This is a genomic window from Microbacterium pygmaeum (genome assembly GCF_900100885.1).
In the GTDB taxonomy this organism is placed as follows: Bacteria; Actinomycetota; Actinomycetes; order Actinomycetales; family Microbacteriaceae; genus Microbacterium; species Microbacterium pygmaeum.
This window is the reverse complement of sequence record NZ_LT629692.1, coordinates 913,477-1,144,162: the sequence shown is the minus strand read 5'-3', so window position 1 is coordinate 1,144,162 and position 230,686 is coordinate 913,477. Positions and strand designations below refer to the sequence as shown.

General features: G+C 69.3%; 201 protein-coding genes, 3 tRNA genes and 7 pseudogenes (2 of these 211 running past the window's edge). 81 read left to right on the top strand and 130 right to left on the bottom strand.

From position 1 onward, the window contains the following. Positions 1–160: the end of an NAD(P)-dependent alcohol dehydrogenase gene (locus BLT19_RS05250; protein ID WP_091487333.1), read on the top strand. It extends 893 nt beyond the left edge of the window; 160 of the gene's 1,053 nt are visible here — the last part of the coding sequence; the start codon falls outside the window, past its left edge; it ends in the stop codon at positions 158–160. Between the two features lie 47 nt (positions 161–207). Further along, complete coding sequence (locus tag BLT19_RS05245; RefSeq protein ID WP_091487331.1) at positions 208–411, top strand: hypothetical protein; 204 nt, start codon at positions 208–210, stop codon at positions 409–411. Between the two features lie 143 nt (positions 412–554). On the opposite strand, the gene BLT19_RS05240 is transcribed toward BLT19_RS05245, so the two are convergent. Continuing rightward, a complete protein-coding gene (locus tag BLT19_RS05240; RefSeq protein ID WP_157681763.1) occupies positions 555–1,217 on the bottom strand; it encodes a TetR/AcrR family transcriptional regulator in 663 nt (220 codons plus the stop codon). A gap of 245 nt (positions 1,218–1,462) precedes the next feature. Between BLT19_RS05240 and BLT19_RS05235 the strand changes: the two genes are divergently transcribed. Together BLT19_RS05235 and BLT19_RS05230 are read left to right on the top strand one after the other, a co-directional pair. After that, positions 1,463–2,305 (top strand): alpha/beta fold hydrolase, encoded by an 843-nt coding sequence (locus BLT19_RS05235; protein ID WP_157681762.1) that lies wholly within the window; start codon positions 1,463–1,465, stop codon positions 2,303–2,305. Positions 2,306–2,336: 31 nt separating this feature from the next. Continuing rightward, positions 2,337–3,521 carry a serine hydrolase domain-containing protein gene (locus BLT19_RS05230; protein ID WP_091487322.1) on the top strand — a complete coding sequence of 395 codons (1,185 nt, stop codon included), beginning with the start codon at positions 2,337–2,339 and terminating at the stop codon, positions 3,519–3,521. A gap of 64 nt (positions 3,522–3,585) precedes the next feature. Here the strand turns inward: BLT19_RS05230 and BLT19_RS05225 are convergent, their stop codons facing one another. The 3 genes from BLT19_RS05225 to BLT19_RS05215 all read right to left on the bottom strand — a co-directional run bounded on the left by BLT19_RS05225 (position 3,586) and on the right by BLT19_RS05215 (position 5,488). Next, a complete protein-coding gene (locus tag BLT19_RS05225) occupies positions 3,586–4,023 on the bottom strand; it encodes a VOC family protein (RefSeq protein ID WP_091487320.1) in 438 nt (145 codons plus the stop codon). Position 4,024: 1 nt separating this feature from the next. Next, positions 4,025–4,630, bottom strand: coding sequence for a dihydrofolate reductase family protein (locus tag BLT19_RS05220; protein WP_091487318.1), 606 nt, complete (start codon positions 4,628–4,630; stop codon positions 4,025–4,027). Positions 4,631–4,714: 84 nt separating this feature from the next. Continuing rightward, a complete protein-coding gene (locus BLT19_RS05215; protein ID WP_091487316.1) occupies positions 4,715–5,488 on the bottom strand; it encodes an SDR family oxidoreductase in 774 nt (257 codons plus the stop codon). A gap of 75 nt (positions 5,489–5,563) precedes the next feature. Here BLT19_RS05215 and BLT19_RS05210 point away from each other — a divergent pair, with 75 nt between their 5' ends. The 3 genes from BLT19_RS05210 to BLT19_RS05200 all read left to right on the top strand — a co-directional run bounded on the left by BLT19_RS05210 (position 5,564) and on the right by BLT19_RS05200 (position 8,250). Then, entirely contained in the window at positions 5,564–6,430 is an 867-nt protein-coding gene (locus tag BLT19_RS05210) for a sigma-70 family RNA polymerase sigma factor (protein WP_091487314.1), read from the top strand. Positions 6,431–6,439: 9 nt separating this feature from the next. Then, entirely contained in the window at positions 6,440–7,585 is a 1,146-nt protein-coding gene (locus tag BLT19_RS05205; RefSeq protein ID WP_231917804.1) for a PQQ-dependent sugar dehydrogenase, read from the top strand. A gap of 122 nt (positions 7,586–7,707) precedes the next feature. Continuing rightward, entirely contained in the window at positions 7,708–8,250 is a 543-nt protein-coding gene (locus tag BLT19_RS05200; RefSeq protein WP_091487311.1) for a hypothetical protein, read from the top strand. 27 nt (positions 8,251–8,277) lie between these two features. Here the strand turns inward: BLT19_RS05200 and BLT19_RS05195 are convergent, their stop codons facing one another. The 4 genes from BLT19_RS05195 to BLT19_RS05180 all read right to left on the bottom strand — a co-directional run bounded on the left by BLT19_RS05195 (position 8,278) and on the right by BLT19_RS05180 (position 12,839). Continuing rightward, positions 8,278–10,386, bottom strand: a complete 2,109-nt coding sequence (locus BLT19_RS05195; protein ID WP_091487308.1) for a RecQ family ATP-dependent DNA helicase — start codon at positions 10,384–10,386, stop codon at positions 8,278–8,280. A gap of 43 nt (positions 10,387–10,429) precedes the next feature. Continuing rightward, entirely contained in the window at positions 10,430–11,809 is a 1,380-nt protein-coding gene (locus BLT19_RS05190; RefSeq protein ID WP_091487306.1) for a permease prefix domain 1-containing protein, read from the bottom strand. Further along, positions 11,806–12,204, bottom strand: coding sequence for a PadR family transcriptional regulator (locus BLT19_RS05185; RefSeq protein ID WP_091487303.1), 399 nt, complete (start codon positions 12,202–12,204; stop codon positions 11,806–11,808). The genes BLT19_RS05190 and BLT19_RS05185 overlap by 4 nt, the downstream gene beginning before the upstream one ends. Positions 12,205–12,284: 80 nt before the next feature. Continuing rightward, positions 12,285–12,839: a DnaJ family domain-containing protein gene (locus BLT19_RS05180; RefSeq protein ID WP_231917803.1), complete on the bottom strand. Its 555-nt coding sequence runs from the start codon at positions 12,837–12,839 to the stop codon at positions 12,285–12,287. 154 nt (positions 12,840–12,993) lie between these two features. Here BLT19_RS05180 and BLT19_RS05175 point away from each other — a divergent pair, with 154 nt between their 5' ends. Both BLT19_RS05175 and BLT19_RS05170 read left to right on the top strand, forming a co-directional pair. After that, positions 12,994–13,320 (top strand): ArsR/SmtB family transcription factor, encoded by a 327-nt coding sequence (locus BLT19_RS05175; protein ID WP_091487298.1) that lies wholly within the window; start codon positions 12,994–12,996, stop codon positions 13,318–13,320. Further along, positions 13,317–13,724 (top strand): SRPBCC family protein, encoded by a 408-nt coding sequence (locus tag BLT19_RS05170; protein ID WP_157681761.1) that lies wholly within the window; start codon positions 13,317–13,319, stop codon positions 13,722–13,724. Before BLT19_RS05175 ends, BLT19_RS05170 begins: the two co-directional genes overlap by 4 nt. A 60-nt stretch (positions 13,725–13,784) precedes the next feature. Here BLT19_RS05170 and BLT19_RS05165 read toward each other — a convergent pair whose 3' ends face one another. Further along, positions 13,785–14,558, bottom strand: coding sequence for a hypothetical protein (locus BLT19_RS05165; RefSeq protein WP_091487295.1), 774 nt, complete (start codon positions 14,556–14,558; stop codon positions 13,785–13,787). 149 nt (positions 14,559–14,707) lie between these two features. Here BLT19_RS05165 and BLT19_RS05160 point away from each other — a divergent pair, with 149 nt between their 5' ends. The 3 genes from BLT19_RS05160 to BLT19_RS05150 all read left to right on the top strand — a co-directional run bounded on the left by BLT19_RS05160 (position 14,708) and on the right by BLT19_RS05150 (position 17,896). After that, the gene (locus BLT19_RS05160) at positions 14,708–16,717 is read left to right on the top strand and encodes a DUF262 domain-containing protein (RefSeq protein ID WP_091487292.1); all 2,010 of its coding nucleotides are present in this window, start codon (positions 14,708–14,710) and stop codon (positions 16,715–16,717) included. A 33-nt stretch (positions 16,718–16,750) separates the two neighbouring features. Then, on the top strand, positions 16,751–17,035 hold the full coding sequence (locus BLT19_RS05155; protein WP_091487290.1) for a DUF6412 domain-containing protein: 285 nt from the start codon (positions 16,751–16,753) through the stop codon (positions 17,033–17,035). Positions 17,036–17,140: 105 nt separating this feature from the next. After that, complete coding sequence (locus tag BLT19_RS05150; RefSeq protein ID WP_091487287.1) at positions 17,141–17,896, top strand: YidC/Oxa1 family membrane protein insertase; 756 nt, start codon at positions 17,141–17,143, stop codon at positions 17,894–17,896. 144 nt (positions 17,897–18,040) lie between these two features. Here the strand turns inward: BLT19_RS05150 and BLT19_RS05145 are convergent, their stop codons facing one another. Continuing rightward, a complete protein-coding gene (locus tag BLT19_RS05145; protein ID WP_091487284.1) occupies positions 18,041–20,593 on the bottom strand; it encodes an MMPL family transporter in 2,553 nt (850 codons plus the stop codon). Positions 20,594–20,659: 66 nt separating this feature from the next. On the opposite strand from BLT19_RS05145, the gene BLT19_RS05140 reads away from it, so the two are divergent. Then, a complete protein-coding gene (locus tag BLT19_RS05140) occupies positions 20,660–21,235 on the top strand; it encodes a TetR/AcrR family transcriptional regulator (RefSeq protein ID WP_091487282.1) in 576 nt (191 codons plus the stop codon). A 115-nt stretch (positions 21,236–21,350) separates the two neighbouring features. Here the strand turns inward: BLT19_RS05140 and BLT19_RS05135 are convergent, their stop codons facing one another. Next, the gene (locus BLT19_RS05135) at positions 21,351–21,941 is read right to left on the bottom strand and encodes a TetR/AcrR family transcriptional regulator (RefSeq protein WP_091487279.1); all 591 of its coding nucleotides are present in this window, start codon (positions 21,939–21,941) and stop codon (positions 21,351–21,353) included. Between the two features lie 96 nt (positions 21,942–22,037). Between BLT19_RS05135 and BLT19_RS05130 the strand changes: the two genes are divergently transcribed. Further along, positions 22,038–22,838 carry a sugar phosphate isomerase/epimerase family protein gene (locus BLT19_RS05130; protein WP_091487277.1) on the top strand — a complete coding sequence of 267 codons (801 nt, stop codon included), beginning with the start codon at positions 22,038–22,040 and terminating at the stop codon, positions 22,836–22,838. After that, positions 22,838–23,998 (top strand): Gfo/Idh/MocA family protein, encoded by a 1,161-nt coding sequence (locus BLT19_RS05125; protein WP_091487274.1) that lies wholly within the window; start codon positions 22,838–22,840, stop codon positions 23,996–23,998. The genes BLT19_RS05130 and BLT19_RS05125 overlap by 1 nt, the downstream gene beginning before the upstream one ends. A 73-nt stretch (positions 23,999–24,071) precedes the next feature. Here BLT19_RS05125 and BLT19_RS05120 read toward each other — a convergent pair whose 3' ends face one another. Together BLT19_RS05120 and BLT19_RS05115 are read right to left on the bottom strand one after the other, a co-directional pair. Then, entirely contained in the window at positions 24,072–25,466 is a 1,395-nt protein-coding gene (locus tag BLT19_RS05120; RefSeq protein ID WP_091487273.1) for a glycoside hydrolase family 30 protein, read from the bottom strand. Positions 25,467–25,569: 103 nt separating this feature from the next. Beyond that, positions 25,570–25,992 carry a VOC family protein gene (locus BLT19_RS05115; RefSeq protein ID WP_091487271.1) on the bottom strand — a complete coding sequence of 141 codons (423 nt, stop codon included), beginning with the start codon at positions 25,990–25,992 and terminating at the stop codon, positions 25,570–25,572. 133 nt (positions 25,993–26,125) lie between these two features. Here BLT19_RS05115 and BLT19_RS05110 point away from each other — a divergent pair, with 133 nt between their 5' ends. Then, positions 26,126–27,073 carry a helix-turn-helix transcriptional regulator gene (locus tag BLT19_RS05110; protein WP_091487268.1) on the top strand — a complete coding sequence of 316 codons (948 nt, stop codon included), beginning with the start codon at positions 26,126–26,128 and terminating at the stop codon, positions 27,071–27,073. Positions 27,074–27,241: 168 nt separating this feature from the next. Here the strand turns inward: BLT19_RS05110 and BLT19_RS05105 are convergent, their stop codons facing one another. After that, positions 27,242–28,234, bottom strand: coding sequence for a DUF222 domain-containing protein (locus BLT19_RS05105; protein ID WP_157681760.1), 993 nt, complete (start codon positions 28,232–28,234; stop codon positions 27,242–27,244). A 161-nt stretch (positions 28,235–28,395) separates the two neighbouring features. Between BLT19_RS05105 and BLT19_RS05100 the strand changes: the two genes are divergently transcribed. After that, on the top strand, positions 28,396–28,878 hold the full coding sequence (locus tag BLT19_RS05100; protein WP_231917802.1) for a GNAT family N-acetyltransferase: 483 nt from the start codon (positions 28,396–28,398) through the stop codon (positions 28,876–28,878). Positions 28,879–28,882: 4 nt separating this feature from the next. Here BLT19_RS05100 and BLT19_RS05095 read toward each other — a convergent pair whose 3' ends face one another. From BLT19_RS05095 to BLT19_RS05060, 7 genes are all read right to left on the bottom strand, one after another. After that, positions 28,883–29,377 (bottom strand): MarR family winged helix-turn-helix transcriptional regulator, encoded by a 495-nt coding sequence (locus BLT19_RS05095; protein ID WP_091487260.1) that lies wholly within the window; start codon positions 29,375–29,377, stop codon positions 28,883–28,885. 38 nt (positions 29,378–29,415) lie between these two features. Beyond that, a complete protein-coding gene (locus tag BLT19_RS05090; protein WP_091487257.1) occupies positions 29,416–30,126 on the bottom strand; it encodes a glycosyltransferase in 711 nt (236 codons plus the stop codon). Next, positions 30,123–31,535, bottom strand: coding sequence for a bifunctional PIG-L family deacetylase/class I SAM-dependent methyltransferase (locus BLT19_RS05085; protein ID WP_231917801.1), 1,413 nt, complete (start codon positions 31,533–31,535; stop codon positions 30,123–30,125). Before BLT19_RS05085 ends, BLT19_RS05090 begins: the two co-directional genes overlap by 4 nt. Continuing rightward, positions 31,532–32,650, bottom strand: coding sequence for an acyl-CoA dehydrogenase family protein (locus tag BLT19_RS05080; RefSeq protein WP_231917800.1), 1,119 nt, complete (start codon positions 32,648–32,650; stop codon positions 31,532–31,534). The genes BLT19_RS05085 and BLT19_RS05080 overlap by 4 nt, the downstream gene beginning before the upstream one ends. Further along, positions 32,616–33,200 (bottom strand): Dps family protein, encoded by a 585-nt coding sequence (locus BLT19_RS05075; RefSeq protein ID WP_091487255.1) that lies wholly within the window; start codon positions 33,198–33,200, stop codon positions 32,616–32,618. The genes BLT19_RS05080 and BLT19_RS05075 overlap by 35 nt, the downstream gene beginning before the upstream one ends. A gap of 43 nt (positions 33,201–33,243) precedes the next feature. Further along, positions 33,244–34,218: an LLM class F420-dependent oxidoreductase gene (locus BLT19_RS05070; protein ID WP_091487252.1), complete on the bottom strand. Its 975-nt coding sequence runs from the start codon at positions 34,216–34,218 to the stop codon at positions 33,244–33,246. A gap of 417 nt (positions 34,219–34,635) precedes the next feature. Continuing rightward, positions 34,636–34,851, bottom strand: coding sequence for a three-helix bundle dimerization domain-containing protein (locus tag BLT19_RS05060; RefSeq protein ID WP_157681759.1), 216 nt, complete (start codon positions 34,849–34,851; stop codon positions 34,636–34,638). A gap of 163 nt (positions 34,852–35,014) precedes the next feature. Here BLT19_RS05060 and BLT19_RS05055 point away from each other — a divergent pair. The 4 genes and pseudogenes from BLT19_RS05055 to BLT19_RS05045 form a co-directional block, all read left to right on the top strand. After that, positions 35,015–35,203, top strand: a pseudogene (locus BLT19_RS05055) (spermidine/putrescine ABC transporter ATP-binding protein); the annotation flags it as partial. Beyond that, positions 35,202–36,038, top strand: coding sequence for a hypothetical protein (locus tag BLT19_RS18230; RefSeq protein WP_407939840.1), 837 nt, complete (start codon positions 35,202–35,204; stop codon positions 36,036–36,038). The pseudogene BLT19_RS05055 and the gene BLT19_RS18230, both read left to right, overlap by 2 nt. 17 nt (positions 36,039–36,055) lie before the next feature. Continuing rightward, the gene (locus BLT19_RS05050; protein WP_091487244.1) at positions 36,056–40,042 is read left to right on the top strand and encodes a Pls/PosA family non-ribosomal peptide synthetase; all 3,987 of its coding nucleotides are present in this window, start codon (positions 36,056–36,058) and stop codon (positions 40,040–40,042) included. After that, positions 40,039–41,367 (top strand): M1 family metallopeptidase, encoded by a 1,329-nt coding sequence (locus BLT19_RS05045; protein WP_091487242.1) that lies wholly within the window; start codon positions 40,039–40,041, stop codon positions 41,365–41,367. The genes BLT19_RS05050 and BLT19_RS05045 overlap by 4 nt, the downstream gene beginning before the upstream one ends. Here BLT19_RS05045 and BLT19_RS05040 read toward each other — a convergent pair. Next, positions 41,288–41,911 (bottom strand): 4'-phosphopantetheinyl transferase family protein, encoded by a 624-nt coding sequence (locus BLT19_RS05040; RefSeq protein WP_091487240.1) that lies wholly within the window; start codon positions 41,909–41,911, stop codon positions 41,288–41,290. The two genes, BLT19_RS05045 and BLT19_RS05040, sit on opposite strands and share 80 nt — an antisense overlap. A gap of 85 nt (positions 41,912–41,996) precedes the next feature. On the opposite strand from BLT19_RS05040, the gene BLT19_RS05035 reads away from it, so the two are divergent. Then, positions 41,997–42,203: a three-helix bundle dimerization domain-containing protein gene (locus tag BLT19_RS05035; protein ID WP_091487237.1), complete on the top strand. Its 207-nt coding sequence runs from the start codon at positions 41,997–41,999 to the stop codon at positions 42,201–42,203. A 17-nt stretch (positions 42,204–42,220) separates the two neighbouring features. Here the strand turns inward: BLT19_RS05035 and BLT19_RS05030 are convergent, their stop codons facing one another. Further along, positions 42,221–42,448 carry a hypothetical protein gene (locus BLT19_RS05030; RefSeq protein ID WP_091487235.1) on the bottom strand — a complete coding sequence of 76 codons (228 nt, stop codon included), beginning with the start codon at positions 42,446–42,448 and terminating at the stop codon, positions 42,221–42,223. A gap of 52 nt (positions 42,449–42,500) precedes the next feature. Continuing rightward, positions 42,501–43,244, bottom strand: a complete 744-nt coding sequence (gene budA / locus BLT19_RS05025; RefSeq protein ID WP_091487233.1) for an acetolactate decarboxylase — start codon at positions 43,242–43,244, stop codon at positions 42,501–42,503. An 80-nt stretch (positions 43,245–43,324) separates the two neighbouring features. Between budA and BLT19_RS05020 the strand changes: the two genes are divergently transcribed. Both BLT19_RS05020 and BLT19_RS05015 read left to right on the top strand, forming a co-directional pair. Continuing rightward, complete coding sequence (locus BLT19_RS05020; protein ID WP_157681758.1) at positions 43,325–43,861, top strand: NAD(P)H-dependent oxidoreductase; 537 nt, start codon at positions 43,325–43,327, stop codon at positions 43,859–43,861. A gap of 54 nt (positions 43,862–43,915) precedes the next feature. After that, positions 43,916–45,241 carry a flavin monoamine oxidase family protein gene (locus tag BLT19_RS05015; protein WP_091487229.1) on the top strand — a complete coding sequence of 442 codons (1,326 nt, stop codon included), beginning with the start codon at positions 43,916–43,918 and terminating at the stop codon, positions 45,239–45,241. 15 nt (positions 45,242–45,256) lie between these two features. Here BLT19_RS05015 and BLT19_RS05010 read toward each other — a convergent pair whose 3' ends face one another. Then, a complete protein-coding gene (locus tag BLT19_RS05010; protein WP_091487226.1) occupies positions 45,257–45,541 on the bottom strand; it encodes a GlsB/YeaQ/YmgE family stress response membrane protein in 285 nt (94 codons plus the stop codon). A 134-nt stretch (positions 45,542–45,675) separates the two neighbouring features. On the opposite strand from BLT19_RS05010, the gene BLT19_RS05005 reads away from it, so the two are divergent. Beyond that, on the top strand, positions 45,676–46,344 hold the full coding sequence (locus tag BLT19_RS05005; protein WP_157681757.1) for a response regulator transcription factor: 669 nt from the start codon (positions 45,676–45,678) through the stop codon (positions 46,342–46,344). A gap of 23 nt (positions 46,345–46,367) precedes the next feature. On the opposite strand, the gene BLT19_RS05000 is transcribed toward BLT19_RS05005, so the two are convergent. Then, positions 46,368–46,877, bottom strand: a complete 510-nt coding sequence (locus BLT19_RS05000; protein WP_091487223.1) for a DUF6790 family protein — start codon at positions 46,875–46,877, stop codon at positions 46,368–46,370. 54 nt (positions 46,878–46,931) lie between these two features. On the opposite strand from BLT19_RS05000, the gene dinB reads away from it, so the two are divergent. Both dinB and BLT19_RS04990 read left to right on the top strand, forming a co-directional pair. Beyond that, on the top strand, positions 46,932–48,128 hold the full coding sequence (gene dinB, locus BLT19_RS04995; RefSeq protein WP_091493336.1) for a DNA polymerase IV: 1,197 nt from the start codon (positions 46,932–46,934) through the stop codon (positions 48,126–48,128). Between the two features lie 81 nt (positions 48,129–48,209). Further along, entirely contained in the window at positions 48,210–49,547 is a 1,338-nt protein-coding gene (locus BLT19_RS04990) for an APC family permease (RefSeq protein WP_091487221.1), read from the top strand. Between the two features lie 17 nt (positions 49,548–49,564). Here the strand turns inward: BLT19_RS04990 and BLT19_RS04985 are convergent, their stop codons facing one another. Then, positions 49,565–50,572 carry an LLM class flavin-dependent oxidoreductase gene (locus BLT19_RS04985; protein WP_157681756.1) on the bottom strand — a complete coding sequence of 336 codons (1,008 nt, stop codon included), beginning with the start codon at positions 50,570–50,572 and terminating at the stop codon, positions 49,565–49,567. 92 nt (positions 50,573–50,664) lie between these two features. On the opposite strand from BLT19_RS04985, the gene BLT19_RS04980 reads away from it, so the two are divergent. Further along, complete coding sequence (locus BLT19_RS04980) at positions 50,665–52,362, top strand: alpha-keto acid decarboxylase family protein (protein ID WP_091487219.1); 1,698 nt, start codon at positions 50,665–50,667, stop codon at positions 52,360–52,362. 138 nt (positions 52,363–52,500) lie between these two features. On the opposite strand, the gene BLT19_RS17540 is transcribed toward BLT19_RS04980, so the two are convergent. From BLT19_RS17540 to BLT19_RS04890, 20 genes and pseudogenes are all read right to left on the bottom strand, one after another. Continuing rightward, positions 52,501–52,884, bottom strand: coding sequence for a DUF4870 domain-containing protein (locus BLT19_RS17540; RefSeq protein ID WP_157681755.1), 384 nt, complete (start codon positions 52,882–52,884; stop codon positions 52,501–52,503). Continuing rightward, positions 52,881–53,531, bottom strand: a complete 651-nt coding sequence (locus BLT19_RS17535) for a hypothetical protein (RefSeq protein WP_157681754.1) — start codon at positions 53,529–53,531, stop codon at positions 52,881–52,883. The genes BLT19_RS17540 and BLT19_RS17535 overlap by 4 nt, the downstream gene beginning before the upstream one ends. 157 nt (positions 53,532–53,688) lie before the next feature. Next, the gene (locus tag BLT19_RS04970) at positions 53,689–56,457 is read right to left on the bottom strand and encodes a BTAD domain-containing putative transcriptional regulator (protein WP_091487215.1); all 2,769 of its coding nucleotides are present in this window, start codon (positions 56,455–56,457) and stop codon (positions 53,689–53,691) included. Next, positions 56,454–59,219, bottom strand: a complete 2,766-nt coding sequence (locus BLT19_RS04965) for a BTAD domain-containing putative transcriptional regulator (RefSeq protein WP_172825593.1) — start codon at positions 59,217–59,219, stop codon at positions 56,454–56,456. Before BLT19_RS04965 ends, BLT19_RS04970 begins: the two co-directional genes overlap by 4 nt. Positions 59,220–59,320: 101 nt before the next feature. Continuing rightward, positions 59,321–59,659, bottom strand: coding sequence for a hypothetical protein (locus BLT19_RS04960; RefSeq protein WP_091487211.1), 339 nt, complete (start codon positions 59,657–59,659; stop codon positions 59,321–59,323). Positions 59,660–59,795: 136 nt separating this feature from the next. Beyond that, a complete protein-coding gene (locus tag BLT19_RS04955; RefSeq protein WP_172825592.1) occupies positions 59,796–61,382 on the bottom strand; it encodes a S1C family serine protease in 1,587 nt (528 codons plus the stop codon). 177 nt (positions 61,383–61,559) lie between these two features. Next, entirely contained in the window at positions 61,560–62,264 is a 705-nt protein-coding gene (locus BLT19_RS04950) for a Type 1 glutamine amidotransferase-like domain-containing protein (RefSeq protein ID WP_231917799.1), read from the bottom strand. Beyond that, positions 62,261–62,953: a hemerythrin domain-containing protein gene (locus BLT19_RS04945; protein WP_091487207.1), complete on the bottom strand. Its 693-nt coding sequence runs from the start codon at positions 62,951–62,953 to the stop codon at positions 62,261–62,263. Before BLT19_RS04945 ends, BLT19_RS04950 begins: the two co-directional genes overlap by 4 nt. Before the next feature lie 332 nt (positions 62,954–63,285). Beyond that, positions 63,286–63,433 (bottom strand) — tRNA-Ser (locus BLT19_RS17530). Positions 63,434–63,869: 436 nt separating this feature from the next. Next, complete coding sequence (istB, locus tag BLT19_RS04940) at positions 63,870–64,667, bottom strand: IS21-like element helper ATPase IstB (protein ID WP_091487205.1); 798 nt, start codon at positions 64,665–64,667, stop codon at positions 63,870–63,872. Continuing rightward, on the bottom strand, positions 64,667–65,881 hold the full coding sequence (gene istA, locus BLT19_RS04935; RefSeq protein ID WP_091487203.1) for an IS21 family transposase: 1,215 nt from the start codon (positions 65,879–65,881) through the stop codon (positions 64,667–64,669). The genes istB and istA overlap by 1 nt, the downstream gene beginning before the upstream one ends. Positions 65,882–66,014: 133 nt before the next feature. Next, positions 66,015–66,248 (bottom strand): annotated as a pseudogene (locus tag BLT19_RS04930) (ATP-binding protein); the annotation flags it as partial. Then, on the bottom strand, positions 66,203–66,406 hold the full coding sequence (locus BLT19_RS18225; RefSeq protein WP_407939828.1) for a LuxR C-terminal-related transcriptional regulator: 204 nt from the start codon (positions 66,404–66,406) through the stop codon (positions 66,203–66,205). The gene BLT19_RS18225 and the pseudogene BLT19_RS04930, both read right to left, overlap by 46 nt. Before the next feature lie 408 nt (positions 66,407–66,814). Next, positions 66,815–68,135 (bottom strand): annotated as a pseudogene (locus BLT19_RS04920) (IS256 family transposase). Between the two features lie 258 nt (positions 68,136–68,393). Further along, complete coding sequence (locus tag BLT19_RS04915; RefSeq protein WP_091487200.1) at positions 68,394–69,113, bottom strand: class II aldolase/adducin family protein; 720 nt, start codon at positions 69,111–69,113, stop codon at positions 68,394–68,396. Further along, entirely contained in the window at positions 69,110–69,910 is an 801-nt protein-coding gene (locus BLT19_RS04910) for an iron-containing alcohol dehydrogenase (RefSeq protein ID WP_091487198.1), read from the bottom strand. Before BLT19_RS04910 ends, BLT19_RS04915 begins: the two co-directional genes overlap by 4 nt. Next, positions 69,895–70,221, bottom strand: coding sequence for an iron-containing alcohol dehydrogenase (locus tag BLT19_RS18090; RefSeq protein ID WP_091487196.1), 327 nt, complete (start codon positions 70,219–70,221; stop codon positions 69,895–69,897). The genes BLT19_RS04910 and BLT19_RS18090 overlap by 16 nt, the downstream gene beginning before the upstream one ends. Further along, complete coding sequence (locus BLT19_RS04900) at positions 70,218–72,398, bottom strand: hydantoinase B/oxoprolinase family protein (RefSeq protein ID WP_091487194.1); 2,181 nt, start codon at positions 72,396–72,398, stop codon at positions 70,218–70,220. Before BLT19_RS04900 ends, BLT19_RS18090 begins: the two co-directional genes overlap by 4 nt. 14 nt (positions 72,399–72,412) lie before the next feature. Continuing rightward, on the bottom strand, positions 72,413–74,548 hold the full coding sequence (locus tag BLT19_RS04895) for a hydantoinase/oxoprolinase family protein (RefSeq protein WP_091487193.1): 2,136 nt from the start codon (positions 74,546–74,548) through the stop codon (positions 72,413–72,415). A gap of 33 nt (positions 74,549–74,581) precedes the next feature. Further along, positions 74,582–76,057 (bottom strand): aldehyde dehydrogenase family protein, encoded by a 1,476-nt coding sequence (locus BLT19_RS04890; RefSeq protein ID WP_231917798.1) that lies wholly within the window; start codon positions 76,055–76,057, stop codon positions 74,582–74,584. Here BLT19_RS04890 and BLT19_RS17525 point away from each other — a divergent pair. Next, a complete protein-coding gene (locus BLT19_RS17525) occupies positions 76,013–76,930 on the top strand; it encodes an IclR family transcriptional regulator (protein ID WP_157681753.1) in 918 nt (305 codons plus the stop codon). The two genes, BLT19_RS04890 and BLT19_RS17525, sit on opposite strands and share 45 nt — an antisense overlap. 17 nt (positions 76,931–76,947) lie before the next feature. Here BLT19_RS17525 and BLT19_RS04875 read toward each other — a convergent pair whose 3' ends face one another. The 5 genes from BLT19_RS04875 to BLT19_RS04855 all read right to left on the bottom strand — a co-directional run bounded on the left by BLT19_RS04875 (position 76,948) and on the right by BLT19_RS04855 (position 82,814). Then, complete coding sequence (locus BLT19_RS04875) at positions 76,948–78,567, bottom strand: sugar ABC transporter ATP-binding protein (RefSeq protein ID WP_157681752.1); 1,620 nt, start codon at positions 78,565–78,567, stop codon at positions 76,948–76,950. Next, positions 78,510–79,685, bottom strand: coding sequence for a sugar ABC transporter substrate-binding protein (locus BLT19_RS04870; RefSeq protein ID WP_091487184.1), 1,176 nt, complete (start codon positions 79,683–79,685; stop codon positions 78,510–78,512). Before BLT19_RS04870 ends, BLT19_RS04875 begins: the two co-directional genes overlap by 58 nt. Before the next feature lie 65 nt (positions 79,686–79,750). Continuing rightward, entirely contained in the window at positions 79,751–80,767 is a 1,017-nt protein-coding gene (locus tag BLT19_RS04865; RefSeq protein ID WP_091487182.1) for an ABC transporter permease, read from the bottom strand. A gap of 208 nt (positions 80,768–80,975) precedes the next feature. Continuing rightward, a complete protein-coding gene (locus BLT19_RS04860; RefSeq protein WP_197673025.1) occupies positions 80,976–82,013 on the bottom strand; it encodes an ABC transporter substrate-binding protein in 1,038 nt (345 codons plus the stop codon). A 48-nt stretch (positions 82,014–82,061) separates the two neighbouring features. Further along, positions 82,062–82,814, bottom strand: coding sequence for an SDR family NAD(P)-dependent oxidoreductase (locus BLT19_RS04855; protein ID WP_091487179.1), 753 nt, complete (start codon positions 82,812–82,814; stop codon positions 82,062–82,064). A 266-nt stretch (positions 82,815–83,080) separates the two neighbouring features. On the opposite strand from BLT19_RS04855, the gene BLT19_RS04850 reads away from it, so the two are divergent. Beyond that, complete coding sequence (locus tag BLT19_RS04850; RefSeq protein ID WP_091487177.1) at positions 83,081–84,979, top strand: FAD-dependent monooxygenase; 1,899 nt, start codon at positions 83,081–83,083, stop codon at positions 84,977–84,979. 582 nt (positions 84,980–85,561) lie between these two features. Here the strand turns inward: BLT19_RS04850 and BLT19_RS18085 are convergent. The 4 pseudogenes from BLT19_RS18085 to BLT19_RS04835 all read right to left on the bottom strand — a co-directional run. Further along, a pseudogene (locus tag BLT19_RS18085) lies at positions 85,562–85,717 on the bottom strand (IS256 family transposase); the annotation flags it as partial. Between the two features lie 25 nt (positions 85,718–85,742). Next, positions 85,743–87,028: pseudogene (locus BLT19_RS04845) on the bottom strand (IS3 family transposase). A 39-nt stretch (positions 87,029–87,067) separates the two neighbouring features. Beyond that, a pseudogene (locus tag BLT19_RS04840) lies at positions 87,068–88,234 on the bottom strand (IS256 family transposase); the annotation flags it as partial. Positions 88,235–88,314: 80 nt separating this feature from the next. Continuing rightward, positions 88,315–88,767, bottom strand: a pseudogene (locus tag BLT19_RS04835) (IS30 family transposase); the annotation flags it as partial. A gap of 186 nt (positions 88,768–88,953) precedes the next feature. On the opposite strand from BLT19_RS04835, the gene BLT19_RS17935 reads away from it, so the two are divergent. Continuing rightward, a complete protein-coding gene (locus BLT19_RS17935; protein ID WP_091487169.1) occupies positions 88,954–89,553 on the top strand; it encodes an IS110 family transposase in 600 nt (199 codons plus the stop codon). 16 nt (positions 89,554–89,569) lie between these two features. Here BLT19_RS17935 and BLT19_RS04825 read toward each other — a convergent pair. The 6 genes from BLT19_RS04825 to serS all read right to left on the bottom strand — a co-directional run bounded on the left by BLT19_RS04825 (position 89,570) and on the right by serS (position 94,733). Continuing rightward, positions 89,570–89,661 (bottom strand) — tRNA-Ser (locus BLT19_RS04825). Between the two features lie 74 nt (positions 89,662–89,735). Next, positions 89,736–91,022, bottom strand: a complete 1,287-nt coding sequence (locus BLT19_RS04820; RefSeq protein WP_231917797.1) for an LCP family protein — start codon at positions 91,020–91,022, stop codon at positions 89,736–89,738. 4 nt (positions 91,023–91,026) lie between these two features. Continuing rightward, positions 91,027–92,289 carry an LCP family protein gene (locus BLT19_RS04815; protein WP_231917796.1) on the bottom strand — a complete coding sequence of 421 codons (1,263 nt, stop codon included), beginning with the start codon at positions 92,287–92,289 and terminating at the stop codon, positions 91,027–91,029. A gap of 38 nt (positions 92,290–92,327) precedes the next feature. Beyond that, positions 92,328–92,412 (bottom strand) — tRNA-Ser (locus tag BLT19_RS04810). Positions 92,413–92,526: 114 nt separating this feature from the next. Continuing rightward, on the bottom strand, positions 92,527–93,450 hold the full coding sequence (locus tag BLT19_RS04805; RefSeq protein ID WP_091487165.1) for an HAD family hydrolase: 924 nt from the start codon (positions 93,448–93,450) through the stop codon (positions 92,527–92,529). Beyond that, the gene (gene serS / locus BLT19_RS04800) at positions 93,447–94,733 is read right to left on the bottom strand and encodes a serine--tRNA ligase (RefSeq protein ID WP_091487162.1); all 1,287 of its coding nucleotides are present in this window, start codon (positions 94,731–94,733) and stop codon (positions 93,447–93,449) included. The genes BLT19_RS04805 and serS overlap by 4 nt, the downstream gene beginning before the upstream one ends. A gap of 52 nt (positions 94,734–94,785) precedes the next feature. Here serS and BLT19_RS04795 point away from each other — a divergent pair, with 52 nt between their 5' ends. From BLT19_RS04795 to BLT19_RS04775, 5 genes are all read left to right on the top strand, one after another. Continuing rightward, positions 94,786–95,847, top strand: a complete 1,062-nt coding sequence (locus tag BLT19_RS04795; RefSeq protein WP_091487160.1) for a diacylglycerol/lipid kinase family protein — start codon at positions 94,786–94,788, stop codon at positions 95,845–95,847. Between the two features lie 183 nt (positions 95,848–96,030). Continuing rightward, the gene (locus tag BLT19_RS04790; protein ID WP_091487157.1) at positions 96,031–97,038 is read left to right on the top strand and encodes a DUF559 domain-containing protein; all 1,008 of its coding nucleotides are present in this window, start codon (positions 96,031–96,033) and stop codon (positions 97,036–97,038) included. Positions 97,039–97,126: 88 nt separating this feature from the next. Beyond that, positions 97,127–98,494: a cryptochrome/photolyase family protein gene (locus tag BLT19_RS04785; protein WP_091487154.1), complete on the top strand. Its 1,368-nt coding sequence runs from the start codon at positions 97,127–97,129 to the stop codon at positions 98,492–98,494. Positions 98,495–98,612: 118 nt separating this feature from the next. After that, positions 98,613–99,020 (top strand): TM2 domain-containing protein, encoded by a 408-nt coding sequence (locus BLT19_RS04780; RefSeq protein WP_091487152.1) that lies wholly within the window; start codon positions 98,613–98,615, stop codon positions 99,018–99,020. A gap of 45 nt (positions 99,021–99,065) precedes the next feature. After that, the gene (locus tag BLT19_RS04775) at positions 99,066–100,127 is read left to right on the top strand and encodes an LLM class flavin-dependent oxidoreductase (protein ID WP_091487149.1); all 1,062 of its coding nucleotides are present in this window, start codon (positions 99,066–99,068) and stop codon (positions 100,125–100,127) included. A 153-nt stretch (positions 100,128–100,280) separates the two neighbouring features. Here the strand turns inward: BLT19_RS04775 and BLT19_RS04770 are convergent, their stop codons facing one another. Together BLT19_RS04770 and pheA are read right to left on the bottom strand one after the other, a co-directional pair. Then, a complete protein-coding gene (locus BLT19_RS04770) occupies positions 100,281–100,730 on the bottom strand; it encodes a pyridoxamine 5'-phosphate oxidase family protein (protein WP_091487146.1) in 450 nt (149 codons plus the stop codon). A 1-nt stretch (position 100,731) separates the two neighbouring features. Further along, positions 100,732–101,691 (bottom strand): prephenate dehydratase, encoded by a 960-nt coding sequence (gene pheA / locus BLT19_RS04765; RefSeq protein WP_091487143.1) that lies wholly within the window; start codon positions 101,689–101,691, stop codon positions 100,732–100,734. Positions 101,692–101,765: 74 nt separating this feature from the next. Between pheA and pgm the strand changes: the two genes are divergently transcribed. Beyond that, the gene (gene pgm / locus BLT19_RS04760; RefSeq protein WP_091487140.1) at positions 101,766–103,406 is read left to right on the top strand and encodes a phosphoglucomutase (alpha-D-glucose-1,6-bisphosphate-dependent); all 1,641 of its coding nucleotides are present in this window, start codon (positions 101,766–101,768) and stop codon (positions 103,404–103,406) included. 29 nt (positions 103,407–103,435) lie between these two features. Here the strand turns inward: pgm and BLT19_RS04755 are convergent, their stop codons facing one another. After that, positions 103,436–104,743: a cellulase-like family protein gene (locus BLT19_RS04755; protein WP_091487138.1), complete on the bottom strand. Its 1,308-nt coding sequence runs from the start codon at positions 104,741–104,743 to the stop codon at positions 103,436–103,438. After that, positions 104,740–107,997: a DUF5107 domain-containing protein gene (locus BLT19_RS04750; RefSeq protein ID WP_091487135.1), complete on the bottom strand. Its 3,258-nt coding sequence runs from the start codon at positions 107,995–107,997 to the stop codon at positions 104,740–104,742. The genes BLT19_RS04755 and BLT19_RS04750 overlap by 4 nt, the downstream gene beginning before the upstream one ends. Positions 107,998–108,093: 96 nt before the next feature. On the opposite strand from BLT19_RS04750, the gene BLT19_RS04745 reads away from it, so the two are divergent. Next, positions 108,094–108,957 (top strand): AraC family transcriptional regulator, encoded by an 864-nt coding sequence (locus BLT19_RS04745; protein ID WP_091487133.1) that lies wholly within the window; start codon positions 108,094–108,096, stop codon positions 108,955–108,957. Positions 108,958–108,962: 5 nt separating this feature from the next. Here the strand turns inward: BLT19_RS04745 and BLT19_RS04740 are convergent, their stop codons facing one another. From BLT19_RS04740 to BLT19_RS04630, 23 genes are all read right to left on the bottom strand, one after another. Further along, positions 108,963–109,823 carry a carbohydrate ABC transporter permease gene (locus BLT19_RS04740; RefSeq protein WP_091487130.1) on the bottom strand — a complete coding sequence of 287 codons (861 nt, stop codon included), beginning with the start codon at positions 109,821–109,823 and terminating at the stop codon, positions 108,963–108,965. Next, the gene (locus BLT19_RS04735; protein WP_231917795.1) at positions 109,817–110,731 is read right to left on the bottom strand and encodes a carbohydrate ABC transporter permease; all 915 of its coding nucleotides are present in this window, start codon (positions 110,729–110,731) and stop codon (positions 109,817–109,819) included. Before BLT19_RS04735 ends, BLT19_RS04740 begins: the two co-directional genes overlap by 7 nt. Positions 110,732–110,806: 75 nt before the next feature. Beyond that, the gene (locus BLT19_RS04730; protein WP_091487128.1) at positions 110,807–112,138 is read right to left on the bottom strand and encodes an ABC transporter substrate-binding protein; all 1,332 of its coding nucleotides are present in this window, start codon (positions 112,136–112,138) and stop codon (positions 110,807–110,809) included. A 151-nt stretch (positions 112,139–112,289) separates the two neighbouring features. Then, positions 112,290–114,317, bottom strand: a complete 2,028-nt coding sequence (locus BLT19_RS04725) for a beta-galactosidase (RefSeq protein WP_172825591.1) — start codon at positions 114,315–114,317, stop codon at positions 112,290–112,292. Positions 114,318–114,342: 25 nt separating this feature from the next. Beyond that, complete coding sequence (locus BLT19_RS04720) at positions 114,343–115,365, bottom strand: LacI family DNA-binding transcriptional regulator (protein ID WP_091487123.1); 1,023 nt, start codon at positions 115,363–115,365, stop codon at positions 114,343–114,345. Positions 115,366–115,375: 10 nt separating this feature from the next. Continuing rightward, complete coding sequence (locus BLT19_RS04715; RefSeq protein WP_091487120.1) at positions 115,376–116,245, bottom strand: sugar phosphate isomerase/epimerase family protein; 870 nt, start codon at positions 116,243–116,245, stop codon at positions 115,376–115,378. After that, positions 116,242–117,432, bottom strand: coding sequence for a dihydrodipicolinate synthase family protein (locus tag BLT19_RS04710; RefSeq protein ID WP_091487118.1), 1,191 nt, complete (start codon positions 117,430–117,432; stop codon positions 116,242–116,244). The genes BLT19_RS04715 and BLT19_RS04710 overlap by 4 nt, the downstream gene beginning before the upstream one ends. Positions 117,433–117,435: 3 nt before the next feature. Then, on the bottom strand, positions 117,436–118,641 hold the full coding sequence (locus BLT19_RS04705) for a Gfo/Idh/MocA family protein (protein ID WP_231917794.1): 1,206 nt from the start codon (positions 118,639–118,641) through the stop codon (positions 117,436–117,438). A 64-nt stretch (positions 118,642–118,705) separates the two neighbouring features. Continuing rightward, the gene (gene arfA / locus BLT19_RS04700) at positions 118,706–120,226 is read right to left on the bottom strand and encodes an arabinosylfuranosidase ArfA (protein ID WP_091487115.1); all 1,521 of its coding nucleotides are present in this window, start codon (positions 120,224–120,226) and stop codon (positions 118,706–118,708) included. Next, entirely contained in the window at positions 120,223–122,265 is a 2,043-nt protein-coding gene (locus BLT19_RS04695) for a beta-galactosidase (RefSeq protein WP_091487113.1), read from the bottom strand. Before BLT19_RS04695 ends, arfA begins: the two co-directional genes overlap by 4 nt. 41 nt (positions 122,266–122,306) lie before the next feature. Further along, a complete protein-coding gene (locus BLT19_RS04690; RefSeq protein ID WP_231917793.1) occupies positions 122,307–122,969 on the bottom strand; it encodes a hypothetical protein in 663 nt (220 codons plus the stop codon). A 1-nt stretch (position 122,970) separates the two neighbouring features. Next, on the bottom strand, positions 122,971–123,900 hold the full coding sequence (locus BLT19_RS04685) for a carbohydrate ABC transporter permease (protein ID WP_091487110.1): 930 nt from the start codon (positions 123,898–123,900) through the stop codon (positions 122,971–122,973). After that, positions 123,897–124,892 carry a carbohydrate ABC transporter permease gene (locus tag BLT19_RS04680; protein ID WP_091487107.1) on the bottom strand — a complete coding sequence of 332 codons (996 nt, stop codon included), beginning with the start codon at positions 124,890–124,892 and terminating at the stop codon, positions 123,897–123,899. Before BLT19_RS04680 ends, BLT19_RS04685 begins: the two co-directional genes overlap by 4 nt. 80 nt (positions 124,893–124,972) lie before the next feature. After that, positions 124,973–126,277 (bottom strand): ABC transporter substrate-binding protein, encoded by a 1,305-nt coding sequence (locus BLT19_RS04675; RefSeq protein WP_091487105.1) that lies wholly within the window; start codon positions 126,275–126,277, stop codon positions 124,973–124,975. 76 nt (positions 126,278–126,353) lie between these two features. Continuing rightward, positions 126,354–128,021: a hypothetical protein gene (locus BLT19_RS04670; protein ID WP_197673023.1), complete on the bottom strand. Its 1,668-nt coding sequence runs from the start codon at positions 128,019–128,021 to the stop codon at positions 126,354–126,356. A gap of 62 nt (positions 128,022–128,083) precedes the next feature. Continuing rightward, positions 128,084–129,397 (bottom strand): ABC transporter substrate-binding protein, encoded by a 1,314-nt coding sequence (locus BLT19_RS04665; RefSeq protein ID WP_091493304.1) that lies wholly within the window; start codon positions 129,395–129,397, stop codon positions 128,084–128,086. 78 nt (positions 129,398–129,475) lie between these two features. Then, positions 129,476–130,441: a family 43 glycosylhydrolase gene (locus BLT19_RS04660; RefSeq protein WP_091487102.1), complete on the bottom strand. Its 966-nt coding sequence runs from the start codon at positions 130,439–130,441 to the stop codon at positions 129,476–129,478. 10 nt (positions 130,442–130,451) lie between these two features. Beyond that, the gene (locus tag BLT19_RS04655) at positions 130,452–131,564 is read right to left on the bottom strand and encodes a Gfo/Idh/MocA family protein (RefSeq protein WP_091487100.1); all 1,113 of its coding nucleotides are present in this window, start codon (positions 131,562–131,564) and stop codon (positions 130,452–130,454) included. Next, on the bottom strand, positions 131,564–132,295 hold the full coding sequence (locus BLT19_RS04650) for a cupin domain-containing protein (RefSeq protein WP_091487097.1): 732 nt from the start codon (positions 132,293–132,295) through the stop codon (positions 131,564–131,566). Before BLT19_RS04650 ends, BLT19_RS04655 begins: the two co-directional genes overlap by 1 nt. Then, positions 132,292–133,197, bottom strand: a complete 906-nt coding sequence (locus tag BLT19_RS04645) for a DUF6807 domain-containing protein (protein WP_091487094.1) — start codon at positions 133,195–133,197, stop codon at positions 132,292–132,294. Before BLT19_RS04645 ends, BLT19_RS04650 begins: the two co-directional genes overlap by 4 nt. Positions 133,198–133,246: 49 nt before the next feature. Then, a complete protein-coding gene (locus tag BLT19_RS04640) occupies positions 133,247–134,998 on the bottom strand; it encodes an ABC transporter ATP-binding protein (RefSeq protein WP_231917792.1) in 1,752 nt (583 codons plus the stop codon). Between the two features lie 11 nt (positions 134,999–135,009). Then, positions 135,010–135,948 carry a dihydrodipicolinate synthase family protein gene (locus tag BLT19_RS04635; RefSeq protein WP_091487089.1) on the bottom strand — a complete coding sequence of 313 codons (939 nt, stop codon included), beginning with the start codon at positions 135,946–135,948 and terminating at the stop codon, positions 135,010–135,012. Between the two features lie 68 nt (positions 135,949–136,016). Continuing rightward, complete coding sequence (locus tag BLT19_RS04630) at positions 136,017–137,027, bottom strand: LacI family DNA-binding transcriptional regulator (RefSeq protein WP_091487086.1); 1,011 nt, start codon at positions 137,025–137,027, stop codon at positions 136,017–136,019. 125 nt (positions 137,028–137,152) lie between these two features. Between BLT19_RS04630 and BLT19_RS04625 the strand changes: the two genes are divergently transcribed. From BLT19_RS04625 to BLT19_RS04615, 3 genes are read left to right on the top strand one after another with little or no spacing between them, the layout of a single operon-like run. Further along, entirely contained in the window at positions 137,153–138,481 is a 1,329-nt protein-coding gene (locus tag BLT19_RS04625; RefSeq protein WP_091487083.1) for a Gfo/Idh/MocA family protein, read from the top strand. After that, on the top strand, positions 138,478–139,137 hold the full coding sequence (locus BLT19_RS04620; RefSeq protein WP_091487080.1) for an alpha/beta hydrolase: 660 nt from the start codon (positions 138,478–138,480) through the stop codon (positions 139,135–139,137). The genes BLT19_RS04625 and BLT19_RS04620 overlap by 4 nt, the downstream gene beginning before the upstream one ends. Next, positions 139,134–140,114, top strand: coding sequence for a serine hydrolase domain-containing protein (locus BLT19_RS04615; RefSeq protein WP_091487077.1), 981 nt, complete (start codon positions 139,134–139,136; stop codon positions 140,112–140,114). Before BLT19_RS04620 ends, BLT19_RS04615 begins: the two co-directional genes overlap by 4 nt. Positions 140,115–140,120: 6 nt before the next feature. Here BLT19_RS04615 and BLT19_RS04610 read toward each other — a convergent pair whose 3' ends face one another. Both BLT19_RS04610 and BLT19_RS04605 read right to left on the bottom strand, forming a co-directional pair. Further along, positions 140,121–141,233: a glycerate kinase gene (locus BLT19_RS04610; protein WP_091487075.1), complete on the bottom strand. Its 1,113-nt coding sequence runs from the start codon at positions 141,231–141,233 to the stop codon at positions 140,121–140,123. A 9-nt stretch (positions 141,234–141,242) separates the two neighbouring features. After that, entirely contained in the window at positions 141,243–142,214 is a 972-nt protein-coding gene (locus BLT19_RS04605; protein ID WP_091493300.1) for a LacI family DNA-binding transcriptional regulator, read from the bottom strand. Between the two features lie 94 nt (positions 142,215–142,308). Here BLT19_RS04605 and galT point away from each other — a divergent pair, with 94 nt between their 5' ends. From galT to BLT19_RS04590, 3 genes are all read left to right on the top strand, one after another. After that, complete coding sequence (gene galT / locus BLT19_RS04600; protein WP_231917791.1) at positions 142,309–143,484, top strand: galactose-1-phosphate uridylyltransferase; 1,176 nt, start codon at positions 142,309–142,311, stop codon at positions 143,482–143,484. A 68-nt stretch (positions 143,485–143,552) separates the two neighbouring features. Further along, positions 143,553–144,740 (top strand): galactokinase, encoded by a 1,188-nt coding sequence (gene galK / locus BLT19_RS04595; RefSeq protein WP_231917790.1) that lies wholly within the window; start codon positions 143,553–143,555, stop codon positions 144,738–144,740. A gap of 110 nt (positions 144,741–144,850) precedes the next feature. Further along, complete coding sequence (locus BLT19_RS04590; protein WP_091487070.1) at positions 144,851–145,711, top strand: alpha/beta fold hydrolase; 861 nt, start codon at positions 144,851–144,853, stop codon at positions 145,709–145,711. 6 nt (positions 145,712–145,717) lie between these two features. Here the strand turns inward: BLT19_RS04590 and BLT19_RS04585 are convergent, their stop codons facing one another. Further along, a complete protein-coding gene (locus tag BLT19_RS04585) occupies positions 145,718–146,560 on the bottom strand; it encodes a TspO/MBR family protein (protein WP_091487068.1) in 843 nt (280 codons plus the stop codon). 92 nt (positions 146,561–146,652) lie between these two features. Here BLT19_RS04585 and BLT19_RS04580 point away from each other — a divergent pair, with 92 nt between their 5' ends. From BLT19_RS04580 to BLT19_RS04570, 3 genes are read left to right on the top strand one after another with little or no spacing between them, the layout of a single operon-like run. Next, positions 146,653–147,009 (top strand): DUF2834 domain-containing protein, encoded by a 357-nt coding sequence (locus tag BLT19_RS04580; protein ID WP_091487065.1) that lies wholly within the window; start codon positions 146,653–146,655, stop codon positions 147,007–147,009. A gap of 49 nt (positions 147,010–147,058) precedes the next feature. Continuing rightward, positions 147,059–147,691, top strand: a complete 633-nt coding sequence (locus BLT19_RS04575; RefSeq protein WP_091487063.1) for a TetR/AcrR family transcriptional regulator — start codon at positions 147,059–147,061, stop codon at positions 147,689–147,691. Continuing rightward, on the top strand, positions 147,675–149,150 hold the full coding sequence (locus tag BLT19_RS04570) for a carboxylesterase/lipase family protein (protein ID WP_091487061.1): 1,476 nt from the start codon (positions 147,675–147,677) through the stop codon (positions 149,148–149,150). The genes BLT19_RS04575 and BLT19_RS04570 overlap by 17 nt, the downstream gene beginning before the upstream one ends. A 37-nt stretch (positions 149,151–149,187) precedes the next feature. Here the strand turns inward: BLT19_RS04570 and BLT19_RS04565 are convergent, their stop codons facing one another. From BLT19_RS04565 to BLT19_RS04555, 3 genes are all read right to left on the bottom strand, one after another. Beyond that, on the bottom strand, positions 149,188–150,075 hold the full coding sequence (locus tag BLT19_RS04565) for a type IV toxin-antitoxin system AbiEi family antitoxin domain-containing protein (RefSeq protein ID WP_231917789.1): 888 nt from the start codon (positions 150,073–150,075) through the stop codon (positions 149,188–149,190). Between the two features lie 185 nt (positions 150,076–150,260). Next, entirely contained in the window at positions 150,261–151,247 is a 987-nt protein-coding gene (locus tag BLT19_RS04560) for an LLM class F420-dependent oxidoreductase (RefSeq protein WP_091487058.1), read from the bottom strand. 46 nt (positions 151,248–151,293) lie between these two features. Continuing rightward, positions 151,294–152,493, bottom strand: coding sequence for an FAD-dependent oxidoreductase (locus tag BLT19_RS04555; RefSeq protein WP_157681749.1), 1,200 nt, complete (start codon positions 152,491–152,493; stop codon positions 151,294–151,296). Positions 152,494–152,557: 64 nt separating this feature from the next. Here BLT19_RS04555 and BLT19_RS04550 point away from each other — a divergent pair, with 64 nt between their 5' ends. Next, positions 152,558–153,034: a MarR family winged helix-turn-helix transcriptional regulator gene (locus BLT19_RS04550; protein WP_091487054.1), complete on the top strand. Its 477-nt coding sequence runs from the start codon at positions 152,558–152,560 to the stop codon at positions 153,032–153,034. Between the two features lie 10 nt (positions 153,035–153,044). Here BLT19_RS04550 and BLT19_RS04545 read toward each other — a convergent pair whose 3' ends face one another. Genes BLT19_RS04545 through BLT19_RS04535 form a run of 3 tightly spaced genes read right to left on the bottom strand, consistent with a single transcriptional unit; the run spans position 153,045 to position 155,831 of the window. Continuing rightward, entirely contained in the window at positions 153,045–153,917 is an 873-nt protein-coding gene (locus tag BLT19_RS04545) for a DNA-methyltransferase (RefSeq protein ID WP_407939813.1), read from the bottom strand. Continuing rightward, positions 153,914–154,963, bottom strand: a complete 1,050-nt coding sequence (locus BLT19_RS04540; RefSeq protein WP_091487052.1) for a lipoate--protein ligase family protein — start codon at positions 154,961–154,963, stop codon at positions 153,914–153,916. Before BLT19_RS04540 ends, BLT19_RS04545 begins: the two co-directional genes overlap by 4 nt. A 16-nt stretch (positions 154,964–154,979) precedes the next feature. After that, positions 154,980–155,831: an alpha/beta fold hydrolase gene (locus BLT19_RS04535; protein WP_091487049.1), complete on the bottom strand. Its 852-nt coding sequence runs from the start codon at positions 155,829–155,831 to the stop codon at positions 154,980–154,982. Between the two features lie 87 nt (positions 155,832–155,918). On the opposite strand from BLT19_RS04535, the gene BLT19_RS04530 reads away from it, so the two are divergent. Then, positions 155,919–156,359: a MarR family winged helix-turn-helix transcriptional regulator gene (locus BLT19_RS04530; RefSeq protein ID WP_091493284.1), complete on the top strand. Its 441-nt coding sequence runs from the start codon at positions 155,919–155,921 to the stop codon at positions 156,357–156,359. Further along, complete coding sequence (locus BLT19_RS04525) at positions 156,356–157,711, top strand: MFS transporter (RefSeq protein WP_091487046.1); 1,356 nt, start codon at positions 156,356–156,358, stop codon at positions 157,709–157,711. Before BLT19_RS04530 ends, BLT19_RS04525 begins: the two co-directional genes overlap by 4 nt. A 5-nt stretch (positions 157,712–157,716) precedes the next feature. Here BLT19_RS04525 and BLT19_RS04520 read toward each other — a convergent pair whose 3' ends face one another. Both BLT19_RS04520 and BLT19_RS04515 read right to left on the bottom strand, forming a co-directional pair. After that, on the bottom strand, positions 157,717–158,964 hold the full coding sequence (locus tag BLT19_RS04520) for an FAD-binding protein (RefSeq protein WP_091487044.1): 1,248 nt from the start codon (positions 158,962–158,964) through the stop codon (positions 157,717–157,719). 35 nt (positions 158,965–158,999) lie between these two features. Further along, positions 159,000–159,746 carry a FadR/GntR family transcriptional regulator gene (locus BLT19_RS04515; RefSeq protein ID WP_091493281.1) on the bottom strand — a complete coding sequence of 249 codons (747 nt, stop codon included), beginning with the start codon at positions 159,744–159,746 and terminating at the stop codon, positions 159,000–159,002. A gap of 143 nt (positions 159,747–159,889) precedes the next feature. On the opposite strand from BLT19_RS04515, the gene BLT19_RS04510 reads away from it, so the two are divergent. The 8 genes from BLT19_RS04510 to BLT19_RS04475 are packed head-to-tail and all read left to right on the top strand — an operon-like array spanning position 159,890 to position 168,421. Beyond that, positions 159,890–161,251, top strand: coding sequence for an MFS transporter (locus tag BLT19_RS04510; protein ID WP_091487042.1), 1,362 nt, complete (start codon positions 159,890–159,892; stop codon positions 161,249–161,251). Continuing rightward, positions 161,248–162,978 (top strand): dihydroxyacetone kinase family protein, encoded by a 1,731-nt coding sequence (locus BLT19_RS04505; protein WP_091487039.1) that lies wholly within the window; start codon positions 161,248–161,250, stop codon positions 162,976–162,978. The genes BLT19_RS04510 and BLT19_RS04505 overlap by 4 nt, the downstream gene beginning before the upstream one ends. 1 nt (position 162,979) lies before the next feature. Next, a complete protein-coding gene (locus BLT19_RS04500) occupies positions 162,980–163,462 on the top strand; it encodes a ribose-5-phosphate isomerase (protein ID WP_091487036.1) in 483 nt (160 codons plus the stop codon). Positions 163,463–163,466: 4 nt separating this feature from the next. Beyond that, positions 163,467–164,252, top strand: a complete 786-nt coding sequence (locus BLT19_RS04495; protein WP_091487033.1) for a triose-phosphate isomerase family protein — start codon at positions 163,467–163,469, stop codon at positions 164,250–164,252. Further along, the gene (locus BLT19_RS04490) at positions 164,249–165,043 is read left to right on the top strand and encodes a sugar phosphate isomerase/epimerase family protein (protein ID WP_091487031.1); all 795 of its coding nucleotides are present in this window, start codon (positions 164,249–164,251) and stop codon (positions 165,041–165,043) included. The genes BLT19_RS04495 and BLT19_RS04490 overlap by 4 nt, the downstream gene beginning before the upstream one ends. Next, a complete protein-coding gene (locus tag BLT19_RS04485) occupies positions 165,040–165,897 on the top strand; it encodes a phosphogluconate dehydrogenase C-terminal domain-containing protein (protein WP_091487029.1) in 858 nt (285 codons plus the stop codon). The genes BLT19_RS04490 and BLT19_RS04485 overlap by 4 nt, the downstream gene beginning before the upstream one ends. A 26-nt stretch (positions 165,898–165,923) precedes the next feature. Next, positions 165,924–166,679: an SDR family NAD(P)-dependent oxidoreductase gene (locus tag BLT19_RS04480; protein WP_091487026.1), complete on the top strand. Its 756-nt coding sequence runs from the start codon at positions 165,924–165,926 to the stop codon at positions 166,677–166,679. Positions 166,680–166,681: 2 nt separating this feature from the next. Continuing rightward, the gene (locus BLT19_RS04475; protein ID WP_091487023.1) at positions 166,682–168,421 is read left to right on the top strand and encodes a hypothetical protein; all 1,740 of its coding nucleotides are present in this window, start codon (positions 166,682–166,684) and stop codon (positions 168,419–168,421) included. Here the strand turns inward: BLT19_RS04475 and BLT19_RS04470 are convergent. Next, positions 168,408–169,253, bottom strand: coding sequence for an NAD-dependent epimerase/dehydratase family protein (locus BLT19_RS04470; protein ID WP_091487020.1), 846 nt, complete (start codon positions 169,251–169,253; stop codon positions 168,408–168,410). The genes BLT19_RS04475 and BLT19_RS04470 overlap by 14 nt on opposite strands. Positions 169,254–169,363: 110 nt before the next feature. Between BLT19_RS04470 and BLT19_RS04465 the strand changes: the two genes are divergently transcribed. Next, complete coding sequence (locus tag BLT19_RS04465) at positions 169,364–170,338, top strand: sugar-binding transcriptional regulator (RefSeq protein WP_091487017.1); 975 nt, start codon at positions 169,364–169,366, stop codon at positions 170,336–170,338. A gap of 159 nt (positions 170,339–170,497) precedes the next feature. Here the strand turns inward: BLT19_RS04465 and BLT19_RS04460 are convergent, their stop codons facing one another. The 4 genes from BLT19_RS04460 to BLT19_RS04445 all read right to left on the bottom strand — a co-directional run bounded on the left by BLT19_RS04460 (position 170,498) and on the right by BLT19_RS04445 (position 174,360). Beyond that, on the bottom strand, positions 170,498–171,154 hold the full coding sequence (locus tag BLT19_RS04460; RefSeq protein WP_091487014.1) for an aspartate/glutamate racemase family protein: 657 nt from the start codon (positions 171,152–171,154) through the stop codon (positions 170,498–170,500). A gap of 2 nt (positions 171,155–171,156) precedes the next feature. Continuing rightward, positions 171,157–172,074 carry a carbohydrate ABC transporter permease gene (locus BLT19_RS04455; protein ID WP_091487011.1) on the bottom strand — a complete coding sequence of 306 codons (918 nt, stop codon included), beginning with the start codon at positions 172,072–172,074 and terminating at the stop codon, positions 171,157–171,159. Beyond that, positions 172,074–172,958 (bottom strand): carbohydrate ABC transporter permease, encoded by an 885-nt coding sequence (locus BLT19_RS04450; RefSeq protein WP_091487009.1) that lies wholly within the window; start codon positions 172,956–172,958, stop codon positions 172,074–172,076. The genes BLT19_RS04455 and BLT19_RS04450 overlap by 1 nt, the downstream gene beginning before the upstream one ends. A 61-nt stretch (positions 172,959–173,019) precedes the next feature. Beyond that, on the bottom strand, positions 173,020–174,360 hold the full coding sequence (locus tag BLT19_RS04445) for an ABC transporter substrate-binding protein (protein ID WP_091487006.1): 1,341 nt from the start codon (positions 174,358–174,360) through the stop codon (positions 173,020–173,022). Positions 174,361–174,515: 155 nt separating this feature from the next. Here BLT19_RS04445 and BLT19_RS04440 point away from each other — a divergent pair, with 155 nt between their 5' ends. From BLT19_RS04440 to BLT19_RS04425, 4 genes are all read left to right on the top strand, one after another. Next, positions 174,516–176,507 (top strand): glycoside hydrolase family 127 protein, encoded by a 1,992-nt coding sequence (locus BLT19_RS04440; protein ID WP_091487004.1) that lies wholly within the window; start codon positions 174,516–174,518, stop codon positions 176,505–176,507. Positions 176,508–176,517: 10 nt separating this feature from the next. Then, positions 176,518–177,816: a RuBisCO large subunit C-terminal-like domain-containing protein gene (locus BLT19_RS04435; RefSeq protein ID WP_091487001.1), complete on the top strand. Its 1,299-nt coding sequence runs from the start codon at positions 176,518–176,520 to the stop codon at positions 177,814–177,816. Then, positions 177,809–179,095, top strand: a complete 1,287-nt coding sequence (locus tag BLT19_RS04430) for a four-carbon acid sugar kinase family protein (RefSeq protein WP_091486999.1) — start codon at positions 177,809–177,811, stop codon at positions 179,093–179,095. Before BLT19_RS04435 ends, BLT19_RS04430 begins: the two co-directional genes overlap by 8 nt. A gap of 104 nt (positions 179,096–179,199) precedes the next feature. After that, entirely contained in the window at positions 179,200–180,171 is a 972-nt protein-coding gene (locus tag BLT19_RS04425) for an IS481 family transposase (RefSeq protein WP_091486997.1), read from the top strand. 92 nt (positions 180,172–180,263) lie between these two features. Here the strand turns inward: BLT19_RS04425 and BLT19_RS04420 are convergent, their stop codons facing one another. Continuing rightward, entirely contained in the window at positions 180,264–183,344 is a 3,081-nt protein-coding gene (locus tag BLT19_RS04420; protein ID WP_231917788.1) for a glycoside hydrolase family 2 TIM barrel-domain containing protein, read from the bottom strand. Continuing rightward, positions 183,341–184,273 (bottom strand): aldo/keto reductase, encoded by a 933-nt coding sequence (locus BLT19_RS04415; RefSeq protein WP_091486995.1) that lies wholly within the window; start codon positions 184,271–184,273, stop codon positions 183,341–183,343. The genes BLT19_RS04420 and BLT19_RS04415 overlap by 4 nt, the downstream gene beginning before the upstream one ends. Positions 184,274–184,348: 75 nt before the next feature. On the opposite strand from BLT19_RS04415, the gene BLT19_RS04410 reads away from it, so the two are divergent. Continuing rightward, positions 184,349–185,257, top strand: a complete 909-nt coding sequence (locus BLT19_RS04410; RefSeq protein WP_091486992.1) for a nucleoside hydrolase — start codon at positions 184,349–184,351, stop codon at positions 185,255–185,257. 3 nt (positions 185,258–185,260) lie between these two features. Here BLT19_RS04410 and BLT19_RS04405 read toward each other — a convergent pair whose 3' ends face one another. After that, on the bottom strand, positions 185,261–186,271 hold the full coding sequence (locus BLT19_RS04405; protein ID WP_091486990.1) for a LacI family DNA-binding transcriptional regulator: 1,011 nt from the start codon (positions 186,269–186,271) through the stop codon (positions 185,261–185,263). 106 nt (positions 186,272–186,377) lie between these two features. On the opposite strand from BLT19_RS04405, the gene BLT19_RS04400 reads away from it, so the two are divergent. Genes BLT19_RS04400 through BLT19_RS04385 form a run of 4 tightly spaced genes read left to right on the top strand, consistent with a single transcriptional unit; the run spans position 186,378 to position 190,814 of the window. Then, on the top strand, positions 186,378–187,322 hold the full coding sequence (locus BLT19_RS04400; RefSeq protein ID WP_091486988.1) for an NAD-dependent epimerase/dehydratase family protein: 945 nt from the start codon (positions 186,378–186,380) through the stop codon (positions 187,320–187,322). Beyond that, on the top strand, positions 187,319–188,248 hold the full coding sequence (locus BLT19_RS04395) for a 5-dehydro-4-deoxyglucarate dehydratase (protein WP_091486986.1): 930 nt from the start codon (positions 187,319–187,321) through the stop codon (positions 188,246–188,248). The genes BLT19_RS04400 and BLT19_RS04395 overlap by 4 nt, the downstream gene beginning before the upstream one ends. After that, a complete protein-coding gene (locus BLT19_RS04390) occupies positions 188,245–189,339 on the top strand; it encodes a mandelate racemase/muconate lactonizing enzyme family protein (RefSeq protein ID WP_091486983.1) in 1,095 nt (364 codons plus the stop codon). The genes BLT19_RS04395 and BLT19_RS04390 overlap by 4 nt, the downstream gene beginning before the upstream one ends. A gap of 32 nt (positions 189,340–189,371) precedes the next feature. Further along, on the top strand, positions 189,372–190,814 hold the full coding sequence (locus tag BLT19_RS04385; RefSeq protein ID WP_407939827.1) for an aldehyde dehydrogenase (NADP(+)): 1,443 nt from the start codon (positions 189,372–189,374) through the stop codon (positions 190,812–190,814). Between the two features lie 10 nt (positions 190,815–190,824). Here BLT19_RS04385 and BLT19_RS04380 read toward each other — a convergent pair whose 3' ends face one another. The 6 genes from BLT19_RS04380 to BLT19_RS04355 all read right to left on the bottom strand — a co-directional run bounded on the left by BLT19_RS04380 (position 190,825) and on the right by BLT19_RS04355 (position 200,822). Continuing rightward, positions 190,825–191,847 (bottom strand): LacI family DNA-binding transcriptional regulator, encoded by a 1,023-nt coding sequence (locus BLT19_RS04380; RefSeq protein WP_172825590.1) that lies wholly within the window; start codon positions 191,845–191,847, stop codon positions 190,825–190,827. Between the two features lie 39 nt (positions 191,848–191,886). Continuing rightward, complete coding sequence (locus tag BLT19_RS04375; protein ID WP_091486978.1) at positions 191,887–194,694, bottom strand: family 78 glycoside hydrolase catalytic domain; 2,808 nt, start codon at positions 194,692–194,694, stop codon at positions 191,887–191,889. 81 nt (positions 194,695–194,775) lie between these two features. Then, positions 194,776–197,457, bottom strand: coding sequence for an alpha-L-rhamnosidase (locus BLT19_RS04370; RefSeq protein WP_091486975.1), 2,682 nt, complete (start codon positions 197,455–197,457; stop codon positions 194,776–194,778). A gap of 109 nt (positions 197,458–197,566) precedes the next feature. Further along, positions 197,567–198,484, bottom strand: coding sequence for a carbohydrate ABC transporter permease (locus BLT19_RS04365; protein ID WP_231917787.1), 918 nt, complete (start codon positions 198,482–198,484; stop codon positions 197,567–197,569). Continuing rightward, positions 198,481–199,413, bottom strand: a complete 933-nt coding sequence (locus BLT19_RS04360; protein WP_091486973.1) for a carbohydrate ABC transporter permease — start codon at positions 199,411–199,413, stop codon at positions 198,481–198,483. The genes BLT19_RS04365 and BLT19_RS04360 overlap by 4 nt, the downstream gene beginning before the upstream one ends. Positions 199,414–199,499: 86 nt before the next feature. Continuing rightward, entirely contained in the window at positions 199,500–200,822 is a 1,323-nt protein-coding gene (locus tag BLT19_RS04355) for an ABC transporter substrate-binding protein (protein WP_091486971.1), read from the bottom strand. Positions 200,823–201,064: 242 nt separating this feature from the next. On the opposite strand from BLT19_RS04355, the gene BLT19_RS04350 reads away from it, so the two are divergent. Further along, on the top strand, positions 201,065–202,108 hold the full coding sequence (locus tag BLT19_RS04350) for a LacI family DNA-binding transcriptional regulator (protein WP_197673021.1): 1,044 nt from the start codon (positions 201,065–201,067) through the stop codon (positions 202,106–202,108). 24 nt (positions 202,109–202,132) lie between these two features. Here BLT19_RS04350 and BLT19_RS04345 read toward each other — a convergent pair whose 3' ends face one another. After that, positions 202,133–202,915: a nucleotidyltransferase domain-containing protein gene (locus tag BLT19_RS04345; RefSeq protein WP_091486967.1), complete on the bottom strand. Its 783-nt coding sequence runs from the start codon at positions 202,913–202,915 to the stop codon at positions 202,133–202,135. A 117-nt stretch (positions 202,916–203,032) separates the two neighbouring features. Here BLT19_RS04345 and BLT19_RS04340 point away from each other — a divergent pair, with 117 nt between their 5' ends. The 5 genes from BLT19_RS04340 (at position 203,033) to BLT19_RS17755 (ending at position 208,321) form a co-directional block, all read left to right on the top strand. After that, entirely contained in the window at positions 203,033–203,407 is a 375-nt protein-coding gene (locus tag BLT19_RS04340; RefSeq protein ID WP_091486964.1) for an L-rhamnose mutarotase, read from the top strand. Beyond that, positions 203,404–204,570 carry an L-rhamnose isomerase gene (rhaI, locus tag BLT19_RS04335; RefSeq protein ID WP_091486962.1) on the top strand — a complete coding sequence of 389 codons (1,167 nt, stop codon included), beginning with the start codon at positions 203,404–203,406 and terminating at the stop codon, positions 204,568–204,570. Before BLT19_RS04340 ends, rhaI begins: the two co-directional genes overlap by 4 nt. Before the next feature lie 2 nt (positions 204,571–204,572). Next, on the top strand, positions 204,573–206,609 hold the full coding sequence (locus BLT19_RS04330) for a bifunctional aldolase/short-chain dehydrogenase (protein ID WP_091493269.1): 2,037 nt from the start codon (positions 204,573–204,575) through the stop codon (positions 206,607–206,609). Positions 206,610–206,727: 118 nt separating this feature from the next. Continuing rightward, on the top strand, positions 206,728–208,152 hold the full coding sequence (locus BLT19_RS04325; RefSeq protein WP_091486959.1) for a rhamnulokinase: 1,425 nt from the start codon (positions 206,728–206,730) through the stop codon (positions 208,150–208,152). 22 nt (positions 208,153–208,174) lie between these two features. After that, positions 208,175–208,321 carry a hypothetical protein gene (locus BLT19_RS17755; protein WP_172825589.1) on the top strand — a complete coding sequence of 49 codons (147 nt, stop codon included), beginning with the start codon at positions 208,175–208,177 and terminating at the stop codon, positions 208,319–208,321. A 7-nt stretch (positions 208,322–208,328) separates the two neighbouring features. Here BLT19_RS17755 and BLT19_RS04320 read toward each other — a convergent pair whose 3' ends face one another. From BLT19_RS04320 to BLT19_RS04310, 3 genes are read right to left on the bottom strand one after another with little or no spacing between them, the layout of a single operon-like run. Beyond that, positions 208,329–209,174: a transglutaminase family protein gene (locus BLT19_RS04320; protein ID WP_091486957.1), complete on the bottom strand. Its 846-nt coding sequence runs from the start codon at positions 209,172–209,174 to the stop codon at positions 208,329–208,331. A 13-nt stretch (positions 209,175–209,187) separates the two neighbouring features. Then, positions 209,188–210,120: an alpha-E domain-containing protein gene (locus BLT19_RS04315; RefSeq protein ID WP_091486954.1), complete on the bottom strand. Its 933-nt coding sequence runs from the start codon at positions 210,118–210,120 to the stop codon at positions 209,188–209,190. Continuing rightward, the gene (locus BLT19_RS04310; RefSeq protein WP_091486952.1) at positions 210,114–211,838 is read right to left on the bottom strand and encodes a circularly permuted type 2 ATP-grasp protein; all 1,725 of its coding nucleotides are present in this window, start codon (positions 211,836–211,838) and stop codon (positions 210,114–210,116) included. Before BLT19_RS04310 ends, BLT19_RS04315 begins: the two co-directional genes overlap by 7 nt. Before the next feature lie 86 nt (positions 211,839–211,924). Here BLT19_RS04310 and BLT19_RS04305 point away from each other — a divergent pair, with 86 nt between their 5' ends. Next, positions 211,925–213,529 carry a molybdopterin-dependent oxidoreductase gene (locus BLT19_RS04305; RefSeq protein WP_091486950.1) on the top strand — a complete coding sequence of 535 codons (1,605 nt, stop codon included), beginning with the start codon at positions 211,925–211,927 and terminating at the stop codon, positions 213,527–213,529. Between the two features lie 31 nt (positions 213,530–213,560). On the opposite strand, the gene rocD is transcribed toward BLT19_RS04305, so the two are convergent. The 5 genes from rocD to BLT19_RS04280 all read right to left on the bottom strand — a co-directional run bounded on the left by rocD (position 213,561) and on the right by BLT19_RS04280 (position 217,476). Further along, positions 213,561–214,784 (bottom strand): ornithine--oxo-acid transaminase, encoded by a 1,224-nt coding sequence (gene rocD / locus BLT19_RS04300; protein WP_091486948.1) that lies wholly within the window; start codon positions 214,782–214,784, stop codon positions 213,561–213,563. After that, the gene (gene ddaH / locus BLT19_RS04295; protein WP_091486945.1) at positions 214,781–215,638 is read right to left on the bottom strand and encodes a dimethylargininase; all 858 of its coding nucleotides are present in this window, start codon (positions 215,636–215,638) and stop codon (positions 214,781–214,783) included. Before ddaH ends, rocD begins: the two co-directional genes overlap by 4 nt. Before the next feature lie 112 nt (positions 215,639–215,750). Next, entirely contained in the window at positions 215,751–216,770 is a 1,020-nt protein-coding gene (locus tag BLT19_RS04290) for an NAD(P)-dependent alcohol dehydrogenase (RefSeq protein ID WP_091486943.1), read from the bottom strand. After that, entirely contained in the window at positions 216,767–216,991 is a 225-nt protein-coding gene (locus BLT19_RS04285; protein ID WP_091486940.1) for a helix-turn-helix transcriptional regulator, read from the bottom strand. Before BLT19_RS04285 ends, BLT19_RS04290 begins: the two co-directional genes overlap by 4 nt. After that, positions 216,991–217,476 carry a hypothetical protein gene (locus tag BLT19_RS04280; RefSeq protein ID WP_231917786.1) on the bottom strand — a complete coding sequence of 162 codons (486 nt, stop codon included), beginning with the start codon at positions 217,474–217,476 and terminating at the stop codon, positions 216,991–216,993. The genes BLT19_RS04285 and BLT19_RS04280 overlap by 1 nt, the downstream gene beginning before the upstream one ends. A 94-nt stretch (positions 217,477–217,570) precedes the next feature. On the opposite strand from BLT19_RS04280, the gene BLT19_RS04275 reads away from it, so the two are divergent. Beyond that, positions 217,571–218,287, top strand: coding sequence for a hypothetical protein (locus BLT19_RS04275; protein WP_091486936.1), 717 nt, complete (start codon positions 217,571–217,573; stop codon positions 218,285–218,287). Positions 218,288–218,469: 182 nt separating this feature from the next. On the opposite strand, the gene BLT19_RS04270 is transcribed toward BLT19_RS04275, so the two are convergent. Beyond that, positions 218,470–222,321, bottom strand: coding sequence for a proline dehydrogenase family protein (locus tag BLT19_RS04270; RefSeq protein WP_231917785.1), 3,852 nt, complete (start codon positions 222,319–222,321; stop codon positions 218,470–218,472). Between the two features lie 50 nt (positions 222,322–222,371). After that, positions 222,372–222,878, bottom strand: coding sequence for a hypothetical protein (locus BLT19_RS04265; RefSeq protein ID WP_091486933.1), 507 nt, complete (start codon positions 222,876–222,878; stop codon positions 222,372–222,374). Positions 222,879–223,037: 159 nt separating this feature from the next. On the opposite strand from BLT19_RS04265, the gene BLT19_RS04260 reads away from it, so the two are divergent. From BLT19_RS04260 to BLT19_RS04250, 3 genes are read left to right on the top strand one after another with little or no spacing between them, the layout of a single operon-like run. Further along, a complete protein-coding gene (locus tag BLT19_RS04260; RefSeq protein ID WP_091486931.1) occupies positions 223,038–223,682 on the top strand; it encodes a hypothetical protein in 645 nt (214 codons plus the stop codon). Next, on the top strand, positions 223,679–224,248 hold the full coding sequence (locus BLT19_RS04255) for a hypothetical protein (RefSeq protein ID WP_091486928.1): 570 nt from the start codon (positions 223,679–223,681) through the stop codon (positions 224,246–224,248). Before BLT19_RS04260 ends, BLT19_RS04255 begins: the two co-directional genes overlap by 4 nt. After that, positions 224,245–224,787, top strand: a complete 543-nt coding sequence (locus BLT19_RS04250) for a hypothetical protein (RefSeq protein ID WP_091486925.1) — start codon at positions 224,245–224,247, stop codon at positions 224,785–224,787. Before BLT19_RS04255 ends, BLT19_RS04250 begins: the two co-directional genes overlap by 4 nt. Here BLT19_RS04250 and BLT19_RS04245 read toward each other — a convergent pair. From BLT19_RS04245 to BLT19_RS04235, 3 genes are read right to left on the bottom strand one after another with little or no spacing between them, the layout of a single operon-like run. After that, positions 224,774–226,060 carry a hypothetical protein gene (locus BLT19_RS04245; RefSeq protein WP_197673018.1) on the bottom strand — a complete coding sequence of 429 codons (1,287 nt, stop codon included), beginning with the start codon at positions 226,058–226,060 and terminating at the stop codon, positions 224,774–224,776. The genes BLT19_RS04250 and BLT19_RS04245 overlap by 14 nt on opposite strands. Before the next feature lie 39 nt (positions 226,061–226,099). Then, entirely contained in the window at positions 226,100–226,660 is a 561-nt protein-coding gene (locus tag BLT19_RS04240) for an acyl-CoA thioesterase (protein ID WP_091486922.1), read from the bottom strand. A gap of 51 nt (positions 226,661–226,711) precedes the next feature. Then, positions 226,712–227,884 carry a GAF domain-containing sensor histidine kinase gene (locus BLT19_RS04235; protein WP_091486920.1) on the bottom strand — a complete coding sequence of 391 codons (1,173 nt, stop codon included), beginning with the start codon at positions 227,882–227,884 and terminating at the stop codon, positions 226,712–226,714. A gap of 111 nt (positions 227,885–227,995) precedes the next feature. On the opposite strand from BLT19_RS04235, the gene BLT19_RS04230 reads away from it, so the two are divergent. Together BLT19_RS04230 and cofE are read left to right on the top strand one after the other, a co-directional pair. Then, positions 227,996–228,502, top strand: coding sequence for a GNAT family N-acetyltransferase (locus BLT19_RS04230; RefSeq protein WP_091486918.1), 507 nt, complete (start codon positions 227,996–227,998; stop codon positions 228,500–228,502). Positions 228,503–228,509: 7 nt separating this feature from the next. After that, positions 228,510–229,301 (top strand): coenzyme F420-0:L-glutamate ligase, encoded by a 792-nt coding sequence (gene cofE, locus BLT19_RS04225; protein WP_091486915.1) that lies wholly within the window; start codon positions 228,510–228,512, stop codon positions 229,299–229,301. 5 nt (positions 229,302–229,306) lie between these two features. Here cofE and BLT19_RS04220 read toward each other — a convergent pair whose 3' ends face one another. Beyond that, positions 229,307–230,110 (bottom strand): MBL fold metallo-hydrolase, encoded by an 804-nt coding sequence (locus BLT19_RS04220; protein WP_231917784.1) that lies wholly within the window; start codon positions 230,108–230,110, stop codon positions 229,307–229,309. A gap of 4 nt (positions 230,111–230,114) precedes the next feature. Then, on the bottom strand, positions 230,115–230,686 hold the final stretch of the coding sequence (locus tag BLT19_RS18175) for a cytochrome b/b6 domain-containing protein (RefSeq protein ID WP_331710703.1). 616 nt of this gene lie beyond the right edge of the window; only the last 572 of its 1,188 coding nucleotides appear in the window; its start codon lies beyond the right edge, outside the window; its stop codon occupies positions 230,115–230,117.

The window sequence follows — 230,686 nt, the reverse complement described above, 5'->3', positions numbered from 1 at the left end:
CGAGACGCAGGAGATGCTCGACTTCTGCGCCGAGCAGGGCATCGCCTCCATCATCGAGACGATCTCCGCCGACGAGGTGACCGCGGCATACGACCGCGTGGTCGCGGGCGACGTGCGCTACCGGTTCGTCATCGACACGGCGACGATCCCCACGTCCTAGCCCTGTCCGGATCGGCTCGGCCGGACTAGGGTCGGGCTGTGAAGCGAATGTGGCCGTACCTCATCGCCGGACTGGTCCTCGTCGCGCTCGGGCTGGTGTGGACCCTGCAGGGGCTGAACATCCTCGGCGGATCCGTGATGAGCGGCTCGTCGCTCTGGGCGATCATCGGCCCGATCGTCTTGGTCGTGGGAGTGGTACTGATCGGCATCGCCGTCGGGATCGCGCTCCGAGCGCGCCGAGGACAGGACTGACCGGAATCCGGCCAGCGAGGCAGGAGCCAGACGGCGACGCCCCCGCACGGACGCACCCATTTCGACGTCTTCGTGCCCGCCGATCAGGCTCGCGCGAGGGTTGTGGCGGCACTCGCCGCGGGCGCGACGTCGTGGACGGACACCTACGGGTGATCTCCCGCACCCCGAGCGTCACGAGGGTTCAGACCGGACCCGAACTGTCGCAGGGCCGCGAAGGCGATCTCGTGCAGCGGTCCGGCATGCGAGCCGGCACCGGACCGCTCGTCGCGATACGACAGCAGCACCACCATCCAGGTCGCGAAGATCGCCGCCGCCTTGGTTCGAGGCACGACTGAACCGTGTCCGGCTCGTTCAGTCCCGGCGAAGTGCTCGGTCAGCACATCCTGAGCGCGCACCCAGCTCTGCAGGACATGTCCAGGGATATCGAGATTGCTGCTCGCGAACAGCTCGATGATCGGGTGGGGGCCACCCATCTCATCGAATGTCCGGTTGTCGACCTTGCCCTCTGCATCCAGGACCGCGTATGCGCGGGCGACCGCCGCATCGACGTCCTCGCCCGGGGGCCCCGCGCAGATCGCGGCCACGAAGTCATCGATCCAGTCGTCGAAGTAGGCCAGCAGAATGGCGGCTTTCGATTCGAAATGCAGGTAGACGGTCCGTGCCGCCACACCGGCCGCCGCGCTGATGTCGCGGATGGATGTCTCGTCGTAGCCGCGCGTCTCGAAGAGGTCTGATCCTGCCCGCACGATGCGTTCGCGCGTGGCGGCGCGACGCATCGCTTGGGTCGCCGGGCGCACGATCTCCACGGAATCAGCCTAGCCATCCGAAACTGCACTCGTTGCACTACATACTGCAACGAGTGCAGTATGTGTCTATGATTCCGATGGATGCGGCGGCGCGAAGGAGGGGGCCGCGGCTGGGGGCGCGCCGTCGCATCCGTTCCACAACGGTCGTCGTCGCTCTACTGGTCGCGGCCGCGCAGTGGACTGGCTGCACCGCCGCGCCTGATGATGCCGCTTCACCTGATGACGGTGCCGCGTCGGATGCAGCGGTGCCGCCGTCCCAGGAGGCGTCAAAGGGCGACATCCATGAGGTGGATCTCGGCGACGGTCGGACCCTCTTCATGACGTGCGCCGGCTCCGGCGAACGGACGGTCGTCCTCGAGTCGGGGTATCACGAGTCGTCGGACATCTGGATGCTCACCGAAGACGGCGCAGACCGCTCCGTGTTCGAGCGTCTGGCCGATCGCTACCGGGTCTGCGCCTACGACCGTCCCGGGACGCTCCTGCTGACGGCGGATGCTCCCGCCGTCACGGATCGGAGCACACCGGTGTCGATGCCGCGCGCAGGAACTGCCGTGATCGACGACCTGCACACCGCCCTGGCGAGGAGCGGAGAGGAAGGACCGTACCTCCTCGTCGCCCACTCCATGGGCGGACTCCTCGCTCGCCTGTACGCGCAGACCTACCCGCAGCACCTCGACGGCGTCGTCTTCGTCGACGCCTTCCCGGTCGAGATGCCGGCCCTGCTCGGAAAGAAGTGGAAGGCGTACGCCACGGTTCTGAACGCCACGGGGGGCGGATCCAGCCAGGGCTACGAATCCATCGACGTCGAAGGCACGATCGCGTCCATCGAGGCCTCCGATCCGTTCCCCGACATCCCGATCGGCGTCATCTCCAAAGATCTGCCGTTCGCGGGGCTCCCCGCCGATCCGGTCGGTTTCACCGCTGAGGACCTGGAGAACGCGTGGGCGGCAGCGCAACCGCACCTCGTCGCCCTGCGCCCGGACACCCCGCACCTGATCGCGACCGGGAGCGATCACTACATCCACGTCCGGCAGCCGGATCTCGTCGAAGCCATGGTCGACATCGTCGCCGGGCGCAGCGTCCGATGACGTCCTGTTCGCCCCGCAGAGAGGAACCCCCGTGTCTGGATCCCGTCGCATCGCTGCGCTGGCAGCCTCAGCCCTGCTGGCGCTTCTTGTCGGATGCTCCGCCCCGGCGCCCGATCCGTCGCAGGCAGCGCCGCCTGCAACCGATGCGCCACCGACCCTCGACGATGCGACGAGGGCGCGGTTGGAGGAGGGCTTCGTGGCGGCGGTCGACGCATCGGGGATGCCGGGGGCCGCCATCCTGGTGCGCATCGGAGACGAGATGTGGGAATCGAGCACCGGCGTGGGCGATGTACGAACGCAGGAGCCGTTCGATCCGGGCGCGGTGGTGCGGATCGGGAGCGTGACGAAGACGTTCGTCGGCACGGTCGTTCTGGAACTGATCGACGACGGCGCGCTGTCGCTCGATGACACGCTGGAGGAGTTCATCCCCGGCGTCACGAACGGCGCCACCATCACGGTCCGAAATCTGCTGAACATGACCTCGGGTGTGTGGGAGTTCACCGGCGACGCCGATCTCATGGGCCGCTGGAGCGCCGACCCTCTCCTGTCGTGGACGGTGGACGACACGATCCAACTCCTGAAGGACAAGCCCGCCCAGTTCGAACCGGGCGCGAAGGTGATCTACACCGACTCGAACTACATCCTGCTCGGCCGAATCGTCGAACTGGTCACGGGCTCGACGTTGCCAGAGCAGGTAGCCGAACGCGTGCTCGAGCCCTTGGGACTGATGAGCACCGCGATGCCGTCAAACGCGGAGACCGGCCTCCCCGACCCGCATCAGCAGGGCTACCGTCCCGCCGGAGACGGACCGACCGGTCCCGACATCGACCTTTCGCCGATCAGCGATATCAACCCCCAGGTGGCCGGGGCGGCCGGCTCGATGACCTCGACCCTCGGCGACCTCGCGACCTGGTCGGTCGCGCTCGCGGATGGCGATCTGCTGAGCCCCGAGCTGCAGTCCGCACGAGTCGACACCGAGTTCCTCGACGGCTCCAACCTGGAGTACGGACTGGCCCTGCAGCGGTTCGGCGACTTCATCGGCCATGGCGGCGCGATCTTCGGCTACAACACCACCATGATGCGGTTCCCCGAGGCGGACGCGACCATCGTCGTCGTCGGCAACGGCTCGTCTAACGGCTCCAGCGGCACCCTCGACGTCTTCGCGGTCGTCCTCCAAGACCTGTTCCCCGAGCAGTTCGAGGGGCTGACTTCCTAGCGCTTGCCTGCGGTCGCCTCATCCCGTCACCCGCGGCGACGCTGCTGCACAGCTTTGCGTGACCTCAGTTCTTCCGCAGGTCCTGCGCGAACATCACGAGAATCCCGCTCGGGCCGCGGACGTACGTGAGCTTGTAGACGTCCTGGTAGTTCGCGACACCGCGCAGCGGCAGGCAGCCGTGTGAGGCCGCGATCGCCAGCGCGGCGTCGATGTCGTCGACCGAGAAGGCCACGCGGTGCATTCCGATCTCGTTCGGACGCGTCGGCTCGGTCTCGATGGCCTCGGGGTGGATGTACTCGAAGAGCTCGAGCGTGCCGTGGCCGTCGGGTGTCTGCAGCATCGCGATACGGGCATGGTTGCCGTCCAGCCCGACGGCCGTATCGGTCCATTCCCCGCTGACCTCGTCGCGGCCGATGATGCGCAGCCCGAGATCGGTGAAGAAGGCGATCGTGGCCTCGAGGTCGCGCACCGCGATGCCGACGTTCTCCAGCGCGATGGCCATGTCAGCCCAGTCGCCGGTAGCGGATGTGGGTCGCCAGCGGGGAGTGCAGCACCTCGACCGGCTCGAACCCGAAGGATCCCGACCCATCGAAGATCCGCTCACCCGACCCCAGCAGCACCGGCGCGATGTCGAGCGTCAGCTCGTCGATCACACCGGCGGCGAGCGCCTGGCGCACCGTGGCGGCACCGCCGGCGATGTCGACGCCCGCATCGCCTGCGGCCTCACGTGCTCGGGCGTACGCGGCATCGAAGCCGTCGGTGACGAAATGGAAACTCGTCCCACCTTCCATCTCGATCGGTTCGTGGGCGTGATGGGTGAGGACGAACACCGGCGCGTGATACGGCGGCTCTGCGCCCCACCACCCCTGCCACTCCTGGTCCCATTCCCCGCGGATGGGGCCGAACATGTTGCGACCCATGACGTAGGCGCCACGGGGTCGCATCAGCCACCCGTTCGCGATGTCATCGGCCTCGGTGGCGCGCGGGTCGCCGATGTGCCAGGTGTGCACGGCGATCCCCCCTCTGCCGAGCGGATTCTCGAGGCTCTGATCGGGCCCCGCGACGAAGCCGTCGACCGAGACCGACATATGGCAGGTGGTGTCCGGCATCGGCGGGGTCCTCCTCGGATGAGTGCGATTCGAGCTCAGGTGCCGCAATCTACCCGAGGCTTCCGACCACCGCGATGCCCTCCCTCACACCGCAACCGCCGCGCGGTGCTCGAGGAACTCCCCCCACGTCTGCCAACCGCGGTCGGCGTCCGGCCCCGCGAGGTTCTTGCCGGAGCGGTAGGCGCGACCGACGGCGCCGGGCAGTCGCACAGGGAGCCGTGCGCGTCCGCGCAGCCGGTAGGCATCCGCGTAGGCCGCGGCGAGCCGGACGATGTCGAGCACCTCCGGACCGGCGAGGTCGGCAGCGCGACCGACCGGTTCCCCAGCCGCCAGCTGCACGAGCCGCGCGGCGACCTCGTCCACGCTGACCGGCTCGAATCGCAGACCGCCCGGGGCGATCAGCAGCGGCATCCGGCGCAGCGTCGTGATCACCGGGACGACGAAGTCGTGCAGCTGGGCGACGCGCAGCACCGTCCAGGGCACGCCGGACCCGGCCACGGTCGCCTCAGCCGCCGCCTTCGCGCGGAAGTAGCCGATCGGCATGCGGTCGGCTCCGATCACCGAGATGAGCAGCAGGTGCCGCACCGATGCCCGCCGGGCGGCGGCCACGACGTTCTGCGCGGCGACGTCGTCGCCTCGTGCTCCGCCGGCGAGGTGCAGCACGACGGAGGCGCCGTCGAATGCCGCATCCAGGCCGATGTCCTGCACCGTGTCGCCCGTGCAGTGGCGAACGCCGGCGGAGTCCTCGCCCCCACGGCGGCTGAGCACGCGAACCGCCGACCCGGTCTCACGCAGCAACGGCACGACCCGACGGCCGATGGTGCCGGTGCCTCCGGTCACCAGAATGGGTTCATGCATGTCGGTCTCCTTCCTGTCACACACGCGGTCGCGCGCTCGTCATGTTCATGACGGATGAGCGCGAGGAGATGTGACATGACGGATGCTGACGAGCTCGCCGCGAGGTTCGATGCGCAGCGGCCGCGACTGAGAGCGATCGCGACCCGGCTGCTCAGATCGGATGCCGAGGCCGATGACGCCGTGCAGGAGACGTGGCTGCGCCTCGCGCGGGTCGCGTCGAGCGAGATCGTCAACCTGGACGCGTGGCTGACGACGGTCGTCTCGCGGATCAGCCTCGACGTGCTGCGTGCGCCGCGGACGACGCGTGAGCGGGCGTGGGACGTCTCGCCGTGGCGGGACGAACCCGTCGCCGCGGAGGCCGACCCGGCAGACGTCGCGGCACAGCACGAACGGGTCTCGGTCGCGCTGCTCGTCGTGCTCGAGCAGCTCAGCCCCGCGGAGCGGGTCGCCTTCGTCCTGCACGACGTGTTCGGCCAGCCGTTCGAGGAGATCGCCGTCGTGCTGGAGAGATCTCCGGATGCCGCCCGCCAACTCGCATCCCGCGCGCGGCGGCGGGTCCGCGGCGCTTCCGAGCCGGAGGCACTCGGACGGACGCGTTCGCGCGCCGTGATCGACGCGTGGCTGGCGGCCGCGACGCGCGGCGATTTCGCGGCACTGCTCGGACTGCTCGATGAGGGCGCCGTCCTGCACGCCGATTTCGGGTCGAGCACGCAGGTGATCGAGGGCCCCGACGAGATCGCCGCGCAGGCGGTCATGTCGGCTCGGCTCGCCGCGCACTCCGTGGGCGTCCTCATCGACGGGCAGCCGGGTGTCGCAGCGGTGCTGAGCGGTCGGGTGGTCTCGATCATGGCGTTCGAGATCGCCGCCGGCCGGATCCTGCGACTCGACGTGCTGGCCGATCCGGCCCGCCTGACGGGCCTGGACGTCCTGCCCACCGCGTAGCGTTGAGGCGTGGAGGAACACGGACTCGCACGATCCCGCGCATCGACCTTCGTGGTGTGCGCGACGCTCGCGCTCGCGCTCGTCGGCTGCGGGGCATCCGTTCCGTCGCCGACGCCCACCTCGAACCGCACGACGTCTCCCGCTGTCACGTCGTCGCCGGAGACGACCGCCCCGGCGGATGCAGCAGCGGTCTTTCCCGTGGGCGAGCCGCGCGAGATCGCGACCGGCCTGTCCGCACCCTGGTCGATCGTGTTCGTGGGCGACTCCGCGCTGGTGAGCGAACGCGACTCCGCGCGCATCCTCGAGCTGCCCGCCGGCGGCGGCGTCCGCGAGGTGGGCGTCGTCGAGGCCGTGCAGGCGCGCGGCGAGGGCGGGCTGCTCGGACTCGCCGTCGACCAGGACCGTCGGTTGTACGCGTACTCGACAGGCGGGCAGGGGAACCGCATCCAGCGCTTCGCCCTCACCGGGACCGGCGGATCGTTCACGCTCGGCGCCGCCGAGACGATCCTCGACGGCCTCCCGTCGGCCGGAAACCACAACGGCGGGCGCATCGCGTTCGGGCCGGACGGCATGCTGTACGCCGGCGTCGGCGATGCGGGGTCGCCGCAGAACGCGCAGGACCCCGGTTCGCTGGGCGGCAAGATCCTGCGGATGACGCCGGACGGCGGCATCCCCTCCGACAATCCCGATCCTGCCTCGCTGGTCTACAGCAGCGGCCACCGCAACGTGCAGGGACTCGGCTGGGCACAGGACGGCACCATGTACGCGAGCGAATTCGGCCAGGACACCTGGGACGAGCTCAACGTCATCGTCGCGGGCGGGAACTACGGCTGGCCGGATGCCGAGGGCACCGCCGGCGCCGCCGGCTTGATCGACCCCGTGCTGCAGTGGCGTCCCGACGAGGCGAGCCCGAGCGGCATCGCCGTGGTCGCCGGCAGCGTGGTGATCGCGAACCTTCGCGGCGAGCGCCTTACCGTCGTGCCGATCAGCGATCCGTCGACCGCCGCCGCCTCGTACGCAGGAGAGTACGGGCGGATCCGCGATGCCGTCCTCGCGCCGGACGGCACACTGTGGTTCGTCACGAACAACACGGACGGCCGAGGGGATGCGCGCGAGGGCGACGACCGGATTCTGAGCGTCGGGCTCGCCGGCTGATTCGCCGGGCGCTTTCCGGCCGTAGTGTCTCCTTTTCCGCCTCGATCGACAAGCCCCCGTCGCGTGGCGGACCCGAACGTAGCCTTCGAGTTCCTCCTCCACTCGAACGAAACGGCCCCCTCATGTCCAAGCGCAACACACTCGTCCGCTCCCTGCACGATCTCGGCCTCGCGACCTGGTTCGGCGGGTCGCTGATGGGCGCGGTGGGCCTCAACGGCGCGACGGCTCAGGCCGATTCACCGCAGGAGCGACTCACGCTGTCCTCGATCGGGTGGGCACGATGGGCGCCGGTCCAGATCGCCGCCATCGCCCTCCACGGTGTCGGCGGGATCGGCCTGATCCTCGGGAACAAGGAGCGCATCGCCGCCGACCCCGGTACGCGGATCAACACCATCGTGAAGTTCGCGCTCACGGCGGTCGCCGGCGGGGCGACGCTCTACTCGGCGTTCCTCGGCGCGAAGATCGCCAAGAACGCCGATCAGCCGACGGAAGGCGTCACCGAGCCCGCTCCCGGCACCTCGAGCGAACTGGCCTCCGCTCAGAAGCAGCAGCGCATCGTGCAGTGGGTTCTTCCGGCGGTCACCGGCGTCCTGATCGTCCTCGGCGCGCAGCATGGCGAGCAGCAGCGTCCGCTGGCCGGCCTCCTGCAGCGCTTCGGTCGCTGAGCCGTTCTCCGGCGCCCCTGATCCGGCTCAGGCGCGCAGCGCCAGGACGAGCGGCAGGACTGCCGTCGCGCCGGCCCGGCGCAGTTCTCGGGCGGCGACGGTGAGGCTCCAGCGACTGTCGGCGAGGTCGTCCACGAGCAGGACGGGTCCGGGTGGGATGTCGAGCTCTGACGCATCGAACCGGTCCCACAAGCCCGCCAGTCGGTACACGCTGTTCCCGCCCGGATCCCCGGTCGGCCCGCCGTTGCGGGTCGGCAGGGTCCCGAGGTATTCGAGCCGGCCCACCTCGGCGAGCGTGCGCGCGAGCGACTGGATCAGCAGCGGCCGATGACGCGAGGGCATGGCGAGCACCGACACCGGTCGCTGCTCCCAGCCCCAGTCCGCCAGCACCCGGATCGCCGCGTTCCGCAGCGCCGGATCGATCTCGGCGTCGGGTGCGCCCGCGCCGTCGAACAGTGTGCGCAGCGCGCCGCCCCAGCCCAGGTCGGTCAGCCGCGCGAGGGCGCGCCCGGTTTCCGCGCGCTCGCCGACCGCGATGCGGCCGGTCAGCGGGATGCCGAGGCTCGATCCGCCGGTCGGCCACTGCGCGCGCGGCTCGATCGGCACGCCGACGCGGTCCAGCGACGAGTCAGCGGATGCCACCGCGTCCTCGGCGACGCCCGTCGAATACCACGCACCCGCGCAGTTGTCGCATCGCCCGCAGGGCGCCGCGGTGTCGTCGTCGAGTGTGCGCTGCAGGTACTCCATGCGGCATCCGCTCGTCTTCTCGTACTCGAGCATGTGCTGCTGCTCGGCCACGCGCGCCGCCGCGATGCGCTCGTAGCGCTCGGCGTCGTAGGTCCACGGCACGCCGGTCGACACCCACCCGCCCCGGACGCGGCGCACCGCCCCGTCGACGTCGAGGACCTTCAGCAGCAGCTCGAGCGGGGTGCGTCGGATGTCGACGAGCGCCTCCAGCGCGGGGGTCGACAGCGGCTCAATCCCGAGCTCGGCGATGACGCGCTCCGCGCGTTCCTGCGTCGGCATGGACGCCGTGGCGAAGTAGCGCCAGATGTCGGGATCTTCGGGACCGGGCAGCAGCAGCACGTCGGCGTTGTCGGTGGCGCGACCGGCGCGACCGACCTGCTGGTAGTACGCGACCGGCGACGAAGGCGCGCCGAGGTGGATGACGAACCCGAGATCGGGTTTGTCGAAACCCATACCGAGGGCGCTCGTGGCCACGAGCGCCTTCACGCGGTTGTCCTTGAGGAGCGCCTCGGACTCCTGGCGCTCATCGGTGTCGGTCTGGCCGGTGTATGCGCGCACGTCGTGACCGGCTTCTCGGAGCAGGCGCGCGACATCCTGCGCGCCGCTGACGGTGAGGCTGTAGATGATGCCGGATCCCGGCATCTCGCCGAGGTGGGTGAGCAGCCAGGCGAGCCGTGCGCGGGCATCCGGCAGGCGGAGGACGCCGAGACGCAGGGATGCCCGAGCCAGCGGACCCCGGATCGTCACGACGTCCACGTCGTCGGGGCCGGTCTCGCCGCCCGCGAGCTGCTCCTCGACGTCGGTCACGACACGGCTGTTCGCGGTCGCGGTGGTCGCCAGGATGGGGATGCCGGGCGGCAGGCGCCGGATCAGGTCGCCGAGACGCCGGTAGTCGGGCCGGAAGTCGTGACCCCAGTCGCTGATGCAATGGGCCTCGTCCACCACCAGCATCCCCATCCGCTCCACGAGGGCGGGCAGCTGCTCGTCCCGGAACGCCGGATTGTTCAGCCGCTCCGGCGAGAGCAGCAGCACGTCGACGTCGTCGCCGCGCAGCCGGTCGAGCAGCTCCGGCCATTCGTGTGCGTTCGTGGAGTTGATCGCGACGGCGCGAACCCCCGCGCGCTCGGCGGCCGTGATCTGGTCCCGCATCAGTGCGAGCAGAGGCGAGACGAGCACGGTCGGGCCGGCGCCGCGACGGCGCAGCAGCAGCGTGGCGACGAAATAGACGGCCGACTTCCCCCAGCCGGTCCGTTGCACGACGAGCGCGCGGCTGTGGTCATCGACGAGTGCTTCGATGGCCTCGAACTGCCCCTCGTGGAAGTCGGCATCCTCGCGCCCCACCAGGACCCGAAGGATGCCGCGTGCCGCCTCGCGCGTCTCGTCGCTCATCCCGTCGAGTCTGTCAGCATCCGCCGACAGCGCCGGTGGGGCCTCAGACGAATCCGAAGAGCGGCGGGAACGCCACCACGACGATCACCGCCCAGACCAGGTACACCGGCAGGTAGCCGGTCTGCCAGCGCTCCAGGTGAGCCGGCGAAACCTTCCGGCGTACGATCCGCAGGAGCAGCCACGCCGACCAGGCGAGGTTCACCAGCAGGAGCAGGTTCAGGCCGAGCGAGGCGACCTTGTTCGCGCTGAAGCCGAAGGCTCCGATCCGTGCCAGCATCGCGATCAGCACGATCGCGTCGACGATCAGCGCGCTGGTCACCATCAGCAGCTGGAGCCGCTCGAACCAGCCGGCCGAACGGCTCGGGTCCCGCGCGGAGAGCGAGTACAGCAGCAGTGCCAGCACCACCACGAGGACGACGTCGAAGATGATCAGCAGATCGCGGCTGCCGAGGAACGAGACATCGTCGCCCGCATCCACGAGATTCCACTGCACGATCGCGGCGACGATGAGGGCGAGGAGCATCGCGGTGAACAACGGTGTGAACAGCCGCGTGAGCACGGGGGCGATGTTCTCGATCACGCTCTGCTTGGCATCCACGAGCGCGGCGGCAACCACGACCGCGCCGGCTGCTCCGCAGGGGACGAGCCATTCGAGCACGGCGATCGAGGCATCCACTCCCACCGCCGCGAACACCGCGATGGTCAACCCGACCAGCACCGCGCCGCCGAGCGCGATCAGGACGAAGTACACGAACCATTCGCCGGTGAAGCGGATGAAGTCCATGCGCGCGGTCTCGAACCGCCAGGACGACCCGGCGGAGACGAGTCCGACGCCGAGCCACAGCACGACGAGTGCATGGCCCGCCGCGAGGATCATCGTCATGCCGTCCGCCGCGAACGGGTAGAGGTTCACAACGAGAGCGGTCCCAGCGAACACCGCGGCGACGACGACGACGATCCGCATCGCGGGCCTGCGGCTCCACACGACGTACGCCGCGAGGAACGGCAGCACGAGGAGCCCGATGTTGAGGGCGTAGAAGCCCGGATCGTTCCCCGGCGTCACGCCGAACAGCGCCGGGAGCTTCACGGCGATCGCCGCGCCGAGCGCGATACCCGCGACCGCCAGCATCCTCGTGCGACGCTGGCTCACCGATGCCGACTCGTCGGCCGTCAGCTGCTTCCACAGGCGATCGGAATGCTCGCGGGCGTACTCGCGCGAGACCCGGTCGATACTGCCGATGCGCTTGATCGCGACCAGGAAGGCCTCATCGTCGGAGAGACCGGCGTGGCGCAGATCCTCGACCTGATCACGCAGGTGCCCCTCGAGTTCGTCGACGTCGGGCCCGGAGACGGCGGGACGACGCCGCAGGTAGCCGGACCACTCCGCGATCTGCGCCTCGAGCTGGGGTTCCGGGTCGGTCATGCTCGCGCTCCCGACGGCAGGGCGCCGGATCCTCCGACGAGGTCGGCCGAGTCCCGGGCGACCTCGGCGGCCCGCTTCCACACCTTCTCCAGCGCGTCGCTCATGACGCTCCACTGTCGGCGCTGCTCGGCGAGCGCCGCGCGGCCGTCGTCCGTCAGTCGGTAGTGCTTGCGCCGACGGCCCGAGTCGGAGGCCCCCCACTCCGTGCGGACGTAGTCCAGCCGCTCCAGGCGGTGCAGGAGCGGGTAGAGCATCCCGTCGCTCCAGGCGAGATCGCCGCCGGAGAGCTGGGACACGCGCTGGAGGATGGCGTAGCCGTACGAGTCGCCCTCGGCGAGGATGCCGAGCACGAGCGGGGTCGCGGCGGCCGCGACCAGATCCTTGCCGATGTGCACGGCGCCTCCTCGGCGTTCGGATACCTAGAACATCTAGGTACATAGAACCACAAGGTATGCGGTTTGCCAATCGCAGACGGTCAGGTCGAGCGGCGCACCCCGCCGCGGAAGAACCAGCGCCGCCGCGGAACCGGCGGCGGGGTCGCATCGGATGCCGCGGAGGGGCGAACCGCGGCATCCTTCCGCTCCCGCCACTCCTCCAGCCGTTCGTCGACGTCGACGGTCGGCGTGATCACCGGCGGCCCGCCGAGCAGCTGGCGACGCGCCTCGATCACGCGTCGGTTGAAGTCCTCGAGATGTTCGCGCACCTCGCTCTGGCTGCGCAGGCCGTCGAGCGTGGCGTCCAGCGCGGCGTATTCCGTGCGCAGCAGCAATGCCGGCGGTCCCAGCCCGGTGAGGTTCTCGCGCTCGATCTTGCGGCGGATCCACCAGTCCGGGTCGTGCGTGGCACTGAGCCCCGGAATGGGTTTGCCGGCGCCGGGCAGATCGTCGAACTCGCCGCGCCGGATCGCCTGCTGGATGGCGCTCTCCACGATGGCGGCCCGTTCGGCCGCGGTGAAGATGCGCGTGTCCTCGGGCGCCGCCTCGGGTTCCTCGCCGCGCTCGCGCGCCTCCCTGTCGAGGCGATATCGCATCGCGGCTTCCCGGCTGTCCGCACCGCCGTCCATGAGTCTCGCCGCACCTCCTCGCGCGCCTGCGCGCGCCCTGCTTCGAGGCTAATCGACCGCCGCAGGCGCGGATCGGTGAGCACTCTCGCGCCGCGGCATCCTTCGTGCAATACTTTACCCTGTGGTAAACCGATCCGATCGACTCACTCGGCTGTACGGCGCGATCGCAGACCCGACCCGCCGTGCGATGCTCGACGCACTGCGGGCCGGACCGCGCACGGTCACCGAGCTCGGCTCGCCGTTCGGGATCACGATGGCCGCCGTCGGCAAGCACATCACGACCCTGGAGGCGGCCGGGCTGATCCGCACCGCGAAGCGCGGGCGGGTGCGCACATGCACCGCCGTTCCCGCCGGCCTCGACGAGGCCGAGGAGTGGATCCGCCGCCAGCGCGACTTCTGGAACGCCCGGCTCGATGCGCTCACCGCACACCTGGAAGGGGAATCATGACCTCACTGACCGTGACCCGCACCCTCGCGGCCTCGCCCGCCCGCGTCTGGCGCTCGTGGACGGATGCCGCGGAGCTGTCCACCTGGCTCTGGCCGCCGTCCTTCGACACGACGTGCGAGATCGACCTGCAGGCCGGCGGACGCTTCCGCATCTCGTCGCAGAACGCCGGCATGGCCGTCGGCGGCGAGTACCTCGAGATCGACGAGCCGTCGAGGTTGGTCTTCACCTGGCGATGGGATGGCGAGGAGGAGGACACCCTCGTGACCGTGACGTTCGAGGCATCCGGATCCGGCACCGTGCTGGGGGTGCGACACGAACGCTTCACGAGCGCGGAGAGCTGCGCCAGCCACGAGCAGGGGTGGAACGACTGCCTCGACCGACTGCCCGCGCACCTCGCGTCCTGATCCCTCGGACGACGAACGCCCCGGTGCGTGGACCGGGGCGTTCGATTCTCGGCGCGGGGCTTACGCCTCGCTCATCGCGGTGACCTCGACCTGACCCTTGGCGGCGTAGTACGCCGCGCGCGCGGCATCCTTCCGGGCCTGCTCGATGTAGCCGGCGTCCAGGATGTCCTGGTCGACCTCGACGCTCTCGACGTGGTTCACGCCGTGGTACTTCTCGATGTACGCATCCAGCTCGGGGCCCGAGGTCCACGACGTGATGAGGTTGTAGCGCGGCTCGGTGCCGATGTGGGTGGTCGCGTGCCAGAGGCGCTGGGTGTCGATGATGAGCTGCGCGCCGGCCGGCAGCGCGATGCGGACCTCGCCCTGAGGGTCGGTGCGGTTCTCACGCAGGACGAAGAAGCTGTCCTTGTCGTCGGTGAGGTTGAAGAAGCCGCGGACGACCCATCCGGTGCCGTCCGGGTTCAGACGGTTGTTGTCGTCCTGGTGCAGGTTGTAGAGGGTCTCGCCGTACGGAGTGGGCTGCAGCTCGATGACGCGGCAGCGACCGACGTTCGCGCCGGGCTCCTGCGCGCGACGGGCGAGGTTGGGGGCCTTGGCGACCTGCGACTCGATCCAGACGCCGTCCTTGTCGGTGCGCGGCGGCTTGTGGTTCCAGAATCCGTTGCACTCGATGTCGCCGAAGGCGCTCGCGAGCGGGGCGAACCGGGTGTCGCCGGAGGACTTCCAGTCGTTGTACTCGATGTCCAGCCACTCTTTCGGATCGAGCGCCTGGTTGTAGCTGTCGAGGACGACATAGCCGGTCTCTTCGAGAGCGGCGGACTTGATGTAACCCATGACGAATCATGCCTTTCGTAGGGGGCCAGCACGTTTTAACAGGCCCGACTTAGGCAAGCCTACCCCCGGGTTTCCCGCCCTCCCGGGTGTCGGAATCGACGTCGACTAGGATCGAGCGCGGTGCGGACGGACGGGGACGAAGCGGACTGATGAGCACGGCGACGAACATCGAAGCGACCGCAGTGGGGACGGTGTCGTGGCTCTCCGCACCCGAGACGACGATCGTCGTGCCGGTGTACCAGCGCCAGTACCGGTGGGACATCGGGGCGTGCGAGCAGCTGCTGACGGACATCCGTGCGGTGAGCGATTCGGACGGCCGCCACATGCACTTCATCGGCTCGATCCTCTCCAGCGCGAGCCCCTCCGCCGATTCCGACGAGCTCGTGCTGATCGACGGCCAGCAGCGGATCACGACGTTGATGCTCCTCGTCGCGGCGCTGCACCACACGGTTCGAGGCGATGATCCCGAGCTCGCGGCCGAACTCGAGCGGGTGCTCGTGCGCGCCGACGATCCGGATCGCACCAAGCTGCGCCCGCACAGGGCATGGGCGTCGGTCTTCGAGAGCGTCGTGCTGGATCGGAGAGCGGATGCCGGTGCGGTGCGCGAATCGCGCTTCGACGACAACTACGCGTTCTTCCGCAGCCAGATCGGTCGCGATGAAGCGCCGCGCATCTGGGCCGGGCTGCAGAAGCTCGAGCACGTCTCGATCACCCTCGGTGCGGGCGCCAACGCCCAGCAGATCTTCGAGAGCCTGAACTCCACCGGCGAGCCGCTGCGCGACCACGAGCTCATCCACAACTACGTCCTGATGGGGCTCACGCACGCTGAGCAGAGCGAGATCGAAGACGCGTTCTGGCTCCCGATCGAACAGAACACCGGGGAGTCGATCGGCAGCTTCTGGCGCCACTACCTCGTGATGCGCACCGGCCGCGAGGTCGCCGTGGCCGGCGAGCGCGGGGTGTACGCCGCGTTCCGCAGCGAGTTCCCCCGCCTCGACCTCGAGGCGCTGCGCGCGCAGGCAGCCGAATGGAAGGAGTACTCGGAGATCTACCGGGTCCTCCTGCAGCCCGCTCACGCTCAGGCGGCCGAGATCGCCCGGCAGCTGGCGTATGTGAACACGTTCGGCCGCGAGACGTATCCGCTCGTGATGAGGGCATATCGCGACGTCGCGACCGGCGTCGCCGGCGAGGCGTCTTTGATCGAGACGCTGGAGTACCTGCAGTCGCTGCTCCTGCGCCGGACCGTCGTGGGGGTTCCGACCGACCGGCTCATCGCGCGACTCTGCCGGGCGCGCGCCGAAGGACCCGCCAGCCTGGAGAAGGCGATCAGTCGCATCATGCCGTCGGATGAGCGGGTCCGCATCGCGCTGAAGTACGGCGAGCTGCCGCATCCGTCCTACGTCCTCGGCCGCATCGCGGGGCTGGACAGTCTCGCCGACGTGGGGGTCGAGCACGTCTTCCCCCTCGCTCCCGGCGACGGATGGAGCGGCGACGGCGACCGCGAGTGGGCGGACTACACCGACGACGAGCAGAACAGCCATCGCGCGCTCGCCAAGACCCTTGGCAACCTCGCGCTGCTCGAGGACGGCCTGGCGCTGCGGGCTCTGGACCGCTCGTTCCCGCAGAAGCGGGAGGTGTACGCCAGGAGCGACATTGCACCGACCGCCGCGCTGGCCGGGATCGGATCGTGGGGCACGGCGGCGATCGGTGCGCGCACCCTGGAACTCACCGAGCGATTCCTGCAGGTCTGGCAGCACCCGCCGCGGGTCCTCATCGACGACGACGGCCTCACGCCGATCCTCGATGCGCAGCGGCGTCGCGGGTGGCCGCCAGGCTGGCAGCGCGAGTTCGAATACGTCGAGTATCGAGGCGAGCACTGGGAGGTCTATGACGTCCGCTCCCTCTTCAACCGGATCTTCAAGCGGCTGTGGGCCGAGTCCCGCGAGCGCGTCATCGCTTACAACAACCGCCGGGGCGGCCCGATCTACACCGCGCAGGCGTGGAACGGTCAGTGGGACGCCCTCGATGACACGCACTTCCTCTACATGGGCTGGGATTCGAAGTACATGCTGACCGCCGTGCAGGGCCTGCTCGAGGAGGCCGGCATCGCCGCCGAGGTGTTCGTGAAGTACTCCTACATCGGAAACGCGATGGCTTAGGCTGAGCGCGCGAGGACGAACGGGAGGCTGACGGTGATCACTGCGATCGACGCCCTCCTGCGTGTGCTGCTCACGACGCTCGGCGCTGCTCCGGTCATCCACGGCGGCGGCAGCATGACTGCCGTGGCCGTCGCGCTGTTCGCGACCGCGCTGGTCGCGCTGCTGCTCTGCGCCGGCCGTGCCCCGTCGTCGACGCAGCTGTCGCTGGTGCGGCCGCGTCGCGCGATCGACGTGTCGGCGCTGCTCGCGCAGAGTGATCCGGATGCCGCGGGCCACGCGCGCCCGCGAGCTCCGGTTGTCGCGGCTTCGGCCGCGTAACCCGTCCGAGCGTCTCCTCTCCCCTGCGGGAGAGTTCATCGTCGCCCGCCCGGGAAGTCGTGGCCGCATCGCGCCCACCCCTTCCTGCTTCTGAACGGACGACCCATGAATGTGCTCGATCTCCCACCCCTCGCCGCGATCCTCGATACCGCCTACGGCATGCTTCTGGAGCTGATCGCCCTTCTCGAACCCCTCGCCGGCACCGCGGCCGCCACGGTTGCGGTCGTCCTCGTCACTCTGCTGGTGCGCGTCGCGCTGATCCCCGTCGGCATCTCGCAGGCCAAATCCGAGCAGACCCGTGCCCGGCTCGCACCGAGACTGCGCGATCTGCAGCGCCGGTTCGGGAAGGACCGGGAGCGTCTGCAGCACGAGACGATGAAGCTGTACGCCGACGAGAAGGCTTCGCCGTTCGCGGGATGCCTGCCGCTGCTCATCCAGGCTCCGATCGTCGGAGTGATCTACGCGCTGTTCCTGCACCCGGCGGTCGCCGGCCACGCGAACGCGCTGCTGAGCGAGACGCTCCTCGGTGTGCCGCTGGGGACGAGTCTCGCGTCGGCGATCGCCTCCGGCGCCCTCGGGATCTCCGGCGCGGCGGTGTTCGGCATCCTGCTCATGGCGCTCGTGGTCGTGGCCGAGATCACGCGGCGATGTTTCCGTCCGCCGGCGGTGGCGCCCGACTCCAGCGCCGGCCCCTCGCCGCTGTCGTCCCCGCAGGCGATGAACATGATGGGCTTCGCACAGTTCGCGACCGCGGTCGTGGCGATCTTCGTGCCGCTGGCGGCCGGCCTGTATCTGATGGTCACCGTGACCTGGACGCTCGGGCAGCGCCTGGTCTTGCGCCGCCGGTACCCACTCCCCTGACCTGGCCGGGCCCGACCTGACCTGACCTGACCTGACCTGACCTGGCCCGGCCTGGCCTGGTAGCCCCTTGACTTGACCCAATCGGCCCCTTCCGCGGCTCGGGAAGGGGCCGATTGGGTCAAGTAGGAAGAGCTGACGAGCCGCTCAGGGATGCAGCGCGTGCCGACGCTCCAGCGCAGCGCCCTCCACGTCGACGTTGGGGAGGATCCGGTCCAGCCACTTCGGAACCCACCAGGCGCTTCTGCCGAGGACGTGCATGATCGCGGGCATCAGCAGCATCCGGACGACGAACGCATCCACGAGGATCCCGAATGCGAGCCCGAATCCGAGGGAGCGGATGATCGTCGACTCGGAGAAGATGAACCCGCCGAAGACCGCGATCATGATGAGGCCGGCGGCCAGCACCACCGAGCGACCCGCGCGGAAGCCCTGGGCCACGGCGAGCCTCGCCTCCGACCCGTGCACGTACGCCTCGCGCATCCCGGAGGCGAGGAACAGCTGGTAGTCCATCGCCAACCCGAACAGGATGCCGATGAGGATGATCGGCAGGAAGTTCAGGATCGGCCCGGTGGCGTGGATGCCGAGGAGATCGGCGAACCAGCCCCACTGGAAGACCGCGACCAGCGCTCCGTACGTCGCGAACAGCGACAGGATGAAGCCGCCGGTGGCGATCACCGGCACCAGCAGGGAGCGGAACACCACGATCATGATCAGCAGCGACAGCCCCACCACCACCGTCAGGTAGATCGGCAGGATCGAGGTCAGCCCTTCGGAGATGTCGATGTTGATCGCCGCCTGACCTGCCACGCCCAGCGGCCCGTCCACTCCGGCAGGCTCGAGCTCGCGAAGCGAGCGCACCAGCGTCTCGGTGGACACGCTGTTCGGTCCGTCGGCGGGCACGACCTGGAACGCGGCCAGTTCCCCGTCATCGGACACCGCGATCGGCGCGACCGCCACGACGTCGTCGAGATCGCTGATGGATCGCGCGATCTCGAGCTGCTGCGCGACGACGTCCTCGTCGGAGAGCCCGGACGGCAGGTCGGCTGTCACGAGGATCGTACTGTTCGCGCCCGCGCCGAATGCGTCCTCGGTGATCGTGAAGGCGCGGTACGAGGCGGATTCGACCGGTTCCGACCCGCCGTCGGGGAGTCCGACGCGCATCGACAATGCCGGGATGGCGACGACCAGGAGCGCCGCGATGGCGACGACGATCGTCAGCACCGAGCGCAGCGTCGACATCGGGCGAATGGGCTTGGTACGCAGCACGGAGCGCTCGCGACGGCTCGCGCGCGTCGGCTCAGCGGGTGCGCTCGCCGGCGCGGCATCCGCCCGCACGATCCGAGCCCGCGCACGGCGACCGAGCACGCGCTCCCCGACCATGCTGAGGAGGGCAGGCGTCAGGCTGATGGCGATCAGCACGGCGACGGCGACGCAGACGGCGCCGGCGGTTCCCATCAAGCCGAGGAATGGGATGCCGGTGACATTCAGTGCCAGGAGGGCGACGATCACCGTGGTGCCGGCGAAGACGACAGCGTTGCCGGCGGTGCCGTTGGCCAGGCCGATGGATTCGTCGACGTCGAGTCCCTGCAGAAGCTGCTTGCGGTGCCGGTTGATGATGAACAGCGAGTAGTCGATGCCGACCGCCAAGCCCAGCATCACACCGAGCACCGGGGTGACCGAGGCCATCTGCACCACGCCGGAGAAGGCGAGCACGCCCAGGACGCCGATCGCCACGCCGACGATCGCGGTCAGCAGCGGCAGCGCAGCGGCGATGATGCTGCCGAGCATGACCAGCAGCACGACGCCGGCGATGACGACGCCGATCGCCTCTCCGACACCGAGGATCTGCGGCACGCCTTGGGCGATCTCGGTGGAGAAGGCCACCTCGATGCCGTCGATCGGCTCGGCGGTGAAGTGCTCGACGACCGCCTTCTTCGACGCGGGTGAGAGCTCGAGTCTCGGCTCGGTGAAGCCGATGTTGACGAGCGCGGTCGAACCGTCTTCGGAGACGAGCCGGATCCCCTTCGCCAGATCGAGCAGCTCGGCGCCCTGTTCGAGCGTCGCGCTCTGAGTCTCGAGCTCCCCGGTCGACGAGTCGATCTGCGCCTGCTGGGCGTCGAGCTGCGCCTGTCCGGCCTCCAGCTGCGCCTGCTGCGCGTCCAGAGCGGCCAGCTGCTCCTCGGGCGCGCCGGCGGCCTCCGCCTGAGTGCGGGCCGCGTCGAGCTGAGCCTGCCCGGCCGTCACGTCGGCCTGTGCGGCATCGAGCTGAGCCTGTCCGGCCTCCAGCTGCGAGCGCCCGTCGTCGATCTGGGCGCGACCGTCCTCGATCTGCTGGGCGCGATCGGCACGCTCCCGCTCCGTCGCGAAGGGGTCGTTCACGGTCGCGACGTCGGGAAGGTCTCCGGCATCCGCCACCATCGCGCTGATGGCGGCCTGCTGGTCGGCGCTCAGGGCGGAACCGTCTTCGGTGCTGAAGACGACCGTTCCGGCTGCGCCGCTGAAGTCGGGCAGCTTCTCGGCCAGTTCGTCGGTCACCTGCGACGAGGCGGTACCGGGGATGTCGAAGCTCGTGGCGAGCCCCTTGAACCCGATCGCGAATCCCACCCCCGCGACCAGGAGGACCACGATCCAGGTCGCGATCACGGTCCAGACGCGTCGAGCCGCGAATTTGCCCAATCGATACAACAGCTCGGCCATCGTGTCCCCCTCAATGCAACGCGTCCATATTACGCAACGGTGCGTCTCGCTGATTACGATGGCTCCATGACGACCGGTCGCCGAGGAGCACGGCGCAGCGAGACCGCGCGCGTCGCGATCCTCGCGGCGACCGTGCGCCTGTTCGCGACCCGCGGCTACGACCACCTCAGCATCGAGGGCATCGCCGCCGAAGCCGGCGTGGCGAAGCAGACGATCTACCGCTGGTGGCCGTCGAAAGGGCCACTGATCGCGGAGTGCATGCTGGAGGGGATGCTGCTGCCCGGCCGTTTCGTGCCGCGCGACACCGGCGACGTGCGGGCGGACCTGGCCGCGTGGCTCGACGCGATCTTCGGCTTCCTCATCGATCCGACCGGGGAGAGCATCTTCCGCTCCCTCATCTCCGCGGCGGCTGAGAACGTCGAGGTCGGTGTGCGGCTGCGCGACAGTCTCGGCGCCGCGTCATCGCTGGTGGAACGGCTGGGGCGCGGCGTGGAGGCCGGGCAGATTCCGCCCGACGCTCCCCTGCAGGAGGTCAGCGAGGCTTTGGTCGGGGCCGTCATCGTCCGCGCACTCAGCCGCACGCCGCTCGCGCCGGGCGACCCGGAGCGTCTCGTCGATGCGGTGATCGGCGTCCACCGCTGAGGTCCCGTCTCGCTGGACCTCGTCACTTGACCCGATTGGCCCCCAAAACGTCGCGGGAAGGGGCCGATTGGGTCAAGTGAGGGGGTGAGCGCGGGGGCGCTCCGACAAGCGCAAGCTAGGGCTCCAGGATCCGCTCGAGCAGCTCCAGACTGCGGGCGATGTCGACCTCGGGCTCGAGGAGCCACTGGATCTGCAGGCCGTCGGATGCCGCGATCACCAGTGCCGCCATCGCCTCGGGATCCACGCCGCGACGGAAGGTGCCGGCATGCTGCCCGTCGCGGATCAGCTGCGCGAGCCGCTCGCGGATCCGCGCGAATCGCGTGCCGAAATACTCCCGGGACGCCTGCCGATCCGCGTCGAGGGACCCGGCCAGCATGCTCGTGTAGAGCGAGACGAACCCTGGGATGCCGACGTTGCGCTCGGCGGCCCGCACCATCGTGCCGACGACCTCCTGCTTGTCGCGCGAGCTGCCGTGGCGCACCTCGCTTTCGCGGAGGACCTCGAGCAGGAGCTCTTCCCGGGAGCCGAAGTAGTGCAGCAGGGCGGCGTGGGAGACACCGATCTTCTCGGCGATCGCCCTGAGCGACGTCCCCTCCGCGCCTTTGTCGGCGAAGACTTCGATCGCCCGGTCGAGGATCTCCTGCCGGCGGGCCACCCCCTTCGCGTACGAGCGCGGTCTGCTCGGCGCGGCGGCTTCGTCGGTCATGCTCGGAGGCTAGCAAAGAAAAACCTCCGCGTGGTGGTTTTTCCTGCTAACGTTTCTGCGACAGCAAGGACGCGACTCGCAGAAGGCAGGACACGCATGACCACCCCGGCAATCTCCATCCAGCTCTGGACCGTGAGAGACCAGCTCGAAGCCGATCTCGACGGCACGCTCGAGAAGCTCGCCGCCATCGGCTTCACCAACGTCGAGGCCTTCGGCTTCGTCTCCCGCGCCGACGAGCTCGCGGCCGCGTTCGCCCGCCACGGCATCTCCTCGCCGACCGGCCACGCGTCGCTCGCATCGGGCACGGAGAACCCCTTCGACTCCTCCATCAAGGTCCCCACCGCAGACGAGGTCTTCGCCGCGGCCAAGACGCTCGGCATGACCACGGTCATCGACCCGTTCGTCGCCCCGGACCGCTGGCAGAGCATCGAGGAGATCCAGAAGACCGCCGATGCCCTGAACGCCGCCGCGGCCACCGCCGCCGAGCACGGCATCACGGTCGGATACCACAACCACAACCAGGAGTTCCTGGCCGAGATCGACGACCGCTTCGCCCTCGAGGTGTTCGCAGACCTGCTCGATGAGCGCGTCGTGCTCGAGCTCGACGTCTACTGGGCATCCGCGGGCGGCGCCGACATCGTCGAGCTCCTCCAGCGTCTGGGTGACCGCGTCGTCGCCCTGCACATCAAGGACGGCACGCTCGAGCCGATCCCCTCGATCGGACAGGTTCCGACCGACCAGGTCCCCGCAGGCGAGGGCGTCGTCGCGCTGTCCGAGGCACTGGACGCCGCCGCGAACCTCCAGTACGCGATCATCGAGTTCGACGCCTACTCCGGAGATGTCTGGCAGGGCGTCACGACCGGCTACGAGTTCCTCACCGCGCGGGGTCTCAGCTGATGGCGGAGTACGCACCCGTCGGATCGGGCCCGGTCGGCGTCGGCCTCATCGGGGCCGGGAACATCAGCGACACCTACCTGGAGAATCTGAACAGCTTCCCGGACATCGAGGTGCTGATCGTCGGCGACCTGCTGACCGACCGCGCCGAGGAGCAGGCCGACAAGCACGGCATCCCGGCATCCGGCTCGGCCGCGGATGTGCTCGCGCACCCCGGTGTCGAGATCGTGATCAACATCACCACTCCCGCCTCGCACGTCGAGATCTCCTCCGCGGCGATCGCCGCGGGCAAGCATGTCTGGAGCGAGAAGCCGATCGGCATCACGCGGGAGAGCGCGAAGGCACTGCTCGAACAGGCGGATGCTGCGGGCCTGCGGGTCGGCATCGCCCCCGACACCGTGCTCGGCCCGGGCGTGCAGACCGCAAAACGCGCGATCGAGCGCGGCGACATCGGCGTTCCGCTGTTCGCGCAGACCGGTATGCAGTACCAGGGACCCGAGGTGTTCCACCCGAACCCCGGATTCCTGTTCGCAGAAGGTGCCGGACCGCTCTTCGACATGGGCCCGTACTACTTCACGACCCTCGTGAGCATCCTCGGTCCGGTCGCGGCCGTCGCGGCGCTGGGCCTGAAGGCCAGCGAAGAGCGTGAGATCCTCGTGGGTGATCTGGCCGGGACGATGTTCCCGGTCGAGGTCCCCTCGACGATCAACGTGCTCGCGGCATTCGAGGGCGGCGCGCAGTCGCAGTCGCTGCTGAGCTTCGACTCGCCGCTGCTGCGTCAGGGCGTCGTGGAGATCTCGGGCACCGAGGGCACCATCGTGCTCCCCGACCCGAACACGTTCAGCGGGCGCACGGCGATCATCCACCCGTTCGGCAACCGCGGCGCCGACCCGGGAACCGGCGGTGACCGCGAACAGGAATGGGTCGAGGTCGTCGAAGAGGGCGTCGTCACCGGACGCGGACTCGGAGCGCTCGACATGGCGCGCGCGATCCGCACCGGGCGCGCGCACCGCGCGACCGGCGAGCTCGGGTATCACGTGCTGGACACCATGATGTCGGCGTCCGAGTCGGCCGCATCCGGGCAGTTCGTCACGGTCGAGAGCACGGTCGATCCGATCGCCGCCATGCCGGTGGACTTCGACCCGTTCGAGCGGACGCTGTAGCGGCATCCGCTCGCTCGGTCCGATGATGAGGCGCCCCGGGAGATCCCGGGGCGCCTCACCGTTCGCGTGGCCCCTACTCGCCGGCAGGGATCACGAACGTGCTGAATGAATCGGCGGGCAGCGTCGGCGTGAGCACCTGGTCGCCGATCAGCACGCGCACCGGCATGTCCTCACTGAGATCGTTCTGCATGACCAGCACGATGCTGTCGTCCTCGTTGAGGAACGCCAGCTGATTCGCGAAGCCGGAATACGAGAGGCACTCGAGCGCCCGCGCACCCGGCGTGACGAAGGCGCTGACGTGCTTGAACACCTGGTACTCGTACGACCAGCGATAGGTCGCGTCGTCGGGGTCGACCACGACGAGCGAGTTCTGCGTCCAGCCCCACCGGCTGCGGCCACCTTCCAGGAGCGAGATGTTCCAGTACATGTAGGCGTTCGCGCCGTTGGTGAGGAACTGCTTCATCAGGGACCACGCGTGGCGGGCGTGGCGCCAGTCGTTGAGCCCGTCACCGCACTCCTGCTCGGTCTGATAGATCCGCAGCTCCGGGTGCAGGCGGTGCAGGGCCGCGACCGCGCGCTTGCCCTCCCACTGCACGCCGAGCCCCGAGACGTGATCGGCGACGGAGGCGTCTGACAGGACGTCACCGAGCAGCCGATCATCGGGCCGCTCCAGCGTGCCGAGGAAGATGTCAACGTCGCGCGCCTGCATCTGCGGCCCGAGGTGACGCAGCAGCTGCGCGAAGCCGTCGGGCGTCCACGTGCAGCTGGGGAACACCTGTGCCGAGTTGAACTCGTTCTGCGGCATGACCATGCCGATCGGGATGCCGAGCGCACGGTATTCGTCGATGAACCGCCCGAAGTATCGGGCGTACGCCTCGAGGTGCGGCTCGTCGAGGCGGAACATGTCGGTCCCCTCCTGCCCGACCTGGTCCGTGCGGAGTCCGTTCTCGACATTGTTCATGAACGGGTTCGGCAGCGCGCCGGCGTAGTGACCATTGCGCTTCATCCAGCTCGGCGGACTCCAGGGCGACGCCCACAGCGCGAGATCGGGCTGCTGCGCCTGGGCGGCGCGGATGAACGGCACCAACGTCTCGAGATCGTTGTCGATGCTGAAGTGATCCAACGCGAAGTCGTCGTCGACTTCGTCGTACGAGTACCAGTCGCGCGAGAAATCGTTCGCGCCCAACGGCATCCGGCAGAGGGAGAGGCCGGCACCCACGCCGGGGGCGAACAGCTCGCGGAAGATCTCATCGCGCTGGTTCTGATCCAGCACGCCGAGGGAGGTCCATCCGAGCTCGTTGAAGCTGGCGCCGAACCCCTCGATGACCTGCTGCGGAGCGTCGGTGCGCACGAACACATCGGGCATGTCGGTGATCGGTCCGAACTCCGGTGCCTCGGCGTCCTGCCACGCGGATCGCTGCGTGGTGATGATCCAGCGGATTCCGGATGCTGCGGCGTCGTTGCTCATCGCACCAGCTTAGGTCCAAATGCGAGCGATCGCTAGGTTTTCATCATGCCGGCGGAACGGACCACCGGTGACCGATGGTCCGCGCCGCTGACACTCGATGCGCTCACGCGCTGTAGGGAACCTCGATGTCCAGGACCCAGACGATCCCGAAGCGGTCGCGCAGCATCCCATACATCGGCGACCACGCCGACGCACCCAGATCCTGCAGGATCTCCGCGCCGTCGCTCAGACCGTTCCAGAACGACGTGATCTCAGCCTCGTCGGTACAGCGGACCGAGACGAACACCGAGTTCACGCCCTGGTCGTACGGAAGGTGCGCCGGCACGTCATACGCCATGACGCGGATGCCGGATTCCGACGCGACCTGACCCCACATGATCTCGTTCGCCGACGCGGCGGCAGGGTCTGCACCGGCATCCTGATAGGTCACGACGGCGATGTGTCCGCCGAGCGCCTGCTGATAGAACTCGAGCGCGGCGCGGGCGTCGCCGCGGAAGTTGAGGTGGGGGGTGACGTTGACGGTCATGATCTCTCCTTGTTCTCGGCGGGCCGTTCGCCCTGCCGGTGAGATCAGCATTCCGCCAGTAGCGGCCTGTTTCTGTCCGCTACTTGGGGAAGACTGTTCGCATGGCCGGACCCACCTCACGGATGCTCGCCTGATGTCGCTGCTGCAGGCGCGACGGGACTGGCCGGGCGCCCTCTTGGCCGATCGTCTGGAGATCAGCGCCCGTACGGTCCGCCGCGACGTCGATCGGCTCCGCGAACTCGGGTACCGCATCCGCGCGTTCAAGGGTCCCGACGGCGGCTACCGTCTGGACGCGGGTTCTGAACTGCCGCCCCTGCTGTTCGACGACGGTCAGGCGGTGGCGTTGGCCGTCGCCCTGCAGTCCGCGAGCGTCGGCGGCGGTTTCGAGGAGGACGCCCTTCGTGCGCTGACGACGGTGCGACAGGTGATGCCGGAGCGGCTGCGGCATCGGATCGATGTGCTCCGCATCACAGCGGTGGAGGCCGAGCGCGGCGGAGCGGAGTCGCCGGTCGATGCGCGTGTGCTCCTCACGCTCGCCGCCGCTGTCCGCGACCAGGAGGTCCTCCGCTTCGACTACGGATCGCCGACAGCTTCAGGTGCCGCCGATGACGCACCGGGTCCGGCACGGCGGGCCGAGCCGCACGGTCTGGTCTCGCACGCTGGACGCTGGTACCTCGTCGCGTGGGATCTCGATCGAGACGACTGGTCGACGTTCCGGGTGGATCGGGTGCGCCCACGATCGCACACCGGCGGCACGTTCACGCGGCGGAAGATTCCCGGTGGAGACCTGGCGGCGTTCGTCTCGGCACGCTTCAAGGGATCGAGGGGTGGCGAGGGCTGGCCGTGCGAGGGCAGTGTCGTGCTGCGGGTCGCCGCGAGCGAGGTGATCCCGTACGTGAGAGAGGGCGATGTCGAGCCGATCGGCGCTGATCGATGCCGCGTGCGGCTGGGGTCGTGGTCGTGGACGTCGCTGGCGGCGTCGTTCGGACGATTCGACGCGGCAGTCGACGACGCCCAGCCGGCGGCGCTGCGGCACGCGTTCGCCGCGCTCGCGCGGAGATTCGAGGCAGCCTCGGCGTAGCGCGCAGCGACGCATCGGCCGCCTCATCCGCATGGGCCTCCGCTTCAGCGCAGCACTATGCGCGGTGCGTGAGGCGTTCGCTGAGGCGGGTGGGCGAGGCGGTGACGGGCCGCCAGATCTGTCTCCGATCCCACCAGGCGGGACCGCGGACTTCGGGGACGCCGTGGTTCATGCGCACCGCCCAGCCGCATCGAAGACGACCTTCTGCACGGCCCCAGCGCACGCGACATGCCGGGCCACGCTCAGGGAGACCGGCTCGTCGCATCCACCGATATGCGCGGAGCCGCGGCCGCTGGCGAGATCTTCTTCCCGCACGGAGACCACCAGTGTCGGCGCCGCCCCACCCAGCGTCGGCAGCGACCGGGCAGCGGCCGCCAGGATCATCGCCAACGCGTCATGCTGCTTCTGCGCTCGCGTGCGCCGGTCCGCCTCCCCCGGCAACGGCTCGTCCGTCTCGACATCGGTCGTCGTGAACACCGGCACGCCCACGGCGGGGACCGCTTCGACCTTCGGGTTCAGCACGCTGTCGAACCCGAGCCGCAACTGCACGGCGACTTCGGGGAGTACGTGTCCGCGCACGGCGTGCAGCCCATCCACGCACGGCCCGACCGTGATGCCTCGTTTGCGCAGCGCGCGCGTCTCGCGGGGCTCGGCCCCGTCCTGGTCCAGGAACATCGCCCATACGCACGCCATCTGCCGCAACTCATCCGCGCACGGCGGCGGGGCGGCATCCGCACCCTCGCCGCGCGAGCACGCGGCCAGCTCCTCATCCGCAGCCAGGACACCGACCATCCCGCCGGGACACCCCGCGAGCGCGACGGCCACCGCCACGACACCATCGACCCCGACCGCCCCGGCCCCGAGAGCGTCCCGCATCCGCGGCAGCTCGGCCGGCAGCACCTCTCCGCTGGACGGCGCGACCGGGCGGCGTGTCACCCGCGCAGCGCGGATCAGGTCCGACGCGGACACCTTCGAGCCGCGGGTGGTGCGCTGCACCAGCTCGTTGACCGACCGGCATCCGAACGCGGTGGTCAGCTTCTCGGCGACCCCGACGTCGGAGCGGTCCATCACGTGCGCGGTCGCATCCACCAGCACCGCCTCCGCAGACCGCAGCAGGCGACCGGCAGCCGCCAACGTCGCGACCACCTCGCGGTCGGTCAATTCCCGGCACGTGTCCGAGTCGAACGCCTGCACAGTTGGAACGCACGACGTTCAAACCCCACTCCGCGACCTTGCTGGGGAGGAGTCGAGGACGCGCGCGCAAATTCACCCACCCGCGCAACCCCCGATGTCCGGCGGGTCGGATGCGCCACGATGGAGGCGTGCCGGACAGTCACGCCAGCGAGCGCATCCAACCCTCCGAGGACATCACCCTCGCCGCCATCCAGCCCTCCGACGCCGGCGAGTTGCTCACGGTGCAGCGCGCCGCGTTCGCGTCGGAGTCGATCATCTACGACGATCCGGCGATGCCGCCGATGGTGCAGACGCTCGACGAGCTCGAGGCGGAGCTGCAGACCGCGAAGGGCTGGGTCGCGCGCGCGAACGGGAGGCTCGTCGGCGCGATCCGGGTGCGGGAGGACGACGGACTGCTCCTGATCGGCAGGATCGCGATCGCCCCCGACATGCAGGGCTCGGGCATCGGCCGCGCGCTGCTGGAGGCCGCAGAGGAGGCGACCGACGCGAGCGTGGCCGAACTGTTCACCGGCAGTCTCAGCGAGGCGAACATCCGGCTCTACGAGAGCTGCGGCTACCGCGAGTCCCAGCGCATCGACGGCGACGTCTACATGCGCAAGCAGCTCAGCTGATCCCTCAGCGCCCGTCCATCAGCGGACGCAGCAGGCGGGCGAGGGTGGCGACCTCATCCGCGCTCAGCACCCCCAGCGCCAATCGCTCGCGATCGACGAGTTCGAGCATCGCGGCATCCGCCCGCTCAGCACCTGCGGCGGTCAGCCGGATGATCACGCTCCGCCCGTCGCGCGGGTTCGGCTCGCGATCGATCAGTCCACGCTCCGAGAGGTTCCCCAGTCGATTCGTCATGGCGGCGCTGCCGATCATGGTCTGATCGATCAGCTGCGCGGGACTCAGCTCGTGCGGCGGATCGGTGCGCCGCAAGGCGGCGAGGACGTCGAACTCCCAGGCCGCCAGCCCCGCCGTCGCGAAGGCGCCGGCGCGCAGCTTGGACAGCCGGATCGATACCCGGCGCAGCCTCGACATCACATCGAGCGGCGTCAGATCGGCCGTCGGCAGACGCCGTGACCACGCGTCGATCAGCAGATCGACTTCGTCATCCGGCACATCGGGCATAGGTCGAACGTAGTCGGCTGCGTCAGGACCGGGGCTGTTCAGGCGCTGCCGAACAGCTGAGCCTGCTCGCGGACGAAGCCGGCATACCCGCCGGGCGTGCGCCCGTCCACCCGGCCGGACGTCTGCACTTCTGCGACTCCGCTGGCGTGGACCGTCGCTCCGAGCATGCGGCACCGCTCGACGAGCAGCGCGTCCTCATGTTCGGCGATCGGGTCGAATTCCCCTGCCGCGCGGTACACACTGGCGCGGATGCCGAGATTCGCACCGTGCGTGTTGCCCGTCGGCTGACCTGCCGGGTGCGTGGCCAACCACTGCCGGCGGTGTCCCGGGCTGAGGTCGGCGAAGTCGGGCCGGACCGTTCCCAGGAACGCGTCGGCGCCGTGTTCGGCGGCGGCCACCTGCGCGATGATCCACTGCGGCGGGACTTCGGAGTCGGCATCAGTGTTCGCGATCCAGATCTGCGGTTCGGCGACATCCGCAAGCTCCCGCAGACCGTCCTCGATGCCGGCCGCTCTGGCCACCCCGACGGCCCGTGCGCGCACGGTCAGCACCGGGAACGGGAAGCGCGCCGCGACCAGCGCCGACTCGTCGGTGCAGTCATCGAGGACGATGCGGACGACACAGCGGATGCCGCGACCCGCCGTCCGCGCGATCGCGACCTGCAGCGCCGTGAGGCAGGCACCCAGCAGTGCGTCCTCGTCGTGCACCGGCACCACGACGAGCACCGCCGCGATCGCCGACGCGCTCACGCCAGTCCCTCGCGCTCGGCGACCGAGCGCGCCGGGCGCGCGCTGAAGACCTCGAGCACGAAATCCTTCTCCTCGTGGCGCACGGTCGCCTCCCACGCGGGGTGAGCGCGCAACGCCTCATGCACCTCGTCGCCGGTCAGCGGATACTCGCGGACCGGATGCCGCCAATGGCATGCGACGAGCGACCCGCCGCCGGCGAGGGCGGCGGAGATCAACCCGATCATCTCCGCCAGGTCGATGCTCGAGAGGTAGTAGGCGACCTCCGACAGCACGATCGTGTCGTACATCCCGCCGGGCCAGTCCTTCGGAACCTGCGCCTGCACGAGCGACACCCGCGGATCATCGCCGACCCGACGCCGCGCGGCCTCCAGCGCGGTCGCGGCGGGGTCGATGCTCACCACGGTGTCGGCGCGCTCCAGGAGCCGCTCGGTGATCATGCCGGTCGCACAGCCGATCTCGAGCACCGCGCCGATCCGGGCCGTCGGCAGACAGGCCATCAGCACGTCGCGCTTGCGCTGCTCGTACCAGCGCGTCTCGAAGCCCCACGGATCGTCGTTGCGACCGTAGAACTCCTCGAACCAGTCGCCGGGCATCGACTCCGCAGCTCCGCGCGGACCGTCGACCGCATCGTCGCGGACGGGTCTCTCGTCGATGAACACCTCGATGTCCCGCTCGAAATGCGCGCGCATCGCGGGCCCCACGATCGCCTCATCGCCTGCGGCCTCCGACAGCGGAGCCAGCTGCGACTCGTGCAGATCGATCGCCCTCGTCTTCGCGGCGCGCTCGGCATCGGTGAGCCGAAGCCCGCGCATCCGGTCCCACGGCAGATCCTCCGGCGATCCCCAGTGCCACGCCCAGATCGGATACCCGCGGTGCGCGAGTCCTCGGTCCGCGCACACTCGCCCGACGACCTCGGCGGCGATGCGATGGTCGCGATGGCCATCGCCCGACCACGGCGCCACGACCAGCGCAGCACCGCGCCGGGCATCGCCGCCGATGCGGCGGGAATCGAGGATGCCGGCGATCGCCGTCTCGAGCTGATCGACGTTCTCGCGCAGCATGCCGTCCGCCAGGCTCAGGAAGTAGACGGCGGCATCAGGCGCCATCACGCGGATCGCCTCGGTCACCTCGAGGCGGCGACGCGCCGCCAGCCGGCTTCGGGAGTGGGTGGGCGAATCGGGATGCGACCCCTCGCCGTCGGTCGCGATGATCACCGCGACACGTCCGCCGCCCGCGTGCACCCGCTGGACGAGCCCCGAGGCGCCGAGCGTCTCGTCATCGGGGTGCGCGGCGACGACCACGAGGTCGGCGATGGCGCCGTCGAAGTCTGGGAGGCCCAGCATCCGCTCCTCCGAGCGCCACACCTCCTCCGCCGTCCCCGCATCGAGGTGGCTGAACGCGGCGCTCACGAGGCGGCCGCCCGTGCGCGTCCGATGCGGGCGACGTCGCGCAGGCCGTGGTGCTGGCGCAGATACAGGTGCAGGTCCGAAACCCGCCGGGCATGCTCGCGGTCCATCACCAGCGGCGCGGGCCCGAGTGCGGCATCCGCCTCGGCGAGCGTGAGGGTCGCGGCATCCGCGACGACCGTGCGCACCCGCTCCGCGAGCAGTCGCTCGTCGAGCCCCGCGTGCGGCGCATCGATCAGATCGGCGGCTTCGGCCAGCGCTGCGCGGGCGGCCCACAGCGCGGCATCGACACGGCCGAGATGGACCAATGCGATCTGGTCGGCCCGCTCGGACGCCGCGGGAGCCACCAGCGCGTGCGAGACTCCGGCGGCGGCGCCCCACCAGCACGCCGCGACCGACATGCCTCCGCGCGCGAACCCGGGGCGGGTCAGGTACCACCCGATGCCGCCGACGGGCACCGCGGGGACGCGGGTGAAGTCCACGGGACTGCTCACGACGTGCGACAGCCCCCGGGCATGCCACTCGTCGCGATGCGGCTTCACGCCCGCGGCGCGCAGGTCGACGGCGAACAGCCGGCGGTGCTCGTCGTCGACGAATGCGGTGACGAGCGCGTGCGACAAGTCGGCGGCCAGCGAGCACCACGGTTTGGTGCCGTCCAGCATCCAGCGACCGTTCTCGTGCGCGGCCGACAGACGGACCCCGGACGCCTCGGCCGCGAAGACGCCCCACGTCGAATCGACACCGGCATCGACCTGCGCCACGTTCCAAGGGTCGCGGTGGTGGACGAGGTCGGTACCGGCCTCCCGGAGGATCGTCAGCGCGTCCAGATGGGGTTCGAGCATCCGCGCCGCCGAGACGTTCAGCGCGGCGACCGCCGCCAGCAGCTCCCATAACCGTCGCGTGTCGCCTGAGCCGACCGCCGGCGCGACGCGGCCGACGTCGACGCACCAGTCCAGCGTCGCCCCGACGTGCGTCCCGAGCAGCGGGATGCGACGGGCGCTGTCGAGAACGCCGAGGACAGCGGCGTCCTGCCCCGCTCCCGGCGTCAGGACGACGCCGGGATCCGGCGCGACGGTGTTCACCTCAGCCGCGCGCGGCAGGGGTGCGGTTCTCGGCACTGACCATCCAGGCGAACTGCTCGAGCTTCTCGATGACGGCGTGCAGGATGTCGGCGCTGGTCGGGTCCTCTTCGTCGACCTCGTCGTGGACATCGCGCATCGTGCCGACGACCGACTCCAGGCGGGCGGTGATGAGGTCGACCGTCTCGGCGGTGTCGATCTCACCCTGCGGGTACTCGGCAAGGGTGGTGGTCTCGGCCACCGTATCGCTGCGCCCGTCGGGCACGGCGTGAAGGGCGCGCATTCGCTCGGCCACGGTGTCGCTGAACTCGCGCGCCGCCTCGATGATCTCGTCGAGGATGCGGTGGGTGTCGCGGAAGTTGCGGCCGACGACGTTCCAGTGCGCTTGCTTTCCCTGCATCGCCAGCTCGAGCAGGTCGACCAGGACGGCCTGCATATGCGCGTCGAGCTTCGGCGAGGCGACGAAGCCCTTCTCGGCGTTCTGCCTGCGAGTCGGCTTCACGCCGACTCCGCCCTTGGCGGTGCGCGCTGACGTGGACGTCTTCGCCGCTGCCTTCTTCGGCGGTGCGGACTTCTGGGTGGTGGCCATCATCTTCTCCTTCTCCAGTTCGGGGTCTTCGTGTGGGACGGGGTCAGGCGCCGAGCGCGCGCAGCTTCTCCAGGAGCGGTCCGGCCGCCTCGGCGAGGAAGCGATCCTGTCCCTCGTCGCCGACCTGCACGATCGCGACGTCGGTGAAGCCCGCGTCGAGGTACTCCTTCACCCCGTCGACGATCTTGTCCAGATCGGGGCCGCACGGGATGGAGTCGGCGACGTCCTCCGGTCGCACGAACTGGCTGGCTCCGGCGAAGCCGGCGGGCGTGGGCAGATCGGCGTTGACGGCCCAACCGCCGCCGAACCAGCGGAACTGGTCGTGCGCCCGCTCGATCGCCGTCTTCTCGTCGGGATCCCAGCAGACCGGCATCTGGCCGATCTTGCGCGAGGGACCATCATGCTCGGCATCCCACTTCCGGATCATGTCGCCGCCGGGAGCCACCGCGATGAGGTGATCCCCGAGCGGGGCGAACCGCTCGATCGAGTCGTCGCCCGACACGGCGAGCGCGATCGGCACGCCATCTTCGGGAAGGTCCCAGATGCGTGCCGAGTCGACTCGGAAGTAGTCGCCCTCCCACGTGATCAGCTCGCCGGTGTGCAGCTCGCGGATGATGTGGACGGCCTCTTCCAGCATCGACTGCCGCACATCGACGGAGGGCCATCCCTCGCCGACCACGTGCTCGTTGAGGTTCTCTCCGGAGCCGAGCCCGAGGGTGAAGCGTCCTTCTGCGAGGATCTGCAGCGTCGCCGCCTTCTGTGCCACGACGGCGGGGTGGTACCTCATGGTCGGGCACGTGACGTACGTCATCAGCTCGACCTTCGAGGTGGCCTGGGCGACAGCGCCCAGCAGCGTCCACGCGTAGGGGGCGTGACCCTGGGTGGTCAGCCACGGCGAATAGTGGTCGCTGGAAACCTCGAAGTCGAAGCCGACCTCCTCTGCTGCGACGGCGTAGCGCACGAGCTCGCGCGCCCCGCTCTGCTCGGTCATCAGGGTGTAGCCGAATCGTGCGCTCATGTGTTCAGTGTCCGGCCGGCGCACCTGCGGACTGAGGGGATTGACCCCGCACCCCCGATCTGCAAGCGAGCGCGAAATGAGCGGATGCCGCGGATCACATCGCCGCGGAATGTCAAGCCCTCATCACACCGCCCACCTCGGAGAGATGATCTTCGCGGGCCCCCGCCGACCCGCTGATCGAAGGAGATGAGTGCGCGGTGATCCAGCACAGGAACGACCTCGACCCGGACGAACGCGAGTGGCCCTCCCGGGCAGCATCACGTCCCGAACGCGATCCATCCTCGGAGGACGAGAAGGTCGCCGTCGCCGAGCAGGGGCGGCAGCGTCGCTCCACGGGCAGTACGAAGCCGATCCCGATTCCGAGTTTTCCGCCGCCGCGCCGCTAGTTCCGGACACCCGGCGACGGGATGACGACCATCAGGCATCAGTCGCCTCACCAGCACGCCCGCGCAGCCGGTCTTTGACCTGGCGCTCCACGATCACCGGCACGTGACTCTTGACCGGATAGTCCTGGAAGGCGTCCTGCGCCTCTCTGATCACCGCCACCACGAGCGAAGGCGCCACATCGGGGAACTGCTTCTCCAGCCGCTCGATGAGCGCGGCGGTCTCCTTGTCCTCAGCAGGAGCACTCATGTGATTCGTCCCTCCGGTTCCGCCGATCATGCAGGGCATTCGGGCACCGGGGTCCAGGGCGACTTCGTGTTCACGCTACGCCTCCTACGGAGTGACGACAACGGGGACGATGGCCGCGCGCAACGGCTTCGCGCACGCGGCGGTCATCGACCGCTCAGCTTTCACGCACGACCAGGAGGAGGCACTGGCCGTTTCGGATCGGATCGCGGTGATGAGCGCAGGGCGCATCGAGCAGATCGGCACACCGGAAGACCTCTACCTTCGTCCGGCGACGCCCGACGTCGCAGCCTTCGTCGGTCTGTCCAGCCTGGTGCCGGGCGTCGTCTCGGGCGGCCAGGTCACCGTGCGTGGTGCGCACCGACGACGGCTTCCTCGTCCGGCTCCAGCATCCCGCCTCCGAACCGGTCGAATTCGGCGACGTCGTGCGGATCGCCATCACGCCGGCACCGGTCGACCGCTTCTCCGGCCCTTGTTTGAAAGCCGTTCGCCTGCGCCCTGTACTCTTAGCGGCCTCACCGCTCGCCTCGCCCGGGCGCGGTGCTCTGAGAAGCGAAGAGGTTCCTCCCATGGCGAAAACCACGAAAGCAGAGAAGTCGGCAACCGCAGCGCTCAGCGCAGCAGGCGCCGCCGCGAAGGACGCGAAAGCCCTCAGCAAGAGCCTCCCGAAGAAGGATGCCAAGAAGCTGCGCTCGCTCGCCGATGACGCGAAGGACGCAGCGAAGACCTCGAAGAAGAAGGTCGCAGAAAAGCCGCGCAAGGTGGAGAAGAAGGCCGTCGCGGCGGTGGGGCGGCTCGAGAAGGCCATCGGCAAGATCGAGAAGAAGCTCGCGGCCGAGCGGAAAGCCGCCGCGCCGAAGAAGGATGCCGGCAAGGCCGGATCGAAGGATGCCGCGAAGAAGAGCGCCTCTCAGACTCCGCCCGCGAGCACGGTCGTCAAGCCGGTCCTCAAGCCCGCCCCGACTCCGATCAAGCCGTCCTCCTCGACCGCGCCCGTTCCCGACCCGTCGGCACCGGTCGCCAAGGCAGCCCCCGCAAAGCCTGCTGCTGCGCGTCCCGTCTCCCCCGTCGGGTCCGCGGGCCTGACCGCGCTGACCGTCGTGCAGCTGCGCGACCGCGCGCGCAGCGAGGGTCGCGCCGGGTACTCGCGCCTCTCGAAGGACCAGCTGATCGCGCTGCTCTCATCCTGACCTCGCCGACGCAGACAGTGCAGGAGTATCTGGATCGCCGTTCGGCCGCGACGCCCCCGCGGACGCTGATCGACATCCTCCGCGAGACCGCGGCGCGCTTTCCCGAGGCATCCGCCATCGAAGATGCCGACGGTGCCCTCAGCTACGGCGAACTGCTCGCCCAGGTGTGGCGCACCGCGGCGCGCCTGCACGAGCAGGGTGTGCGACGCGGCGACCGGGTCGGCGTGCGCATGCCGTCCGGAGATCGCCAGCTCTACCTGTCGATCCTGGGCGTGCTCGCGGCCGGTGCCGTGTACGTTCCGGTGGACGCCGATGATCCGCAGGAGCGCGCCGACCTCGTCTTCGGCGAAGCCGGGGTCCGGGGCGTCATCACCGGACGCGGTGCGTACGAGCCGTCCGAGCGGGATGCCGCAGTCCCCGCGGCGGACACCGAACGCGGCGAGGCGGCCGCGGCGAGCGCTCCACCGGCGCTGCTGCGCGCCGGTCTCTTCGACGGCGCCGACCCGCACCCGAGCTCGCGCTCGATCGCGATCGTGCCGCCGCCGAGCGTCGATGACGATGCGTGGATCATCTTCACCTCCGGCTCGACCGGCGTTCCCAAGGGCGTCGCGGTCTCGCACCGCTCGGCGGCAGCGTTCGTCGACGCGGAGGCACGACTGTTCCTGCAGGACGCACCGCTCGCCCCCGGCGACCGTGTGCTGGCGGGTCTGTCGGTCGCCTTCGACGCGTCGTGCGAGGAGATGTGGCTGGCCTGGCGCCACGGCGCCTGCCTCGTCCCCGCGCCGCGCTCCCTCGTCCGCTCCGGCGAAGACCTCGGTCCGTGGCTGGTCGGCCACGGCATCACCGTCGTCTCGACCGTCCCCACGCTGGCTGCCCTCTGGCCGCAGGATGCGATCGAGAACGTCCGTCTGCTGATCTTCGGCGGGGAGGCGTGCCCGCCGGAACTCGTCGCACGGCTCGTCGGCGAAGGCCGTGAACTGTGGAACACCTACGGACCCACCGAGGCCACGGTCGTCGCCTGCGCCGCGATCATGGACGGCCGGGGACCGGTGCGCATCGGATTGCCGCTGGACGGCTGGGCTTTGGCCGTCGTCGACGGCGACGGTCTCCCCGTCGCCGACGGCGAGGTCGGCGAGCTGATCATCGGCGGAGTGGGCCTCGCCCGCTACCTGGATCCTGCCAAGGACGCCGAGAAGTACGCCCCGATGCCGACGCTCGGCTGGGATCGCGCCTACCGCTCCGGCGACCTGGTGCGCGCCGACCACGAGGGACTGCTCTTCCAGGGCCGAGCCGACGACCAGGTCAAGGTCGGCGGACGCCGCATCGAGCTCGGCGAGGTGGAGGCCGCCCTCCAGGCACTGAGCGCCGTCTCGGCGGCGACCGTCGTCGTGCAGAAGTCCGAAGGCGGGGTTCCGCTGCTGGTCGGCTACGTCGTGCCCACCGAGGGATTCGACCGCCAGACCGCCCGCGTGGAGCTCTCCGAAACCCTGCCCGCCCCGCTCATCCCGCTGCTGGCGGTGATGGATGAGCTGCCGGTGCGCACCTCCGGCAAGGTCGACAAGGCGGCACTGCCGTGGCCGCTGACCGACCTCGATGCCGCGGACTCGCCGCTCACCGGTACCGCGGCGTGGCTGGGTGAACAGTGGCTCTCGGTGCTCGGCATCCGCCCGGTCGACGAGGACGCCGACTTCTTCCAGCTCGGCGGCGGATCCCTCGCCGCCGCGCAGCTGGTCTCGCGCATCCGCACGCGGGCGCCCGATTTCACGATGGCCGACGTGTACGACCTGCCCCGGCTGCGCCGGATGGCCGATGCCGTCGAGGCCGAGGCATCCGACTCCGACGGTGTCCCGGCCACCTTCAGCACCCCCCGGCCGACTCCCCGGCTGATGCAGTGGGTGCAGAGCATCGCCGGCGTCGCCCTGTTCATCCTGACCGGCCTGCGCTGGACGATGTGGCTGCTGACCGCCGGCTGGATCCTGCAGCTGTTCCCCGGATTCGACTTCCTCCCGGATGCGCCGTGGTGGGTCATCCTCGGCGGGCTGATCCTGTTCGTGAGCCCGTTCGGACGCATGGCGGTCTCGGCCGGGTTCAGCCGCTTGCTGCTGGCCGGAGTGCACGCCGGCGACCATCCGCGCGGCGGCTCCGTGCACCTGCGCCTCTGGCTCGCCGAACAGATCGCGCATCAGATCGATCCGGTCGGTCTGGCCGGGGCTCCGTGGGTCAGCTACTACGCCCGCGCGCTGGGGGCGAAGATCGGCCCGAACGTCGATCTGCACGCACTGCCCCCCGTGACGGGCATGCTGGTCATCGCCGAGGGCGCGGCCATCGAACCCGAGGTCGACCTCTCCGGCTACTGGATCGACGGTGACACGGTGCGCATCGGCGGCATCCGCATCGGCGCGGGCGCGTCGATCGGTGCCCGCAGCACACTCGCCCCAGGGACCAAGATCGGCCGCAACGCCGAGATCGCACCCGGATCAGCCGTCTTCGGCCGCGTTCGGGCAGGGCAGCGCTGGGCGGGCTCCCCAGCCGCCCGCGTCGGCGGGACCTCCTCGCCGCTCGCCCCGGAACGCCCGCCCGCGCCCAAGCGCTGGCTGTGGGCGTACGGAGCCTCGTCGGTGGTGCTTGGCCTGCTTCCTTTCCTGGCATTCGCCGTCGGCGGGATCGTGATCGCGCGGGCGATCGCCGGATCGGCCTCGATCGCCGACGCCGTCCCGGCGGCAGCGCTGTGGCTCATCCCGGCGACCCTGGCGACCGGCCTGACCTTCGCCGGGGCGGTCGTCGTGCTGGTGCGCCTGTTCTCGATCGGGCTCGTCGAAGGCGTGCACCCGGTGCGCAGCCGCGTCGCGTGGCGGGCCTGGACGATCGAGCGGCTGCTGGATTCGGCGCGCACGTTCCTGTTCCCGATCTACTCGAGCCTGTTCACGCCCGTGTGGCTGCGGATGCTCGGAGCGAAGATCGGCCACGACGTCGAAGCATCCACCGTCCTCCTCCTGCCGTCCCTGACGACGATCGACGACGGTGCGTTCCTCGCCGATGACACCATGGTGGCCACCTACGAGCTCAAAGGCGGGTGGATGCGCCTCGCCGAGGCGCGGATCGGCAAGCGCGCGTTCCTGGGCAACTCGGGGATGGCGGCCGCCGGCCACCGCGTGCCCCGCGACGGGCTCGTCGCCGTGCTGTCGGTCGCGCCCGAGAGGTCCAAGCCCGGCTCGTCGTGGCTGGGCTCGCCCGCCGTGCGCCTGCGCCGCGTGGTGAACGACGCGGATCTGGAGCGGACGTACAAACCGCGCCCGTCGCTTCGAGTGGCCCGCACGCTGTGGGAGATCTGCCGCATCGTCCCCGTCTTCGTGACGTGCGCGCTGGGCCTGAGCGTGATCTTCGCCCTTTCCGCACTGATCGAGGGGTGGGGGCTGCTGGCGGCCGTCGCGCTCTCCGGCGTGGTCGTCATGCTCGCCGGCGCGGTCGCGGCAGCGATCACCACCGCGGCGAAATGGGTGATCGTCGGTCCCATCCGCCCCGGCGAGCACACGCTGTGGTCGAGCTTCGTGTGGCGCACCGAGGTGTCCGACACGTTCACCGAGATGCTCGCCGCACCCTGGTTCGCCAACGCCGCCGCGGGCACGCCCGCCCTGGCGATGTGGCTGCGCTCCCTCGGGGCGAAGATCGGCCGTGGCGTCTGGACCGACAGCTACTGGCTGCCCGAACCCGACCTCGTGATCCTCGGCGACGGCGCGACGGTCAACCGCGGATGTGTGGTTCAGACGCATCTGTTCCATGATCGAGTGATGAGCATCGACACGGTGACCCTCGAGGCGGGGGCGACGCTCGGTCCGCACAGCGTGATCCTCCCGGCGGCGACCATCGGCGCGGACGCGACCGTCGGCCCGGCGTCGCTGGTCATGCGCGGCGAGACCGTTCCCGTCGGCAGCAGGTGGAGCGGCAATCCGATCGGACCGTGGCGAGCGGTGAAGGTGCGCTCGTACCAGTCGGCCGACGTATGAACGGTGACACCTACACACCTCACAGCGGTGACCCGCACATCAGCGTCGACTCGTACGATCTGAGCCTCGAATACAAGGTCTCCACGAATCGCCTGAGCGGCGTCGCGGTGCTCCGCGGCGCTGCGCTGGCGACGACGCGAACGATCTCGCTCGACCTCGTCGGCGTTCGCGCGACGCGCGTGCGGGTGGCCGGGGACAAGAACGCCGGCTTCCGGCAGACCGATCGCAAGCTGTGGATCACGATGACGGATGCCGTGCCCGCGGGCGCCCCGTTCGAGATCACCGTCACCTACGCCGGCGCTCCCCGGCCCCGGCGTTCGCGGTGGGGCACGATCGGCTGGGAAGAGCTCGCCGACGGCGTGCTCGTGGCCGCCCAGCCCACCGGCGCCCCCACCTGGTTCCCCTGCAACGACGTGCCGGGCGACAAGGCGACCTACCGGATCTCCTTCACCACCGACCCCGGCTACACCGTCGTGGCCGGTCGCCGCATCGGCCGCAGCACGACCCGAGGCGGCAAGACGACCTGGCTGTTCGAACGCGATGCGCCCACCCCGACGTATCTGGCGACCGTCCAGATCGGCCGGTACACGACCGAGCCGATCGACCTCGGCCCGACCTCCGGTGAACTGCACTACCCGCGCGCTCTGGCCGACCGCGTGCACTCCGATTTCGCCGATCTCCCGCGGATGATGGCCGTCTACGCCGAGTCGTTCGGTCCCTACCCGCTTCCGGATTACACGGTGGTCGTGGCGGCGGACGCACTGGAGATCCCCCTCGAAGCGCAGGGCATGGGCATCTTCGGCGCGAACCACATCGACGGCGCGCACGGGCTGGAGCGCCTCATCGCCCACGAGCTGGCGCACCAGTGGTTCGGCAACAGCGTCGGCCTCGCGCGTTGGCGCGACATCTGGCTCAACGAGGGATTCGCGTGCTATGCCGAGTGGATCTGGTCGGAGCGCTCCGGCGGCCCGAGTGCCCACGAGAAGGCGCTCGCACACCTCGCACGCCTGGTCGCTCTCCCGCAGGATCTGCTGCTGAGCGACCCCGGGCCGCAGCTGATGTTCGATGACCGGGTGTACAAACGGGGCGCGCTGACCCTGCACGCGGTGCGGCTGACGGTCGGCGACGAGGCGTTCTTCGCGATCCTGCACGAGTGGACTCGGCGCTACCGTGCCTCGACGGCGGTCGGCAGCGACTTCGTCGCCCTCGCGGAGGAGATCAGCGGAATCGCGCTCGGGCCGCTGTTCAGCGCGTGGCTGGACGAGCTGCCCCTGCCGATGCTGCCGGGGACCCGGCTGCGCAGGACGCCCGCACGGCGACGCTGAGGACGAAGCCCTCCGGCCCCGGCGCGGCCGCGGCGGTCACCGGGTCGGCATCGTCCGGTCGGGACACCGCGAATCCCTCCCCGAGGATCGTGGTCGCCGCGCGGTCGAGCCGAACGGTCGAAGGATCGACGTTGAGCCCCCGCCGGTCGGCCTTCAGCGCCGCCTCCACCAGCGTCCAGCCGCGCAGATCGGGCACCGGGTGCGGCGCGAACAGCGGTCCGAGCTCGTCGACCCGGTGCGCGGATCCGTGGGCTTCGATGTCGATCCCGACGGCCGCGGCATTCACCACCCGCACTGCCGCCACTGCCACCATCTCCCCCGCATAGCTCACGCTCACCGCGACCGGCAGCCCCCGCACCTGCGGGGGGCCGTGATCGTCCGCGCCGCAGCGCGGGCAGTCCCGGAAGATCTCGACATCGACGGCACCTGTCAGCTCGCGCACGAGCTCGCCGAGCAGTGCGCGTCCGGCGTCGAAGCGCTTTGCGACGGATGCTGCGCGCCAGGCGATCAGCACGGGTCCGAGGCGAGCACGACCGGCTGACATGGACTCAGCCTAGGAGCGATCCGTGCGCGATCGGCGCGTCGGGAGCGTAGCCTGGAAGCCCGCCTCGCCGCCCCAGGAGCTCCACATGCCGCATGACCTCGCCGATGACGCGAACACGATCCAGGAGATCGTCGACCGGCTGTGTGCCAAGTTCCCTCAGCATTCCGTCGACACGGTCCGCGCCGTCGTCACCGAGTCCTACGACGAGCTCAACGAGGCGCACGTGCGGGACTTCGTCGCCGTGCTCGTCGAGAAGCAGGCCAAGAAGCGCCTGAAGCACCTCGAGCCGTAGGCGGTCCTGACGAGGCGCTACTCGTCGAGGTCCGACTCGAGCTGCTCCTCGGTGATCCGCTCGCCCGGCACCGGCGGCTGGAAGAGCCCGTTCGCGGGGAACTCGGGCGCGACCTCGTCGTCGTCGTCGGCACCCGGGAGGATGTCGGGCTCATCATCGACATCCAGTTCGAACTCCGCGAACTCCTCGGCGGGCGACTCGTTCGTCGGCTTCTCGATGGGCAGGAACGGTTCAGAGGTCGACATGCGCCGAGGATGCCACGCGCGGGTTACATCGCGGTGAACGCTCCGCGAGGGGCTACGCAGGGGCGCCGGCGTGGACGCCGCCCTCGACCGCGACGATGCGGTGGTCCTCGTTGTGGGTCAGCTCGGTGCCCAGAAAGTGCGGGTCGGTCGGCAGCCGCAGGTCGAAGCGCGCGTACGCCGAGAGCTGCAGCGCCGCCTGGTCGACCTGGACGTCGAGCACGTGACCGCCGACGCTGCGGTCGTCAGCCAGGAAATGGATGTGCAGCCCGGCGACGGTGATCCCCTGATAGATCGCGGGCGCCCAGAACCCCACGAGCGTGCCGCGTACGCCGGTGAGCGTCGTCTCGATCTGCCCTGCGGTCACCTCCGCGAGCGGGCGGAACGGATGCTGCTGCCGCGGCGTCACCCGGACCCGCACCGATCCCAGCACGCCGTCGATGCGGACCGCGTGGAACAGGTTGCGGCTGACCAGACGCTGCTCGAGGAGGTCGGTGAGCTCGCCGAGTCCGAGTCCGGCGATCGGTTCGGACGCCCCGGCGGGGAACGTGCACACGTCGACGAACGGCAGGATCTCGGCATCCGTCATCCGTGCCGGAGGATCATCGACCGTGCACTCGAAGACGTCGCCGTCGAGGATCACGACTTCGCCGCCCAGGCTGTCGCAGCATCCGACGCCGAAGTCGCCGAGCGTCCGCACGGTCGCGACCGACATGCCCGAGTCGTAGGCACCCGCCAGCAGCGCATCGAGAACGGCGAACTGGATCACGGCGGAATCCGCGAGCTGGGGTGTCGTCACGCTGCCGAGGCTATCGCGGCACGGTGCAACGCGATGACACACAAGGGGCGCGGATGGAGTGCGGTTCTAGGATCGGCGACATGAGTTCCACGATCACCGCCGTCTCGGGCAGCCTGCGATACCCGTCGACCACGACGGCGCTGCTGCGGACGATCCTCGACGGCCTCGAGCACGCCGGCGGGGCGGGCGCGGACGTGCAGATCATCGAGCTCAGTTCCCTCGCGGTCGATCTCGCGCGGTCGATCACCGGTGGCGAGACGTCGCCGGCCCTGGCCGCGGCGCTCGAGCGGGTGAAGTCGACGGACCTGCTGATCGTCGGCACCCCGATCTACCGGGGCTCGTACACGGGGCTGTTCAAGCAGTTCTTCGACCTCGTGGGTCAGAAGGACTTGGCCGGCACGGCCGTGCTGCTCACCGCCGGGGGCGGCAGCGACCTGCACTCGCTCGCCATCGATCACGCCCTGCGCCCGCTGTTCGCCTTCTTCGAGGCATCCGCTCTTCCGCTCGCGGTGTACTCGCGCAGTTCCGACTTCACCGAGGGCGAGGTGACCGGCGACGCGCTGCGCGCGCAGATCGACCGAGCCGTCGCCGCGGCCGCGGCACTGCTTCGGACATAGCCCGGGCGCTACGGTCGGATTGCGCGAACCCGACGCGCGGAACGGGAGCACGCGATGGAGCACTTCGAGACGATCGTGATCGGCGCGGGGGTCGCGGGCCTGACCGCCGCCCGCCTGCTTGCACACGAAGGACGACGCGTCGTCGTGCTCGAAGCCCGTGATCGCGTCGGCGGGCGCATCCTCACCGACCGCAGCGACGGCCTGGTGACCGACCTCGGAGCTTCGTGGATCCACGGCATCACCGACAGCCCGGTCGCCGCGGCCGCCGAGGAATTCGGTATGCGCACCGTCGAGTTCAGCGTCGGCGGGTATCAGCCGGACAGTCGGCCGATCGCCTACTACGGTCCGGACGGAGACAAGCTGTCGGATGCTGCGGCACGGCGCTTCATCGACGACATCCGCACCGTCGACGCGAGCCTCCTCGAGGTGGTCGCCCTATCCGCGCCGGATGCCTCGTACCGCGACGTGACCGACGCCGCCCTGGCGCTGCAGGGCTGGGACGCCGACCGCGAGCAGCGGGTCCGCGAGTATCTCGAGCACCGGTCGGAGGAGCAGTACGGCGCCTGGATCGACGACCTCGCCGCGCACGGGCTGGACGACGACTCGATCGACGGCGACGAAGTCGTCTTCCCGGAGGGCTACGACCGTCTGCCGGCGGGGCTGGCGGACGGGCTGGACGTGCGGCTCGAGCAGATCGTCTCACGGGTGTCGTGGTCGACGGGCGGGGTGATCGTGACGACCGACAGCGGTGCTTTCGCCGGGGACGACGCGATCGTGACGATTCCGGTGGGCGTCCTGCACTCGGACGATTTCACCGTCGATCCCGCGCTTCCGGAACCCGTGGCAGGCGCCCTCGGACGTCTGCGCATGAACGCCTTCGAGAAGATCTTTCTGCGCTTCCCCTCGAGATTCTGGGACGAAGGGGTCTACGCCATCCGCCAGCAGGGGCCGGAGAGCCGTCGGTGGCACTCGTGGTACGACCTGACCGCCCTGCACGGGACGCCGACGCTGCTGACGTTCGCCGCCGGTCCGGCCGCGCGGGAGATCCGCTCGTGGCCGGAGACCGAGGTGGTCGCGTCGGTGCTCGACCAGCTGCGCCGCCTGTACGGCGAGCGCCTCGAGCAGCCCACGAACGTGCACATCACGGACTGGCAGGGCGACCGCTTCGCCGGCGGGTCGTACGCCTACATGACTGTGGGATCGACGACCGCCGACCACGACGATCTCGCGACGCCGATCGGCGGCGTGCTGCACCTCGCCGGCGAGGCGACGTGGACGGATGACCCGGCCACGGTGACCGCCGCGCTGTGTTCGGGGCATCGCGCCGCGGAGAACGTGCTGGGACGGAAGGTGCCGATCAGCGCCGCATGGCGGCGCTGATCGGCACTCCGACGGTCAGGACCGGCGCGCCGTGCCGTTGCGTCGCGCGACGAAGACGTAGATCGCCAGCACGATGATGGCTCCGATGATCGAGCCGATGATGCCCGATGCCTGGAAGAAGCCGCCGTTCGGGTCGCTGCCGAAAATGAGGAACCCGAGGAAGCCGCCGACGAACGAGCCGACGATGCCGAGCACGATGGTGAGCAGAATGCCCATGCTCTGCTTGCCGGGAATGACTGCGCGCGCGATGAGTCCCGCGATCAGCCCGATGACGATGAGTCCGAGAATTGTCCAGAGCATGGTGCGTTCCTTCGTTCGTGAGCGTCAGATGACACTCGATGTCCGCCCGTCGATGCTGTGCCGACGGGCTCATAGGTGAACTCCACCACCCCTGAGGGTGTGACGATACACCCCTGAGGGTGTAAAGCTGGAGCGTGCGCACTCCACCGACCACCCCGATCCGCGTGGCGCTGGTCGACGACTACGACGTGGTGCTCAAGGGCCTCGCCCACATGTTCGACGAATACGACGACCGGGTCGTCGTGGTCGAGATCAATGCGAACACCGAGACACTCGACGAGGCGGACGTCGTCCTCTACGACTCCTTCGCGCAGCCCGAGTCCGACCACGAGGAGATCGCCGCACTCGTGCAGAACCCGCGCGCGCGGCGGGTGGCGGTCTACACGTGGAACTTCCAGCCCGAGCTGATCGAGTCGGCGCGCGCGCTCGGCGTCGACGGGTATCTGTCCAAGACGCTCACCGCTCCGCAGCTCGTCGCAGCGATCGAGGCAGTGCACGCGGGCGAGACCGTCATCACCGATCACACGCGACGGGTCGCGAGCGCGCCCGGATCGGATTGGCCCGGCCGGCTGCAGGGGATCACCGACCGCGAGTCGGAGATCCTCGCGTTGATCACACAGGGCAAGACCAACGCCGACGTCGCGCGGCTGACCTACCTCAGTCCGAACACCGTGAAGTCCTACATCCGCTCGGTGTACCGCAAGATCGGCGCCTCGAGCCGCACGCAGGCGGTGCTCTACGGCGTCGCGCACGGGTTCGCGCCGGACACGCACAGGATCGAGCACTGGCGCGGCGGGCCCTGAGCCGCGACGCGCCGAGCCGTTGCTCAGCCGGCGAGCGCCCGCACCAGCGTGGCGATCGCGAAGAGAAGCACGACGACTCCCACCACCAGATCGGTCCAGGTCGCGACCGCCTCCTTCTGGTTCTTGCCCTTCTTGGCGACGTGCATCAGACCAGCCAGGAGCAGGAAGACGCCACCCGCAAGCCCCGCGGGAAGCGCCCAGCCGGGGACCAGCGCCAGGAGCCCCGCCAGGCCCATGCCGATGTTGGCGGTGCCGAGCTCTCGCGCCAGCTGCGTCTCCTGCACGCTCGGCTTGTCGGCGCCGAGGATCGCGGCGGTCTGCCCTCTGCCGGAGACCTGCACGACCCCGGCCAGCAGCAGCCTCGTCCCGACGCCCCAGAAGACCCACCACTTGCCGAACACCAGGATGGGATCACCACCGGTCGCCGCCAGCTCGATGATGCCGGAGACGAGCGGCAGCACGACCGTCTGCGCGATCACGACGATGAAATAGCCCACGGCCACTCGATTCTCCAGGGTGCGAAACGCGTCCATGGTATCGGCGTGTCGGCGCTGCGTGCGACGATCGCCGGAACGGACGGGGGCGGGATGCAGGGCGATGCCAGTGTGCTGCACGCCGATCTCGACGCCTTCTACGCTTCGGTGGAGCAGCGGGATGCGCCGCACCTGCGCGGCCGACCGGTCATCGTCGGTGGCGGCGTCGTCCTGGCGGCCAGCTACGAGGCCAAGGCACGGGGGGTGCGCACGGCGATGGGCGGCCGCCAGGCCATGCAGCTGTGCCCGGATGCCGTCGTCGTCCCCCCGCGGATGGAGGCGTACTCCGCAGCCAGCAAGGACGTGTTCGCGATCTTCCGCGACACCACACCCCTCGTGGAAGGCCTCTCCATCGATGAGGCGTTTCTGGAGGTCGGCGGGCTGCGGCGACTCGCGGGCACGCCGGAGCAGATCGCCGTCCGTCTGCGCGAGCGGGTCCGCGCGGAGGTCGGTCTCGCCATCTCCGTCGGGGTCGCCCGCACGAAGTTCCTCGCCAAGGTCGCCAGCGCGGTCAGCAAGCCGGACGGGCTGCTGATCGTCGAGCCCGAACGCGAGGAGGCGTTCCTGCTGCCCCTCCCGATCGAGCGCCTCTGGGGCGTCGGTGCGGTGACGGCCGAGAAGCTGCATCGCCTCGGCATCCACACCGTCGGACAACTCGCCGAACTGGAGGCAGCCACTGCCGAGCGGCTTCTCGGCAGAGCGACCGGCGCGCATCTGCATGCGCTCGCCCGGCTGCGTGACCCGCGCCCCGTCGACACCACCCGGCGCCGCGGCTCGATCGGCTCCCAGCGGGCGCTCGGCAGCCGGCCACGCTCCCCCGAGGAACTCGACCTCTTCCTCACGCAGATCATCGACCGACTCGCGCGACGACTGCGCGAGCGTGATCGGGTCTGCCGCACAGTCGTGCTCCGTCTGCGCTTCGGAGACTTCGCCAAGGCCACCCGCTCGCACACCGTCCGGTTCCCGACCGACCGTACATCGACGCTCCTCGGGGTCGCCCGTGTGCTCCTCGCGGGCGCACGGCCGGAGATCGATCAGCGCGGGATCACGCTGATCGGCGTCTCCCTCTCGCAGCTGGGGCAGGCCGACAGCATCCAGCCGGAACTGCCGATCGACTGGGACGACGGCGCCCGCCTCGACACGGTGCTCGACGCGGTGCGCGACCGCTACGGTGCGGCATCGGTCTCCCGGGCCACCCAGCTGGGCCGCGACCCCGGGTGGTCGACGCCGGTGCTCCCCGAGCACGAATGACGCAACACGGAAGCCTATTGCAGAGCACTGCCCCAACATCAGGGGGTTGCAGCGGCACCCTGAGACTCGTTGAGTGGGGCGATGACCACGGACACCGCAGAGTCGGCACCCCCTGAGAGCACGGGCCTCAAGCGGGCGATCGGCACGCCGCTGCTGTTCGCGTTCATCGTCGGCGACACCCTCGGGGCGGGCATCTACACGCTCGTCGGCTCGATGGCTGACGACGTCGGCGGTGTCATCTGGCTTCCTCTCCTCATCGCGCTCGTGGTGGCGCTGCTCACGGCCGGAACCTACGCAGAGCTGATCACCAAGTACCCGCACGCGGGAGGCGCGGCGCGGTATGTCGACCGGGCCTTCCGCATCCCCTATCTCTCATTCCTCGTCGGATTCCTCATGATGGCCTCGGGCATCACGACAGCTGCCGCGCTGGCCAACGCCTTCGCCGGCGACTACCTCGCCGCGCTCATCGACCTCCCCTCGGCGCCGACGGCCGTCGTGTTCATCGTCGTGCTCACGCTCATCAACCTGCGCGGTGTGCGCGAGTCGCTCACAGCGAACCTGGTGGCATCGGTCATCGAGGTCAGCGGACTGGTCATCGTGATCGTGCTGGCCGGCATCTTCTTCGGCGGCGGAAACGGCGACCCGAGTCGCCTCGTCGAGTTCGCGCCCGACGTCGCCCCGCTGCAAGGCGCGTTCGCGGCCTCCGTCATCGCGTTCTTCTCCTTCCTCGGGTTCGAAGCCGCAGCCAACATGGCCGAAGAGGTGCGCGAGCCCTCCAAGGCGTACCCACGCGCGCTGTTCGGGGCGATCGGCACCGCGGCGGTGGTCTATCTTCTGATCGCGATCGGTGCGGTCATCGTCCTGCCGCCGGCCGAGCTGGCCGAATCGACAGGGCCGCTCCTGGATGTCGTCGAGGGCAGCGGCATCGCGGTTCCGACGTGGCTGTTCGGTCTCATCGCGCTGGTCGCCATCGCGAACGGCGCACTGCTGTTCATGGTGATGGCCAGTCGCGTCGGCTACGGACTCGCGGAGGCGGACCTGCTTCCACGCGCGTTCGGCCGTGTGCTGCCCAACCGCCGAACGCCGTGGGTGTCCATTCTGGTCGTCGCCGGGGTCACGATCGGGCTGACCTTCATCGGCGACGTCGCAGTCCTCGCGGAGACCACCGTGCTGCTCCTGCTCCTCGTGTTCCTCTCGGCCAACGTGAGTGTGCTCGTCCTGAAGAAGGACAAGGTGGATCACAAGCACTTTTCGGTTCCGCGCTTCATTCCGGTGTTGGCGATCATCGCCAGCCTGGTGCTGCTGGCCCAGCAGACCGGCATCGTGTGGCTCGGTGCGGCCGCGTACGTCGTCGTGGGATCGGTCCTGTTCCTCATCGCCCGTGTGGCGCGGAAGCGGACTGCGCGCGTCGACGGATGAGCGAGAGGTCGGAGCGGTCAGAGATACGGGAGGACTCCGCGAGCGAAGGCCGCGATGCCGGCCTGCACCTGCGCCGCGTCGACGTCACGAGACGCGGGAACCACGACGAGCCGGTCCAGGCCGAGGTCGCGGAGCGCCTGTACTCGCTCGAGCAGCATCTCGGCGGGACCGCAGAGCGCGAACCGCGTGAGGAATTCATCCGGTAGGACCAGCGCCTGCGGCGAATCGGACTGACCGTGCTGACGCTCGCGGTATGCACGACCGACCCCGCCGAGGACCGTTGCATCCTCCTCGGAGACGGGGACACCGGAGCGCATGCCTTCGGCCAGGAAGTTCGCGAAGATGGATGCGCTCCCGCGGACCATGACGACCGCGTCGTGCAGCGGAGCGCATGCGAGATCGACATACGCGCCCAGCGACAGCGCTGCCGGCTCCAGACCGGCAGCGGCACGCGCGCTGCGCGCCCGTTCGATCCCCCACCGCACTCGGTCCACATCCGCGCCGAGATTGAACGTCATCCGATCGGCGTGCACAGCTCCCGCAGCGATCACCTCCGGCCCCGTCGCAGCGACGTCGACCGGCACCTTCGCGAGATCTGCCGGCAGCCACGACAACGCAGTCGCGGGACTGGCCAGCCCGAGCGGATCCCCCTGGTGACCGAGGTACTGGCGAACGTCGATGATCGCCTGCCGAAACGCAGCGACCGTCGCGGGCTCCAGACGCAGTTGCCGGAGAGCGGAGTCACCGCGCGCGAAGCCAAGCACCGCCCGCCCGCCGGATTCGGCGTGAACGCTCGCGATCGCCGCTGCCGTGACCGCCGGGTGCCGGGTGATCGGGTTCGTGACGGCGACTCCCAGACCGATCCGTTGCGTCACCGTCGATGCGATCGCCAGCTCGACGTACGGGTCTGCCACCAACGTCTCGCTATCCGCGAGAAGGACTCCCGCGAAGCCTTGCGACTCCGCCTGCGCCGCCCAGTCCTTGGTCACCCCGACTGTGGGGAAGCCATGCAGCCAGATCTCCATGATCAGATTCTGTCGCCTTCTCGCACACCACCTCCGTGTGCGGATCGGGCGCGTCGGCACGCACGCGGGCGAGGGCATGCTTGTGTGGACGCATGACGGATGAGCGTCTCGAGATCCCATACACCGTGGCCGACTATCTGCTGGACCGCCTGGCCGAGGCGGGCGTGCGACACCTGTTCGGGGTGCCCGGCGATTTCACTCTCGCCTTCCTGGATCACGTGCAGCGGCATCCGCTCATCGAGTGGGTCGGGTGCGCGAACGAACTGGGCGCCGCATACGCTGCAGACGGCTACGGGCGCATGCACGGTCTCGGGGCGCTGAGCACGACGTTCGGCGTCGGCGAGCTCTCCGCAATCGGCGCGATCGCGGGCAGCTACGCAGAGCACGTGCCGGTGCTCCATGTCGTGGGCGCCCCGACGACCGCCACACAGGCCGCCGGGCGTGCAACCCACCACACGCTGGGGGACGGCGACTTCGGCCACTTCGCCCGCATGACGGCCGAGGTCACGGTCGACCAGGCGCGCCTCACCGCCGCCGGCTATTCCGCCGAGATCGACCGCGTCATCGTCGCGGCGCGCGACAGACGGCTTCCCGGTTACCTGATCGTTCCCGCCGACGTGTCGGAAGCGCCGGCCGAGCCACCGCGACAGGCGCTGCCGCAGCATCCCGCGATCACCGATCCCGACGTGGTCGACCGATTCCGGCAGGCCGTCGCTGCGCGCCTCGCCGCCGCGCGCTCGGTGGCCGTGCTCGCCGACATCCTGGTGTCACGAATGAGCGCCGAAGACTCTCTTCGCGGGCTGCTCCGGCTCGGCGTCCCCCACGCCACGCTGCTGTGGGGACGCCGCGTCGTGGACGAGTCCGCTGAGGCCTACCTCGGCTCCTACCTCGGCGCGGCGAGTGATGGCGCCGTCCAAACGGTCATCGAAGACTCCGACGTCCTCGTGATGGTCGGGGTGCAATTCACCGATCTGACGAGCGGATTCTTCTCGCAGCGCATTGACAGTGCGCGCACGATCGAGATCCGCGGGGAGTACGCAACGGTCGGCGGCGAGCGCTTCGAGCCGCTGGCCATGTCTGCGGCTCTGCACGCGGTGACATCCGCCGTTCGCGAAGAGGCTGAGCATCTGCAACTCATCCCCACGGGTGCCGCTCACCGACCGGAAGACCAACCCCGTGTCGAGGTGGAGGACGAACCGCTCGGGCAAGCGGCCCTGTGGAGCGAGGTCACACGGTTTCTGCGACCGGGCGACACCGTCCTCGCCGACCAGGGCACCTCGTTCTACGGAATGGCCGGCCACCGTCTTCCCCACGACGTCACCTTCGTCGGCCAGCCCTTGTGGGCCGCCATCGGCTTCACACTGCCCGCGCTGCTCGGTGCGGCGCTGGCCCGTCCCGACCGTCGTCCCGTTCTCCTGATCGGCGACGGCGCCGCCCAACTCACGATCGGCGAACTCGGCACGCTGCTGCGCCATCGCATCCCGGCGGTCATCGTCATCGTCGACAACGCCGGCTACACCGTCGAGAGAGCCATTCACGGACTGGAAGAGGAGTACAACGACATCGCACGGTGGGACTGGACGGCCCTGGTTCGGGCCATGGACTCGGAACAGACCGCGACTGGCGTGCGCGTCGCCACCCATGAGGGACTGCGCGACGCCCTCGATGCCGCACGCGGGAGCGAGTCGCTCACCCTCATTCAGGCGGTGGTACCGCCTCTCGATGTCCCACCGGTTCTCCGCGCCCTGGGAGCGGCAGCAGCGAACGCCAACCGTCCACTGGATCGCTGAGATCCGGCCGACTGCGTTCGCGTACAGATCCCATATCCCGCAGTCCACGCACGTCCATCCGGCACGCCACGCGCCGCTCAACGCGACGGGCGCCGGTCCTCGGAAGAGGCCGGCGCCCGTCGGCGGGTGAAGCATGCGTCATTTCACGAGACGCAGGGTGAGCGGATAGCGGAACGTTCCGCTCTGGTTCGACTTCACCGCCCCGATGACGGCGAAGACGACTCCGACAAGCGGCACGAGCGGCGTGATCAGAAGGATGAACAGGCCCACGAACACCACCGACAGGATCGTCCCGGCGATGAACAGGATCGTGGTCACGGCGGCGACGGTGATCTGAAAATTCAGCGCCTCTTTGGCTTCGCGAGCGACGACGGGGCTCTTGTCCTTCTGCATGAGCCACACCACGAGGGGTCCGACGAAGGCGAACAACCCGCTGAGGTGAGCGATCCAGGTCCAGGTGCGCTCGTCGGCGGCAGACAGTCCGTCCGCGAGGACCGGCGTGTGCTGGTCGGCGGCGCTCATCGGGTCTCCTCGCTGGTGCGCATCGCGCGGACTCCGGCGAACGCGTAGGCGATTCCGGCGACGATCGTCGAGGAGATGGCCAGCGGCACTTCCCACTCGGGGACGACGACCATGACGGCGACAGCGGCAGTCGCCGCCAACAGCAGCATGGCGTTCCACCAGGCCATGACGCCGGAGCGCCACGAGGCGATCGCGAGGAGGATCGGCCCGAGGATGACCGTGGGGATCGTCGCGATGTTCACGATCGCAGCCTGCTCGCTGATGGCTCCGATGCCCTCCCAACCGTACACAGGAAAGACGAAGAGCACCTGGTAGGCGTTGAGGAGGATGAACAGCATCCCCACCCATGTGAGCTGCACGGCGGCCACGCCGAGGGGAGAGCGACGGAACTGCGACATGAGCGAACCCAGGCCCGCCATGATGAGGAGCGCTCCGGCGCCGAACAGGTACTTCGACGCGATCTCGGCCGGGCTGTCCAGTGTCGGCGTGGAGCCCAGCAGGTTGAGCGCGTGGCTGAGCGCGTAGATCGCGCCACCCGCGGTGAGGACGATCGCCTTCGCGCGCTGACGCGGACGCCAGTCGCGTGGCGGTACGGCGACCGGTCGCGCGGCGGCGATCGGGGCCATGGGCAGGGTTTCGGTGAGCATGGGATGCCTTCGTTCGGAGTTCGCCGCAACCTGTGCGACGGGCGCCGATCTCGACGCCGACACTCACGTTAGGAGCGTCGCGCCATGACTATTCCGGCAGCCCGGCTCGCGCAATCGGCGTGCAATTCGGCGCCCACCCACGTTGCATCGGGCGCGGTCAGGGCGTGAGGTGCGCAGCGATCCAGCGCAGATCCCGAGTCATCCCCCGGTCGTGGGCTGCCTGCCACTCTTCCGCAGTGAGGGCCTGGCGCGCGCGGGCACGGGCACGATCGGTGTATTCGCCGTCGGATGCGATCGGCGCGTAGTTGAAGCGGGCACCGAGAACCTCGACCGCACCGAACAGCTCGACAGCGAGCTGGCAGCGATCCAGGGCGACCAGAGCGGTGGCGAAGACATTGATCGCGGCCATCGCGCTCGTGGGATCATCGTGCTCGAGCGATGTGAGCGCCCCTGATCGAAGGACACCGAGTGCATCCGCGGCGCGGCCGACCTGGACGAGCGTCTTGCCGGTGACGAACCCCGAACCGCGCAGTGCCCAGCTGTTCCCGGTGTCCAGGGCGAGCCGGTACGACTCACCCAGAGCCTCGAGCGCCTGAGCGGGGCGACCGAGCGAGCGCAGCACGTCGCCTCGGACGAGCAGATAGTCGGCGACCGCCCACACCGGCGCAGCGCCCACCCGCTCGCGAGCCGCGGCCGCGAGTTCGAGGTCGGCATCGGCATCCGCCTCGTTGCCGGCGAGCGCGGACAGATACGCCGACATCGCGCGGGCGAGCATGGGGTGGATGGGATCTTCAGCGCGCTCTGCGACATCGACCAGGCGCGCTGTTGTGCGAAGCAGCGGCAGGGGATCCGTGCCGACCGCGCGGATGAAGGCCGCCGCGCGGAGCGCTTCGGCTTCGGCGTCCGGCATCGGCTCCCCCGGCATCCCGATGACGCGGTCGATGAGGTCAACCGCGTCCGGTCCCCCGCCTCGCTCGCACCAGAACCATGCCAGCGCCGCCACCAGTCGCATCGCGACAGGACGGTCTCCGGCCTCGATCGCCCAGGTCAGTGCGGCATCGAAATCCGGGCGGGTGGCCACGAGCGCGGCCTTGGTCTGCTTCACCTCCGCTGACCGCAACCGTGGCGCGAGACGCTCGGCTTCTTCGGTGAGCCAGCGCGCGTGCCGTTCGTGCCAGGTCGCGACGTCGTCGATCCGCACGTTCCGACGCACGTAGCGCTTGACAGCCTCGAGCATCCGGAATCGCCGTTCACCGACACCCGGGACGGTGCTCACGAGCGACTTCCGCGCGAGCGCGACTGCGACCTCCCGCGGGTCACGGCCGTCCAGAACGCAGATGCCGGACGCCATCGCCAAGGTGAACGTTCCCGAGAAGAGGGCGAGCTGTCCGAGCATCCGCCGCTCGTCCGGAGTCGTCAGGCGAACGCTCCACTCGATCGCCGTGTCGATGGAATCGTGCCGGCGCGCCCCCTCGGCGCCGTCGGCCGAGTCCTGCAGCGACTCGGCGAGCTCGTCGAGGCTCAGGACGTCGAGGCGGGATGCCGCCAGCTCGATGGCCAGTGGAAGTCCGTCGAGCATGCGGCACATGGTCCGGACGGACCCCACCTGAGCCTCCTCCCAGCCGAGGATGCCGCTCGAATCCGTCGCGCGCTGAAGGAACAGGTCGACCGCCTCATCGACCTGCTCGCCGAGCAGCGGCTCGATGACGATGACCCGCTCCCCCGCCATGCGCATCGATTCCCGGCTGGTGACGAGAACGCTCAAGCCCGCGCATCGCTCCAGGATCGCAGCGCACACGGTGGCGACCGTGCCGAGGACGTGTTCGGCGTTGTCGAGGATCAGCAGGCCGCGACGGCCGGCGAGGATCTGCGCCACCGCATCGATTGTGTGATCCGCCGCTCCCACGGCGTCCGCGACGGCCGGCACGACATCGGACGGCTCCGCGATCGAGGTCAGGTCGATCAGCCACTGCGATTCGTCCTCGTCCACCCCCGCTCGACGTGCGACCTCCACCGCGAGCCGCGTCTTGCCGACCCCCGCCGCCCCGGTGAGTGTGACGAGCCGTGATTCCGCTCGTCCGCGCCGCACCGTCTCGAGATCGACGCCGCGACCGACGAAGCGCGTGAGCGGGATGGGAATTCCGGACCGTTCCACGACGCGGTCGATCGACGCGCCGGCCAGCCCGAGGACCTGCGGGTCCTGGCGCACGATCGACAGCCTCAGCTCTGCCAGCGGCGGCGCAAGGTCGAGACCGAGGTCGCGGACATGCTCAGCGTGTACATCGATGGCGCCCAACGCATCGGCGGTGCGTCCGGCGCGAGCCAGCGCACGTGCAAGGGCGGCGACCATCTCGCCGTCTGCAGGGTCACCCGCCACCAACTCGGTGACGGAAGCGACGACGGATGCCGGAGCCCCGGAGTCTGTGCGGAGCTGCGCGAGCTCGAGCGTCGCCCGTCGGCGGAGCAGCTGCAGCCGGGCGACCGCATCGCTCCTGAACGGGAACCCTGCGGCCCAGGGGAGAGGATCTGCTCGCCAGAGCCCCTCGGCGGCGGTCAGCTGCGCGATCCGGTCCATCCCACCGGCTCCTCGCGGGTCGACGGCGGGACCGGAGGCGAGCAGCTGGTACTCCAGGACATCGACCTGGTCATCGCCGAGATCCAGTCGATAGCCGTTGCGCCCACCGCTGAGCACGTCGCCCCATCCTCGGGCGCGCAGCCGGGAGACGTGCGCCCGCAGGCTGGAGAGCACCATGTCAGGCGGGTCGGACCAAAGATCCTTCACGAGCTGCTCAGCGGGGATCGACTCGCGGCGGGCGAGCGCGAGTCGGGCGATGATCGCCTGCGGAATGACTCCCCGGACGGGCTCCGGCGCCGCGTCACCGGCCACACCGAAGCTGCCGAACAGACGAAGGCGCACGTCGGTCACACCGTGACGGGGCGGGTTCCGGATTGCGGGAGCCGTTCGATCAGCTGCGCCACGTCATCCCATCCCAGTCGACGGCCATTGCGGTATTCACGGTCGAACTCGCCCGGCGGCAGGCCGGCGGCGATCGTCCTTCGCAAGCGGTCGGCCTCGTCTCCCTCCGCCGCCGCGGTGCTGTAATCGTAGCGAAGCCCGATCTCGTCCACGGCGCCGAGGAGGCGCGCGCCGACCTCATGCCGCTCGACGTACGCGCACGCCCCTGCGACGGCATGGACGAGCGCGAGCGCCGCTGCCGAATCCTCGTTCTGCCTCGCCCACTCAGCCGCGTTCGCTGCCACACGAATCGCCTCTTTCGGGCGTCGCGCGTCGACGAGCACTTTGGCCAGGATGTACCGCGCAGAGGTCACCATCCAGGTGTAGCCGGTCGATGCCGCGATTCGATTCGATTCGGTCAGCGCCGCGAGCGCTTCGTCGAAGCGGCCCTCAGCGCGCAGCTTCTGGCCGGTGGCCATCTCGACCTCACTCCGAGCCCACGGCTCCGCGGTCTCGAGCAGGGCGCGCGCCTGCTCGATCAACGCGTCCCCCGTCGCGAGGTCGCCGAACATCGATCGACCGAACCCCGCGCGGGCGAGGGCCACCGCCACCACCGAATCGTCACCCAGCTGCCGGCCGGTCTGCTCCGCATGCGCCACTGCCACGAAGCCTGCAGGCGCATCGCCGAGCTGGTAGGCGAGATTCGCGAGTTCCAGGGCAGCGACAGGCTCAGCCTCCGAACGAGGACCCTCGATCGTCAGCGCCCGCTCGATGCGCTCGCGCCCCTCCCGCAGAAGGCCGCGAAGATACGAGTAGTGCGCGAGGCCTCCCGCGAGACGCATGGCGGCGTGACGATCACCAGAGGCCACAGCCGAGTCCATCGCAGTCGCGAGGTCGGCACGGAATCCATCGAAGACGGCCATGGTGTCTCGCGCCGAGAAGGTGCGAAGCGTCGGCCCCCGCTCCCAGACGAATTGCGCGAACCACTCGCGATGCCGTTCACGCCACGCATCGACCGTTGACGAGTCGTCGAGCTCGGCGGCGAACTCCTTCGTCGACTCGAGCACGCGCAGACGACGCCGGCCGGTCCCGCTGCGGTCGACGGCGACGAGTGATTTGCCCACCAGCGCATCGAGCACCTCCCGTGTGCGGATCTCGTCGATCCCGGCGATGCCGGCGACCGCCTCCGGAGTGAATGGGCCTGCGAAGCGCGCCACGGCGACGAGCATCGAGCGTTGCTCGTCGTCCAGGAGCGCCACGCTCCAGCCGATCGCCTCGCGCAGGCTGTCATGGCGGCCGGCGCCTGAGCCTGCCCCGATACCGCTGCGGACCTCGTCGATCTCGAGGATGTCGAGGCGGGCGGCAGCCAGTTCGAGGGCGAGCGGGATGCCGTCCAGCTCGGCGCTCAGCATCCTCGCGGCATCCTGTTCCGACTCGTTGAAGCCACGCCCGCCACGGGCATCTGCGGCCCGCTCGGCGAACAGCCGCAAGCCGTCGTCGGCGGCATCCCCGCTCATCGGCCGCAGAACGACCTCGTGCTCGTCGGCGAGCCGGAGCGGTTCGCGGCTGGTCACCAGAATGCGAAGGGCGTCCGTCCGAGCCAGCAGCGCGTCGACGGCGACGGCGAGCGCACCGATGACGTGATCGGCGTTGTCGAGGATGAGGAGCGCACGGACACCGCCGATCCGCCGGACGATGGCGTCGATCGTCAGGTCGGCCGCTCGCACGACGGCGGCGATCGCCCCGACGACGGCATCCGGATCGGTGACGTCGGCGAGATCGACCATGTACTGCTCGTCATCGAGGGCGGTCGTCGCCTCTCGAGCCATCTCGACCGCGATACGGGTCTTGCCCACTCCGGCCGGTCCGACGATGGTGATCAGCCGTTCCCGATGCCGAGCCGCGCGCAGCCGGGAGAGGTCTGCGGCCCGCCCGATGAACCGGGTGAGGGGGATCGGAACACCGACGCGCTGAACCGTGTCTCCGGCGCGGATGGGCGAGACGACCGCGGGATCGAGCCGCACGATCGAGGCGCGCAGCGCAGCCACGCGCGCCGAGGCGTCGAGGCCGTTGTCGGCGAGCAGGCGCTCCGCGAACGTGTCCAGGGTCTCGATCGCGTCGGAGTGTCGCGCGGAGCGGGCGAGCGAGGTGGCGAGCAGGCGTACGGGCCGCTCATGCAGAGGATGCCGCATCACGGCCTCGGTGAGCACGGCGGTCGCAAGGCTCTGGTCGCCGAGCTCGAGCGCGGTTTCTCCCAGATCCTCCTCGAGGATCCGGCGCTGCTCGCTCACCTCGGCGCGAAGAACCTGAACGAACGGGAACGCGTCGAGACCGGTCAGAAGCTCTTGGCTCGCGAGCGTCACGAGCTCGATCAGGCGCGCGAGACGTTGCGCGCGGCCCTCCGCGCCGCTGTCGGACGCGACCGCGTCCACGAATCGAGTGAGATCGACGGCGGAGCGGGGAACATCGAGGAGGTACCCACCGCGGGAGCCGACGAGCGCGGCGCCCAGACCCGCCGACCTCAGGCGCGACACGTGAGCCCGGAGCGTCGAGAGCACGTTGTCCGGAACGGAGCTCCATACCGCGGCGACGAGCTCATCCGTGGTCACCTGCTGACCGGCGCTGTACGCCAGCCGGCCGAGGACGGCACGTGGGATGTCTCCGCGAAGGGCGAGGGCATCGCCCTCGCGCCTGACCTCCAGCACCCCGAAAAGATCGACCTCGATACTCATCGCCACTCCCCTGCTCCTGCCCGACGTTCCCGCACGTGTCGATCGTAGGAACGGCGGCACCAGTTCCACCGGCATGTGTCGGCCGTGCAATGTTCGTGCAATCAGACGATGGGGGCGACGATGTCCAGTCGCCAGCGTCCGGTCGGCAGAAGGTAGGCGCAGCGGAGGCGCACGCCGTCGGCGATGCGGTCGATCTCGACGCCGGGTATGCGGCGGTTGTGGAGCACTCGGCAGAGCAGGGCGGCGGTCATGGCAGGACTCAGCGGCGATCGGGCGAGCACCCTCAGCCCCAGCCGGCGCAACGCGCCGTCATCCGCGTCGTCGAGCTCATCGGCGGGTATCGCCTCGACGTGCGCGGTGCCCAGGAACAGCATCGAGAGGTTCAGATCGTCCAGGACGCTCTGGCGCTCGGTGACGATCGAATCGGTGGGGATGATCATGGTTCCATCCTCCGGACGGTGGACGCCGCTCGCAGGCGAGGGGACGCTGCACAAGCTGCGCGCAATGCGGTCGTCTGCACAGGGAAAGGCCCGGGGTCGTCGGGCGGACGACCCCGGGCCGGGGGAAGTGGGGGTGTCAGAACTGGGCGATGAAGCTGCCCAGCGCATGGTCGATCACGGCGAGGTCGTCTTCCGTGAGGGCCTGGACGGACAGCGCCACCACGTGGGACCCGTCCGAGGACAGAGCGCTCAGCATGAGGTAGTCGGCACCGGTGTCGCCGCATCCGATCCAGTAGTCGAACACCCCGTCGTAGTAGCCGTCGGAGTAGGTGTCGTGGGTGGAGAGCTGGCAGCCGGCCGCCTGCATCGTCGGGGTCACCAGCTGGAGCCACTCATCCGGGCTCAGCGTTGCCGTGGCTGCCGGCGCCGCCAGCACCGAAAGCCCGGGGACCGACCACGAGGATGCGTAGGCGCTCAGATCGGGGCTCGCCTCGATCCGTGCCCATTCGCCGCCCTGCGGGTCGATGAACACGCTGCCGTCCACGTTCCAGGCAGCCGGCACGTCGACCGCCAGGCTCTCGGTGTCGTCGGTGACCGTGGTGAAGTCGGCGGGGCTGCTCGCCCCGCCGGATCCGGACGCTCCGCCGGCCGAACCTCCGGTGCTGCCGGTGGCATCGTCGACGACCGACACCGCGGTGACCGCCTTCCCGTTGAACTGCCCGGTGTAGTACCGGCCGTCCGCCGGGCGGTACACCTCGACCGACAGGGTGGCATCCTGACCGTGCGTGCGCAGCACGTCGCAGTAGTCCGCCATCGTGCCGTCGGTGCCGACGCTGACGCCCTCCATCTTCGTGATGAGGTCGCCGGGCGCGACACCCGCCTCGTCCGCGGCCGATCCCGAGGCGACGGAGTTCACCCAGATCCCCAGGCCCTGACCCTCCGAGACGAGCGCGGTGCCGTTCACTCCGAGACTGAGAACGCTCTCGCCGGAGGCCAGCGTCTCGATGACGTCCTGCACCTCATCGCGGTGGATCGCGAGGTTCTGGTCGTACTGATCGTTGCCGGCGTAGTTCACTCCGATGAGCGCGCCCTCGGTGTCGATGAGCGGACCGCCCGAGTTGCCCGGACGGATGCGCGCATCGTGCTCGATCACGTGGTCCAGCGATGCCCACGGGGTGTCCATCGCGGTGTCGGCCTTGGAGACGATCCCGCGGGTCATCGTGAATTCGGGATCGCCGAGCGGGAAGCCCGCGGCGTACACGTCGGTCGCGGTGGCGATGTCCCCTTCGTGCCAGTCGAAGTACGGATAGTCGTCCTTCTGGAGCTGGATCACGGCGAGATCGAGGCACTCGGACGATCCGAGCACCTTGGCGTTGACCGTGTCACTCGTGTCGCCGCCGCGCCACACGTCGAGGGTGCCCGCACCGACGACGACGTGGTTGTTGGTGACGGCCAGCCCGTCCTCCGAGATGATGAAGCCGGAGCCGCGGCCGGCGGCCTCGTAGCCGCCCTCCTCGGGCGAGACGAAGGTGCCGACCGCCTCGATCTGGATCGTCGCGGACTGGACGGCGTCGAAGGCGACGCCGCCTCCATCGGCGGCCGGTCCGGATCCGGGGTTCGCGCCGAAGCCGAGAGTGGTGCATCCGGTGAGGGCAGCGGTCGTGAGGACGAGAATTGCGGCGCTGCCCGTGAAGGCTCGGCGCGAGGTCTGATGTGCGTTCATGTCACCGAAGCTAGGGACTGTCCTCTCTGTCCGCGGGGCACCGATGGCCTTCGCAATCGCCGTGCAATGCACGTGCGAGCGGCGTGCAATGCGCATCACGCGCTCGGGCGCGGAACGGCCGCACGCCCGACCACTCGGAGGCGATCGGGCGTGCGGGCGTGCGGGAATGAGCGGTAGTCAGCCCTTCCGAAGCGAGACCTGGATCGAGCCCGCCGATCGGGCGACGTCCCAGACGTGGCCTGCGCCGCGCACATCGTCGCCCGTGAGCGCGGTGTGCTCGTCGATCGCCGCGCCCGCGTCGATGAGTCCGGCGTCGACCGCTGCGACGAGCCGCGAGAGCGTTCCCCATTGCGCTGCATGAACGTCGACGGTGACGCCTACGATGCCGAGCCCGGGACGCACGGCGAGCTCGCCGAGTTCTTCTGCGGCATCCTCCGGCGACACCATCACGCCGTCGCGCAGGTAACCACCGACAAGCGCCCGTTCGGGCGCGATCGCGGCCCCTGCAGAGAAGCCGAGATACGGGATGCCGGAGGCCACGCGCTCCCGGATTTCGACGGCGATCGGCTCGACGGCGTCGAGGTATGCGGGTGTCAAACCTCCGCCCACGACGATCGCATCCACCGCGTCGATCGCATCGGCTCCGAACGTCTCGCCTTCGAGGATCGCGCGCACGCAGATGCCCTGCGGCGGGGCACCGGCATCCGTCAACAGCCCCCGGAAGCGCTCCACGCTGGAGTCGTCGTCCGCCTCCAGCACGAGGAGCAGGACGATCGTCGGGCGTCGGTCGCCGACACGGGCGAGCGTCTCGTCGACGAACGGTCGGAACAGCGCCGCACCCCGCACTGCATCACGTCCGCCTCCGACCAAGTGCACCGTCACGCTTCCACCGCCATGGCGGCACGATAGCGCGAATACCGACGTCGTCCGATGGTCGCCCACAGCGCCCGGACCAGGAACGGCAGGTTGGCACGGACCCAGTCGCGCCGGGTGCGCTCCGGTAACGACTGGATGAGGTAGCCGAGCTGGACGAACATGACGTCCTTCGGCGTGTGCTTCTGGCTCGTTTTGCCGAGTAGATCCCACTCCTTCTGCGACAGAGCCAGCTGCGCGACTGGCAGGATGAGTACCTCCTCCGCTCCCAGGTGAGTCTCCAACACCGTCCGGATGCGCTCGAGCGTCGCGACCACGGACCCGTCGTCCGGTCCGCGGCGAGTGTTCCACGCGGCGACTTCTTCATCGAGCGCCGCGAGCAGTGCCGCCATGTCGTCGTGTTGCCGACGCATCGCGCTGACGTGGACGGCGCAGGAGGGCGCGCGCTGCTCGAGTGCGTCCCACAGCATCGAGTCCTCTGTGCGGTGATGGCCGTGGAGCATCCCGGAGATCATCGACACGTGCGCCGACACCGCGTCTCGGCGGAGAGGGTGCGTGCGACCGACGGAGCGCACGAGATCGGGGGCCTCACGAAAGAGCAGGCGCAACAGACCATGGACGAGCTTCATGTCGTCGGTGTCGCAGCGCGCCTGCTGCGCTGACGAGGTCGTTCCGGATGAGGGCAGGGCGACAGCCATTCGGTGCTCCTTTGGTCGGGGTGATCACCCCACGCTAAGAAACCGGCGGGGGTGCTCCGCGTCGACTGCAGCACGTGCAATCCGGATGCAACGGCCGAACGGCCCTCAGAACGCGACGAGACGAGGGTCGTGGACCACAGCTTCTGGTGGTCCCAGTGATGCGCCCGCCCACGCCGTGGCTGACGCACCTGGGCCGGTGCGCGCACGCCGAATGATCGGCGATGGCGGAGTGGCAGATGCGGGGGACATCTGGATCGAAATCGGCGATGCCGAGCCCCTCTTCGCGCCGGTTGCACAGCACGAGATTGAGCCTCCGACCAGGGATTTTCTTGCGGAGACGGTGGGATTTGAACCCACGGACCCCTTAGGGGGTCTCCACCTTAGCAGGGTGAAATCGACGACCCGCAGCGCGAGCGGGGAGGAGGCCGTTGTGCCGCAGAATCATGCGGATTTCGGGCATCACCAGGTGATTCCGCACCCCGTTGGCTCGCACTCGACACACTCCCTGCACCCCACCATCGCCCAGAATCGAGGCCCTCACGATACTCGGGGACCCTTGGGGGACCCCCGGCCCAATCAGCGCCACGAGCCGTTCAGCCCGCCAGTCTCTGCGACCAGTACCCTGGCCGACGTCACTCGTGTGCATAGGCGACGACGACCTCAACTTGAGCATGACGTAGACGATGCGGCTTCTCAGACGCGAACGAGACACGCGCGTTGGCAGATCGCACGGCGAGCCCGTACGAGCAGCATTCACGCGTCGTTGCCAGTGTCGGTGAGGACAGCGAGGGCGGGCGGAGGCGACTTTGCTTCACGAAGCTGTCAGTTGTTGAGTCTGCCTGCGGGGAGACGGCTGTCGGCGGCGCTGGAGAACTGGTCAGTTTCGACGTTTGAAAAGTGAACAGTTGCGGGCAGTCTAGCCAGGGGTTTCGTCGGTGGTGGTGCGGATGCTTGGGAGGCTGTCGATGCCTCGTCCGCGGAGTCGGTAGCTGGCGCCCTTCAGGGTGAGGACGTCTGCGTGGTGGACGATGCGGTCGATCATCGCGGCGGCGACGGCTTGGTCCCCGAACACGCCGCCCCAGCCGGAGAACGGCAGGTTGCTGGTGAGGATCAGCGAGGCGTGTTCGTAGCGGGACGAGACGAGTTGGAAGAACAGGTTCGCGGCGTCTTGCTCGAACGGCAGGTAACCGACTTCATCGACGATGATCAGCCCGTAACGTCGGAGCCGGGCGAGCTCTTGCGGGAGCCGGCCTTGCCGGTGGGCGTCGGTGAGGCGGGTGACCCAGTCCGTCGCGGTCGCGAACAACACCCGGTGCCCGTGCTTGGCGGCGACAATCCCCAGCGCGGTGGCGAGGTGGGTCTTCCCGGTTCCGGGCGGTCCGAGCAGCACGACGTTCTGCGCTTCGAGCAGGAACCCTCCGGATGCCAGGGCGGCGATCTGCTGCCGTGCGGTCGGCTGGGCATCCCAATCGAAGTCGTCGAGGGTCTTCCTCGCGGGGAACCCTCCTGCTTTGATCCGCAGCTCCGCGCCGGACGCGTTCCGTGCTGAAACCTCACGCTCCAGGACCGCGGCGAGATAGTCCTCGAACGACCAGCCGGCATCCCGGGCCTGGTCGGCCATCCGGCCGGCGGCTTCAGTGATCCGAGGTGCTTTCAGCGCGCCGGCGAGATACGTGATCTGCTTGACCGCGTCCGTGGTCTTGCCCGACGCCATCAGCTGTTCCCGTCGCCGGTGACCAGCCCGAACGCCCGGTCGTAGTCGGCCAGATCCCGGATCAGATCGTCGCCGACCGCGACCGCGCGGGGTTGCTGGAACTGTTTACGGAGCCGCGCGGCGATCTCCACGTGGGCCGGGTCGGTGACCGTGGTCCCACGCGCCCAAACCCGGGCATGGTCGGCGACGACTCGGCCGTCCGCGCGGACCTTCACCCGCTCCAGGTCGGCCGTGACATCGACCATCCGGCCGATCACTGTCGGGTCCACGGAGTAGTCGTTGGTGTCGAGGCGGACGTAGTAGTCCCGGCCCAACCGGATGCTATTGCGCCAGCCCAGATGGATCGGGATCGGCGGCAACGGCAGCATCGCGGCCCGGTCCGCGTCCAACCGAGACGTCGGCGCAGCCCGGATCGTACGCACCACCCGAGTATTCGCTTTGGCCAGCCAGTCGGTGAACTGCGTGTTGAAGTCCGCCGGGGACGTGAAGGACCGGCCGGGCATGAACGAGGTCTCAAACCACCCGTTGCGCCGCTCGACGACACCTTTCGATTCCGGGTCCCGCGGCGGCAGCAACACCAGCTTCGTCGCGAGAGTCCCCATGAACGCGGCAACACCGGCGGCAGGGCGATGCGCTCTCCCGATACCGCCCTCGTTGTCCCAGATCAACCTGCGCGGGACCCGCCCGAGCTGCTGGATCAACTCCCACGATCCCAGCAGCAGATCCTCGGTCGTCCGGGTCGGGATCATCCGACCGACCACAAACCTCGAATGCGCCGCCGTGATCACCAGCACCGGCAACAGCTTGGCCGTGCCATCCTCGAGCGAGATCTTCTTCGGCGGGAACCAGAGATCACACTGCGCCGCGTCACCCGGCTCCCAGCTCAACCGGTCCGCCGGATCGATCGGCCGGAACTCCGGCCGCAACTGCTTCACCCCCGCCCGGAACCAGGTGATCGACCCCGTCCAGCCGACCCGCTCCGCGAGCACCGTCGCCGGCATATCCGGCGTCTCCGCGAGCAACGCCCGCACCCGCGGCTCGAACGCGACGAACGAGGACTCCGTCGGCGTCCGCTCATACTGCGGCGGCGAATCCGACCGGACCGCCTTCAACACCGTCGTCCTAGAGATCCCCAACCGCTCCGCGATACGCGCCTTCGGCACGCCCTCCGCAGCCAACCGCCGGATCAACGCCCAGTCCTCCAAAGTGATCACTCTCCAATCGTCGAGTGTTCACTTTTCACCGCCGAAACTGACCAGTTTTCAAACGTCGTCGACAAACGTCGGCGACGGTTGAGAACCAGGCCAAAACGACGGGCGAAAACTAGGCCACCGATTCGTCGTTTCGTTAGTCTGCCGGATCTTGCGTCTTGATGCTGGGGAGGCTGTCGATGCCGCGTCCGCGGAGCCGGTAACTCGCTCCTTTGAGGGTGAGCACGTCGGCGTGGTGGACGATCCGGTCGATCATCGCGGCAGCGACGGCTTGGTCTCCGAAGACCCCGCCCCAGCCGGAGAACGGCAGGTTGCTGGTGAGGATCAGCGAGGCGTGTTCGTAGCGGGACGAGACGAGTTGGAAGAACACTTGTGGCGGGCGAGGTAGTCGCGAGCGGCAGTCGCCGCGGTGACTCGCTCGACTGCGTCCAGCTTCGGGTACATGCCTGAGAGGTAGTTCCGAACGGTCTTCTCGACGACACCGAGTCGGGCCGACATCCGCTCGCTACTAGCCCCTTCAGCCGGCACGGCAGCCACAATCCGGAGGGGTCCAGATTGTCAACGGCACCCCAGGATGGAAAAAGACTCCTCCCGCCGCGTTGGCACACCCTTGGCCGCTACCGTTCGAGCGGCTCGCATCAACACTTCACAGGTCGGTGCGTACATGCCGGGTCGCTGGACCGTGATTGCAGCGGCGGCCGCGACGTGGTAGTCGACCGTTTCCGAAGAAGCCTCTTCACTTAGCGGGAAAACCTCGGTGACGCCTGCAGCTTGACTCCGCCGGCCAAATGAACGGGGGCGGCACAATTCTATGGCGGCAGCGCGATCCGCGACGCGCCACGACGCGTCCATCGCCGATGTCGTGAGAGACCCTCGGGCGAACGGTGCCCAACTGCGAAATGGAGGCTCGCCACGATGTTCGCTAGATCGGACGTCTCAACTGTCAACAACCTCCATCAGTTTTAGATCTAGGCGGTCGCCGTAGGTGATGGACAGGGTGTTCAGGATAGCTTTCCAGCCGGCGATCTGCCCTGTCGGATTCGTGCGATTCGGGCGCCGCTCGAGCACCGTCAGATACAGCACCTTCATCGCCGCCTGCTCGTTGGGGAAATGCCCGCGACGTCTCGTGGCTTGCCGGAACCTCGCGTTCAGCGACTCCATCCCATTCGTGGTGTGAATCAGCCGTCTGATCTCGGGCGGGAACTTCAGGAAGGGAACGAACTCGCCCCACGCGTTCTCCCACATTTGGACCATCGCCGGATACAGGCCCCGCCACTGCTCAGCGAACTCCGCGAACCTCGCCTCCGCCGCCGCGACGGTGGGGGCGGTATAGACCACGCGGAGCTGCCCGGTGATCTTGGACCAGTACTTCTTTGACGCGTAGCGAAGAGAGTTGCGCACGAGATGGACAACACACTGCTGCACGGTTGCGAGCGGCCAGATCGCGCCGTCGCGTCGGGGAGTCCTTTCAGACCGTCGCAGCAGACGATGCAGACATCGGCGACGCCGCGGTTGCGCAGCTCGGTGAGCATGTTCATCCACTGCTTCGCACCCTCACCCCCGGTCGGTCCCATCCACAACCCGAGAACGTCACGATGACCGTCCAGATCGATGCCGACGGCGACGTAGACGGGCCGGTTCGCGACCTGCCCGTCCCGGACCTTGATCACGAGCGCATCGATCAGCACCACCGGATAGACGACGTCCAGCGGACGAGCTGCCATTCCTGCATGTCGCCAAGCACCTTGTCGGTCACCGTCGAGACGAGGTCACGGGACACGTCGGAGCCGTAGAGGTCGGAGAGGTGCTTGGCGATATCGCCGGTGGTCATGCCCCTCGCGTAGAGCGAGATCATCGCCTCATCGAAACCGGCGATCCTGCGTTGATGCTTCGGCACCACCACCGGCGCGAACGTTCCTGCTCGACCCCTCGGCACCTGGATCGTGAGATCGCCGATCTCAGTTCGCACCGTCTTCGGCGTCGATCCGTTCCTGGAGTTGACCGACTGCTTGCCGGCACGGTCGCCCGGTTCCAAGCCGAGGTGCTCGGTCAGTTCCGCTTCCAACGCGGACTGCAGAACCTGCCGCGTCAAGCCCGTCAGCAGCCCGTTCGGGCCGGTCAGCTCGATCCCCTGACCACGCGCCGCAGCGACGAGCTGCTCGGCGACGGCGGCGACATCGGGGGGCGCGGGGAAGATCTCCCCGGTTCGCAGGTCAACGGTCTCGGATTGCTGAGTTGTCTTCAATTCGGTGTTCATGACGTGATTCATCTTCCCGGCCAGCCGAAGCTGAACCGATCACGCCGAACCCTCACACACAAAGTTCCCGACAGACCCGTCTTCGATCCCGCGAGGTTCGCCGACCTCGACCTGGATTCCAGCGCGAGGGAAGACCCCGCTGTCGGACACAGAGGATGTCGCGCGCCGCAGTGGCCGTTGCACCAAATAGAGCAGCGGTGGCACGCCTGTCGAGAGAGAGGATCGGCGGAGGCCCTCCGGCCTCGGCGAGACCGGCGGCTACCCGCGGCGCCCGGCTCGTGCCTCGGCGCGCCACAGCTCCCAAGGACGACGGATCTGCCCGTAGTTCGACTTCGCCGCGGCGATGCCCTCCTCCGCGGTGAGGGGGGTGACCTCGCCCAACCCGACGGCCACGGCGAGCGCGCGCGCGTTGAGTTCTGCGAAGACCGCGCGCCACACGGCGTGGGGTATCGAGTCGCCGACCGTCACCGATCCGTGTCCCCGCATGAGAGCGACAGCACCCTCCCCGAGGCTGGCCGCGAGCCCTGCCCCGAGCTCCGGGGTGCGCACGAGCAGGTCACTGCCCATCCCGGCGTCCTCGCGGATCTCATAGACGGGCACGCCCTCACCCAAGAATCCCGCCATGTGCCAGACCGCCTGCAGGGGGCGATTCGAGATGGTGAACGGGATCACCGACGCCGAGTGGCTGTGCACGACGGAGTGCACATCGGGGCGCGCCCGATAGATCTCGCCGTGGATGAAGCGCTCCAGGTAGCTCGGTCGCTCATCGTCCGTGCCGCCGTCGAGGTCGAGGACCTGGATGTCCGCGGCGGTGACGAGGCCGGGTGCGAGGTTCCGGGCGATCAGGAACTTCTCCGGGTCGTCGGGGTGTCGGCCGCTGACGTGACCGTAGGCGTCGAGCACCCCGCGGTCGACGAGCACGTGGTTGGCGTCGACCAGGTCGTCGATCAGCTGCGAAGCGGTCGTCGTCGTCCTCATCGGGTCGCTCCGGCGGCGAGGGCGACTTCGGCCACTTCCTCGTCGCTGGAGGGTCTGGCGTTGTTGGCACGGAAAGGATGTCCCTGCGTTGCTCGGACGAGAACTCCCGCGGGGACGGGATCCGAGGACGCGACGGCGTAGGACGCCTCGAATCCGAGCTGCGTATAGAGCGCGTCGACGCGCGGAAGGAGCGCCCGCGCGGGCGGCGCGAGGGTCTGCGCGTTGAAGTTCGCGACATGCGGAAGGAGGAGTCCGGTCTGGAGCCCGTGCGCGAGCGTGACATCGACGGCGCTCGCGAGAGCGTGCACGAGGCCCAGTCCGGAGTTGCCGCAGGCCATGTTCGCCATCGAACTCGCTTCGAGCAGCTGCTGCAGCACCTCATCGTTCTCACCCGAACGGTTCGCCCCGCTCGCGACCCCCGCCACGGCGGAGGGCAGCAGATCGATGATCCGGTCCGCCGCCTCGAGCGCGAGCGCCGTGGTGAAGGAGGTCCGCCCCACCGCCCAGAGCGACTCGAGACAGTGCGCGAGAGCGTCGAGAGCGGCGAAGAGGAGCGGGTTCTCCGGAAGACCGCGAAGCAACCGTGCGTCGAGGATGGCCGCCCTCGGCTCGCAGCCGCGACCCCGCACCACCAGTTCGGTGGAGCGTCCGGGCTCGTGCAGCACGAGCGCATTCGACACCTCGCTGCCGCTGCCCGCTGTCGTGGGGACGGCGATGGTGGGGGCAGGCCGGTTCGGTACGCGATCGACTCCCTCGTACGCGCCGATGGGCGCATCGTTGGTCAGCCGAATCGCCACCGCCTTTCCTCCCCGAGCGCGCTGCCACCGCCGATGGCGAGAACGGCGTCGGCACCGGCCGCGCGTGCGGCCTCGGCCGCATCCTCCACGGGCTGCACGTCGGGATTCGGCGGGAGGGTGAGGATCGTCACGGGAGCCGCGTCGGGGATGTGCTCGAGCACGAAGTCGAGCAGACCGGTAGCGACGAGCGCGGCGTCCGTGACGACCGCCAACCGAGTCACCCCATGCCGACGCAGTACGGCGGGCAGCTCGCTCAGGCTGCCGACGCCGGCGAAGACCTCCGTGGGCACCGAGAAGGAGCCGGTGCTCATAGCAGCTCCGAGGTGATCAGGTCCTCCGCGCCGATCCGAGTGACGTTCGACTCGAGCAGGGTGCCGCACGAGGGGCAGACGTATTCGCGGATCTCGAGGTCCTCGTGGGTCACGACGTGCTTGCCGTGGCTCGACGACTCGACGACGCGGATGACAGCGTTCGACTTCCAGTCTGGCGTCGTCCCGAACGAGTGCCCGCAGGCATCGACGATGGCTCCGTCGCTCGTGAGCGTCAGGCGCGGCGTGAGCTGCCGACCGCTGATCTCGGCCGCTCCGCTCGTGCGGCCGGGTGTACCGCTGAGGCGCTCCGCACGGATGGTGGACCGGCGCTCATCGGTCGCGCCGAGATCGACCTCGCCCGCTTCCGAGACGACGACGCCGTAGACGCCCTGGGCCTCTCCGGGAGTGACGTATCCGAGCCGCACGTCTTCTGAGACCGCGTCGAGGGACCGCTCGATGGGGTCGCCGTAGCCCCCGCCTCCCTGGAAGGTGTACGAGATGACATCCCCCGGGCCGAGCGGGACGAACCCCGGCTTCGCGCCGACATCGACCCGTTCCCCCGGCCACTGTGCGTGGTCGGCGTGCGAGCTGACCAGCCCCACCGGCGAGACTCCCTCCGGCGCCTTCAGCAATTCGTTGATGCCGCAGGCACCCTCGAAGCCGCCAAAGATCCCGGCGCTGTTGGGTACCTGAATGCCGTGCCCGACCAGCATCGCCGTGAGGGAATCGGTGTCGTGCGGGGTGATCGCCAGCCCCACCCCGTTGCCGCCGCGCTGCCGGCCGGCGCCGCCGGTGTCGGGGAGGATGCTGCGATAGAGGAACAGGATGGGTCCGTTGGCCTCGTGCGTCTCCACGTTGGTGATCGTGGGTCGCGGCGCGCAGAAGTCCCCGGAGCCGGTCAGGCCGTCGTGGTCGTTGTACGCACCGCCGCCCCCCGCCATCGAGTCGAGCAGGAAGTTGCCGTACGGCAGGCCGTCCCGATCGGTGCCGGAGAGCACCATGATGCTCATATGCCCCTTGGTGACGCCCGCACCGAACTTAGTCGTCGAGGGAGAGGTCGAGACCAGGCGGGAAAGCGCCTGGAACGCGACGTTGCAGACCAGCCACGTCCCCGACACCGAAGCTCCCGACACCGGAGCGGGCCACTTCGCGTTCGCGACGATGCCCTCGGGCGCCTTGATGGTCACGGCGCGCAGGATGCCTTCGTTCCATCGCACGTTGGGCGCGAGTGTCGGGAGCATCGCGGTGTAGACGCCGGCGATGAGCCCGGAATAGGTGCAGTTGATGAACCCGGGCGCCTGTGGAGACGTTCCGGTGAAATCGAACTCGAGTGTCTCGCCCTTCTTGGTCAGTGTGAGCAGGAAGGCGTAGATCTTGTTGTCGTGTCCGTCGTGATCGAGGAAGTCGACCGCGCGGAAGACGCCGTCGGGCAGCTCGCGCAGCGCCTGACGCACCGCCGCCTCGGAGTTGCGGATCTCGTGATGCATCACCGACAGCACAGTCTGCACGCCGTAGCGGTCGCACAGTTCGGTGAGACGCTTCACCGCGACGTTGTTGGCGGCGATCATCGCCTTCAGGTCGAGCCCGACGGTCGTGGGCATGCGGGTCATCCGCATGATCATCGACCACAGGTCGCTGCGCAGCTTCCCGCCCTCGACGAGCTTGATCCCCGGCAGCAGCATCGCCTCCTCCTGGATACCGCGGGCGCGGAAGGACCAGGAGCCGAAGTTCATGCCCCCGATGTCGATCTGATGCGCGCAGCATCCGACGAATGCGATGCGCTCGCCGTTGTAGAAGACGGGGGCGATGACGGTGACGTCGGGTTGATGCAGGGCGCCCTTGTACGGGTCATTGAGGATGAACATGTCACCCTCCTCGATGCCCGGGTCGTCCTCGCAGTCGATGATGAGGTTCCGCACCACCGACGCCATGGAGCCAGAGTGGAAGAGGATCTGCGGCCCCATCGTGACGATTTGACCGTCGGAGAGGTAGGTGCCGACGTTGAAGTCGGTGGCGTCGGTGACCACGGGGGATCCCGACACCGCCTTCAACGTGATCGACTGCTCTTCGGTGATGGCGGACAGCTTGTTGCGGATGACCTCGAAGCTGATCGGGTCGATGTCCTCGAGGTGGTCGTCACCGATCAGGCTCGGGGTGCTCTCGATAATGGTGCTCATGGTGTCGATTCCTCTCAGAGATCTAAAGCGGTGATGACGAGATTGCCGATGTGGTCCATCTGCACTTCCTGCTGGCTTGCCACGTAGACGGTGGTGGTGGGGTGCTCGACGATCGTCGGGCCCGGGATGACGGCGCCGGGTTGCATCGAGTTCCAGTCGTGTACCGGCGCCTCACACCACTGCATCGCCCGCACGTCGAAGACCCGCCGGCCCGGGCGCTCCGCCGGGACGGGCGGCGTGATCTCGCTGAAGGTCGGCTTCTGCGTGCGACCGATGCCCGCCACGCGGAAGGTCGCGATCTCGACGCCGGCGTCACGGAAGCCGGCGCCCTTGCCGTAGGTGTCCTCGTAGGCGCGCTCGAAATCGTCGACGAGTGTCTTCAGCTCCGACGGATCCGCGAGCGCGGTGGTCACGGGCACGATGAGCTCGTGGGTCTGGCTGCGGTATCGCATATCGACCGCACGGGTGATGATCGCTACGTCGCGCGGAACGTCATCACGCTCCAGCTGCTCGAGGGCCTCGTGTTCGAGTTCCGCGAAGATCTTCCAGATCTCGTCGATGTCGAACTCCTTCCACGGTTCGGGATTGCCCGGGAAGGAGCGGAACACCTGGGAACGCTCGACGGTGTGGTGGATGTCGGCGGCGAGGGCTCCGTAGGCGGAGTGCGCCATCGAGGTCGCCGGCACGAGGATCGCGCTGACACCCAGCTCGGCGCCGAAGCCCGCGCAGTGCATGGGACCCGCCCCGCCGTAGGCGTAGAGGACGAAGTCGCGCGGGTCGTGTCCGCGTCCAACGGTCAGCTCACGCAGTGTGCCCGCCATCCGGTTGTCGACGATGTGCCGAATGCCGGCCGCTGCCTCAACGACGCTGATGCCCAACGGCTCGGCGATAAGAGTCTGGATCGCTCGCTCGGCGGCGGCCTTGTCGATCTTCATCCGGCCGCCGAGGAAGTTGTCGGGGTCGATGACGCCCAGCACGACGTCCGCGTCGGTGACCGTGACCTGTTCGCCGCCGCGCCCGTAGCAGACCGGTCCCGGGTAGGCCCCGGCGCTCTCCGGCCCGACGAGGAGTTTGCCGTGGACGACCTGCGCGATCGATCCGCCGCCGGCGCCGATGGCCGTGATGTCGACCATCGGCGTGGCGACGTGGTATTGCGCGACCTCCGTCACCGCCTTGACCACCGGCTGACCGCCGACCACGAGGCCGACGTCGAAGGACGTGCCGCCCATGTCGGAGGTGATGATGTTGTCGTGACCGAGCTCCTTCGCGAGGTGGAACGAGCCGAGCACGCCGCCGGTCGGGCCAGAGCCCAGCAGCAGCACGGCCTTGGCCGCTGCCTCCTTGGCTCCCATGACACCGCCGACGCTGTTGAGCACCGAGAACCGCCCGGACAGGCCCGCTTCACGGAGCTTGCGCTCGAGCAGTTCGAGGTAGCGCTCGACGGTCGGGCCGAGGTAGGCGTTGAGCACGGTCGTCGCTGTGCGCTCGTACTCGCCGAGGACGGGGTTGATCTCGCTGGAGATCGAGACGTACACGGTGTCCCCAGCGATCTCGCGGATCAGTTCGCGCAGCCGCTTCTCGTGGGCGTCGTTGCGGAAAGACCAGAGCAGACTGATCGCGAACGCTCCGACACCTTCGTCCACAAGACGCTGGATCTCGGCGCGGGCGGTCGTCTCGTCGAGTTCGAGGAGCACGGCGCCCGCCTGATCGACGCGCTCAGGGATCTCGGCGATCAGCGTGCGCGGCACGATCGGGTCGGGGTAGGCGCGGGCGGAGAAGTCACCCAGGCGCTCGATCGGCAGGCCCGCGGTGAATCCCATCAGACGCTGCAGGATGATGGTGTCGCCGAATCCACGCGTGGTCAGCAGGCCGGTCTTCGTGCCCCGGCGCTCGATGAGCGCGTTGGTCGCCTGGGTGGTGCCGTGGCCGAAGACGGCGACTTTGCTCAGCATCCCCTCGATGCTCTCCCCGCGCACGTCGGCCACGATCTTGAGCGCGGCGAAGACGCCCTCGTCCAGCGAGTGCGGGGTGGTCGGGGCCTTGTCGGCATACACCCTGCCCTCCCCGTCCATGACCACGATGTCGGTGAAGGTGCCGCCGGTGTCGACACCGATGTACAGCTCTCCGGATCGGGCTTCCGTTTTACTCATTGCTCATCCTCCTGAGGGGCTGACGATCTCGCGTCAGTAAACGACATTGACGACCTTCTCTTCGGTGTACGAGAGGAGCTCTTCCAGACACTCCTCCTTGCCGCCGACGCCGGACCGCTTGACCCCGCCGTACGGCGTGCCCGGATAGTGGATGGACGACGCGTTCACCCAGATGTACCCGGCCTCGAACTCGTGGGCGACGCGGTGCGCGCGGCCGAGATCCTTCGTCCACACGCTCGCTGTCAGGCCATACTCGACGCCGTTGGCGATGCCCACGGCTTCCTCTTCCGTGTCGAAGGGAATCATCGACATGACCGGACCGAAGATCTCCTCCTGCCCCACGGTCGAATCCGGGGCGACATCGGCGAGCACGGTGGCGGCGACGAAGTACCCGGTGTCGTAGCCGTCGCCCGCGGGCTTGCCACCGCCGGCGACGACGCGTGCGCCCTCTTGCCTCGCCAGGTCGATGTAGCGCATCGACTTGTCGAACTGGGCCCGGTTGATCATGGTTCCCTGTTCGGAATCCTCACTCAGAGGGTCTCCGATCGTCCGGGCCTTCACGAGCGCGGCGATCTTCTCGGTCATGGCCGGATAGATCGAGCGCTGCACGAGCACGCGCGAGTTCGATCCGCACGACTGACCCGACCAGGTAAAGTTCATGCCGTTCACGGCGCCGGCAGCCGCTCGGTCGAGATCGGCGTCGTCGAAGACGACCATCGCGTTCTTGCCGCCCAGCTCCAGCGTGACGTGCTTGACCCCCGACTCGGCCGCCGCCTTCTGGATCGCCCGCCCGGTGGGCTCGGACCCGATGAATCCGATGCGACGCACGTGTCGGTGCCGCACGAGGCGGTCGGGGACGGCGGGGCCGTCGCCGACGACGATGTTGAGCACGCCCGCCGGAAAGACATCGCGCAGCAGCTCGCCGAGACGCAGAACCGACAGCGGCGCGGCCTCGGGCGGCTTGATGACGCAGGTGTTGCCTGCCACGAGCGGCGCGGCCACACGACATCCGAACATGAGCGGATGGTTGTACGGGAAGATCTTCGCGACCACTCCCACCGGCTGCCGCACGGTGTAGTGCAGAGCGCTGCTGGAGGGGATGGTCTGCCCCTTCATCTCAAGCGCGAAGTTCGCGTACATCCGGATCTGATCGACGGCGATCTTCACGTCGAAGCGTGCGTTGGCGATCGGCGAGCCCGTGTCGATCGCATCCAGTCCTGCGAGCTGTTCGCCGTGGGCCTGCACGATATCGGCGAAATCGTGGACGAGCTTCGCGCGCTCGAGCGCAGTAAACTGGCGCCAGCCCGGGAGCGCGGCGGCTGCCGCCTCGGCCGCGTCGTCGACGTCGGCCGCAGACGCGTCGGGCACCTGTGCGAGGGGCGCCTCCGCGAAAGGGTCGACGTCGGTGAACCTGGCGCCGCCCTCCGCCTCCCGCAGTTCCCCGCCGATCAGCAGCCGCCACGGATGGGCCGCGACCTCTTCGCGCAGTGCGGCTCGCGATACGACCATCATCGGTTCCTCGACTTCCTTGTCATGCCGTCAGCACTCATCTTGGTACGAAACAGAAGCCGGATGGTCAATACTTACGCTATGCAGAAACTGCCGAACCCCACGCGACCGCAATACCCGATCGGATCGGTCGAGAAAGCGCTGCGCCTGCTGCACATGCTGCGCGACCACGGCGAGGTGCGACTGCGCACCGCCGCCACGGAGCTCGGCACGGCGGAATCGACGGTGCACCGGCTGATGGCGATGCTCGTCTTCCATGGGTTCGCGCGACAGGACGATAGCCGCGCGTACGTGCCCGGCTATGCGCTCGGCGCGGCTCCCGTGCGCTCCAGCTGGACGAAGTCTCTGCGCGACATCGCCGCGCCGCACATCGAAGCGCTCGCGCTGCGGACCGGTGAGACGACGAACCTGTCCATCCGGGCCGGAACGAAGCTGCGGTTCCTGTGGAGCTGCGAGGGCACGAAGGTGCTGCGCATCGTCAACCGCACGGGCGTCGTGATGCCGGCGATCAAGGCCGCCGGCGGACGGGTGCTCCTCGCCGACCTGCCGGAAGCGGCCATCCGTCGCCTCTATCAGGGGACGATCGCTCAGGCTCAGGGGGACGCGCTCTCCGACAGCGAGATCGAACGGTTCCTGCGCGAGCTTCGCCTGCATCACCGCAACGGCTACGCCACGGCGAATCAGGAGACCGAGATCGGTGTCACCGCCGTGGCCATTCCGATCCACGACGAGGCAGGTCGGGCCTTCGCCGCCGTGTCGATCGCCGTCCCCTCCGTGCGCTACAGCGACCTGTTCAGCCAGGAGATGATGCACACCCTGCGCGAGGCGCGAGCCGCGATCGAGCTCGATCTGCACGGCCCGCCCACCGACTGAGCGCCGTCTGTACGCGCTCACGCCTTCCTGCGCTCCGTGCCCATCAGGGCGGTCGCCGTGATCGCCTCCGTCGTCAGCTGCGCACCCGAGAGCTCCGCGACGATGCGTCCTTCGCCGACGACGTACACGCGGTCGCACAGGTGCGCGAGATCCTCGTACTCGACGGAGACAAGCACGGTCGATAGGCCCTGCGACGCCGACTCCGCGAGGAGCGCGAAGATCTCCGACTTCGCTCCGACGTCGACCCCCTGCGTCGGCTCGTGGATGATCAACACCTGCGGGCGAGTGCTCATCCACTTGGCGAGCACGACCTTCTGCTGATTGCCGCCGCTGAGGCTGCTCGCGGCGAGTCGTGAGTCGGGCGGACGCACCCCGAACCGTTTCAGCACCTGAATGGAGTCGGTGTGCTCGGCAGCGCGGCTGAGGCCGCCGCGGCGAAGGAACGACCTGAGCCGGGGCAGCACCAGATTCTCGCGCAGCGTGAGGTCGACGGCGAGCGCCTTGTTCTTGCGGTCGGCGGGCACGAGCACCAGCCCCAGCTCACCCCGTCGGGCGATCGTCGTGCGGCGCAGATTGATCTTGTGTCCATCGATCGTCACCTCTCCGCGAGCCCTCGCGGACGGGTCGACGACGAGGTAGGGGATGTCTTCGAAACCGCTACCGGCGAGGCCGGTGATGCCGACGACCTCACCCTTCCCGACGTGGAGATCGACATCGTGCACCTTCGCTCCGCCGAGACCGGTGACGGTGAGCACTGGTTCGACCGAACGGCGCTCCTCGCGGTCCGGATAGAACTGCGCGATCTCCGTCCCGACGACGTGGTGCACCAACCGCGCCTCATCGAGCTCGCCGGCCGCCTCTTCCGCGACGATGCGTCCGGCCCGCAGCACGGCGACACGATCGGCCAGCGAGAGGATCTCCGGCAGGCGGTGGCCGATGAAGAGAACGCCGACACGCTCCCGGGCGGCAAGTTCGCGCACCCAGGTGAGGAGGTTGTGCGAGTCGTCGTTGCCGAGGGCTGCGGTGGGCTCGTCGAGAATGAGTGCGCTGATCTTCTCGTCACCCTCGGTGCGCAGGGCGCGCAGCACGGCGAGCTTCGACACCGTCGCGAGGGGCAGGTTGCTCGGATCCGCATCGAGGGCAACCTCGATCCGCCACCGGTCGAGGAGCGCCTGCACGCTGCGGCGCTCGGACCGCCAGTGCACGCGGCCCGAGATGCCCGTGTGGTATGCCCCCACGAGCATGTTGTCGAGCACGCTGACACCGGATACGAGCCGAGCATCCTGATGGACGAACCTCAGCCCCGCGTCGCGTGCGGCGGCCGGCGCAATCTGCCCCTCGATTTCCGCGCCATCGATCCAGATGCGGGAGCCCCGGTCGGGTGCGTGATATCCCGACAGGATCTTCACGAGCGTGGACTTGCCGGATCCGTTCGCGCCGACCAGCGCGGTCACCTGGCCGTGCGGCACGTCCAGGTCGACGCCCTCGAGCACCGGCACGCCTTCGACGTAGGTCTTCCGCAGGTCGCGGAGCCGGATGGCGGGCGTGAGCCCACCATCCGGAGCTTCCTGCGGGTTCGTTACTTGAGCCATAGCGAAGTGAACAGCTCCGCCGTGCTGCCCGCGCCGCCGTACCACGAGCTGTCGCCGAACGCCTCAGCGGTCAGGTCGAGTTCGCCGATGTTGTCCTCGTCGAAAACGCGCGCGACCGTGTAGTAGTCCGACACGGGCGGCGTGTCGGTGAGCACCCGCAGGATCTGATCGGCCTCGATCCAGCCCAGCAGGTTCAGATCCAGGCCCACCAGGGCCTTCGTCGGGCCCGTTCCGGTGGCGAGTTCCTGCATGAAGGGCAGGTTGCCGTTCACCGTGACGACCTGCACGTCCTCCCCGCGACCCGCCTGCTGGATGGCCGGGTTGATGAACTGGGTCATCGGATCAAACACGGGAGCGATGTAGTTGATCGTCGGGTCCTTCGCCAGCGCCGCACTCACCGTCGACCCAAGATCGCTCGCCCAGTTGCCCAGGGTCACGCCCTGCTCGGTGACCGTGCAGTCCGGGCAGTACTTCGCCATCTCGTCCTTGAACCCCTGGGCCTGGAACCCGGAGCCGCTGACATCCGGAGTGGTGATGAAGAGCACGTTCGCCGCGCCGTCCGAGTCGGCAATGATCCAGTCTGCGGCCAGCTCGCCGGTCAAGACGTACGGCTGGCTCGTGACCCCCGCGATGAAGTCCGGCATCGGCTGCGACGCGTCGATGCCGGATCCGGTGAGGACGGGGATACCGGCATCCACCGCGGCCTGCGCCGCATTGGCGACCGTCTCGGGGTCGGGACCGTCGACCTGGATGGCCGCGGCGCCCTGCGCGATGCCCTGCGTGATGCAGTTGTTAGCATCGACCGGGTTCGACTTCCCATCACACGTGACGAGCTTGACGCCCACCTCAGCGAGCGCCTCCTCGGCGTGGGCCATCACGGTGGCGAGGAATGGGTTTGCGCCCTCCTGAATCACCCACCAGACGGTCTTGCCTTCCACCGACGAGACATCGAACGCCTCGCCGACATTGTCCAGCGCACTGGCGGCTTCGTAGGAAGCCAGCTTGTCGAGCACTTCCTGGCTCACGGCATCCGCTGCCGGAGCGTCAGTGCCGGGATCGGCAGGTGCGTCGGTCGAGCAGCCGCTGAGCAGGAGTGCCGCGGCGACTCCCAGGGCGACTACGGATGAACCGGTGCGACGCGACACTGCGTGAGATCTGGTCATGTTCGTGCCTCTCTTCTTTACTGTGGAGCGATCGTCCCGGGATCGACGATCCGGGCCGGGGGAAGTCAGAGGACGCTCTTTCGGCGAGCGCGGACGGTAGCGATACGGGAGACCGTGACGGCGATGATGACGGCCGCCCCGTAGAACACGTCGCTCACCCAGGTGTCGGCGCCCAGCAGCACGAGTCCGTTGATGCCGGTGGCGAGGAACAGCACGGCGATGATGGTGCCGAGCGGGTTGTTGCTGCCGGGGTCGATGATGGCCTGCCCGAGGAAGGCGCTGGCGAATGCCGGAAGGAGCAGGGTCTGCAGCGAGGTCGGCTGAAGACCTCCCGCGCTGGCCACGACAACGACGCCCGCAAGGCCTGCGAGAAGGCTCGTCACCATGAAGGCGCCTACCTTGAGTTTCTGGACCGGCAGCCCCGACAGCCGGGCGACTTCGGCGTTCTTGCCGATGAAGACGACGTGTCGGCCGACGGCCGTGTGCCGATACACGTACCAGAGGACGAGACCCACGGCGATCGCGAACCAGAAGCCGGCGCTCACACCCAACACCCGTCCGTTGACGAGTCGGCCCAGGTCCGGGGAGACGCCGGTGATCGTTAGCTTGTTGGCGATCCACTGCGAGATCCCCACGAGGAGCGTGCTCATCCCGAGCGTCACCACGATCGACTGAACCCCGACGTACACGGCGAGGAAGGCGTTGATGAACCCGACGAGGAGCGCGACGAGGAGCGCGAGGACGATCGAGAGGACGATGTCGACCTTCCAGACGCCGTTGAGCTGCCCGACGACGGTGGCCGAGATGGTCATGACACCCGCGACCGACAGGTCGATCTCTCCTGCGGCGAGCGCTGGCACGACCGCGAGCGCGAGCAGGATGAGCGCCGCCTGCGAACTCAGCATGGCCGTGAGGTTGGTGGCGGTGAGGAACGTCGTGGGCGCCATGATCGAGAAGAAGACGAACGCCACGATCCAGACGCCGACGACGCCATAACGGTACCCGAGGCTACGCAGCCAACGGGGCGTCGTGGAGGCGGACGCTTCGGCGCGTGCGGCCGGCGGCTGCTGCGTGATCGTCATTGCGGCGAACTCCCTCGTTCGATCCCTGGTTACGGCCGTCGTGCACCGGGGTGTGGACACGACGCTAGGGGATATCGAATCCCGCTCGGTTCGGATTCTGCGATACAGAACCCGGGCTGTTCGGTGCCGATCCGGCACACGTTATGACTCGTTTCCGCCTCCGCTGCGTTGACTTCTGCATGGCGGAATCCGAGGAGCAAGGGGCTCCTCAGATCACGAACTCGTCGATGGTGCTGGGGGCGAAGATCTCCTCGGGCTCGCGGCGCCGCCGCGAGAGTCCCTGGGAGTGGTGATACCGCAAGAAGGTGTCCAGCACCGTCCGGTTCTCCTCGACGCCGTAGGGCCAATAGTCGGTCCCCATCGCCGCGACGGTCTCCTCGACATGGTCGGCGAGCCAGGGCAGCATGACCTTCAGCGAGCTGCGGTACAGCAGATCCGCCTTCGCCTTCTCCAGCGCGGCGGTGAATGCTTTGAGAAGAGACCGCGCGATCCACGGATGCGCGTCGAGAACGCTGCGGCGCACGACCACCACATGCATGATCGGGAAGATCCCCGTCCGGGCGAAGTACGCCTTCTCCACCGCCTTGTAGTCGGGGAACAGACGCGTCACCCGATGGGGCCGATCCAGGAACGCGGCAGGAAGGTGGGCGGTGAAGAGCGCGTCCAGCGAGCCGTCGAGGATGAGCTGGGACAGCGTCTCGTCCTTGCCGATGGGCGTCACCGTCACACCGTCGGGCAGCTCGATGGGCCGCTTCTCGACGCGCCCGGGGGAATCGACCCCGCCGCTGAACCACGTCACGCGATCAGGGGTCACGCCGTGGTCGTCGGCCATCATCCCGCGCAGCCACACGCACGCCGTGATCTGGTACTCGGGCACGCCGACACGCTTGCCGATGAGATCCTCAGGGCGCTCGATGCCGCTGTCGGTACGGACGAACACCGACTGGTGGCGGAAGTACCGAGAGGGGAACACCGGGAGCGCGATGTACGGGAAATCGCCAGCATCGATGCCCGCCAGATAGCTCGACATGCTCATCTCGCTCACGTCGAACTCGTGATACTTCATCTGTCGGTAGAAGATCTCCTCCACTTCGAGCGGGACGATCTCGAGGTCGATCCCCTCGACGCGCACGGACCCATCGCGGATGGCCTGGAAGCGGTCGTAGTTCACAGCGCCCATCGTCAGCGGCAGCAGCGTCATAGCGAGGACTCCTTCGTCGGCGATCTGGACTCGATCGTTTCCCACGGCGGTCCGCGTCGCGACAGTCTTGCGCCATGCAGAAGTCGCCCGGGGTCAACGGTGCAGCTTTCCGCCGTTCACGCTGATCGTCTGACCCGTGATGAAGACGCTCTCCTCCGACAGGAGGAAGACGGCGAGGCTGGTGAGATCCTCCGGCGTCGCGACGCGGTGAAGGGCGCGTGCGGCGATCATCGCCTCGAGCTGAGCGGGCGAGACCGTCGCTCGGGGCACCTCGGTCTGGGTCGCCGCCGGGGAGATCGTGTTCACGCGAATGTCGAACTCGCCGAGCTCATGCGACATGCCGAAGGTCATCCCCTGCACCCCCGCTTTGGAGGCGGTGTAGTGCAGGTAGCCGCCTCTGCCTTCCCAGACGGCATCCGATCCGATGTTCACGATGCTTGCCGCAGACGACGCCTTCAGCAGCGGCAGCAGGGCCTTGACGATGAGGAACGGACCGCGCAGGTTGACCGTCTGCACCACGTCCCACTCCGCCGTCGTCAGCTCCCAGAACGGCTTCATCTGGATCGTCGAGAAGATTGCCGCGTTGTTGATGATGCCGTCCACACGGCCGTACGTGTCACCGACGACGGATCCCAGCGCGTCGACGGACTCATCCTTCGAGACATCGACCACGACCGCCAGCGCGGAGGGACCGATCTCGGCCGCCACCGCCGCGGCCTTCTCGCCGTTGAGGTCGGCAACCACGACGCGCGCGCCCTCTCCAGCCAGCCGGTGCGCGAAGGCACGCCCGATCCCCTGTGCCGCACCGGTGACGACGACGACCTTGTCCTGAACACGAGTACCCATGTGAATCCGTTCCTAGCGAGGGGGCAGATGAAGCGCATGCCCACCGGGATGCGGGCGGCGGGTGCGCGGCCGAATACGGCCCGCGACGCTGCCGAGCGTGCTCACAGGATGGAGTCCCGGGGGTCTGCCCGGACCCCGAGTTCTGCATGCCAGAAGAGAACGGGCCTGCGGCACGTTCTCACTTGTCCGCTGCGCCCGGTGCGTGCTTCTGTGAGTGCGTCGCCCTCCACGGCGACGATCGCGACGCCGATCGAAGGAGATCGAGAATGCAGTTCTACCGCGACGGCTATCGACCGGGTGATCCCGACGTCCATCCCGCGTCCGCGGAGGCGTTGCGCCGCCCCTCCGCCCTTCCGCCGACGCTGGACGTGCTGATCGTGGGCAGCGGCCCGGCAGGCGCCGTTCTGGCCGCTCAGCTGGCGGCCTTTTCCGGCATCGACACCCGCATCATCGAACGCCAGAGCGGTCCGCTCGAGGTCGGCCAAGCAGATGGCGTGGCCTGTCGCACAGTGGAGATGTTTCAGGCCTTCGGGCTCGCAGAAGCCCTCCTCCGGGAGGCCTACTGGGTCAACGAGGTCCGGTTCTGGGGGCCCTCCGACAGCGACCGCTCGCAGATCTCGCGGACAGGGTGGGTGGAGGACACGCCTGCCGGATTGAGCGAGTTCCCGCACGTCATCGTGAACCAAGCACGCATGCAACAGTTCCTCCTCGACCATGCCGCGCGCTCGACGAGTCGCCTCTCGGTCGACTACGGCATCGAGTTCGTGACGCTGACCATCGGCGAGGGAGAGCATCCCGTCGAGGTCACCCTCCGACGCGCGGACGGCGAGGAGTTCACCGTCCGCGCGAAATACGTGATCGGGTGCGACGGAGCTCGCAGCGCCGTGCGCCGGGCGATCGGACGTCAACTCCACGGGGACGCCGCGAATCATGCATGGGGTGTCATGGATGTGCTCGCCACGACGGACTTCCCCGATTGGCGATCCAAGAGCGTCATCCAATCGGCCGGGAGAGGCAGTCTTCTCACGATCCCCCGCGAAGGCGGCAACCTCGTGCGCGTCTACGTGGACCTCGGCCAGACCTCGGCGGGGGATACCGACATCCGCTCCACGACCGTCGAGCAGCTCACCGGCGTGACGAACGACATCCTGCATCCGTACTCAATTGACGTGCGAGCGATCGCGTGGTCGTCGGTGTACGAGGTGGGTCAGCGCCTCGCCGATCGATTCGACGACACGCCCGATGATCTGTCCGATCATCCGCCCCGCGTCTTCATCGCGGGGGACGCGTGCCACACGCATTCGGCGAAGGCGGGGCAGGGGATGAACGTGTCGATGCAGGACGCCTTCAATCTCGGCTGGAAACTCGCCGCGGTGCTCGAGGGGCGCTCGGACGCGACCCTGCTGCGGACGTACTCCGCCGAGCGGCAGACGGTCGCGCAGGACCTCATCGACTTCGACCGGTTCTGGTCGGCGTTCATCGCGCAGCCCGTCCTGGATCCCGCACACCCTGAAGGAGGGGGCGTCACCGCGGGGCAGATGCGCACGCAGTTCGCGCGGCAGGGACGATACACGGCGGGTCTCGCCACCCAGTACACGCCGTCTTCGCTGACCGGCGCCGACACCTACCAGGACCTCGCAGCCGGGTTCGAGATCGGCACCCGCTTCCACTCGTCCAGGGTCGTCCGCGTCGCCGATGCCAAGCACATGCAGCTCGGGCACGCCCATCGCGCCGATGGCCGCTGGAGGATCTACGTGTTCGACGATGCGTCGGGCACGGAAGCGGTCGAATTCGCCCGCTGGCTCGAGAGTTCCGCGGCTTCACCCGTGCGCCGCTTCACGCCGACGCGTTCCCCCATCGACAGTGTGATCGACGTACACGCTGTCTTTCGCCGCGACTTTCACGACATCGAGCCCACACGGCTGCCGGAGATTCTCCTCCCGCACTCCGGAGCGCTTGGTCTCCAGGATTGGGAGAAGATCTGGGCGACCGACCCCGTCGACGATATCTTTGCCGCTCGCGGCATCGCCCCCACCGGTGCCGTGGTGGTCGTGCGGCCCGATCAGTACGTCGCGCACGTACTGCCGCTTTCCGCGCACGAGAACCTCTCCGAGTTCTTCGCAGGGTTTCTCCGGGAGCGCGATCGAGGCGACTGCACGGAGTGAGGCTGCGTCCTGCGGATCCGTAACTGTGTCGGTCGCGGCAGGCAGCCGCCTCGTCGCACCCCAAATCGGTGGGGCAGATTGCGGCCAAGTCGGCAACTGGGGCCACACCTAGCCATACGGGGAACGCTACCTTGCCGGGAGGGACGTGTTGCCCCTCCCGGATCAACCCGAGCCGTTGCAGAACGCATGGGTGAATGGCGCGGTAGCACCCGACCGCTTTGCTCTCAGCGGAGGCTATCTCTATGACGACAAGCGTATGACCTGGACTGTCGTGGAAAGCCCACCGACGCCCCGCAAGAGGCAGGGCCCGCGATATGGGCCGCCGAGACACTCCTGGTAACCGGCGGTATCGACTGGACCATCACCGGGAATCGTGACCCAAACAGCATGGATCTACAACCCGCCCGTGTGTAGGTTCACTCGTCCGAAGGTGACTCGAGATCACCGCGACGGCTAACGCCGCACGACCGGCTTGTGTCGACGACGCCCCAGATCCCGGCCAAGACGACGCCTTGTATTCCAGCGGTTGTCGCAACGGGACTATTTGGGTCTGTCCGCTTCTTTGTGTGCGGGGGCTTCGGCTCAGTTGATTCCTAGGCGGTCGCCGTAGGTCATGGACAGGGCGTTCAGAATAGCTTTCCATCCAGCGACCTGGCCGGTCGGGTTGGTCCGGTTCGGGCGCCGCTCAAGCACGGTCAGGTAGAGCACCTTCATCGCGGCCTGCTCGTTCGGGAAGTGAAGCGCCCCGGGTTCTCTGCCGCTCCTATGCGGGTTGCAGCTCTCGGGTGAGGGTCGCGTAGTGGGCTTGCTCGAACTCGGCGGGTGGGACGTAGCCGAGGCTCGAGTGAAGCCTACGAGTGTTGTACCAGTCGACCCATCCGGCGGTCGCGAACTCGACATCCGCGATCGTCCGGTACGGGCCGTCGTGGAACACCGTTGTGCGGATGCACTCGGCCTTGTAGAGCCCATTAATCGTCTCCATCAGCGCGTTATCGAGCGCATCGCCGACGGACCCGATCGAGGGCGCGATGCCATCGAGCGCGAGTTTGTCCGTGTAGGCCAGCGAGACGTATTGAGACCCGGCGTCCGAATGTGCACGCAGCTGATCCGGCAGGACCGGGTGCCCTTGTCGGCCGCGTTCCCATAGGCCCATCCGTAGCGGGATCATCACGAGGTCGACGTGCTTGGTGGTCTGCGCGTGCCGGGCGACGATGCGTTGCGAGTAGACGTCGACGATGAACGCGACGTAGACCCACCCGGCCCAGGTGCGGCAATACGTGAAGTCCATCACCCAGGTGTGATCGGGCCTCGGGGCGGTGAAGTCGCGGTTGAGCAGGTCCCCGGCACGGATCCCGTCTTTGGCGGGGATCGTGGTGCGCACGCCCTTGTCGCGGCGGATACCCGATAGCCCGAGCGCGCGCATAGCCCGGTCGACGGCCCCTCTGGAGGCGCCGGGGATCGTGGTGCGGCGGATCAGCGCGGTCATCTTCCGACGCCCGTAGAGGCCTTCCGGCGTCAGCTTCCGGACCTGACGCCCCGCGATCTCACCGGCGGTCCACGCAGCAGCACGAACCGCGCCATAAACCTGCGCGTCAGAGACCGTGCGCGCAGCGACGACGCCTTGCCGTTGGGCTCGGTAGGTGCGCGCGGCGATCTGGCAGCCCTGCTCTCGCAGGACTCGGCAGATCGACTCGACCGCGTGCCCTTCGGCTCTCATCGTGTCGATGAAACCCAGCATCAATGGTTGCGGGGGTCGAGTTCCCCCACGAAGAAACTCGTCGCCGCCTTCAAGATCGCCACGTCTTCACGGAGGCGCTTGTTCTCCGCCTTGAGCCGTTTGATCTCGGCGTGCTCGACCGAGGTGACGCCATCGCGGGTGCCATCGTCGATATCGGCCTACAACACCCACCGGCGCACGGACTCGTGGCCGACACCGACCTGGCGGGCCACGGCCGCTGACGCGGCCGTCAACGACGGATACTCCGACCGGTGCTCCCGCACCAGCCGCACCGCCCGATCACGCAGGGCAGGATCGATCTTCTTCGGCATGACATAATCCTTCCAACTCAAAAGGATGCGGCATCAAACCTGGGGCGTTTCAAAGTGCCCACGACGCCTGGTCGCTTGCCGGAAGCGCGCATTGAGCGACTCAATCCCATTCGTCGTATAGATCAATCGCCTGATCTCCGGCGGGAAGGAGAGGAATGGGATGCACTCTGCCCAGGCGTTCTCCCACATCTGGATCATCGCCGGATACAGGCTCCGCCACTGTGACGCGAACTCGGCGAACCGAGCTTCGGCGGCCGCGACGGTGGGGGCGGTGTAGACCTCGCGAAGTTGGCCGGTGATCTTCGACCAGTACTTCTTCGACGCGTACCGCAGCGAGTTGCGCACCAGATGCACCACACATGTTTGAACCGTCGCGAGGGGCGAGATCGCGCCGATCGCGTCGGGGAGACCCTTGAGCCCGTCGCAGCAGACGATGCACACGTCGGCGACGCCGCGGTTGCGCAGCTCGGTGAGCATGTTCATCCACTGCTTCGCGCCCTCCCCTCCCGTGGGGCCCATCCACAGCCCGAGCACGTCGCGGCGGCCATCCAGGTCGATCCCGACGGCGACGTACACGGGCCGGTTCGCGACCTGCCCATCACGGACCTTCACCACCAGAGCATCGATGAGGACCACCGGGTAGACGGCATCCAGCGGGCGGGCTTGCCATTCCTGCATGTCGCCGATGACCTTGTCAGTCACCGTCGACACCAGATCCCGGGACACCTCGCTGCCGTACAGGTCGGAGAGGTGCTTGGCGATATCACCGGTAGTCATGCCCTTCGCGTACAGGGAGATTACTGCGTCATCGAAACCCGCGATCCGGCGCTGATGCTTGGGAACCACCACGGGCGTGAAGGTGCCCGCTCGATCTCTGGGCACCTGGATCGTGACTTCGCCGATCTCGGTGCGCACCGTCTTCGGCGTCGACCCGTTCCGGCTGTTCGGCGTCTGCTTGCGCGCACGGTCACCGCTGTCGTAACCAAGGTGCGCGGTCAGCTCCGCGTCCAAAGCCGACTGCAGCACCTGCCGGGTCAGCCCCGTCAGCAACCCGTTCGGGCCGGTCAGATCGATGCCCTGCTCGCGCGCGGCCGTGACCAGCTGGTCGGCGACCGCCGACACATCGGGTGCTGCCGGCAGCACCTCCCCGGTTCGCGGATCGACCAGCTCGCCTTCTTCATTTATGAGTGTCATATCGGTGTTCATCGCGTGATTCATCTTCCCGCGCGGCTCACGCCGCGCCGATCACGCCGAACCCCTCACACACAAACTTCCCGACAGACCCACTATTTCTCGGAGGTTAGCAAAGCCTGGAGGAGCTCGTGGGGTGTGCGGTCGCCGAGCACGATGCGGGGCCGGCCGTTGAGCTCGGATTCGACGCGGGCAAGGTCACGGGCGGTGTGGATGGAGAGATCGGTCGACTTCGGGAAATACTGCCTCAGCAGCCCGTTGGCGTTCTCGTTGCTGCCGCGTTGCCAGGGGCTGGCGGCGTCGCAGAAGTAGATCCGAGCGCCGGTGTCGGCAGTGATGTCGAGGTGTCTGGCCATCTCAGTGCCTTGATCCCGCGTCAGCGTGCGCCGCAGTGGCGGCGGGAGCTGACCGAAGGCGCGCACCAGCGCGGCATGCAGCTCGAGCGAGTTGTGCGCCGGCAGGTGCAGGAGCTTCACGTAACGGGTCTGCCGTTCGACGAGGGTGCCGATCGCAGATCGGTTGTGTGGGCCCACGATGAGGTCGCCTTCCTTACGTTGTTGGTGAGGCCGGAGGGTAGTTGTCGTAGCGTTTCGGTCACCCTCGGGCAGCGGGTATGGCTCAGTTGTCGCCCTGCCGCGTTGACGGCTCACTGGGAATGGCCGCCCGCTGCCCGCTGATGACTCGACCGCTGATTGAGAATTGCGACATGGATCGTTGGGTAAGGACGTGCCGGCGTGGTCATCGACAGGGAAAAACACCAGTCACACCTGATCGAGAGGAACCCCGTGTCGACACTCTGGGCCGGAATCGACGCCGGCAAGCGGACCCATCATTGCGTGTTGATCGACCATCAAGGAGCGGTCCTGCTGTCCACGAAAGTCAGCAACGACGAGACTTCGTTGCTCGACCTGATCGAACACGCGCTGCCCTTGATAAAGCTGAGGGAACTGGCCCCGCGAACTTCCGCTCGGTCTTCGCGCGAGCGGCCTCTACATGAGACTGCTGATCGACGGGCAGGACTCGCACTCCGACGCGTGGGGTCACTTGGGAGTCGCTCGTTCCCGCCAAGGACGGAAGAAATACGTGGTCAGGTCGGATTGAGGAGCCAGGGGTCGCCACCTCTGCGGGGTGGTGCACTCAGGGGGCCTCGGACCCTCCGCCGCCGCGGAATCATGCGGCTCGGCGCTTCCGCGGGGGCGGCACCCTGCAGGGGTGTGGTGAGGGTGGCGCACCACAGGGGTCCCCTGAGGGTCCCCACGGGGGACCCTTGGACGCCAAAGTCGCCTCCGCTCGAGACATGGAAAGGCAATCGTCTGCGCCAGAAATACCGGTAATGACCAGGACTTTTTGTGGCGGAGACGGTGGGATTTGAACCCACGGACCCCTTAGGGGGTCTCCACCTTAGCAGGGTGGTGCACTAGGCCGAACTATGCGACGTCTCCAGGCATCCGGGCATCGAGACACACGGTTGCGCCCAGCAATCATAACCGCTGCCGGCGGCGGCGACGAACCCGCGCTACTCCTGCGGCCGCGTGCAGGTCACCTGCGCAGCGGTCTGCCCCGCGATCACCGACGGCAGCGGCGCGGCCGCATCGGACACCGTCGGATCCACCGACGCCGACGGATCCACCGCAGCACCGTCGGTCGCTGCGGCGTCGGTCGCGACCGGCACCGGCGCCGCTTCGCCCACCACGTCCACACCCATGCCCTGGCTCGCCTCGCCGGTGAGGGTCAGCGCCTGGTTGGCGCGCAGCGCGGCGAACAGCTCGTCGGCGGCGTCCCTCACCGGATACACGCCGCCGTCGCCGTAGGCGGTCGGGTACTGCACGAACACGAAGTCCTGGAAGGGGATGTCCTTCAGCGCCATCGCGATCTGCACCATGCGAGTGGGGTTGGCCAGCGACTGACTGAGCAGCAGCTGCTGGCCGTTGACCTGCTGCATCGCCGTGGTCGCGAAGCTGAACAGCGTCGTGGGGTTGGTCAGCACCGCGTCGCTCTGCATCTTGCGGACCATCGATGACATGAACTGCTGCTGGTTCGAGATGCGTCCGAGGTCGGACCCGTCGCCGATGCCGTGCCTGATGCGCAGGAACTGCAGCGCCTCGGCGCCGACGAGGGTGTGCGTGCCCTCGGTCAGGTGCAGTCCGGTGTGCTCGTCGTCGATCTGGCCCTCGACGCACACATCGACCCCGCCGATCGCGTCGGACATGTTGATCACGCCGGTCCAGCGCACTGCGGCGGCGAAGTCGATGTTCTCGCCGGTCAGCGCCTCGACGGTGTTCACGGTGCACGCGAGTCCGCCGCGCCCGTACGATTCGTTGATCTTCGTCGACCACAGTTCGTCGTAAACCGTGCCGTCGGGCGCGGTGCACTCCGGGATGTCCACGTACATGTCGCGCGGGAACGAGACGACCGTCGCGCGTCGCGGGTTGTCGCTGATGTGCACGAGCATCGTGACGTCGTTGCGCTCGCCCCCCTCGTCCTCAGCGCACCGCGGGAAGAGCGAGACGTCCTGCCCTTCGCACGAGTCGGTGCCCACCATGAGCAGGTTGACGCCGCCCTCGATCTCGCCGATCGTCGGCGGCAGCGAATCCGGGTCGTCGCCGAGATCGACCGCGTGATCGGCGACCGAGTTCGCGGCATCCCACACGGCGAACGCAGCGGTCCCCGTGACCGAGACTGCCAGGACGGCAAGCGTCACGCCGACCAGCGCGAAGAGCCGAAGGAGCGGATGCTGCGACCGCAGCTCGCCGTGGCGCGCCATCGGGCTGCGCCCCGGCGTGCCGGAGGCCTTCGAACTCATGGGCCTAATAGTCCCGCTGGTTGCCGTTCGAGCAGGTCGGGGTGGCAGCCGTCGAACCGGTGATGTCGGACGGCAGCGCGATGGCCTGCTCGGCAGGCGCGGCGGGGTCGGTGGGAGCCGGCGTTGTGGGGTCGGTCGGGACGGCGTTGGGGTCGGCGACGACGCCCTCGTTGGCCGAGATGTCGCCGGTCAGCTGCAGCGGCTGGTTCGCGGCGAGCGCGGCCCACAGCGCATCGGCGGACTCATCGTTCGGCACGACCTTGTTGGGGTCGTCCGGGTCGGTGAGCACCGGGTACTGCACGAACACGATCTCATCGAACGGCACGTTCTTGACCGCGAGCGCGATCTGGACGAGCGTCAGCGGGTTGGTCAGGCTCTTGCTCGGTGTGACATTGTCCACCGCGGTCGTGGCGAGCTTCAGCAGCGTGGGCACGTCGGAGAGCACCTGGTCGCTGACGAGCTTGCGGGCCATGCGCGACATGTACTGCTGCTGGTTGCTGATGCGACCGAGGTCGCTTCCGTCGCCGACACCGTGACGGGTGCGCAGGAACTGCAGGGCCTCGATGCCCTGCACGTTGCGCATGCCGGCCGGCCAGTCGATGCCGGTGTAGTAATCCTGGATGCCGCTGGCCAGGCACACGTCGACCCCGCCGACCGCGTCGGTGATGTTGATGACGTTGCCGAAGCTGACCTTCGCCGCGAACGGGATGCTCATCCCGCTGAGGTCGGAGACGGTCTTGACGACGCATCCGAGTCCGCCGTACGACCATGCGGTGTTGATCGGCTGCTTGCTCATCGCGCCCGACTCGTTGCCCTGATCGTCGGTGCAGGACGGGATCGGGATCATCAGGTCGCGCGGGAAGGAGATGACCGTCACGCGTCGCGGCGAGTCGGAGATGTGGACGAGCATGTTGACGTCGTTGAGCTGTCCCTCGGAGTCCTCGCCCGTGCAGCGGTCGCCGAAGTACGCCGCGTATTCGGGCTCGCACTCGTCGGTACCGGCGATGAAGAGGTTGACGCCGCCCTCGATCGCGCCGATGTCCGGCGGAACCGCCTCCTGGCCCTCCAGGTCGACCGCATCGTCGCTGAAACTCGCGACCGTGTCGTAGGTCGCGTACGCGGCGACGCCTGCGCCGGACACGAGGACGACGGCGACGATGATCCCGAGGACCTTCATCAGCAGCGCCATCGGATGCGGCGAGTGGAGCTCACCGTGGCGGGCGACGGTACGACGGCCGCGCGGAGCGGGCTTGGTCGTCTGGCTCACGGGGTTCCTCTCGGGGCGGGGTTCCCTTCACACTGCTGCGGAGGGTGTGGGATTCGAACCCACGGGACATTGCTGCCCACTGGTTTTCAAGACCAGGTCCATCGGCCGCTCGGACAACCCTCCCGACCGATGCCGGATGAAAACGGCACCTGTCGAACAGTCGTCGAGTCTAACCGACGGCACTGCCGACCTATTGTTCCAGGAGTGCCCTGAAGAACCTCTGAGTGCTGCTGCGTGTCAGAGCGAGCGCAGTACGGCGGCCACGCCGCCCTCCTGCACGGAGAGGGTGACTTCGGATGCCGCATCCCGAACTTCCTGCGGGCCCTGCTGCATCGCGACGGCGCGTCCGCCGTTCCGCCGCGCCCACGCGAACATGCCGAGGTCGTTGCGGCCGTCGCCGATCACCAGGACGTCGGCCGGCGCCACGCCGAGCTCGTCGCGGACGATCTGCAGCCCGGTGCTCTTGTCCACGCCCTGCGGGGCGATGTCCAGCCACGCGGTCCACCCGACCGCGTATGAGACCTGGTTCAGCCCGATGCGGGCGACGAGGTCGACGAAGTCCTGCTCGCCCTGCTCCGGGGCGACGACCACGACGCGGCAGACGGGATGCGCCGACAGTTCCGCGAACGGCACCCGCTGCGCCTGGCTGAGGTTCCAGTCGTCGAGGTACTCGGTGTACAGGCGCCGGCCGTCCGGGAGTTCGACGAGGTAGTGGGCGTCGGGCAGGTGCTCGCGGAGCATCGTGAGCACCTCCGCGGGATCGAACGTCTCGACGTGGAAGCGCTCGTAGCGCAGGTCGCCCTCGGGGTCGGCGAGCTCGCCCACGCGCCTGAGCACCACCGCACCGTTCGAGCAGACGACGAACTCGGGCGCGATGCCGAGCGCACGGAGGATCCCGACGGTCCCCTCCCAGCTGCGGCCCGTGGCGATCATGACCCGATGCCCCACCGCGTGCGCATCTTCGATGGCGTCGACGACGCCGGGGCTCAGGGACTCGTCCTCGAGGATGACGGTGCCGTCGATGTCGAGCACGATCAGCAGGCGAGGGCTCTGGACGGTCGGGTCCTCGGTCTCGCGGACGATCCCCTCGACGAGGTCGGCCGCTTCCGCGGCATCCGTGACCTCCACCTCACCGGTCTCGGGAAGCCCTGCTTCGCTCACGCGATGGGCTCCAGGACCTCGAGGCCGCCCAGGTAGGGACGCAGCACCTCGGGGACGACGACCGAGCCGTCGGCGCGCTGGTGGGTCTCGAGGATCGCGACGATCCAGCGGGTGGTCGCGAGCGTGCCGTTGAGCGTGGCGACGTGCTGGGTCTTGCCCGTGCCGGCAGCGACCCCCTCGACGGCGGGACGGTGGCGGATGTCGAGCCGCCGCGCCTGATAGGTCGTGCAGTTCGATGTCGAGGTCAGCTCCCGGTACGCGTTCTGCGTGGGCACCCAGGCCTCGACGTCGTACTTGCGCGCGGCGCTGGAGCCCAGATCGCCGGCGGCGACGTCGATGACGCGGTAGCTGAGCCCGAGGTCCTGCAGCATGCCCTCCTGCAGGGCGACCAGTCGGAGGTGCTCGGCTTCGGCATCCTCCGGCGTCGTGTATACGAACATCTCGAGTTTGTTGAACTGGTGCACGCGGATGATGCCGCGCGTGTCCTTGCCGTACGAGCCGGCCTCGCGCCGATAGCAGGTCGACCAGCCGGCGTATCGCTTGGGTCCGGGCGTCAGGTCGAGGATCTCGTCCATGTGGTACCCGGCGAGCGGGACCTCGCTGGTGCCGACCAGGTAGAGGTCGTCCTCCTCGAGGTGGTAGACCTCATCAGCGTGCTGCCCGAGGAATCCGGTCCCACGCATGACCTCGGGACGCACCAGCGTCGGCGGGATCAGCGGGATGAAGCCGGCATCCAAAGCCCGCTGCAGGGCGAGGTTCATCAGCGCGAACTCGAGCCGCGCGCCGACGCCGGTGAGGAAGTAGAAGCGGCTCCCCGAAACCTTCGTGCCGCGCTCCATGTCGATCGCGCCGAGCAGCTCGCCGAGCTCGAGGTGGTCGCGCGGCTCGAACTCGAACGTCGGGGTCTGCCCGTGCGTGCGCAGCGTGACAAAGTTCTCCTCGCCGCCTGCGGGAACGCCGTCGATCACGATGTTCTCGATGCGCGCCATCGCTGCGGTCGCGGCCTCTTCGGCGGCGGTGACCGCGTGCTGGGCGAGCTTGACCCGCTCGCTCAGCTCCTTGGCCTCAGCCACGAGCGCGGCCTTCTCGTCCTTCGGTGCCTGGGCGACCCGCTTGCCGTGGGCATTCTGCGCCGCGCGGAGCTCCTCGAACGACGTGATCGCTGCGCGGCGATCGCGGTCGGCGGTCAGGGCATCATCGACGGTGCTCGCCGACTCTCCGCGCGCCTCCTGCGAGCGCTTGACCAGCTCGGGATCCTCGCGGAGCAGTAGTGGATCGATCACCCGGCCAGTCTAGCCAGCGGCATCCGATCCCACGCCGCCGTAGAGTGTGGCCATGGTGAGCAGCGGCGACGGCGAGGTCCGTCGCGTCGACGCCGATGGGCAGACCGAGCCGATGGCAGGCGGCGGCGAGAAGCCGAGCCCCAAGGCGGCTCTGGTGTACAACCCGATCAAGGTGGATGCCGCCTCCCTCCGCTCCACGGTGCAGCGACTGTCGCAGCAGGCGGGCTGGCAGGAGCCGCTCTTCTACGAGACGACGATCGACGATCTCGGCGCCGAGGTGACGCGCCAGGCGCTGCAGGCCGGAGCCGATGCGGTGCTCGTCGCCGGCGGCGACGGCACGGTCCGCGCGGTCACCGAGGCCATGAGCGGCACCGGCATCCCGCTCACGATCGTCCCCAGCGGCACCGGCAACCTGCTCGCTCGGAACCTCCTGCTGCCCCTGACCGACTCCGAGGCGATGATCCGCGCGACCTTCGACGGCGACCGGCTGGCCGTGGACGTCGGGTTCGCCGCGATCCGCCGGCAGGACGGCACCAGCGAAGAGCGTGCGTTCGTGGTGATGGGCGGCATGGGGCTGGATGCCGCGATGATCGCCAACACGAACGGCGACTTGAAGAAGCGGGTCGGCTGGATCGCCTACGTCGACGGCGCCGCCCGGTCGCTGGCCACCGCCAAGCCGTTCCGCATCGCGTACCAGATCCCCGAGCGGCGCCTGCACTCGGCGCGGGTGCAGAGCATCCTCATCGCCAACTGCGGGTCGTTGCCGGCCGGGCTCGAGCTCATCCCCGAGGCATCCGTCGCCGATGGCGAGCTGGACGTCGTCATCTTCCAGCCCAAGAATGCGCTGGGCTGGGTGCTGGTCTGGCGCCGCGTCGCCTGGGACAACAGCTTCCTGCGCCGCTTCCGCGCCGGTCGTCGGGTGCTCTCGCTGCGCACGAAGGACAACTCGGTGCTGTACTCCCGTGGCGACGGCATCGACATCGCGACGCAGGACCCGCAGCCGGTGCAGCTGGACGGTGACGAGTTCGGCCAGGCGGTGCGCATGCGCTGCCGGATCGTCCCGGGCGGGCTGGTCACGATGATCCCGAAGAACCACGACACCTCGCGGCTCTGATCCCGGGGCTTCTCGCCCCGATTCCGTTTACGGACGAGACACGCCGTGTCGCGCCGCCGCATTCCGGCACTTCTCGTCCGTAAGCGTCGCGCTCGCGCTCTCCCCAAGGGCGAGAGCGGGCGAGTTGTCCACGATCGACCGGGGGCCGCGCCCGCGAGGTGCGCGCCGCGGGATGGTTCCTGCATGCGCCAACCCACACCTCTTCCCGGAGCACTCATCGGCCGGGCGTTCACCGTTCGTGAGGCCGATGACCTCGCCGTGAGCAGGTCTCGGTTGCGGCGCAGCGACCTCGCCGCACCGGTCTCGGGAGTCCGCATTCCCGCGCGCCGCGACGCCCCGCCCGTCGAGACCCCGTGGGAGCGCGCGGGTCGGGAACTCCTCGAGCGCGCCGGCATCGAATCTCTCCGGCTCGCGCCGGACGCCGCGATCAGTCACATCTCCGCAGCAGTCGCGCACGGCTTTCCGCTGTCCATGGCCAGACTGAGCGAGCAGGTGGTCCACGTGTCATCTGCGTCGGATGCCACGCGCCGGCGCCGCCGTGGGATCCACGTGCACCCGATGCCGCGTGATGTTCGGCGAGTCTTCCAGGCCGGTCTTGTCGTGACGCATCCCATCGATACGTGGTGCGCGCTGTCTGCGCTGCTGAGCGTCGATGAGCTCGTCGCCATCGGCGACCACCTGGTGTGCCGCCAGAACCCCACTGCCACGATCGACCAGCTCCGGAGTGCGGTGAGACGATATGCCGGCCGGCACGGCGCGAAGCGGCTGCGCTGCGCGCTGGATCTCGTTCGCGAGCGCACGGACTCCCCCAAGGAGACCGAGGTGCGCCTGCTCGTCATCCGCGCTGGGCTGCCGGAGCCCGAAGTGAACGTCTCGGTACGGGATGGATCTGGTTGGCATATCAAGCTGGGCGACATGGTCTACGAGACCTATCGCGTGCTCGTGGAGTTCGACGGCGATCAGCATCGCACCGACTCGAAGCAGTACGAAAAGGACATCACCGACATGGAGCGCGCAGCGGCAGCAGGCTGGTCGGTCATCCGCGTCCGCAACCAGCACCTGCGCCGGCCGGAACGCGTCACCGATCGCATACGCGAGGCGCTTCACGCGCGCGGCTGGCCGTCCGGCGAGCCGGTTACGGACGAGACGCGCCGCGAAGAGTCTGACCGAGGCGGCGTGTTCCGTCCGTAAACGGCTGGGGCGAACGGTCGCGGGGCCAGGACCGAGAAGCGGCTGTCAAGCCCGTGCCCGCGACGATGCGGCCGACGAGGATATGAGGATGCCGCATCCGTCGATCGTCTGGTTCCGCGACGACCTGCGCCTCGCCGACAACCCGGCGCTGCGCGCCGCGATCGAACGCGACGAGCCCGTGATCGGGCTCTACGTGCTCGACGAGGAGTCCGAGGGCATCCGGCCGCTCGGCGGAGCGGCGCGGTGGTGGCTGCACGGATCCCTGCGATCCCTCGGCGAGCGGCTCCGCGAGAAGGGCGGGCAGCTGGTGCTGCGGCGCGGCCCGTCGGCACGCGTGGTGACGGAGGTGGTGAAGGATGCCGGGGCGTCAGCGGTCTTCTGGAATCGCCGCTACGGGGGCGCTGAGCGCGAGATCGACGCGCAGCTGAAGACCGCGCTGCGCGAAGACGGGATCGAGGTCGCCTCGTTCGCGGCATCCCTCCTCTTCGAACCCTGGACGGTGCAGACCGGATCCGGCACCCCTTACTCGGTGTTCACGCCATTCTGGCGGGCGTGCCGCGCGCTGCCGGCTCCGCGCGCGCCGCTGCCGGAACCGCGTGAGGTGGACGGCGGTTCCGCGAAGGTCGCGTCCGACGACCTCGACGACTGGCAGCTGCTGCCGACCGAGCCCGATTGGGCTGCGGGGCTGCGCGAGGCGTGGGAGCCCGGAGAGCCCGCGGCGCGGGCGCGGCTTCGGGAGTTCCTCCGCGAAGATCTCGACGACTACGCCCGCACCCGCAACGAGCCGGCGGCCGGGGTCACCTCCCAGCTCTCGCCGCGGCTGCGCTGGGGCGAGCTCAGCCCGCACACGGTATGGCACGACACGATCGAGGCCGACGGCGCCGCAGGAAGGTTCCTGTCCGAGATCGGATGGCGGGAGTTCGCCGCCCACACGCTCTTCTACCACCCCGACCTCGCCACGAAGAACCTGCACCGCGAATTCGATGCCTTCCCGTGGCCACGACTGAAACCGTCGCACCTCGAAGCCTGGCAGCAAGGGCGCACCGGCATCCCGCTGGTGGATGCCGGCATGCGCGAGCTCTGGCGCACGGGCGTGATGCACAACCGGGTGCGGATGGTGACGGCATCCTTCCTGATCAAGAACCTCCTGATCGACTGGCGGCTCGGCGAACAGTGGTTCTGGGACACGCTGGTCGACGCCGACGGAGCATCGAATCCGTTCAACTGGCAGTGGGTCGCCGGATCGGGCGCCGATGCGGCCCCGTACTTCCGCATCTTCAACCCCGAGCTCCAGGCGAAGAAGTTCGACCCGAGGGGCGAGTACATCGCACGCTGGGCGCCCGAGTACCGCGCCGACACCGCGGAGGAGCCACCCGAGCCGATCGTGGACCTCGGCGAGAGCCGGAAGGCGGCGCTGGACGGATACGAAGCCGTCAAGCGAGCGTCGCGAAGCTGACGCGATTCCGCGCGCCGGCCGCCCCGGTCAGCCGGGTGCCGATTCCGGGGGTTCTCCCCCGTGTTCCCGCGGTTGCCCTTTCCTACGCTCGAAGAGGACCCGAACGACAGGAAACGCCATGACTCAGCCTCTCCAGCCCACCCCGATCGCCCAACCCGCCCCGACGCCGCAGCCGGTCGTACCGCCGCAGTACGGCCAGGAGCCGCCGCAGTACGGTGCCGGCCCGGCATACGCGCCCGGGTCCGCACCGGGCGCCGCCTACGCCCCCCGCGCGGTCGCGCCCGGCGAGCTCAGCCCGAAGTCGTGGCTCGCCGCCCTGCTGCTGTCGATCTTCCTCGGCGAGTTCGGCATCGACCGGTTCTACCTCGGCAAGATCGGGACCGGCATCCTGAAGTTGATCACCTTCGGCGGCTTCGGCATCTGGTGGCTCATCGACGTCATCCTGATCATCGCCGGCGCGATGAAGGATCAGGACGGCCGCCTGCTGAAGTACCAGGGCGAACCGTCTGCGCCGCGGCAGTACTGAACACCGGAGGAATAGAGCGGATGCCGGAGCGGGTTGCACTCCGTGATGAGCACCGCACCCGGATCCGCGCCCGCCCTCTCCGTCCTCGACCTCGTGCCCGTGCGCACGGGTCAGACCAGTGCGCAGGCGGTCACGGCATCGCTCGGGCTTGCAGCTCGCGCCGATGAGCTCGGCTTCCGTCGCTACTGGTTCGCCGAGCACCACAACATGCCGGCGGTCGCCTCGACGACTCCGCCGGTGCTGATCGCCGCCGCGGCGGCGCGAACCTCGCGGATCCGCGTGGGCTCGGGCGGCGTCATGCTGCCCAACCACTCGCCGCTCGTGGTCGCAGAGCAGTTCGCCGCACTGGAGGCACTCGCCCCCGGCCGCATCGACCTCGGGATCGGACGGGCCCCGGGCAGTGACCCGGTGATCACGCAGCTGCTGCGCCAGAGCGGGACGACCAGCGACGTCGACCGGTTCCCCGACCACATCAGCGACATCATGGGGCTGGTCGCGGCCGAGGGCGCGACCGTGCGCTTCACCAGCGGTGGAACCTACGACGTCCACGCGACGCCGTCGGCCACCACCGTGCCCGAGGTGTGGCTGCTGGGCTCGAGCGACTATTCCGCCCAGCTCGCGGCATCCTTCGGTCTGCCCTACGTCTTCGCGAACCACTTCTCCGGAGAAGGTCTCGAGCGCGCGCTCGAGTTGTACCGCACGCAGTTCCGTCCGACCGAGGCCAATCCCGCGCCCCGGACGTTCCTGACCGTCAACGTCCTCGCCTCCCCGACCGCCGAAGAGGCCGAGGCCAGGTCGCTGCCATATCAGCGGATGATGGCGCGCATGCGCACGAACATGCCGCTCGCCGCGAACGAGACCGTCGAGGCCGCGCTTGAGGGAGCGGCGGACTTCGACGGCCTCGCGCAGTCGATCATGGCCTCGGCGCGCTCGAAGTGGTTCGTCGGCACGGGCTCCTCCGTGGCGGGGCAGCTGCGCGACTTCGCGACCCGGTGGGACGTGGACGAGGTGATGGTCTCGCCGATCGCAGGCGCGTACGAGGACGAGCCGATGGATGCCGCGACCGGCCGGCTCCAGACGCTCGAGCTGATCGCCGCCGCGCTCTGATCTCTGCCTCCGTGCCGTTTGCGGACGGAACACGCCGTCTCGCCGGCGGCGGTGACGGCGCGTTCCGTCCGTAAACCGCTGGGCGGGGGCGGGGGCTGGGCGGGGGCGGGGGCGGGGGCTGGGGCGGTGGGTCGGCGGCGGCCGGGAAGGCCGCTACCAGGCGATCAGCTGGTACGGCGTGATCTCGAGCACGACGGTGTAGCGCGCCGCCATGTCGGCCAGCGACATGTGCAGACCCTCGAGGCCGCCGGCGTACTTCCGCCCGTACTCCTCGCCGATCGCATCCAGCCAGGCCGCCGTCTCCTCCGGCGAGATCGCAGCCCGGCCGCGCAGCACGGCGATCTGCTCGCCGTCCTCTCCGCCCTCGAGGTGGAAGACGACACGATCGTCGGCGCGGATGTTGCGCACCTTGGCCGTGGCCGGCTCGCTGAAGACGATCACCCGCCCGTCGCGCCAGAGGAACCAGACGGGAACTGCATGCGGAAAGCCGTCGCGACCGGTCGTGCCGAGCCATCCGATCTGCTCGTCCTCCAGCCGGGCGAGCGTGCGCGCGTGCAGCGCGTCGGATGCCTGGAACACGAACGGCTCCTCGGAGATCGGCATCTCAGGCCTCCGGCTCGCCGCTGACGAGACCGCGCAGCCAGTCACGCGCCTCGACGAACACGTCGTCCGAGTACCGCTCGGGATACCGCACGATCGCGCGGTCGGCGCGCGGGTACGAGCCGAGGAAGATCACCTTCGGGCTGAAGCGGCGAAGCCCGAGCAGGGCATCGGCCATCCGCTCGTCCTCGACGTGGCCATCGGCGTCGATGACGAAGCGATACCGACCAAGGGCGTCGCCGATCGGGCGCGACGCCAGCAGCGACAGGTTGATGCCGCGCGTCGCGAACTGCTCCAGCATGTCCAGCAGCGCCCCCGGCTTGTCGTCCGGCAGTTCGACGATCAGCGAGGTCTTGTCAGCCCCGGTCGGCGGCGGCGGCGCGACGGTCCGGGCGACCAGGACGAACCGCGTCACCGCGTTCGCGTTGTCGCCGATGTTCTCGGCCAGCAGCGTCAGGTCGTGGTGCTCGAGGATTCCGGGCGGCGAGATTGCGGCATCCGCATCGCTCGTGCCATCCAGCAGTCCGACCGCGCTGGCGACGTTGCTCGCTGCGGGGATGTGCGCGTGCGCGGGCAGGGACTCGGTGAGCCACCGCAGGCACTGCGCATAGGCGACCGGATGCGCGGCGATCAGCGCGACCTCGTCGAGCGTCGTGCCGGGCCGGCCGACGAGCACGAACTGCACGGGCACGAGGTACTCCCCCACGATGCGCAGCCCCGGCATGGTGGCAAGGGCGTCCTGCGCGGTCGAGACGCCGCCGTCAACCGAATTCTCGATCGCGATCATCGCGGCATCCGAGCGACCCTCGACCACATCGGCCAGTGCCTCGCCCACATTGCGCACCGAGTGCCAGGTGTGACCGCGCGCCTCCGGCACCTGCGCGAGCGCGGCCTCCGTGAAGGTTCCCGCGGGGCCGAGGTAGCTGTAGGTGCGCTTGGTCTGCGTGGAGGGCTCCGTGGTCACCGGATCAGCCTAGCCATCGTCATGCGTGTCAATACCCGGCACACAACACCCCGCCCGGTGCCAGACTGGGAGCCATGAGCCGCGCAGGACAGCCAGCCGAAGAATCCGACCTCATCGACATCGACGAACTGATCGCCGCGTACTACGACCGCAAGCCCGATCCGACGATCGCCGAGCAGCGGGTGGCGTTCGGCACCAGCGGTCACCGCGGGTCGTCGCTGTCGACGAGCTTCAACGAAGACCACATCCTCGCCACCACTCAGGCGATCGTCGACTATCGCAACGGGCAGGGCATCGGCGGACCCCTGTTCCTCGGTCGCGACACGCACGGCCTGTCACGTCCTGCCGAGCGCAGCGCGATCGAGGTTCTTGTCGCCAACGGCGTGGACGTGCGCATCGACGCCCGCGATTCGTGGGTGCCGACGCCGGCACTGAGCCACGCGATCCTCGCCTACAACCGCGATCGCCCACTGGATGACCCTGCCCGCTCCGACGGGATCGTGGTGACCCCGAGCCACAACCCGCCGCGCGACGGCGGCTTCAAGTACAACCCGCCGAACGGCGGGCCCGCCGACACCGACGCCACCGGCTGGATCGCGAACCGGGCCAACGAGCTGATCGCCGCGGGACTGGTCGACGTGAAGCGCACCCGGTTCTCCGACATCGACTTCGACGCGCTGGGCGAGTACGACTTCCGCGAGGCGTATGTGCGCGACCTCGAGAACATCATCGACATCGACGCGATCAAGAACGCCGGGGTGCGCATCGGCGCCGACCCACTCGGCGGGGCGTCCGTCGAGTACTGGGCGCTGATCGGCGAGCACTACGGGCTCGATCTGACCGTCGTGAACCCCGACGTCGACCCGACCTGGAAGTTCATGACGCTGGACTGGGACGAGAAGATCCGCATGGATCCGTCCTCGCCGAACGCGATGGCCTCGCTCGTGGCGAAGCGGCACGATTACGACATCCTGACCGGGAACGACGCCGACGCCGACCGGCACGGCATCGTCACCCCCGATGCCGGGCTGATGAACCCGAACCACTACCTGGCGGTGGCGATCGACTACCTGTATGCGCATCGCGAGGGATGGCCGGCGGATGCGGCGATCGGCAAGACCCTCGTCTCGTCGATGATCATCGACCGCGTCGCGGAGTCGCTCGGGCGGACCCTCCTCGAGGTCCCGGTCGGCTTCAAATGGTTCGTTCCGGGGCTGCTCGACGGATCGGTGGCCTTCGGTGGCGAGGAGTCCGCCGGCGCCTCGTTCCTGCGTAAGGACGGCACGGTCTGGACCACCGACAAGGACGGCATCCTGCTGTGCCTCCTGGCCGCCGAGATCCTCGCCGTCACCGGCAAGACCCCGTCGCAGCGGTACGCCGAGCTGGAGGCGCAGTTCGGGGCATCCGTCTATCAGCGCGTCGATGCCCCCGCGACGCCCGCCCAGAAGGCGCAGCTGGCGAAGCTGTCTCCGGATGCGGTGACCGCGACCGAGCTCGCGGGCGAGCCGATCACCGCCAAGCTCTCGCACGCACCGGGCAACGGCGCGGCGATCGGCGGACTGAAGGTGCAGACCGAGCACGCCTGGTTCGCCGCGCGCCCGTCCGGCACCGAAGACGTCTACAAGCTCTATGCCGAGTCGCTGCGGGGCCCCGAGCATCTCCGCGAGGTGCAGGAGGAAGCGCGGGCCGTGGTCGGCGAGGCGCTCGGCGGCTGAGCAGATCGCTGCGACGAATTGACTCGAGGTCAGTCCGCGGCGAGGATACGGGCGTTCTGGGCGCGCTGCCACGCGCGCAACGCCCACATCGGATGATGCGGAGCGGCGTTGGAGCACAGCACGACCCCCCACACGCCGCGCGCGAGGGCGGTGTCGATGCCGTGTTCTGCGAGTGCCCTGCCGACGGGGCCCTCTTCGAAGGTGCCGCGCAGCGGCGTGTAGCCGACCCACCCTTCGCCGACCAGTGCCGGGACGCCTTGCGCCCGCGCCCACTCCGCGATCGCGATGACGCGTGACTCGATCTCGCGCCGCATGACTTCGCGGTAGGTCCCGTACTCCTCCAGGAGCCAGGTGTCCCAGGCGTCCGCATCCACCCAGTCGTAGCCGTAGATCATCTGGTCGGTGACGACCGTCGCCCGGTACTTCCATTCAGCGGCGCGACCGTACTCTGCCACGCCGGGGGCGTCGGTGCGCAGCAGCGCCCGCAGCTCTGGGTTCGGGAAATCCGCGCTGCCCTCCGAGCGGATGTCGATGCGCTTCTGCAGGGCGTCCAGGACTCCGTAGCTGTAGACGTGGAACTGCGCGGCGCCGAGCCCGTCCGGCACGCGGTGCATCGCGAGATGGGGCGGCTTGCCGTAGCTGGCCGTGACGAGGAGATCCGGATGCTGCGCGCTCAGCCACTCCACCTGTGCGGCCCCGCCGTCGGCGAGCGCCGGGAGGATCGAGAAGTCGACCTCGTTGTGCAGCTCGACCAGCGCGATGCGCTCCCGGTGACCATGCCGGCTCAGGAACTCGATCATCCGGTCCCATGCCCCAGCGAGCACACGGTACCGCTCGCCGAGCGGAACCGCGTCGATCGCGTCGAACCACCCCGGCGAGGCGGCGAAGGCGGGTGACTGCTGGTACTCCCAGCTGGCGAGGACCACCACGAGCCCATGCCGCCGCGTCGCGTCGAACAACCGCAGCAGCCGCTCGCGCAGGTCGATCCGGTAGCCGCCGGGGGCGTCGTACCAACGGGTGCGCTGCCCGTAGAAGCCGCCGTCGGGGGCAGCGCCGAGTCCTTCGATCTCGAGGTCCTCGGCGAGCGCGTCGAGTCCGAGTCCGCCGAAGAGCAGAAGGGGTGCCGCGCAGATGCGGATCGCGTTGTAGCCGAGCGAGGCCGCATCCGCCACGGCGGCGTCGAGATCTTCGTATGGCTCAGCCGAGCCTGCCCGGGTGTACCAGGAGAAGTCCCACAGGGTGATCGCGAGTCGCTGCGGCAGGTGTGCGGGGACGGGCCCCGTCAGTCCGTCGGAGGTGTCCGGGATCGTCCCCGACCCGAGGTAGCGGTCGGTCATGCATCCATCCTCTCGGCTGCGCGCTGGGTCGCTCGCTCGTCGGCGGCGGCGACCCGCAGGGCGGCGGCGAGGGCGGCGCGTGCGGCGGCGGTGTCGGTGTCGAAGACGAGCAGCTCGGGAAGCGACGTCGCGAAGTAGTCGACCTCGTCCTTCGCGTGTTCGAGTTCGGCTGCGCGCGCCTCGAGGCGGCACCAGACGGCTTCCGCCTCCGACTGCTCGCCGAGGCGCACGTGGGCGACGCCGATCCAGCGGTCGGCGAGCTCAGCGGGCCGCGCGGCCACCGCGAGCGGTGTGCCGGCTCGGGCCGCCGCCCACACGTCGCGCGCTGCAGTCTCGTCCCCCGTCGCCGCAAGAGCATCGCCGAGCAGGACGAGGCGTTCCGCCTGCGGAACAGCCGGATGCCTGCCCTCACCGAGATTCGCAGGGGCCTCGAGACCCTCCTGCAGCAGTGCGATGGCACGGTCTGGCCGGCCGGCGGCCAGGTGCCGGCGGGCGAGCGTGCACGCCACGCTGTCGTAGGCTGCGATGACCATCCCCTCGCCGCCCTCGAACGGCCGGAAGACGCGCTCGGACAGGATCGACCACGCCTCGTCGACGCGATCGACCTCCCGCAGCAGCTCCGCGTATACGAGTGCGAGGTCGTCACGCGCGGCGAGCACGGGTGCGTGCTGTTCCAGAAGGCTCAGACGCTGCGCCGCCGGCGTGCCGATCATGCGGGCGAGCAGGTCCCGCTCGAAGACCAGTCGCGCGTCGACGCGAAGCGCGAGTGCGTGCGCGTACGCGGCGTCCGCGGCATCGGCGTCACGGTTCGTGCGCATGACGGCGATCGCGAGGTTCCGCCACGCGACGGGGTCATCGATGCCGGCCGCCGTCGCCGCGGTCAGCTCGGCGAGCGCGTCCTCCTCTCGCCCCGCATCCAGCAGCCACATGCCTCGCAGAGCCGCGACCTGCGGGCTCCCCCCGGCACTCGCCGCCGTCAGCGCGTCGAACTGGTCGAGGCCGGCCGGGAACGCGAGGTCGAGTGGCAGCACCTCCAGCTCCGCGAGCTCGAGCGCAGCGGCATCCAGATCACCGATGGCGCCGGCCCAGGCCGACCGCAGCACCCGGCGAAGCGGTTCGGCATTGCCGAACGCCGCAGCCGATGCCGACTCCGGCTCGGCCGTCGCGGCGAGCGCCTCGGCGAACGCGCCGGCACGGGCGAACTCAGCGGCGACGTCGAGGATCGTCCGTGGATCCAGGGGCCTGGCGGCGGCGACGCCGTGTGTCCGAGCCAGCGCCGACGTCGCCGGGTCCAGTGGATCCGCCCGGTGCAGACCCACCACCATCGCGCGGGCTTCGGTCGTCTTGCCGAGCGCGCCCAGCGCGAGCACCGCGACCCGGTGCGCCTCCGGGATCCCTCCCGCGATGTCGGCGAGCCGCAGTGCGTCGGCGAAACGCTCCGCGCGCATGGCGAGGCGGGCCCGGGCGAGGTTCGCCGGCGCCGACCAGGCGATGTTCCAGGCGGCCCGCGCGAAGTGCGCATCCGCCTCGGCGACCCTTCCCTGTCGTTCGCGAACGAGCCCCAACAGGTAGAGCGGCTCGCCGTCGCGGGGATTGAGGTTGCGGCGCGTCAGCCGCTCGATCGCCGGTTCGAGCTGCGCGCCCGCCTCGTCGTACTCGCCGCGGCGGAGGAGCCACGCCGCAAGCGCTGTCGCCGCGCGGATGTCGCCCGGGTCGCGGCCGAGCGCCTCGCGGAGGTACGGGACAGCGGACCGCGTCGGGTGCCGGTACTGGTCGAGGTGCGTCGCGGTGAGGAACAGCTCGTCGGTGCCCGCGATCTCGGCCGGCGCGGGGGGCGCGGTGGCCACCCAGGGCTCGGCAGCGGCATGCGTGCGCTCGCGCCATGAGACGAGTGCGACCTCGCCCGAGCGTACGTCCACGGCGATGACCCGTGCGGCGCTCACCTCATGGCGGAACGGCCGGTCGGGTGCGAGGGTCCCGGACCATTCGATGATCTCGTCGTCGGCGGTGCGCAGCTTCACGGTCGCCTCGACCGGCGTCGTCGCGATGACACCCACGCTCGAGCCATCGGGCGAGACGGCGATCGCGGCGTGCGTCGTCGCCTGCCGGGCTGCACCGATCGCATGGATCGGGAACCAGAACTGGCTGAATCGCTTCGTCTCCCCCGGCGCCAGCCACGCGAAGTCCGGCTGATTGTCGGTGTAGACACCCGCCATCAGCTCGACGTACGGACCGTCGTCGTCGGTCAGCTGCGCATCCCAGGCTGTGCCGATCGCACCGGTGCCCCACGTCCACTGCTTCTTGCCCGGCGACAGTGCGCGATCCGCCCAGTGCACGAACCCGGCGTCCGCCGCGTGGTCGTAGCCGCCGAAGAACGAGTCGTCGGTATCGGTGATCATGTACGAGGTCGGCACCGGGATGCTCGCGGAGATGTCGATGCGGTCGGCGCCCGGCCGCTCGCCCGCGAGCGCCGGATAGTCCACGCCGTAGTACGGCCTGTCGGCCCGCGGGAAGGCGGTGATCGCGCGTCGAGCGTGGTCGGCAACGTATGCCACGTCGTCGGGGAAGAACGACTGGTACCGCTCGTGCGAACGTGCCGCGACGTTGGCCCACCACAGGAAGGTCTGCGGCACATCGGTGCGATTGTGCAGTCGCACGTCCGCCTCGATGAGAGATGAACCCGGGCGCAGCCGCACGCCGTGCACGCCGCGCATCCGCTGCAGGGGATCGAAGTCGCTGTGCCAGACGACGACTCCCCCGTCGGCTTCGCGTTCGATCCGGGCGTCGACGGGCAGGAACGTTGCGGGGCGGTGGTGCTGCGGCCAGTTGAACTCCACGCCCCCGGAGATCCACGGCCCGGCGAGGCCGACCAGGGCGGGCTTGATGACGTTGTTGCGGTAGAAGAAGTCGTACCCGGCCACCTTGTCGTATCCGATGTGGATCCGACCGCCGATCTCGGGCAGGAGCAGAAGGCGCACGTACTCGTTCTCGAGGTGGATCGCCTGCCACTCGTGCGGGCGCTTCTCGTGCGAGACCGCGTCGATCATCGGCATCGGGTACACGCGGCCGCTCGAGCCCTGATACACCCGCCGATCGAGGAACAGCGGGTAGCGGTCGGGGTCGCCGGGCTCGTAGGTGTCGATCGTCACCGGCTCGCACCAGCAGGCAACCCCACCGGCATCGATGATCGACTGCTGGTCAGGTGGCGCGGAAGGCAGCTGGATGCGGCTCGGGGCGTCGTCGTCTCGGGGCACGCGGCAACTCTAGGTCCGAGCACGCCCGCACGACCATGTCGGATCGCGCGAGCCACCTGGACGATCCGATGCCGGCGCTCGTGGGAGAATCGAGGGATGCATCGCGCCGACGGATTCGTGCACGAACGACTCAACGTGGTGCCGAGACCACTGGTCGAGGCGGCGCTCGCGCGACCCGTCACCCGGCGGATGATCGTGACGGATGCCGGATACTTCCCGCGCGCCGACAGTCATGGGCGCGCCCGCCCCGCCGGAGCGCCGGAGACCATCGTGATCGTGTGCGTCTCGGGATCGGGCTGGGTGGACCACGACGGGTCCCGCACCCGCGTCGGGTCGGGCGGCGCGATCATCATCCCCGGCGGAGTCGCCCACGCGTACGGGGCGAGCGAGCACGACCCCTGGACCATCTGGTGGGCTCACGTGCGCGGCACCGACGTCCCCGAACTGGTCGAGTCCGCCGGCATCCGGCGAGGAGAGCTCACCCTCTCGCTCCGCTCGATCGATCGCATCACCGCGCAATTCGACGAGATCGTCAGTGCGCTGGAGCGCGACACGACACCGGCTCGGCTCGTCGCGACCGCCGGAATGGCTTGGCGGCTGTTCACGCTCCTCGCGGTCGACCGCATCCTGCCCGAGGACGGCACACCGCTCGAGCGCGCGATGCGCTATCTGGAGGATCGCGTGGACGGACGCGTGCAGGTCGCCGAGCTGGCGGGACTGGTGGGTCTGTCGCCCTCCCACCTGGCGGCGCTCTTCCGCGGTGCGACGGGAGGGGGCGTGCTGGCACACCATCTGTCGCTCAAGATGGCGCGAGCCCGCCGGCTGCTCGATACCACCGACCAGACGGTCGCCGAGATCGCGCGGCAGGTCGGCATGGACGATCCGTTCTACTTCTCGCGCCAGTTCCGCAAGCTGCACGGGATGAGCCCGACCGCCTACCGCGACACACGCAAGGGCTGATCGGCTCAGCCCTTCGTGGCACCCGCGGTGAGGTCGGCCCGCCAGAAGCGCTGGAGGGCGATCATGAGTGCGACCAGGAGGATCGCCGAGACCGCCGAACCCGTCACGACGAGCGAATAGAACATCGGATCGCGCTGGGTCTGGGAGTTCCACAGCGTCAGGCCCAGCGTCACCGGGAAGGTCTTGGTGTCGTTGAGCATGACCAGCGGCAGCAGGTAGTTGTTCCAGATGGTGACGAACTGGAACAGGAAGATCGTCACCAGGGCCGGTGTCATCATCCGTGTGGCGATCGTGCCGAAGATCCGGATGTCGCCGGCTCCGTCGAGGCGGGCGGCCTCGATGATCTCGTCGGGCACGCTGGCGTTGGCGTGGATCCGCGCGAGGTACACGCCGAACGGGCTGACCATGCTGGGAAGCAGCACCGCCCAGTACGAACCTGTCAGACCCACCGTGTTGAGCAGGAAGTACAGCGGCAGGGCGATCACGGTCGCCGGCACCAGGACCCCGCCGAGGATCGTGGAGAAGAGGACCTCGCGTCCGCGGAACGGGAACTTGGCGATGGCGTACCCGCAGGCGGCCGAGATCACTGTCGCCACGAGTGCGCCGACACCGGAGTAGATGATGCTGTTGCCGACCCACGTGAGGAAGGCCCCGCCGTCCTGGGTGAACAGGGCCACCAGGTTCTGCCACGCCTGCGGCGAGTCGGAGAACCACAGCCCGAAGGTGGAGAACAGGTCGCCCGGCGACTTGGTCGCGGCGATGATGACCCACACCAGGGGCAGGAGGAAGTACACGCCTGCGACCGCCAGGACAGCCGTGACTGCGGTGGTGCCGATCGGGTCGGCGGATGGCCGTCGATTCACCATGCCCGGTTCCCCTTCCGGTTCACGATGCGCAGGAATCCGAAGGAGAACACGAATCCGAGGATTGCGACGATCACCGCCATCGCGGCCGCGAGGTTCGGGTTGCCCTGCGCGAAGGCCTGGTTGTAGGCGGCGAGATTGGGGGTGAAGGTCGAGCTGATCGCGGTCGTGAGCGGCCGGAGCACGAGCGGCTCGACGAACAGCTGGAGGGTGCCGATGATCGTGAAGACCGTCACGAGGATCACCGACGGGCGAACGAGCGGGAGCTTGATGTGCCACACCGTCGACCACGCAGAAGCCCCGTCCATCCGCGCCGCCTCGTACAGCTCGGAGGGGATGGCGTTGAGCGCAGCGACGAGGATCACCATGTTGTAGCCGGCGAACCCCCACAGGGCGATGTTCGCGATCGCGAACAGCACGTTGCCGCTGGAGAGCGGATCGAATTGGATGCCGACCGCAGAGAGGACTTGGAGGATGGGGCTGGTGGCGGGGATGTACAGGAAGCCCCACAGGAGCGTGGCGACCACACCGGGCACGCCGTACGGCGCGAAGTACAGGACCCGGAAGAACTTCGGCCAGCGGGCCTTGCCGGAATCCAGCAGAAGCGCCAGGCCCAGGGCGGTGACCACCATGAGCGGCACCAGGATCACCGAGAACAGCACCAGACGCCCGAGGCTCGTGACGAAATCCGGGTCGGTCAGCGCCCGAGCGTAGTTGTCGAAGAAGACGAACGTCGTCTCGGGGGGACCGAAGCCCAGCCCGCTGCTGCGGGTGGAGAACAGACTCTGGACGATCGCGTACACGATGGGTGCCACGAAGAAGAGCACGAACATCACGACGAAGGGGAGCACGAGCACCCACAGCGCCGCGGGGGTGCGGCGACGGGTGCGAGGTTTCACAGCCAGGGTCACGGAGGGTCTTTCGGTCGGATCCGGGGAGGGACGCACCGGCGTGCGCCCCTCCCCATGGTCGGGAGGAAGATCGGGTCAGTTGACCGCGATTCCCCGCTCCTCGAGGGCGGCGACCATGTCGGTCTGCGTCTTCGCGTAGGCGTCTGCGAGCGGCGTGCCCGTATCGACGGCGGCCTTGACGTTGTCGGTCAGCGCGGCGAACAGGGTCGAGGAGAGCGGCGGCCACTTCCACGTCGTGTCGACCGCAGCATCCGACTCGGCGAAGACATCCCAGATGTCCTGGCCGCCGTAGAACGCGAACACTTCGGGGTCCTCTTGCAGCACCGCGATCTCGGACGTGTCGGCGATCGCCGGCCATCCGGCGCCGATGTTGGTGAGGATGCTGACGCTCTCCGGATCCGAGTTCAGCCAGAGCGCGAACTCCGCGGCGGCCTCCGGATTGGCCGAACCCTTCAGCACGGCGCTGGCCGAGCCGCCTGCCCAGGTCGCCGAGACGTCCTCACCGGCTGCCCACTGCGGCATGGCGCCGACGGCCCAGTTGCCCGCGGTATCCGGGGCCGTTCCGCGCAGGATGGCATCCGCCCACGATCCCGAGATCCAGGTGACGACGTTGCCGCTCTGGATGTCGGCGTTCCATTCACTGGAGAAGTCGGCCTCGATCTTGACCAGGTCCTCGTCGATGAGCTTCTGCCAGAAGTCGGCCACGTTCATCGTCGCCTCTCCGTCGATGTCGACGCTCCACGCGTCACCCTCGGCGGCGAACCAGTTCGCTCCGCCCTGCTGGGCGAGCCCGATCATCCACGGCGCCTGGTTGAAGGCGAACGCGGCGATGTAGCGATTCGGGTCGGAGGCGCGGATGACCTTCGCGGCCTCGTAGAAGTCCGCCCAGGTCTCGGGGTACGCGATGCCGAGGGAATCGAAGATGTCCTTCCGATAGAACTGCCCGAGGGGACCGGATGCCTGCGGGACGGCGTAGACACCGTCGCCGAAGACGCCCGTCTCCCACTGCCACGGCACGAACAGGTCGGCCGAGTCGGTCGTGTAGGCGGAGATGTCCTCGAGCGCGTCGTTGATGAGGAAGTCGGGAATCGCGTCATAGCCGAGCTGAACGACATCGGCCGGGTTGCCGGCCTGCACGGCCGAGAGCATCTTGGCGTACCCGCCGTCGGGTCCTGCGGTGATCGTCTCGAGCGTCACCTGGACGTCTTCGTGCGATTCGTTGAACGCGTCGACGGCGCGGTCGATGTTCGGGACCCAGGACTGGAAGGTGATCTCGACGGGCTCGTCGTCGGCGGGCGCGGCGTCACCGCCGGCGTTGCTGCAGCCGGCAAGGACGAGCGCCGAGGTCAGACCTGCGGCGACCAGAAGCGCGGCTCTGCCGTGACTCCTCCGTGCGGTTGTGGACATTCTTGCTCCCTTGCAATGCGGTGCGGAGACCGGGGTTTCGGATGGTGCGCCCCGAGGCTACGTCGAGGCAGAGCCATGCGGACATGGCGGATGCCGTGACAAGCCTGGACGATTCGACGGTGCGCTCGGCGGCGCAACGAGGCCGTCGGCCTCAGACCCGGGGAGCCCCATCGGCTCGAGCCAGGCGCACCGCGACCACGGCAGCACCCGGCGACGGCGCGACGCCGAAGGAGACGGGCGCCGCAGGCGGCGCCGGAAGGACCTCGACACGCAACGACGTCGCGCCCGCCCGCTCGGGCGCGGTGATACGCCACTCCCGCCCGTTCCACAGCGCGTCCGAGACAAGGCGGTCGCCGTCCCAGGCGCGGGCGACGTCGCCGATCCAGTCGATCACGACGGTGCCCGTCGTCTCGGTCAGCTCGAGGTCGATGATGGCGGCCTCGCTCCAGTCCAGCGGGACAGCCGCCCGGCCGCCCGCGCTCACCGGGCCCGGCGGCGGCGGACCGGCCTGACGAGCGAGGCGCCACGACGAGATCGACGTCTCCGCAACGGTCGGCTGCCCGTCGAAGACGAGCCGGCCGTCGACGACGTCGAGCGACAGCCCCTCGGCGTCGCTGAGCACCAGCATCCGCGCCAGGGTCGCTCCCGCGCGGCGCAGTTCCCACCATCGCCCCGGCCCCTCACCCTCGACCGCCGATGCCTCGGCGTCGGTCTCGAACGCGAAGGGGATCCCATTGGTCTCGGTCAGCACCAGGAGCGGCAGCCCGCCCCAGAGGACTTCGGTCGTCGGCTGCGCCGTCGCCCAGGCGAGGACCACCGCTCCCGGCTGCGCGCCGATCGGAAGACCGAACGGCCAGACGAACGCCGCCCCGGAGGGGATGTCGACGGCGGGGAAGCGCAGGATCCCATCCGGACGCTCGATCGTGAACGTGACACCCGTATGATCCGGCATCTCGGTGTGCGGCTGGTGGTTCACGACGAATACGAAACCGGACGACCCGTCCGAGCGTGTCGACCAGCGCAGCCTGGTCGTGTCGGGATGATCCGCGGCGTCGTCGGGGAACGTCGCGGGCATGTCGGCCAACGCTGGTCCCCAGCGCTGCAGGAACAGATGCTGCCGACGCAACCGGAACCAGCTCTCGCGCGGTGCGCCGTCCACACTCAGCGGTGCCCCGAAGTCGTAGCCGAGCTCGGCGAAGTCGTTCGGCGCGCCTACGGCCTGCGCCTCCTGCACGAAGCGCCGGGGATTCCGGCCGTCGGCGTACATGTAGTACCCCTGCCACACGCTTCCGGAGGCGAGCTTGGCCAGTGCGAGGGTCTCCACATCGGATGCCGCCACCGCCGGTCGGCGGTGGTAGGCCGCCACCATGCCGACGCCCAACTCGCAGGTGGCGAACGGGTGCGCCGGCGACGGCTCCGCACCGGGCGCTGCACCCTCGCGGTGGTCGGCGCCGATGCCGTCGTCGTCGCGCCGAGGCGAGATCTGGAAGTTGCCGAGACTGCGTTCGTCCCGCCCGTCGGATGCCTCGATCCAGAAGGAGTCCGAGTAGCCGCCGTACGAAGGCAGCACGCCCGCCGGCAGGCGAGCACCTCCCCATGCGGTCGCCGTCCACAGCGGCGCCGTGAGCCCCACGCGCTCCGCGATCGCCCGCAGCGCCGACAGGTGCTCAGGTCTGTCGTAGAGCTCGTTGTCGACCTGGATCGCGAAGAGCGGCACTCCGGTGAGCTGCGTCGCGAGCGCGGTGTACCAGCGTTCGACCTCGGCGAGGTAGCGGGGATCGTTGGTGCGCACCGGGATGCCGGAGTGCACGAGCCAGTCGGGAAGCCCGCCGTGACGCACCTCCGCGTGGGCGTAGGGCCCGATGCGCAGGATGATCTCCAGTCCGAGCGAGCGGGCACGGTCGACGAACCGTCTGAGGTCGAGGTCCGCGTCGAACGACGGCGCACCCTGGACCGGCTCGTGGTGCGTCCAGATGACGTAGCTGGACACGTGCGTCAGACCACCCGCGCAGGCGCGCCCGAGCACGTCGTCCCAGTGCCGGCTCGGCACCCGGCTGTAGTGGATCTCACCCGACACCGGGAAGATCGGGGCGCCGTCGCGGGTGAGCGCGCGCGTGGTGGACGCGACCACTCCGTCGCCGACGCCCGGGAACGGCGCGGCGGGAGACGGCCGCGTCACGCGGATCCGGGCGGAGGAAGTCAGCTCACACGCGCCCGGGAGTGCTGTCGCGCAGCTGGACCTCGAGGGCCATCGCCGCATCATCCTGTCGCCACTCGTCGTCGATCGCCGCCTGCAGCGCCTGGTAGCCGACCTCTTCGAGCGGCACGCGCACAGTGGTCAGCGATGGGGTCATGTCACGGCTGGCCGGGATGTCGTCGAAGCCCGCAAGGGCGATGTCGGCACCGACCGATCGTCCCGCGTCGCGCACGACCGACATCGCGCCGACCGCGACGACGTCGCTGATGGCGAAGACGAGCGAGCCGGTCGGGATGCCGTCGGCCAGCGCATCCCGCATGAGCCGCTGACCGCCCTCGCGGCTGAACCCGTTGCGGTAGATGCGCGAGACGGGACCGAATCCCTCGATGAACCCGGCGATGCGATCGTCGGACGTGCGCACGCCGTCGGGCGCGCCGAGGATGATCGCCTCGGAGTATCCCCGAGCCGCCAGCGCCGCACCCAGGGCACGCGCCCCGCCGTGGTTGTCGATCAGCACGCTGCGCACATCACCGGCGCCGGGCCCGAGCGCGACGATGCGTCCCCCTGCTCCGGCGAGCGCGGTGAGCTCCTGCTGGAGCGCAGGCGCGGACGAGTCGTCGCTGCGCGACGCGGCGAGGATCAGCGCGCGCGGCCGCTGACCGCGCAGCGCCCGCACGAGCCGTGTTTCGCGCTCCGGATCACGCTCGGTGATCGCGATGGTCACGACGAGCCCCGCATCATCGGCGCCGCGCGCCACTCCGGAGGCCAGCTGACCGAAGTACGGGTCGGCGATGTCGGCGACCAGGAGGGCGACGATCGCCGAGGTGCCGCGCGCGGTGGCCTGCGCGGAGAGGTTTGCGGTGTAGCCCAACTGGGCGGCGGCCGCCTCGACGCGCTCGCGATAGCTTTCAGCGACCTTGCGGGCCGAACCGTTGAGCACCCTGGACGCGGTGGCCAGGGAGACGCCCGCTTCGCGCGCCACATCGTGCAGGGTGGCCGTCGTCCGCGCCGGCGCCGTCGTCTCGCTCACGGGGCAGAGTCTACGGCCGACGCAGGTGCATGCTGACGGACGTGCCGAACGCGGCCGCCGTGCGCTCCACCACGGTCAGCGGGTCGGTGTCCCAGATGTCCTGGTTGAAGATCTCCACCTCGATGTCGCCGGAGTACCCGGTGGCCTCGACCGCCTCGGTGAGTGACGCGAAGTCGATGACGCCGTCGCCCGGGTAGTGGCGGGACAGCAGCACATCCGCGGGCAGCGGGGTTCGCCAGTCGCACACCTGGTAGGTCGCGATGCGACCCTCGCGTCCCGCGCGGGCGATCTGCGGCAGCACGTCGGGATCCCAGAAGACGTGGAACGTGTCGACGGTCGCCCCGACGACGCTCGCGTCGAAGTCGGCGGCGATGTCCAGCGCCTGCCCGAGGGTGGATACCACGGCGCGATCGGAGACGTACATCGGATGCAGGGGCTCGATCGCCAGCGTGACGCCGGCGGCCGCGGCATCCGGAACCAGCTCGCCGATCGCGTCGCGCACGCGTTCGCGCGCACCGACGAGATCTCGCGAGCCCTCCGGCAGACCGCCGGCGACCAGCACGAGGATCGCCGTCGAGCCGGGCGCTCCGGCTGCGGCGAGCGTCGCGGCCTCTTCGATCGCGACGCGGTTGTCGTCGATCGAGGCGCGCCGCGCCGGGCCCTCCGGCATGGTGAAGAACCCGCCGCGGCAGTGCGTGGTGAACCTGAGCCCCGAGTCGGTCAGCATCGAGGCGGCCGTCGCGAGCCCCACCTCGGCCACCGGTTCGCGCCAGAGGCCGATCGCCTGCACGCCTGCTTCGGCCGTCACGCGCAGCGCCGCGGCCAGGTCGGCGTACTTGATGGTCGCCTGGTTGATCGACAGGCGCGGGTCGACCGTCACGCGTCGACGCCGTTCAGCCGCAGCATGCCGTGCCAGCGCTCCGCGGCGAGTTCCGGCTGCTCCAGTGCGCGCGACGCATTGGCCAGCTCGACGATGCGCGACAGGTGCGGCAGGCTCCGCGCGGAGTGCAGGCCCCCGACCATCTGGAACGCGCTCTGGTGGCCGTTGAGCCACGACAGGAAGGCGACGCCGGTCTTGTAGTAGAACGTCGGAGCGGCGAAGACCTGCCGGCTGAGCTCCTCGGTCGGGCCGAGGATCTCCAGATACCGCGCGGGGTCGCCGGCATCGAGGGCCTGGATGGCGGCGGATGCAACGGGGGTGATCGCCGCGAACGCGCCCAGCAGCGCGTCGGAGTGGCCCTTCCCGGTTGCCGAGCCGGTGGACGCGTCGACCGTGTCGCCGCCGATCAGCCCGACGTAGTTGAAGTCGTCGCCGGTGAACATCCGGACGCCCTCCGGCAGGCGTTCCCGCACGGACACTTCGGACGCCGCATCCAGCAGGCTCATCTTCACGCCCGAGACCTTCGAGGGATCTTCCGCGATGATCTCCAGCAGCACATCCGCGGCAGCCCGCCAGTCCGTGTTGCCGAAGTAGCCGGCGAGCATCGGGTCGAACGCCGTTCCGAGCCAGTGCAGCACGACAGGGGTGGTGGCGCTGGCGAGCACCTCACGGTAGACCCTGCGGTAGTCCTCGGCGCTGTCGGCTGCACGGGCGAGATGGCGCGAGGCCATCAGGACCGGACCGGCACCCTGCTCCTCGGTGAAGTGCAGCTGCTCCTTATACGCGTCGATGACGGCGTCGATCGAGACGAAGTCGTCCTCGAGGTGATCGGTGTTCACGCCGACCACCACCGAACCGCCCTCCTCGCGGGCGACCTGGGCCGAACGCGAGATGAGCTCGCGAGTCGCCGCGGCATCCAGTCCCATGTTTCGCTGTGCGGTGTCCATGGCGTCGGCGACACCGAGTCCCCACGAGTACACGGCACGGCGGAAATCCAGCGTGGCATCCCAGTCGACCTCGGCGGGCCTGCCCGGCGTGTTGTCGGCCCAGGTCTGCGGCACGACGTGCGCCGCGGCGTACGCCACACGACTGCGCAGCGCAGCGGTGGGTTTGGCGTAGCCGGCCGCCTCGACGAGCTCGACGGAGGAGGTCGCGCCGTCCGGCGAGAGGAGTGTGAGATCGGCCACAGATCAGCCCAGCGCGAGTGCGGAGAGCTCGATCTTGCGACCCTCACGGCTGGAGCGGAGGCCTGCCTCGGCCAGCAGCACGCCACGCGCGCCCGAGAGCAGGTCGAACTCGTAGGGGGTCTCCTGCACGTATGACGTCAAGAATTCCTCCCACTGCTGGCGGAAGCCGTTCTGGAACACGTCGTTCGTGGGCACATCGGCCCAGTCGGCGTCGTAGTCGTGGCCGTCGGCGAGGTCGGGGTTCCACACCGGCTTCGGTGTGGCGTTGCGGTGCTGGATCTTCGCGCCGAACAGTCCGACCACGGCCGAGCCGTGTGTGCCGTCGACGTGGAACTCGACCAGCTCGTCGCGGTTCACGCGGACGGTCCAGCTGGAGTTGATCTGCGCGATCGCGCCGCCCTCGAGCTCGAAGATGCCGTACGCGGCGTCTTCGGCGGTGGCCTGGTACGGCTCGCCGTTCTCGTCCCAGCGGGTCGGAATGTGGGTGGATGCCTGGGCGTAGACCGTCTCGACCTTGCCGAACAGGTTCTCCAGGACGTAGTTCCAGTGCGGGAACATGTCGACGATGATGCCGCCGCCGTCCTCGGCGCGGTAGTTCCAGCTGGGACGCTGCGCGGGCTGCCAGTCGCCCTCGAACACCCAGTAGCCGAACTCGCCGCGCACGGAGAGGATCCGCCCGAAGAAGCCGGACTCGATGAGGCGCTTGAGCTTCTGGAGGCCCGGCAGGTACAGCTTGTCGTGGACGACACCGGTCTTCACCCCGGCCGCGGCGGCGAGGTTCGCCAGCTCCAGCGCCTCTTCGACCGACTCGGCGGTCGGCTTCTCGGTGTAGATCGTCTTGCCCGCGGCGATGGCCTTGCGAAGCGCGGATGCCCGCGCCTTGGTCACGAGGAAGTCGGCGTAGATCTCCCAGCGGGGATCGGCGAGCGCCGCGTCGATGTCCGTGGTGTAGTCCTCGATGTCGTGCTTGGCGGCCAGCTCGGCCAGCTTGGCAGCGCTGCGACCCACGAGGATCGGCTTGACCGTGACCCGCGTGCCGTCACTGAGCTCGATGCCGCCCTGGTCGCGGATCGCGAGGATCGAGCGCACCAGATGCTGCCGGTAGCCCATGCGACCCGACACCCCGTTCATGATGATGCCGATCTCGCGCACCTGCGGGCGATCCGGTGTTGCAACGACGGGCGCCGGTGCCAGAGTCGTGTCGGTCACGGGGTCCTTCTCTCTTTCGGTAAACGCTTTCCCACAGTGTGGCACGTCATTTTCAGCGGCGCAACTAGGCCAGTCGGACGGCCGCCCACGACACCGGCGGCAGTGTCAAGAGCAGCGCTGAATCGACGACGCGCACGTCGTCGAGCGCGCGAACCCCCACGCGTTCGGGGCGCTCCAGCGTGTTCGCGGCCGAGATGTCGTCGTCGTGGAGCAGATGGGATTCGGTGACCGCGACGTCCCGCCCGAGCACGGAGGTGAGCAGGCCGAGGTCGATCGTGGCGGTCGCGGCATCCGTCGTCGAACGGTTCACGAGGAACACGCTCACGCCCTCATCGTCGGCCGTCGCGACGGCATTGAGCTGGGGGACGGCACCGAACCGCGCACTCGGCACCGTCTCACTCTCGATCTGCACGCGCACGGCACGACCGGTCGCGAGGCGGGAGGTGATCGAGAACGGGAAGAACGTGGTCTGACGCCACGCGGGTCCGCCCGGTTCGGTCATGATCGGCGCGATGACATTGACCAGTTGCGCGAGGGATGCCGAGCGCACCCGGTCCGCGTGCTGCAGGAGCGTGATGAGCAGGTCGCCGAAGACGACGGCATCCAGCGCCGAGTACTGGTCTTCGAGCTGACGCGGTGCAACCGGCCACTCGTCCGGCCCGTAGGTGCGCGCCTGCTCCTCCCAGCGCGTGAGGTACCAGACGTTCCACTCGTCGAACGAGATCATGATCCGCTTGTCGCTCTTGCGGGCGGCTGCGACCGCATCCGCCGTGGCCACGACGCTCTCGATGAAGCGCTGCATGTCCACCGCGGAGACGAGGAACTCCTGCGCGTCACCGTCGTGCTCCTGGTAGTAGGCGTGGCACGAGATGAAGTCGACGTCGTCGAACGTGTGCTCCAGCACCTGTCGCTCCCACGTGCCGAAGGTCGGCATCGAGCGACCCGACGATCCGCAGGCGACCAGCTCGATCGAGGGGTCGAGCTGACGCATGCCCTTCGCGGTGCGCGATGCGAGCTTGCCGTAGTCGTCCGCGTTCCGGTGGCCGAGCTGCCACGGGCCGTCCATCTCGTTCCCGAGGCACCACATCTTCACGGCGAACGGCTCAGGATGCCCGTTGGCGGCGCGCTCGTCAGTACGGGCGGTCGGCACCGAGGTGTTCGCGTACTCGAGCAGGTCGATCGCCTCCTGCGTTCCCCGGGTGCCGAGGTTCACCGCGAGCATCAGGTCGCTGCCGACCTTCTCGAGCCACGAGGCGAATTCGTGGAGCCCGATGCGGTTGGTCTCGGTGGCGTGCCACGCGAGATCGAGACGGCGGGGCCGGCTCTCGATCGGTCCGATGCCGTCCTCCCACCGGTAGCCCGAGACGAAATTGCCGCCCGGATACCGGATCGTGGAGACGCCGAGCTCCTTGACGAGGTCGATGACATCGGTGCGGAACCCTTCATCGTCGGCGGACGGATGCCCCGGCTCGAAGATGCCGTCGTAGATGTGGCGCCCGAGGTGCTCGACGAACCCGCCGAAGAGCCGGCGATCGATCTGCGCGATCTCGTTCCGCGGGTCGAGGTGGACGCGTGCGCGAGTCATCGGACTCCTTCGAGAAGTGCGGGCTGGAGGACCGGGACGAGGGCGAACAGCACGCCCTGCGGATCGAGGACGGCCCGCTGGAACGGGGCGCCGGTCTCGGCGTCCGTCCCGGCCAGAGTGAATTCCACGGTGTGCTCGCCGTGGTTGATGAGGGTCACGAGGTCTCCTCGGCGTGCCGCCTCGACACCGGGAGGCAGGTCGGCGACGACCGGCTGGACTCCGGAGGCCGCGATCACGGCGCCGATCACGGCGTCCAGCCCTGCCTCGTCCGGGAGCGTGGCGACATACCAGCCCTGCCCGTCGCCGTAGCGGTGCGCCGTGAGTGCGGGCTCCCCCGCTGCCGCGCCGTCCTCGAAGGTCGAGACGACCTCGGCCTCGGTCGCGTGCACGATCTCGGCGACCTGGCGGCCGATTCCGGTGGCGCCGCCGAGCCGGAACCGGACGGTCTCGCCCTCACCCGGTCCGGCGGCGGCGGTCTGGGCACCGACTCCGGACCCCCCGGTGCTCTGCCCTCCGAGCGCGCCGAAGTCCTCGAAGCGGATCCCGAGGACCGGGCCGAGCTGGGTGAGGAAACCGCCGGCACGGAACTGATCGTTCCCGTCGACGATGTCGCTGAACGGCCCGGTCAGGAGGGTGCCGCCGCCCTTCACGAACCGGGTCAGCGCTGCAGCGCCCTCCTCGCGCAGGAGGTAGAGCGCCGGCGCGAGGACGAGGTCGTACCCGTCGTCGACCCCCTCCGGCGCGACGATGTCGACCATCAGTCCGCGGGCGTGCAGCGCGCCGTACCACTCCAGGCTGAGTGCGAGGTAGTCCAGCTGCACCGGATGGTCGCGCTCTTCGACCGCCCACCAGTTCTCCCAATCGAACACGAGGGCGACCCGCGCATCGCGCCCTGGCGCGGGAAGCTCCGGCAGCGCGCCGAGTCGCGACCCGAGGTCGGTGACCTCTCGCCATGTGCGCGTCTCGGTGCCGGCGTGCGGCAGCATCGCGGAGTGGAACTTCTCACTGCCCGCCCGTGACTGGCGCCACTGGAAGAACATGATCCCGTCCGCGCCGCGCGCGATCGACTGCGCCGTTTCGGCGGCCAGCACGCCGGGGCGCTTGCCGGGGTTGGTGGGGCGCCAGTTCACGGCATCCGTCGCCTGCTCCATCAGCAGCCAGGGCACTCCGGGCTTCAGGGAGCGGACCAGGTCGCGCTGGAACGCCGCGTCGCGCACCCGGTGCGGATTCGTCGGATCCGGATAGCAGTCGTCGGCGATCACGTCCATGAACGGCGCCCACGTGCGGTAGTCGGCGGGTTTGAACGGTCCCATGAAGTTGGTCGTGATGGGCTGGGTCGCCCCAGCCTCGAGCAGGATCTCCCGCTCCATCAGGTAGCACTCCAGCAGCATGTCCGACGTGAAGCGCCGCCAGTCGAGCATCGACGACGGATTGTGGCTGTAGGGGGCGAGCCGCGGCGGGAAGATCTCGTCGAAGTCCCCGTAACGCTGCGACCAGAAGTTGGTGCCCCACGCATCGTTGAGCGCATCGATCGCCCCGTACCGGGCGGCGAGCCATCCGCGGTACGCGTCGCGCGCGGCATCCGAGAAGTCCATCCACAGGTGGCAGCCGAACTCGTTGCCGACGTGCCACATCACCACTGCGGGGTGAGCGACGTACCGGTGCGCAAGACGGCGGACCAGGTCTCCGGCGAGCCTGCGGTAGGTCGGCGACGACGGCGCGAAGTGCTGGCGACTGCCTGGCCAGTACGAGGCGCCGCTCTGGTCGGCCGGCAGCGTATCGGGGTAGGTCGCACTCACCCACGGCGGAGGCGACGCGGTCGCGGTCGCCAGATTGACCTGGATGCCGCCGGCGTGCAGCGTGTCGATCACCGTGTCGAGCCAGTCGAAGTCCCACACGCCCTCCGCGGGCTGGATCCGCGACCAGGCGAAGATGCCGAGGCTGACGATGGTGACGCCCGCCTCCCGCATCAGGCGCACGTCCTGGTCCCACACCTCTTCCGGCCACTGGTCGGGGTTGTAGTCGGCGCCGTACAGCACGAGTCGTCTCCTGGAGGGATGGGGTGAAGCGGGGAATGCGGTCAGGAGGCGCGGCGGCGCCCCGGACGCTCCGGAATGGCGACGGCGGCCATTGCAGCGCAGCCGAGGCCGGCGATGATGAGCGGGGGCAGCGCCCAGGTGACGACCACGACGAACACGACGGTCGCGACGAGGTACATCGCGCCACGGAGATCTCCGATGAGAACCGCGGGGACGACCGTGACCGCTGCCCGCCAGCCGCGTTCCGGGGTCCAGGCCGCTGCCGCGGCAAGCAGCGTCACACCGACCGCGGCGAGCCCGACCCACCCGACGGCGGCGATCACGGGACCGCCGGGAAGGGCGCCCGAGTTCGCGAGGTCGATGTCGAGCAGGAGGATCGCGGTGAGCACGAGTCCGACGACGCCCACCACCAGTCCCGGCAGGATGCCGGTGCGCATGTCCGCCCAGAAGAACGCGAGACGCGAGTCCTCCCCGTGCAGGTAGCGACGCAGGTGCCGGATGCCGGCGGCCAGCGCCGCCGGAAGGGTGATCAGGGGGATCGACAGGAGGGTGATCAGCGTGCCGATCATGAGGACCTCGCCGAACAGGGCGAAGCCGGCTTTGGCCCCGGGGAACCGCGCGATCGCGTCTTCTCCGGTGGGGCCGGCGCCGGATGCGGCAGCCCGGCGCGCGGCCTTCTCTTCCCGTCTGGTCAAGGTGGGCATGTCAGCCCTTCAGGCCTTGGGTGGCGACGCCGTCGACGAGGAAGCGCTGGAAGACGAGGAAGAAGAGCAGGACGGGGAGGAGGGCGATGAAGGAGGCGGTGACGGTGGCGCCGTAGTCGCTGGAGGAGGTCTGGTCGTTGTAGAGGCGGAGGGCGATGGGGAGGGGGTAGTTCTCCGGGGACGTCAAGTACAGCAGCGGGCCGAGGAAGTCGTTCCAGGCCCAGATGAACGCGAAGATCGCGCAGGTGATCAGGGCGGGGCGGATCAGCGGCAGGATGATCGACCAGAAGATGCGGAGGTGTCCGGCGCCGTCGATGCGGGCTGCTTCGTCCATGTCGCGGGGCATCTGGCGGATGAACTGGACCAGCAGGAACACGAAGAACGCTTCGGTGGCGAGGAATTTCGGCAGCAGCAGCGGGATGAACGTGTCGACCAGGCCGAGGCTGTTGAACAGGATGTACTGCGGGATGATCACGACGTGGAACGGCAGCAGCAGGGTGCCGATCATCGCGGCGAACAGGATCCCGAGGCCTTTGAACTGGATGCGGGCGAACGCGTACGCCGCCAGCGCGGACGAGAGCACGGTGCCGATCACGGAGCCGACGGCGATGAGCAGGCTGTTGCCGAAGAAGCGGAGCATGGGGACGCCGGCGATGCCTTCGGACACCTTGATGTAGTTGTCGATAGTCGGGTTATTGGGCAGCAGGCCCATGTTCTGCCCGAACTCGGCGTTCGGTTTGAACGTCGACAGGAACAGCCACACCAGCGGGTAGAGCACGACCGCGGTGATCGCGATCAGCACGATGAACCAGATCACCGTCTGCCAGGTGGACCGCTTCACCCTCCGGCGCGGGCTAGTGGTCTTGGAGTCCGGGTCGACCTCGTTCTCGGTGAGGATGAGCGCGTTCTCGGCGAAGGATGAGGTGGTCATTTGCTGTCTCCTGCGTAGTGCACCCAGGACCGTTGGGTGCGGAAGAGGATGAACGCGATGATCGCGACGACCACCAGCAGCACCCAGGCGATCGCCGAGGCGTACCCCATCTGCCCGTCACTGAATCCGCGCTTGTAGAGGTACAGGGTGATGAAGTTCGTCATCCCGGCGGGACCGCCGGACCCGTTGCTGATGATGTACGCCGAGGCGAACACCTGGAACGCGCCGATCAGACCCAGCAGCAGGTTGAAGAAGATCACCGGCGACAGCAGCGGGATCGTCACCGCCCGGAACCGATGCCAGGGACCGGCGCCGTCCATCTCGGCCGCCTCGTACAGTTCCTTCGGGATCTGCTTCAGCCCGGCCAGGAAGATCACCATCGTCGCACCGAACTGCCAGATCGCCAGCAGGATCATCGCCGGCAGCACCAGCGCCGGGTTCCCGATCCACCCGCCCAGATCGAGGCCGAAGAACGACAAGCTGTTGTCGACCGGGCCGTCGTTGGCGAACATCGCCCGCCACACGATCGCCACCGACACCGACCCGCCGATCAGCGACGGGGCGTAGAACGCCGACCGGAAGAACCCGGCCCCCTTGTCGCGGTAGTTCAGCAGCATCGCCACCCCGAGCGCGGCCGCAAGGGTGATCGGGGTACCCACCAGCACATAGATCAGCGTGATCTGCGCCGACTGGATGAACGACGGATCCGACGTGAACATCCGGATGTAGTTGTCCAACCCGATCCACTTCGGCGGGCTGAAGATGTTGTAGCTCGTGAACGACAGGTACAGCGAATACACCATCGGGATGATCGTCAACCCGAAGAACCCCACCAGCCACGGGATCAGGAACCCGTAGCCTGCGAGCGACTCCTTCACCAGCCGCTTCCGCTGACCCGGACGATTCAGCTGCTCAGCCTTCTCGGTGCGCACGAGCGCTCGGCGTGACGACTTCTTCCCGGTCACGATGACTCTGGTCGCAGTGGTGGTCACGTCGACTCTCCTGGCTTGTATGGGGCGGATGGTGGAGGGGGGCGGGGTTCGGATGCCGCGGCATCCGAACCCCGTCGATCTCACTGGTTGAGGACGACGTCCATCTCGGAGAAGAACTGCGACACAGCCTCGTCGACGGTGATCGTCCCGAAGTTGAGCTCGACACCCAGCTGACGGAACTTCTCCTCCAGCGTGCCGTATCCGGTGATCGGCACGGGCGGGGCGTCGCCGAGGCGGTCGGCGATGGACTCCTCGTAGTCGGCGATCTGCTGGCTCAGCGGGTCGAGGTCAGCGGCGGCCAGCGCCGTCGCGGACGCGGGGATACCGCGGTTGGTTCCGAAGATCTCGCCCGACTGCGGCGAGTTGATCAGGAAGTTCACCAGTGTCGCGGCCGCCTCGGGGTGGTCGGTGTTCGCCGAGATCGAGTGCAGCTGAGAGGCCTTCAGGTACAGATCCTTCGCACCCTCCTCCGTCACCGGCGGTGCGACCAGCGACAGTTCGGTGTAGTCCGCGCCGAGGTTGCCGAGATACCCGGAGCCGAAGTTGTCCCATGTCAGCTCGGATGTGGCCAGCGCGGTGTCGAAGCCGGACTTGGGGTAGACCTCTTCGAGGGTCTGCTGGGGGACGACGACACCGTCGCGGATGTCGGTTCCGGACTCCCAGTACGCCGTCAAGTCCTCCTCGGTGAAGTTCGGCTCGCCCTCCTGCGTGAACAGGTCCTCGCCCTTTGCGCGCTGCTGGATCTCGAAGCTCTGGATGCGGCCGGTGTAGTCCGTGCCACCCCAGATCGTGCCGCCGCCGGCATCCGTCACCTCGGCCATCCACTCCTGGTAATCGTCCCAGCTGCCACCCTCGAAGTCCTCGACGCCGAGCTGTTCGAGCAGCTTCGGGTTCGTGTACATGCCCCACGCGTTCGTGGAGGTCGGAATGCCGGTCGTGACGTCGTTCACGACACCGATGCCGAGGATGTTGTCGCTCAGCGGCTCGGTGTCGATGATGTTGCCGAGGTAGGGGTCGAGGTCCAGCAGCAGACCGTTCTCGGAGTACTGCCGGAGATAGTTCATGTCGGTCGCCATGACGTCGGGGAGGTTCTTGCCCGCCGCCTCGGTCTGACGCTTCTCCCAGTACTCCGGGAATCCGAGGAACGAGGAGTTCACGGTGATGTTCGGGTACTCCTCTTCGAACGCCGCGATCACCTTGTTGTAGAGGTCGGCGCGCACGTCGTTGCCCCAGAAGGCGAGGTCGAGCGTGACCTCTTCATCGGGGTCGAACGTCGGAACGGCGTCGGGAGCCGCACCGCTTCCGCCTCCGGCGCAACCGGCCAGAACGAGTGCCGCCCCGGTGACCAGGGCGAGGGTCGAACCGACCCGCTTCTTGCTGAACATCCTTGTTCCTCTCGTGAACGACTGCGTCCGGCTTCCCGTCGAAGACGATATGGGAAAGCGCTTGCCGGTAACCGTACTACGCAGAAAAACGTTTCGCAAGGCTGGATATTTCGAACGCCAGCGTTTCTCCCCATCCGTCCGCCGGGGTGATCGTGATCTTCGTGTCGCCGAAACGCTGGGTCCACTCGCCGGCGCGACCGAGGAAAGGCTGGACGGCCGCGATGACCTCGTCCGAGTCCACTCGGTCCACGACGATCCAACGCCCTGCACCGAACGTCTGCGATGAGGACCACGGCTCGGCGGTCAGCCACTCGGCGATGACCACGGTTGCCCCTGCCTCGGCGCGCGATCTGACCAGAGCCAGGGTCCGTCTCGGGAGTCGGCTCCCGACGACGAAGAGGAGCTCGGGTGCGCCGAGCCGGGCGTCGGTGACGTGCTCGTCGAAGACCAGGACGTTCCTCGACGCATGGAAGAGGCCGTGGACGCGCGTCTGCTCTGCGGCGCCTCGCGGGAGGGGGAACTGCGCACGCGGTACGTCATCCAGCAGTGCACGAGGGAACTCGTACCCCGCGATGTGCAGCGAGCTGCCGTGTGCGGGGATCGTCCCGTGCGAGATGACGTGCCATGCCTCGAAGACGCTGCGCGAAGTCTCGGGAGCAGTCGCCGACCGGTTCCCGAACGGGTGTCGGCCGCGTCCGAAGTCGCTGTCCTCGGCATGGATGATCACGACGTCCGCCGTGGCTTCGTCGAAGCTCCAGCGCAACGGGGTGGCCGGCACGTAGTCCCGCACGAACTGCTGCCAGACCTCGCCGTACTCGGTGAGGACGATCGCATCGTCGCCGGCGTGCCGAAGGAGCACATCGAGGTTCTCGACGAACATCGCAGACGGCGCGAACAGGTAGGCCATCCGGAGAGCGGAGGCGAACTCCGCGGGCGAATGGCCGGGGAACCCCGGCGCGCGCGTGATCCACGGGCCGATGTCGGGGCCCCACAGATCAGCGCAGATCCAGAGATCGCGGCCGTACTGAAGCGACGCCCCGAGGGCTGTCGCCAGTTGGAGGGGCTGGAAGGACTCCTTCATCACTTTCGGAGTCGGCGTCATCCCCGCGCGGGCGAAGGTATGGAACAGGACGGGGAACACCTGTTCGGCGAGGACGGGCACGCGCGCAGCGGTCGCACGCCCGGCCGACCCGTGATCGACGGCGTGCGCGACGTCGCCCACGATCCCCCGGATCGTCGTGTCGATCAGACCGATCGATTCGTCGGCGCTCAGGCCGGCCGTGTCGCCGAAGTGCGGCAGGAACGCGTCCTTCCGATACTGCGAGGCGTGCAGCTGCAGATGTTCGGGCTCGTCGTAGAGCACGCCGGCGAGCCGTCCGCATCCGACGGCAGCCTCGATCTCCGCGGTCGGAAGATCGTATCGATTGGTGCCCTCGACGTAGGGCCCGTTGATGTTGCCGAACTCATTGCCCAGGACGACGTCGATCCCCGCGTCATCGAGGTCGCGGAGCATCCGGTCGCCGGTCGGCTCGGTCGGGATCACGTGGTGCACGTAGAAGTCGGCGCCGAGTCGCCGCAGCGCGGCGACGAATCCTCCCGGCGACATGGGCGGGTCCTGCGAGGCGATCGTCACGCCGGTGCCGGTGCGCATGATCGCGTCCGACCCGGCGCCCGCCCAAGGATCGTGCATCGCGACGACCGGTCCCTGGATGCCGAGGGCTGGACGATCCTGCGGTGTGTTCACTGCGAGTTCCTGTCTGCAGGACGCTGGACCGGGTGCTCGAACGGATCGAGCACCCGGTGGGTTCACTGGGCCAGGGCGACGTCCATCTCGGCGAAGAACTGCGCGACCGCCTCGTCGATGGTGAGCGTGCCGAAATCCAATTCCTCGACCAGTTCGCGGAATTTCTCGTGAAGCGATCCGTATCCGACGATCGGCACCGGCGGCGCGTCGCCGAGACGATCGGCGATGGATGCCTCGTAGTCGGCGATCTTCTGGCTCATCTCGTCGAGGTCCGCGGCGTCACGAGCGATCTGCGACGCCGGAAGACCGCGGTTCGTGCCGAAGATCTCGCCGGATTCCGGTGAGTTGATCAGGAAGTCGATCAGCATCGCAGAGGCGAGCGGCTGCTCGGTGCTCGCTGCGATCGAGTACATCTGCGACGCCTTCAGGTACAGGTCCTTCCCGCCGGTCTCATCCAGCGGCGGGGCGATCAGCTCGAGCTCGTATCCCTCCCCGAGGTTGCCCAGGAAGCCGGATCCGGTGTTGTCCCAGGTGAGGTCGCTCGTGGAGAGGGCCGCATCGAAGCCCGTGAGCGGAGCGATCTCGGAGAGTCGCTGCTGCGGAACGAGCGCTCCGGACTCGCGCAGCGGCTGGATCGCTTCCCAATAGGCGGTGAGGTCCGCTTCGTCGAATCCGGGTTCGCCTTCGTCGGAGAACAATTCGCTGCCCTGGGCGCGCAGGTACAGCTGGAAGTTCGTGAAGCGGCTCGTCGGATCGACCCCACCCCACACGTCCACACCAGCGCTCTTGCCTGCCTCGCTGACCTCGGCCAGCCAGTCGTAGTACTCGTCCCAGGTGCCCTCCGTGAAGGCATCGACGCCCAGTTCATCCAGCAGCGTCGAGTTGAGGAACATCCCCCAGGAGTTCGTGGCGAGCGGGACGGCGGCGGTCACGCCGTCGACGACGCCGGCCTCGAGCACGGCGGCGCTGAGCGGCTCGGTCTGGATCGTCGTCCCGAGGTACGGCGCCAAGTCGAGCAGCGTCCCGTTCTGCGCGTACTGACGGAGATAGGCGAGGTCCATCGTGACCACGTCCGGCAGGCCGGCGCCCGCGGCCTCCACCTGGCGCTTCTCCCAGTAGTCCTCCGGAGCGAGGAACAGCACCTTGACGTCGATGTTGGGATTCTGCTCTTCGAACACGGCGACGGCTTCCTCGTACAGCGCAGCGCGGACGTCGTTGCCCCAGAACGAGAACGAGATCGAAACGTTCTCCGCGGGATCCAGCGTCGTCTGGGGTGCGGCATCCGGACTGGACGCACAGCCTGCCAAGAAGGCTGCCGTAACGCTGCCGGCAACCGCGCCCAGGGCGATCCTGCGCGAACGCGACTTCGTGAACATCATTGTCACCTTTCGATCCGTGCGAGAAACCGGTTTCTCGCCGATGTGAAGACAGTCTGACAAACCGGTTGACCGAAATCAAGCCGGAATCGTCGCGAGCAGGCGGCCGTCGAGAACCAGGAGGCGGACCACGTGCACGGCGCTGCGACGCTGATCGAGTTCAGCGACGTCCGCGATCTCGCTGCCGTCCCACCACGGATGGGTGAAGTGAAAGAGCCGGGCGGTCTCCCCGACGACCACCACCGAACCGTGCCGCCCGACCTGAGAACCGTCGCGCGCGCGGTCGTGCTCGCCGAGGATGACCGCGTCCTCGTCGCCCTGGCGCTCCCATGTCGTCGCATCGACGGAGCGATGGACCGCCATCCCGCGCCACTCATCGGTGAGCATCCACCACCAGCCGCCGAGCGGGAAGACGAACGGCCCCTCGTGCGGCCGCCCGCCGATCACCCGGCCCTCGACCCGCCAGTCGTCCAGGTCGGCCGACACCGCTGCCCACGTGGTCGACTCGTCCGCCTCATCCTTGTACCAGAGTCGCCACACGCCGTCCGGGCAGGATGCGACGGCGGCATCGATGACACGGTCGCTGGAGAGCGGGACGACGCCGCGTCGGCGCCACTGCGCGAGGTCGTCGGACTCGTAGTCGACGATGCGCCGTGCGTGTCCGTCCCAGCGATCCGGGACGCCGTCGATCTCGGTCAGGTACATGCGCCACCGGGTGCCGTCGTGGACGACATCCGGCGCCCAGTGCGTCCGATCGATGTCGGCGGGCGGCGCGCCCGCGCGAAGGTGCAGGCCCGAAGCATCCGGCTCGAGGGTCCCCACGTACGACCAGTCGACGCCATCCGGGCTGTGCGCTATCCCGATCCGGCTGCCGTGCACCCACGCGACGCCCGGGCCGGGATCGGGGTGGGTCGCCCGCCGCTGCGTGTAGAACATCCACCACGTCCCCTCGGCGAGGACGACGGTGGGATCAGTCGCACCGTCATAGACCGGGTCGCGGTAGATCTGCCGTGGAGCGCGAGCGGTGTCGCTCCGCTCGCTCATGGATGCACCCTCATCGACCCGGGCGCAGATCGGTGACGGGACTGGCGAACCCGCGACGGTGGGTCGGATGCGCGGCCAGCGCGGCGGGCGTGATCACCGCTCCGCCGGCGGCGGCAGAGGCGTAGATGGCGGCGACGATCTCGAACGAGCGCGCCGGCTCATCGGCCGTCGGCGGAAGCGGGGCGCCGGACAGCAGCGCGTCGAAGACGTCCCGCAGCAGGGGGGCGTGATCGCTGCGCTCCTCCACCTCGGGAAGCGCCCACGTCGCCGCCTCGACCTCGTCGACGTGCGGGGCGGCGGTGATGCGCCAGTTCTCGTGTCCGTGACCGTAGAGGTGGTCGACGGTGATCGTCGCCTTCTGCGTATCGATGCGGATCGAGCTGGTCTCACGCGGAGACACGGCGCTGGAGACGACTTGGGCGACGGTGCCGCCGGCGAAGGTGATCGTCGCGGTCGAGACGTCTTCGGTCTGCGTCTCGCGATCCAGGCGCCAGAGCCGGCCCTGCACCCCGGTCCATTCGCCGAGCAGGAAGGCGAGCAGATCGAGCTGATGGATGCCGTGGCCCAGCGTCGTCCCGCCGCCTTCGGTCTCCCACTTGCCGCGCCAGGGCACCGCGAAGTAGTCCTCGCCCCGATACCAGAGGGTTTCGCAGGTCGCCACGAGTGGCCTGCCGAGCGCACCAGCGCTCAGGAGCGAGCGCACATGCGCAGCAGCCGTGCCGGTGCGCTGCTGGAAGACGACCGCGAGTCGGCGATCGGCGGACCGGGCGGCGGCCAGCATCGCGTCGAGCTCGGCCAGTGAGGGAGCCGGCGGCTTCTCGACCACCACGTGCGCGCCGGATTCCAGGGCCGCGATCGCCTGTGCGGCGTGCGCCACCGGTGGAGTGCACACCAGCACGACGTCCGGATGCTCGGTGGCCAACAGCTCCTCCAGCGTGTCGTACACCGCCGGAACGTCCCACTGCGCCGCGAACCGCTCTGCGGAGGAGCGATCGAGGTCGCTCGCGGCGACGAGGGCGGCGCGCGGGTGGGCGGCGACCGCACGGGCATGCGCCTGCGCGATCGCGCCGGTGCCGACGATCGCGCAACGAAGAGTCGCGCCCCGGTTGTCGTGCTCTGACATCAGATCTCCTCCGTGAAGTCCCAGGTGCGCAGGCGTCCGCACATCCCGAATCGGCGCGACCCGGCATCCGGCTCCGCTCGTCGTACCGACGCGCCTGCCATCGCGCCGGCCTGCCCGGCCGCAAGGGCGTCGAGTTGCGCGCGCGTGCGTGCCGTCTCGGCCGCGACGCTCGCCTCCCAGGTGTCCCGCCACTGTGCGACACGTGGCCGCACCAGCCGGGCGGCGCGTTCGAGCAGCTCGGCGTATGCGACCGGACCTCGGGCGCGGATCGCCTCCCGCAGCTCCAGGTAACCGGTCATGGCGAGGTCGCGCCGGCGGCGCGCGGCATCCGCTCGCTGCTCCTCGCTGCCTGGCGGCAGCGCCGCCGCCCGAGCGTACTCGTCCGGGTCAGCCAGCACCGTCGCCGGGAAGGTGAGGACGGCATCGCCCGCCTCGGGGAGTCCGCCGTTCTGCATGACGACCAGCAGCCGCAGGTTCCCGTGGTTGACGAGGCGATGAACGGTGCCGGGCGAGAACCACAGCACGCTCCCCTCGCCGAGCGGATGGATGGCCGCGCCGTCGCGGTCGATCGTGTGCACCGCCCCGGAACCGCCGGTCACGACGTATCCCTCGCTGGAGGCGGTGTGCAGGTGGGGCGATCCGCCGCAGAGCCCGTCGACCGCCTCCCAGTCGTAGACCTGGAGATCGCTCACGGCGACAGCGCCGGGAAAGCGCGGTGTGCTCTGCGTCACGGATGCAGCTCCTCGGCCAGCTCGGCGAGCTCGGCCGCTCTCCACACCCTGTCCAGGAACACGTGACGGTGGGTGAGCGCCAGCTCTTCGCCGTCTCGGAGCACGATCTCCTGGTCGAACGAGGGCGACGGCGCCAGCACGGGGATCGGCTCGCTCCGGACGAACCACCGGATCGCCGGTGCCGCCGACGACGTCCCGGCGAATGCGAGCACCGTCGCTCCCCCATCGACGTCGTCGTGCTGACCGGTGAACCCGACCCAGTCGGCGGCGCGTCCCATCAGATCACCGGCGGTCCGATCACCCGCGGCGATCACCTCGCCACCGGTCCAGGCACGCGGCATGCGCAGGAACAGACCGGTGTACCCTGCGGCGGGCCGACCCGCCGTCGTGGGGCTCCCGAGGTGCAGGTCCGCGCCGCGGATGTTCCGGAGGGTGGTGGCGAAGTCGAGCACCCAGTATCCGCGCTCCCGGTCCAGGATCGGGAAGCGATGCGTGCGCGTCTCGGACAGCCACTCCTGCCCGCTGGCCGCGATCCAGGTCAGCTGCTCGCTCATCCCCACATCCGGGCCGGATGCCACGACCTCCGAGAATCCGTCGTGGCGGATGCGCCCGACGTTGTCCAGCCAGACGTACCCCTCGCCCTGGACGAAGGACGGGCCACCCCAGAAGTTGTCCCCCGACACGTGGGTCCAGGTCATCTGCAGACCCTTGTGCCAGCGGTGATCCCACGGTCGGTAGCCGGTGACCAGCCCGCCGTCGAGTGCGCGCAGCGGATGCCAGTACGGCTTCGGCGACTCGACCGCGGGCGCGTCGGGCGCGAACACGTAGCGCCCGATCTCGATGTCGCCCGCGGTGACGACCACGTCGTCGGGTCGGATGTCGAGGGTCGGATTCTCAGCCATGCCAGCGGTGTCCGGTTCTGTCGTCTGCGGGATCGGGACTCTCATCGTCTCAGCCGGCCTGCGTCGCGTGCAGGGTCGCATAGCGCCCGGCGGCGGCCAGCAGGGCATCGTGCGCGCCCTGTTCGACGATCCGGCCGTCTTCGAGCACGACGATCCGATCCGCCTGCCGGATGGTCGAGAGCCGATGCGCGACCACCAGGGTCGTGCGGCCCCGCATCAATCGGCTGAGCGCCTCTTTGACGAGCTCCTCCGACTCGGGATCCAACGCGCTGGTGGCCTCGTCCAACAGCAGGATGCGCGGGTCGCGCACCAGTGCGCGGGTGATCGCGAGCCTCTGGCGCTGCCCGCCGGAGAGGCGCGCGCCGCGTTGACCGACGACGGTGTCCCAACCCTGCGGCTGGGCCGCGACGAACTCGAGCGCGTTCGCGTCACGCAGCGCGGCGAGTGCTCGCTCATCATCCAGGTGCGGCAGACCGTAGGCGATGTTCTCGCGGATCGTGCCCTCGAACAGCACGGATTCCTGCGGCACCACCGAGATATGCCGCCTGGCGGTCCGCAGATCGAGGGTCTGCATGTCGGCGCCGTCGAGGAGGATGCGCCCACCGGTGGGCCGGACGAACCCCAGCACGAGGTTGAGCAGTGTCGACTTGCCCGACCCCGATGAGCCCACGAAGGCGACCGTCTCGCCCTCAGCGATGTCGAGTTCGACAGCGTGCACCGCGTCCGTGTCGGCGCCCGGATAGCGGTGGCTGACCCGTTCGAGCCGCAGACGCCCCTGGACCGCGGGAACCGCGCGCTTGCCCTCGTTCTGCTCGAGGTCCGGCTCCTCGAGGACCTCGGCGATCGAGCGGACCGACTCGATGCCGCGGGCGCCGACCGGGATCAGCATCAGCAGCTGCGTGAGGCCCTGCGTGAGCAGCGCGAAGTAGCTGGCCAGCAACACGACCTCGCCGGGAGTGATCGGAAGGATGCCGGTGAGCGAGAAGACCGCCGCGAGCACGAGGCATCCCACCCCCAGCAGCTGCATCATCACCCACGAGATGGATGCGACATGGCCGTTGAGCATGTCCAGTCGCAGGCCGGCGTCGCGCACGCCCTCGGCGCCGTCGGCGACGCGACTGACCGCGGTCTCCTCCAGACCATGCGCGCGCGTCACGGGGATGAGCGACGCCATTTCGCCGACGCGCGCCGAGAAGCCCTCCATCTCGCGCCGGAACACCTCGTTGCGGGTCCGCGAGCGGCGACTCAGCGACGAGCGCAGGATCAGTGCGATCGGCACGGCGAGCGCGTACACGGGGAGGAACTCGGGAACCATGATCGCGGTCATGCTGATGGCACCGATCAGCACCATGACCGAGGACAGCAGCGGGTGGGTCACCTGCTGCAGCATCAGCTCCACGTTCTCGACATCGCGCACAACTTTGGTCTGCACGATCGAGGCGCTCACCCGTGTGTGGTAGCCGATCGAGAGGCTCTGCAGTCGCGCGGCGAGGGCGTTGCGCAGGTCCGCGCCCGTATCGCGCACCACCGTCATGAAGTTGCGCGTGTAGATGATGTGGTTCGGATAGTTCTGCACGAGGAGCACCACGGCGATGGCGAACCAGCCAAGGACGGCGGTCACCGAGCCGCCGTCGGCGACGATGTCGATGACCTCCGCGGTGATGACCGGAAGGAACCAGAGGGGGATCTCCTTCAGCGCGAATGCGACCAGTGCGATCGTCAGCCGGCCGGGCCGACGCGCGAGCAGTCGAAGCACGGAGCGGGTGGGTCGGGACCCGTCGATGAGGCCGCCGGCAGACATGTGCGCCGCCATCACGAGAGCGCGCCGGTCAGCGCGCGCAGCTCGGCCGGGTCGATCGCCGAGGGACGCCAGCGGCTGTCCGTGCGGAATCCGATCGGCGTGCGCATCTGGACGAGATGTTTCGCCGATGCCGGGTAGGTGGGGGCCATGCCGTGCTCGACGCGGACGAGCTCGTCCTGAAGCGCGATCGCGGCATCCAGCTGTCCCGAGCGTGCCAGTTCGATCACCCGCAGCGCGAGGTCGGGGTAGACATTGGCGATCCAGCCCGACAGCCCGGCGACTCCGATGCCGACCGATTCGGCGAGGTTCTCGATCCCCGCGTTGAGGATGCGCATCGGCGTGCCTTCCGTGACCCGCACGCGTTCGCTCATGCGCGCCAGATCGTGACTGGTCTCCTTGAAGAACGCGAAGCGTCCGGTCGCCGCGAGCTCCTGCACCGTCTCGGTGCTGAGCAGCCGGTGGTAGGGAAGCGGGCACTCGTAGAGGCCGAACGTCACGTGCGGAATGGCTGCGAGCACGTGCGCGACGATCGCGAGCAGCTGCTGTTCGTCCGCCTCCTGCGGCACGAGTCGCGAGGCGATCAGGACCACGGCATCCACTCCCGTCGCCGCCAGCAGACTCGCCGAGACGGCGATCTGCTCCGCGGTCCCGCTGTCGCTGACCGCGGCGACCACCGGTACCCGGCCGTCCGCGCGGGCGACGACCCGCGCTGCGATCGCGAGCCGTTCGGGCTCATCGAGCTCGTACATCTCGCCCGAGAGCGCGACCGGGAACAGGCCCGCCGATCCCCACCCGATCAGCGCGTCGGTGTATCTGTCGAGGACGGCCAGATCGACGTCACCGGCATCGGTGAACGGTGTCAGCATGACCGGCCACACGCCGTACCCCGAATCCGGATCCGTCAGCAGCGACGAACGGATGCTGGAGTGGGTAAGCGCTTTCTCAGCCATGACGACATGCTAGCCGCGCTCTCCGCCGAGGCGACACCCCGCGGGAGAATCCGGACGCCGCGGCGCCCTCAGTATCCGCTCGTCGACTCCCGCACCGACAGCTCGGGACGGAAGACGACCGTCTCGCGCACCGCCTCGGCGCCGGCGGCGATGGCGCGCACGAGCACCTCGCCGGCGTGGCGGCCCATCTCGCGCGCGGGCTGCCGAACGGACGTCAGCGGCACGGCGGCGACGGAGGCGAACTCGATGTCGTCGTAGCCGACGACCGCGATCTCTCCCGGCACCCGCACCCCGGAGCTGATCAACCCGTACACCAATCCGCAGGCCAGATGATCGTTGGTCGTGACGATGCCCTCCGGTCGTGAGTCGGCGGGCATCGCCGCGATTCGCGCGCCGAGCGTCTGACCGACCGAGGCCGTCGTCCGCGACGACCAGATGACGTCCAGCCGGGAATCGGGGCACGCGGCGACCGCATCGCGGGTCCCCTGCAGCCGCTCGCGCACCTGTCGCACCTCTTCGCGCGCGCCGACGAAAGCGAGGGATCGCCGGCCCTGAGCGAGCAGGTGGTCGGCGGCGAGGCGGCCGCCGGCGACATCGTCGAATGACACGGAGGACAGCTGCCCGGCATCGTCCACCGCATCGACGAGGACGACCGGGATCCGCCGCACCCTCAGCCGCTCCAGCGATGCGGCCGAAACGCCGTAGGGCGAGATCAGCATCCCCTCGACCTCGACCCGCTCGAACAGCTCGATGTGGCCGCGCTCCTTGACGACGTCGTCGTCGCTGTTGCCGACGAGGATCCGATACCCCGCGGCGGCTGCGGCCTCTTCGGCTCCGCTGACCAGCGCGGCGAAGAACGGGTTGGCGATGTTGATGACCGTCATGCCCAGCAGCCCGCTGCGGCGGGCGCGCAGTTGGCGCGCTGCCTGCAGCGGCACGTACCCGAGCGACTCGGCGGCCGCTGTCACCTTCGAGACGAGCGCAGCACTGACGGTGTCCGGCTTGTTGAGCGCGTTGGAGACGGTGCTGATCGAAACGCCGGCCCGAAGGGCGACATCACGGATGCCGACACGCGCCACGCCCGTCCCCGTTCTCCCCGCCCGTTCGCCTTCGCCGGGAAACGGTTGCCGCCCAGTGTGTCAGACGTGCCCGCGTGCTATCGTCGGAAAGCGGTTTCTCAGCGAACGATGAAAGGTTCGGAGCAGTGCGACGACGCTATGCCCTCCTCGGCGCGGGGTCTCGCGCGCACATGTACGTCGACGCGATCACGGGCGAGTACGCCGACCGGGCGAGCCTCGTCGCCATCGGCGAGCCCAACCCGGTCCGCGCCCAGCATCACCTCGAACGGGTCGTCTCCCGCGGTCAGGACGCACCGAGCCTGTGGAGCCCCGACGACCTCGAGGAGATGATCCGCGCCGAGCGCATCGACCGGGTCATCGTCACCGCGAGGGACGACCAGCACGCGGGACTCATCGTCCGCTCGCTCGAGGCAGGCGCCGACGTCGTCGTCGAGAAGCCGCTGACGATCGACGCGGAGAGTGCGGCGGCGATCGAAGCAGCGGCCGAGCGCACCGGGCGCTCGGTGGTGCTCACCTTCAACTACCGGTACTCGCCGCGCAACAGCGCACTGCGCCAGGTGATCCAGGACGGACTGATCGGGCAGGTCACCTCGATCGACTTCTCCTGGATGCTGGACACCAAGCACGGCGCCGACTACTTCCGCCGCTGGCACCGCCAGAAGGTCCACTCCGGCGGACTGCTGGTGCACAAATCCAGCCACCACTTCGACCTCGTCAACTGGTGGATCCGCTCGACCCCGGTGCGGGTGTTCGCCTCCGGCGGGCTGCGCTTCTACGGCGATGAGAACGCGGCAGAGCGCGGACTCGCGGATCGGCCCGCCCGCGGCACCCATGACGGCGACCACGACGCGTTCGAACTCGACCTGCGCGACGATCCTCAGCTCGCGCAGCTCTACCTCGACGCCGAACAGCACGACGGGTATCTCCGCGATCAGGACGTCTTCTCCTCCGGGATCACCATCGAGGACAACCTCGCCCTGGTCGTGGACTACGCCTCCGGTGCGACTCTGAGCTATTCGCTGAACGCCCACGCGCCGTGGGAGGGCTACCGCGTCGCGGTGAACGGCACCGAAGGCCGCGCCGAACTCGAGGTCATCGAGCGGGGCGCCGTCCTGGCGGGGGAAGGCCTGCACCCGGCGCTGGATCCGAGCGCCGTCCACGCCGGCGCGGGCGCGTCGACCAGGCCGGAGGGCGAGCGTCTGCTCGTTCAGCGTCACTGGAGCGAAGCGGTCGAGGTGCAGATCCCCGCCGAGGCGGGAGGACACGGGGGCGGAGACGCACTCCTGCTGGCCGATGTGTTCGTCGGGCCGTCCGACGATCCGCTCGGCCGCCCCGCGGACTGGACCGACGGCGTGCAGTCGATCGCGGTCGGCATCGCCGGGAACCGCTCGCTCGAGACGGGCCAGCCCGTGCGGGTCGCCGACCTCGGCATCCCGCTCCTGAGCCGCCGATGAGCGAGGTGAGCATCCTCGTCCTCCCCGGCGGCGGCTACGAGTATCGGGCCGACCACGAGGGCGAGCCGGTCGCTGCGTGGCTGCGTGGGCTCGGACTGCGTGCGCGCGTCGTCGACTACCCCGTTCGCGTCGCCCATCCCGCTCCGATCGACGCGGTTCGCACCGAGATCGCGCGGGAGCGCGCCACGAGCTCCGTCGTCGGCGTGCTCGGGTTCTCAGCCGGCGGTCACCTCGCCGGCATGGCGTGCCTGACCGGCGGACCGGACGAACGGGCCGACTTCGGCGTGCTGTGCTACCCCGTCGTCACGATGGGCGCCGATGCGCATGCCGGCTCCCGCGACATCCTGCTCGGCCCCGACCCCGATCCTGATCTCGGGAACGAGCTGTCGCTGGAGAACCTCGTCACCGCCGACAGCCCGCCCCTGTTCCTCTGGTCGGGCGCTGACGATGACGCCGTGCCGGTCGCCGCGAACAGCTATCGTCTGGCCGCGGCATTCGCGGCAGCCGGTGCACCGCACGAGCTGCACGTGCTCGAGCGTGCCGGGCGGCACGGCGTGGGCATCGACGAACCGGCGGGGATCGCCTCCCGGGCGCTCATCGAGAACTGGCTGCGATCGCGCGGCTTCATCGCACCGTCGGCGGAAGGACGATCGTGAGCAGCGCGTACTCGGCGGCATTCGACTGGGCTCGGCGTCAGGTCGACGGCGGTCGCCTCCCGACGGCCGTCCTCGGCATCGCCGACGCCGACGGCGTGATCGCGCTCGACGCCTTCGGCGCGACGGACGGCCGGGTCGCGCGCGTCGAGGACCACTACCCGCTCTTCTCGGTCACGAAGCCCCTGATGGGCATCACCGCGATGCGTGCGATCGAGCGTGGGCTGCTGACTCCCGAGACTCCGCTCGCCGCCGCGCTGCCGGACTTCGGGGCGGGTCGCGACGACACCGTGCGCCTGCGCCATCTCGCCAGTCACACGTCCGGCATCACCGAGCCTCCGCTCGATGATGCCGTGCCGCTCCGGCAGTCGATCCTGACGGCGGGACGGGACTTCGCCGCCGGCACCGTGTCGCGTTACTCCACCCTCGCCTTCGAGGGGATCGCCGCCCTCACCCAGCACGCCACCGGCGTGGAGTGGGACCAGGCCGTGCACGACTGGGCTGCGCCGATCGGCGCGGACGGTTTCACCCTCGACCCCTCCGTCGACCCGCACGCGGTGATCGACGCCGAGGCGGTCGGCTTCCGGACCGATCGCTTCCGTGCGCTGCGGAGTCCCGGTGCGGGTCTGCTCGGGCGGGCCTGCGACCTGCTCGCCGTCGGCGCCGCGCTCCTGCGTCGTGGCGACCCGGTGCTGCGTGCGCCGGGGCTGGCGATGATGCTGCGCCCGCTGACCGAAGGTATCCCGAGTCTGGATCCCTACCCGCCGGAGCGCGGGTCGGACTGGGGCTTCACCTGGAACCTCCGCAGACGGGCGCCGGGCCTGATCGATCGCGACGTGTACGGCCACGGCGGCTGGGCGGGCGCGGAGTTCTGGATCCACCCGACCGCGGGCGTCGTGCACGTCCTGCTCACCAACCGGGCGCAACGGCCAGGCGTCGACGGCGACGAGCTGCACAACGCCGTCGTCAGCGCGATCTGAGCGACCTCAGCCGCTGAGCGATGTCGCGAGGCGTCTTCCGGCCTCGCGCAGCCACCGAGCCGTGTCGGTCATCGCCGCGGCCGAGGAACCGGCGAGGTCGGTGAGGGAGACGGATGCCGCGAGCGCCGACGTGTCGGCATCCTCGGCGATCCGTCCGGCAGCGACGGCGACCGGCACGCCCGCCGCGCGCGCGATCGAGGCCACATGGGCGGGTGCCTTGCCTGCCGCCGACTGTCCGTCATACGACCCCTCTCCGGTCAGGACGACGGATGCCGCTGCCACGGCGTCGGACAGACCGATGATGTCGGCCACGGCGGCAGCGCCGGGCACGAGCGCCGCGCCCCAGGCCAGCAGTCCGAAACCGGTGCCACCGGCGGCGCCCGCGCCCGGCGCCTGCGCATCGACCGGCAGCAGGGCGGCGAGGCGCGCGAGCCCGGCCTCGGCCCGGAGCACGCCGGCGGCGTCGAGCCCCTTCTGCGGGCCGAAGACTGCAGCGGCACCGGTAGGCCCGAGAAGCGGGTTGGTCACATCGGTGAGCACGATCACGCCGTGCTCGGGCAGGGCGCGCAGCGCCGATAGGTCAGCCGCCGCGACGGCGTCCAGGCCGCGCGCGCCCAGCGGGATCGGCGCGCCCGCGGCATCCGTGAATCGCGCTCCGAGCGCGGTGAGCACTCCGGTGCCGCCGTCGGTGGACGAACTGCTGCCGATGCCGAGCAGCAGCCGCGCCACCCCATGGTCGAGGGCGGCGGCGACCGCCTCGCCGAAGCCGAGCGTGTGCGCGTCGTCGGGGAGCAGCCGGTCGGCGACCAGCTCGATGCCCGAGGTCGATGCGAGTTCCACGACGCCGGTCTCGCCGGGACTGTCCGACGTGGCGGGCAGGAGCACCCAGGACGCTTCGACGGGGTCGCCGTCGGGGCCGGTCACCGTCACCGGCATCCGGCGGGCGCCCGCAACGGCGAGCGCGAACGCGTCGAGGGTGCCCTCACCACCGTCGGCCATCGGCTTGAGGACGATGGTGTCGGCGGGGCGGACCTCGGCCCACCCGTCGGCGAGGGCGGCCGCCACCTCCGCGGCGCCGAGGGTGCCTTTGAACGAGTCAGGAGCCAGGACGACGGTCACGCATCCACGCTATCGTCCGGACTCGCCCGCGCTCGCTCGCACGATCAACCGCGTCGGCACCAGCGCGGTGGTCGGCGCGGCACCGTGGATGGCCGCGATCAGGGCGTCCACCGCGCGCTCGCCAAGCTCGTCGAAGTCCTGGCGGACGGTGCTCAGCGGCGGCCGGTAGTCCGCCGCATCGGCGACGTCGTCGAAGCCCACGACTGCGACGTCCTCCGGCACAGCGCGGTCGGCGTCGGCGAGCGCGCGCAGCAGGCCGAGCGCCATCTGATCGTTCGCGACGAAGACCGCCGAGACGTCGCCGCGCTCAGCGAGTGCTTCACCCGCGACGTGGCCGGAGGCGGCGCTCCAATCCCCGCGCAGCACCGGCGGTGCGACCCGGCCGGCACCTTCCAGCGCCCCACGCCAGCCGCGCTCGCGCTGAGCGGCGGCATACGAGCCCTCCGGGCCGGCGATGTGCCACACCGTGTCGTGCCCCGCCGCCAGCAGGTGCTCGGTCGCCGCGCGGGCGCCGGACTCGTGATCGGACTGCACCACCGTGAAGCGGTCATCCGGCGGGGAATCCACGACCACCACCCGGACATCGGCTGGGACTCCCGCGTCGCGAGCAAGGGCGGTGGCCTCGTTCAGGACGATCGCCCCGTCCACGCCCTGATCGCGCAGCCGCTCGAACGCGTCCGCGAGCTCGCGCGCCGCCGGCACGGTCACGACGGTCAGGGCGTAGCCGCGCACGGCAGCGGCATCGGCCACCGCCTGCAGCATCCGCGAGTTCCCGATCGTGGCGAGCGTGGACACGACCAGGCCGATGGTCTGGGTGCGTCCGGTGCGAAGCGCCCGGGCCGCTCGGTGCGGCCGATAGCCCAGCTGCGCCATCGCCGCCTCGACGCGGGCGCGCGTGAGCGGATCCACCCGCGGGCTGTCGTTGACCACCCGCGACACCGTCTGCCCGGACACACCGGCACGGGCGGCGACGTCGGCCATCGAGACCCGTGCCATCTGGACCTCCTTGCGCCCGAGCTCCTGCGCATAAGTCAGGAATGTTGACGATAACATAGCAGCGCCGTACCATGTTGACGTGAACATTCCTGCACCGGCTCCCGAAACCCTCGGTTTCGGCGTGACCAAGCGCACGACCCATCTGGCCGATGGCCGCGAGCTGATCTACTTCGACGACCCGGGCAGCGAACTCGGCGAGGATCGCGGCGTCGACGCACGCGCCCTCGACCCGCGCCCTGCGACGGCGACGATGCGGCGCGACGTGCTCACCGGGGACTGGATCTCTGTCGCCGCCGCCCGGCAGAACCGCGCCTTCCTGCCGCCGGCGGAGCTCGACCCTCTCGCCCCGCAGACGCCCACGAACCCGTCGGAGATCCCGTCGCGCTACGACGTCGCCGTGTTCGAGAACCGCTCACCGTCGTTCGGGCCGGCCCTGCGCGAGGCGTACGGCGATGCACCGGCAGCCGATGATCCCCCTCGCGGTCTCGCCGACCTGGATGCTCCCGGACTCGGCCGGACGCGCACGTCGGTCGGCCGCTGCGAGGTGGTCTGCTTCAGCCCCGAGCACGCCGGATCCTTCGGCACCCAGACCCCGACACGCGCACGCACCGTCATCGAGGCGTGGGCCGACCGCACCGCAGCGCTGTCGGCGCTGCCCGGCATCGAACAGGTGTTCCCGTTCGAGAACCGCGGCGAGGCGATCGGCGTGACCCTCGCCCACCCGCACGGGCAGATCTACTCGTACCCGTACCTCACTCCGCGTACCCAGCGCCTGCTCGCCGCCATCGATCGCGAGGGGCCTGAGCTGTTCGCGCGCATCCTGACGTTCGAGCAGGACTCTGAGCGTGTGCTGCTGCGCGGCGAGCACTGGACGGCGTTCGTGCCGTTCGCCGCACGCTGGCCGCTCGAGGTCCACCTGATGCCGCACCGCCACGTCGCCGACCTCGCCGGAACGACCGCGGACGAGCGCGACGAACTCGCGCCGCTCTACCTGCGGCTGCTGCGCGGAATCGACGCGCTGTACGACTCCCCGACGCCCTACATCGCAGCGTGGCACCAGGCCCCTGTGCACGTCGGCCGCGACGCGGTGCGCCTCCGTCTGGAGCTGACCTCGCCGCGCCGTGCGGCCGACAAGCTGAAATTCCTCGCCGGATCCGAGGCCGCCATGGGCGCCTGGATCGGCGATGTCCCGCCCGAAACCGCCGCCGAGCGCTTGCGCGAGGCGATCTCGACCGTCCCCGAGGTGACACTATGACCCCCACCGATGCCGTTCACGGACGAAACACGCCGCGACGGGAGAGCCCAGAGCGGCCCGGTTCGTCCGTGAACGGGCACACTCCGGATGCCGCGGCCCGCGCGCTCTTCGCAGAGCTGACCGGCGCCGACCCGGCGGGCGTGTGGTCGGCGCCCGGCCGGGCGAACCTGATCGGTGAGCACACCGACTACAACGACGGCTTCGTACTGCCGTTCGCGATCGCGCAGCGCACCCACGTCGCGCTCGGCACGCGCGGCGATCAGCGAATCCGCGTCGTCTCGACGGTGGACCCGGTGCCGGTCGAGGTCGGGATCGCCGACCTCGAGATCCTCTTCCCGGACGGGCGCGACGCCGTGCCGGAGTGGGCGACCTACCCGCTCGGGGTCGCCTGGGCGCTGCTGCGCGCGGCGGGTCTCGACCCGGCAGCGCTCCCCGGCGTCGATCTGACGATCGCCTCCGACGTGCCGATCGGCGCGGGGCTCTCCTCGTCGGCCGCGATCGAGAGCGCCGTCGCCCTCGCCCTGAACGACACGTGGACGCTCGGGCTCGACCGGGTCGAGCTCGCCGGGGTCGGCCGGATCGCGGAGAACGAGGCCGTCGGCGCACCCACCGGGATCATGGACCAGATGGCCTCGATGCTCGGCCGCGCCGACGCGGCGATCTTCCTGGACTGCCGGTCCCTGCAGACGGAGGTCGTCGATCTCGGCTTCGCCGGAGCGGGCCTGTCTCTGGTCGTGATCGACACCGGCGTCACACACGCACACTCGACGGGCGGCTACGGCGAGCGCCGGGCTGCCTGCGAGAGAGGAGCCCGGATCATGGGCGTCCCGGCGCTGCGCGACCTCGCGACCTCCGACCTCGATCGGGCCGAGTCGATGATGGATGACGTGACCTTCCGTCGCGTCCGCCACATCGTCACCGAGAACCAGCGGGTGCTGGACACCGTGCGGACCCTGCGCGAGAGCGGCCCACGATCGATCGGCGACCTGCTGCTGGCTTCGCACGCCTCGATGCGCGACGACTTCGAGATCTCGGTCCCGGAGCTGGACACCGCCGTGGAGGCGGCGATGTCCGCCGGTGCGATCGGCGCGCGCATGACCGGCGGCGGGTTCGGCGGAGCGGCGATCGCCCTTGTGGACAACGACCGCGTGGAGGCGGTGCAGGAGGCGGCGATCGCCGCGTTCGAGGCATCCGGATTCCGCTCCCCCACCGTCTTCACGGTCCAGGCATCGGCCGGCGCCGCACGCGAGCACTGACGACGGACGTATCCGGGGCGATCGGCGATCGCAACCCCTGTCGCGCTCGGTGCGCGCCCCGTAGCGTCGCAGACGTGCCGCGGCACCGTGCCGCGGCCGGGAGGAAGAACGTGGCATACATCACCGTCGGCGTCGAGAACTCGGCCGACATCAAGCTGTTCTACACCGACCAGGGCGCCGGACCCTTCAGCGTCGAGGGCCCCGCGAAGACCGTCGTGCTCATCCACGGCTTCCCGTTGGACGGCGAATCGTGGGGCAAGCAGCAGGCGGCTCTGCTGGATGCCGGCTACCGGGTGATCGCATACGACCGACGCGGATTCGGCTCGTCGTCCAAGACCGAGTCCGGATCGGACTACGACACGTTCGCCTCCGACCTCGCGGCGCTCCTGCACACCCTCGACCTGGAGCGGGTGACGCTCGTGGGCTTCTCGATGGGGACCGGCGAGGTCGCCCGCTATCTGGCGACGTACGGGAGCGAGCGGGTGGCGCGCGCCGTCTTCATCGGCTCGCTGGAGCCGTATCTGCTCAAGACCGACGACAACCCCGACGGTGCGGGGCCGCAGGAGTTCTTCGACGGGTTCGCCACGGCGATCCGCGAGGACCGGTACGCGTTCCTGACCGGCTTCTTCCAGGACTTCTACAACCTCGATGAGAATCTCGGGTCGCGCATCTCGCAGGAGGCCGTCGACGCGAGCGTGGCAACCGGGAACCGGATGGGAAACGCGGCCATCGCCGCCGCGCCGCTCACCTGGCCGACCGACTTCCGCGAGGACATCGCGAAGATCGACGTCCCCGCGCTGATCGTGCACGGCACCGCCGACCGCATTCTGCCGATCGATGCCACCGCCCGCCGCTTCACGACGATGCTGCCCGACGCGACCTACGTCGAGATCGACGGCGCACCCCACGGCCTGCTGTGGACGCACGCCGATGAGGTGAACGAGGTGCTGCTGGCGTTCCTGGAGAGCTGACCGCGGTCAGTCGTGCTCGGGCTGGAGGAACCGCAGGCCTGCCACCGCAAGCGGAACCAGCAGCACGAGTGCGGCGACCACGATCGCCGTGATCCCGATCGCAGTGTTCTGCGGTTCGCCGGTCAGCCGGTTGACGGCGAGCCACGTCAGGCCCCATGCGAGTGCGATTCCGGGCGCGACGCGCCAGCCGCTGGCCCAGGCGATCCCGAGACCGAGCACAGCCACGACGACCAGGACGGCGATTCCCCATGCGGATGCCGCGTCCGCCCACTCGGCCGGTACGATGCCCGTCAGCCAGGCGGCGATGTTGGCGACCGTCGCCAGCGTCACCCAGCCCAGGTGCAGGCCGGTGACACCGTCGATCAGCAGCGCGTCGAGGAATCCACCGCGCGGGGCGCGGGTGGACACCGAGATGCGGAAGGTGATGCACAGCGCGATCAGCAGCAGGACGATCACGATGACCGTCCACTCGATCGTGAGGAACTGCGCGGCGACGAGCCACAGACCGTTCAGCAGGATCGTGACGACGACCCACCAGCCGATCGCGCGCTGACGGTCCGAGGCGCGCTGGCCGGGGAGTGCCTGCCAGATGGCGTAGCCGATGAGGCCGAGGTAGATCGCCGACCAGATGCTGAACGCAGGACCGGCCGGAGCGAGGTACGAGCCGTCCGCCGACAGTGCGCCGTCCTGGGTGTCCTGCGTGCGGGTGCCGCCCAGACCGCCGACGTTCACGAACACCGACACCAGCGTGAAGCCCAGCGCGACCAGGACCGCGATCTGGCGGAGGAGATCGCGCGGTGTTCCCGTTGCGGAGTCCCGATCTGTGGATGTGCGCGAGGACTGGCTCATCCTCTCAACGTAGGGCGCGGCATCGCGTCGATCGAGGGCTTGACAGCACCAGGTCGGCCCGCGCATCGACGCGGCGGTGGGATCATGGCGCCATGACCCGCTTCTGGACTCCCCTGGCCGTGCTCTACCTGGTGCTGGCGCTCGCCGGGCTCGTCGGCACATGGTGGTTCAACGCCCTCGCGGTGATCGAGATGGCGGACTTCCTGGGCGATCTGGTCACCAGCGGCCCGGCAGTCTCGTCGATCACGGTCGACCTGCTGGTCGCCGCGGTTGCGGGGAGCGTATTCATCATCGTCGAGGCGCGGCGGCTGGGCATGCGTGCCGGGTGGCTGTATGTCGCGGCATCCGCTCTCACGGCCTTCGCGTTCACATTCCCGCTGTTCCTCGCGATGCGCCAGCGCCGCCTGACGGCGCTGGCGCTCGCCCCTGTGACCCGGGTCGAGAACTGAATGCCAGGAGGTTTCGATTATCAAGCGCTGTTCGGCTTAGCCTGAGCCCATGGCAGGACGAGGTTCCTACGCGAAGGGCGTCGCCAAGCGCGAAGAGATCCTCGAGCGCGCGCTCGAGGTGATCGCGAGAGAGGGCTATCGCGGAGCATCCGTGAAAGAACTCGCAGACGCGGTCGGTCTCAGCCAGGCGGGACTCCTGCACTACTTCGGCAGCAAGGAAGAACTGTTCACCGAGATCCTGCGCAAGCGGGACGAAGCGGATGTCGTGGCCTACGGCCCCGCCGAGATGAGCGATCTCGATCTCGCAGGCTTCCGGAAGACGTATGTCGATGTCATCCGGCACAACAGCGACGTCCCAGGGCTCGTCCAGCTCTTCTCCCGGATGGCGGTGGATGCCGTCGACCCCGAACATCCCGCCCATCGGTACTTCCTCGAGCGGGGCGGGATGTTCCGCGCCGCGTTCCTGGAGATGCTCCGCGCCCGGCAGGCCTCGGGCGAGATGACCGATCGCGTGGACGCCGAGGTCCTCGCGCGCATCTTCCAGGCCGTCGCCGACGGCATGCAGGTGCAGTGGATGCTCGATCCCTCCGTCGACATGGCTGCCACCGTCGACGCGCTCTTCGTCGCCCTGACGCCCGCGCACGCCGAACCGAAGGAGCCACGCGTTGACGCAGCATCCTGATCCCGTCGTCACTCTCGTCCCCGGTCGCGTGCGCGGATTCTGGCGCGAGGGATCCGCGGCCTTCCTCGGCATCCCGTTCGCGCAGGCGCCCGTCGGGGATCTGCGGTTCGCTGCTCCCGTCGCCCCCGAGCCCTGGGACGATGTCCGCGACGCGCTCGTCTTCGGCCCCACCGCCAAGCGTGCGAAGCCGGGCGAGAAGACGCTGATCCCAGAGCCCGCGGTACCTGGCGATTCCACGCTGAATGTCAACGTGTTCACGCCGGCCCCTGGTGCGCCGGAGGCTGCGCTTCCGGTGCTCGTCTACATCCACAGCGGCGGCTTCACCGAGGGCTCGCCCGCAAGCCCCTGGTACGACGGCCGGGCGTTCAACCGCGACGGAGTGGTGACGGTGACCGTGTCGTACCGGCTGGGATTCGACGGGTTCGGCTACATCGCCGGCGCCCCGTCCAACCGCGGGGTGCGCGACTGGCTGGCAGCGCTGGAGTGGGTGCAGCAGAACATCGCCGCATTCGGCGGCGACCCCACGCGCGTGACCATCGCAGGGCAGTCAGCCGGTGGCGGAGCGGTGCTGACGCTGCTCGGGATGCCGGCGGCACAGCACCTGTTCGGAAAGGCGTGGTCACTCTCCGGCGCGCTGGGCGATGTGTCGGGGGAACGAGCCCGGACGCTTTCGGCGAAACTCGCCCGTCTGGCCGGAGTCGCGCCGACCCGCGAGGGATTCGCGTCCGTTTCTGAAGCGACGCTGGTCGCGCTGCAGGAGAAGGCTGCCGCGCCCGACTCGAAGAGCCCGCTGGCCGGGATCCTCGCCCTGCTCGAGGATGGCCTCTCGTGGGGACCCATGATCGACGGCGACCTGATCACCCGTCCGACGGTCGAGTCGCTGCGCGCGGGGGTCGGGGCCGACAAGCCCCTCGTCCTGGGAGCCACCGACGACGAGTTCACGATGGTGGCCGAGGGCGCGAAGAACAAGCTGCGCCTGATCCCCGCGGGGTTCGCCCTCGGCCAGCTGAAGGTCGGCCCGGCGACCCGCCGCGCCTACCTCGACGCCAACCGCGTGCAGCACCGCAAGGGCACGGCGGCCGTGCTCGGCCGGTACGTCACCGATCAGGTGTTCCGGGTGCAGGTGCCGCGGATCGCCGACGCCCGCGCTGACGCGCCGACGTGGGCGTACCGCTTCTCCTGGGTGTCGCCGACCATCGGGTGGGCGTGCCACTGCCTCGATGTGCCGTTCTGGTTCGACTGCCTTGACGCAGAAGGCGTCCGGGCGATCGCCGGGGACGCTCCGCCGCAGCCGCTCGCCGACGCGCTCCACGGCTCAGCCGTCGCCTTCATCCGAGACGCGGCCCCTGGGTGGACGCCGTGGTCGCGCGCACCGGGCGCCACGCGGGTGTTCGGCGGCGCAGCATCCGTCCCTGACGTCCTCGCCGACGGCTACGCGAGCGTCCGCGCGCTGCTGTGAGGGCGCGCGCCGTTCGCAACTCAGGAGAATCGGCGATTCAGGCACTTTGCGGACCTCGATGGCGCTGATTCTCCTGACTTCGTGACGTGGCCCGGCGGTGACTCCCGAGCAGCCCACCGATCGCCGCGCGGACGTCGTCGGCGTGCCACATGATGTCCTCTGCGATCGGTCGGTAGGTCGCGAAACCCTGCTGTGCCGCGGCCTGGTCGCGACGGCGATCTCGACGCTGCGCCTCCCAGCTGGCGTGGTGGGCCTCGCTGTCGCACTCGATGATCAACCACCCGTCGACGACGAAGTCCACCCGGCCGACACCGCGGATCCGGACCTGTACCTCGACATGCGCACCGAGCGAGCGCAGAATCAGCCGCACCAGTGTTTCCGGTCCGGACTCGCTGCGCGGGTCGAGCAGCCTGCGAATGACTCGGTATCGGCGCGGCAGCGCACGGAAGAGCTCATCGAGGTCGTCCGGTGACAGCGCGCCGCGATACAGGGCGGAATCCAGGGTCGCGACGGCCGCGCGCGGCGGCTGACAGCGCACGGCTTGGAGCAGCGCGTCGAAGACCTCGACGGATGTCGACGACGGGTGCGGCTCGCGACGAAGACGACCCCAGTGCCGGCGGACCGGACGCGACATCGTGCGCAAGCGCGCGGCGTTCGGTGCGAGATGCACGTGGAGCGAACTGCTGTCGAGGACGAAGATCCCGTACGGGACGAGAGCGGAGACGCAGGCCAGCCGACCACCGTGACGACACGCGTCGACGATGTCGGAACTCACCTCACCGGGGAGATACACCCCTCGACGCGGCCGGATGAGGGCTCCCGCACCGACCGCGGCCGTCAGCGCTCGGGTGGTCCAACCGTGCTGCAGCATCTCGTCGCGCCGCCGGAATTGGACGGGCCGGTGCAGCGTCAGGGCCTCGATCATTCCGCCACCGTGCCGCTGCCCGGCCCGACCGGACGCGATCACAGCCGAAGGTGTGGAGGACGCGCGACGTCTCGCGGCTGTGGAGGACGACCCGCCGCGCACAACTCAGGTGGATCTGCCTCAGACCGGGGTGCGGAGCGACGTCAGACCGCCGTTCTCCTGAGTTCTGCGCGCCACCTCGGCGGTCAGGACAGCGCCGGGATCACCGCCCGCTCGAACAGCTCCATGCCCGAACGGTCGTAGGCCGCCTCCGGGAAGTAGTGGATCGCGTAGCCGAGGCCGTGTTCGGCGCGCTCCGCGAGCCGCTCTGCGACCTGCTCCGGCGTGCCGAACCCCGGCGAGGCGAGGTAGTCGCGCTCGATCGCGTCGGCGCGCTCCCGGCCCAGGTGCGGCAGCAGCCGCGCCTTGACGGCCGCCAGCCGGTCGCGCGCTTCGGCCTCGGTATCGGCGACGATCGTGTTGAAGTTCGAGCTCCGGGTGATCGACGAGAAGTCGCGGCCCAGCGCCTCGCAGTGACCCCGCAGGACGGCGCTCTTGTGGTCGAACTCCTCGATCGATCCGGCGAAGTTCGTGTAGCCTGCGTACTTCGCCGCGATCTTCAGCGTCACCTTCTCGCCGCCGCCGGCGATCCAGAACGGGATGCCGCTCTCCTGGCGCGGGAGCGGCCGGACGATCGCGCCGTCCACCTGGTAGTACTCGCCGTTCAGAGTCGCCGTACCCGTCGTCCAGGCCTGGTGCATGATCTCGACACCCTCGCGGAGGCGGCCGAGCCGCTCCTTGATCGGCGGGAAGCCATAGCCGTAGGCGCGCCATTCGTGCTCGTACCAGCCGCCGCCGATGCCCATCTCGACCCGGCCGTTCGAGACGTGATCGATCGTTGCGGCGACCTTGGCGAGGAAGGCCGGGTTGCGGTAGCTCATGCAGGTGCACATCTGACCGAGCCGGATGCGGGAGGTCGAGGCCCCGAACGCCGCCATCAGACTCCACGCCTCGTGCGTGGCCTCTTCGCTGGCGATCGGGGTGGTGTGGAAGTGGTCGTAGACCCAGAGCGATTCCCAGGCTCCGGCATCGGCGTGCTCGGCGAGCGAGCGCATCGCGTCCCACTGAGCGGACGGGTCGATGCCGACGAGATCGAATCGCCAGCCCTGGGGGATGAAGGTTCCGAAGCGCATACGCCGAGCCTACGGGCCGGGGCTGCGGGAGCGGCCGGGCTGACGCCTACCGCCGCACGAGCGAGCGGTCCCAGGGGATCTCGGCGTTGTAGAGCCAGTCGTTCCGAGTGTCGTTCGCGGCCTTCTTCAGGAAGAGCGGCATCATCCGGTCGCGCATCGCGATCCCGAAGCGCGACTTCGTGACGCGCTTGCGCGCATCGATCGCCCGCGCGTACTTCGCAACCGCCGCTGCACGCGGCTGGCGCAGTCGCTGATACTCGGCGAACGCCGCCTCGGGCGTCGGCAGATCACGCAGGCACTTCGCGACGGTGATCGCATCCTCGAGCGCGAGGGAGGCACCCTGCCCCGCGCTGGGCGACATCGCGTGCACGGCATCGCCGATCGCGACGACGCGGCCGCGGCTCCACCGCTGGACGCCGCTCAGCTCGTAGATCGGGTATCCGCCGACGTCGCCGTCGGTGGCCGCCAGGATTCCGGGTACCGGCGCCGGGTCGTCGCTGTGCAGGTCGCGCAGGCGCGCCAGCCAGTCGGAGGAGCGGATGCCGCGCAGCGACCCGCGCGCGGGCTCGGGGCTCGTGAGGTTGGCGAACCAGTACGCGGTCCCGTCCGTGCGCACGAGGTAGCCGAAGAACGAGCGCGCACCGAACACCATGTACTGGGTGTCGGGGGTCGGCTCCAGCCCAGGGACCCGCGCGAAGCCGCCGGTTCCGACCAGACCGCTGTACCGCGGCGCCGGAGCGCCCGGGTCGATCCAGGAGCGTGTGAACGACCGGATGCCGTCGGCGCCGATGAGCACGTCGCCCTCGGCGGTGCGTCCGTCGGCGAACGTCGCACGCACGCGATCGGACGTCTCGTCGATCGAGACCAGGCGCGCTCCCTGCACGATCGGCACGCCCGCGGCCAGCGCTGCGTCACGGATGACCTCGTGGAGCCAGGCGCGGCGAACGATGACGCTCCCCCGCGCGGGGTCGCCGGCGGGTCCGTTCGGCACCCTGCCGAGTTCACGCCCGGAGCCGCTCCGCATGACCATGGACGACGCCCGATGGCCATCGGTGAGCAGCCGCTCCTTCAGGCCGAGCTGGTCGAGCACCGACAGTCCGTTCGTGGCGACGTTGAGGAACAGCCCGGCGAATGCGTCCGGGGTGGCGTCGGCCTCGAAGACCTCGACGTCCCATCCGGCGCGCAGCAGGAACATGGCGGTGATCGGGCCGGCCACCCCGGCGCCGATGATCAGTGCACGAGGCATTTGGTATCCTTGAAGAAGCGAGACTCTCGAATCTAGAGTCTCTCGTATTTGGAGAGAATATTCGATGCCGCCGAAGAACGCAACGCGCGCCGAATCCATCGAGCACATGTCCGCCGTCATGCGCGAATTCATGGCGCGCGCGGTCCTCTTCCAGGACGCGGTGGCGCGCTCCGGCGGCAACAACAGCACCGACATGCAGGTGGTGGGTCTGCTGATGAGCGAGGGCCCCGCCACCCCGGGAGAACTCGCCGAGCGCACCGGGCTGACCGCAGGCGGGTCGATCACGGCGGTCATCGATCGCCTGGAACTCGCAGGCTATGTGACGAGGGAGCGGGATGCCGCGGACCGCCGTCGCGTGATCGTCACCGCGCGGGTGGAGACCGTCATGGACCGGGTCGGACCCATCTACGGTCGGGTCGGCGCCCGGTGGGCGGAGTACCTCGACACCCTCACCGATGAGCAGATCCGCTTCGCGGGCGAACTGTTCGCACGGGCGGCCGAGATCAACCGCGAAGAGATCGAGCACCTCCGCGAGACCTGAGGCGCCACGGCTAGCCGCGGACGACCGCCCCCGGCATCCGCGTCGTCATCACATCGATCGCCGCCGTGCTCGAATCGATCAGCACCGCCTCGCGTCCGAGCGCGGCGGCCACCGCGCCGGTCGTGCCGCTGCCGGCGAACGGGTCGAGCACCCGGTCACCGGGTCGACTGGACGCCTGGACGATCCGTCGCAGGACGCCTTCGGGCTTCTGCGTCGGATATCCGGTCTTCTCGCGCCCAGAGGTCGGCACGATCGTGTGCCACCACACATCGGTCGGCAGCTTGCCGCGGGCCGCCTTCTCGGGCGTCACCAGCCCCGGGGCCATGTACGGCTCGCGATCCACCGCCTCCGAGTCGAACCAGTACCGTGCAGGGTCCTTGACGTAGACCAGGATCGTGTCGTGCTTGGTCGGCCAGCGGCGACGCGATTTGGCGCCGTAGTCGTAGGCCCAGATGAGCTCGTTGAGGAAGTGATCGCGCCCGAAGATCGCATCCAGCAGGACCTTGGCATAGTGCGCCTCGCGGTAGTCCAGGTGCAGGTACAGCGTGCCGTCGACGGCGAGCAGACGCCACGCTTCGGCCAGTCGCGGCTCGAGGAAACCCCAATAGTCGTCGAAACGGTCGTCGTAGACGCGTAGATCGCCGCGAAGACGTTCGTAGTCGCGGCCGTGGAAACCGCGTCTCACCACCGACGAGCCGGTCGACTCCGTACCCGGCATACGTGCCGTCTCGACGGCACGCTCCTGGGCGCGGCCGGTATTGAACGGCGGATCCAGGTAGATCAGGGTGAACGAGCGATCGGGAAACCCCGACATCACGTCGAGATTGTCACCGTGATGGATCGTGACCGCACCTTCGACGAGCTCGGGGACCGGATCGCTCACGGAACGCGCTGCAACCAGGCGTCGGTCGAGAACTTCGACTCGACCAGCGCCTCCGCCTCGGCGTATTCCTCTTCGGTGATATGGCCGGGGACCGCGTCGTAGAGCGTTGTGAACGTCTCGATGAACCGCTCGATGATCGCCTCGCGGGGCAGCCCCGTCTGACGTCGCAGCGGATCGACCCGCTTCGCGGCCGAGGTGGTCCCCTTGTCGCTGAGCTTCTCGCGACCGATGCGCAGGACCTCGGTCATCACCTGGCCGTCCATGTCGTAGCTCAGGGTCGCGTGGTGGAGCACTCCGCCGTTGGCGAGGCGCTTCTGCGCCGCGCCTCCGATCTTGCCCTGCGGGGAGGCGATGTCATTGAGCGGCTGATAGGTGGCCGCGATGCCGAGCGAGCGCAGCGCCTGCAGGACCCAGTCGTCCAGGAAGGCGTACGAGTCGGCGAAGGTCATGCCAGCGACGAGGGATGCCGGCACGTAGAGCGAATACGTGACGATCGAGTTCGCCCCCATCAGCATCGCCCCGCCGCCCGAGATCCGCCGGACGACGTCGAATCCGTGCCGCGTCGCGCCGTCGGGGTCGACCTCGTTGCGCAGCGACTGGAACGAGCCGATCACCACCGCCGACTCGTCCCATTCCCATAACCGCAGGGTGGGCCGCCGCCGGCCGTCGCCCACGCGGGTGGTCAGCACCTCGTCCAGGGCGAGGTTCATCCGCGGCGAGACAGGCCCGTCGTGCACGACCTCCCAGTCGAAGTCCTTCCACCCCGGGGCCGTCACCAGCGCCCGGCGCACCGCGGTGCCGACCGCCTCCGGCGTGAACCCGAGCATCTGGGCTCCTTCCGGCAGCGCCGCCCGGACCGCGGCGGCGATGGCTGCGGCATCCGATTCCACCGGCAACCCGTTGACGGCGGAATCGATGTCGTCCAGTGCAGTGTCCGGCTCGAGAAAGAAGTCTCCCGCGAGGCGGAACTCCGCGATGCGCCCGTCGCGCTCCTCGAGGTCGACGACGACCAGCTTGCCTCCGGGCACCTTGTATTCGCCGTGCATGGCTCAACCCTATTGGTCAGTCGCGGGCCGGGAACCGCCGGTCGAGCCAGGCGAGCAGATCGCCGCGGACGTCGTTCTGCATCACCTCGTTGAAGACCTCGTGGCGAGCGCCCGGATAGACGAGCGTGGTCACATCCGTGAAGCCTGACCGCTTGCGATATGCGTCGGCGAGCTTATGGACACTGCGGGGACCGCCGACGGGATCTTCCCGACCGACGAGCAGCAGGACCGGGATGTCGCGGCCGACGTCCTTACGCGGCAGACCGTAGATCCGCACTCCGTCGACCACGCCGAACAGTCTGGCGATGGGCGTCGTCGTCGTCAGCGGGTCATCGACGAAGTCCTGGCCGACAGCCAGGTCCGAGGACAGCCATTCGGTGCCCATCGCGTCCTCGCCCTTCCATCGGGCGTTCAGATCGCCTGCGTTCAGCGAGGCAGGCGTCCGAAGTCCCGACCCCGACAGGATCACGGCGTCGTAGGCGTCCGGGTGGTCGTTGAGGAGGATCTGAGCGAGAAACGATCCCCACGAATGCCCGAGCAGCACCAGAGGAAGGCCCGGGTTCTCGTCGCGGATGAGCTGGGTGAATTGCCAGACCGCAGCGACCGCTGCCCGATGACCGCCGGGGCCGAGCCGGCCGAGCTTGGACGCGTCGCCGTCATACTGCTTCATGCCCGTGCGGCCGTGACCACGGTGATCGTCGGCGTACACGGTGTACCCGTCGTCGGTGAGCGCCGAGATCGTGGCCGCATACCGCGCCGCGTGCTCGCCGACCCCGTGCAGCACCTGCACAACGGCTCGAGGTTCGGTCTTCGCGGGATGGACGTCGTAGACGATCGCGATGCCGTGTGCATCGATGAACTCGGGCATGGAGCGAGTCTAGGTGCGCGTTCGGCCGAGCGTTCCGGCATCCACAATTTACTTAACAAAGATAATGACCTATGCTAAGGATCGATGATGAACGACGATCCACAGCACCATGACCTCTCCTCCGAGGCATCCGACCTGCGGATCGCCACCTTCCGGCTCGCTCGACGGATGCGCACGCAACGCGCGGTCGACTCGATGAGCGACGGCCAGTTCGCCGTCCTCGCCGGCCTCTTCATCCACGGTCCGCACACCCTCACCCAGCTCGCCGACCGCGAGCGGGTGTCGGCCCCCGCGATGAACCGCACCGTGAACTGCCTGCAGGACGGCGGATACATCAGCCGCAGCGCAGACGAGAGTGACGGTCGCAAAGTCGTCATCGAACTGACCGACTCCGGTCGTGCCGTGGTCGATGAGACCGCGCGGCGACGCGACGCCTGGGTCGAAGAAGCCCTTGCCGAACTCAGCCCTGCCGAACGCGGCGTGCTGGCCGAGGCGGCCGCCCTCATGCAGCGGATCGTCGCCCGATGAGTGCCATGTTCCGCTCGTTCTCGGTGTTCAACTACCGGGTCTGGTTCATCGGCGCACTCGTCTCCAACACCGGCGCCTGGATGCAGGCCACCGCGCTGAGCTGGGTCGTCCTGACCGAACTCACCGTCAACGACGCCGGTGCGATGGGCGTCACGATGGCCCTGCAATTCGCGCCACCGCTGCTGCTCGTGGGCGTCACGGGCCTGGTCGCCGACAAGTTCGACCGGCGCAAGCTGCTCATGCTCACTCAGAGCCTGCTGCTCGTGCTGGGCGTCGCCATCGGCGTGCTCATCCTCGTCGGCGTCATGACGCTGCCGCTCATCTACGCCTTCGCGCTCGCTCTCGGCGTCGTCGCCGCGTTCGACAACCCGGCCCGCCAGGCGTTCGTCTCCGACCTCGTCGATCACGAGAACGCGTCGAACGCAGTGGCGTTGAATGCCGCTTCGTTCAACGGCGCGCGCATGATCGGCCCCGCCGTCGCCGGCATCGTGATCGTCGCGGTCGGTACCGGGTGGGTGTTCCTGGTGAACGGCGTGACCTTCCTGGCGATGATCGTGGCTCTCATGCTGATCCGCACGCACGAGCTGATCCCCCGCCCGAAGAACATCGGCGCCTCGCGACTGGCGGACGGCTTCCGCTACGTCGGGCGTCGGCCAGACCTGATCGTCACCTTCGCGATGGTCTTCCTCATCGGCGCGTTCGGGATGAACTTCCCGATCTTCGCCTCGACGATGGCGCTCGAGTTCGGCCAGGACGCCGACGGATACGGCCTGCTCAGCTCGATCCTGGCGATCGGCTCCCTGGTCGGCGCACTCCTGGCCGCCCGTCGCGACCGAGCCCGGATCCGCGTGGTGATCGGCGGCACGCTGCTGTTCGCCGTCGCCGCAGCCGTCTCGGCGTTCATGCCCACCTATTGGGCATATGCCGTCACGCTCATGTTCACGGGTTTCGCCGTCGTGACAATGCTGACCACAGCGAACGGATACGTGCAGACGACCACCGATCCCGCCCTCCGCGGGCGCGTCCTCGCGCTCTACATGGCGATCCTGATGGGCGGAACTCCCATCGGCGCTCCGATCGTGGGGTGGGTGGCGGCGGAATTCGGCCCCCGGACGGCGATTCTGCTCGGCGCCGCAGCGGCGCTCGTGGCCTTCGGCATCGGCATCACCTGGCTGCTCGTGTCCGGCCGGGTGCATCGGCACGAGACGAGTCGCTTCCGTCTGACGCTGGATGAGACACGGCCGCTTCGCATCGTCCCGTCCGCCGTCGAGTTCTCCGACGAGATCGCCGGAACGACGCCGGTTCCCCTCCCCGTCGAGGAGCGCCTGCCCGCCCGCACGCGGACGAGCTGACCGCTTCAGCGCGCTTCGCGGACTCCGAGCCGCAGCAGGTGCGCGTTCACGAAGCGACCCTCGGGGTCGAGGCGCTCGAACACCGTCCGCGCGTCAGCGATCCGCGGGTGCACGCGGGCGATCGCCGCGGCATCGAACGCGTGCAGCTTGCCCCAGTGCGGGCGCGCCGCGAACGGGGCGAGCGCCTCCTCGATCAGCGGCAGCACGCCGAGCACGCCCGCCGGGTCGTTGCGCCAGGTGAAGTGGATGGCGAGGAGGTCGCGCTGATACGCGCCGCTCAACCAGAGCTCATCGGATGCCGCGGTGCGCAGTTCGCTCACGAGCAGGTGCGGCTCGATCGACGCGCCGAGTTTCCGCACCGCGCGCAGCGCTGCCGGCGCGTCCGAGCGGGCGACGAAGTACTCGCTCTGGATCTCATCACCGAAGGACGGCGTGCCGTCGAGCCGGAAATGCGGCAGCCGCAGCATCCACGGCCCCGGCACTCCGCCGAGCTCCGTGATGTCATCGAGGTTGGCGAGCGGGTTGGCCTCGACCTGGCGCGCGCCGTCCAGGAGCACGTCATCCACGGCGTCGTCATCGCTCTCGAGTCGGGTCTTGACCCAGACGTCGCCGAGGGCCTCATCGACCCAGCGGGTGAAGACCGACACGCTGTAACCGGCACCGGTGAGCTCGTCGAAGCGCTGCAGCGCGGCATCCCATGACACGCCCTGGTAGATGTCCTGACGAACCCGGTAGGTGGGCTCGACCGCGAGGGTGACTTCGGTGACGATGCCGAACGCGCCGAGCCCGACCGCCACGGCGGGGAAGTCCGCGTCGCCCTCCCGGACCTCGTGCACCTCGGCGTCGGCGCCGACATAGCGGATGCCTCGGACCGCACTGGTCAGCACGCCGTTGCGGTTCCCCGACCCGTGCGTGGCTGTTGCCGTCGCTCCGGCCACCGAGATGTGCGGCAGCGAACCGAGATTGTGCAGCGCGAGGCCGCGGGCATCCAGCCACTGCGCCAGCACGCCGTACCGCGTCCCGCCCGCCACCGACACAGTGCCGGCCTGCTCGTCGAGACGGTAGCCCCCCTCCAGGCCCACGAGGTCGATCAGGGTCCCGGCGGTGTCGGGCAGATCGGTGAACGAGTGACGGGTGCCGAGCGCGTGGACCGGCCCGCCCTCGGCGACGATCGCACGAACCTCGTCCTCGGTCGTCGCCGTCGCGACGCGCGGTGCGGAGTACTCGTGTGTTCCGGCCCAGTTCTTCGGCATCCGGCAACGCTACTCCGCCGGATCGACTCCCAGGGTCACGACGGCGCGCCCGCCGCGGCGGCGGACAGCCGCGCCGAGGCGGTGGACATGTGGTGGGCCATGGCGGATGCCGCGGCATCCGGATCACCTTCAGTGAGGGCGCGATAGACGGCGTCGTGCTCCTCGATGGCGATCCGCGCCGCCGCCACGTCGTGGACTGATCGATCGGCGTAGACCTGCAGAAGCGAACGGACGATGTTGAGCATGTCGACCAGGGTGGCGTTGCCCGAAGCGGCACCGAGCGCATGGTGGAAATCGAGATCTGCGCGCGCGAAGATCCCGAGCTTGTCCACCGAGGTGCGCATGCGATCCAGACTCGCGGCGATCGCCTTGAGATCATCTGCATCCGCGCGCGCGGCAGCGAGCCGCACCACGTAGATCTCGAGCCCGGAACGCAGTTCCAGCAGCTCCTGGGTGTTCCGCTCGCCGATCAGCAGCCCCCATCGCAGCGTCTGCGGCAGCAGTTCGCTCGCATTGCCGCGCAGATACGTGCCCGAACCGGCACGGACATCCACGATCCCGAGGATCTCCAAGGCGGCCAGGGCTTCGCGGACGGCGGATCGTCCTACGCCGAGGGTCACAGCCAGCTGGCGTTCCGGTGGCAGCCGGGTGCCCGGCTCGATCGAGCCCCCGGTGAACAGGTCGAGAAGTCGTCGCGCGACCTCCGAAACCGGCGTTCCGCTCGGAAGCGCACCCAGCGCGGCGGAGATCTCCGCCGATCGGTTACCGGGATACGCGGGCATGCGAACAGGGTACACACCGTGCGGCTGCGGTCAACCGGTTTTCCATTGCGTCTTGCAATTGGTCAACCGGTTTGTCAAACTGGGAGAAGGACAGACTGCAGTCCGCAACTCCCCCAGGATCAAAGACGATTGATCGGAGCACCATGAGCATCGCCCCCACCGCGAGCACGCCGGACATCGCGCGCTCCGCCATCCGCAAGGTCTCGATCCGGCTCGTGCCGTTCGTGGCCCTGATGTTCTTCATCAACTATCTCGACCGCACGGCCATCGGCTTCGCGGCACCCAACGGCATGAACGACGACCTCGCCCTGAGCGCGGCGCAGTTCGGGTTCGCCTCGGGCGTCTTCTTCATCGGCTACATCCTGCTGGAGGTGCCGTCCAACCTCGCCCTGCACCGGTTCGGTGCGCGCCGCTGGCTGTCTCGCATCATGGTCAGCTGGGGCATCGTCGCGCTGCTGTTCACATGGGTGCAGAACTTCGAGCAGCTCGTCGTGCTGCGCTTCCTGCTCGGCGTGGCCGAGGCCGGATTCTTCCCCGGCGCCATCCTGTTCCTGAGCCTGTGGGTGCCCGCGCAGTACCGCGGCCGCGTGCTCATGCTCTTCTACCTCGCCCAGCCCCTCACCACGGTGATCGGCGCCCCGCTGGCCGGTTTCCTCATCCAGCAGCACGGCCTGTTCGGACTCGAGGGCTGGCGGTTCATGTTCCTCGGCGTCGCGATCCCCGCGATCATCGTCGGCATCATCGCCTGGTTCTACCTGAAGGACAAGCCCTCCGACGCCGGGTGGCTGACCAAGCCCGAGCAGGAATGGCTCACCGACGCGCTGACCGCCGAGCGGACCGCGACCGAGAAGAAGGAGAAGCACGTCTCGGTGCGCTTCGCATTCGGCAGCGGACGCGTCTGGGTGCTCTCCTTCATCTACTTCGGCTTCATCTACGGGCTGTACGCCCTCGCCTTCTTCCTGCCCACGATCATCGAGGGCTTCCAGGAGCAGCTCGGCGTGACCTTCGACTTCTTCCAGAAGGGCCTGATCACCGCGATCCCCTACCTCCCCGCCGCCGTGGCGATGTACTTCTGGTCGCGCGACGCGTCCAAGCGGGGCTTGAAGACCTGGCACATCGCGGTCCCCGCGCTCGTCGGCGCGGTCTCGATCCCGCTGGCACTGTTCGCCGGGTCGCCGGCGGCGACGATCGCCGTCATCACCGTCACCGCGATGGCCATCTTCGCCGCACTGCCGAACTTCTGGACGCTCCCCACACGCTTCCTGACCGGCGTCGCCGCGGCAGCCGGCGTCGCGCTGATCAACACGGTCGGAAACCTCGCCGGATTCAGCGCGCCCTATCTCACCGGACTCGTCCACGATTGGACCGGGGGCTACGAGGTCCCGATGATGATCGTGGGCGGATTCATGCTCATCTCGGCGATTCTGATGGTGCTGCTGGCGCGGAGCAACCGCGTCGCTCCGGTCGAGATCGAGCCGGCCGAGTCCGAGAAGGCGCAATCGTGACACGCATCTGGAACGACCCGGCGGAGTTCGCAGATGAGATGATCGCGGGCTTCGTCGCGGCCAACGAGCGGTATGTGCGCCGCGTGTCCGGTGGCGTGGTGCGCTCGACCGTGGTGCCGACGGGACAGGTCGCCGTCGTCGTGGGCGGCGGTTCGGGCCACTATCCCGCCTTCGGCGGGCTCGTCGGTCAGGGCCTCGCGCACGGGGCGGCGATGGGGAACCTCTTCGCCTCGCCGTCGACCCAGCAGATCCTCTCGGTCGCCAAGGCGGCGGATGCCGGTGCCGGCGTCTTCTTCACCTACGGCAACTACGCGGGCGACGTGCTGAACTTCGACGCCGCACAGGATCGGCTCCGCGCAGCGGGCGTGGCATGCGAGACGGTCACCGTCACCGACGACATCTTCTCGGCGAGACCCGATGAGAAGCAGAAGCGCCGGGGCATCGCCGGCGACCTGACCGTCTTCCGCGTCGCCGCTGCGGCGGCTGAGGCCGGCTACCCGCTGACGGAGGTGGCCCGCGTCGCGGCACTCGCGAATGAGCGGACTCGCTCCATCGGCGTCGCCTTCAGCGGCTGCACGCTGCCCGGGGCCCCTGAGCCGCTGTTCACCGTCCCTGAGGGCCGCATGGCGATCGGCCTGGGCATCCACGGCGAACCGGGCGTTGACGAGACCGACATCCCCACCGCAGACGGACTCGCCGAGCTCCTCGTCTCCCGCCTGCTGGACGAGGTTCCCGACGGCGTATCGGCCGACGGCGCACGGGCGGTGCCGATCCTCAACGGCCTCGGATCCCTGAAGTACGAGGAGATGTTCGTCGTCTACCGGCGCATCGCCGAGCTGCTCGCCGACGCCGGCATCCAGGCGGTCGATCCGCACGTCGGCGAGTACTGCACGAGCTTCGACATGGCCGGCACCTCGCTCACCCTGTTCTGGCTGGACGACGAGCTCGAGCGCCTCTGGGACACCCCGGTCGACACACCCGCATACCGCCGCGGTTCGGTGACGACGGCTGCGCGGGCGGATGCCGCGGCCGACGAACCGGCCGAGGTGACGGCGATCCCGCCGGCCGACGACGAGTCCTGCGCGGCCGCGACGATCGTCGCCGATGCCGTCGCCACGATCGCAGCCACTGTGGACGAGCACGTCGACGAGCTCGGCCGGATGGATTCGATCGCCGGCGACGGCGACCACGGCATCGGCATGCAGCGCGGCTCCCACGCCGCCCGCGACGCCGCCCTCACCGCACGCGATGCCGGCGCAGGGGCCGAGACGGTGCTGGTGCGCGCCGCAGACGCCTGGGCAGACAAGGCGGGCGGCACCTCCGGCGCGCTGTGGGGCGTCATCCTCACGTCGCTGGCCGGCAAGCTGGGCGACAGCGGCACGCCGCAGCCGGCCGATGTCGCCTCCGGCGTCGCCGCAGGCCTCGCCGCCGTCATGGCGTACGGCAAAGCCGAGGTCGGCGACAAGACGATGGTCGATGCGCTGGTCCCCTTCAGCGGCGAGCTGACCCGGTCGGTCGACGCGGGTGCGGACCTGGCCGATGCCTGGTCGGCCGCCGCGGACGCGGCGACGCGGGCCGCGGCATCCACCGCCGACCTCCTTCCCCGGCTGGGCCGCGCTCGCACCCACGGCCAGAACAGCGTCGGCACGCCCGACCCCGGCGCGCACTCCCTCGCACTGATCGTCACCGCCGTCGGCGCACTGCTCGACGGCAACGAAAGGAACTGACATGACCGCTCCCGAGGCACAGCCCCTGCGATTGGTGATCGGCTGCGACGACGCCGGCTTCGACTACAAGGAGATCCTCAAGAAGGATCTCGAAGCCAACCCCGGCGTCGCCTCCGTGGTCGACGTCGGCGTGGACGCCGACGGCCACACCCCGTATCCCAAGGTCGCGATCACCGCCGCCGAACTGGTCGCCGCCGGCGACGCCGACCGGGCGCTGCTGATCTGCGGCACCGGCCTGGGTGTCGCCATCTCGGCCAACAAGGTCGCCGGGATCCGCGCGGTCACGGCGCACGACTCGTTCTCGGTGGAGCGCAGCGTGCTCTCCAACGACGCGCAGGTGCTCACCATGGGGCAGCGTGTCGTGGGCATCGAACTCGCCCGGCGCCTCGTCCGCGAGTGGCTCACGTACCGGTTCGACCCCGCGTCGGCATCGGCTGAGAAGGTGGCCGTCCTCGAGCAGTACGAGACCACGGGAAGCTGCTGAGCCGATGAGCGGACCCGTCACCGTCGGGGTGAGCCTGAAGATGTACTTCGGACATCAGCAGGCTGCCGACTGGTTCGCGCGCGTGGCCGAGCGTGTGCGCGATCACCCGGCCGTCGCCTCCGGCGCGGTCCGGTTCTTCGTCATTCCGACCTATCTGCAGATCCTCCCTGCTGTGCGGGCGTTCGAGGGCACCCCGGTGCTCATCGGCGCGCAGGATGTCGCCACCGAGGATGCCGGGGCCTTCACCGGCGAGGTGAGCGCACCGGAACTGGCCGAGGTGGGCGTCCGCGTCGCCGAGATCGGGCATGCGGAGCGCCGGCGTCTGTTCGGCGAGACCGATGAGATCGTCGCGGCGAAGGCCGCGGCGGCGCTGCGCAACGACATCACCCCCGTTCTCTGCATCGGCGAGACCGAGCGGATGAGCGGGGCGGATGCCGCGGCCGCGACGATCGCGCAGCTGCAGGGCGACCTCGAGGGCGCCCCGGCCGGACCGGTCATCGCCGCCTACGAGCCGGTCTGGGCGATCGGGGCTCCGCAGCCCGCACCGGCCCAGCACATCGTCGCCGTCGCGCGCGCCCTGCGCGCAGCACTGGGAAGCGATCCGGCCCGCGCCGGGTCCGTCGTCATCTACGGCGGCTCGGCCGGCCCCGGCCTGCTCACCGAACTCGGCGACGCCGTCGACGGACTGTTCCTCGGCCGCTTCGCCCACGACCCCGACGCGCTCGTCGCGGTGCTGGACGAGGCATCCGCCCTTGCCGACCTCGAATCCCGCGCAGGCGAGCGCGCATGATCGGGCTCGGCACGTACGCGTTCTTCTGGCAGCACTCCGACCTCGTGGACGAACCGCTGACCCTGCGCGGCGCATTCGAGGCGACGCGCGAGCTGGATGTGGAGCTGTTCCAGATCTGCGACTACGCACCGCTCGAGTCGATGACCGATGCCGAACTCCGCGAGGCGGCCGCCGCCGCACGCGACCTCGGCATCACCATCGAGCTGGGCACCAAGGGCATCGAGCCGGAGCGGCTCACTCGCTTCCTCGATCTCGCAGCCGTCTTCGACGCCGTACTCGTTCGGTCCATGCTGTTCGGGCCCGCTTCGCGCCCGACCCTGCCCGAGGCCGAGTCGCAGCTGCGGGCTGCGATCAGCGACTACGAGGCATCCGGCGTCACCCTCGCCCTGGAGACCTACGAGCAGGTCGCCACCACCGACCTGCTGAGCGTTGTCGATGCCATCGGCAGCGATCACCTCGGCATCTGCCTGGACCCCGCCAACGTCGTGGCCCGCCTGGAGCGCCCACGCGACTGCGTCGAGCTCACCGCCCCGCGCGTGAAGAACGTGCATGTGAAGGATTTCGCCTTCGCGCGCCAGCCGGGCTGGGTGGGCTTCACCTACGGCGGTGCGCGCATGGGCGAGGGCCTGCACGACTACCCGCACCTGCGCGAGACCGTCGGACCGCAGGAGCGCGGTGTGAACGAGATCGTCGAGCACTGGCTCTCCTGGCAGGGCGACCCGCAGACCACCATCACCACCGAGCGGGACTGGACCCGCACCACACTCGAATACCTGAGGAGCACTCCATGAGCACCGAGTCCTACACGATCGCCGTCCTGGGCGCCGGCGGGAAGATGGGGATGCGCGTCTCCAACAACCTCGTCAAGACCGCGCACACCGTCCGCTACGTCGAGAACTCCCCGGCCGGCCAGGAGCGCACGCGAGACGCCGGTCGCGAGCTGACCGAGCTGAACGACGCCGTGCTCGACGCCGACATCGTCGTCTTCGCCGTCCCCGACCTCGCGCTCGGTCCGGTGACCAGCCAGGTCGTGCCGCTGATGAAGGAGGGAGCGATCGTGCTGACCCTCGACCCCGCCGCCGCGTACGCGGGCCTGCTGACCACCCGCGAAGGCATCATCCAGGCCGTGGCGCACCCGTGCCACCCGTCGATCTTCCTGCAGCGCCAGACGCCCGAGGAGTGGGCGGACACCTTCGGCGGCATCGCAGCCCCGCAGGACGCCATCGCCGCGATCGAGTCCGACGACCCCGCCAAGGCGGCCATCGTCGAGGCGACGGTCCGTGCGATCTACGCGCCGATCATCGATGTGCACTGGGTCACCATCAAGCAGCTCGCTCAGCTCGAGCCGACCCTCGTCGAGACCGTCGCCTGCATGATCGGCTCGCTGCTGAACGAGGCGCTGCAGGAGGCCGTGCACACGATGGGCGTGCCCGAGGCTGCTGCCCGCAGCATCCTGTACGGCCACACGCAGGTCGCCCTCGCCAACGGGCTCCGCGGCGACAACCCGTTCAGCGATGCATGCCTGATCGCGATGGACTACGGTCGCGAGAGCATCATCAAGGAGGACTGGAAGAAGATCTTCCAGGACGACGAGCTCGACAAGAACCTGGCTCGGATGCTGCACCTCGACCACATCGAGCGCTGAGCGGTTCGGCCGCGGAGGAGACACTGATGAGCAGGCTCGAAGGAAAGACCGCCCTGGTCACCGGGGCGGCGACCGGCATCGGCTACGCCGTCGCCGCCCGCTATGCCCGCGAGGGCGCCAGGGTGATCATCGCCGACCGCGATGCGGCCGCAGCCGAGCGCGCGGTGGCCGACATCGGCACCGCAGCGCGGGCGGCCGTGATGGACATCTCGGACGAGGCATCCGTCGAGGCCGCCTTCGGGCTGCTGATCGCCGAGGGGTGGTCGCCGGATGTCGTCGTCGCCAACGCCGGCGTGCAGCTGTTCGGGAAGGACGCGCAGATCGCGGACCTCGACCTCGCGGTCTGGCGTCAGACCGTCGACATCAACCTGACCGGCACGTTCCTCACCGTCAAGCACGCCGTACGGGCGATGCTGGCGAGCGGCGGCGGATCGATCATCCTCACCGGCAGCCCCACCGGCCTGAACGGCGAAGGCAAGGACTTCACCGCATACAGCTCCACGAAGGCCGGCATCCACGGCATGGCCCGCACCGTCGCCGCGGCGTACGCCGACCGGAACATCCGCGTCAACACCGTCGTGCCGGGCTACACCGAGACCTCGCTGGTGACCACGATCACCTCCGACCCCGAGGCGCGGGCCGCGATCATCGGCCGCATCCCTCTGGGACGAGCCGGCTCGCCGCACGACGTCGAGGGCATCATGGTGTTCCTGGCCAGTGACGACGCCGAGTTCGCCACCGGCGCGCTGTTCGCCGTCGACGGCGGGATGACGACCCTCTAGTCATGACCGGCGTCGCCCCGTCGTGGTCGAGCCCGTCCCGCACCTGGCGGAGCGGGGCGTGGTCGCTGCGCCTGCGCGACGACGAACTGGCCGACATCGCCTTCGAAGGCCGGACGCTGCTGCGCAGCATCCGCGCCGTCGTCCGCGACCACGACTGGGGCACCGCTGCGCTGATCGTGGACCTCGTGCGCGAGACGGAGGCCACCCTCACGCTGCATGTGCGCTCGGATGGACTCGGGTCGAGCTTCCGCGGCGTCGTCCGCGTGGAGGCGCGCGCCGACCGGCTCGATGTGATCTGCGACCTCGAGTCGGAGGGCGACTTCGACACCAACCGGACCGGCCTGGTCGTCCTGCACCCCCCGCACCTGGCCGGCGCGCCCCTGCGGGCGACGCACGCCGACGGCGAGACCGAGGAGACGGCGTTCCCCGAGGCGATCAGCCCGCATCAGCCGGTCTTCGACATCGCAGCGCTGGCCTGGCTGGACGACGGCTTCGAGGTCTCGCTGGTCTTCGACGGCGACGTGTTCGAGATGGAGGACCAGCGCAACTGGTCGGATGCCTCGTTCAAGACCTACAGCCGGCCGCTCGGCCTCCCCTTCCCGTACCGGGTCGCTGCGGTCGAGCGCGTCCGTCAGACGATATCGGTCCGAGCGCGCCGGACGTCCGGAGCGGTTCAGGTTCCGGCATCCGCCGGTCGGATCGTGCTGAGCGAGGGCGGTCGCTTCCCCGCGATCGCCGTCGGCGCGTCCACCGCGCCCGACCCTGCACCGGCAGCGCCGGCCGGTGCCGGGCCGATCTCGAACGAGCTGCTGGTCGAGCTCGATCTGCGCTCATCGAACTGGCGCGCGGCGTTGGACCGGGCTGCGGCATCCGCGCTCCCGCTCGACGTACGCGTCGTGCTGCCGGCGGACGATGCCGCCCGCATCCTCGACGAACTCGTCGCCCTGCTGGCGGACGCACGGGTGCGGCGCATCGCCGCCTTCGATCCGGTGCTGCACGTGAGCGACGTCGCGACGGTGGCCGCGCTGCGCAGCGCGCTGGCGACCGCAGGGGTGGACGCGCTGGTGATGGGGGGCACGCGCTCGCACTTCACCGAACTGAATCGCGAGCAGGAGCGCGTCCCACGCGACGTCGACGGCATCGCGTTCGCCTCCACGCCGCTGTTCCACACCGTCGGCGCCGAGCAGCTGATCGAGTCGGTCCGGATGCAGCGGCGCATCGCCCGCCAGGCGGTCGACATCGCCGAGGGCCGACCGGTGTTCGTCGGGCCCGTGACCCTGCGCGCGAGGTTCAACAACGTCGCGACGGCGCCGGAGCGCGCGCCGACTCGGACCGACCTCGCCGAGGGATACGGCGCGCAGTTCACGGGGGCCGATGACGAGCGTCAGCGCTCGCCCGAGCTTGCGGCGTGGACGATCGCGAGCGCGGCAGCGTTCGCCGTTCCCGGGGTTGCCGGGATCACGTTCTTCGAGGAGTGGGGCCAGCGCGGCGTCCGCGACGCGCAGGGGGCAGACCTCCCCGTCGCCGCTGCGCTGCGCGCGCTGTCGTCCCTCGTCGGCGGCGCGCTGCTGTCCGGCGACAGCCCGGACGGCATGATCTGGGCGGTGGGCTCCCGCTCCGGCGACTCGACCACGGTGCTCGTGGCGAACCTCGGCGAAGCGCCGCGGACCGTGACGGTTCAAGCTGGTTCAGAGACCGCCGAGGTCGAGGTGGCCGCGCGGTCGTTCGTCACACGGCGCTAGCTCGACGCCAGTCGTGGGATGCCGCGAACCCCAGCTCGCGCTGGATGGCACGCGTCGACATCAGCGATTCGAACTCACCCAGGTCATCGGCCACCGGCACGCCCGGGAACCACTGCGCGGCGAGCTCGCGTGACGGGATCGCCGAGCCCGACGTCGGGGCGGCCACGTTGTACACCCGGTACCCGGGGCGGGCCGCCTCCAGCGCCAGGGCGACCGCCGCAGCACCGTCGCGGGCGTCCACCCACGACCCGATCAGGTCGCGCCGGTACCCCGGCTCGGCAGCGCGGGCAAACGTCGCGTACTCGTCCGCTGCGACGACGTTGGTGAAGCGGAGCGCGGTGATCGAGGCATCCGGGCTCCATCCGACCATCTGCGCGGCGATCGCCTCCTCGGCGACCTTCCCGAGCCCGTACGTGTTGTTCGCGCGCGTGTACGACTCGTCCACCGGCAGCGCGGGCGGCGCCTCGTCGAACGGGAACCCCATCGCGGTGATGCTCGAGGCGATCACGAGCGTGCGGATGCCGGCCCGGTACGCACCGAACAAGACGTTGAACGAGACCGCGAGGTTGTTCTGAAAGGTCGCCGCGTCGGGGACGAGCCCGTTCACCGGGATGGCTGCGAGGTGTACGAGCGCGTCGAGTCCATCGTGACGCGCGGTCACCCCCAGCAGCGCATCCAGGGTCTGTCCGTAGTCGGCGAGGTCGACGCGGGTGAATCCCGCGCCGGGGACACCGGTCGTGTCGAACGAGATCACCTCATGGCCATCCGCGCGCAGACGCTCTACGGTGGCCCTACCGAGCTTGCCGGAACCGCCGGTGACACCGATCGTCATGTCCGCTCCTTCGAGCTGTGCGTCCGGCGTACCGGAGAGTAGAATGCATAAAGATTCTATAGTGAAACTTGTTGTAGCCCACGGATGCGTCGACGGGAGGTGATCGCGGAGTGTCCACCACCCACTACGCCCGCCCGAGCGACGGACAGGTGCGTCTGATGACCAAGATCGCGCGGATGTACCACGAGCGCGGTGTGCGTCAGGCCGAGATCGCCGCCGCGCTGAGCATCTCGCAGGCGAAGGTCTCGCGGCTGCTGAAGCGCGCCGAGTCTGTCGGCATCGTCCGGACGACCGTCACCGTCGCCCCCGGTGTGTACGCCGACCTCGAAGAGGCGCTCGAGGACCGGTACGGGCTGACCGAGGCCGTCGTGGTCGACGTCGGCCCCGACGCCGACGAGGCCGAGACCCTCGCCTCCATCGGCGCTGGCGCCGCCGCCTACCTCGAGGCGACGCTGGGCGGCACCGACCGCATCGGGGTCTCGTCGTGGAGCCAGACGGTCCTGGCCATGGTCGACCGCCTGCGACCGTTCACGGTGCGCGGAGCGACGGAGGTCGTGCAGCTGCTCGGCGGCGTGGGCGCGCCGGAGTCGCAGAGCCATTCCAACCGCCTGCTGAACGAGCTCGCCCGGATGCTGGGCGCCGAACCGGTCTATGTGCCTGCGCCCGGCGTGGTGGCCGGGCCCACCATCCGCGACAGCCTGCTGGCCGATCCGTCGATGCAGGAGGTCACCCGCCACTGGCGCGAGCTGACGATGGCGATCATGGGCATCGGCAGCATCGAGCCCTCGAACGTCCTCGCCACGAGCGGCAACGCGTTCGCGACTGAGGAGCGCGCCGATCTGCTGGGCGCCGGCGCCGTCGGCGACATCTGCCACCGCATCTTCCGCGCCGACGGATCGCTCGTGCGGGGCGACCTGGACGATCGCATCATCGCGATCCCGGTCGACGACCTGATGCGCATCCCGCGCCGGGTCGGCATCGCCGGGGGTCCGCGCAAACTCGATGCGATCCAGGGCGCGCTGGCCGGCGGGTGGGTCACGACGCTGATCACCGACCTTCGCACCGCCGAGGACCTCACCGCCTGACGCGCCGGTGTGCTTCGGTCCGCGCAGCGCAGCGCACCGCGCCCGAGGCATCCCCCCGCGCGGCTCTTTCCTGTTCCCGCGCCACAGATTCACGCCGCGGGAACAGGAAAGAGCCGCGCGAAGCGCGCGCGGGCCGGGTCAGCGCGCGCGCGGGCCTGGTCAGCGCGCGGCGAGGGTCTGGCTCAGGCGGGTGATCCCGGGAACGAGGCTCGTCAGCACGGGGACCGACACGTCGGCGGCTTCAGCGGCGGAGGCCATGGATGCCTGCGCGAGCACGACCACGTCCACCCCAGGAGCCCGCCGCTCGATCGCGGCCGCCACGAGCCGGTCGTGCGTGTCGCGGTCGCCGGAGGAGACCGCCGCGAAAGCGCCGTCGACGACTTCGCTGACGATCGTCGGGGATTTGCCGGCGAGGTCGGCGCGCTCCTGGATCAGGGCGAGCGTCGGGCGAAGCGTGGTGGGCAGCGTCGCGAGCACCGCGATGCGCGCCCCCGTCGCGACGGCGTCATCGGCCATCGCCTCGTCGATCCGAAGTACCGGGATCCCGACGCGGTCGGCGGTGGGCGCTGCCAGGTGCGAGATCGACGAGCAGGTGAGCATCACGGCGTCGGCACCGGCGCGGCGAGCCGCGTCGACGAGATCGGCAAGGCGATCGGGGACGGATGCCGCGAGCTCGTCGTCGCCGAGATCGGCGACGATCTTGTCATCGAGGTAGTTCACCGTGGCGATGCCCGGCAGGTGCGTGCGGGCGAGTTCCATCACGGGCGCGATGACGACGGCACCGGTGTGCAGGAACGCGATTCTTTGCGCGGACACGATCAGCCCTTCAGCGATCCGGCGGCCAGGCCCGCCATGATCTTCTTGTTCAAGAATACGAAGACCACGAGCAGCACGACGATGTTGATGCTGATCGCGGCGAACAGCGGTCCGTACTGGGTGGACCCGTACTGGTCGTTCAGGCTGAGCAGACCCACCTGGATCGTCGCCAGGTCGGGCTTGGTCGTGAACGTCAGCGCGATGAGCAGGTCGTTCCACACGCTGAAGAACTGCACGAGCGCCACCGTGATGATCGCGTTCTTCATCAGCGGCAGCCCGATGACGAAGAAGGACTTGAGCGGCCCGGAGCCGTCCATCGTCGCCGCTTCGAAGATCTCGCGCGGGATCGCCCGGAAGTACGCCGCCATCAGGAAGGTCGTCAGCGGCAGACCCATCACGATGTAGGTGAGGATCATCGGCCACAGCGTGTTGGACAGCCCGGCCCGGAAGTACACGGTGAACAGCGGCACGAGGATCATCTGGCCCGGCACCATGATGCCGGCGAGGATCAGCAGGAGCGTCGTGTGACGGCCCTTCCAGATCATGACCTCCAGCGCGTATCCCGCCGCGACACCGAGCAGGACGATGATCGCGACGGAGGGCAGGGTCACCAGCAGGCTGTTGCGGTAGTTGACCGCGACGTTGCCGCGCGTGAACGCCTGGATGTAGTTCTCGAGGTTGAAGGACTCGGGAAGGGACCAGGTGGGGTTGGAGAGGAACTCCGCCTGCGTCTTGAACGATCCGAGGATGATCCACAGCTGCGGGTACAGCACGATCACCAGCAGCAGGGCGACGATGATCCACACCGGGATGCGGCGCAGGGCCCGGCTGGCGCGCCGCGAGAGCGGTTGCTGCACCCGCGGCGGGGGCGCCTTCCGCGACACGTCGCGACCGGTGGTGAGGGTCTGGGTGGCGGTCATCAGGCGTCGACCTTCCGGCTCGAGGAGCGGAACACGGCAAGGGTGAACACGAGGCACAGGAGGGTGAGCACGAGGGCGATCGTGCTGCCGTACCCGTACTCGGCATATTCGAATGCCGTGCGGTACATGTAGAGCGTGAGCGGGGCGGTCGAGGTGCCCGGCCCGCCGTTGTTCAGCGCGAGCAGGCTGTCGAAGACCTTGAGCGTCGAATTGAAACTGAAGATGAGGGAGGAGATCAGGATCGGCGCCGACAGCGGCACGATGATGTGGCGCACGAGCTTGAACCCGTTCGCCCCGTCCAGGCGAGCCGATTCGATCAGCTCGTCCGGGATGTCCAGGAGGCCCGTGTAGAGCAGCACGGCGTAGAAGCCCATCGAGCTCCAGAACGTCATGGCGAGGGCGACCGCCATCGTGCCGATCGTCGAGGCCAGGAACTCGACACTGCCGAGCCCGAAGAAATTCAGCAGGTCGTTGACCGGACCCTGATTGTCGCCGACAGCGACGAAGCTGCGGAACAGCAGGGCGACGGCGACCGTGGGCAGCACCATGGGGAAGAACACCGCTGTGCGCACGAACGCCGAGCCCTTGCGCAGGACGAAGACGTAGAGCAGCGCCAGCAGGTAGCCCAGCGCGATCTGGCCGGCCGTGGCCAGGAACGCGAAGATCACGCTGACCCACAGCGACTGGATGGCCGCAGGGTCGTTCGTGAAGAAGGTCACGAAGTTCTGGAATCCGACGAACTCGAAGCCGCGCAGCGAGTTGCCCTCGAAGAAGGACAGCCCCAGCGACCAGAGCACCGGCACGACCTTGAGCAGCACATACAGCACGAGAGTCGGCGCCAGCAGGATGATGATCGTCTTCCGATCACCGAACACGTTCTTCATAACGCTGCTCCCTACACTCGGACGGCCCGGGCCACGCGGTGGCCCGGGCCGTCCTGGTGAATCACTTGTTGGCGTCGATCGAGGTCTGCAGCTGTGCCATGTAGTCCTCCGGCGACAGCTGTCCGCTCACCAGGAGCGAGACGTTCGACTGAGCCAGCGAGGTCGACTTGCCGTCCATCAGCGCCTCGAACCAGAGCACGGTCTCATCGATCGCGGCCACCTGCTCCTGAACCATCTTGGTGGTCTCGGGCACGTCGGTGACCTCGCCGTTGACCTTGAAGCCGGAGACGACACCGGCATCGCCCAGCGCCTGCGCGCCGTAGTTCTCGGCGATGCAGCCGAGCCAGTCTGCCACCTTCGGGCCGTAGGTCTTGGGGTTCATCGCCATCGCCGTGCCGGCGTTGGCCGGCCACTGGTCGATGTTGCCGGCGCCGCCCTCGACGGCGGGGAACGGCATGAAGCCGATGTTCTCCGCGCCGATGGTGTTCTGTGCCTCGTCGTTGATGTTCGAGAGCAGCCACGTGCCGTCGTACTTCATGGCCGCAGCGCCGGTGAGGAACTGGTTGTTGGCCACCGAGGCATCCTGCGAGATGAATCCGTCGCCGAAGTCACCCGCCTCCGCCATCTGCACGAGCGCCTCGGCGCCGGCCACGTACTCGGGGTCGGTCAGCTTGGCGTTGCCGTCGCGGATGTCGGTCATCGCGTCGAGTCCGACGTTGCGATAGATGTACATGCCGATCAGGCGGGTCAGCGGGAACGCCTGCGCACCGGCCATCGCCATCGGCGTGTAGCCGGCGGCAGCCAGCTCCTCGTTCGCGGCGACCAGGTCGTCGAAGGTCTGCGGCTCGTCGAGTCCGACCTCTTCGAAGATGGCCTTGTTGTACCAGATGCCCTCGAGGTTGTACTGGTAGGGCAGCGAGACGTACTGGCCGTAGACGTTGTTGATGGTGGATGCCGCAGCCGGCAGGATCTGGTCCCAGAGGCCCTGGTCCTCGAGGGCCGCCTGGTAGTCGACGAGCAGGTCGGCCTTGCCGAGGTCGCCGTCCGGGCGGACCATGGCGGTGCCGGCGATGAAGTGCGCGGGCAGCGAGTCCTGGCTGGCCAGGAGGGTCACCTTCTGCACGACGTCGGCCTGGGCCACTTTCTCGTGCTCGAGCGGGAGCGCCTCGTTCTCCGCCTTGCACTGGTCTTCGGAGAGCGCGGTGAGCTGCGCCTCCAGCGTCGGGTTCTCGTTCGCGGTCAGGACCGTGAAGGTCTCGGGGTCGGTGCCGGTCGCGGCTCCTCCACCTGCGCTCTCGGATGCACCGGGAGCGGCTCCGCCGGCACAGGCGGAGAGCGGGAGAAGTGTTGCGAGCGCGAGACCGGTCACGATCATGCTGCGGCGCGTGCTGCGGGTTTTCATAGCGTCCTCCTTGACGACGGCCATGCGGGGTGAGGGTACGTCAGTGACAGTAGGCAACTTTTCGGAGTGTGTCAACAGTCAGGGTTGAAATTCTATTCACTTTGTGGCTCAATCGTCACTGACAGACTTGATCCGCACTCGGAAGGACACACACCATGGCGGTGACGACCTCGCTCTCCACGCACACCCCCCTGCGCGCACTGGATGCGGCGAACGCGCGATGGGCTCGCGGATTCTGGGGCGACCTGCACGCACGGACGCGTGATGTGACGGTGCCGCGCATCTGGGAGTCGCTGAGTGACCCGCAGGTGAGCCCCGGTCTGCAGAACTTCCGCCTCGCCGCAGGGCTCGCATCCGGCGAGCACATCGGCCCACCCTTCATGGACGGCGACTTCTACAAGTGGCTCGAGGCCGCGATCGCGCGCCTGGAGACCGACCCCGATCCCGAGCTGGCCGCCCAGGTCGAGGAGCTGGCGCAGCTCATCGCCTCGGTGCAGCGCGACGACGGCTACCTGCACACACCCACGTTCATCGCCGAGCGCAACGACGCGCCGGTGTCCGCACTGGCCGACCGGTTCAACTTCGAGACGTACAACCTCGGGCATCTGATCACCGCAGGGGTGCGGCACTTCCAGGTGACCGGCAGCACGACCCTCCTGGATGCCGCGAAGAAGGCGGCGTCATTCCTCGAGGACCTCGCCACGAACAAGCCGGTCGAACTCGCGCGAAGCGCCATCTGCCCGTCGCACTACATGGCCGTCATCGAGCTGTATCGCGCCACCGAAGACGAGCGGTACCTCCGCCTCGCCGAGGCGTTCGTCCGCGTCCGCGACGAGTTCGACGAGGGGGGCGACGACAACCAGGACCGCGTCCCGGTGCGCGAGCAGACGGCCGTGGCCGGCCATGCCGTGCGGGCCAACTACCTCTACGCGGGTCTGGCCGACCTCGTCGCCGAGACAGCTGACGACGAGCTGCAGGGCGTGCTGGAGAACCTGTGGCGCGACGTCGTCGACACCAAGCTCTACATCACCGGCGGCTGCGGCGCGCTGTACGACGGGGCATCCCCCGACGGCAATCCCTGGCAGGGCGGGATCAGTCGCGTGCATCAGGCATACGGACGCGCGTACCAGCTGCCCAACACGACCGCCCACGCCGAATCATGCGCGAACATCGGCATGATCCTGTGGGGCGAGCGGATGCTGGCACTCACCGGCGACGCGACCTACGCCGACGTCATCGAGCAGATCGCCTTCAACAGCCTGCTGGCGAGCGTGAGCCTGGAAGGCTCGGAGTACTTCTACACGAATGCCCTGCGCCAGGTGCGCGACCTGCCCTACGCCCTGCGCCGCCCTGGTGACACGGGACAGCACCCGGTGCCCGAGCCTCCGGCATCCGACGAGCGACTCCGGCAGCGCTACCTGAGCTGCTTCTGCTGCCCGCCCAACATCGCCCGCACCCTCGCGCGGTTCCACGAACGAGCCGCATCGCTCTCCGCCGACGGCGTGTACGTGCACCTCTACGGCGGCAGCGATCTCGACGTCACCGACGAGGACGGCCGCCGCCTGGCCCTCCGCGAGGACAGCGACTATCCCTGGCAGGAGCGCATCGCCTTCACCGTGACCGCCGCCGAACGCTCGCTGCCCGTCCACCTGCGCATCCCGGGCTGGTGCACCGGCGCATCCCTCACGGTCAACGGCCAGGCGGTCGAGGTCTCAGCGCCGAGCACGTACACCCGCATCCAGCGCGACTGGGCGGTCGGCGATCTCATCGAACTCGTCCTGCCCATGCCGGTGCGGATCCTGCGCGGGCACCGTCTCGCCGAGGAGATCACGAACCAGGTCGCCGTGCAGCGGGGTCCGGTCGTCTACGCGCTGGAAAGCGCCGACCTTCCCGCCGGAGTCGTCCTCGAGCAGGCGGCCCTGCGTCGGGGCGCCGCACCGATCCCGGTCGAGGCGGAGATCGCAGGGACGCGCGTGCTCGCGCTGGAGACCGAGATCGCCGTGCTTCCGGCGGTCGCCGAGGACGGACTGTACGCCGACCTCGCCGACGAGGCGATCGGGTCGGCGCGGGTGCGGCTCATCCCCTACTTCGCATGGGGCAACCGCGGGCCCGGGGAGATGTCCGTATGGCTCCCCCTGGTCTGGTGAGGACGCCATCATGAGCATCTCCCCAGCATCCGCCTTTCCCGCACCCGCGTTCACGCCCGGCGCGTACGTCACGGCGACCTACATCATCGAGACCTCGCTGCCCTTGGAGCACGCCGCCGAAGTCCTGGCCGGAGAACAGTCCACCGGGACCTTCGTGCGCGTCGAGCGCGAGTCGGACGCCGTGCGCGCCCGCTTCGCCGCGCAGGTCGTCAGCATCGACGAGATCCCGCCGACTGCAGCGTCCGCGCTTCCGGGTTCCGTCGGCGACCCCGCCCTGCGCCGCCGCGCCCGGATGCGACTGCGGTTCCCGCTGGACAACTTCGGGCCCTCGTTGCCGAACCTGCTGGCCGCCGTCGCGGGCAACCTGTTCGAGATGAAGGAGCTCGCCGCCATCCGGCTCGTCGACCTCGACCTGCCGCAGGCGTTCGCCGACCGATACGCCGGACCCGCCTTCGGCATCGCCGGAACGCGGGCGCTCATGAACCGGCCGACGGGTGCGATGCTCGGCACGATCATCAAGCCCAGCATCGGGCTCTCCCCCGCTGAGCTGGCCGAGGTCGTGGGCGAACTCGCGGCGGCCGGCGTCGATTTCATCAAGGACGACGAACTGCAGGGCAACGGACCCGCATCGCCGCTGGCCGACCGCGTGGCCGCGGTCATGCCGGTGCTGGAGCGACACGCGGACCGCACGGGCACCAAGCCGATGTACGCGTTCAACATCACCGACGACATCGGCAGGCTCGAGGCCAACCACGACCTCGTCGTGGCGGCCGGCGGCACCTGCGTGATGGCGTGCATCAACATGGTCGGACTCGCGGGCCTGGAATACCTGCGCACGAAGTCCAGCGTGCCGATCCACGGGCACCGTGCGATGCTCGGTGCCATGGCGCGCAGCGATCAGGTCGGCATCGCGTTCGGTGCGTGGCAGAAGCTGGCCCGCCTCTCCGGAGCCGATCACCTGCACACCAACGGGATCAGCAACAAGTTCTACGAGTCCGACGCCGAGGTGCTCGCCGCCATCGATGCCGTGCGCACACCGCTGCTCGGCCTGACTCCGACCGTCCCGGTCCTGTCCTCCGGCCAGTGGGGCGGGCTCGCTCACGCCACGTACGAGGCGGTCGGGACCACCGACCTCCTCGTCCTGTCAGGCGGCGGCATCCACGGTCACCCCGACGGGGCCGCCGCGGGCGTCGCGAGCATGCGCGACGCGTGGGCGTCGGCCGAACGCGGCGAGCCGGCGGAGGAGGCCTTCGCGGCGTCGGAGCCGCTGCGCCGGGCGTCGGAGCGATTCGGGCCGGTGCGTGTCTGAGACCGGATCGCACGGGCTTCGCGTCGCGTTCTACGGTGACGACTTCACCGGGAGTGTCGACGCGCTGCTGCAGTTCGCGCGACACGGATGGTCGGGGCGGCTCTTCGTCGGCCTTCCGGATGCCGCAGCGCTGAAGCGGGCGGCGGCGGAGTGCGACGTGGTCGGCATCGCCGGAATCGCCCGCTCGCTGCCGACCGGGCAGCTCGACGCCGAACTGCGGCCGGTGCTGTCGGCCCTCGCCTCGCTCTCTCCCCACGTCGTGCAGTACAAGGCCTGCTCGACGGCTGACTCCTCACCGCAGATCGGCAGCCTCGGCCGCGTGATCGAGCTCGGACGCGAACTGATCTCGGACGCGCCGGTGCCGGTGCTGTTCGCGCAGCCCGATTTCGGACGCTTCACGGCGTTCGGTCACCACTTCGCGGCTGAGGGCGGCGTCGTCTATCGTCTGGACCGCCAGCCGACCATGTCGACGCACCCGAGCACGCCGATGACCGAGTCCGATCTCGCCGTGCATCTGGGCAGGCAGACCGACCTGCCGATCGGGTCGGTCTTCCATCCGACGTACGCGTCGGCGGACGCGCTGGTCTCGGCGCTGCGGGACGACGATGCGGCCGCCCTCGTGCTGGACGCCCTCGACGAGGCGCATCTGATCGCCGTCGGTGATGCGCTGCACGCGTTGCCTGGGCCGGTCTTCGCGATCGGCTCGGGCGGGTTGAGCACCGCCGTCGCTGCGGCGGAGCCGGGAACCCAGGTGGCGCTGCCGGTCGCGACCGATTCGACCGGACCGATCCTCGCCGTCTCCGGCAGTCGCTCGGCCCAGACCCGTCGCCAGGCGGACGCGGCGGCCGCGGCCGGCTGGCTCGTGCAGCCGCTGGAGCTGGACGAGGGCAGGGCGGATGCCGCAGCCTCGACGGTCGTGGAAGCGCTGGCGGCCGGGCGCAGCGTCGTGCTGACCTCGGACGATGCGGACCCGACGCCGGTGGGAAGCCGTCCGGTGCTCGAGGCGATCGCCGAGGCCGCGGCATCCGTCATCTCGTCCGCCGTCTCCGCGGGGACGACACGTCGTGTGATCGTGTGCGGGGGCGATACGTCCAGCCGGATCACGCGGCTGCTCGGCGTCGAGTCGCTGTCGATCGCGGCGAACCCGTGGGGGAACATCGTGCTGCTGCACGCCGCGTCCGCCGACCCCGCGATCGACGGACTGGAGCTGCTCCTCAAGGGCGGTCAGGTCGGCGACGTCGACCTGTTCGAGCGCATCCGGGGCCTCGGCGAGCGCTAGCTGTACCCGGCTGTGACGTTGGTGACGGTTCGGGACTTGCGGTGAGGAGAACCTCCGGGGCTTAGTGGAAGTGCTTACGTTCCCTAGTCTCCCCGGAGGTTCCCATGGCCCACGGTAATGCTCGGTTGAATATCCACGGACGGACCCTGTTGATAACTCGGGTCATTCATGATGGGCGCCCTCTCGCTCATGTCGCCCGAGAGCTCGGGCTCTCGCGTCAGTGCGCGCATCGGTGGGTGTCCAGGTTCCGGCTGGAGGGCGCGGCCGGGTTGGTGGATCGGTCGTCCCGGCCACGGTCGATGCCGCGGCGCACGCCAGTCGAGATCGAGCAGCGGGTGCTCGCGTTACGCGCTCAGCTGCGGCAAGGTCAGGACCGGATCGGGCCGGTCGCTGGGGTTCCAGCCCGCACGGTCGGAGCGATCCTGCGCCGCCACGGCGTCCCACGGTTATCGGAATGCGACCCGTTGACCGGGCAGATCATCCGCGCCTCGAAACAGACCGCCGTCCGATATGAACGCTCCCGCCCCGGTGAGCTGGTGCATATGGACGTGAAGAAGCTGGGCCGTATCCCCGACGGCGGCGGGTGGCGCGCCCACGGCAGAGCGGCCGGCGATACCGCCGCTCACAAGAAGGCTCGGATCGGCTTCGACTACGTCCACTCGATCATCGATGACCACTCCAGGCTTGCGTACTCCGAGATCCACCCGGACGAGAAGGGGCCAACCTGCGCTGGGTTCCTTGCCCGCGCTGCCGCGTACTTCGCCGTGCACGGCATCCCCCGCATCGAACAGGTCATGACCGACAACCATTTCAGCTACCGGCTCTCACACGACGTCCAGGCCGTGCTCCGCACGCTCGGCGCGAAACACGTCCTCATCCGCCCGCACTGCCCCTGGCAGAACGGGAAGGTAGAACGCCTGAACCGCACTCTGCAAACCGAGTGGGCCTACCGGCAGGTCTTCCCCTCAAACACCGCCCGCACCAACGCCCTCGCACCCTTCATTGAGCACTACAACACCGAACGCCACCACACCGCCATCAACGGCACACCCCTCAGCAGAGTGTTACCCACGTGACTGCTGAGTACAGCTAGCCGCGCCGTTTGCGGACGAGACACGCCGCGACGTCCGGTGCGTTCGCGGCGTGTTTCGTCCGCGAACGGGTGCGGTCAGCGCGGGTCGACCTGCATACGAAGCGACCACGCGGTGTGCTCCCGCGGGAGGCGGTACCGCTCCGGCAGCGCCGGGCCGACCGATGCCGAGCCGACGCCCTGCTGGGCGGAGTCGAGGTTCAGCCACACCCGGCCCGAGTCGCGCAGCTCGTGCGGCTTGGCCGCGCGCTGCAGGTCGAGGGAGGTCCATCGGCGTGCGGTGAAGTCGAACTGCGGTCGGCCGTCCACCCGCAGCCCCGGCATCCCCTCGCCGGAGAGCGACAACCACCGCGTCTGCACGTGGTTGCCGTTCTCCTGCGGCACCGGGTACGGCGTCTGCAGCTCGTCGATCGTCCGGGCGAACCGGCCGATCCGTGATCCCTCGTACGAGTCGACGTAGGTCTCACCCGGTCCGCGCCCGAACCACTCGACCCGATCGAACCCACCCGGAAGCGAGAGCAGCAGACCGACCCGAGGCACCCAGATGTCGCGGTGCAGGTAGGGCGTGTCGGCCCAGGGTCCGGTGAAGTCGACCTCGACATCCAGCACGACTCCGGCGCCGTCGGCGCGCCAGAGCATCGACCACGTCACGCCGTGCGGGTGGGTCGTCGGTGCGGTGCGTCCGCTCGAGCGCAGCCAGCCGTCGCCGTGCTCGACGGAGTCGGTGCGATGCAGCATCCGATCCATACCCGTTCCGCGCCAGACCGATGCGAGGTCGTTCAGCGAGCCCTGCCCGTGATCGTTCTCGGTGGGTGCGCGGTGCACGTCGATCCATGGGCCGTCGAGCTCGAGACCGCCGAGTCGATGGAGGCGCCCGGTCGCCGCGTCGAACGCTGCGTCCCCGACGACGATCGCGCCGCCGAGGCTCGAGAGCCGGCCGTCGCGCCGAGACTGGTCGCGTGCACCCGCGTCTCGGGCAGAAGCCCGGGTCTCGACGGAATCCGGCTCCGGCACGGGCGGGCGCCCGGGCCTGGGCTCGGGCTCCGCGAGCAGCGCCTGACCCCATGCCACGACGTGACCGGCGGGCGCCCACAGCGTGCCGGCCGCGAGCACCGCCTCGACCGTCAGCACGGCGGGGCCGGAGCCAGGAGCGGATGCCGCAGCGGGCAGATCGAGGCTCGTCCGATGCCCCGCGGCGAGCGGGGCCAGCTCGAGCATCCCCTCGTCAGCGGGCAGGCCGTCCACCTCGATGGTCCAGCGGAAGACGAGGTCGGAGGTGTCGGCGCTGTGGCGGCCGTTGACGATCTCGATCGCGTCGGCGATCTCGATCCGAAGCGGCGCGTAGGCCTTCGCGATCTCGGTCAGCGCGGGGGTGGGCGTGCGGTCGCTGAACACGACGCCGTGGAGGCTGAAGCGCCCGCCCTTCGGCTCGGATTCGACGTCGTCGCCGTGCAGGATGTACGGCACGCCGTCGTCCGTGACTGCGGAGAAGCCGTGGTCGATCCACTCCCAGATGAACCCGCCGCACAGCCGCTCATGCGCGTCGATGATCCGCTGGTAGTCCTGCAGCGAACCAGGACCGTTGCCCATGGCGTGCGCGTACTCGACGAGCAGGAACGGCAGGCTGCGACGTCGCGCGTCATCGGCGTCGATGACCGCGTCCGCGCCCGCAGACTCGGTCTCGTCCTCGTCGTCGTCGTCGAACACGAGGCCGTGCATCCCGAGTCGTCCGCCCCGGGGCTCCTCGCGGCGACCGATCTGCTCGAGGAGCTCCAGCGACGGATACATCACCGAGTAGAAGTCCGAGTCGCGGTATCGCGGGTCGCGCTCGTACAGCACGGGGCGCGACGGGTCGCGTTCCTCGAGCCAGGCGCGCATCTCGGTGATGCCGTCGCCGACCCAGCTCTCGTTCGCGAGGGACCAGATCACGATGCTGGGGTGGTTCTTGTCGCGCTCGACGGTGCGGTGCAGCCGGTCCAGCAGCGCGGCGCGCCAGCGCGGGTCGGCCGGTGGGTTGCCCTCCCACCCGGCGTAGATGAACCCGTGCGTCTCGAGGTCGCATTCCAGCACCACCCACAGGCCGTACTCGTCGCACAGCCGCAGGAACTCCGGATGCGGCGGATAGTGGCTCGTCCGCACGGCGTCGATGTTCGCCCGCTTCATCATCACGATGTCGCGCACCATCGTCTCGCGATCCAGCGTGCGGCCCGTGTCGGGATGGTGCTCGTGCCGGTTCATGCCGTGCATGGTCACCGGCCGCCCGTTCACCGTGAACACGCCGTCGACGATCTCGATGCGCCGGAAGCCCACGGCGAGCTCGACCACCTCGCCGGCCGAGGCCAGCGTGCCGCGGTACAGGCGCGGGACGTCGGCGCTCCACGGCTCCACGGGTACCGACGCCGTCTCGCCGGCAGGGATGCGGATGCCGAGCTCGGCGATCTCGACGACCGCATCGATCGAGGCGTCCACCCGCAGTGTCCCGGTCCCGGTGAGGTGGTCGTAGTCGGCGTGCACGAAGTTGTCGTCGATCGCTCCGGCCGGCCGCTCCAGCAGCTCGACATCTCGGAAGATACCGGGGAGCCACCACATGTCCTGGTCTTCGAGGTAGGTCCCACTCGACCACCGGTGGACCCGGACCGCCAGCACGTTGCGCCCGGGAACGACCGGCGCATCGAACTCGAACGGCAGCCTGCTGCCGCTCGACCAGCCCAGCTCCTGTCCGTTCAGCCAGACCTTGGCGCACGAATCGACGCCCTGGAAGCGCAGGACCGCGTCGCCCCACCCGGCCGGCACGTCGAAGACCAGCCGGTAGTCGCCGGTGGGGTTCTCGGTCGGCACGCGCGGTGGATCCAGCGGGATCGGATACGCCGTGTTCGTGTACAGCGGCCCTTCCGCCGTGCCGCGCATCGATCGCGCGGGTCCGCCGCTCAGCGGCGTGAACGCTTCGAGCACCCAGTGGGACGGGACCGGCATGTCGTCCCACGACCCGTCATCGAACCCGTCGCCGACGAAGTCGGCCCCAGTGCCGTCCGCCGTCGGCGACAGTCGGAACTTCCACATGCCGCCGAGGCTCTGCACACGGGCGTCGCTTCGGGTGTCGGAGCGCGCAGCGCGCCGCCCGGCGCCCGGTTGCGTGCTCTCCCAGTAGCGCTCGCTCACGCGGCATCCTCCCCGTCCGACAGCGGACTGGGGGCGGTGCCGAGCCCCTCCAGCTCGACCCAGAGCTCGTCGGGGACGACGACATCGCGCAGTGCGACCAGCTGCTCCAGCCGTTCCGGCGAGGAGACTCCTACGACGGTCGAATCGACCAGCGGCGAGCGCAGCGAGAAGTGCAGCGCAGCGGCTCGCAGCGAGATGCCGTGCGCCGCGCAGGCTCGCTCGGCGCGCTCGACCCACTCGGTCAACGCGGCTCCGGCGGGGCGGTAGCCGTAGGTCGCGCCCGGCGTGGCGCCGGAGGCGAGGATGCCGGCGCCGAACGGCGCCGCGTTGTACGTGCGCATCCCGCGTCGTCGCGCATCCTCGAGCAGGACGCTCGCGGAGCGGTCGACGAGCGTGAAACGGTTGTGGGTCAGGAGCGCGTCGAACATTCCGGTCGCGACATATTCGCGCATCAGCGGCACCGGACCGGCCGCGATCCCGATCGCGTCCACCGCGCCGGCGTCTCGAAGCTCCCGCAGCCCCTCAACCGCCCCGCCGGGCCCGAACGCCTGGTCGGTCGTCACCGAGTAGGGGTCGTGCAGGTGCAGTGTGCCGATCCGCTCCAGTCCGAGGCGCGCGAGGCTCTCCTCGTACGAGCGCAGCACGCGATCGCGATCGAATGCGCCGGTTCGCGGGTCGGCGTCGACCTTGGTCACGATCTCGGCCGTGGTCCGTTCACCACGCTCACGGACAGCGGCGAGCGCCGTTCCCAGCACCTCCTCCGAGCGTCCGTCGGCGTATGCGTTCGAGGTGTCGACGCGGGCGAACGGGCCGGTGAGCAGTGCGATCGCCGTGGCGACGGCGTCCGCCTCTTCGGGGGATCCGGGCCGCGTGTCGCGGCCGAGCGGCGAGGTTCCGACGGTGATGTCGTCGAACACGGGCTGATGCATGAGTGCATATCCATTCTGATATGAATGTGATTGCACTCTACTTGAACGACGACGAACCGTGGAAGGCTCGAGACGATGCTCATCAACGATCCCCGCCGACGCCGCGTCCTCATCGACTCCGACGTGGCCAACGAAGCCGACGACCAGTTCGCTCTCGTCCACGCCCTGCTCTCGCCCACACTCGATATCCGCGGCATCATCCCCGCGCACTTCGGCACGAAGCGCACGAACGAGTCGATGCGCGCCTCGCGTGACGAGCTGAACCGCATCCTCGAGCTCATGGACATGACGGGTGTGGTCACCGTCGCCGACGGAGCGCCCGCGGCGCTGCCGTCCGAGACGGAGCCGGTGGACAGCCCGGGCGCTCGCCTGATCATCGATGAGGCTCGCAGGCCCGACGCCGGGCCGCTGTTCATCGCCTTCCTCGGGCCGCTGACCGACATGGCCAGTGCGCTGCTGCTCGCCCCTGACATCGCCGACACCGACACGACCGTGATCTGGATCGGCGGGGCGCCATACGGCGACATCGAGTTCGCCGGCACCTGGCCGGAGTTCAATCTGCGCAACGACATCGCCTCCGCCAACGTCGTGTTCGCGTCGGGCCTGACGATCTGGCAGGTCCCGTCGAACGTCTATCGTCTGGTCAACGTGGGCTATGCCGAGCTGCGACGTCGCGTGGAGCCGCACGGCGCGATCGGCCCGTACCTCGCCCAGGGCGTCGTCGACTTCAACACGGCGCACAACCCCGTCCCGATCGAATCGCGGTCGCTTGGCGATTCCCCAGCCATCGCGCTGATGATCGAACCGTTCTCGGGCAATATGCGGATCCAACCGCCCGTGCGCTTCACCGCCGATGGACGGTACGAAGCGGCCGAGGAGGGCGGTGAGGTGCGCGTGGTCGAGCAGATGGACGTGCGCTTCCTGCTCGAGGACATGTTCGCCAAGATCGCCGAATTCGGCGAGTCCGGACGATCCGCGGATTGACCGTCAGGCCGGAACTGGGCCCGTGCTTGCGCGCACCTCGAGGCTGCCCTCGAGCCAGAGCGGACCCGGAGCACCGTCACCGCGCATGACCTGGTGCAGCTGTCGCCACGCCTGCACCCCCAGCGCCTCCTGCGGCACGTGCACGGTCGTCAGCGCCGGCGTGCTGAACCGCGCGAACGGGATGTCGTCCACGCCGACGACCGACAGCCGCTCGGGCACCGCCACATCGAGCTCCCGCAGGCGGGACAGCAGACCCAGCGCGACCAGGTCGTTGAAGGCGAGAACGGCGGATGCTCCGGTTCCGAGCACCTGCGCTGCGCTCGCGAACCCGTCCTCGAGGGTCGAGCCCACACTCACGCGGTCGATCCGCAGATCCGGCCGACGCGCGAGCGCCGCGTCCAGCCCGAGACCGCGCAGCCGGTTCGATGCGCTCGTGGGTGGGCCGCCCGCGTACACCAGGTGCCGGTGTCCGAGGCCGACGAGATGCTCGACGAGCAGTCCGATGGCCTGTTCGTAATCCATCGACACCTGCGGCACGGCCCCGGCTTCGATGCCGCGGTTCACCACGGCGACGGGGGATGCCGCAGCCAGCACGGCCTCGAGATCGGTCTCACCCATGCGCGGCGCGCACAGGACGAGCGCGTCGCACCGCCGGCGCGCCTGGATCGCGGCATCCCGCTCCGCGTCAGGGGTCTCCTGGGTGTCCCCGACGAGCACGCGGAAGCCGTCCTCGGCAGCAGCGCGCGTGACCCCGCGCAGGATCGACTGGAACATCGGGTTGGCCAGATCCGGCACGAGCACCGCAACGGTGTTGGTGCGCCCGAGCGACAGACTCCGCGCCGTCTCGCTCGGCCGGTACTGGAGCAGCTCGACCGCACGGCGCACGCGCTCCGCGATCGCCGGGTCGACCGTGGCGAGCCCGTTCATCACCCGCGACACGGTCGCCCGGGAGACCTGAGCCTGCGTTGCGACGTCGTCGATCGTGACCGGACGACCCGCGTCGCCTGACACCATGGGTCGCTCCTCCGCTCGGGTGCCGTCTCAGCACGGCGCCCTCAGTCTAGTGGCCCGAGAAACCGGTTTCTGATACGCTCGGACGATCCGATCCCGAAGGACATCCATGCGAATCGTCGTCACCGGCGCAGCCGGCCGTCTCGGGCGTTCTGTGGCGCAGGCGCTGCGCGACGCCGGCCATGCCGTGCTGAGCGTCGACCGTGCCTTCGCGCCGGGCGACGAGGGAGAGACCGCCGACCTCACCGACCGCGACGCCACCGAGATCCTGTTCACCCGCCTCGCGCCCGACGCGGTGGTGCACCTCGCCGCGATCGCGGTCCCGTTCAGCGCCCCCGAGCACACGATCTTCACGGTCAACACCGCGATGGCCCACTCCGTGCTCGAGGCGGCGGTCGCGGCCGGCGCCTCGCGGGTCCTCGTGGCATCCAGCCCGACGGTGCTCGGCTACGGTTCCCCGACCTGGGACCCGGGGCGCCTCCCGCTGGACGAGCGCAGCCCCCGGGGGGCGTCGAACTCGTACGCGCTGTCGAAGATCTGCATCGAGGAGACGGTCGCCGCATTCGCACGTCGCGAGCCGTCGGTCCGCTTCGGGGCGTTCCGCCCCTGCTACGTCATCTCGCCCGAGGAGTGGTCGGGCGCGCCGACCCAGCAGGGCCACACCGTGCTCGAACGCCTCGAGCGGCCCGAGCTGGCCGCCGTCTCGCTCTTCAACTACGTCGACGCCCGCGATGTGGCCGCCTTCGTCGGGACCTGGCTCGAGGCCGATCGCACGCCGCCCGGGGCCGTCTACGTCGTCGGCGCGGCGGACTCGCTCGCCGTCGAGCCGGTCGCCGCCCTGCTCGCGCACTTCCACCCGGGCACCACGCCGTACGTGTCGGCACTCGATGCGGACGCGCCGGTGTTCTCCTCGGCCGCTGCCGCACGCGACCTCGGCTGGCGACCGACGCGGTCGTGGCGCACCGAACTCGCACCCGAGGACCTCGCCCGGCTCGAGAGCCCGCGCGGCCCCGCACTCGACGGTTCCCCTCTTCCTCAGAAAGCAGTCTCATGAGCTTCGACTTCGCCGACGGCCCGCTCTTCTTCCCGGTCACCGCGTACGCCGCGGACGGCAGCGTGGACCACGAGCTCACCCGCGAGCACATCGAGCGCGGCGTCGCCGCCGGTCCCGGCGGCGTCTTCCCAGCCTGCGGCACCGGAGAATTCCACGCCCTGTCGGCGAGCGAGTCGGTCGCCGTCGCCCGCACCGCCGTGCAGGCCGTCGCGGGCCGTGTCCCGGTGATCGCCGGCATCGGCGGGCCCGTCGGTCAGGCGATCGAATCCGCCCGCGCGCTCCAGGAGATCGGCGTCGACGGCGTCCTGCTCCTCCCGCCGTACCTCGTCGGCGCCACGCAGGCGGGGCTCGAAGCGTATGTCGCAGCGGTGGCCGCGGCATCCGCTCTCCCGATCATCGTGTACCACCGCGCCAACGCGCGCTTCGAGGCCGAGACGTTCGCCCGCATCCTGCGCGACCGGCCGACCGTCGTGGGGTTCAAGGACGGCATCGGCGACGTCGCCCTCGCGCAGCAGATCGTCCTGGCGGCGCGCGCGGTGCGCTCCGATGTGCAGTTCTTCAACGGACTGCTGACCGCCGAGGCCTCGCAGGCCGCGTACCGGGCGATCGGCATCCCGCTGTACTCGTCGGCCGTCTTCGCCATGGCACCCGACATCGCGCAGGGCTTCTACCGTGCATACGTCGACGGCGACGACGTATGCTGCGCGCAGCTGCTCACCGATTTCTACTTCCCGCTGGTCAGCCTCCGCGACACCACACCCGGCTATGCGGTCGCGCTCGTCAAGGCAGGAGTCCGGCTCGCGGGACTGCCCGTCGGCGGCGTCCGGCCGCCGCTGGTCGATCCGGGGGCCGACCACACCGCCCGCCTCGAAGCGCTGCTGGTCATCGGACGCACGCTTATGGCACCGGCGGCCGCGCGCGCATGAGCCGGATCACCCGGCTCCATGTGCGACGCCTGTCGGCGCGCATGCCGCGGCCATGGGTGCCGGCATCCCCCGACCTGCACCTGATCATCGTCACGGTCCACGACGACGAGGGAAACCTCGGCACCGGGTTCTCGTGGACGCCGACCATCGGCGCGTCCGCCGTGACGGCGCTGCTGAGCGATGACATCACGCGCTTCGCGGTGGGGCGGGAAGCGGACGCCGCGATCCTGTGGCCCGCACTGTGGACGCACCTGCACGAAGCAGGCGGAGGCGGGGTCACCACGATCGCGATGGCCGGGCTCGACCTCGCGCTCTGGGATCTGCAGACCCGCAGGAGCGGCCTCGGTCTCGCGACCGCGCTCGGCCGGCGGCACGATCGGCTGCCGGTCTACGGATCCGGCGTCAACCTGCACTACCCGCTCGACGAACTCGTCGCGCAGGTGCAGCGGTGGATCGAACGCGGCATCGACGCGGTCAAGGTCAAGGTCGGCTTGAGCGACCTCGCCGACGACGTCGCTCGTGTCGCGGCCGTTCGTGCGGCACTGGGCCCCGATCGAGCGCTGATGATCGACGCGAACCAGCGCTGGGATGTGCCGACAGCCCGAACAGCCCTGGAACGGCTCTCGGAGTTCGACCTCGCCTGGATCGAGGAGCCGCTGCGCTCCGACGACACCGCCGGCTACCGGGCGCTGGCCGAGGCGATATCGGTCCCGATCGCCCTCGGCGAGAACCTCCACACGATCCATCGCTTCCGCGAGGTCCTCGACGCCGGATTCGCTGCGGTGGTCCAACCGAACGTCGTCCGCGTCGGCGGGATCACGCCGTTCCTGGAGATCTGCTCCCTTGCTGCGGGCCGCGGGATCGACGTGGCGCCGCACCTGCTGCCGGACCTCTCCGCGCAGCTCGCCATCTCCCTCGATCAGCTGTGCTGGGTGGAGGATGTGGAGGATGCCGGATTCGAGGCGCTCGGCGTCCTCGCCGCGCCGTCGCCCGTGCAGATCCGCGGCGCCGAGGCCACCGTCACCGAGGCGCCTGGTCTCGGCCTCACCTTCGCCGACACCACGCCCGATCACTCCGAGGAGTCCTCATGACCACCGCATCCGCTCCCGCACACGCCGCTGTCGTGGCCTCCACACCCGACGAACTCGATGCTGTCCTTGCGCGAAGTGCCGGTGCCGCCGAGGTGCTGCGCACCATTCCCGACGAGGTCCGAGCGAGGTGGATGAATGCCGTCGCCGACGCGATCGACGCGGCCCGTGACGAGCTCGTCGCGATCGCCATGGACGAGACGCACATCGCCGAAGCGCGTCTGATCGGCGAGGTCGCGCGCACGACGGGCCAGCTGCGTCTGCTCGCCGACGTCGTACGGGAGGGTTCGTACCTGGAGGTCGTACTGGATGCGGCGGATCCGACCACCACCCCGCCGCGGCCCGACCTGCGTCGCCTGCTCGTGCCGCTGGGCACGGTCGCGAACTTCGCGGCCTCGAACTTCCCCTTCGCGTTCTCGGTCGCCGGTGGTGACACGGCGGCGGCGCTCGCCGCCGGCTGCCCCGTGGTGGTCAAGGCGCACAGCGGCCACCCCCGCCTGTCGTACCGCACGGCCGAGGTCGTCACCGCCGCCCTCGAGGCGGCGGGCGCACCCGAGGGGACGTTCGCGCTCGTCGAGGGCCGCGAGACGGGCAGCGCCCTGATCGCGCACCCCGTTGTCAAGGCCGGTTCCTTCACCGGGTCGGTCGCCGGCGGCCGCGCGCTGTTCGACATCGCCGCCGGACGGCCGGACCCCATTCCCTTCTACGGCGAGCTCGGGTCGGTGAACCCGGTCGTGATCACGGTCGACGCGGCCGCCGCGCGCGCCACCGAACTCGCCGAGGGCCTCGTCGCGTCCTTCACGCTTGGCTCGGGGCAGCTGTGCACCAAACCGGGCATCGTCCTCGTCCCCGCCGGCAGCGGCATCCCGTCGATCGCCGCGGCGGCGGTCGGGGCGCCGGCTCCCGCGCGACTGCTCACCGACGCGATCGACGCCGCCTTCACCGGCGGATGGGCGCAGCTCGGCGACATCGACGGCCTCACGGTGCTCGTCGACTCGACGGAGATCGACGGCGAGGGCGTGACGCCCGGCCTCGCCGTGGCATCCGTCGATGCGTTCCTGACCGAACCCCGCCTTCGCGAGGAGCTGTTCGGCCCGGCCACGCTGCTGGTCGAATACACCACTCCCGCCGAGGTCTTCCTCGCCCTCGACCTGCTCGAGGGCAGCCTCACCGGCACGATCCACGCGGAGCCCGGGGAAGACATCGACCAGCTCGTGGCGGTCCTGTCCGAGCGAGTCGGCCGGCTGCTGTTCTCCGGCTGGCCCACCGGCGTCGCGGTGACCTGGTCGCAGCAGCACGGCGGTCCGTGGCCGGCCACGACCTCGCTGCACACGTCGGTCGGCGCGAGCTCGCTGCGCCGCTTCCTGCGCCCCCTGACCTACCAGAGTGCTCCTGAATCGGTGCTGCCGGCGGCCCTGCGGGACGGCAATCCGCTGGGCATCCCGCGCCGCGTGAACGGCGTGCTCGAGCTTCCGTAGGGTCTGCCGATCACGGCCCGGCGGTGCGCCCGCCGGTCGACTCGCGCACGACGAGCTCGGGCAGGAATCGCACCGATCGCTCGTGATCGCCGTCCGGCATCGAGAGCTCCTGAAGCAGCAGTTCGACCGCGGTCGCGCCGATGAGGTGGGCGGGCTGGCGGATCGAGCTCATCGGCACCACCGTCGCGGAGGCGAAGTCGATGTCGTCGTAGCCGATCAGCGCGATGTCCTCCGGAACTCGGACGTCGGACATGATCGCGAAGGCCTGCAGCAGTCCGACGGCGAGCAGGTCGTTGGCGGCGAAGATCGCATCGGGCCGCTCGGATGCCGGGCGTGCCACGATCGCCTCACCCGCCGCCCGCCCCTGCAGCACGCTCAGCGCGGACATCTCGATGACCTCGAGCGTGACGTCGGGCCGATCGCGCACCGCCTCCCGCGCTCCACGGAGCCGGTCGGCGACCTGCTGGATCGACTGCGGGCCCCCGACGTATGCGATCCGGGTGCGACCGATCTCGAGGAGGTGGGTGGCGGCGAGCCGACCGCCCTCCACATCGTCGACGGAGACGGAATCGAAGGATCCGCCGACGACGTCGCGGTCCACGAGGACCACCGGCACACCGCTGTCGCGCAACCGCCGCAGGACCGACAGGTCTTCAGACGCGGGCGTGATCAGCACGCCGTTCACGCGCTGCTCCAGGAACAGCTCCAGGTGCGCGGCTTCCCGTGCGGTTCGTTCGTCGCTGTTGCCCAGCAGCACGTTCATGCCCGCCTCGGCGGCGCGATCCTCCGCCCCTCGAGCCACCTCGGCGAAGAAGGGATTGCCGACATCCAGCACCACCAGCCCGATGCTGCGGCTGCGACCGGCACGCAGCTGGCGGGCGGCGTCGTTGCGGACGAACCCCAGCTCGTCGATCGCCTGCAGCACCCGCTCCACCGTGGCAGGCGCGACCTTGCCGGGCTGGTTGAGCACGTTGGAGACTGTTCCGACGGAGACGGATGCCGCGGCCGCGACGTCGCGCACGCTCACTGCCACGCGCATCCCCTTCCGTCGGACTGAGCCAGAGTGTATCGGTCAGGCGCCGGAGCGAACGGCCGTCAGCTGCGCAAGGCGTTGCGCGACGGCATCCTGCACGTCAGGGCCGACCATGTTCGAGATCGACTCGCCGAGATCGCGGCCCTCGAGCCATTGCGTCTTGGTGCGGATCGTCCGCGCCGCCTCCGGCTTGCCGGCCTCGAGCACCTCGAGCACCGCGGCGTACGCCTCGGGGTCATCGACGATGGCGGCAAGGCTCGATGCCAGCCCGACGGTCGCCGGCGGTGACACGGGCTCGCTGTCCGCGGCATCCCACTCGTATGCGCCCGAGCCCACCTCGTGCGTCGCGCCGTCCGGCAGGACGACCATCGCCGTCGTATTGGCCGGGACGACGGCGTCGATGCGGATGCGGCCGTTCTCGCGGCGCCAGCCGGAGCGCGCCGTGCCGTAGGGGGTGAGGTGCTCGGCCGAGGCGGAGTCGAAGCCGGCGATCGGGGTGGGCTGGATGCGCAGCTGCGCATAGCCGGGCGCCGCCGGCGCGAGGCCGGCGACAACGCGATGAAGCCAGTCGCCGATCGCGCCGAACGCGTAGTGGTTGAACGACGTCATCTGACCGGGGTTGATCGTGCCGTCCTCCAGCATCGAGTCCCAGCGCTCCCAGATCGTGGTCGCGCCCATCGTCACCGGATACAGCCACGACGGATTCTCGGTCTGTGTCAGCAGGCGGGTCGCGGTTGCTACGTGGCCGGTGCGGGTGAGCGCATCCTGGATGATCGGGGTGCCGACGAAGCCGGTGCCGATGCGGTAGCCGCTCCGACGCGTGAGTTCGGCCAGGCGCGCACCGAGCACACCGTGCTGCTCCTCGGGCGCGATGCCGAAGACGATGGCCATCGCGTAGGCGGTCTGGGCATCGGAGACCATCCGCCCGGAGGGCGTGACGTACTCCGCGAGGAATGCCGCGCGGACCTCTTCGGCGATGCGTCCGTAGTGCTCGGCGTCGTCGGTCCTGCCGAGCAGCGTCGCCGCCCTGGCGAGGTTGTGCGTCGAGAGGAACACGTGTGCGCTGGCGACGATGTCGCCGGCGGTCTTCGCGTTCGCCGGCTGCTCCGGCGGCGCGTCGGGGTCCAGCCAGTCGCCGAACTGGAACCTGCCCTCCCACAGCCGACGCTCGCCGGCCAGATCCAGCAGCGTGTCGGTCCACGCCTGCATGCTCGGGTACTGGCGCTCCAGCGTCGCGACGTCGCCGTAGCGCTCGTTCAGGACCCACGGCACGACCGTCGCCGCGTCGCCCCAGGCCGCCGCCGGGCGGGCGGGCCCCAGCACGTTGGGCACCACGAAGGGCACGACGCCGTCGCCGACCTCCTGCTCGATCGCGAGGTCGACCAGCCACGAGTCGAGGAATCCGCGCACGTCGTAGAGGAAGCTCGCCGTCGGCGCGAACACCTGGATGTCTCCGGTCCACCCCAGCCGCTCGTCGCGCTGCGGGCAGTCGGTGGGCAGGTACAGGAAGTTGCCGCGCAGGCCCCACACGATGTTCTCGTGCAGCTGGGAGACGAGCGGATGCGACGTCTCGAACCACCCCGTGCGCTCCATGTCGCTGTGGATCACGACCGCGGTGACGTCGGCCGGATCGAAGTCGCCCGGCCACCCATCGATCTCCGCGTAGCGGAACCCGTGGAAGGTGAACTCCGGCTCCCACTCCTCGACGCCGCTCCCCGCGAGCGTGTAGAGGTCCGTGGCAGCGGCGGCCCGCAGCGGGCGCGTGCCGAGCTCGCCGTGCTCGAGGACCTCGGCGTGGCGCAGCGTGATCGTCGTGCCGGCCGGGCCGGAGACGCGGATGCGCAGCCGCCCGACGAGATTCTGGCCGAAATCGAGGACGGTCTTGCCCGCCGGTGTGGTGATCACTTCCTGGACGGGAAGCTCCTGGATGCGGCGCACGAACGGCGAGGTCCGAGCCTCGGGCGCCGGGAATGCGTCACCGGGAGCGGCCGCGGCCCACGCCGAGTCGTCGAAGCCCGGGGCGGCGAAGCCGTCCACGTCGATGCGGGCGTCGTACGTCTCGCCCTGGTACAGGCCGCTTGCCACGAGCGGGCCGGTGGCAACCCGCCACGACTCGTCGCTGATCACGGTGTCGGACGAGCCGTCGGCGTAGTCGATCACGAGCTGGGCGGCGACCCGCGGCTGGGAACCGTACTGCGGCCGCGCGTTCTCGCGGAAGCCGAAGAACTCGGTCGCCCACGCACCTGCGAGGCGGATGCCCAGCGCGTTGCGCCCCGGCACCAGCAGCGCGGTGACATCGGTGGTCTCGTGGATGGTCCGCGCAGCGTACGGCGTCCACCCCGGCTTCATCACCTGGTCGTCGACGTCCGAGCCGTTGACCGCCGCCTGATAGACGCCGACCGCGGTGGCGTAGAGCGTCGCTCGCACCACGTCGCCCGCCACGTCGAATTCGGTCCGCAGGACGGCGGGCTGCGCGATCCCCTCCGGGTCGGGCAGACCGATCGCGGTGGCGGTCCACTCCCGCGCCGCGAGGAAGCCGGCGAAGATCCGACGCGGCTCGCTCCACGTCCCCTCGAGACCGTCGGTGCCCGTGACCCGGACGCGGAGCGAGGCATCCTCGCGCGGCAGGAGCGGCGCGAACGGCCACGCCACCCGCGTGGAATCCCAACCCTGCACCGTGTGCGTCTCGATCCCGGACGGGCGCGTGAGCTCGAGTTCGGCCGAGGCCTGCATCCAGTCGTTCGCGTCGGTCACCACGATCCAGCCCAACGGGGGCTCGGGTGTGGCGACCGTGTCGCTGCGGTACGGCGCGTCGGTGCTGATGCGGGTGACGGCGGGCGTGCTCACGTTGATCTCCTTCGATCGGTCTTCGTGCGGACCGGGCGCAGGCGCAGGTCCTGCGGCGGGCGATGGTGGGGGTGCTGCGGGTCAGCCTTCGGCGCCGGCGACCGCCGGAGCGGTGACGCGGATGCGGTGGATACCGTGGCCGAGCTCGTCGGGCGCGGGACCATCGTCGACGGTCACGACGGATTCGGCGGTGGTCGGCAGCTCCAGCAGCGCCCGAGCGCCGAACGGAACGGTGAGCGTGGCCTCCAGCGCACCCTCGGTGAGCGACCAGTCGATGCCGAGCTCGCCCAGGCCGGTGGCGATGGTCGCGGCAGCGCGGTCGATGCCGGTCGACGGGCGTGGAGCCACGTGCACCGTGCGGTATCCCGGGTCAGCGGCATCCGGCGCGAGCCCAGCCACCGTGCGGTAGACCCAGTCGATCATCGCGCCGTAGGCGTAGTGGTTGAACGAGAGCATGCCGCCGCTCTCTCCGCTGCTGTTGCCGGCGTCCATATCGCCGCCGTGGATCGAGCCGTCGGGCTTGATGGCATCCCAGCGCTCCCAGACCGTGGTGGCACCGCGGTCGACCTGGTAGAGCCAGGACGGTGCGTCGTGACGCAGCAGCATGCGGTAGGCCTCGGCCACGTGTCCGTTGTTCGACAGCGCGAACAGCACCAGCGGCGTGCCGAGGAAGCCGGTGGAGATCCGGCCCTCGGCGGCGACGACGTTGGCCGCGAGGTCGGTGGCGATCCCTGCACGGCGCTCGCTCGGCGCGAGATCGAACTCCAGCGCGAGTGCGGCGCCGGTCTGCGTGGACACCGCCTCCTCACCCCAGCGCTCCCAGGTCGCCTGAGCGACCCGGTCGGCGAGGTCGTCGTAGTCCGCGGCGGCATCCGCGTCGCCGACGATCCGCTCCGCCTGCGCCAGCAGCCGTGTCGAGTGGACGTAGAACGCGTTCGCGACGTAATCGCTGTCCACCTTGGCCTCCCACGGCCGGGCCGCGGGTGCGTCGGGATCGAGCCAGTCGCCGTACTGGAACGGCTCGGTCGGCAGGACGACATCCTCGCCGGCGCGCCGACGCAGGTGCGCCACCCAGCGACGCATGCTGTCCAGCTGCCGCTCGAGCACCTCCGTGCTGCCGTAGGACTCGTACACGGCGAGGGGCACGATCGTCGCGGCATCCGCCCATCCGGCCCTGCCCATGTTGTCGGTCGGCGCCCCGCCCATCAGCATGTCCTCGTAGCGGATGATGTCGGGAACGACCGAGGCGACCCCGCCCTCATCGGTCTGGTCGATCTCGAGGTCGCGCAGCCACGACACCCAGAACGCCTCGGTGTCCAGCAGGGTGTTCGCGGTCGCCGCGAACGCCTGGGCGTCACCGGTCCAGCCGAGGCGCTCGTCGCGCTGCGGGCAGTCGGTGGGCACCGACACGAAATTGTCGCGCTGCGACCACAGCACGTTCGAGTGGAACTGGTCCAGCGCCGCATCGGAGGAGCGGAACGTTCCGCGCGCCGCCAGATCGCTCGAGACGGCGATCGCGGTCGCCGAGACGACCTCGGCATCGGTGACCACGTCGGAGTACCGGAAGCCGTGGAAGGTGAACACCGGTTCGAGGACGTGCTCGCCGTCCGAGGCGAGCGTGTAGACGTCGGTGGCCTTGGCTTTGCGCAGCGCGACCGTGTGCAGGGCACCGGACGGTTCGAGGACCTCGGCATGGCGCACCGTGACGACATCTCCAGCCGAGCCGCGCACGACGAGGCGGACCCAGCCCGAGATGTTCTGTCCGGAATCCAGCAGCACGCGGTCGTTCTTCTGCTCGATCGACATCGGCCGCTCTTGGATCACCCGCACAGGCGCGGCCCCGCGCGGTTCGAAGCGCGAGAGATCCGCTTCCAGAGCGGATGCCGCAACCCAGCCGCTGTCGTCGAAGCCGGCTTGGTGCACGCCGACGGCCTCGAGGTTCTGGTCGATGACGGTGCCCTCGTAGATGCCTGCAGATCGCACCGCACCGAACCCGCCGCGCCACGAGTCATCGGTGACGATCGTGGTCTCGGAGCCGTCGGCACCGGTGATCTCCAGCTGCGCCAGGACGCCGGAGCGGTCGCCGTAGATCGCCTTGCGATAGGCGAAGCCGAAGTGACCGCGATACCATCCGTCGCCCACAGCGGCCACGATCACGTTCTCGCCTTCGCGCAGCAGATCGGTGACATCGGCCGTGTCGACGAGGATGCGCTCCTGGTAGGAGGTCCAGCCGGGGGTGAGCAGGGCGTCCGAGACGCGGACGCCGTTGATCCAGGCATCCACCAGGCCGAGCGCGCTCAAGCGAAGGCGTGCTCTCGTGGGCGCTTGATCGAGCGTGAAGGTGCGACGCAGCAGGGGGACCGGGCCGCCGATCTCGCTCGGGATGCCGACGATCTGGGCGGCCAGGTCGGCGCCGGGCACGCCGGCTTCGACGACGAGCGGCTCGCTCCAGGCGCTCCAGCCCGCACCGGTGCGGATCCGCACCGTATAGTGGCGCACTTCACGCGGCGCGAAGTCCCGCGCCTCCCGGATCCCGATCGAGGCGTTCCCTGCGACCTCGTCCTGTACGTTCCACGAGGCGCCGTCCGCGGACACGGCGAGTTGGTAGCCCTCCTGCCGCGCCTGCGGATCGTCACTGGTCGCCGACCACGACAGGCGCAGACCGCGCAGCGGCGTGCCGATCAGGTCCCGCCCGAAGGCGGAGCGCAGCCCGGTGACTCGCGTCGCCGCGTCGGTGGCGGTGGGCTCGGGGAGGTCGGACATGTGGGGGTCCTTTCGGTTGTGATGTGCGGCGGCGGCACGGGAGGGGCATGACTGCTCACGCCAGTCGTCGACAGGGTCGATGACCCTGTCGACGACAGAGCGATCGCGGTCAGCCCTTGATGGCGCCGCTGGTCATACCGGCCACGATCTGCCGGTTGAAGAAGATGTACATGATGAGCGGGGGAATGGTCGTGAGCAGGATGTACATGAACAGCAGGTTGAACTGACTCACCGTCTGGCTCTGGAAGTTGTAGAGCCCGAGCTGGACCGTGGGGTAGTCGTTCCCCGGCAGGAAGTACAGCGGATTCTGGAAGTCGCCGTAGACGAACACCGCCTGGACGACGATGACGGTGACGATGACCGGCTTGAGCAACGGCAGCACGACGGTGAAGAACAGCCGCATCGGCCCGGCACCGTCGATGATGGCGGCCTCGTCGAGTTCCTTGGGGATCGTGGCCACGAACGCCCGGAACAGCAGGATGCAGAACGCGAGGCCGAACGTCGCCTCGATCAGGATCATGCCGGGAATGGTCTTGAAGAGTCCGACGGACTGCAGCACCCAGATCGTCGGCACGACTGCCGGCGGAACGATCAGCGCAGCGAGCACGAAGAAGTTGATGACCGGGTTGAGCCGTGAGCGCTTCCGCTGCAGGACGTAGCCGACCATCGCCGCGAAAACGACCATGATGGCGCAGCTGAAGACCGTGATGATCGCGGTCCACAGGAATGCCCAGAGGACTTGGTAGTCGTTCTTCTGCACCGTCTCGAGGAAGTTCGGCCAGAACTGCCACTCCGTGGGCAGGCTGAACTCCACCAGACCGGCCTCCTTGGAGGTCTTCGACGCCTGGAGGAAGACGAAGATGAACGGCACCAGGAAGACAACGAAGGAGACGATGATCGCGATGATCCCGACCAGGTACTTGCGCAGCCAGCGGCGCAGGGTCATCGGGCGACGGTCCTGCTTCGGTCGACGGCTCCCTCGCAGGCCGCGTGCGTCGGCGGTGGTCAGGGTCTCGGTGACGGTCACAGTTCCGCCTCCCTTCGGTTCAGCAACCACGACACCGGCACCATGATCGCCGTGACGACGACGAACAGGATGACGTTGCCCGCGGTGGACAGACCGAAGAAGCCGGCCTGGTACTGCTTGTAGATGACTGAGGCGATGACATCGCTGCTGAACCCGGGGCCGCCCTTGGTCATCGCCCAGATCATCGCGAACTCCCGCAGGCCGCCGATGAGGGAGAGGATGATGACGGTCGCCGTCGCGGGCCGAACCAGCGGCAGGGTGATCGTGCGGAAGATCGACCATGCGCCGGCGCCGTCCATGCGAGCGGCCTCGAAGTATTCGCCCGGGATCGCGACGATACCGGCCATGAAGATGAGCGTCGCGATGCCGACGCCCTTCCAGATGTCCACACCGGCGACGGTGAGCAGGGCGAGGTTCGGATCGGTGTACCAGCCCGGCTCGGGCAGGTTCAGGAAGCCGAGGACGTTGTTGACCACGCCATGGAACGGATCCAGCAGCGCCTTGAACGTCAGGCCGACGCCGATCGTGGAGACGAGCACGGGAAAGAAGATGACAGCGCGCAGGTAGCCCCGCCCGAGGGTCGGACCGGTCAGCAGCAGCGCGAGCGCGAGGCCCAGCACGACCTTGGCGGCCGAGGTGACGAAGCCGTAGATGAAGGTGTTCACGAAGCCCTGGACGAGCTGAGGCTCCTGGAAGAACTGCACGAAGTTCTCGAAGCCGATGAACTGGACGTCGAACAGCGTCCAGCGGGTCAGCGAGAAGTAGAACGAGGCGAACGTGGGCACCGCGAAGAACACGATGAACAGCACGGCGGCCGGGATGTAGAACCAGGATGGGTACGGGCTCTTGATGCCCTTTCGGGCTCGCCCAGGCGGTCGGCCGGCGTTCTTGGCCGATGCCGTCTCCGGCGAGGCGACTGCGGTGGTCATGTATCACTCCCTTGTGAAGAAGGGCCGGCGGCGGCTGCCCGCCGCCGGCCCTCGGATCATCCGATCTCAGCAGATGGGATCGGGCCTCACCAGCCCTCGAGTCCGAGCTGCTGGGCCTGCTTCTTCACGTCCTCGTCGTACTGCGCGGCGCCGTCTTCGGCACCGGTGATCCCGGAGCCCACGGCGACGGTGATGTTCTCGAGGTTCGGTCCCTTGATCGGGGAGAGGAACTCGAGCGCCGATCCGGTCTTGCCGGAGTCGAAGTAGGCCTGGATGTCATTGACGAGACCGGGCACGTCGTCGGGCAGGGTGCAGGCGCTGGTGACATACGGTCCCGCGATCGAGCCGCCCTCGTTCTGCACCTGGCATCCGTCGTCGGAGTTGGCGAACGCCACGAACTTCTTGGCGGCCTCGAGCTTGTCGCCCTCTGCGCTCTTGGCGATGTAGATGCCGTTGGGCTGCCACATCGTGATGGAGGTGTCGGCGGCGTCGTCTGCCGGCAGCGCGAACACGCCGATGTCCTCGACCAGATCGGGGTTGTCCTGCTGCACCTGCGAGATCGTCGCCGACAGCATCGGGTACTGGGCTCCGGTGCCTTCGGCGAGGGCGTTCATCGCCTGCGCGTTGGTCATCGAGGCGAAGTCCTCGTTCAGGAGGCCCTTCTCGAACACCTCTGCGCCGTGCGTGAATCCGGCCAGCGCCGGCTCCTCGACGTACTTCGCGTTGGGGTCGTTCGCGGTGTACTCCTCGGCCCAGTCGGGGTTGACCGCCGAGACGTTGGCGAAGTCGCCGAGCACGAACAGCTGGCTCGTCCAGGTGTCGCCGAAGGACTGCAGGATCGGAGCGACCCCCCCACCGTCCGACTTGATCTTCTCGCTGTTGGCGATGAACTCGTCCCACGTGGTCGGCACCTCGAGACCGAGCGACTCGTAGACCTTCTTGTTGTAGAGCACCGCTCCGGCGAACGACGTGCCCCACGGCGCGCCGTACAGCCCGTTGTCTGTCGAGACGACGGTCTTGAAGTCGTCGGTCAGGTCGGCGACCCAGTCCTGATCGCTGAGGTCGACCAGCGTCTGGTCGGGGTTGAGCGCCTGCAGAAGTGAACCGGTGTTGTAGTGGAAGACGTCGTTCATGGAGTCGGTCGAGAGCTTCGTCTTCATCAGGTTGTCACCCTCGGTACCGCCGGGCTGCGTCTCGAGCTTGACGGTGATGTCGGGATTCGCCTCTTCGAAGGCGGCGATGAGCGCCTTCGCCTGCGCGGTGTTGGCGTCGTCGCTCTGCGTCAGATAGCTGATCTCGACGCTGCCGTCGGATGACCCTCCGCCGCCGCCGCTGCACGCGGCCAGCGCCACGCTGCCGACCGCCGCGATCGCGAAGACCGCGAGGGCTTTCTTGGAACCATGGGACATTGCATTTACCTCCTCGTAAAAGCTGCATGTAGTGCTGGGAATGCGATTGCGTATGCCGATTGACACGTTTCATCCGATCGGCAGTCAGAACGTAACGCATGCTGGTCGGACGCGTCAACCGGTTTACGAAAATTGTTGTGAACCGGTTGACGCGACGACTGATACTGTGAGCCTGACTCGACGACGAAGGGGCGGTCCTCATGGGCGAAGCGCGCACGACGCCACCGCGTCGCCGGCCGTCCATGGATGATGTGGCCCGGGTCGCCGGGGTCTCGAAGGGCTCCGTCTCGAAAGTCATCCGCAACGCGTACGGCTTGAGTCCGGCGATGCGCGCACGTGTGGAGGCTGCCATTGCGGAACTCGGCTATCGGCCGAGTATCGCCGCGCGGGCCATGCGAGGCTCGAGCTTCAGCATCGGCATGGAGATCCCGAACCTCGACATCGACTTCTTCACCCAGATCATGGATGGAGCCACCTCACGGCTGGCTACGTCCGAGTATCAGCTCATCATCGCTCCGGAACGAGGCGGAGCGAACGGGACACGGGTGCTCGAGAGTCTGGCCGACCGCAGTGTCGACGGCATCATCGCGATCGCCCCGCAGGTCGAGCCGGAATGGCTCGAGGAGCTGGCTCGCGACCTCCCGATCGTGCTGATCGGCCGGCACGATCATTCCACAAACTACGACACCCTCACCGATGACGATGAGGCCGGCGCCACGCTGCTGGTCGATCATCTGCTCGATCTCGGCCACACCCGCATCGCACACCTGACGGTGGGGAATCAGAGGGACCGGCCGGACGCCATGCCACCGCACTCCCTCCGCCGGATGGCGTATGAGACGACACTCGCAAGACGCGGTCTGGAGCCCTTCGTCGTGGAGACCGGCAATCGGCGCGATGAACCGTATCGCACGGCGAAAGACCTGCTGCTCACCGACCCGAGCATCACGGCGATCTTCGCCGGCAACGACAGTCTTGCCATCGACACCCTCCGCGCGATCGCAGAGCTGGGGATGACCGCCGATGATGTCTCCGTCGTCGGATACGACGACATCCGCATCGCCAGTCACCCGCTCGTCTCGCTGACGAGCGTCACGCAGTTCGGCGAGACGATGGGCGAGATCGCGATCGACCTGCTGCTGGAGCGCATCCGCGGTGGCCGCACCGTCGCAGCGCATCGACAGGTGCGACCCGAGCTGCGGGCGAGATCGTCATCACGCGCTGTCCGCGCCGGCGGCAGGGCCGCGTCGCGGGTTATCGAGCGCAGTCTCGCCGATCGCGCGTGAGGACGCCCCGTGCTCGCGGGGGCATCACCAGAACTCGGTCGGGATGGTCCCGCGCAGCCAGGCGAGCTCGTTGTCGCGGATGAAGACCGAGAGCGCGTCGTCGGGCGAGAGGTCCTCGTCGAGCCAGGTGTCGACGAGTCCCATCAAGACCCTCGCGTTCTCGATTTCGGGGTGATCGAGCACCGCCTGCCACGCCGAGACGAATCCGTCGGGTGTGGGAACCGTGCGGACGAGATGCGAGATGTACTTCGGGCCCTGGTGGAGGACGCGCCCCGCCGCGAGGGCTGCGCGGGCCGCGGCCAGCGCGAGGTGGAGACCGGCATGCTGGCGAAGGAACGCATCGCCGCGCTCGACCGCCTGCGGCAGGAAGTAGCCGCCGTACAGGCGCGCCTGGGCGACGTTGGAGCGGATGCGCGTCGCCCACACCTCATCGGGCAGCAGGACGATCCGCGCGAGCAGGGATTCGAGGCCGGCCAAGCGGGAGAACGCGACACGGGCGCCCGCGAACGATGCGCGGGTCGGGTCATCGGCGCGCTCGGCGGCGGCCTCGAGGTAGCCGGGGCTGGCGAGCTTCACATCGATGTACGAGCCGGGGTAGTCCAGCCCTGCACGATCGATCCAGGCGAAGCGGTCGGACTCGGATGCTGCTGCGAAATGCTCATCGTCCACGACGAGGTACACGTCCACGTCGGAATCGGGGCGCTCCTGACCTCGGGCGACGGAGCCGACGACGACCACGGCGAGCACGCCGGGCTCCTCGCGCACGGTTTCCAGATACGCGTCGAGGGCTCGCTCGTGCTGCTCCATGGAATCTCCTCATCGAGTGGGCGTGAGGGATACCGTAGCGGTGGCTTGCGTTCCGGAAGAATCTTTGAAACGATTCATTCCAGCCGATCACGGCCGAGATCCTGGAGGAAGAACTCGATGACGAGCCCGACTCAGCCCGCACCCGCGCCCAGTCGCGTCTGCTTCCAGCTGCGCGTGAAGCCCGACCTCCTCGACGAGTACCTGCGCCGCCACTCCCCTGTCTGGCCCGAGATGCTCGCCGAGATCGCCGCTGCCGGCCGTCGCAACTATTCGCTGTTCCTCGGCGAGGGTGGACAGCTGATCGGCTACTACGAGACCGACGACGACGCGGCCGCGCGGGCCTACCTCGCCGCTTCCCCGATCGCCGCGCGGTGGGAGGCCGAGATGAGCCGCTTCTTCGTCGGCCTCGAAGGTCGGCCCGACCAGGCCGCCGCACCCCTGACCGAAGTCTTCAACCTGCACGACCAGCTCACAGAAAGCACGCCCTCATGACCACGTTGTCCCCAGACGTACAATCCCAGCTCGCCGCGCAGGGCATCGAACTGCCCTCGTGGGCGTTCGGCAACTCCGGCACCCGCTTCAAGGTGTTCACCACGCCCGGCACCCCCCGCGACCCGTTCGAGAAGATCGCGGACGCCGCCGAGGTCAACCGCGTCACCGCGCTGGCCCCGAGCGTGGCTCTGCACATCCCCTGGGACAAGGTGGACGACTACGCGGGCCTTCGCAGCTACGCCCAGGATCTCGGTGTCGAGCTCGGCACGATCAATTCCAACACCTTCCAGGACGACGACTACAAGTTCGGCGCCCTCACCCACGAGGACGCCGCCGTCCGTCGCAAGGCCATCGACCACCACCTCGAGTGCATCGACATCATGGATGCCACGGGCTCGCGCGACCTCAAGATCTGGCTCGCCGAGGGCTCGAACTACCCCGGTCAGGCGGACCTGCGCGGACGCCAGGACCGGCTGCACGAGTCGCTGCAGGAGATCTACGCCCGCCTGACCGGCGAGCAGCGCCTGGTGCTGGAGTACAAGTTCTTCGAGCCGTCGTTCTACCACACCGATGTCCCCGACTGGGGAACGTCCTACGTGCAGGTCTCGGCGCTCGGCGAGCGCGCGCTCGTGTGCCTGGACACCGGCCACCACGCGCCCGGCACGAACATCGAGTTCATCGTCATGCAGCTGCTGCGCCTCGGGAAGCTGGGCTCGTTCGACTTCAACTCGCGCTTCTACGCCGACGACGACCTGATCGTCGGGGCCGCGGACCCGTTCCAGTTGTTCCGCATCCTCTTCGAGGTGATCCGCGGCGGCGGGCTGAACAACCCCGACGTGGCGTTCATGCTCGACCAGTGCCACAACGTGGAGAAGAAGATCCCTGGCCAGATCCGCTCGGTGCTCAACGTCCAGGAGATGACGGCGCGCGCGCTGCTCGTGGACACCGACGCCCTGCGTGCCGCCCAGATCGCCGGCGACGTCCTCGCGGCGAACGCCGTGTTCAACGACGCCTTCTACACCGACGTGCGTCCCGCCCTGGCGGAATGGCGCGAGAGCCGGGGACTGCCGGCCGATCCGATGGCCGCCTTCGCGGCATCGGGCTATCAGGAGAAGATCGAAGCCGAGCGCGTCGGCGGCGTGCAGGCCGGATGGGGTGCCTGATCATGACGAACGAGACCGCACAGCAGCTGATCGACCGATCCAACCGCCTCGGCGCCGATCCCAAGAACACGAACTACGCCGGCGGCAACACCTCCGCCAAGGGCACCGACATCGACCCGGTGACGGGCGAGCCCGTCGAGCTGCTCTGGGTCAAGGGCTCCGGCGGTGACCTGGGAACCCTGAAGGAGTCGGGCCTGGCGGTCCTGCGCCTGGACCGGTTCCGCTCGCTGGTGGACGTCTACCCGGGTGTGGACCGCGAGGACGAGATGGTCGCGGCGTTCGACTACACCCTGCACGGCAAGGGCGGGGCGGCGCCGTCGATCGACACGGCGATGCACGGCCTCGTCGACGCCGCGCACGTCGATCACCTGCACCCAGACTCGGGCATCGCGATCGCGACCGCTGCGGACGGCGAAGCGCTCACGACGAAGATCTTCGGCGACAAGGTCGTCTGGGTGCCGTGGCGTCGTCCCGGCTTCCAGCTGGGCCTCGACATCGCCGAGATCAAGAAGGCGAACCCGCAGGCGATCGGCACGATCCTCGGCGGCCACGGCATCACGGCGTGGGGCGAGAGCTCCGAGGCGGCCGAGGCCAACTCGCTGTGGATCATCGAGACCGCGCAGTCCTACATCGATGCGAACGGCAAGGCCGAGCCCTTCGGTGCGGCGCGCGAGGGGTTCGGCGCCCTGGGCGAAGACGAGCGCCACGTGAAGGCGGCCGCGCTGGTTGCGACGATCCGCGGGATCGCTTCCCGCGACAAGGCGATGGTTGGGCACTTCACCGACGACGCGCGGGTGCTGGAGTTCCTCGCGTCCGAGAATGCACCCCGCCTGGCGGCGCTCGGCACGAGCTGCCCCGATCACTTCCTGCGCACCAAGGTCAAGCCGATGCTGCTCGACCTGCCCGCCAATGCCTCGGTCGAGGATTCGATCGCGCGCCTCAAGGAACTGCACGACGAGTATCGCGCCGACTACCAGGCCTACTACGACGCGCACGCGACGGCCGATTCGCCCGCGATCCGTGGCGCGGACCCGCTCATCGTGCTGGTTCCGGGCGTCGGGATGTTCTCGTACGGGGCGAACAAGCAGACCGCCCGCGTGGCCGGTGAGTTCTACCTCAACGCGATCAACGTGATGCGCGGTGCCGAGTCGCTCTCGACGTACTCCCCGATCAGCGACGCCGAGAAGTTCAACATCGAGTACTGGGCGCTGGAGGAGGCGAAGCTGCAGCGCATGCCCAAGCCCAAGACGCACCAGGGCCGTATCGCGTTCGTCACGGGCGCAGCATCCGGCATCGGAAAGGCCATCGCCACCCGGCTCGCCGCCGAGGGCGCCTGCGTCGTCGTCGCCGACCTCGACCTGGAGAAGGCGCAGGCGGCCGCCGCCGAGCTCGGCGGCACGGATGTCGCGATCGGCGTCGCCGCGAACGTCGCCGACGCCGCCGGAGTGCAGGCCGCGATCGATGCCACCCTGCTGGCCTTCGGCGGCATCGACCTCGTCGTCAACAACGCGGGACTCTCGTTGTCCAAGCCGCTGCTGGAGACCACCGAGAAGGACTGGGACCTGCAGCACGACGTGATGGCCAAGGGCTCGTTCCTGGTCTCGAAGGCCGCCGCGAAGGCGCTCATCGAGCAGGGCATGGGCGGTGACGTGATCTACATCTCGTCGAAGAACTCCGTCTTCGCCGGTCCGAACAACATCGCGTACTCGGCGACGAAGGCCGACCAGGCCCACCAGGTGCGGCTGTTGGCGGTCGAACTCGGCGAGCACGGTGTCAAGGTCAACGGCATCAACCCCGACGGCGTGGTCCGCGGCTCGGGCATCTTCGCCGCGGGCTGGGGCGCCAACCGCGCCGCGACGTACGGCGTCGAGGAGAAGGATCTCGGCCAGTTCTACGCGAACCGGACGATCCTCAAGCGCGAGGTCGTCCCCGAGAACGTCGCCGACGCCGTCTACGTGCTGACCGGCCCGGAGCTCACGCGCACCACGGGCCTGCACATCCCGGTCGACTCGGGCGTCGCCGCCGCGTTCCTGCGATGACGGCTCCCGGCATCCCCCGCCGCCGAGCGGGCATGTGCGCCCCGAACGGGCGCGCTGCGCAACGTCTGAACGTGCCCGCTCGGGCACAGGATGCCCGCTCGAGCATGGGGACCGGGCGATGACCGGCAGCGGCGGGGGGGTCGTCGCGGCCGTCGACCTCGGCGCCACCAGCGGGCGGGTCATGCTCGGATACGTCGGCGACGGGATGCTGCGCCTCGAATCTGTCGCGCGCTTCCCGAACGGTCCCGTGGTCGGCGACGACGGACTGCATTGGGACTTCACGGGCCTGTACCGGCACATCGTGGAGGGACTGCGCGAGGCGTACCGGCGCGAGCCTGGCCTGTCCAGCGTCGGGATCGACTCGTGGGCGGTGGACTACGGCCTCGTCGAGGGCGGTGAGCTCGTGGGCGAGCCGTTCCACTACCGCGACGAGCGGATCGTGCAGGGCGTGGAGCGCGTGCACGCCACCGTGCCGTTCGACGAGCTGTATCGCCGCAACGGCCTCCAGTTCCTGCCGTTCAACACCGTGTACCAGTACGTGGTGGAGCGCGGCCTCGACGACGCCGAGCTCGCCCTCCTGGTGCCCGATCTGGTCGCGTACCTGCTCACCGGCGTCCGCGCCGCGGAGCGGACGAACGCGTCCACGACCGGGCTGGTCGATGTCCGGACCGGCGAGTGGGACCTCGAACTGGCTGAGAAGCTGCGGATCCCGGCATCCGTCCTGCCTCCCCTCGTCGACCCCGGTGACGAACTCGGCGAGCTTCGCGGGGCTGCCCGCGAACGTGTCGGGGCACCGCTGGAGGTGATCGCCGTGGGATCCCACGACACCGCATCCGCGGTCGTCGCGGTGCCGATGACCTCGCCGAACGCCGCATACATCTCGTGCGGCACCTGGGGGCTGGTGGGCATCGAGCTGGATGCCCCGGTGCTCAGCGACGCCGCGCGCGAGGCGAACTTCACGAACGAGGGCGGCGTCGACGGGCGCGTGCGCTTCCTGCACAACGTCACGGGCCTGTGGCTGCTCAGCGAGACGCTGCGGGCGTGGGAGGCGGAGGAGGGCGAGCGCATCGATCTTCCGGAGCTGCTGGATGCCGCGGCATCCGTTCCCGGTCCGATCGCGCTCTTCGATGCCAACGATCCGAGCCTGTCCGCGCCCGGCGACATGCCGGCGCGCATCGCGGAGCTGCTCCGCGCGAGCGGCGCCGCCGTGCCGGAGTCGCGTCCGGCGTTCGCCCGGACGATCGTGGAGAGCATCGCCGCCGCGTTCGCGCGCGCGCTGCACACCGCCGCCGAGGTCGGCGAGCGCGAGATCGACGTCGTGCACATCGTCGGGGGCGGATCGCTGAACCGGCTGCTGTGCCAGGCGACCGCCGACCGCGCTGGCATCCCGGTGCTGGCCGGCCCCGTGGAGGCGACCGCGATCGGCAACGTGCTCGTCCAGGCGCGGGCGCACGGGTGGTTCGGAGCGGATGCCTCGCTCGAGACGCTCCGCGAGGCCGTGGCCGCCGCCTTCCCACCCGAGCGGTACGACCCGCGGGGCTGACGCGCGGGCGTACGCTCGGGTCATGACCGATCCACGATCCGACCAGCCCGAGCCGACGCAGGATTCGCCCACGGGCGGGGACGAGACGACCGAGGATCAGCTCGAGGCCGACAACGCAGTCGAAGAGGACACGCTCAAGGCCCTCGACCCGGACGACTCCCCCGCCTGACGCGACCTCAGGCCTCGCGGGTGATCGTCACCTTCACGTGCAGCTGGGACTTGTGCGGGCCGGCGTACACGCCGCGCAGCGGCGGGACGTCGTTGTAGTCGCGCCCGCGACCGACCAGCACGTGGCGGTCGCCGATGTCGAGCCGGTTCGTCGGGTCGAAGCCCTGCCATTCCCCCGCGAACCACTCCACCCAGGCGTGCGACTCGCCGACGACGGCCTCGCCCACCTCGGCGTCGGCGCGCGGGTGCAGGTAGCCCGAAACATATCGCGCTGGAATCCCGACGTCGCGCAGCGCGCCCAGGGTGATGTGCGTGATGTCCTGGCAGACGCCCTTGCGCTCCTCCCAGGCCTCGGCCGCGGTCGAGTGCACGCCGGTGATCCCGTGCATGTACTGCATCGCGTCGCCGATCGCCATCGAGATGGCGTGCGCGGCCTGACCCGGCTGCGCGTGCTGTCCGGCGATCGTCCGGGCGATCTCGGCGACCTCAGGGTGGGGCGTCGTGCGTGCCGTCTGGCCGAGCTGCTCGATCGTCTCGATCGACCGCGTCGCCTCCGTGGCAAGGCGCTCCCACGAGATGTCCTGGTGCTCCAGCGGCCGCGGACGCACCTCGACCAGCGAGCGCGCTGCGATCGTGAGGGAGGCGTGCGGCGAGAGCACATCGAACGTCGCCACCCGCGTGCCGAAGTAGTCGACGTACTGGTTGACCGAGGTCGACGGATCGATGTCGAGCGACGAGCTCAACACGAATTGGCTGTCCGTCGAATTCGGCAGCATCCGCGCTTCGTTGTACGAGGCCGAGACGTCGCCCTGGTACGAGAAACCGGTCTGGTGCTCGATGCGCAATCTTTTCATTCGATGCCTCGCTTCACGAGATCTCCCCGATCCAGCTTGGTTCCGCCTGCGTCGGGAAGAACCGCGCCTTGATCGCCTCGGATGCCTCGCGCGTCACCTTCTGCACGCGGTCCATGTGCTCGGGCAGTTCGCTGAGGATCTCGCTCACCGGCCGGTACTCCAGGTCGTTGCGGATCTGCCCGAGCGCGCGCAGCACCGTGTTGGAGTGACCGACACGGTCGGCGCGCGGATCGATGGCGCTCATGCAGTCCTCCGCGGTCTGGATCGAGTAGATGATCGATCGCGGGAACAGGCGGTCCAGCAGCAGGAACTCCGCCGCGTTGCGGGCGCTGGGCATACCGCGGTACGTGCGCAGGTACGCCTCGTACGCGCCGCACGATCGCAGGATGGTCGTCCAGGAGGGCCCGGATGCCTCGGTCAGCGACCTCGTCGCCAGCAACCGCGCCGTCATGTCCGTCCGCTCGATGCTGCGGCCGAGGGTGAAGAACTGCCAGGCCTCATCGCGGCTCGTCGACGAGTCGGTGATCCCGACGGCGAGCGCCGCGCGCTCGCGCACCCACTTGAAGAAGTCGTGCACCTTATCGGTCTGCAGGCGCCGCGGCATGCGGGCGTTCGTGGTGTTCAGCGTCTCCCACAGCTCGGTCGAGACGATCTCACGCGCGCGGCGCGCATTCTCGCGTGCGGCGGTGAGTGCGTAGGCGATGGATGCCGGGTTGCCGCGGTCCACCGCGAGCTTGGCGAGCACGTCTTCACGGCGTACGAGCTCGTCGGACTCGGGCGGGATCGATCCCATCACGAGCAGCAGTGACCGGCAGGCGGTGTCCTCGTCGATCCAAGGATCCTCGAGGAGGAGCTGGAGGTGCACGTCGAGGATGCGGGCGGTGCCGTCGCTGCGCTCGATGTAGCGGCCGATCCAGAACAGCGACTCGGCGATGCGGCTCAGCATGCTTCACCGCCCATGTGCTGCGTCTGCACCAGGCCACCCAGTCGCTGTGTCTGCACGCCGGCCTGCTGCTGCTGCTGCTCCTGCTGGTCGTTGCGCGTGATCGCGTTGTCCTGGGGGGAATGGGCCGGGGTGGGCTGCCCGTCGTAGATGATCGGGATCGCCGCGGTGACCGTGGCGGCCTGGTCGGCGACGAGGCCCGCGAGGCCGACGCCCTGACCGTACTCGACGTGCCCTGGAGCGGTGCCGCCGACGATCCAGGTGTCCTTGGACCCACCGCCCTGGCTGGAGTTGACGACGAGCTCTCCTTCGGGCAGCGCGACGCGGGTGAGGCCTCCCGGCAGCACCCAGACGTCATCGCCGTCGTTGACCGCGAAGGGGCGCAGGTCGGCGTGGCGCGGGCGCATGCCGTCCTCGACGAGCGTCGGGATCGTGGAGAGCATCACGACGGGCTGCGCGATCCAGCCGCGCGGGTCGGCGATCAGGCGCTTTCGGAGCTTGTCGAGTTCGGCGGGTGAGGCATCCGGACCCACCACCAGCCCCTTGCCGCCCGAGCCGTCCACCGGCTTGACGACGAGTTCGGAGAGCCGGTCGAGCACCTCCTCCAGCGCGCCCGGATCCTCGAGGCGCCAGGTGTCGACGTTCTTGAGGATCGGCTCCTCGGCGAGGTAGTACCTGATCAGATCCGGCACGTACGTGTACAGCAGCTTGTCGTCGGCGACGCCGTTGCCGACCGCGTTGGCGATTGTCACGTTGCCCAGGCGCGCGGCGAGCATGAGCCCGGGCGCTCCGAGCATCGAATCGGCGCGGAAGGACAGCGGGTCCAGGAACTCGTCGTCGACGCGACGGTAGATGACATCGACGCGCTTCGGACCGCGGGTGGTCCGCATGAAGACCTTGCCCCCGACGCAGAGCAGGTCGCGCCCTTCGACGAGCTCGACGCCCATGAGTCGCGCCAGCAGGGTGTGCTCGAAGTACGCGGAGTTGTACACGCCGGGAGTGAGGACGACGACGTTCGGGTCTTCGACGCCGGACGGAGCGGATGCCCGCAGCGCCGCGAGCAGTTTGTTCGGGTAGTCGCCGACCGGGCGCACCCGCATCGAGACGAACAGCTCGGGCAGGGTCTGCGCCATCACGCGGCGGTTGGAGATGACGTAGCTCACGCCGCTGGGCACACGCACGTTGTCCTCGAGGACACGCATCTCGCCGTGCTCGTCGCGGATCAGGTCGATGCCCGACACCTGGATGCGCACGCCGTTCGCGCTGTGGATGCCGGCCGCCTGGCGGTAGAAGTACTGGGAGGACGCGATCAGGGCGGCGGGGAGCACGCCGTCGCGCACGCAGTGCTGCCGGCCGTAGGCATCGTCGAGGAACGCCTCCAGGGCGCGCACGCGCTGCTTGACGCCGGCCTCGACGCGGGACCACTCGTCGTAGGTGATCACGCGCGGCACGGCATCCAGCGGGAAGGGACGCTCCTCGCCGGCGAAGTCGAACGTGACGCCCTGCGCCAGGTACGAGCTCGCCAGCGATTCGGTGCGTCCGCGAAGCTCCTCCTGCGTCATCTGAGCGAGCGCCTGATACAGCTCGCGATACGCCGAGCGCGACTCGGCGGCCTCACCCGGATGCGAGGGGCTGGCGAACATCTCGTCGAATGCCGGAATGCCCGACGCCGTCTTGCGCGGCGCGAGTGTCGAGCCGTATCCGTCGAACAAGTCACCCATGCAGCGAGCCTAGTCCGGGGCGTGTTGCGGCTGTATTTCGCAGTGCCCTCGCGCCCTCTCCGTGCGCGCGGACGTAGGCTCTTCCCATGTCCGAGCCGGATGTCAGGGCCAGACGGAGACGCCGCTTCGCTGCCGCAGTCGCCGGAATCGCCTCCGCCGTGCTCGGTGCCGGGATCGGCGAGCTGGTCGCCGCATTCATCGCACCGGGTGCGAGCCCCTTCGCCGTCATCGGATCGGCGCTCATCGACTTCGCTCCCCCGTGGGCGAAGGAGACGGCGATCTCGCTGTTCGGGACGAATGACAAGACCGCACTGCTCGTCGGGATCGGGATCGTGCTGGTGGCGATCGCCGCCGTGGCCGGCATCCTCCAACTGAGTCTGCCACCGCTCGGCCTCGTCGTGATGGTGTTGTTCGGTGCCGCGGGAGTGACTGCCGCCATGACCCGCGCGAACGCCGGCCCGCTCGACTGGCTGCCCTCAGCGGTTGCCGGCGCTCTGGCCGCCGTCGCCCTTGGGATGCTGATCGCCCGCGTCCCCGGACGCGCGCACGTGCCGTCCGCCGCATACGGCGAACGGTTGTCCAGGCCGCAGGGCACATCGGACGCGGATGCCGGTGGGGCGGTGCAGCGACGCACGTTCTTGGCGTGGGCTGCCGGAACCGCTGCGGTCGGCGTGCTCGCAGCCGTCGGCTCCTCGCTCGCGCGCGCGGGCGCCCGGGCCGGGACGGCGATCCGTGAAGCCGTGAAGCTGCCGGTCCCGGCGTCCACCGCGGCGCCGGTTCCCGCGGGGGCGGAACTGGCGATCGCCGGCCTGGCTCCCGTGATCACGCCGAATGAACAGTTCTATCGGATCGACACCGCGCTTCTGGTGCCGCAGATCAATCCTGCCGACTGGAGTCTGCGCATCCACGGGCTGGTGCAGAACGAGGTCACCCTCACCTGGGATGAGCTGCTCGCTCTGCCGCTGGAGGAGAGCGTGACCACCCTCACGTGCGTCTCGAACGAGGTGGGCGGCGAGTTGATCGGCAACGCGCTGTGGCTGGGCTACCCGATCCGGAATCTGCTCGCACAGGCCGTGCCGAACGCCGAGGCCGACATGGTGCTCTCCCGCTCGATCGACGGCTTCACCGCCAGCTCGCCGATCGAGGCGCTGACCGATGCCCGCAATGCGATCCTGGCGGTCGGGATGAACGGACAGCCCCTTCCCGCCGAACACGGCTTCCCGGTCCGGATGGTCGTGCCGGGACTGTACGGCTACGTCTCGGCGACCAAATGGGTCACCGAGCTCGAGGTCACGCGCTTCAGCGACGCCACCTCGTATTGGACCGACCGCGGCTGGTCGCCGCGGGGCCCGATCAAACTCGAGTCGCGCATCGACGTGCCGCGGAAATCGCAGGGCCTGAAGGCCGGTCAGAGCGTCATCGCCGGCGTCGCCTGGCAGCAGGGCGTCGGCGTCTCCGGCGTCGAGGTGCAGGTCGACGACGGAGCGTGGCAGCCCGCGACGCTGGCCACGCCGATCTCGGACGACACGTGGGTGCAGTGGATGATTCCGTGGGAGGCGACCGTCGGCGACCACCTGCTGCGCTGCCGGGCGACGAGTGCGACCGGCGAGCTGCAGACCGAGGATGTCACGGGAGTCATCCCCGACGGCGCCACCGGGTGGCACGAGCGCTACATCACAGTCTTCGAGTAGCGGCATCCGCCACCGGCAGCGGGCACTGCCGTCACGCGGCCAGGACCACCCGCAGCTGCTCGACCGCCCAGTCCAGTTCCGTTCCGCGCACGACCAGAGGCGGCGCGATCCGGATCGTCTGACCGTGCGTGTCCTTGACCAGCACACCCCGTGCGAGGAGCTTCTCGGCGATCTCGCGGCCGGTGCCCTTCGCGGGATCGATGTCGACACCCGCCCAGAGGCCGGCAACGCGCACGGCGGTGACCCCCGAGCCGACCAGCTCCTCCAGCGCCTTCTCGAGGTGCGCTCCGAGCGCGCTCGCGCGCTCCTGGAACTCGCCCGTGGACAGCATCCGGACCACCTGCAGCCCGACGGCCGACGCGAGCGGATTACCGCCGAACGTCGAGCCGTGCTCGCCGGGCCGGATCACGCCGAGCACGTCGCGATCGGCCGCGACGGCCGAGACGGGGAGGATGCCGCCGCCGAGCGCCTTGCCGAGCAGATACACATCAGGGACGACGTCCTCGCGGTCACAGGCGAACGTGGCCCCCACGCGGCCGAGGCCGGACTGGATCTCATCGGCGATGAACAGCACCCCGCGGCGCGTGCAGATCTCCCGCACGGCGCGCAGGTACCCCTCCGGCGGGATCACGACCCCGGCCTCACCCTGGATCGGCTCGACCAGCACTGCGGCGGTGCTCTCGTCGATCGCCGCCTCGATCGCCTGGGCGTCGCCGAACGGCACCGAGACGAACCCCGGCGTGAACGGGCCGAAGCCGTCCCGTGCGTCGGGGTCGTCGCTGAAGCCGACGATCGTGGTCGTGCGGCCGTGGAAGTTCCCGTGCGCGACGACGATGCTCGCAGCATCCGCCGGCACACCCTTGACGCGGTAGGCCCACGCCCGGGCGACCTTGATGCCGGTCTCGACGGCCTCGGCGCCGGTGTTCATCGGCAGCACGAGGTCTTTGCCGCAGAGCGCTGCGAGCGCGGTTGCGAAGGAGCCGAGCACGTCGTTGTGGTACGCGCGGCTGGTGAGGGTCAGCCGGCCCAGCTGCTCGCGGGCGGCGGCCACGATCGCCGGATGCGAGTGACCGAAGTTCAGCGCGGAGTAGGCCGAGAGCAGGTCGAGGTATCGCCTGCCCTCCACGTCCGTGACCCAGGCGCCCTCGCCGCGGGCGATGACCACGGGCAGCGGGTGATAGTTGTGTGCGAGGTGCTCGTCCTCGGCGGCGATCAGCGCCGCCGTCTCGGAGGTCAGCTCGGCCGAGCTGGTCATGACGTGGCTCCGCGCAGTTCGAGGGTGCAGCACTTGATGCCGCCACCACCGAGCAGCAGCTCGGACAGATCCACCGCGATCGGGTTGTAGCCGCGCTCGCGCAGCTGCGTCTCGAACCCCTTCGCGCGCGGCGAGATGATGACATTGCGTCCGTCGCTCGCCGAGTTCAGGCCGAACACGGCGCCGTCCTGACTGGAGACGAGGATCGCGTCGGGGTAGCGCTCCTCCAGGATGGCGCGGCTGACCTCGTCGAACGCGTCCGGCAGGTAGGCGATGTTGGCACGCTCCGGGCCGCCGTTCGCGATCCCCTCGACCGGATCGAGCACCGCGATGGCGGTGTCGAGGTGATAGAAGGTCGGGTTGACGAGGTTCAGCGAGACGACTTCCCTGCCGAAGACATCGCCGACCTCGCGGTGGCTGTCACCGGTGGAGCGGAATCCGGTACCGGCGAGGATCGTGTCACCGACGAGCAGGAAGTCACCCTCCCCCTCATTGACCTCGACGGGCTCGCGCACGTCGTACCCGTTCTCGCGGAACCAGTCCATGAACGCCGGCCCCTCGGGGACGCGCTCCTGGAAGCGGAACTTCGCCCCGTACGCGACGCCGTCGATGACGAATCCGCCGTTGGCCGTGTAGACCATGTCGGGCAGCCCGTCGATCGGGTCGATGAGCTCGACCTCGTGCCCGAGCGCGAGATACGTGTCGTACAGGTCCTGCCACTGCCGGACCGCCTTGGCGGTGTCGGTGGGATTGGCCGGGACCATCCACGGATTGATCGTGTAGCTGACCGTGAAGTGCTCGGGGCGGCACATCAGGTAGCGACGCTGGTGCTGGCGGCGTTCGTCCGTGGACATTCGGCTCCTCGTGCAGTGCGGCGGACGCTGTCCACAGGCCCGGTGGTCCGTCGACTCGTCGCGTTCGCTCGGGAACCGCGGCGGGAAAGGAACGACTCGGGCACGCCGGTGATCATTCTGCCATGTGCACCTGCACGACGACCTTGCCGACGGTCCGGCCCGCGTCGATCCGGGCCAGTGCCGCGTCGGCTTCGGAAAACCCGAAGGCGTGCTCGATGACCGGGCGTATCCGGCCCGAGGCGGCGAGCGCAGCGAGCTCCCGGGTGACCTCCGGCTTCGCGACCGCGGCGAGCGGACGGATGCTGCGGCCCCGGCCACCCAGCGAGACGAACACGGCACGCAGCATCCGACCGAGGGGCCCGAGCACCCGACCGCCCTCCCCGCCCACCATCACGACCGTGCCACCGGGGCGCAGCAGCGTCTTCAGGGTGCGCAGGCGGTTCTCGGCAGCGATGTCGACGATGGCGTCGAAGCTCGACGGCGGGAGCGCCGCGGCATCCGTCTCCCGGTAGTCGAACGTGCGATGCGCACCCAGGCCGGTGACGAGCTCCTGCGAATGCGCGCCGCACAGTGCCCACACTTCGGCTCCGCGGAGGGCGGCGAGCTGGACGGCGAAGGTTCCGACACCGCCGGAGGCGCCGACCACGAGCACGCGCTCGCCGGCTGCGACCGAGGCGAGCTCGAGTGCCTGCCACGCCGTGCCACCGGCCAGCGGCAGGGTCGCCGCCGTCAGTGGGTCGAGCTCCGTCGGCCTCGGAACCAGCCGATCGGCGCCAGACACGGCGTAGTGGGCGAGCCCGCCCCCGCCGGAGAGCTCACCCATCACCTCGTCGCCGACGGCGAGGGCGGTCACGTCGGGCCCGGCAGAGACCACCGTGGCTGCGACGTCCATCCCGCGCGTTGCAGCCCGCGGCCGGCGCAGGCCGAATGCGGCGCGCAGCAGGAGCGGATCGCCGCGCATCACGTGCCGGTCGGCGGCGTTGAGCGCCGTCGCCCGGATGCGCAGCACCACCTCTGCGCGCCCGGCCGTCGGAGTGTCCACCGTCTTCTCGGTCACCGCCTCCGGGCCGCCGTAGCGGTCCTGGCACCAGGCGGTCATCGTGCGCGGGACGGTCCCTGCGGTGCCGTTCATGAGGGTTCTCCTTCGGGGTAATGGAAGAGGTCGTCCAGGCCCACGGCGAAGACGCGCGAGATCTGGAAGGCGAGCTCGAGGGTCGGGGAGTACTTGCCCTGCTCGATCGCGATGAGCGTCTGACGGGTGACTCCGACGCGTCTGGCGAGCTCGATCTGGGTGAGACCCGCTCGCTCGCGCAGTTCACGGATGGAGTTGGTCACGCGGGTGGGTTTGACCATCAGGCGAGCCCGCGCCGGTAGGCGATGACGCTCGCGATGCCGCCGATGAACGCGGAGAGCGCGAAGCCGAAGAACATCGTGTTGGCGATCCAGAACCAGTCCGCCTCGAAGGCGCACAGCACGAGCACTCCGAGGCCGGCGATCACGAGGAACGCCTGGCCGACGCGGCCTCCCATGTGGGCGATGTCGCGGTCGCGCTGGTCGGACGTGCCGACGCCGTCCGGATCGCGGACACCGGCAATCATGCCCCATCCGATGCTCAGCACGATCGACAGGACGACGCTGCCGGCGATCGTCCACAGCATGATCGGCCACCAGTTCACCGCGGTGAGCGGACCGCCGCCCGCCTGCTGCAGCACGATGATCACATACGCCGTCAGCCCGATCACGCTCGTGATCAGCCCCGCCCAGGTGTTGCGCTCCTCGTAGACCATGTCGGCTCCGTTCGCTCGCGACTGGCACGAGATGTCTAAAATGTTTGACATCCGAAGCGTATGCTCGACGACTGCCGCATGTCAAGAATTCTTTACATTACGGATGCTGGTGCGCGCGACCCGGCCGAACTGACAGGCTGAGGCCATGGCACGACGTTCTGCGGACGAGACCCGGCAGCTCATCCTGGAGGCCGCTCTGCGATTGCTGCTGGAGCGGGGAGCGATCGCCGGGGTGCAGCACATCCGGCTCCAGGAGGTCCTCCGATCAGTGGGGCTGACGACCGGGGCCGCGTATCGGATCTGGGCGGATCAGGACGAGTTCCACCGTGATCTGGCCGTCGAGATGGTCGGGCTGCGGTTCGCCCCTCCGGTTTCCAGCGCATCCACGGCGATCCGTGAGGTCCTGGCGAACGACGGTTCGATCGAGGATGTCGTGCGCACTGCCGCGCAGGACCATGTCGACTACATCTCGACCTTCCACCTGGAGCCCGAGTCGCGCGATTCCCACGCGTTCATCACCGCGCTCGCGCTGCGGACCGCTGCCGGATCCTGGCCCGAGCTGCGCATCGCCAGCGCCGAGCGGCACCGCGGGTCGATCGACGCGTTCGCGGAGTTCTACGGTGCGCTGCTGCGGCGCTTCGGGCGTCGCATCCGGGAACCGCTCACGATCCTCGACTTCACCGAGGCGATGGCCGCACTGGGCGAGGGCTTCGCGATCCGGGCCGCGGAGGGGCTGGGGCATCCCGTGTACGACATCCCCGACGGCGCCGAACTGCCGAGCGGACGATGGACCCTGTTCGGCATCGGCATCCAGGGCCTGCTGGCAGCCTTCACGGTCCCGGTCGACGATTCCGACGCATAGCGGTCGCGGCCCCCGGCCGACCGGACTGATCCGGCGGCCGGGGTCGCTGGCCCCCCAGCCAGGCACGCCGTCGAGTCCCGAACTCGACATGGGCGTGACCATCTGCAATCTTGCCGGGCGGCGCCGGCTCGGGCTAGAAAGATAAGTTGTTTTTCCTCAGCCGCCTCGCGCGTTCGATGCGCTCAGATGACGGCTTCGCTCCACCGATCGGGATTGCCGAACCGGTGCGCGGTGATGCTGATCGCCTGCTCGCGCAGAAACGGCAGCAGCTCGAGGCGCCCGGCGATGGTCACCTCGTTGGCATAGATCGCGAGATCGGGATCGCCCTCGACAGCATCCGCGAGTGTGCGGCGCACCCGCTCGACCGACTCGGATGCCCCGACCAGGCGCACGCGCGAGAGTCGGTTCTCCGTCTCGGACTGCGCAGCGATACGGGCGACCCAGTCCGCGTCGGACTCGACCCATACATTGACGCCGACATCGGAAAGGACGCGCCGCACGGCGGGCGGCAACCCGACCGGCGCCGAGATGTCGAACGGTGCGCCCGCCCGGATGCCGGCCACGACCACCCGCAGCACCGCCTGCCAGGTCGCGTCGCCGGTCGCCCGCACTTCGACCCCCGGCATGGGCCGGTACCGGAAGAGGTTCCGCTCCACCCCGAGCCTTGACACGTCGCGCACCCGGCCGAACTCACGGTCCCAGACGAGCGCGTCCGAGAGGGCGCCGCGGCGCAGCCACTCGAACGAGTCGTAGTCCAGCGACGGCTGCGCCGCCTCGATGATGCTGGTGATGCGGGTGTCCAGGCCCCGCAGATGCAGGGTGCTCGAAGCCGGCGAGCCCGAGGACGGGCGCCACGAGCCGAGTCCGATCAGGTAGTTCGGTCCCCCGGCTTTCGTGCCGGCCCCCACGGATGACCGCTTCCAGCCGCCGAACGGCTGACGCTGGACGATGGCGCCCGTGGTGCCCCGGTTGACGTAGAGGTTCCCCGCGTGCACGCCCTCGAGCCAGGTCGCAAGGTCACCGGGGTTCTGGGTGTAGAGCCCGGCGGTGAGCCCGTAGGCGACGGCGTTCTGCATCTCGAGCGCCTGGGTCAGCGAGCTCGCGTGCATGACGCCCAGGACGGGACCGAAGAACTCCTCCATGTGGAAGCGCGAGCCCGGCTGGACGCCGGTGCGGATGCCGGGGCTCCAGAACCGGCCCTCGTACTCGGAACCGTGATCGAGGGGGCGGGGCTCCACCAGCCACCGCTCCCCGTCGTCGAGGGTGGTCAGCGCCCAGGCGAGCTTGCCCTGCGGCGACTCGATCACCGGGCCCACCTCTGCCAGAGGGTCGCTCGGCGGCGCGACGCGCAACGACCGCGCGGCATCCATCAGTTGGCGCGCGAAGCGCTTGGAATGCCCCACGGGTCCGACCAGGATCGCCAATGACGCTGCGGAGCACTTCTGCCCGGCGTGGCCGAACGCGCTTCTGATGAGATCGGATGCTGCGAGGTCGAGGTCTGCCGAGGGCATGACGATCATGGCGTTCTTGCCGCTGGTCTCGGCCAGCAGCGGCAGGTCGGGCCGCCACGAGCGGAACAGGTCGGCCGTCTCCCAGGACCCGGTGAGGATGACCCGGTCGACGTCCGGGTGCGAGATGAGCTGTCTGCCCAGCGCGCCCTCTTCGATGTCGACGAGCGCGAGGACCTCGCGCGGCACTCCGGCGGCCCACAGCGCTTCGGCGAGGACTGCGGCACAGCGGCGAGCCTGCGGGGCGGGCTTGAAGACGACTCCCGACCCGGCGGCGAGCGCGGCGAGCACTCCGCCGGCGGGGATCGCGAGCGGGAAGTTCCACGGCGGCGTGACCAGTGTCACTCGCGCGGGCACGAACACCGCGCCGCTGACCCGGTCGAGCTCGCGGGCGGTCGCGGCGTAGTAGTTGGCGAAGTCGACGGCTTCGCTGACCTCCACATCCGCCTCTGCGAGCACCTTCCCCGTCTCGGACGCGGCCACCTCGATCAGTTCGGCCCGGCGCGCCTCCAGTTCGCGCGCCGCCGCGATCAGCAAACTCGACCGCTCGGTCGCCGGCAGCGCCCCCCAGGCGGCGGAGGCCACGCGCACGCCCGTGATCGTCGCTTCGAGCGCGTCAGGCTCGGTCACCAGTGCGGCGGCGATCGTCGCATCGCCCGCCGTCGAGGTGTCGATCCGGTCGAAGATCCCGCGTGCCCATTCGCGGTTGGCGGGCAGAGACGGATCGCTGTCCGCGGCGTTGCGGAATCCGGGGGCCCCGAGGGCACGCTCGTCGCTCTCGCGCGGCGCGAACACGGCGGTCTCCACGTAGGCGTCGCCGCCGAACAGCAGCGCCTCGGCCTCCGGCTCCAGCGGTGCGGTGTCGCCACTGTCGTCCCGATCGGATCCGGAGGCCGACCTCGCGATATCGAGCACTGCCTGGGTCAATCCGGCGTCGGATTCGGCGGGGGCCTCACGCAGAACTGCTCGGGCGGGGCCTCGCGGTTCGCCTGCTGCCCGTTCGTTCCGGTCCTGCGTGCGCCGGGGGCCGGTGGGCAGCGCCGCGTCCTGCGCCCGGAGGATGGAGGCGAGGAAGCGCTCCCGCTCGCGGTCGAACATCGTCGGGTCCTCGGCCAGCTCGAAGGCTGCGGAGAGGAAGTTCTCGCTCGAGGCGTTCTCCTCCAAGCGGCGGACGAGGTAGCTGATCGCGACGTCGAACTCATCGGGTCGGACGACCGGGACGTACAGCAGGACGTGCCCCACCTCGCGGGCGACGGCTTCGACCTGGCCCTGCGCCATCCCGAGGAGCATCTCGAACTCGACATCATCGCTCCTCGAGCCGCCTTCGCTCCCTGAGCCCGTCGCGGGGCGGACCCCGTTCTCCGCCGCCAGCAGCCACGCGTAGGCGACGTCGAAGAGGTTGTGCCCGGCGACGCCGACGCGCACGACTCGGGTGTGCTCGGGCTGAAGGGCGAAGTCGAGGCAGCGCAGGTAGTTCGCGTCGGAGTCGAGCTTGGAGGAGTAGGTCGCCACCGGCCAGTCGTGCATCGCGGCATCCACTCGCTCCATCGCGAGGTTCGCGCCCTTCACGAGCCGCACCTTGATGCGCGCCCCGCCGCCGTCGACGCGCTGGGTCGCCCACTCGGTGAGCTCTGCGAGCGCGGGCAGCGCATCCGGGAGGTAGGCCTGCAGCACGATGCCGGCCTCGAGATCGGTCAGGCGCGGGTCCTCCAGGATCCGGGTGAAGACCGCGATCGTGAGATCGAGGTCGCGGTACTCCTCCATGTCGAGGTTGATGAACGTGGTGCCCGAGTCGGCTGATGCATCCGCAGCCGCGGTCAGGTAGAGCGGCAGCAGCCGCTCGACCACCTTGTCGACGACCTCGTCGAACGCCCACATCGAGATGTGGCTCGCGATGGCCGAGACCTTCACCGAGACGTAGTCGACATCGGGGCGCCGGATGAGGTCGTGGATCCCCTCCAGGCGGCGCCGCGCCTCCTGCTCGCCGAGGACCGCCTCGCCGAGCAGGTTCAGGTTCAGGCGCGCGCCGCTCTCGCACAGCTTCGCGATCGCCGGGCCGAGCTTGTCGGGTCGCGCGTCGACCACGAGGTGTCCTACCATCTCGCGGAGCACGCGGCGGGCGATGGGCACGACGGGCGACGGCAGGATCTGCGCGGTCGCGCCACCCACCTGCACGGCGGTGCGCAGATACCAGGGCAGGAATTTCGGCACCAGCGGGGCGACGCGGTGGAGATTGGATGCCGCGGCCGACAGCGACTCGGGGCGCATGACGCCGTCGACGAAGCCGATCGTGAACGGCAGCCCGTTGGGATCCTTCAACACCCCCGCGAGTCGCTGCGCAGCAGGGTCGACCTCGACCTCGGCGCTCTCGGCGATCCACCGCTGCGCCAGCTGCACTGCTCGCTCGGGGAGCGCGCCCGCAAGCGGGTCGGTGCGTTCGGGCGACGTCCCCGATCCGCCTCCACCGGCGGCCGGAACGTCGGTGTCTCCCTGTGCGGAACCTGTCCCTGAAGGGCTCATCACCATGCGACCAGCCTACGACCGCGGGTCGCGGTCGCAGGCGGTGACGCGTCGGATCAGATCCGGTCGGTGCGTCGGGTCAGCGGGTTACCGTCGGCGTCCCGCGGACCGTCCAGAACAGGATCCTCGTGCGTGTCGGTCCTCGCGTCGGGACCTGCAGCCGTGCCGGTCCTCGGCGTCGTCTCGACGGAGGGGTCGAGCTCATCGGCCTTGCGCAGCGCATCGGCCTGCTCGGCACGTCGGTCCGCGGCATCCGCTTCGTGGCTCTGGATCGTCTCCTGAGCGCGTTGGGCGTCGACATCGGCCTGCGCGGCCCGCGCTTTGGCCTGTTCGGACGCGGCGACCGCGGATGCGGAGTCGGCCCGCGCCTGCGCCGCGTCCGCCTCTCGCTCCCGTGCGGCCAGCTCGGCCTTCCGCGCCTCTTCGCGCAGACGTTCGGCCTTCTCGTGCTGCGCTTCGAGTCGGCGTGCAGAGTTCCGGCGCGACACCGCGATACCGACGACCACGAGGATCGCGACGACCAGTACAGCGACGATGATCCAGATGAGCGTGCTGTTGTCCATTGGGCACTCCTTCGATTCGAGACCTTCGGGGGAACGGTCCCGATACGAGGGAACTCCATCGTGCGCCGCTCGGCCAGCGCCTTGCGGACCCGCGGCGCCTGGGGTAGCGCGACCGGAAGGTCATCGATGCGCACGGCGGCCGAGACCTAGGGTGGGAGGGTGACGAGCGATGGGGGCGCGCCTGCGCCGCGGCAGCGCTTCCGGTGGCTGCGTGCGGCGACCGACCGCGTCCCGACGCGATGGTTCGCCGCCCTCGGCACCGCGGTGTTCCTCGCCGCGACGGCCGCCTTCGGCGGGCTCGCGACAGCCGCCGTGCCGAGCCCCGCGGTCATCGAGGCCGGCGACGAGCACCGCAATGACGAGTTCGCGCTGACGATCGAGCGCGCGGTCCTTCTGGACGACTTCCCCGAGGCGGGCGCCGTCGTCGACCCCGAAGAGAACGAGCGCGTGCTCGCCGTGCAGATCGCGATCGAGAACCGCTGGACCGAGCCGATCTGGTTCACCCCCTCCGCGGCGGCCCAGTCGCTGCGCATCGACGAGGTCGCCGGTGTACCGGTCGAATCGGTGGCGCGCTACGACGACGCCACGACCAGCCCCTGGCTGCAGCCGGGGGTACCCGCCGAGTTGGTGGTGACCTGGATTCTGGATGCCGGCGATCTGTCGGACGGCGACCTGCTGCACCTCACCGTCAACGACCTCTCGCTGTACACCGGGTCGTTCATCACGACAGGACAGACCTGGGAGGACCCGGTTCCCGCGGCGACGCTGACACTCGTGGTCACCGATGCCGGAATGGGCTCGTGAGCATCGTGCGGGGCGCGGCCGCGCGACGATGGGCCGCGGCGGCCGCCGGAGCGGCACTCGTCGCCGCCGCCTGGTGCGTCGCTCTGGTGACCCCGACGGAGGACGACGCCGTGCTCCCCTTCGTCACGACGATGCAACTCGGCGAGCAGGCCGACGGGCGCAACCTCGCGGTGACACTGCTCGACGTGCACCGCGCCGATTCCGTCATCGCGGGCGGATGGTCCGCCGACGGCAACTGGATCGTCATCGATCTCGACGCCGAGGCGATCGACGAGGAGAGCGGCGCCCTGGTCGCACTGGCGACCCTGCAGGTGGGCGGAGCCACATACCAGGCCAGCGAGCGCCCGGAATCGCTCTTCGAACGGCCGCTCTACGCAGGCCTCCCGCAGAGCGGCAGCCTTGCGTTCGAGCTGCCCGCGGCGGTGGTCGGCGGCACCGCCGTCCTGCACCTCGGGCTGCACAGCGACCCGCGCCTGGACACGCTGATGGAAGCCGAGCTCGATCTCGGCGCGCTTCCCGTCGAGTCCGATGTCGAGATGATCCCGACCGGCTGGAGCGGACGATGACCGCGCCCGATACGCAGACGCCGCCCGCGCCGCATTGGTGGCGCCGCAACGCGCTGGGGCTCGGCGCCTTGGTCGTGCTGATCCCCCTCACGGTCGGGGTGATCGCCGCCAACGAGTGGTCGCAGTACGACGCCGGTCACCCGACTCAGCCGATCATCGTGCAGGCCGGAGACGCGGTGCGGTACGACGGAGCCGGGATCGGGCCGGCCCGTGCCGAGTTCACCGACAATCCCGCCGCGCCGGCCGGATCCCGTGTGCTGCGCACGACCACCCTGATCACACCGCTGGACGGTCCCCTCGCCTGCGCGACGCCGGTCCTGCGCGAGCTCACCGGGGCCAAGCGCCAGTGGGACGAGGCATCCGGCCTGCTCGATCTCGACTACGACCCGGAGGCGCACTCGACCTGCGACTCCGAGCGGCCGATCCGCTACTCCCTCACCTTGCACTACCTGCTGCCGGATGACGCGGTCGGCCCGTTCGCGCTGGACCTCGCGGGCGACCCGCTCCCTCAGTTCGTGCGGTTGGTCATCGAGCCGTGATCTCGGCGTCGGGCGCGGCATCCGGCTCGGCACCCGGCTCCGGCTCCGCAGGAGGCCCTGTCGGCGCTGGAGTCAGGCGCCCGATCACCGCGTCATAGGCGCTCGCGACGAGCACCACACGCAGCGGTTCGATGATCAGCGGCACCGCGAGGAAGATGAGCGGCTCGTTCAGCATCCAGAAGCCACCGAGATCGTTGGGGCCGATCACGCGCGTGATGCCCAGCTCCAGAGCCCCGTCGAGCCAGAGCAGCACGGTGAACAGCAGGATGTACGTGCCGATCAGCACCGGCCCGGCCCGCCACATCAGCAGGATCGCTCGGCCGATGGGCTGGAACCGGGCGATCAGATCCGACCAGATGTCCTGCAACCGCGCCCGCAACCGCGATGGCAGGGTGTTGTACCGCGCTTGCGCGCGCAGGACGATGCCGCCGCTCAGTCGCGCGGTCTGCGGCGCGACCGCCTGACCGTAGATGACGCCGGCGATCGTGAGCCAGGCCAGCGGCAGCAGCACGATCCCGCCCACCTCGCCGAGGAACCACTCGATCCCGTCCCAGATCCACGCGACCGGCACCAGCTGGGCGCCGACCCATTCGCGCAGCTCACCGAGCCAGACGCTGCCCTGCCGGGTCTGCACCCATGAGGTCACCGTGTTGAGGGCATCGGCGATCAGCGTCACCGAGAGGTAGACCCACAGCACCTCGAGATAGACGGCGATCGCGGCGAGGCCTCGCGGCAGTCTTGCGCGATAGCGCTTCCACAGCCAGCGGCCCGCGAAGGCGACGACGATGATCGCGATCGTGAGGGGTCCGAAGCTCAGCTCGCCGACCGCGGCGTCGCCGGCACGCTCTGCGTCGGTGCCGATGGTCTCCATGATGAGGCCCGTGTTGATCTCGAGCAGACGCGAGAAATACGCCTGCGCGTCCTCACGCAGATAGCCCCACGCCGCGTAGAACGCGACGAACGGAAGGATGCCGCCCAGGAGCGCATCCGTGAAGGCTCGGCGCCGCGCCACACGGTCGGTGGGGATCGGTGCCAGCACGCCCAGCTGCACCATCCCGTCGCGCAGGACCAGCAGCATCGCGACCAAGGCGACCAGCCGGCTCAGGATCGCCAGCGGGAACAGCAGCGCTCCGCCGATGGCGCTGTAGGCGCCCACGTAGCCCGCGACCTGGATCGTGACGTAGCGACCCAGTGTGCCGGCGAGGTACAGCGCGAGCAGCGCCGGCCAATGCCTCCACAGGAGGGTTCCGGCGGTGCGGAGCGCTGCGATCACACGCTCACGTTATCGGGCGCTTCACCCCGCGACGCGGAATCAGGCCCAGCGGCTGGGTGCCGGCACGCGCGTGGAGGGGAGAGCGGATGCTGCTGCCCACTCGATCACCCACGGTGCGAGCTCCGGCAGGTTGTCGGGCTTGTGCAGCGCGGCGAACAGCTCCTCGTGCGGGACGATGCCGCCAGTGCGCCGCAGGAATCGGGCGCGGACGACCATCTCGGCGTAGACCTCTCCGCCCACGACCGCCCGGTGCATGAGGTAGGCGGACTTCTCGTCGTGACCGAGCAGGCGCGATTCGACCGTGAAGCGCTGCCACAGCTCGAGCGACTTGCGGAAGGTGATGGTCTCGCTGGCGACGACCGCGTACCAGCCCTGCTTCTGGAACACGTCCCAGATGCCGGTGCGGATCAGCAGATCGAAACGGCCGAGATCGAACAGCGAGCCGTACCGGCCGTTGTTCATGTGGCCGAGGATGTCGATGTCGGTCGGCAGCGTCCGCACGCTCACCCGGCCGATCGTCGTCGGTTCGAGGATGCCGTCCCGGCGCAGCTTCGCCTTCGCGCGCCAGATGGTCAGCAGCGTTCGCCAGATCACGTTCACGAGCCGATGGTAGCCATCCGCCGTCGGAAGGACGACTCGGTTGTCGATCGGCTACAGCGGGACGACGACCCAGACGCTGGTTCCACCCAGCGGGGAATCGTCGATGCCGATGCGCCCGCCGTGGGCGCTGGCGATCCGCTCGCAGGTGGACAGGCCGATGCCGAGACCCGGCACATCGTGACTGACGTCGCGTTCCATGAGGGCGAAGACCCGCTCGCGCTGATCGGGAGCGATGCCGGGACCATTGTCGTCCACCGTCAGCCGCCAGCTGCCGACGAGCTGCTGCGCGCGGATCTCGACTCGTGGCGTCGTGCCCGCGGCGCTGCTGAACTTGATCGCGTTCGCGACGAGATTCTGCATGAGCGCGCGCAGGAGTGTCCGGTCTCCGACCACCTGGAGGTCGGCATCCACCGTCACGGTCGCGCCGCTCGCGGTGATCGCGGAATCGAGATCCTCGATCACCGACGCCGCGATGTCGGCAAGTGACAGCTCGTCGCGATGCGGCTTCGCGCCACCCAGTCGCGCGTACTCCAGCAGGTCCGAGACCATGACGGCCATTCGCTCCGCTGCCGCCTCCGCGCGTCCGATCGCCCACGACGCGCGGGGCGCGTCGACCATCTCCGGGCTGTCTGCGGCGAGCTCGAGGAAGCCGGTGATCGCCGTCAGCGGGTTGCGCAGGTCGTGGCTGACCTGACCCGCGAACAGCTCCAGCTGCTCGTTGGACTGACTGAGCTCCCGCGTGATGCGGCGCAGCTCGAGGACGTCCACGACCTGGTGGGCGAGCAGGTCGAGCGCCTTCTGGTGGTCGGGCGAGAGCTCGCCGGTGTCCTCGTCGAAGACGCAGAGGGTGCCGATGGCCACGCCGGACGGGGTGATCACGGGGCTCGAGGCGTAGAACCGGACGTGGGCGATCTCGCCGGTGACGAACGGGTTGGTCGCGAAACGGTCGTCCTTGCGCGCATCGCTCACGACGACCGGGCCTGGATCGGCCAGGACGACCGCGCACATGGAGTCCTCGCGTGCACAGGTCGCGGGCGTGAACCCGACGGCGGCGACCTGATGCTGGAAGCGATCGTCGATGATGTTGATCACGGCGGTGGAGACCCCGCACACGGTTGATGCGAGTTCGACGAGTCCCTGCAGATCGGCGACCGGCGGCGCGCCGATGAGCGCATAGTCGGCGATGGCCTCGGCCCGCGTTCGATCCGCAACAGTGGATGTCACCGGCGTCCCCCCAAGATCGGTCGTGACCCGATCAGGATAGCCGCAAAGGCCCGTCGCGCCGCGGCATCCGCTCGATTTCCCTCCCCGCGGAGCCGAGCGTAGAGTCTGGCCATGGAAGCCGAACTGCAGACCGACATCGTCGTCCGTCCGGTCCGGGACGTCGATGCCGAGGCTCTCGGCCGCGTCCACGCGACCTGCTGGCACGAGACCTACGACCACCTGATCAGCAAGGCCGCCCTCGAGGCGGTATCGCCCCGCCGGCTCGCCGAGCTGTGGACCCACTGGGCCGCGCAGGGTCCCGAATTCAAGATGTACGCCGCACTGGTGGACGGCGAGATCGTCGGGTTCTCGGGCTCGGGCCCCGCTCGCGACCGGGATGCCCCCGCCTACCGTGAGCTGTATTTCATCTACCTGCTGGACGCCTACCACGGCACCGGCATCGGTCAGCGGCTCTACGACGCGGTCGTCGACGCCGGGGACTCCTTCTACCTCTGGGTCGCCGAGGACAATCCGCGCGCCCACCGGTTCTACGTGCGCAACGGCTTCGCATTGGACGGTGCCACGCACACCGAGCCCTTCCTCGGTGAGACGCTCACCGAGGTGCGGTTCGTCCGCTGATCCGACGTTGCTGAGCGTCTGGGCCCTCAAGGGCATTCCCGAGATCGTCCCGGGCGCCGACCTCGTCGCGCTGATCGGGGCGGCCGCGGGTGCATCTCTTGCCGACGGCGACATCCTGGTGGTGACCTCGAAGATCGTCTCGAAGGCCGAGGGTCGCATCCTCGCCGCGGACGATCGAGAAGATGCGATCACCGCCGAGACGGTGCGCGTCGTCGCGACGCGGACCTCGCCCACAGGGCATGTGACACGCATCGTGGAGAACCGTCTCGGCATGGTCTCGGCGGCCGCCGGGGTGGACGCGTCGAACACGCCGGAGGGCACGGTACTGCTGCTGCCCGTGGATCCGGATGCCTCGGCCCGCGCCCTCGCATCGGGTCTGCGGTCGCTGCTGGGCGTCGAGGTCGGCGTGATCGTGTCCGACACGCTCGGTCGGGCGTGGCGTGACGGGCAGACCGACAGCGCGATCGGCGCCGGTGGCGTGCACGTGTTCGAGGACCTGCGCGGACAGACGGATGCCGAGGGCCGCACGCTCGTGGTGACCCTGCCGTGCGTCGCCGACGAGATCGCCTCCGCCGCCGACCTCGTCAAAGGCAAGGCGTCGAAACTCCCCGTGGCGGTCGTCCGCGGCCGCGGGGACCTCGTGGGCCCGCTCGACCTCCCCGGTGCGCGCTCGATCGTGCGCGATCAGGCGCACGACATGTTCCGCCGTGGGGCCGATGAGGCGTTCGCCGACGGGTTCGCCGCGGGCGCGGCATCCGTCCATGAGCGCGATGCGGAGGCGTTCGGCTCCGGGCCGTAGCCCCGTCAGCGACCGACGAGGTACTCGAGATGGGCGGCGGTGGAGGCTTCCGCGGCGAAGCGGACCGCAGGGTTGAGCCCGGCGTAGACGATGTCGGTCACCTGCGAGACGACCTGCGCATCCCGCGAGGGCTCGGCGCCCAGCGATTTCAGCGCACGCTGGATCTCGATCAGCCGCAGATGCCGGTGCCCGTGATATCGGCCGGCGATCGTGCGGAGGTTCGGCAGCTTCGGGCCGTGCGCCGGCAGCACCAGCTGCGCCCGGGGCAGGTCTCGGAGGCGCTCGAGCGAGGCGAGGTAGTCGTGCAGCGCCCCCTCGGCCTGGGCGAGGATCGTCGTGCCGCGCCCGAGGATCGTGTCGCCGGTGAGGACCGAGCCGATCGGTTCGGCCGAATCGAGCGCGCCGTCGTCGGGCAGGTGGAAGCACACCGAATCGCTGGTGTGCCCTGGCGTGGCGAGCACGACGATGCGTGTCCCGCCCGCGTCGATCTCCTCGTCATCCCGAAGCGGCGGCGCGTCGATGCACAGTGTGGGCTCCATCGCACGGACGGTAGCACCGGTGCGCGCCGCGAGCGCCGGAGCGGCCTCCACATGATCAGCGTGGTGGTGCGTGAGCAGGATCAGCTCGACGGGGCCGAGCGCCTCGATGCGGTCGAGGTGCTCGGAGACCTCGGGTCCCGGATCGACGACGACCGCCGCGTCGGCGCCGGGAGCACGGAGCACATAGGTGTTCGTGCCGTCGAGCGTCATCGGTCCCGGGTTGGGGGCCAGGACGCGCGTCGTCAGGCGGCTCCAGGGCTGCGATTCCACGACGTCAGCGCCCGCTGACTTTGCCGAACAGTCGTGCGATGGGTGCGAGGACGAGTGGTCGTGCGGCGACCCATGCGGCGGCGATGACGACGAGGGAGGCGACGAAGAGCCAGAACCCGATCCAGTTTTCGGCATACGCGGTCCCGTCGGTGGAGCCGAGTGATGCGTACATGTGGTTGAGGTTGCGCAGCGCCCCGGTCGCGAGGACCAGGAACACGTGGATCGCGATGAACACGACGAAGTACAGCATCACGGGGAAGTGCACCGCACGGGCCCATTCGACCGGGTAGATGCGGTTCAGGGTCTTGGCGTTCTTGGGCCAGATCCCCGACATCCGCACCCCCGTGATGATCGCGAGCGGCGCGGCGAGGAACACGGTGCCGAAGTAGGCGAGCTGCTGCAGGGCGTTGTAGTTGACCCACCCGTTCTCGGTGGGCCAGTCCAGCGACACGTACTGCAGGGCGGCGCTGATCGCGTTCGGGAACACCTCCCACGAGGTGGGCACGATCTTCATCCACTGACCGGTCGCGAACAGCAGCACCACGTAGATCACCCCGTTGACGATCCACAGGATGT

Coding starts and splice junctions, on each gene's coding strand:
- BLT19_RS05110 (WP_091487268.1), top strand. CDS start 26,126: ATGTCGCTGCTGCAGGCGCGACGGGACTGGCCGGGCGCCCTCTTGGCC.
- BLT19_RS04660 (WP_091487102.1), bottom strand. CDS start 130,441: ATGAGCGAGCGGAGCGACACCGCTCGCGCTCCACGGCAGATCTACCGC.
- BLT19_RS05150 (WP_091487287.1), top strand. CDS start 17,141: ATGAATGTGCTCGATCTCCCACCCCTCGCCGCGATCCTCGATACCGCC.
- BLT19_RS04985 (WP_157681756.1), bottom strand. CDS start 50,572: ATGGAGATCTGGCTGCATGGCTTCCCCACAGTCGGGGTGACCAAGGAC.
- BLT19_RS04540 (WP_091487052.1), bottom strand. CDS start 154,963: ATGCACGGCGAATACAAGGTGCCCGGAGGCAAGCTGGTCGTCGTCGAC.
- BLT19_RS04370 (WP_091486975.1), bottom strand. CDS start 197,457: ATGTCCGACCTCCCCGAGCCCACCGCCACCGACGCGGCGACGCGAGTC.
- BLT19_RS04945 (WP_091487207.1), bottom strand. CDS start 62,953: ATGGCTGTCGCCCTGCCCTCATCCGGAACGACCTCGTCAGCGCAGCAG.
- BLT19_RS05045 (WP_091487242.1), top strand. CDS start 40,039: ATGAACGGTGACACCTACACACCTCACAGCGGTGACCCGCACATCAGC.
- BLT19_RS04580 (WP_091487065.1), top strand. CDS start 146,653: ATGACCCGCTTCTGGACTCCCCTGGCCGTGCTCTACCTGGTGCTGGCG.
- BLT19_RS04990 (WP_091487221.1), top strand. CDS start 48,210: ATGACCACGGACACCGCAGAGTCGGCACCCCCTGAGAGCACGGGCCTC.
- BLT19_RS04440 (WP_091487004.1), top strand. CDS start 174,516: ATGGCGGTGACGACCTCGCTCTCCACGCACACCCCCCTGCGCGCACTG.
- BLT19_RS04865 (WP_091487182.1), bottom strand. CDS start 80,767: ATGACGATCACGCAGCAGCCGCCGGCCGCACGCGCCGAAGCGTCCGCC.
- BLT19_RS05125 (WP_091487274.1), top strand. CDS start 22,838: ATGGCGGAGTACGCACCCGTCGGATCGGGCCCGGTCGGCGTCGGCCTC.
- BLT19_RS05135 (WP_091487279.1), bottom strand. CDS start 21,941: ATGACCGACGAAGCCGCCGCGCCGAGCAGACCGCGCTCGTACGCGAAG.
- BLT19_RS04560 (WP_091487058.1), bottom strand. CDS start 151,247: ATGCGCTTCGGAACCTTCATCCCCCAGGGCTGGCGATTCGATCTCGTC.
- BLT19_RS05225 (WP_091487320.1), bottom strand. CDS start 4,023: ATGGCCATCGCGCTGGAGAACGTCGGCATCGCGGTGCGCGACCTCGAG.
- rhaI (WP_091486962.1), top strand. CDS start 203,404: ATGACCACGTTGTCCCCAGACGTACAATCCCAGCTCGCCGCGCAGGGC.
- BLT19_RS05170 (WP_157681761.1), top strand. CDS start 13,317: ATGACCTCACTGACCGTGACCCGCACCCTCGCGGCCTCGCCCGCCCGC.
- BLT19_RS04480 (WP_091487026.1), top strand. CDS start 165,924: ATGAGCAGGCTCGAAGGAAAGACCGCCCTGGTCACCGGGGCGGCGACC.
- BLT19_RS04955 (WP_172825592.1), bottom strand. CDS start 61,382: ATGAACGCACATCAGACCTCGCGCCGAGCCTTCACGGGCAGCGCCGCA.
- BLT19_RS04980 (WP_091487219.1), top strand. CDS start 50,665: ATGACGGATGAGCGTCTCGAGATCCCATACACCGTGGCCGACTATCTG.
- BLT19_RS04435 (WP_091487001.1), top strand. CDS start 176,518: ATGAGCATCTCCCCAGCATCCGCCTTTCCCGCACCCGCGTTCACGCCC.
- BLT19_RS05015 (WP_091487229.1), top strand. CDS start 43,916: ATGGAGCACTTCGAGACGATCGTGATCGGCGCGGGGGTCGCGGGCCTG.
- BLT19_RS05195 (WP_091487308.1), bottom strand. CDS start 10,386: ATGAGCGACGAGACGCGCGAGGCGGCACGCGGCATCCTTCGGGTCCTG.
- BLT19_RS04740 (WP_091487130.1), bottom strand. CDS start 109,823: ATGGTGAATCGACGGCCATCCGCCGACCCGATCGGCACCACCGCAGTC.
- BLT19_RS04640 (WP_231917792.1), bottom strand. CDS start 134,998: ATGTCTGCCGGCGGCCTCATCGACGGGTCCCGACCCACCCGCTCCGTG.
- BLT19_RS04355 (WP_091486971.1), bottom strand. CDS start 200,822: ATGTCCCATGGTTCCAAGAAAGCCCTCGCGGTCTTCGCGATCGCGGCG.
- BLT19_RS04535 (WP_091487049.1), bottom strand. CDS start 155,831: ATGCCCGAGTTCATCGATGCACACGGCATCGCGATCGTCTACGACGTC.
- BLT19_RS04265 (WP_091486933.1), bottom strand. CDS start 222,878: ATGGACAACAGCACGCTCATCTGGATCATCGTCGCTGTACTGGTCGTC.
- BLT19_RS04645 (WP_091487094.1), bottom strand. CDS start 133,197: ATGGCTGAGAATCCGACCCTCGACATCCGACCCGACGACGTGGTCGTC.
- BLT19_RS04850 (WP_091487177.1), top strand. CDS start 83,081: ATGCAGTTCTACCGCGACGGCTATCGACCGGGTGATCCCGACGTCCAT.
- BLT19_RS04290 (WP_091486943.1), bottom strand. CDS start 216,770: ATGAACGGCACCGCAGGGACCGTCCCGCGCACGATGACCGCCTGGTGC.
- BLT19_RS04310 (WP_091486952.1), bottom strand. CDS start 211,838: ATGGGTGACTTGTTCGACGGATACGGCTCGACACTCGCGCCGCGCAAG.
- BLT19_RS05070 (WP_091487252.1), bottom strand. CDS start 34,218: ATGAGCGCACGATTCGGCTACACCCTGATGACCGAGCAGAGCGGGGCG.
- BLT19_RS04285 (WP_091486940.1), bottom strand. CDS start 216,991: ATGGTCAAACCCACCCGCGTGACCAACTCCATCCGTGAACTGCGCGAG.
- BLT19_RS05210 (WP_091487314.1), top strand. CDS start 5,564: ATGACGGATGCTGACGAGCTCGCCGCGAGGTTCGATGCGCAGCGGCCG.
- BLT19_RS04410 (WP_091486992.1), top strand. CDS start 184,349: ATGCTCATCAACGATCCCCGCCGACGCCGCGTCCTCATCGACTCCGAC.
- BLT19_RS04530 (WP_091493284.1), top strand. CDS start 155,919: ATGAACGACGATCCACAGCACCATGACCTCTCCTCCGAGGCATCCGAC.
- BLT19_RS04775 (WP_091487149.1), top strand. CDS start 99,066: ATGAGCACCGCACCCGGATCCGCGCCCGCCCTCTCCGTCCTCGACCTC.
- BLT19_RS04575 (WP_091487063.1), top strand. CDS start 147,059: ATGGCAGGACGAGGTTCCTACGCGAAGGGCGTCGCCAAGCGCGAAGAG.
- BLT19_RS05095 (WP_091487260.1), bottom strand. CDS start 29,377: ATGCCCGATGTGCCGGATGACGAAGTCGATCTGCTGATCGACGCGTGG.
- BLT19_RS04425 (WP_091486997.1), top strand. CDS start 179,200: ATGGCCCACGGTAATGCTCGGTTGAATATCCACGGACGGACCCTGTTG.
- istB (WP_091487205.1), bottom strand. CDS start 64,667: ATGGCGTCGGGCAAGACCACGGACGCGGTCAAGCAGATCACGTATCTC.
- BLT19_RS04745 (WP_091487133.1), top strand. CDS start 108,094: ATGCATCGCGCCGACGGATTCGTGCACGAACGACTCAACGTGGTGCCG.
- BLT19_RS04895 (WP_091487193.1), bottom strand. CDS start 74,548: ATGAGTAAAACGGAAGCCCGATCCGGAGAGCTGTACATCGGTGTCGAC.
- BLT19_RS17540 (WP_157681755.1), bottom strand. CDS start 52,884: ATGAGCGCCGCCGACCAGCACACGCCGGTCCTCGCGGACGGACTGTCT.
- BLT19_RS05165 (WP_091487295.1), bottom strand. CDS start 14,558: ATGGGTTACATCAAGTCCGCCGCTCTCGAAGAGACCGGCTATGTCGTC.
- BLT19_RS05145 (WP_091487284.1), bottom strand. CDS start 20,593: ATGGCCGAGCTGTTGTATCGATTGGGCAAATTCGCGGCTCGACGCGTC.
- BLT19_RS04230 (WP_091486918.1), top strand. CDS start 227,996: ATGGAAGCCGAACTGCAGACCGACATCGTCGTCCGTCCGGTCCGGGAC.
- BLT19_RS04455 (WP_091487011.1), bottom strand. CDS start 172,074: ATGACCGCCACCCAGACCCTCACCACCGGTCGCGACGTGTCGCGGAAG.
- BLT19_RS04320 (WP_091486957.1), bottom strand. CDS start 209,174: ATGAAAAGATTGCGCATCGAGCACCAGACCGGTTTCTCGTACCAGGGC.
- BLT19_RS04795 (WP_091487160.1), top strand. CDS start 94,786: ATGGTGAGCAGCGGCGACGGCGAGGTCCGTCGCGTCGACGCCGATGGG.
- BLT19_RS04965 (WP_172825593.1), bottom strand. CDS start 59,219: ATGAGTATCGAGGTCGATCTTTTCGGGGTGCTGGAGGTCAGGCGCGAG.
- BLT19_RS05040 (WP_091487240.1), bottom strand. CDS start 41,911: ATGTCAGCCGGTCGTGCTCGCCTCGGACCCGTGCTGATCGCCTGGCGC.
- dinB (WP_091493336.1), top strand. CDS start 46,932: ATGCAGGGCGATGCCAGTGTGCTGCACGCCGATCTCGACGCCTTCTAC.
- BLT19_RS05035 (WP_091487237.1), top strand. CDS start 41,997: ATGCCGCATGACCTCGCCGATGACGCGAACACGATCCAGGAGATCGTC.
- BLT19_RS05220 (WP_091487318.1), bottom strand. CDS start 4,630: ATGCCGGACACCACCTGCCATATGTCGGTCTCGGTCGACGGCTTCGTC.
- BLT19_RS04315 (WP_091486954.1), bottom strand. CDS start 210,120: ATGCTGAGCCGCATCGCCGAGTCGCTGTTCTGGATCGGCCGCTACATC.
- BLT19_RS05200 (WP_091487311.1), top strand. CDS start 7,708: ATGTCCAAGCGCAACACACTCGTCCGCTCCCTGCACGATCTCGGCCTC.
- BLT19_RS04870 (WP_091487184.1), bottom strand. CDS start 79,685: ATGACCAGATCTCACGCAGTGTCGCGTCGCACCGGTTCATCCGTAGTC.
- BLT19_RS04565 (WP_231917789.1), bottom strand. CDS start 150,075: ATGATCGAGGCCCTGACGCTGCACCGGCCCGTCCAATTCCGGCGGCGC.
- BLT19_RS04485 (WP_091487029.1), top strand. CDS start 165,040: ATGAGCACCGAGTCCTACACGATCGCCGTCCTGGGCGCCGGCGGGAAG.
- BLT19_RS04450 (WP_091487009.1), bottom strand. CDS start 172,958: ATGAAGAACGTGTTCGGTGATCGGAAGACGATCATCATCCTGCTGGCG.
- BLT19_RS04360 (WP_091486973.1), bottom strand. CDS start 199,413: ATGACCACCGCAGTCGCCTCGCCGGAGACGGCATCGGCCAAGAACGCC.
- BLT19_RS05215 (WP_091487316.1), bottom strand. CDS start 5,488: ATGCATGAACCCATTCTGGTGACCGGAGGCACCGGCACCATCGGCCGT.
- BLT19_RS05000 (WP_091487223.1), bottom strand. CDS start 46,877: ATGGACGCGTTTCGCACCCTGGAGAATCGAGTGGCCGTGGGCTATTTC.
- BLT19_RS05245 (WP_091487331.1), top strand. CDS start 208: ATGTGGCCGTACCTCATCGCCGGACTGGTCCTCGTCGCGCTCGGGCTG.
- BLT19_RS04780 (WP_091487152.1), top strand. CDS start 98,613: ATGACTCAGCCTCTCCAGCCCACCCCGATCGCCCAACCCGCCCCGACG.
- BLT19_RS04770 (WP_091487146.1), bottom strand. CDS start 100,730: ATGCCGATCTCCGAGGAGCCGTTCGTGTTCCAGGCATCCGACGCGCTG.
- BLT19_RS05190 (WP_091487306.1), bottom strand. CDS start 11,809: ATGACCGACCCGGAACCCCAGCTCGAGGCGCAGATCGCGGAGTGGTCC.
- BLT19_RS04685 (WP_091487110.1), bottom strand. CDS start 123,900: ATGACCACCTCATCCTTCGCCGAGAACGCGCTCATCCTCACCGAGAAC.
- BLT19_RS04510 (WP_091487042.1), top strand. CDS start 159,890: ATGAGCATCGCCCCCACCGCGAGCACGCCGGACATCGCGCGCTCCGCC.
- BLT19_RS04475 (WP_091487023.1), top strand. CDS start 166,682: ATGACCGGCGTCGCCCCGTCGTGGTCGAGCCCGTCCCGCACCTGGCGG.
- BLT19_RS05115 (WP_091487271.1), bottom strand. CDS start 25,992: ATGACCGTCAACGTCACCCCCCACCTCAACTTCCGCGGCGACGCCCGC.
- BLT19_RS04855 (WP_091487179.1), bottom strand. CDS start 82,814: ATGGGTACTCGTGTTCAGGACAAGGTCGTCGTCGTCACCGGTGCGGCA.
- BLT19_RS05120 (WP_091487273.1), bottom strand. CDS start 25,466: ATGAGCAACGACGCCGCAGCATCCGGAATCCGCTGGATCATCACCACG.
- BLT19_RS04555 (WP_157681749.1), bottom strand. CDS start 152,493: ATGCCTCGTGCACTGATCATCGGCGCCGGGGTGGCCGGCCCGATCACC.
- BLT19_RS17535 (WP_157681754.1), bottom strand. CDS start 53,531: ATGCTCACCGAAACCCTGCCCATGGCCCCGATCGCCGCCGCGCGACCG.
- BLT19_RS04250 (WP_091486925.1), top strand. CDS start 224,245: ATGACCGCGCCCGATACGCAGACGCCGCCCGCGCCGCATTGGTGGCGC.
- BLT19_RS04390 (WP_091486983.1), top strand. CDS start 188,245: ATGAGCCGGATCACCCGGCTCCATGTGCGACGCCTGTCGGCGCGCATG.
- BLT19_RS04500 (WP_091487036.1), top strand. CDS start 162,980: ATGACCGCTCCCGAGGCACAGCCCCTGCGATTGGTGATCGGCTGCGAC.
- ddaH (WP_091486945.1), bottom strand. CDS start 215,638: ATGTCCACGGACGAACGCCGCCAGCACCAGCGTCGCTACCTGATGTGC.
- BLT19_RS17755 (WP_172825589.1), top strand. CDS start 208,175: ATGACCGATCCACGATCCGACCAGCCCGAGCCGACGCAGGATTCGCCC.
- BLT19_RS04445 (WP_091487006.1), bottom strand. CDS start 174,360: ATGAAAACCCGCAGCACGCGCCGCAGCATGATCGTGACCGGTCTCGCG.
- BLT19_RS04470 (WP_091487020.1), bottom strand. CDS start 169,253: ATGACGATCGGTGTCACCGGCGGTTCCGGCAAGCTCGGTAGGGCCACC.
- BLT19_RS05020 (WP_157681758.1), top strand. CDS start 43,325: ATGAGTTCCACGATCACCGCCGTCTCGGGCAGCCTGCGATACCCGTCG.
- pgm (WP_091487140.1), top strand. CDS start 101,766: ATGAGCCGCGCAGGACAGCCAGCCGAAGAATCCGACCTCATCGACATC.
- BLT19_RS05060 (WP_157681759.1), bottom strand. CDS start 34,851: ATGAGTGCTCCTGCTGAGGACAAGGAGACCGCCGCGCTCATCGAGCGG.
- BLT19_RS04620 (WP_091487080.1), top strand. CDS start 138,478: ATGAGCGAGGTGAGCATCCTCGTCCTCCCCGGCGGCGGCTACGAGTAT.
- BLT19_RS04270 (WP_231917785.1), bottom strand. CDS start 222,321: ATGGTGATGAGCCCTTCAGGGACAGGTTCCGCACAGGGAGACACCGAC.
- BLT19_RS05160 (WP_091487292.1), top strand. CDS start 14,708: ATGAGCACGGCGACGAACATCGAAGCGACCGCAGTGGGGACGGTGTCG.
- BLT19_RS04515 (WP_091493281.1), bottom strand. CDS start 159,746: ATGCCCGCGTATCCCGGTAACCGATCGGCGGAGATCTCCGCCGCGCTG.
- BLT19_RS04635 (WP_091487089.1), bottom strand. CDS start 135,948: ATGGCTGAGAAAGCGCTTACCCACTCCAGCATCCGTTCGTCGCTGCTG.
- BLT19_RS05075 (WP_091487255.1), bottom strand. CDS start 33,200: ATGGCCACCACCCAGAAGTCCGCACCGCCGAAGAAGGCAGCGGCGAAG.
- BLT19_RS04785 (WP_091487154.1), top strand. CDS start 97,127: ATGCCGCATCCGTCGATCGTCTGGTTCCGCGACGACCTGCGCCTCGCC.
- BLT19_RS04330 (WP_091493269.1), top strand. CDS start 204,573: ATGACGAACGAGACCGCACAGCAGCTGATCGACCGATCCAACCGCCTC.
- BLT19_RS05140 (WP_091487282.1), top strand. CDS start 20,660: ATGACGACCGGTCGCCGAGGAGCACGGCGCAGCGAGACCGCGCGCGTC.
- BLT19_RS04495 (WP_091487033.1), top strand. CDS start 163,467: ATGAGCGGACCCGTCACCGTCGGGGTGAGCCTGAAGATGTACTTCGGA.
- BLT19_RS04890 (WP_231917798.1), bottom strand. CDS start 76,057: ATGGTCGTATCGCGAGCCGCACTGCGCGAAGAGGTCGCGGCCCATCCG.
- BLT19_RS04755 (WP_091487138.1), bottom strand. CDS start 104,743: ATGACCGACCGCTACCTCGGGTCGGGGACGATCCCGGACACCTCCGAC.
- BLT19_RS04665 (WP_091493304.1), bottom strand. CDS start 129,397: ATGTTCACGAAGTCGCGTTCGCGCAGGATCGCCCTGGGCGCGGTTGCC.
- BLT19_RS04675 (WP_091487105.1), bottom strand. CDS start 126,277: ATGTTCAGCAAGAAGCGGGTCGGTTCGACCCTCGCCCTGGTCACCGGG.
- BLT19_RS04340 (WP_091486964.1), top strand. CDS start 203,033: ATGACGAGCCCGACTCAGCCCGCACCCGCGCCCAGTCGCGTCTGCTTC.
- BLT19_RS04520 (WP_091487044.1), bottom strand. CDS start 158,964: ATGCCGAAGAACTGGGCCGGAACACACGAGTACTCCGCACCGCGCGTC.
- BLT19_RS04490 (WP_091487031.1), top strand. CDS start 164,249: ATGATCGGGCTCGGCACGTACGCGTTCTTCTGGCAGCACTCCGACCTC.
- BLT19_RS04415 (WP_091486995.1), bottom strand. CDS start 184,273: ATGCATCAGCCCGTGTTCGACGACATCACCGTCGGAACCTCGCCGCTC.
- BLT19_RS04405 (WP_091486990.1), bottom strand. CDS start 186,271: ATGGTGTCAGGCGACGCGGGTCGTCCGGTCACGATCGACGACGTCGCA.
- arfA (WP_091487115.1), bottom strand. CDS start 120,226: ATGACTCGCGCACGCGTCCACCTCGACCCGCGGAACGAGATCGCGCAG.
- BLT19_RS04820 (WP_231917797.1), bottom strand. CDS start 91,022: ATGAGTTCGAAGGCCTCCGGCACGCCGGGGCGCAGCCCGATGGCGCGC.
- BLT19_RS05130 (WP_091487277.1), top strand. CDS start 22,038: ATGACCACCCCGGCAATCTCCATCCAGCTCTGGACCGTGAGAGACCAG.
- BLT19_RS04655 (WP_091487100.1), bottom strand. CDS start 131,564: ATGTCAGAGCACGACAACCGGGGCGCGACTCTTCGTTGCGCGATCGTC.
- BLT19_RS04395 (WP_091486986.1), top strand. CDS start 187,319: ATGAGCTTCGACTTCGCCGACGGCCCGCTCTTCTTCCCGGTCACCGCG.
- BLT19_RS04960 (WP_091487211.1), bottom strand. CDS start 59,659: ATGATCATCCCCACCGATTCGATCGTCACCGAGCGCCAGAGCGTCCTG.
- BLT19_RS05010 (WP_091487226.1), bottom strand. CDS start 45,541: ATGCTCTGGACAATTCTCGGACTCATCGTCATCGGGCTGATCGCGGGA.
- BLT19_RS04350 (WP_197673021.1), top strand. CDS start 201,065: ATGGATGATGTGGCCCGGGTCGCCGGGGTCTCGAAGGGCTCCGTCTCG.
- BLT19_RS04915 (WP_091487200.1), bottom strand. CDS start 69,113: ATGAGGACGACGACGACCGCTTCGCAGCTGATCGACGACCTGGTCGAC.
- rocD (WP_091486948.1), bottom strand. CDS start 214,784: ATGACCAGCTCGGCCGAGCTGACCTCCGAGACGGCGGCGCTGATCGCC.
- BLT19_RS04550 (WP_091487054.1), top strand. CDS start 152,558: ATGCCGCCGAAGAACGCAACGCGCGCCGAATCCATCGAGCACATGTCC.
- BLT19_RS18090 (WP_091487196.1), bottom strand. CDS start 70,221: ATGAGCACCGGCTCCTTCTCGGTGCCCACGGAGGTCTTCGCCGGCGTC.
- BLT19_RS05180 (WP_231917803.1), bottom strand. CDS start 12,839: ATGCGATATCGCCTCGACAGGGAGGCGCGCGAGCGCGGCGAGGAACCC.
- BLT19_RS04900 (WP_091487194.1), bottom strand. CDS start 72,398: ATGAGCACCATTATCGAGAGCACCCCGAGCCTGATCGGTGACGACCAC.
- BLT19_RS04325 (WP_091486959.1), top strand. CDS start 206,728: ATGACCGGCAGCGGCGGGGGGGTCGTCGCGGCCGTCGACCTCGGCGCC.
- BLT19_RS05030 (WP_091487235.1), bottom strand. CDS start 42,448: ATGTCGACCTCTGAACCGTTCCTGCCCATCGAGAAGCCGACGAACGAG.
- BLT19_RS04345 (WP_091486967.1), bottom strand. CDS start 202,915: ATGGAGCAGCACGAGCGAGCCCTCGACGCGTATCTGGAAACCGTGCGC.
- BLT19_RS04690 (WP_231917793.1), bottom strand. CDS start 122,969: ATGCCCACCTTGACCAGACGGGAAGAGAAGGCCGCGCGCCGGGCTGCC.
- BLT19_RS04400 (WP_091486988.1), top strand. CDS start 186,378: ATGCGAATCGTCGTCACCGGCGCAGCCGGCCGTCTCGGGCGTTCTGTG.
- BLT19_RS04275 (WP_091486936.1), top strand. CDS start 217,571: ATGGCACGACGTTCTGCGGACGAGACCCGGCAGCTCATCCTGGAGGCC.
- BLT19_RS04790 (WP_091487157.1), top strand. CDS start 96,031: ATGCGCCAACCCACACCTCTTCCCGGAGCACTCATCGGCCGGGCGTTC.
- BLT19_RS04730 (WP_091487128.1), bottom strand. CDS start 112,138: ATGTCCACAACCGCACGGAGGAGTCACGGCAGAGCCGCGCTTCTGGTC.
- BLT19_RS04525 (WP_091487046.1), top strand. CDS start 156,356: ATGAGTGCCATGTTCCGCTCGTTCTCGGTGTTCAACTACCGGGTCTGG.
- BLT19_RS04585 (WP_091487068.1), bottom strand. CDS start 146,560: ATGAGCCAGTCCTCGCGCACATCCACAGATCGGGACTCCGCAACGGGA.
- BLT19_RS04305 (WP_091486950.1), top strand. CDS start 211,925: ATGTCCGAGCCGGATGTCAGGGCCAGACGGAGACGCCGCTTCGCTGCC.
- BLT19_RS04605 (WP_091493300.1), bottom strand. CDS start 142,214: ATGGCCGACGTCGCCGCCCGTGCCGGTGTGTCCGGGCAGACGGTGTCG.
- BLT19_RS17525 (WP_157681753.1), top strand. CDS start 76,013: ATGGGCCGCGACCTCTTCGCGCAGTGCGGCTCGCGATACGACCATCAT.
- BLT19_RS04280 (WP_231917786.1), bottom strand. CDS start 217,476: ATGTCAAACATTTTAGACATCTCGTGCCAGTCGCGAGCGAACGGAGCC.